The sequence below is a fragment of the Streptomyces triculaminicus genome (genome assembly GCF_017349075.1).
Lineage (GTDB): Bacteria > Actinomycetota > Actinomycetes > Streptomycetales > Streptomycetaceae > Streptomyces > Streptomyces triculaminicus.
Genome location: NZ_JAFMOF010000004.1, coordinates 1 through 227,972 on the forward strand (window position 1 = coordinate 1; position 227,972 = coordinate 227,972).

Genomic DNA, 227,972 nt, shown 5'->3' on the forward strand with positions numbered 1-227,972 from the left:
GCCTCGGCGGTCACCCGGTGAAGGTCGTCGCGGAAGGCCCGCAGCTCCTCGAGGCCGTCGGCGTCGAGGGCCACGGGCGGCACGGGCTGGGCGGTGACGGCCGTCCACCCCGCGACGGCCGCCTCCGCCCAGGCCCGCGCGGTATCCGGGCCGGCGAGCAGATCGCCGTGCCCGGAGCCCTCCACGGCGGCCGTGTTGAGCAGGTCCTGGACGAGCCCGAGGCCGCCGGGGGCCGCCTCGAGCGCGTACCGTACGGTCGCCGGCCAGATCGTCATGGTGGGCCGTCCTTCCGGGGATGTCAGCGGGCGGGGCTCACACCAGTGTCCCGAGGAGCGACTTGCGGTACGGAACCGCCTCCTCGAGCCGGCCGGCGAGCGCCTTGGCGGCCCAGTCGGGGTCGGAGACGAGGGCCCGCCCGACGGCGACGACGTCGAACTCGTCACGCTCCAGCCGGTCCAGGAGCGGCTCGATGCCCGTGGTCCCGATGTGCTCGGGGCCGTTCCGCCCGCCGGTGAACTCGGTGTCCAGGCCCACCGACCCCACGGTGATGGACGGCTTGCCGGTGAGCTTCTTCGTCCAGCCCGCCAGGTTCAGGTCGCCGTCCTCGAACTCCGGCAGCCAGTAGCGGCGCGTGGAGGCGTGGAAGGCGTCCACGCCCGCCGCGGCGAGCGGCGAGATCAGCCGCTCCAGCTCCTGCGGGGTCTCGGCGATCCGGGCGTCGTAGTGGCCGGACTTCCACTGCGAGAGGCGGAAGACGATGGGGAAGCCGGGCGAGACGGCGGCGCGCACCGCCGTGACGATCTCCGTGGCGAAGCGGGCGCGGGACTCCTCGTCGCCGCCGTAGGCGTCGCCGCGCCGGTTGGTGCCGTGCCAGAGGAAGCTGTCGATCAGGTAGCCGTGGGCGCCGTGCAGTTCGACGCCGTCGAAGCCGGCGCGCTCGGCGTCCGCGGCGGCCCGTGCGAAGGCGCCGACGACGTCGTCGATGTCGGCCTGCGTCATCTCCCTGCCGTGCGGGCGGCCGTCGAGGCCGACCCCGGACGGCGTGTCCGCCGGCACGCCCAGCGGCGCGATGCCGTCGGTGCGGGCCGCGCCCGTGTGCCACAGCTGGGGCATGATGCGGCCGCCGGCCCGGTGGACCCGCTCGGCCACCCGGGCCCAGCCCGCGAGCGCCTCCTCGCCGTGGAAGTGCGGCACCCGGTCGTAGGCCGCGGCCGCGTCGCGGGCCACGTAGGTCCCCTCGGTGATGATCAGGCCCACGCCGCCTTCCGCGCGGCGCTCGTAGTACGCGGCGACGTCCTCGCCGGGAACTCCTCCGGGCGAGAAGGCCCGCGTCATCGGCGCCATCGCCACGCGGTTGTCCAGGGTCAGGTCGCCGAGGCTCAGGGGCCGGCCCAGCAGCTGTGCGGCGCGCGAGGGCAGCGCGCTGCCGGGGGTCGTCGGTGTCGTCGTCGCCATGGTGTGGTGGTCCTCTGCTCGGTACGTCAAGCCAATGACATAGCCGTAACTGGCTTGGGGTACGTCGCATTCCCGGGTGCGGCCGCTGTGTGACCGCCATCTCGTCCCGCCTTCACCCGCGTGGCAAAAGAGGTGAAGGCCCGACAGTTATGTCTCCACCCGGCCGCCGAGGGCCACCGTCCCGTCCTGGTGATACCGCGTCAGGATCCGGGAGGCGGCGCCCTGCCGGATCACGAGCGACCGTCCCAGCCCGGCGGTCAGCGTGAGGGCCGCGGCGCCGGTGGCCTCGTCCTCCACGATGCCGTCGCCGCGCCGGGGGAATCCCCTGGCCCGCACCCTTCCCGCCGCCTCGTCCTCCCAGGCCCACGCGTAGAGCCAGCCCTCCCCCGGCGGCGGGGCGGGCAGCGCCTCGACCTCTGCCACCGTGCGGAACTGCTCGGTCCGCCGGCCCGACGCCCACTCCGCCCGTCCCCGGATCCACGTGGTCTCCCCCTCCTCCCAGGTCGGCACCTGACCGGCGGGCGGACGCAGCACGTCCACCGGGTGCCCCTGGCGGCGCAGCAGCCAGGACACGCCGACCAGGGGGTGGCCGGCGAACGGCAGCCGGGTGCTGGGGGTGTGGATGTCCACGCAGCCGAGGGGGGCGTCGTCGACGAACACCGTCTCGCTGAAGCCCAGCCGGGCGGCCACCTCCCCCCGCCGCGCGTCCGGCACGGTCGGCCCATTCGTGACCACCCCGAGCGGGTTGCCTCCCTCGCCGTCCGGACCGACGAACACCCGTACCACCGCTACTTCGTCCATCCGGTGATTCAAGCAGCCCTTGACGGGCCGTCCGGCCTCGGGGAGCGTACCGGGGACGGAGGGAGAGGCGATGGGCGAGAACAAGCGCCGCATGCTCGCCGGCGAGTGGTACGTGCCGGACGACCCGGAGCTGGCCGAGGACACCCGGCGCCGCGTCGAGCTGTGCGCCGCGTACAACGCCGCCGGTCCGACCGATCCCGCCGAGCGCGACGCCGTCCTGCGGCGGCTGCTGGGCTCGGTCGGCGAGGGGGTACGGATCCGGGCGCCCTTCCACTGTGACTTCGGCTACCACATCCGCCTCGGCGCGGGGACGTTCGTCAACTTCGGCGCGGTCTTCCTGGACGCCGCGCCCATCACCGTCGGCGCCGACGCGCAGATCGGTCCCGGGGTCCAGATCCTGACGCCCCTGCACGAGCTGGACCCGGTGCGCCGCCGGGCGGGCTGGGAGAAGGCCGTGCCGGTGACGATCGGCGACAACGTCTGGCTGGGCGGCGGGGTGATCGTGTGCCCCGGGGTGAGCATCGGCGACGACACGGTCGTCGGCGCCGGATCGGTGGTCACCCGGGACCTGCCCGCCGGTGTCCTCGCCGTCGGCAATCCGGCGAGGGTCGTCCGCGCGCTGTGACCGCCCGGGCGCCGGCGGCCGTTACTCCACCTCGGTGACGGCACCGTGTCCCGGGCACCGCCCGGCGGGAAGACGCTATGGGTGCCCGAATTCACCGACCCCCTGACCACCCTCGTCCGCCGCGGCAGGGAACCCGCCGTCGTACAGGCGGTACGTTCCACGCTGGCCGCGGTGATCTCCTATGTGGCGGCGCTGCAGCTGAGCAGTGAGCCGGCGCCGCTCACCGCGCCGCTGACCGCGCTGCTCGTCGTCCAGGTCACCCTCTACTCCACCCTGACCACCGGCATCCGCCGGGTGAACTCCGTCGTGGCCGGCGTGCTGATCGCCATCGGCTTCAGCGCGCTGGTGGGTCTGACGTGGTGGAGCCTGGGCCTGATCATCCTCGCCTCCCTGGTCATCGGGCGCTTCGTACGAGTGGGTGAATTCGTCCCCGAGGTGGCGATCAGCGCCATGCTCGTCCTGGGCGTGACCCGGGTGGCGGAGACCGCGTGGGACCGCGTGCTGGAGACGCTGATCGGCGCGGTGGTGGGCCTGCTGTTCGACGTGCTGTTCGTGCCGCCGGTGTGGGTGCAGCCGGCGGGCGAGGCCATCGAGCATCTGGCCCGCCGCATGCGGCGGCTGCTGCACCAGGTCGGGGCGGAGGTCACCGGGCACACCACGGTCGAGGAGGCCGCGGCCCGGCTGCACCAGGCCCGGCGGCTGGATCACGACATCGTGCAGGTGGACGCCGCGCTCCGGCAGGCCGAGGACAGTCTGCGCCTCAACCCCCGGGTGAAGGAGGGGCTGCTGTTCCGCGTGGTGCTGCGCACCGGCCTGGACGCCCTGGAGATCGCGGCGGTGGTGCTGCGGGTCATCTGCCGCACCCTGACCGACCTCGCCAAGGAGCGCAGGGAGGAGACGCTGTTCGCGCAGGACGTGGCGGCGGCCCTGGAGGAGGTGTTCCTCCATCTCGGGCGGGCCGTCGAGGCCTTCGCCGTACTGATCACCACGCAGGTCACCGCCAACGCCGAGCAGGCCGAGGAGCGGCTCGTACGGGAGCTGGCCGCCGGGCGCGACAGCCGGGACCGTGCCGCGCTGCTCCTGCTCGAGGAGGTGCGGCGCCATCCCCGCCAATGGCAGCTGCACGGTGCGCTGCTGGCCGAGGTCGACCGGATCCTGGACGAGCTGGACGTGGAGAAGCGCACCGAGCGCCTGGCCGAGGAGCTCGACCGCTGCTCCCGTGAGCAGCAGGACCGGCACCCGGTGCTCGCGAGCGTCAGGCGCCGGCTGCGCAGGAGCGGCTACGGCTGGCGCCGCAGCAGCCGCAAGTAGGGTGCGCCTCAGGCGGTGCGCAGCGCGGCGGGCAGCCCCTCGAGGGCCTCGGTGAGCCAGGCGATCCAGAAGGTCTCCAGGCCGATGCCGCCGCGCAGCACCAGGTGCCGCAGGCGCCGGGCGTCCGCGTCCCCGGCCCCGGCATCGTCCCCGGACCCGGACCCGGAGCCGGTCTCGGCCTTCTCACCGCGCCCGTCCCCGGTGAAGTCCCGTTCCTCGATGGCGAGGTACTCGGCCAGTTGCCGGCGGTGCAGGTCGAGGTGGCGCCGCAGCTCGTCCTCGAGGCCTTGGCCGCCGACGACCGCCGCCGCGCGCAGGCGCAGCAGCAGTGCGTCGCGGACGGGCCGGGGGTCCTGGCCGGCGGACGCCCACGCGGTGAGTTCCGCCCGGCCGGCGGGCAGGACCTCGTACTCCTTCCTCTGGCCCCGCTCCGGCCGCCGGGCCGGCAGCACATGGACGTGGCCGGCCTCCTCGAGCTTCTTCAGCTCGCGGTAGATCTGCTGGTGGGTGGCCGGCCAGAAGTACCCGATCGACTTGTCGAAGCGGCGGGTCAGCTCCAGCCCCGAGGACGGCTTTTCGAGCAGGGCGGTGAGGATCGCGTGCGCGAGGGACATGCCCGCCATCCTAGGTTCGGCGCCCGCGGGCCCTCACAGGGCGGCGGCGAGCCGGGTGCCCTGGAGGATGGCCCGCTTGGCGTCGAGTTCGGCGGCGACGTCGGCGCCGCCGATGAGGTGGGGCCGGTGTCCCTGGGCGCACAGCTGGTCGTACAGGTCCCGCAGGGGTTCCTGTCCGGCGCACACGACGATGGTGTCGGCGGCGATGGTGTGGTCGGCGCCGTCGACGGTGATGTGCAGTCCCTCGTCGTCGATGCGGCGGTAGGTGACGCCCGCGAGCATGGTGACGCCGCGGTGCTTGAGCTCGGTGCGGTGGATCCAGCCGGTGGTCTTGCCGAGCCCGGCGCCGACCTTGGTGGTCTTGCGCTGCAGGAGGTGGACGGTGCGCGCGGGCTTGCGTCGCTGCGGCTCCCGCAGGCCGCCGCGGCCCTGGAAGGCGGTGTCGACGCCCCACTGCAGGCTGAAGGCCTCGGCGTCCAGGCTCGCGGCGTCGCCCCCGTCGGTGAGGAACTCCGCGATGTCGAAGCCGATGCCGCCGGCGCCGAGGACGGCGACGGTCGCGCCCGCCTCGGCGGTGCCCCGCAGGATGTCCCGGTAGCCGACCACGCTGGGGTGGTCGATGCCGGGGATGGCGGGGGTGCGGGGGTGACGCCGGTGGCGAGGACGATCTCGTCGTATCCGGCGTCGGTCAGCGTCCGCGCGGTGACGGTGGTGCCCAGGCGGACGTCGACGCCGTGGGCGCGCAGCCGGCCGCGGAAGTAGCGCAGGGTCTCGTCGAACTCCTCCTTGCCGGGGACGCGGCGGGCGAGGCCGAGCTGTCCGCCGATCTCGTCGGCGGCGTCGAGGAGGGTGACGGCGTGGCCGCGTTCGGCCGCGGTGACGGCGGCGGCCAGGCCGGCGGGGCCGGCGCCGACGACGGCGACGCGCTTGCGGCGCCGGGTGGGTTCCAGGACGAGTTCCGTCTCGTGGCAGGCGCGCGGGTTGACCAGGCAGGAGGTGATCTTCCCGCTGAAGGTGTGGTCGAGGCAGGCCTGGTTGCAGCCGATGCAGGTGTTGATGGCGTCGGCCTCGCCGCGGCGGGCCTTGGCGACGAAGTCGGGGTCGGCGAGGAGGGGGCGGGCCAGGGAGACCATGTCGGCCCGGCCCTCGGCGAGCAGCCGCTCGGCGAGTTCGGGGGTGTTGACGCGGTTTCCGGTGACCAGGGGGATGGCGACCGCGCCCATGACCTTCCGGGTGACCCAGGTGAAGGCGCCGCGCGGTACGGAGGTGGCGATGGTGGGGATGCGGGCCTCGTGCCAGCCGATGCCGGTGTTGATGAGGGTGGCGCCGGCGGCCTCGATCTCCCGGGCGAGGGTGACGACCTCCTCGAGGGAGGACCCGCCGGGTATGAGGTCCAGCATCGACAGGCGGTAGACGATGATGAAGTCCGTCCCGACCCGCTCCCGCACCCGGCGGACGATCTCGACGGGGAAGCGGATCCGGTTCTCGTACGCGCCTCCCCACCGGTCGGTGCGGTGGTTGGTGGGCGCGGCGACGAACTCGTTGATCAGGTAGCCCTCGGACCCCATGATCTCCACGCCGTCGTAGCCGGCGTGCCGGGCGAGGGCGGCGGCCCGTACGTAGTCCTCGACGGTCTCCTCGACCTCGTCGTCGGTCAGGGCGTGCGGGACGTACGGGCTGATGGGGGCCTGGAGGGCGCTGGGGGCCACGAGGTCGGGGTGGTGGGCGTAGCGGCCGAAGTGCAGGATCTGCAGCGCGATTTTGCCGCCCTCGCGGTGGACGGCCTCGGTCACCACGGTGTGCTGCTCGGCCTCCGCCTCGGTGGTGAGGCTTGGCCCCGCCCTCGTAGGGCCGGCCGCGCTCGTTGGGGGCGATTCCGCCGGTGACGATGAGGCCGGCGCCGCCGCGGGCGCGGGCCGCGTAGAACGCGGCCATGCGGGCGAAGCCGCCGGGCGCCTCCTCGAGGCCGACGTGCATCGAGCCCATCAGGACGCGGTTGGGCAGGGTGGTGAAGCCCAGGTCCAGGGGCTCATCAGGTGGGGGTACGACGCGCTCATCCGGCGCCTCCTCGCGCGAGTTCCGATGCGCCAGTTCTAGAGCACCCCGAAGGTTTATGCAACTAGTTGCAAAAAGGACCGCCGCCTTCCCCACGGCCCCGGCGCCCCGCCTACCCCTCGCTGTGGCCGGGCGCTCGGCCCCGGCGGGCCGGGGCCCGGCCGGCCGGCTGCTCGGGAGCGGGCCCGGTGGGGATGGGGGCACCTGACAGGACTCCGGCGCGTCGGAGGTCACCCTGAGCCGCTCGCCGCAGTGGCGGATCTCCAGCGCCTTGCCGTCCAGCAGGCTGTACGTCGCGGTGCTGCCGGTGATCTCCACCCGCAGGCGCTGGCCGCGGAACTGCACCGTGAAGGCGAGCCTGCCCAGCTGCTCGGGCAGCCTGGGGGTGAAGGCGATCAGGCCGTCGTACTCCCGCATCCCGCCGAAGCCGATCACGAGGGCGAACCAGGTCCCGGCGAGCGAGGCGATGTGGATGCCGTCGCGGGTGTTGCCCTGCAGGTCGGACAGGTCCATCATCGCCGCCTCGCCCAGGTAGTCGTAGGCCAGCCGCATGTGACCGGTCTCGGCCGCCATGACGGCCTGCCCGCAGGCGGACAGCGACGAGTCCCGCACGGTCAGCCGCTCGTAGTAGGCGAAGTTGGCGGCCTTCTCCTCCGGGGTGAAGGCGTCTCCGCGCAGGCACATGGCGAGGACGAGGTCCGCCTGTTTGGCGACCTGCTTGCGGTAGAGGTCGAAGTAGGGGAAGTGGAGCATCAGCGGGTACTCGTCGTCGCCGGTTCCGGCGAAGTCCCACAGCTGGTGCCGGGTGAAGCCCTCGGACTGCTCGTGCACCGCGAGTTCGGGGTTGTACGGCAGCGTCATGCGCGTCGCGGCGTCCCGCCAGGTCGCCGCCTCCTCGTCGTCCGCGCCCAGCAGCGCGGCGAGGTCCGGGTGGCGCTCGACGACGGCCGCGGCCTCCTGCAGATTGTGCTGGGCCATCAGGTTCGTATAGGTGTTGTCGTCCGAGATGGCGCTGTACTCGTCCGGGCCCGTCACCCCGTCGATATGGAAGTCGCCGTGGTGGTCGTGGTGACCCAGCGAGCGCCACAGCCGGGCGGTCTCCACCAGCAGCGGCAGCCCGACCTCCTTCTCGAAGGCCTCGTCGTTGGTGGCCTTGGTGTAGCGCACGGCGGCGTCGGCGATGTCGGCGTTGATGTGGAAGGCCGCCGTCCCCGCCGGCCAGTAGCCCGAGCACTCGTCGCCGTTGATCGTCCGCCAGGGGAAGGCCGCGCCCTCCAGCCCCAGTTGCCGTGCGCGCTCGCGCGCGGCGGGCAGGGTGCTGTACCGCCAGCGCAGGGCCTGCTCGACGGCCTGGGGCGCGGTGTAGGTCAGCACCGGCAGGACGAACGTCTCGGTGTCCCAGAAGCAGTGACCGTCGTAGCCGGGGCCGGTCAGGCCCTTGGCGGGCAGGGCCCGCGCCTCGCCGCGCGCGCCGGCCTGCAGGACGTGGAAGAGGGCGAACCGCGCCGCCTGCTGGATCTCCGCGTCGCCGTCGACCTCCACGTCCGAGCGGGACCAGAAGTTCTCGAGATAGTCGCTCTGTTCGTCGGCCAGGCCCTGCCAGCCGGTGCTGACGGCGGCGGCCAGGGCGGCGTCGACCTGGTCGTGCACCGCGGGCGCCGACCGGATCGCCGACCAGCCGTGCGCGACGAACTTCTCCACCCGCAGCCGCTGTCCGGAGCGCAGCCGCGTGGTGATGGTGAAGCGGGCCAGGTTGTCGCTGCTCTCGGAGGACATCTCGGTCTTCTCGCCGCCGCTGACGACGTGCGAGGCCGAGACCCCCACCCGCAGGCCGCTGTGCTCGGTGCGGTGCAGCAGCCGGATGCGCGGCCCGTGGGCCGCGTGATGCTCCACCGCCAGCGGCGACTCCAGGACCGCGGCGGCCCGGGGGTCGCGCGTGGTCAGGGGCAGCTGCTCGTTGGCGACCAGCTCGGACTGGACGACGATGCGCACGTCGCCGTCGAGCGGCTCCACCTCGTAGGAGACGGCCGCGATCGCGCGCTGGGTGAAGGAGACCAGCCGGCTGGACCGGACGCGCACGCTGCGCCCGCTGGGCGAGGTCCACTCGGCGGTGCGGTGCAGCAGCCCGGTACGGAAGTCGAGCACCCGCTCGTGCCGGTGCAGCTTTCCGTAGCGCAGGTCGAAGGGCTCGTCGTCGACCAGGAGGCGGATCAGCTTGCCGTTGGTGACGTTGATGATCGTCTGCCCGGACTCCGGGTAGCCGTAGCCGGCCTCGGCGTACGGCAGCGGCCGGAACTCGTACACGCCGTTGAGGTAGGTGCCGGGCAGGCCGTGCGGCTCGCCCTCGTCGAGGTTGCCGCGCCAGCCGATGTGCCCGTTGGAGAGCGCGAAGACCGATTCGCTCTGCGAGAGCACATCGAGGTTGAGCTCGGTCTCGCGCAGGCACCAGGGCTCGACCATGTAGGCCGGATGAGTGATCACGGGGCTTCTCCCAGCAGTTCGGCGAGGTCGTCCACCACCACGTCCGCGCCGTGCCGGCGCAGCGCCTCCTCCTGGTCCGCCCGGTTCACCCCGACGACGAAGCCGAACTTCCCGGCCCGGCCGGCCTCCATGCCGGCCAGGGCGTCCTCGAAGACGGCGGCCCGGTCCGGGGGCACGCCCAGGTCATGCGCGGCGGCGAGGAAGGTGTCGGGGTGGGGCTTGCCCGGCAGGTGCCGCTCGGCGGCGGCCAGGCCGTCGATCCGGACCTCGAAGAGGTCGTCGATGCCGGCCGCGACGAGCACGGCGTGGCAGTTGGCGCTGGAGGAGACCACCGCGCGCCGCAGCCCGGCCGCCCGGGCGGCCTCGGCGTAGCGGACCGAGCCGGGGAAGGCCTCCACCCCCATCTCCTCGATCTTCCGCAGGACGAGGGCGTTCTTGCGGTTGCCCAGGCCCTGGACGGTGTCCCGGTCGGGCGGGTCGTCGCCGGAGCCCTCGGGCAGCTCAATGCCCCGGGAGGCGAGGAAGGACCGTACGCCGTCCGCCCTGGGCATGCCGTCCACGTAGCGGTCGTAGTCGTCGTGGGCGTCGAAGGGGCGGAAGTCCGGGCCCTCGCGCCGGCGGAGGAAGTCGTCGAAGGTCTCCTTCCATGCCGCGGCGTGGACGGTGGCCGTCCGGGTGAGGACGCCGTCCATGTCGAACAGGCAGGCGTGGATGTCGTCGGGGAGGCCGAGTGTGGTCATGGTGTTCCGCTTCCCGGCTCGTCGGAGGCCATGTCCGGCAGGTACCAGTGGTGCGGGGCGACGAGCTTGTCGACGGACGCCGGCCCCCACGATCCGGGGGCGTACGGCTCCACCGGGCGCGGCGAGCGCAGGAGCGGGTCGGCGACCTCCCAGAGCCGCTGGATGCCGTCCGAGCGGGTGAAGAGGGACTGGTCGCCCAGCATCGCGTCGAGGATCAGCCGCTCGTAGCCCTCCAGGCCGTTCCGGAGCTGCACGGAGTCGGCGTAGCGGAAGGTCATGCGCGCGGGGCCCAGCCGCATGGCCGGGCCGGGCTCCTTGGCGAGGAAGTCGGCGGCGATCCAGCCCGGGTCGTCGAAGTCGACGACGAGCGCGTTGCCGCGCCCGCCGCCGCTGGCCCACGCGGTGTCGAACATCCGCAGCGGTGGCCGTTTGAAGTGGAGGGTGACGACCTGGCGGCGCTGTCCGAGGGCCTTGCCGGAGCGGAGGTAGAAGGGGACGCCGGCCCAGCGCCAGTTGTCGACGTCGGCGCGCAGGGCGACGAAGGTCTCGGTGTCGGAGTCCGGGGCGACGCCGGGCTCGGAGCGGTAGCCCTCGTACTGGCCGCGCACGACGTGGCCGGGGTCGACGGGCCGCAGGGACTGGAAGACCTTGTCCTTCTCGTCGCGCAGGGCCTTCGCGCCGAGGGAGGTGGGCGGCTCCATGGCGACGAAGCCGAGCACCTGGAAGAGGTGGGTGACGATCATGTCCCGGAAGGTGCCGGTCTCCTCGAAGAAGGCGGCGCGGCCCTCGATGCCGATGGTCTCGGGGACGTCGATCTGGACGTGGCTGATGTGGTCGCGGTTCCAGACGGGCTCGAAGAGGCCGTTGGCGAAGCGGAGGGCGAGGATGTTGTCGACCGACTCCTTGCCGAGGAAGTGGTCGATGCGGAAGACCCGGGACTCGTCGAAGACGGCGTGGACGATCCCGTCCAGGGCCCGGGCGGAGGCGAGGTCGGTGCCGAACGGCTTCTCGATGATGACGCGGCCGCCCTCGGACAGTCCGGTGCGGTCGAGGGTGCCGATGACGGAGGCGAAGGCGACGGGCGGCACGGCGAGGTGGAACAGCCGGCGCGGGCCGCCGCCGAGCGCCGTCTCGGCCGCCCGTACGGCGGCGACCAGGGGCCCGGGCTCGTCGGGGTCGGCGGCGCCGAAGCTCAGGGCGTCCGCGAACCGCTCCCACTCGGGTTTGGACGGCTCGCCCCCGCCGAACTCGGTGACGGCGTCCCTGGCGTGGGCGCGGAACGCCTCGTCGCTCAGGGCGTCCGCCGTGGGGGCCGACCCGACGACGCGGTAGCCGGCGGGCATCAGGCCCGCCTGGGCGAGGCGGTACAGCCCGGGCAGGAGTTTGCGCCGGGCGAGGTCGCCGGTGGCGCCGAAGAGCACGACGACGTGGTCGTCGGGGGTGGCGGCGCCTCGCGAGGTCCGGTTGGCCTTCACACCCATAACCTTCGGGCAGCGGGGGCCGGCGCGCGATTCGCCTGAGCCGTTCGGCGCCGCCGGGTCACCGCCGGCGCACGGGTACCCGTCGCGGGCCGCGGACCAGCAGGCCCGGACGGTAGGGGAGCTCGGCGGGGTCGGCGGCGAGCGCCAGGCCGGGCAGGGCGTCGAAGAGGCGGGGCAGCGCGACGGCCGCCTCCAGGCGGCCCAGGCGTGAGCCGAGGCAGAAGTGCGGGCCGTGACCGAAGGCCAGGTGGGGGCGGCGCGGCGGCCCTCGGGCAGATAGCGGGCGGGCTGGAAGTCGTCGGGGGCGGGAAGTGCCCGGGGTCGCGGTTGGCGGCGGCGAGGACCACGAGGACGGAGTCCTCGGCCGGTATGACCGCTCCCCCGCCCAGGTCGACCCGCTCGGTGGTGCGCCGCCAGGTCGTGCCCTCCAGGGGGCTGCCGTGGCGCAGGGTCTCCTCGACCACGGCGGCCCAGCGGCCGGGGCCGCCGCGGCGCGCGGCGTCGAGCTCCTCCTCGTGCGTGAGGAGCATCAGCGTCGCCGAGGCGAGGAGGTTCATCGTGGTCTCGTAGCCGGCGAAGAGCAGCAGGAACGCCATGGCGAGCAGCTCGCCGTCGTCGAGGCCGCCCTCGCTCGCGTCGTGCACGAGGGTGCTGAAGAGGTCGTCGCCGGGGGACTCGCGCTTGTGGCCGATGAGCTGGGTGAAGTACGCGTGGAGGCGCGTCCACGCCTCGTCGACGGCGCCGGGCTCGAGCGCGTCGGCGGGCGAGCCGACGCGGTACGTCCATTCCCGCAGGTCCGCCCGGTCGGCCTCCGGCACGCCCAGCACCTCGCCGATCACCAGGACGGGCAGCGGGAAGGCGAACGCGTCCACCAGGTCGGCGGTGCCGTGCCGGTCCAGCTCCCCGGCGAGCTCGGTCACCAGACCGTCGGCCAGGTGCTCGATGCGCGGGCGCAGGGCGTCCACCCGGCGCGGGGTGAAGGCGGCGGTGGTCAGCCGGCGCAGCCGGGTGTGGTCGGGGGCGTCGGAGTTGAGCATGTGCCGGGCCAGGCAGCCGCGGGCGCGCCTCGCCGGGGAGTCCGGCCCGGGCCGGCCCGCCCCCTGCGGCGGCACGTTCGAGAAGCGCGGGTCGGACAGGACCGCCCGCGCCTGGTCGTAGCCGGTGACGAGCCACGCGTGCGTGCCGTTGGTCAGGGGCACCCGCGCCGCGGGGCCCTGGGCGCGCAGGCGCGCGTAGTACGGGTACGGGTCGCGCGCGAAGCCGGGGTCCGCGGGGTTCAGGTGATCGAGCACCTGAACATCCTCACCGATGAACGGCCGGTTCCGGCGGTGGGGGTGAGCAGGGCTGCCCTGGCCCGGTTGTGTGGTTCCCACAACGACCCGGGCCTGGGCGGGGGTGTCCTCAGCGGCCGAGGGCCTTCTTCAGCTCGTCCTTGGTCATGTCCGAGCGGCCGTGGATGTTCTTCTGCCGGGCCTCGTTGTAGAGCTGTTCCTTGGTCGGCCCCTGGGCTCCGGAGTGGGAGCGCCGGCCGCCGCGCTCGGCGGACGACATGTCCTGGAGCGAGCTGCGGCTGGCGGTCTTCGACTCGCCGGCGCGGGCGCGTTCCTTGTTGACCGTCCGGCTCGCGATCTCCTCGGCGCGCTTCTCGCTCTCGCCGCGCTCGCGCGCGCTGTCCTTGATGTGCTCGTACTGCCGCTCGCGTTTCGGGCTGGATCCCCTGGGCATCCTGCGCTCCTTCGCTCGGCCGCGTGCGTACGCGCCGGGGCCCGTACGCAGGCGGCGTCGTCCGTGCGAGGCCCACCCTCGCACGGGTGCCGCGGCGCCGCAGGGCGGGGCGGCCGGTCGTGGCGCCCGCTCAGCCGGGCGGCGGGTCCGGCGTCCGGCTCACGGTGCGTCCCAGCCGCCGGGCGGCGTGCGCGAAGCCGGCCGCGTCGTGGACGGCGGCGCCGCCGGCGTCGTTGTTGAAGTAGACGTACACCGGCGCCCGGTCCGGCCAGGCGTCGGCCAGCCGCCCGGCCCAGGTGCTCAGCGCCCGGCTCCCGTAGCGGGGCCAGGGCCGGGCCCTGCCGTGGTGGAACCGCAGGTACCCCCAGTCCGCCGTGCGCCACAGCGGCGTCACGGGGCGGGAGTCCCGGTCGGCCCAGCACAGGGCGGCACCGCGGCGTTCCAGTACCTCGCGTACCCCGTCCGTCCACCAGGAAGCGTGCCGGGGCTCGACGGCCACCCGTGTGCCGGCCGGGAAGCAGGCCAGGGCGGCGTCCAGCGCCCCGGGGTCCGCCTTGAGCGTGGGCGGCAGCTGCAGCAGCACCGGCCCCAGCTTGTCCCCGAGCCCGGCGGCGTGCCGCATCAGCCGCCCGACCGGCTCCTCCGGGTCGCGCAGCCGCTTGATGTGGGTGAGGTAGCGGCTGGCCTTGACGGCCATCACGAAGCCCTCGGGGGTGCGCTCGCGCCAGTCGGCGAAGGTGTCCTCGCCGGGCAGCCGGTAGAAGGCGTTGTTGTTCTCGACGGTCGCGAAGTGCCTGGCGTACTCCTCCAGCCACAGCCGCTGCGGCCGGTCGGCGGGGTAGAGAACGCCGCGCCAGTCCTTGTACTGCCATCCGGAGGTTCCGACGAGGAGGGGCATGGGGGATCGGTGCCCGGGGGCGCGGGCGGTTCACGGGCGGGGGCGCGATTCCAGCCGGTTGCCGGGCGCGGCGGGTGCCGCCCGGCGGCGAGGGGGTTCACTGGGGCCGTGGACTGTGTCTTCTGCGCGATCGCGGCGGGCGAGGTGGCGGCGCACCGGGTCTTCGAGGACGCGACGGCGGTGGCCTTCCTGGACGCCCGGCCGCTGTTTCCCGGCCATGTGCTGGTGGTGCCGCGGCTGCACGCCGAGACGCTCACCGACCTGCCCGCGGCCGAGGTGGGGCCGTTGTTCGGCCGGGTGCGGCGGATCACCGGGGCGGTGGAGCGCGCGATGGGCGCCGCCGGGTCGTTCGTGGCCGCGAACAACCGGGTCAGCCAGTCCGTGCCGCACTTCCATGTGCATGTGGTGCCGCGCGACCGCAAGGACGGGCTGCGGGGCTTCTTCTGGCCGCGGACGCGGTACGCCTCGGACGAGGAGGCGGCGGCGGTGGCGGCCCGGGTGCGGGCGGCGCTGGAGGAGTAGGACGGGGCCTACGGGGCATCCCGGGCCATGTGGACTATCCCCCCGAACCCCGTCATATTGGAAGTACGGCTTCCCTCGTCATCCGGAGCCTTCCGGAGCCGGGCCCCGGGGCCGGAGGCGCATCATGCGATTCATCGACCGGGTGGACGCCGGGCGGCGCCTGGCCGAGCGGCTGGGGCATCTGCGCGGCGAGCACCCCGTCGTTCTCGGCCTGCCGCGCGGCGGCGTTCCCGTGGCCTTCGAGGTGGCGCACGCCTTGGGCGCGCCCCTCGATGTCGTCCTCGTCCGCAAGCTGGGGGTGCCCTACCACCGCGAGCTGGGGTTCGGTGCCATCGGCGAGGGCGGCGTACGCGTCATCCGGGACGACATCGTCCGGATGAGCCGGGTCGACGAGGACGACCTGGCCGAGGTGGAGCGCGCCGAGGAGGAGGAACTGTCCCGGCGCGCCGTGCAGTTCCGCGAGGGACGCGAGCGCGTTCCGCTCGAGGGGCGCACGGCGATCGTGGTCGACGACGGCATCGCCACGGGCGCCACGGCGGCGGCCGCCTGCCAGGTGGTACGGGCGCAGGGCGCGGCCCGGGTGGTGCTGGCCGTGCCGGTGGCGCCCCCGGACGCGGCCGCCGCCTTCCGTGGCGAGGTGGACGAGCTGGTGTGCCTGAGCACGCCGGCCGCCTTCTCCGCGGTCGGCGAGTGGTACCACGACTTCACCCAGACCTCGGACGAGGAGGTCGTCGGCCTGCTGCGCCGGAACACCGAGAACGCCTCCGGCGACGATGGCGGCGAGGCGCACGGCGGGCCCCTGCGGCTCCCGGTGGACGGCGGGGCCGTGACCCTCGCCGGCGACCTGGCGATGCCGGCCGGGGCGCCGGGCCTCGTGGTCTTCGCGCACGGCAGCGGCAGCAGCCGGCTCAGCCCCCGCAACCGCGCGGTGGCCAGGGCCCTCAACGACGCCGGGCTCGGCACGCTCCTGTTCGATCTCCTCACCCCGCTGGAGGAGGAGGACCGGGCGAACGTGTTCGCCGTCGAACCCCTCGCCCGCAGACTGACGGAGGTCACCGGCTGGCTGCGCCGCCGGGAGACCGTCCCGGTCTGCTACTTCGGAGCGAGCACAGGCGCGGCCGCCGCGCTGTGGGCCGCGGCGGAGGCGGGTGACGGCGTCGCCGCCGTGGTCTCGCGCGGCGGCCGCCCCGATCTGGCCGGGGACCGGCTGGAGGAGGTCCGGTCTCCCACGCTCCTGATCGTCGGCGGCCACGACAACGTGGTGCTCGACCTCAACCGGCAGGCGGCGGGGCGCCTGCGCTGCGAGAACGAACTGGCCGTCGTGCCCCTGGCCACCCACCTCTTCGAGGAGCCCGGGGCCCTGGACGCCGTCGCGGATCTCGCCCGCGACTGGTTCACCCGGCACCTGCCCACCCGGCAGAGCCCGACCTGACAGAGCCGACCCGAGCGCTGGTGATCACCATGGAGACGATCGTCGACTGCAGCATCGAGATGGAGTTCCGCGAGATCGACGCGACCACGCAGGCCGACGTGCGGCTGAGAATGCACGACGGCTCGCAGCTCGCGGCGCAGGGCATCGCCAACCGCAACCCCGACGACCGCCGCCAGCAGCGCGTCGGCGAGGAGGTCGCGGCGGCCCGCGCGCTCAACGGACTCGCCGAGCAGCTGCTGGGCAAGGCGGGGGACGACATCAAGGAGGTCATGCACGAGGACGCGCACCTGAGCCACTGAGCGCCTGAGCCGCTGAGCACCCGGTCCGCCGGCGGGCGACCGCGACCGCCGGCCGGCCGTACGGCCCCGGCCCTCCCACCGGCTCCCGGGAGGGCCGGGCGTACGCTGTGCGCGTGACGACGCCACTGTTCATCAAGATCTGCGGGCTGCGTACCGAAGGGGACGTGGACGCCGCCGTCGACGCCGGGGCCGACGCCATCGGCTTCGTCTTCGCCGACAGTCCGCGCACGGTGGACGCCGGGACCGCCCGGCGCCTGGCGGAGCGGGTTCCCCCGGGCGTGCTGACCGTGGGTGTCTTCCGCGGGCAGCCGGTGGAGGAGGTCCGGGCGCTGACGCTGGCCTCCGGGGTCCGGGCCGTCCAGTTGCACGGCGACGAGGGCCGGGAGTACTACGACGCCCTGCGTCCGCAGGGGTGGACGCTGATCCGCGCCACCTCGTCCGAGGGCGGGACACCGCGCTGCGGCGAGCTGGGCGAGGACCTTCTGCTGCTCGACGCCCCGGCCCCGGGCGCGGGCGTGCCCTGGAACTGGGGGGCCGAGGGCTTCACTCCCCCGGCCGGGCGCTGGCTGCTCGCCGGCGGCCTCACTCCGGAGAACGTGGTCGAGGCGGTACGGACCACCACGCCGTGGGGCGTGGACGTCTCCAGCGGCGTGGAGTCCCGTCGCGGCGTCAAGGATCCCGCCCTGATCAGGGCGTTCGTCGAGGCCGTCCGCGCGGCGGACGCCTTCTGATCCCAGTCGCTGCCAACTCGCCCCGGCACATGTAGACTTCAGGTCGCCGGCCATCGGCGAACATTCGTCCGGCATTCGCACTGACGATCCCATCCCAGGCGCCATGGCGCGCATCGCACCGCACTCTTTTGCACCCCCTGAGCACAGGCGCACTTTTCCCGCGACCACAGGACAGAGGGCACATGAACGAGAGCGACTGTAAGCTGACCCGTTCCTGGATCGGCTCGATCGACCTCCGGCTGATCGCCGAGCAGGTCGGCACGCCCGTCTTCGTCTACAGCGAGGCGCAGATCCTGAAGAACGTCCGCCGCGTCAAGGACGCGGCCAGGGCGGTCGGCCTCGAGGAACGGGTCGAACTGTACGTCCCCTTCTTTCCCAACTCCAATCCCCATGTGCTGCGGCCGCTGCGGGACGCGGGTGTGGGAATTCTGCTGCAATTACCCAGCGAACACCGTCTGCTGAAGCGATTCGGGTTCGACAAGTTCATCGTCTCCCCCGGCCATGTCGCCGACGAGGAGATAGCGTTCTGGGACCGGACGGGCTGCCCGACGTTCCTGTCGAGCCTGGACGAGATCGCGTACTCGCTGCGGACCAAGGCCCCCTCGATCAGCGTCCGGATCGACAGCCTCGACTCGGGGAAGCCGGGCATCAAGTACGGCGAACTCGACAAGCTCACCGCCCTGTTGGCCGAGCACGGGCGCGAGCTCGACTGCTTCGAGGTCTACTGCGGCAGCGGGAATTCACGCGACGCGATGATCGACATCATCGAGAAGCAGTTCGAGATCTTCAACACCCACTTCCCCACCGCCCGCGCCATCAACTTCGCGGGCGGCCACGGCTTCGTTTACGAGAGCTGGGACGAGTCGGAGAAGCACTTCGACTGGGCCGAGTACTTCCGCGCGCTGCGCGAGATCGCGGACCGGATGGGCATTCCCGGTCATGTGAAGTTCCTCTTCGAGCCGGCCCGGGACGTGCTGGCCGACACCGGGGCGCTCCTGCTGAGCGTGGAGCGCGACGTGATCACCAACTCGGTCGGCAGTCTCGTGGTGACCGACGGGTCGCGCATGCTGATGCCGTCCGCCCAGCTGCGCGACCGGCGGCACAACGTGGTCTTCCTGGACGCCGACATGGCGGAGATCCCCGCGACGCCGGGCACCGACGGCACCAGCGCCGCCCTGCGCGGCCGCAGCATCCTGCGGCACGACTACATCCTGCCGGGCGAGTACTGGGTGCCCTCAGCCGTCGACGCCCGCAGCCATCTGCTGATCCTCGACGTCGGGGCGTACTGCGCGACCCAGCACATGGAGTTCCTCAACATCCCGCCGGCCGCGGAGGTCCTCGTCGACACCGCCGGGACGGCGCACCTGGTCACCGCGCGCGGTGACGACCTCGACAAGTGGCGCCATCTCCTGGAGGAGAAGCGCGAAGTGAAGAGCTAGCCCTTCCCTTCCGCTCCGCGCCGAGGACCATCGCCGTCCCCGCGGAGCAGCCACCACCGGCCACCACGCCCTCCAGCGAGGACCACTCCATTGCAGCGATCGTCAGCCACCGACCCCACGCACGCCGACCCCACGCAGGCCGCCGTCCCGCACGAGACCGGCGCCGAGGACCCCTTCGCCCTCTTCCGCCGATGGTTCGGCGAGGCCGAGGCCGCCGAGCTCAACGACCCCAACGCCATGGCCGTGGCCACCACGGACGCCGACGGGCTGCCCGACGTGCGCATGGTGCTGCTCAAGGGATTCGACTCCCGGGGCTTCGTCTTCTACACCAACACCCGCTCGGCGAAGGGCACCGAGCTCGCCGGCTCCATGCGGGCCGCCGGCGTCCTGCACTGGAAGTCCCTGCGGCGGCAGGTGCGCTTCCGCGGCCCGGTGGAGCGCGCCACCGACGCCGAGGCCGACGCCTACTTCGCCTCCCGCGCCCGCGACAGCCGCATCGGCGCCTGGGCCAGCCTGCAGTCCCAGCCCCTCGCGGACCGCTCGGAACTCGAGGCGGCCGTGGCCCGTGAATCCGCCCGCTTCGGCTCGGGCGACGTGCCGCGCCCGCCCCATTGGGCCGGCTACCGCATCACGCCCGTCTCCCTGGAGTTCTGGACCGAGCAGCCGTTCCGCCTGCACGACCGGCTCGTTTTCACCAGGGAACGGCCCGACGGCCCCTGGGGCCGGGGGCATCTCTATCCGTAATCCGTCTCTCCGCGATCCATCGCACCGAAAAGAACCAGGGACAGCTCTATGTATTTCACCCATGCCGACGCGGTCTGGACCGCCCATCCGCAGCTGAGGGCGCTCACCCTGGCCGTCGACGACGTGCTCGGCATGAAGGACGACCCCGCCCGTCAGGAGCGGCTGGCCCCCCGCGTCGAGGAACGACTGGCGGCGCACACCGAATCCGAGATGCCCGAGATCGCCGCGTGGCGCGAGACCTTCTCGAGAATGGGCCTGAAGCCCACGCAGTACCGCTGCGCCGCGGAGGCCCTGCTGCGCCGCTATCGCAAGGAACGGAATCTGCCGAGATTCCACCCGCTGGTCGACTACCTCAATTTCGTCTCGATGTCCTTCGCCATCCCGATCGCGGTGTTCGACTGCGCCAAGGTCGCCGACGGGATCACGGTCCGCCCGGCCGACGGGTCCGAGCGGTACGAGACGTTCCAGGGCGATGTCGAGCATCCCGTGCCGGGCGAGATCGTCTTCACCGACGCGGAGGGCAACGCGCATTCGCGGCGCTGGACGTTCCGGCAGAGCGCCCGGTCCGTCGTCTCGGCGGGCACCGACCGCGTCCTGATCGTGGCGGAGGCCCTGCACGCCGCGGCGCCGCAGGACCTGGCGGCCCTGGAGCGCGAGCTGACCGCCGGGCTGGCCGGCGCCGGCGTGCGCGTCGCCGGGGCCAGGACGCTCGACTCCGGTGAGCGCAGGCTGGAGTTCCCCCACGCGTGACCACGTGGTCGTGGAGGCACGCGCGAGGGCGCGTGCCTCCACGGCCGCACAACCGGAAGGAGGTTCCATGACGGCCATCCCCGAAACCCCGCACCGGCCCGACCCGACGATCGGGCTGGGCGCGGTCCGCGATGCCATCGAAGGCGCCTGTACCCGCGCCGGCCGCGATCCGCGGTCGGTGACGCTCGTCGCCGCCTCGAAGACGGTTCCCGCCGACGTCCTGGAGCGGGCCGCCGCGGCCGGGCTCACGGTCTTCGGCGAGAACCGCGTCCAGGAGGCCAAGACGAAGTGGCCCGCCCTGCGGGAGCGGATTCCCGGCCTCGAACTGCACCTGATCGGGCCGTTGCAGACCAACAAGGCCCGTGAGGCGGTGGCGTTGTTCGACGTCATCCAGTCGGTGGACCGGCCCGGCCTGTGCGAGGCGCTGGCCCGGCAGTGCGACCGGCAGGGCCGCAGGCCGCGGCTGTTCGTCCAGGTCAACACGGGCGCGGAGCCGCAGAAGGCGGGTGTCCTGCCCGAGCTGGCCGACGACTTCCTCACGGCCTGCCGGCAGACCTACGGGCTCGACGTCGCCGGCCTGATGTGCGTCCCGCCGGCCGACGCCGACCCGGCCCCGCACTTCACCCTGCTGGCCGGCATCGCCGCCCGCAACGGACTGCCGGGGCTCTCCATGGGCATGAGCACGGACTTCGCCGAGGCGATCGCCCACGGGGCCACGCATGTGCGCGTGGGCAGCGCGATCTTCGGGGCGCGGGCCCGCGTCCAGAGGGACGTCATATGACCCGTCCCTCCCGGTTCGACATCCTCTTCGAGCCCGTACGGATCGGGCCGGTCACCGCCCGGAACCGCTTCTTCCAGGTGCCCCACTGCAACGGCATGGGGCGTGCCTTCCCCAGCCCCATGGCGGCGATGCGGGGAGTGAAGGCGGAGGGCGGCTGGGGGGTGGTCTCCACCGAGCAGTGCGACGTGCACCACTCCGGCAACCACCAGCGCGAGCTGCGGCTGTGGGACGAGCGGGACATCCCCTACCTGGCCCGCGCCACCGGCCTGATCCACGAGCACGGCGCGCTGGCGGCCGTGGAGCTGGTGCACAACGGCTCCCACGTCGCCAACCTCGAGAGCCGCACCGTGCCGATAGCGCCGAGCCTGCGGCTCACCCGGGGGATCAACCCCGTCACCGCGCGGGCGATGGACAAGAGCGACATCCGCGACGCCCGCCGCTGGTACCGCACGGCGGCGGTCAACGCCCGGCGCGCCGGGTTCGACATCATCTACGTCTACGCGGGCCACGGCATGACGCTGCCCGTCCACTTCCTCTCCCGCCGCCACAACCACCGGACCGACGAGTACGGCGGCAGCCTGGAGAACCGCGCCCGCTTCCTGCGCGAGCTGGTCGAGGACGCCAAGGAGGCCGTCGGAGACACCTGTGCGGTCGCGATCCGGTTCGGCGTCGACGGGCTCGCCGACTCCCGGGACGGTTCGAAGGACGAGGGCCGCGACGTCGTGGAGATGCTCGCCGAGCTGCCCGACCTGTGGGACGTCAACCTGAGCGACTTCGACGACGACGGCGTCACCGCGCGGTTCGGCGACGAGGGGCACCAGGAGAAGTACGTCCGGTTCGTCAAGAGCGTGACCACCAAGCCCGTGGTCGGGGTCGGCCGGTTCACCTCCCCCGACACGATGGTCTCGATGGTGCGGGGCGGCACGCTCGACCTCATCGGCGCCGCGCGCCCCTCGATCGCCGATCCCTTCCTGCCCCGCAAGATCGAGGAAGGCCGCTTCGACGACATCCGCGAGTGCGTCGGCTGCAACATCTGCGTGGCCGGTGACCGGTCGGGCGTCCCCATGCGCTGCACCCAGAACCCGACGATGGGCGAGGAGTGGCGGCGCGGCTGGCACCCGGAGTACATCCCGCCCAAGGACACCGACGACACGGTGCTCGTCGTCGGCGGCGGTCCCGCCGGCCTGGAGGCCGCCCGTGCGCTGGGCCAGCGCGGCTACGACGTCATGCTGGCCGACCGCGGCCGGCAGCTGGGCGGCCGCGTGGCCCGGGAGTGCCGGCTGCCGGGCCTGGGGACCTGGGCCCGCGTCAGCGAGTGGCGCCTGGGACAGCTGCGCCGGATGCGCAACGTCCAGCTGCTGCCCGACAACGACATCACCGCCGAGATGGTGCTCCAGGCCGAGGCCTCGCTCGTCGCCGTCGCCACCGGCGCGACCTGGCGCGCCGACGGGATCGGCCGGTACCACTCGGAGGCGATCCCCGGCCTGGAGGGGGTGCCCGTCTACACCCCGGACGACGTCATGGACTCCCGGCTGCCCTCCGGCCGCGTCGTCCTTTTCGACGACGACCACTACTACATGGGCGGCGTGATCGCCGAGCGCCTCGTCGAGCAGGGCTGCGAGGTCACCTTCGTCACGCCCGAGAGCCTGGTGTCCGCCTACACCCAGCTGACGGCCGAGCAGCGCAAGGTCCAGCGGCGGATCCTGCGCACCTGCGCGGCGGTGCACACCTCGACGACGCTCGCACGGACCGAGCCCGGCACCGCCCATCTCGCCTGCGTCTTCACCGGCCGCGAGACGGCGGTCGCGGCGGACGCCGTCGTGCTGACCACCGGCATGGTCCCGCGCGACGAGCTCTACCAGGAGCTCGCCCGGCGGGGCGAGGCGGAGCTGGGCGCGGCCGGCATCCGCCGCGTCGTACGGCTGGGCGACTGCCTGGGGCCCGGCATCATCGCGGCCGCCGTCCACAGCGGCCATCTGTTCGCCCGCACCCTGGACACCGCGCTCACCGACCGGGCGCCCTACCGGCGCGAGAACGTCGAGCCCGGCTGGGACCTGCCGCTGCCGCCGGGCGGCGAGGGCCTGTGGGCGCCCGGGGACGTCCTCAGCTGACCGCCGCGCACGCCCGGAGCCCGAGGAGAGGCCCATGGAAGAACTCAAGCCCCTGATCGCCAAGGTCGCCACCGGCGCCACGCTGACCTTCGAGGAGTCGGCCCGGGCCTTCGACCTCATCGTGTCGGGTGACGCGACCCCCTCGCAGATGGGCGCCCTGCTGATGGGGCTGCGGATCCGCGGGGAGAGCGTCGAGGAGATCACCGGCGCGGTGACCACGATGCGTACGAAGATGCTCCGGGTGACCGCGCCGCCCGGGGCCATCGACCTGCTCGGCACCGGCGGCGACGCGTCGGGCTCGTACAACATCTCCACCTGCGCGGCCCTCGTCGTCGCCGGGGCCGGCGTCCCGGTGGCCAAGATGGGCAACCGGGCGTTCTCCTCGCGCTGCGGCGCGGCCGACGTGCTGGCGGAGCTCGGCGTCCGCGTCGGTCTGTCGCCCGCCGCCGTCGAACGCTGCCTGGCCGAGGCGGGCATCGGCTTCATGTTCGCCCCGGACCACCATCCGGCGGCCCGGCACGTCCACCCCACCCGCGTGGAGCTGGGCACCCGCACCATCTTCAACCTGATGGGGCCGCTGCTGAACCCGGCCGGGGTGCGGCGGCAGATGGTCGGGGTGTTCTCGCGGGAATGGGTGGAGCCGCTCGCCGAGGTGCTGGGCCGGCTCGGCTCGCACCGCGCGCTCGTCGTCCACGGCTCCGACGGACTCGACGAGATCACCACCACCGGCCCCACCGCCGTCGCCTCGCTCGAGAACGGCACCGTACGGACGTTCGAGGTGACGCCGGAGGAGTTCGGCCTGCCGCGCGCCCGCCCGGAGGAGCTCAAGGGCGGCGACGCGCGGGACAACGCGGCCGCGCTGCTCGCGGTCCTCGACGGCGAGCGCGGCGCCTACCGCGACGTGGCGGCGCTCAACGCGGCCGCGGCGCTGGTGGTCGCGGGCCGGGCCGCGGGCCTCGCGGACGGCCTGGAACTGGCCGTGAAGTCGATCGACTCGGGCGAGGCCAGACGCCGCCTCGACCGCCTCGCCGCCGCCTCCCACGCGTGATCCGTCACCCGTGCGGCGCGGTGCCGTACGCCACCGGCCCCCGGGCCGAAAGGAGCAGGACATGACCGGCTTTCTGGCCACGATCGAGGCCTACAAGCGCGAGGAGATCGAGGCCGCCAAGCGCTCGACGCCCCTCGCCGAGCTGGAGGCGAAGGCCGCCGCCGCCCCGCCGCCGCGCGGCTTCCTCGCCGCGCTCGAGGCCCGGCGCGGGCGGGGCGAGTACGCGCTGATCGCCGAGATCAAGAAGGCGAGCCCCTCCAAGGGGCTGATCCGCGCGGACTTCGACCCGCCGGCGATCGCCCGCGCCTACGAGGCGGGCGGCGCCGCCTGCCTGTCGGTGCTCACCGACACACGGTCGTTCCAGGGCGCGCCGGAGCACCTGGCGGCCGCGCGCGCCGCGACCGGACTGCCGGTGCTGCGCAAGGACTTCCTCTACGACCCGTACCAGGTCGTCGAGGCCCGTGCGTGGGGCGCCGACTGCGTGCTCGTCATCATGGCCGCGGTCGACGACGCGACGGCGAAGGAGCTGGAGGACGCGGCGTCGGCGTTCGGCATGGACGTGCTCGCCGAGGTCCACGACGAGGAGGAACTGGAGCGCGCGCTGCGCCTGAGCACGCGCCTGATCGGGGTCAACAACCGCGACCACAGGACGTTCGAGACGACGCTGGCGACGACCGAGGCGCTTGCGCCCAGGATTCCGGACGAGCGGCTGATCGTCGGGGAGAGCGGGCTGGGCGGCCCCGCCGACCTCGCCCGGCTGGCGCGATCCGGCGTCTCGTCCTTCCTCATCGGCGAGAGCCTGATGCGTGCGCCGGACATCGAGGCGGCCACCCGTGCCATACTCGCGCGCGGAGCGGCACGGCCAACTCCGGCCGCCGAATAGGCATTTGCCGCAGGCCCCAGGCACAAAGGAGCGTCATCAGTGGGCATCGAGTTCCTGGTCACATCGTTCATCGTCACCGCCTCCCCCGGCACCGGGGTGCTCTATACGCTCGCGACGGGCCTCTCGCGGGGCTTCCGCGCGAGCGTCGTGGCCGCGTTCGGCTGCACACTGGGAATCGTCCCCCACATGGCCGCCACGATCATGGGGCTGGCCGCGCTCTTACACACCAGCGCGCTCGCCTTCCAGATCTTCAAGTACGCGGGCGTCGCCTACCTGCTCTACGTCGCGTGGAGCACGCTGCGCGAGAGCGGCACGCTGAAGGTGGAGACCGAGGGCGAGGCCGAGGCCCAGTCGGCCGCCAAGGTGACCGTGACGGCCGTCCTCATCAACATCCTCAACCCCAAGCTGACGATCTTCTTCCTGGCCTTCCTGCCGCAGTTCGTGAGCACCGACGAGGCGCACCCCGTCCCCCGGATGCTCGAGCTGAGCGCCGTCTTCATGCTGATGACGTTCGTGATCTTCGTCGGCTACGGGTTGCTGGCCGCCGCGGTCCGGGACCACGTGATCTCGCGGCCCAAGGTGCTGACGTGGATGCGGCGCACGTTCGCGGGCGCGTTCGTGGCCCTGGGCGCGAAGCTGGCGTTCACCAACATCTGACCGGCTCCCGCGACGAAGCCGCCGCCCACCCGGGGCGGCGGCTTCGTCATGGCGTGTCCGGCTCCGCCTCCCGGCCGGCGTCCGCGTCGCCGTCCTCCCGCAGGACGTCCAGCACCACCGAGCCGTCGACGGTCTCCCTGGCCACCAGCTGTTCGGAGAGCCGGTCCAGGGCGGCGCGGTGGTCCCGCAGCAGGGTCAGGGCCCGGTCCTCGGCGGCGCGCAGCAGGCGCGCCACCTCCTGGTCGACGATGCGCTGGGTGCGCTCCGAGTACGGCTGCCGGGCGAGGTCCTCGGCGGTCTCCCCCAGGAACGGCTGCCCCGGGGCGGCGTAGCCGACCGGGCCCAGCGTCGGCGAGAGGCCGAACTCGCGGACCATGCGGGTGGCGATCGCGGTGGCGCCCGCGAGGTCGTTGGCGGCTCCCGTGGAGCCCTCGCCGAAGACGGTCAGTTCGGCCGCGCGGCCGCCGAGGCGCACGGCGAGCAGGTCGGTGAGGTAGCCCTCGGTGTACAGGTGGCGCTCGGCCTCGGGGAGTTGCTCGGTGACCCCGAGCGACACCCCGGCGGGCAGGATCGTCACCTTGGCGACGGGGTCGGCGTGTTCGCACAGGGCGGCGACGAGGGCGTGGCCCGACTCGTGCACGGCGACGGAACGGCGTTCCTCGGGCAGCAGCGCGTTGGACGTCTCGCGCCGGCCGAGCAGCACGCGGTCGCGGGCGGCGTCCAGGTCCTCGGCGACGAGGGTGGAGCGGTCCTGGCGTACGGCGTTGATGGCCGCCTCGTTGACGAGGTTGGCCAGGTCGGCGCCGGAGAAGCCGGGGGTGGCGCGGGCGACGATGTTCAGGTCGACGTCGGGGGCGAGGGTCTTGCCGCGGGAGTGCACGGTGAGGATGGCCGAGCGTTCGGCCTGGTTGGGCAGCGGCACGGTGACCTGCCGGTCGAACCGGCCGGGGCGCAGCAGGGCGGGGTCGAGGGCGTCGGGCCGGTTGGTGGCGGCGATGACCACGATGCCGCTGCTCTGGTCGAAGCCGTCCATCTCGGCGAGCAGCTGGTTGAGGGTCTGCTCGCGCTCGTCGTTGCCGCCGAGCCGGGAGCCGCCGCCGCGCCGGCCGCCGACGGCGTCTATCTCGTCGATGAAGATGATCGAGGGGGCGCGCTTGCGGGCCTCGTCGAAGAGGTCGCGGACCCGGGACGCCCCGACGCCGACGAACATCTCGACGAACGCCGAGCCGGTCACCGACAGGAACGGCACGTCCGCCTCCCCGGCCACGGCGCGGGCGAAGAGCGTCTTGCCGGTCCCGGGCGGCCCGACCATGATCACTCCGCGCGGCCCCTTGGCGCCCGCCCGGGCGTAGCGGTCGGGGTTGCGCAGGAAGTCGACGACCTCGCTGACCTCCTGTTTGACGCCGTCGTAGCCGGCGACGTCGACGAAGCGGGTGGTGGGCCGCTCGGCCTCGATGATCTTCGCCCGGGACCGGCCGATGGCGCTGACGCCGCCGGTGAGGGAGCTCGCGGCCCTGCGGGCGCCCCACAGGAAGAAGCCGGCCAGGAGCAGCAGGGGCAGGAAGGCCACCAGGAGCGAGGGCCAGAGGGTGGCGGTGCTCTGGGAGGCGGTGATCCGTACGTGCTGGGCCTCCAGGTGCTGCTCGAGCCCGGTCGTGCCCAGCGCCGTGGGGATGCGGGTGGTGAACTTGGCGCCGTTCTTGAGCGTGCCGCTCACCGAGCCCTTGTCGCTGACGTCGACCGTCTGGACCTGTCCGGCGCCCACCTTGGCGACGAAGTCGCTGTAGGGCACCTGGCTGGGCTGGGGGCCGCTCACGCCGCGCGCCAGCAGCAGGGTGATCACGAACAGGACGAGGGCGACGGGCAGGATCCACCGACGCCAGGCGGGCGGCGCCGGCGGTCCGGACGGCGGCCTGGGCGGTTCGCCCGGCGGCCGGGGGCCGGCGGGCGGTGTGAGGTGCCGGTGCGGCAGGCGGATGCGTGTGATCACGGCCGTTCTCACTTCCTGAGCCGGTCCGGCCACCGCGTCACCGTGTGTCACAGGCCGTGCGGTGGCCGATTCGCCTCACCTCAACAGTCGCACCCGGCCGCTCGCGGCGCACGGGTATTCAATGGAGGGAGGCACGGACCGATCGTCCGAGGAGCGCGTCATGTCGCACACAACCGAGTGGAACGTCCGCCTCCAGCTGTCCGAGGAGGACGGGAAGACCAGGGCACGGGTGGTGCTGGACACCGGGTCCGCCTCGCTCACCGGTGCCGGGACCGCCCAGTGCGCCCCCGGCGACAAGGACGTACCGGTGATCGGTGACGAGTTCGCGGCGGGCCGGGCCCTGCGCGATCTCGGCACTCGGCTGCTGCGGACGGCGGAACACGACGTCGAGGCCATGGGCGCGGCGCCCGAGCCGAGGACGTCGGTGCCCTACGGCTGGCCGGAGTAGCCGGCCGCGAACGGCCGGCCCCCGGCCCGGCCCGGGAAGGCCTAGCTCTGGGTGTTGATGAAGCCGATGACCACGGCGCCCCACCAGCAGACCTGGGACACCAGGGCGCTGGCCCCGCCCCAGGCGAGGAGGCGCGGCGAGGGGGTGGAGCCGGCGCTGCGGGCCATGTGCTTGCCGAGGAGGCCGGACTGCAGGCCGTTGAGGGTGAGGATCAGCACCATCGCCAGCTTCACGCAGGTCATGGTGGAGGAGATGTTCGGGTGCAGCAGCGTGCCGCTGAGGACCAGGCCCGCGAGGCCGGCCCAGATGGGCAGGTGCAGCCGGTTCGCGCTGCCGAGGACGTCCTGCAGGTCGCAGCGGCCCATCATCCACAGGAGGCCGTAGTAGTCGGCCACCAGCACGGCGCCGAAGCCGAGCACGAGGCTGGCGAGGTGGACGAAGAGCGCGACCGTGTGCAGGGCCGGGTCGGCCTGCAGGTGCACGGCGACCCAGACGCTCGCGGCAAAGGCGGCGCACAGCACCAGCGCACCCGCGGTGAGCGTCCACCAGGAGTCGTAGAGGCCGATCGGCCGGGCGTGCCGGGCACGCGGCGTGACGGCTGCCAGCCGGGGCGGCCGGGACGGGCGTATGACGGACAGGGGCGATTCGGACGGGACAGCGGACACGTACTTCTCCAAACGCAGACCCCCACTCTTCGGCCCGGGCGACGGCCGGAATCGGTACCGGCGCGGCGCCCAAACACCAGAACACTCCTGCGCGAAAAGCGCAAGCTTCGCAGGTCAGAGCATGTTCTGTCGTAATCTGGGCCGTCTGGACCTTGATCAGCACTATCTGTGCATGATCGACACCATCCGGACACGATCATCACCGTCCGGACCGTGATCACCGAAATGAGCCGGCATGCGGGTCGCGATCGTCCTCTTCACCGCCGATCTACGGCTGCACGACAATCCCGTCCTGCGCGCCGCGCTGAGCGCCGCCGAGAGCGTGGTGCCGCTGTTCGTCGTCGACTCCGGGGTGCGCGACGCCGGCTTCACGACGCCCAACCGCGCGGCGTTCCTGTCCGAGTGCCTCGCCGACCTCGACCGGGGACTGCGGGCCCGGGGCGGCCATCTGGTGATCCGCGAGGGGGACGTGGTGCGCGAGGCGTGCCGGGTGGCCGCGGAGACGGACGCGGCGGAGGTCCATCTGGCGGGCGGGAGCAGCGGATACGCCCAGCGCCGGGAGGACCGGCTGCGGTCGGCGCTGGCCGCGGACGGGCGGCAGCTGCGGGTGCACGACGCGGTGGTCACCGCCCTGCCGCCGGGGGCGGTACTGCCCTCGGGCCGGAGCCACTTCGCGGTGTTCACCCCGTACTACCGGAGGTGGTCGGCCGAGCGGCTGCGGCCGGTGACCGGCGCGCCCCGGCGCGTCGCCGTGCCCACCGTCTCCACGCTCCCCCTGCCGGCGGCCGCGTCCCTGGCCCCCGGGACGGCCTCGCCCGCCCTCGCGCGCGGCGGCGAGAGCGAGGGCCGCCGGCGCCTGGCGGCCTGGCTGCGCTCGGGCGTCGACGCGTACGCCGTCCGGCACGACGACATGGCGGCGGACGCCACGTCCCGGCTGTCCCCTTATCTGCACTTCGGCTGCCTGTCGCCGGTGGAGGTGATCGACCGCGCGCGCCGCCGCCCGGGCGGCGCGGAGGCGTTCGTACGCCAGCTGGCCTGGCGCGACTTCCACCACCAGGTGCTGGCCGCCGTGCCGGGGGCGGCCGCCCGCGACTACCGCACGCGGCACGACCGCTGGCGCACGGACCCCGAGGAGCTCGCCGCCTGGAAGGCGGGGGTGACCGGGTTCCCGGTCGTCGACGCGGCGATGCGCCAGCTCGCCCACGAGGGCTGGATGCACAACCGGGCCCGGATGCTGGTGGCGTCCTTCCTCACCAAGACCCTCTACCACGACTGGCGGGAGGGCGCCCGGCACTTCACCGACCTGCTGATCGACGCCGACGTGGCGAACAACCAGCTCAACTGGCAGTGGATGGCCGGCACCGGAACCGACACCCGCCCCCACCGCGTCCTCAATCCCCTCGTCCAGGCCCGGCGCTTCGACCCCGAGGGGGAGTACGTACGCCGCTGGGTACCGGAGCTGGCCGGCGTGGCGGGCGGCGCCGTCCACCAGCCGTGGAGACTCGAGGCCGTGCGGCGCGAGCGCCTCGGCTATCCGGGGCCGCTCGTCGGCCTCCCCGACGCCCTGGCCCGCTTCCGGCGGGCGCGGGGCCTCACCTGAACGGCCCCCGCGCCCATTCGGCCGTACGCCGCGCGCGGGAACGTATGGCGGCGAGCGGGACCGGGTACCGGTCGCAGGTGAGAATCCGGCATCCTTCCCACCGCGGGGACGAGCGGCCCGACCTGTTCGAACGGGTGGCCGAGAAGGCCTCCCACTTCACGAGCTCACGGGCCTTCTTCGTGCTGTGCTTCGTGCTGGTGGCGAACTTCCTGGCCATGCACATCGCGGGGCTGTCGGTCGGGCTGGAGCTGCTGGCCGCCGGCCTCATGACGTCGGTGACGCTGTTGCTGCTGGCCCTGCTCAAGAACTCCGAGCTGCGCGCCGAGCACGCCGTGCAGCGCAAGCTCGACGCGATCGCCGGGGCACTGCTGGCGCAGGCCGAGGGCGCGCGCGAGGGCAAGGCCTTCGACACTCTGCGCGACGCCATCCGCATGGACGAGCAGACCTGACGCCGGACCCGGCCACCGGACCCGACCACCGGACCTGACCGCGGCCGTCCGGCCGGCCGGATCAGCAGATGCGCGGCAGTTGCTCGCCCAGGGGCAGGTCGACGACGCGCGTCCCGCCGAGGCGGGTGCGCGCCACGACCATTCCCGGGTGCTCGGCCACGCATTCCCCGATGACGGCGGCCCCCCGCCCGTGCGGATGCGCGCGCATGGCGGCGAGCACCGCCTCGGCGTGCGGCCGGGGGACGAAGGCCACGAGCCGGCCCTCGTTCGCCACGTAGAGCGGGTCGAGGCCGAGGAAGCCGCAGGCGTTGGCGACGGCCTCGGGCACGGGCACGCTGCCCTCGGTGAGGACGACGCCGGTGCCGGAGGCGGCGGCGATCTCGTTGAGGGCGGTGGCCACGCCGCCGCGCGTGGGGTCGCGCAGGGCGTGCAGGTCGGGGGTGACGGCGAGCATCGCGGCGACGAGGCCCCCCAGCGGGGCGGTGTCGCTCTCGATCTCCACCCCGAACTCCAGTCCCTCGCGCACGCTCAGGACGGCCACGCCGTGCAGGCCGACCGGCCCGCTGACGATCACCACGTCGCCGGGCGCGGCCCGCTGGGGGCGGATGTCGACGCCGTCGGGGATGATCCCGATGCCGGAGGTGGTGACGAAGACGCCGTCGCCGTGGCCGGCGTCGACGACCTTGGTGTCGCCGGTGACGACGGTGACCCCGGCGGCCTCGGCGGCCGCGCCGATGTCCCGGGCGACCCGCGCCACGACGGACAGTTCGGTGCCCTCCTCCAGGATGAAGGCGCAGGAGAGGTGGGCGGGGCGGGCGCCGCTCATGGCGAGGTCGTTGACGGTGCCGTTGACGGCGAGGTCACCGATGCCGCCGCCGGGGAAGAAGAGGGGGCGTACGACGTAGGAGTCGGTGGAGAAGGCGAGGCGCGCCCCGCCCAGGGTGACCGCCGCCGAGTCGGCGAGGCCGGCCAGCACCTCGTTGCCGTAGGCGGGCGCGAAGACCTGGGCGACGAGCTCGGCGGACAGCGCCCCTCCCCCGCCGTGCCCGAGGACGACGACGGGCTGGTCGCGCAGCGGGGCCGGGCAGGTCAGGGCGGAGGGGTCGATGGTCGCGGAGGGCGCGGTGTCAGCCAACGGGGGTCGCCTCCTCGGCGGGCGCCGCGTGGTCCAGGCGGCGGTAGAGGTAGTAGGCGGCGCAGGCTCCCTCGCTGGAGACCATGGTCGCGCCCAGGGGGTGGCGGGGGGTGCAGGCGGTGCCGAAGGCCTCGCACTCGTGCGGCTTGATCAGGCCCTGCAGCACCTCGCCGCTGCGGCAGGCGGCGGGCTCTCGGGTGCGCACGCCGCCGACGCTGAAGCGGTGCTCGGCGTCGTACGCCCGGAAGGCGGGGGCCAGCCGCCAGCCGCTGCCGGGGATGACGCCGATGCCCCGCCACGCCCGGTCGGTGATCTCGAAGACCTCGGCGAGCATCCGCAGGGCCGCCGGGTTGCCCTCGTCCCGTACGGCGCGGGGGTAGGCGTTCTCCACCCGGTGCTCGCCGCGTTCGAGCTGGCGGACGGTGCGGCGGACGCCCTCGAGGATGTCGAGCGGTTCGAAGCCGGTGACGACGATGGGCACGCGGTGGCGCTCGGCCAGGGCCGGGTACTCCTCGACGCCCATGACGCTGCACACGTGCCCGGCGGCCAGGAATCCCTGGACGCGGCAGTCGGGAGAGCTCATGATCGCCTCGATGGCGGGTGGTACGCGCACGTGCGAGACCAGCAGGCTGAAGTTGCGGACGCCGAGCGCGCGGGCCTGGTGGACCGTCATGGCGTTGGCGGGGGCGGTGGTCTCGAAGCCGATGCCGAAGAAGACGACCTCCTTCTCCGGGTGCCGGCGGGCGATCTCCAGCGCGTCCAGCGGGGAGTACACCACCCGTACGTCGCCGCCGGCGCCCTTGACCCGGAACAGGTCGCCGTCGGTGCCCGGGACGCGCAGCATGTCGCCGAACGAGCAGAAGACCACGTCGGGCAGGGACGCGATGGCGAGCGCCTTGTCGATCATCTCCAGCGGGGTGACGCAGACCGGGCAGCCGGGGCCGTGGATCAGTTCCACGGAGGCGGGGAGCAGCTGGTCGATGCCGTGCCGGATGATCGAGTGGGTCTGGCCGCCGCAGACCTCCATCATCGCCCAGGGACGGGTCACGGTGGCGTGGATGTCGTCCAGCAGCCGCCGGGCCAGGTCGGGGTCCTGGAACTCGTCGAGGTACTTCATCGCGCCTCCTCCGGCATCGTCACGGACGGCGTCGCCGCTTGCGGTGCCGATGCTTGCGGTGCCGTCGCGCCGTCCGGCGCGGCCCCGGTGCCGGGTGCCGTCCCGGCCTCGGCGGCGGCGCGGCTCCAGGGGTCGCCGAACTCCTCCTCCAGGGCGCCGATGCGCGCGAAGAGCTCCAGCGTCGCCAGCGCCGCCGCCTCGTCCAGGCGTTGCAGGGCGAATCCGACGTGCACGATGGCGTAGTCGCCGATCTCGATGTCGGGCAGATAGGCCAGGCACACGTCCTTGACCGCACCCCCGAAGTCGACCTTCGCCATGCGGGTGCCGTCCCGCTCCTCAATACCGACCACTTTGCCGGGCACCGCCAGGCACATGGTCTCCTCCTTCCCCGCCGGCGACTGCCGGCGCACTGCCCTGGGACCGGGCGGCGACGAGTGCCTGGCCGAGGGCCAGGCCGCCGTCGCCGCACGGCACGGCACGGTGGCGCACCACCGTGAAGCCGCCCGCGCGCAGCGCGTGGGTGCACGCGTCCTCGAGCAGACGGTTGACGAACACCCCGCCGGTGAGGGCGACCGCGGACACGCCGGTCGCCTGCCGGGCCGCCTCGCAGGCGGCGGTGACGGCCCCGGCGACGGCGTGGTGGAAGCGGGCGGCGACGACGCCGGTGGGCACCTTCGCCCGCAGGTCCTCGGTCACGGCGCGCAGCACGGGGGCCGGGTCGAGGATCCGCGGGCCGCCGTGCGGGGCGTCGTGGAACCCGAAGGCGTACGGCCGGCCGCAGCCGGCCATGGCGGGGGCGGCGCGTGCCTCCAGCCCGACGGCCGCCTGGGCCTCGTGGCCGGCGCGGTGGCACACCCCGGTGAGGGAGGCGACCGCGTCGAACAGCCGGCCCATGCTGGAGGTGGGGACGCATGCGATGCCCCGCTCCAGCTGCCGTTCCACCAGGTGCCGTTCCCGCTCCCCGCAGGCGGCCACGGCCGGCAGGTCGGTCTCCCGGTCGAGGCCGGCGGCGCGCAGGTGTGCCAGGGCCGTCCGGCAGGGGTTGCGGACGGCGGCGTCGCCGCCGGGCAGCGGCACGTAGGCCAGGTGGGCCAGGCGCCGGTAGCCGGTGTAGTCGGCGAGCATGATCTCGCCGCCCCACACGGCGCCGTCGTCGCCGTAGCCGGTTCCGTCGAAGGCGACGCCGATGACGGGCGTGGTGCCGTCCAGGCCGGCGTCGGCCATGGCGGCGGCGATGTGCGCGTGGTGGTGCTGGACCAGCCGCAGGGGGCGGCCGGCGGCGTGGTCCCGGGCCCAGGCCGCCGACCGGTAGCGGGGGTGGAGGTCGGCGGCGAGCAGGCCGGGGCGGATGCCGGTGAGTTCGCCCAGGTGGGCGACCGCCCGGTCGAAGGCGGCCGCGGTGGCCAGGTCCCCGAGGTCGCCGATGTGCTGCGACAGCCAGGCGGAGCGGCCGCGCGCGAGGCAGAAGGCGTTCTTCAGGTCGCCGCCGACGGCCAGCACGGACGGCACCTCGAAGGGCAGCGGAACGGGGTCGGGTACGTATCCGCGTGACCGGCGCAGGGGCAGCACGCTGCCGTCGGCGCGCACCCGCACCACGGAGTCGTCGCACGGCACGTGGATGGGGCGGTCGTGGGCGAGGCGGGCGTCGCAGAGCGGGGCCAGGTCGGTGCGTGCCCGGCCGTCGTCGGTGACGATCGGTTCGCCGGGGCGGTTCGCGCTGGTCATCACGAGGACGCGGGGGCCCGGCGGGTCGCCGGGCAGGCCGAACAGCAGCCGGTGCAGGGGGCTGTAGGGGAGCATCACGCCGAGGTCGGGGGCGCCGGGCGCGACGCCGGCGGCGAGGTGGACGCCGGCCGCGAAGCCGTCGGGGCGCCGCAGCAGGACGACCGGTGCCCGGGGCCCGGCCAGCAGGCGCGCCTCCGCCGCGGTCACCGGGGCGAGGGCCCGGGCGGTGGCCAGGTCCGCCGCCATGACGGCGAAGGGCTTCATGCCGCGGTCCTTGGCCTCCCGTAGCCGCGCGACGGCGTCCTCGTCGGTGGCGTCGCAGGCCAGGTGGTATCCGCCGATGCCCTTGACGGCCAGGATCGCGCCGCGCGCGAGCAGCGCGCGGGCCCGGGCCAGGGCCGCCTCGGCGGTGGCGGGCGGTTGCCCGCCCTCGAGCCGCAGCCGGGGGCCGCACTCGGGGCAGGCCACCGGCTGGGCGTGGAAGCGCCGGTCGGCGGGGTCGGCGTACTCGCCCGCGCACCGCGCGCACAGGGCGAAGGGGGCCATGGTGGTGGTGGCCCGGTCGTAGGGCAGGCCGGTGACGATGGTGAAGCGCGGTCCGCAGTGGACACAGGTGATGAAGGGGTGGCGGAAGCGGCGGTCGGCGGGGTCGGTGAGCTCGGCCAGGCAGGTGGCGCACAGGGCGGCGTCGGGAGGGACGCGGGTGCGGCCCCGGCCCTGCCGGGAGGGCCGGATGGTGAAGTCGCCGGCGCCCAGGGCGGGCACGCGCCGGTGGGAGACGGAGGAGACCACGGCCAGCGGCGGGGCGTGGCTGATCAGGCGGTCGCGGAAGGCGCGGACGCGTGCCGGGTCGCCCTCGATCTCGGCGACGACGCCTCCGGTGTCGTTGCTGACGTAGCCCGCCAGCCCCAGCTCGCGGGCCAGGCCGTGGACGAAGGGCCGGAACCCGACGCCCTGCACCGCGCCGCGCACGATGATCCGGTGCCGGACGACGGCGGTGTCGTGGCCGGCGGTCACCGCTGCCCGGCCGGCACGTCGTCGGGGGCGTCCTGGAGGAGACGTCCTTCCCGGACGCGGCCGGCCATCACGGGGCGGTGGACGGCGGCGCCCTCGGCGACCGCCAGGATCCGCTCGACGAGCCCGTCCACCCCGGCGCCGGTACGGGCCGAGGTGGGCACGATCCCCACGCCCGGGTTGACCCGCACCACGTTGCCGGTGAACGCCGGCCGGTCGAAGTCCACGGCGTCGGCGATGTCGTTCTTCGTCAGCACGACGAGGTGCGCCAGGCCGAAGGCCATGGGGTACTTCAGCGGCTTGTCCTCGCCCTCGGTGACGGACATCAGCGTCACCCGCAGCGTCTCCCCGAGGTCGTAGGCGGCTGGGCAGACGAGGTTGCCGACGTTCTCCACGAACAGCACCCGCGTGTCCGCCGGCAGCCATCCCCGCAGGTGGCCCCTGAGCTGGGCCGCCTCCAGGTGGCACAGGCCGCCGGTGAGCACCTGTTTGACGGGGGCGCCGGAGCGCGCCAGGCGCCGCGCGTCGTTCTCGGTGGCGAGGTCGGCGGTGAGCGCGGCCACCGGCACGCCGCGTTCGACCAGGGCGGCCAGGACCCGCTCCAGCAGCGCCGTCTTCCCGCTGCCGGGGCTGGACAGCAGGTTCACCACCGTCGTCCGCCGGGACGCCAGTTCCTTGCGCAGGGCGCCGGCCAGGGCGTCGTTCCTGGCCAGCACCGCCTGCCGGACGTCGATGACACGGCACATCACGCGGTCGCCTCCGCCAGTTCGATCACGGTGATCTCCAGCTCCCGCCCGCTGAGCAGGCGTGTGGTCGGCGAGTCGCAGTGCGGGCACCACAGGAACGGCGGGGTGCCGACCGCGAACTCCTTCTCGCAGGCCGCGCAGCGGGCCCGTGCGGGGACCTCCTCCACGACCAGCCGGGCGGCCTCCACCACGGTGCCCTCGCGGGCCACCTCGAAGGAGAAGCGCAGGGCGTCGGGGACGACGCCCGACATCTCGCCCACCCGCACCCGTACCGCCTCGACGCCGGCGGCGTCGTGCCGCCGGGCCAGCTCGGTCGCCCGCTCGACGATCGCGGTGGCGATGGACAGCTCGTGCATCCGCCTCACCTGTTCCCGGCCGCGTGCTCGTGGGTACGTGCTTGTAGGTGCACGCCCCTCGGCGGGGCGGTACGCGTCCCACAGTGACCCGGCGGGGGCGCGGCCCGGCCGCCCGCCACGGCCCGAGCGGCCGGGCGGGCACCGGTATTCGCCCGCGTAGCGCAATCACGGCGCCCCGCGCGCGGCGCCGCCCGTCCCGGCGGCGCGCTTCGGTGACGATCGGTCACGGACGGCGCCGACCTCGGGCCGTCGTGCTCCCGCGCACCAGGAGGGCCGTCGCCATGCGCATCCTTGTCGTCGCCAGCGCTTTCAACAGCCTCGCCCAGCGGGTCTTCGCCGAGCTCGGCGACCGGGGCCACACCACGTCCGTGGCCGTGGTGGACGGAACGCCGTCGCTGTGCGCGGCCGTCCGCCGGCACCGGCCGGAGCTGGTCGTGGCCCCGATGCTCACGACCGCGATCCCCCGGGAGGTCTTCTCGCGCCACACCTGTCTGATCGTCCATCCCGGGCCGCCCGGCGACCGGGGGCCGGCCTCGCTGGACCGGGCCCTGACGGACGGCGAGGTCCGCTGGGGTGTCACCGTGCTTCAGGCGGAGGAGGAGCTGGACGCCGGGCCGGTGTGGGCGTCGGCGGGCTTCGCCGTGCCCCCGGGGGTGACCAAGAGCGAGCTGTACCGCGGCGAGGTGGCGGACGCCGCGGTCGCGGCGCTGCTGCTGGCGGTGGAGCGGTTCGCGTCGCGGTCGTGGACGCCCAGGGCGCAGACCGGGTTCCCGGTACGGACGCGCCCCTGGCTGCCGCAGGGCGAGCGGCGGATCGACTGGGCCGCGCAGCCCACGGAGTCGGTGCTGCGCACGCTGCGCGCGGCCGACTCGCAGCCCGGGGTGCGCGACGAGCTGCTGGGCGGCGAGTGGTTCCTGCACGGCGGGCACGGCGAGGACCGGCTGCGGGGCAGGCCGGGCGCGGTGCTGGCGACGCGGGCCGGCGCGATCTGCCGGGCGACGGCCGACGGCGCGGTGTGGATTCCCCAGCTGCGGCGCTGTCGCTCGGGGGACGGGCCGCGCGGCATCAAGCTGCCGGCCGTGACGGCGCTGGGCGACGCGCTGCCCGCCGTGCCGGACGTACCGGCTCCGCTGGAGCTCCCGGCGCATCGGGAAACCTGGAGCGACATCCGCTACACCGAGCGCGGCGAGGTGGGCTTCGTACGGTTCCGCTTCCCCGGCGGGGCGATGAGCGCGGTGCAGTGCCGGCGGCTGCTCAACGCCTACCGGTTCGCGTGCCGCCGGCCGACGTCGGTGATCGTGCTCGGCGGCGAGCGGGACTTCTTCTCCAACGGCATCGATCTGAACGTCATCGAGGCGGCGGCCGACCCGGCCGAGGAGTCCTGGGCGAACATCAACGCGATGGACGACCTGGTCGAGGCGGTGCTGACCACCACCGACCGGCTCGTCGTCGCGGCGGTGGCGGGCAACGCCGCGGCGGGCGGGGCGATGCTGGCGCTGGCGGCGGACGAGGTGTGGTGCCGGGCGGGCACGGTCGTCAATCCGCACTACCGGCTGATGGGCCTGTACGGCTCGGAGTACTGGACGTACACGCTGCCCCGGCGGGTGGGCGCGGCCCGGGCCGCGACGCTGATGGCGGAGGCGGCGCCGGTGAGCGCGGCCCGCGCCCGGGCGCTGGGGCTGGTGGACCGCATCGTGCCGGGTCCGGCGCAGGAGTTCGCGGGGGCGGTCACCCGGATGGCGGCGGACCTCATCGGTGAATGCGACGTGCACCTGAGGATCGCGGTGAAGAAGGCCGCGCGGGAGCGGGACGAGTCCCTCAAGCCGCTGGCGGCCTACCGCGCGGAGGAGCTGGAGCGCATGCGCGCGGTGTTCTTCTCGCCCGACGCGCCGTATCACGCGCTGCGGTCGGCGTTCGTGCGCAAGCGGCCGCCGGGCGACACGGCGGAGCGGTTCGACGCGCTGTCGCGGCTCCCACGGCAGGATATGCATATTGCCGGAAAAGAAGCGGTATGCGAATTTTAGGCTCGGGCACCTCAGGGCACCGAAGGGACACCGCCGATGGGCTTCGAGTCGATGACACCGGGCTTCGAGGAGGTTCACATCCTCTGGACCTCCGAGGGCATGAGCTGCGACGGCGACACGGTCTCGGTGACCGCCGCCTCCCTGCCGAGCCTGGAGGACGTCCTCCTCGGCGCCATCCCGGGACTGCCCAAGGTCCATCTGCACAACAAGGTGCTGGCCTACGAGACCGGCGACGACTTCATGGCCGCCTTCCACCAGGCGGCCCGCGGCGAGCTGGAGCCGTTCATCCTCGTCGTCGAGGGGTCGATCCCCAACGAGAACATCAGCGGCGAGGGCTACTGGTCCGCGATGGGCAACGACCCGGAGACCGGCGAGCCGATCACCCTCGACGCCTGGCTCGACCGCCTGGCCCACCGGGCGTGGGCCGTGGTCGCGATCGGCACCTGCGCCGCCTACGGGGGCATCCACGCCATGGCGGGCAACCCCACCGGCTGCATGGGACTGGTCGACTACCTCGGCAAGGACTTCCGCTCGGCCGGCGGCCTGCCCGTGGTCAACGTGCCCGGCTGCCCGGTCCAGCCGGACAACTTCATGGAGACCCTGCTGTGGGTGCTGCACCAGGCGGCGGGACTGGCCCCGGTCATCCCGCTGGACGAACAGCTGCGCCCGACCTGGCTGTTCGGCAAGACCGTGCACGAGGGCTGCGACCGGGCCGCGTACTACGAGCAGGGCGACTTCGCCAAGGACTACAACTCCCCCAAGTGCCAGGTGAAGATCGGCTGCTGGGGGCCGGTGGTCAACTGCAACGTCACCAAGCGGGGCTGGATGGACGGTGTGGGGGGCTGCCCGAACGTCGGCGGCATCTGCATCGGATGCACCATGCCGGGCTTCCCCGACAAGTTCATGCCCTTCATGGACGAGCCGCCCGGCGGCTCCCTGTCCTCGGCCCTGATGAGCGTCTACGGGCCGTTCGTCCGCACCCTGCGCTCCCTCACCAACACCAGCGCCAACCGCGAGCCCCGCTGGCGGCACCCCGGGGAGACGCTGACCAGCGGATACGAGCCGCGCTGGCACGGCCGGGACTGACCGGGCCGGCCGCACCAGGAACCACGAGAGGAACCGATCAGTGGCGACCGCCCAGGACACCGACGCGGCACGGAACGACCTCACCGAGGTCGCGTTCGACCCCATCACCCGGATCATCGGCAATCTGGGCATCTACACGAAGATCGACTTTCCGGCCCGGAAGGTCGTCGAGTGCCGCAGCACCTCGTCGATCTTCCGCGGCTACAGCGTCTTCATGAAGGGCAAGGACCCCCGGGACGCCCACTTCATCACCAGCCGGATCTGCGGGATCTGCGGCGACAACCACGCCACCTGCTCGGTCTACGCCCAGAACATGGCCTACGGCGTCAAGCCGCCGCCGCTCGCCGACTGGATCATCAACCTCGGCGAGGCCGCCGAGTTCATGTTCGACCACACCCTCTTCCAGGACAACCTGGTCTTCGTCGACTTCTGCGAACGCATGGTCAAGGAGACCAACCCCGGCGTCCTCGAACGCGCCGAACGCACCCCCGCCCCGCGCGGCGACGTCCACGGCTACCGGACGATCGCCGACATCATGCGCGCCTTCAACCCCTTCGAGGGCGAGGTGTACAAGGAAGCGCTGCGCATGAGCCGGCTAACCCGGGAGATGTGCTGCCTGATGGAGGGGCGCCACGTCCACCCCTCCACGCTCTACCCCGGCGGCGTCGGCACCGTCGCCACCCCCCAGGTCTTCACCGACTACCTCGTGCGCCTCACCCGCTGCCTGGACTTCATCAAGCGCGGGGTGGCCCTCAACGACGACGTCTTCGACTTCTTCTACGAGGCCCTGCCCGGCTACGAGGAGGTCGGCCGGCGGCGCACCCTGCTCGGCTGCTGGGGCTGCTTCCAGGACCCCGAGGTAGTCGACTACGACTACCGGAACATGAACACCTGGGGGAACGCCATGTTCGTCACCCCCGGGATCGTCGTCGACAACAAGCTGGTCACCACCGACCTCGTCGACATCAACCTGGGCCTGCGGGTGCTGCTCGGCAGCTCGTACTACGAGGACTGGACCGGCGAGGAGACCTATGTCGACAAGGACCCGCTCGGCAACCCCGTCGACCAGCGCCACCCCTGGAACCAGACCACGCTGCCCAAGCCGCAGAAGCGCGACCTGGACGGCGGCAACTACAGCTGGGTGATGAGCCCGCGCTGGTACGACCAGCGCACCGGCGACCATCTCGCCCTCGACACCGGCGGCGGCCCGCTCGCCCGCCTGTGGACCACCGCCCTGGCCGGCAAGGTGCGCACCCCCTACGTCCGCTCCACCGGCCACAGCGTCGAGATCGACCTGCCGAAGACCCCCTCGACCCCGAGCTGCGCCTCGAGTGGAAGCCCCCGCCCTTCCCCAACACCATCGAACGCGACCGGGCCCGGATGTACTTCGTCGCCTATGCGGCCGGCATGGCCCTGTACTTCGTCGAGCGCGCCCTGGAGGAGGTACGGGCCGGGCACACCAAGGTCTTCCAGGACTTCAAGGTCCCCAAGGAGGCCATCGGCGCCGGCTTCCACGAGGCCGTGCGCGGGGTGCTCTCCCACCACCTCGTCATCCGCGACGGCAAGATCGCCAACTACCACCCCTACCCGCCCACCCCCTGGAACGCCAGCCCCCGCGACCACTACGGCACCCCGGCCCGTACGAGGACGCGGTGCAGGGCATGACGCTCTTCGAGGAGAACGGCCCGGAGAACTTCAAGGGCATCGACATCATGCGCACCGTCCGCAGCTTCGACCCCTGCCTGCCCTGCGGCGTCCACATGTACCTCGGCGGCGGGCGCACGGTGCGGCAGAGCCACTCGCCGACTTTCGGCGCCCTGGCCTGACGGGAGAGGCCCGCGATGACCTGGAACGATGATGAGACCCGCGACCATGTCGCGCGCGCCGAGGCCCTGCTGTCCTCGCTCGCGGCCCTGCCCGAGGAGGCCGTCCGCGAACAGGTCGCGGACGCCCTGCACGCCGTCGTCGAGCTGTACGGCCAGTGCCTGGCGCGCGTCCTGGAGCACACCGCCGGCCCCGCCCGCGACGCCCTCGTCGCCGACGAGCTCGTCGGCCACCTCCTGCTGGTGCACGATCTGCACCCCGAGCCCGCCGAGGCGCGGGTGCGGCGCGCCCTGGGCCCGCTGCACGGGGCGGAGCTCGTCGCGATCGAGGGAGGCACGGCCCGGGTCCGGCTGACGGCGGGCGGCTGCGGTTCCCGCGCGGAGCGGGCCGAGGAGGACGTCCGCGCCGCGGTGACCTGGGCGGCGCCGGAGATCGAGCGGGTGGAGGTGACGGAGTCGGCGCCCGAGGCGCTGATCCCGGTCGACTCCCTCTTCCGCACCGGCACGGCGAGCGGGACGTGACGGCCGTCCCCGTCGCGGCGCGACGGCTGCGGGAGCTGGCCGGCCGCCCCTCCCCCGCGCCCGCCCCGGCCGCCGCCGCGCCGGAGCGGTGCGACCTGTGCGCGGAGCCGGTGCCGGCCGGGCACCGGCACCTGCTGGACCTCGCGGACGGCGCCGCGCTGTGCTCCTGCCGCGCCTGCGCACTGTTGTTCGATCACCGGGAGGCGGGCGGCAGGCACTACCGGCTGCTGCCCACCCGCCGGATCCGCCTGGCGGGCCACCGGATCGACGACCTGCTCTGGGCGGCGCTCGGCGTGCCGGTGGGGCTGGCGTTCTTCGTCCGCGACGGCACCTCGGGGCGGACCGCCGTGAGCTACCCGAGCCCGCTGGGAGCCGTGCGCTCCACCGTGGACCCGGACGTCTGGGCCGAGCTCGCCAGCGCCCTGCCGGGGTCCGCGCGGCCGGCCGACGACGTCGAGGCGCTGCTGGTCAACCGGGCCCTGGAGCCGCACGAGCACTGGATCGTCCCACTGGACGACTGCTATCGCCTGGTGGCGGTGGTCCGCGCACACTGGAAGGGCCTGACCGGCGGCCGGGAGGCATGGTCCCGGATCGCCTCGTTCTTCGCGGAGCCGGTGCCGTCCGCGCCGGCCCCCGACGATCCATGGGAGGCGACATGACGCAGCACAACGGCATCAGGGTGGGCAAGCCCGAGGTGCGCCCCGACAAGGCCGCGCACGTCCCCGGCGTGCGCCAGGGCAACCACCAGGGCGCCCACAAGCGGCAGCCCGGCCACCAGCGCGACGACCGGTCCTCCTCCCGCAGGTCGACCGGCATCAATCCGGGGCCGAAGAACCCGATCCTGCCCGGCATGCCCAACCTCTCGCCCGCGTGAGCGCGCCCGCACCGCACGACGCGGACATCGCCGACCTGTCCTTCGCCGTCACCGGCGCCCGGCCCCTGGAGCACGCGGCCGTGCCGACCCTGGCGTTCCGGCTGGCCGTGACCCGGACCGGCGGCGGGCCGGTCCGCTCGGTCAGCCTGACGACGGACGTACGCATCGCGGTGGAGCGCCGCCGCTACCGGGAGGAGGAACGGCTCGCGCTGGCCCGGCTGTTCGGCCAGCCCGAACAGTGGGCCACCGGCATGCGCCCGCTGACCTGGGCCCGGCTGACCACCGTCCTGCCGCCCTTCGACGACACCACGGCCGTCGACCTGCCGGTGCCCTGCACCCGCGAGTGCGAACTGGCCGTCACCGCCTACTTCGAGGCCGTACGGGACGCCGACGTGCCGCTGGACTTCCTCTTCAGCGGCACCGTCTTCCACACCGACGCCACGGGACGGCTGCGGACCTCGCAGATCTCCTGGGCCCGGGACTGCTCCTACCGGCTGCCCGCCGCCCAGTGGCACGCCCTGACGGGCCGGTACTTCGGCGGGCTGAGCTGGCTGCGGGTCTCGCAGGACACCCACGCCCTGCTCGGCGCCTACCGCGCCCGGCACGCACTGACCGACTGGGACGAGACGGTGCGCACCCTGCTCGAAGGGGCGACGCGATGAGCGGTGCGATGGGCGCCGCCGGCGTCGGCGAAGACGTCGGCGAAGGCGTCGGCGAAGGCGTCGACGAGGCCGTCGAGAAGATCGCCCGCACCTGCCTGTACGAGGGCTATCTGCTGTGGCCGTACCGCAGGTCGGCGCTGAAGAACACCCGGCGCTGGACCTTCGGCGGCGTCTTCCCGCAGACCCGGGCGCGGTCCTGCGGGGAACGGGACATGGTGCGCGCCGAGGTGCTGCTCGAGGCGGCCGACGAGGCGCGGCTGACCGTGCGGGTGCGGTTCCTGCACGTCCTCGAGCGGCAGGTGCACCGGGTGCGCGCGGACGGGGGCAGGGAGCCGGTGGACTCCCTCACGGTCGCCGGTCGGCGCCATCTGACGTGGCAGGAGGCCACCGAGCACGAGTGGGTCCTGCCGCCGTGGTCCCCCGCCGACGGCCCCCTCCACACCGAGGTCCACGCGCCGGCGGTCACGGACGAGGAGCCGCTGCCCGGCGACGAGGGACGCCCGGCCGGGTTCCTGGTCCGTACCCGCCGGCCGCTGTCCGGCACCGTGACCCTGGAGGCCGTCCCCGTGGCGGACGGCGTACGGCGGATCGGCGTCGCCGTCCGCAACACCACCCCCTGCCCGGAGCCCGGCGGCGACCCGCGCACCGCCCGCGACGAGCTGGCCCCGTACGCGTTGGTCTCCACCCACCTGGTGCTCGGCTGCGAGAGCCCCGGGGCGTTCGTCTCGCTCGCCGACCCGCCCGCCGCCCTGCGGGAGGCGGCCGGCGCCTGCCGGAACGACGGCACCTGGCCCGCGCTGGTGGCCGGGTACGACGGCCCGCGGGGCGGGGACCGGCAGCGGTCCCGGGCCGTGCTGGCCTCGCCCGTCACCCTCGAGGACTTCCCGGCCGTCGCCCCGGAGAGCCCCGGCGACCTCTTCGACGGCGGCGAGATCGACCAGCTCCTGATCCTCAACGTGCTCGCCCTCACGCCGCACGAGCGGGAGGAGGCCCGCGCGAGCGACCCCCGGGCCCGCGAGATCCTCGACCGCTGCGCCGCCCTGTCCCCCGACGACCTGATGGCCCTGCACGGCACGATCCGGGGCTTCGCCCCCGCCGTCCGGTCCCTGGAGGAGGAGCGATGACGACGGGCGGCACGGTGCTGGTGGACGGGGTGCGGCTCGGCCGCGGCAGCAGGGTCCGGCTGCGGCCCGGCGGGGGCGCGGACGTCCTCGACCTGGCGCTGGCCGGGCGGACGGCCGAGGTCGAGGCGGTGGAGGAGGACCTCGAGGGCCGGGTGCAGCTGGTCGTCACGCTGCACGGCGACATGGGACGCGACTTCGCGACCGGCCTCGGACACCGCTTCTTCTTCTCGCCCGAGGAGGTCGAGCCCGTCGGGGACTCGCCCGCCGGGGCGCCGCACCGCGTGCTCCTCGCGGGTATCGGCAACGTCTTCCTCGCCGACGACGCCTTCGGGCCCGAGGTCGTCGCCGCCCTGCGCGGCCACCCGCTGCCGCCCGGCGCCCACCTGGCCGACTTCGGCATCCGCGGCATGGACCTGGCCTACCGGCTGCTGGACGGCTACGACGCGGCGGTGCTCGTCGACGCGGCGCCGCGCGGCGGCGAGCCCGGCACCCTGTACGTCATCGACGTGGACGACGGCCCGGACGCCGCCGGCGCCGCGGGCCCGGGGCCGGCGGCCGCGCCGGAGGCCCACGGCATGGATCCGGTGAAGGTGCTCGCGCTGGCCCGGGAGCTGGCCCGCGAGGAGGGCGTGTCCCTGCCCCGCCTGGTGGTGCTCGGCTGCGAGCCGCTGATCCGGATGCGCGGCGACGAGCCCGACGTGGCCTTCGGGCTCAGCGAGCCCGTACGGGCGGCGGTCGGCCGGGCCGTCCCGCTGCTGCTGTCCCTGACGAGCGATCTGCTCGCCGCCCCCCGCCGCCGCCTGGAGTCCGCCGCGGCGGCCACGGCGTCGCCCGCTGTGCCGAGGAGGTGACCGACATGAGAAACGGGATCTTCATCCCGGCGGTCGTGGTACGCATCGCCGTAGGCGTCATCGCTGCGGCGGTCGTCACGGCGATCGTCGCCAGCGCCCCCGACGCGGTGCGCTACATCAAGATGGAAACCATGTAGCCCGAAACACGCAGCCCCCAGCACGCAGCCCGAAGGACGCGCACCATGAGCCACCCCACCGTCGACGACGTGTTCGTCACCCACCTGCGGGACGCCCACGCGCTGGAGCGGCTGATGGACACCGCGCTCGGGGCGCTGATCGCCACGGCCGGCGCGCCGGAGCTGCGCGAGCCGCTGGAGCACCACCAATCCCTCACCCGGCGGCACATCATCGCCCTCGAGGAGCGCCTGGCCGCCCACGCCGACCGGCCGTCGGCGGTCAAGGACGCGGGGCTGGCCACCGCCGCGATCGGCGAGGCCCTGCTGGCCAGGGCGCGCGGCGACCATGCGGGCAAGCACGCCCGCGACGCCTACGTCCTGATCCATCTCGCGGCCGCCGGCTACGAGATGCTGGGGCATCTGGCCCGGCGCGCGGGCGACGAGGAGACCGCCCGCCTGGTCGCGGAGCACCTGGCCGACGAGCGGGCCTCCGCCGCGGCCATCGACGCCCGGTGGGACCTGGTGCTGGATCTGTCCCTGCGGCACGCGGGGGTGCTGTCCGCGCCGCCGGTCGGCCCGCCGCGCAGCCTGCGGGGCGTCGCCGGCGGGGACGGCTGAACGCCGCACGGGAAGACGGCGGTCACAGCAGCGTTCCGAGCGGTCCGAGGTCGAGGTTGAGGTCCTCCGGGCGCAGGCCGTGCAGGGCGCACAGCTCCTCCATGCGCTCCGCGAGCGCCATGAGGGTCAGGCCGATCCGCTCCTCCTGCTCCTCGGTGAGGTCGCCCGCCTCGGCGCGGCGCAGCGCCTGGCGCTCCATCAGCTGCCGCAGCAGTTCCACGACGGTGAGCACCAGCCGGGCCAGGTCGCGCTCGGCTGTGTCCCGGTCCAGTTCCACGCGGCGTGTCATGTCCCCGCCTCCCATGGGCTGGGCACGATGGCGTCGACGGAGCTGATGAGGGCGTGCAGGTCGATGCGGACGAGGTCGACGTCGGCGATCCGCAGGGTGAGGTCGCCGGCGATCACGACGCCGCCCGCCAGGAGCCGGTCGAGCAGGTCGACCAGGGCGGGGCCGCGGTCGGCGGGGACGGCGTGGCCGGTCACGGGGACTCCGGGGAGGCGTCGGTCCCGGCGAAGGAGTAGGGGGCCCAGGGGCCGGTCAGGTCCACGCGCATCCCGTCGCGCGGGGCGCGTTCGGCCAGGCGGGCGACGGCCGAGGTGAAGCGGGGGCCGTCCTCGCGCCGTACGAGGTACGCGGCGTTGAGGACGTTGCGGCCCGCCTGGCCGGAGAGGCGGGGGTTCTGCGGCGGGTGGAGGCGGGTCTCCTGCGCGAGGGCGGTGAGGGTGGTGTGGATGCCGCGCGCGACGTCGTCCTCGTGCCGTGCTCCCTCCCGGGCCGCGTGCCGTTCGGCGGCGCGGCGGCGGAGGTAGTCGCGGCCGGACGCGGCGGCGCGCGGGGTGTCCTCGCGTGGCGCGGCGGCCGCCCCCGGCGGCCGGCCCGTGCCCAGGGCGTGGACCTTGACGCCCCATTCGGTGCGGCCGTCCAGCCGGTCGAGGGCCGCGAGCAGCTGTTCGTGGCGGGCGCCGAGCATCGTGCGGACGCCCTCCTCATCGTGGAAGACCGTCGCCAGGCGCAGCGGCAGGACGCTCGGGGCCACGGCGGCGGCCGCGCCGATCACCCTCTGGTGGGCGCGGGCGGTCCGCTCCAGCCAGTCGAGGTCCTCCAGGTGTTCGGCCAGCCCCTGTTCGTCGTGGTCCGTCGCGGGCACCGGCCCGGCCAGGACCATGAGCTCCCGGTGGCGCACGGCGCGTACGGGCCCGTCGGCGACGCCGGTGACGGTCTCCAGGGCGCCGGCGACGGCGTCGGAGGCGCGGACGACGGCGTAGGCGTACAGGTAGCGCGTATGTGTGGGGTTCACCCGGATCCCTCCTGCCCGGCTCGTTTCTCCAGTTCGGCGACGCGCGCCGCGAGTCGCCCGACGTCGGCGCCGGCGCCCTCGGCCAGTTCCTCGCGGCGGGCGTGGGAGGAGAGCGAGGGGTCGCTCTCCCACCAGTCGATCCCCATCTCCTTGGCCTTGTCGACGGAGACGACGATCAGCCGCAGCCGGATGGTGAGGAGCTCGATGTCGAACAGGTCGACGCGGATGTCCCCCGCGATGACGATGCCCTTGTCGAGCACCCGTTCAAGGATGTCGGCGAGATCGGCCGGTCCCTCGGAGGGGACCGGCGCCCTGCGCTCGTTCATGTCGCCCCGCTTCCGCCGGCCGGCCGGTGCGTGCGCTCCAGGCGGTCGAGCAGGGCGTCCTCGAGCCGGTCGAACTCCTCGTCGTCGATGCGGCCCGCCGCCCTGCTCTCCTCCAGCGCCTTGAGTTCGCCGCGCACCACGGCCGGGTCGTAGTACAGCCGCTCCGCCTCCGCCACCACCCGGCGCAGCACCCAGCCGACGAAGCCGATCATTCGACGAAGCTGTAGGGCGGCAGCGGGCCGTGGACGGTCAGCTCCAGCTGGGGGTGCGTCTTCTCGAGCCGGCGAACCTCGTCCAGCAGGCGCCGGGCGGCGGCCTCCTCGATGAGGTAGGAGACGTTGAGGAAGCAGCCGGAGTTCTCCGGCCCGGTCCGCTCCCGCTCCGCCAGCGGGGCCAGCGCCTCGCGCACCAGCTCGGCGTCGCGGCCCTCGCGCTCGCGCACCCCCTGGGCGACCAGCTCGCCGAAGCGCAGCCGTTGTTCGTACGAGCCGCCGCCGTCGGCCTGGTTGGCCGCGGCCAGGCTGCGCAGGCCGGCGTTCTCGGCGAGGACGAGGTGCAGGACGGCGTCCTCGCGGTGGACGGCCTTGACGTTGTACTCGACGCGGCCGCTCAGCCTCACCAGCTGTTCGCGGTAGCGGTCCGCGTGCTCGTCGAGGACGTCGCGGACGCGGTCGTCGCTGTCGGAGAGGCTGCCGAAGCGCATGGGCAGGAGGGGGGCGCGCCGGCCGACCTCGGTGACGACGTTCTGGTGGGCCAGCAGGTCGCGCCGCTTGGGCCGCAGCCGTTCGGGGCAGTCGCTGACCACCGCGGCCAGGTCGTCGTGGGTGACCAGGCGTACGGGCAGCGGCGGGTCGCCGATCCCGGTGAGGTTCTCGGGCAGCGGGCCGCGGCCCAGGTGTGCGATGCCGTAGACGTAGGTGGTCACTGGTCCTCCTCCTTCTTCTTACGGGAGGTGGTGGTGCCACTGCTCTCGGTGTCCTTGCCGCGCACGGTGCGGACCGCGTCCTGCACGGTCTGCGCGGCTCCGGAGAGGGCGCCCTTGGTCTTGCCGCGGGCCCCGCTCTCGGTCATCTGCCCGACGATGTCGGGCAGTCCGGCGCTCCGGTGCGGGCCGGCCTCCAGGTCGAGGCGGTTGCACGCCTCGGCGAAGCGCAGATAGGTGTCGACGCTGGCGACCACGACCCGCACGTCGATCTTCAGGATTTCGATGCCGACCAGTGAGACACGCACGAACGCGTCGATCACCAGTCCGCGATCGAGGACGAGTTCCAGGACGTCGTACAGGCCACTGGTACCGCCTGCGCCGCCGCCCTGTTCCATCGGGACAACGCTCATCTCGGACAGCTTCCCCTCGCCCCCGACGGCCGGTTCCGGCCCGGCACACGTTCGGGTCTCAGCGGGAGTTGGTCCTGCCGCGTTCGTAGCGCCGTACGCGGCGGTAGCCGGTGAGCAGGCCGTCGGTGTCGAGGGTCACCTCGTAGAGCGCCATCACGCTCATCGTCTCGGGGACGCGGGCGATCTCGACCACCTCGGCCTCCAACTCCCAGCCCTCTTCGGTCCGTTCGAAACGGGATATGCCTTCCGGGCGCAGTCCGGTCAGTTCCGCGAACTGTTCATGGGCCGCGCGCAGGACCTGAGGTGCCGTAAGGGCCGGTTTTCCGGGCTCGGGGGATGAAGTTTCCTTGGATTTCCTCGGATCAGTCATGGGGCCTCGGTATCGGTCTTGGGGCCTTGTTCTCCGGCTACCACGGCGATGATTTTCCAAACCTCAGGATTGAAGGGCCGATTGCGGGGCAGCCGGTCGATCGGAGGTTGATATCCCATGGTTCCTCTTCTTCTCGTTCTCCTGCTCGCCCTGATCCTTTTCGGGGCCGGATTCGCCGTCAAGGTCCTGTGGTGGGTCGCGGTGGCCGTGCTCGTGATCTGGCTGCTCGGCTTCGTCATGCGTTCCGCCGACGGCGGCGGAAGCCGCGGTCGCTGGTACCGATGGTGAGATCACCCGCACGGTCCGAGGCCGCCGGGCGTGAGCCCGGCGGCCTTTCGCGTGCTCCCTCGTGCCGCTCCTGGTGCCACCCCGGGCCCCCGGGAGCCGTGAGGTGACGCGCGCCGTCAGGTGAGGCGCTCGGCATCCGCCTCGGCGGCCTCGGCCGCGCGGCGGGCCGAGCGCCAGGCGCGCTCCGCGGCGCGGACGCGGCCCTGGATCTCCCGCACCCGTTCGTGGGCGGCGCGCCGGCGGTCCTCGGCGTCGGCGAGTTCGGCGGCCAGCTCCTCCAGCTGCCGCTGGGCGTCCCGTTCGGCCTTCTCCGCCCGGTCCGCCTCCTCGCGGGCGCGGCCCAGTTCCTCCTCGCGGCTGTGCGACTCCTTCCTGGCGTCGCGCGCCTGCCGCCGGGCGAGGTCGAGTTCCTCGCCGCGCCGGGCCCGGCGGGCGCGCGCCGCGGCCAGGTCGGTGACGCGCGCCCCGGGGCCTCGCTCGCGCGACGGCCCGGACGGGGCGGGCGCCGGCGGTGCCGCGAGCCGCTCCGCCGCGTCGGGGGCGAGCCCGGGGAAGCCGGTCGCCGGGGCGGGCGGCCTGGCCAGCCGGCCCGCGGCCCACTCCTGTGCCGCGCCGGGGTCCGCCAGGACCGTGTGCAGCGTCTCCTCGACCTCGCGCCGTACGTCCTCGCCCACCGGGTGCCCGGCCTCCTCGGCGAGCCGGCTCGCCTGCGCGGACAGCGAGACCACCAGGGCGCGCTGCCGGCGGCCCAGCTCGCGCAGCCGTCCGCCGTCGAGGTCGCGGTGGGCGGCGCGCAGGGCCTCGCCGAGCCCCAGCAGCGCCTCGGCCTCGTCCGGGCGGGCGCGCACCAGGAGGTTGCTCACCCAGGCCGGCAGCGTGGGGCGGCGCAGCGCCCTCAGCCGCCGGGCCAGCTCGAGGTCGCCGTCCCGGCGGGCCTGGGCGGCCCACCGGTCGCGGGCGGCGGTGAACTCCTCCGGCCGCAGCAGGAAGAGCTCGTCGATGACGTTCTCCGGGTCCATGAGGGGCTTGTTCCCTCTGCCTTCCGTCCGCAGGGCTCGCACATGGGGTACGGCAGTGACCCCGCTGTCCGGGTCACTGCCGTACCGTACGCGCGTCGCTACTCGTGGTGCTTCTTTTTGACGTTCTGCCGGAGATTCTCCACCGTGTCGTGAAGGTGTCCCTTCGTCTTCTCCACGCGGCCCTCGGTCTCCAATCCCTTGTCGCCGGTGACCCGGCCGGTCGTCTCCTTGAGCTTGCCCTTGGCCTGCTCGGCCTTCGCCTTGGCCTTGTCCTTGGCACTCATGCCGTAGCACTGCCTTTCGAAGAGAGGTGATCGTGTTGTCGGGAGCGGGCGGGCGCATCGCTCCCGGGCCCGTGCCGCTCCCATGCCGTGTACCCCCTCACGGTCCAGTCTCCCGCCGCGGTCCCGCCCGCGCACCTCGTCGGCCGCGCCGTGCGGCGCGAAGTGGTCACGCCCGTCAGTTGAGCAGGCCGGGACGATAGGGGAAGCGGTGTCGCGCCAGGGCGGCGGCCAGGGCGTCGGCGACGTCGTCCGCCGTGGCGGTGCCGTTGCCGGTCAGGACGCCGTGGTCGGGCGCCGACTCGCCCAGGACGACGGCTTCGGGCACCTTGGCCTCGGTGAGCAGCCGGGTGCCCTCGCCGAGGGCGGCCAGCGGCTTGCCGTGGCGGTAGGCCTCCTCCACGAACCGTACGGCCGCGGGGTCGGCGGCCAGCGCGGACACCGCCTCCTTGCCGTCGGCGACCAGCACGGCGTCGTAGAGGACCGAGGCCATGGTGGGCAGCGCGCGGTCCACCTTCAGGCTGCCGCCGTCGGCGCCCCGGACGCTGCCGCCCCTGGCGGCCAGCACCTCGACGATCGCGCCGTCGGCGGCCAGGCGCTCGCGGACGGCCGTCACGTGCCCGGCGTCGGTGCCCTCGGCGGCCAGCACCGCGACCTTGCGGGTGCGGATGCCGGAGCCGAGGAGGTTCTCCTGGCTGAGGGCGGGAGAGGTGGCCGAGGGGACGCCGGCGACCGGTTGCGGGGCCGGCAGGCCGACGCCCTCGGCGACCGACTTGGCGAGGTCGCCGTTGACGTTGGCCAGATTGCCGACCATGCGCTCGCGCACCTCGGTGGAGCCGACCTTGCCGAGCTCGAAGCGGAAGGCCTCGACGATGTGGCGCCGCTCCCAGTCCGACATGCTGTTCCAGAACAGGGCCGCCTGGCTGTAGTGGTCCTGGAAGCTCTCGCTGCGCACCCGGATCTTCTGCCCGTCGACGCGCTCGGCGTAGTGCCGGAAGACGCCCGCGCCGCCGCCGGCACCGGCGTGCGCCGGACAGCCGCCGCCCAGGGAGTTGGGGAAGTAATTGGTGCCCGGGTGGATGACCTGCTGGCCGAACCCGTCGCGGTGGTTGTGGTGGACGTCCGCGATGGGGCGGTTGACCGGGATCTGGCTGAAGTTGGGGCCGCCGAGGCGGATGAGCTGGGTGTCGAGGTAGGAGAAGTTGCGGCCCTGGAGCAGCGGGTCGTTGGTGAAGTCGATGCCGGGCACGACGTTCGCGGTGTGGAAGGCGACCTGTTCGGTCTCGGCGAAGAAGTTCTGCGGGTTACGGTCGAGGACGAGCCGGCCGATGGGACGTACCGGCACCTGCTCCTCGGGGATGATCTTCGTGGCGTCGAGCAGGTCGAAGTCGAAGGAGAACTCGTCGGACTCCGGTACGAGCTGCACGCCGAGCTCCCACTCGGGGTACTCGCCGGCCTCGATGGCCTCCCACAGGTCCCGCCGGTGGTAGTCGGGGTCGCGTCCGGCGGTGATCTGCGCCTCGTCCCAGACCTGGGAGTGGACGCCCAGCTTCGGCTTCCAGTGGAACTTCACGAACGTGCCGCGGCCGTCGGCGGTGACGAAGCGGAAGGTGTGCACGCCGAAGCCCTGCATCATCCGGAAGCTGCGCGGGATGGCCCGGTCGGACATCGCCCACATGAGCATGTGGGTGGTCTCCGGCTGCAGGGAGGCGAAGTCCCAGAAGGTGTCGTGCGCGGTGCCGCCGGTGGGCATCTCGTTGTCCGGCTCCATCTTCACCGCGTGGACGAAGTCGGGGAACTTGATGGCGTCCTGGATGAAGAACACCGGGATGTTGTTGCCGACGAGATCGTAATTTCCCTCGCGCGTATAGAACTTGGTGGCGAAGCCGCGCACGTCACGCACCGTGTCCGCCGAGCCGCGCGGGCCCTGGACGGTGGAGAAGCGCACGAAGACGGGCGTGCGGCGGCCGGCCTCGGCGAGGAAGTCGGCGCAGGTGTACTCGCTCAGCGACTCGTACGGCTCGAAATAGCCGTAGGCGCCCGCGCCCCGGGCGTGGACGACGCGTTCGGGGATGCGCTCGTGGTCGAAGTGGGTGATCTTCTCGCGGTTGTGGAAGTCCTCGAGCAGCGTGGGGCCGCGCGTTCCGGACCGCAGCGCGTTGTCGGTGTCGTCGACCCGTACGCCCTGGTCGGTGGTGAGGGCGTCGCTCTCGGGGGCGGCACGGAAGCGTGCCAGCTGCTCGTCCTTGGCGTCCTTGGGGGCGGGGTTCCCCCGCTGATGCGATTGGTGGTGGGCGGACACGCGCGTACTTCCTTCCGCGTGGGGTCATCCGGAGGGGAGGACTCGGCGGCACGGCGCCGCTCGCCTCCTCAGGCTCACCCGCGTTCCCCCGGCGGGCAACCCGAAACCGCCGACCGGGCGCGGCCCGGACGGCCCCCGGGCGGTTCAGGACGGCTGCTGGTTGAAGCGGCGGGCGGCGCGGTCGTTGAGCCGGGTGAGACGGTGCAGGGCCGTGGAGTGGGCGCCACGGGCGGCGACGCGCCCGGGTACGTTGCGCCGGGGCGCCTCGCCGGCGGCGGGCAGCAGCCGGGCGCCCAGCGTCAGGACGCGGGTGGTGGTCGCGGGGGCGACGCCGTGCAGCCGGACCGCGGCCTTGGCGACGGGGGTGAGCACCAGCTCGGGCCGGCGCTGCGCGGCGGCCCGGACGACGGCGCGCGCCGCCCGCTCGGCGTCCATCGACAGCCCGGGCAGCCCCGCCGCGACGGCGAACCAGGCGTACTCCTTGGAGGGCCGGCCGCTGAAGCGTGCGGCCGTGTGGGATCCCGTGCGCATCAGGCCCGGCAGGACGGTGGTCACGCTGATGCCCTCCGCCGCCAGTTCCGCGCGCAGCCCCTCGGAGAGCCCGGCGGCGGCGAACTTGGCGCCGACGTACGGCAGCAGGTGCGGGGCGGCCACGCGGCCGCCGATGGAGCTGATGTTGACGATGCGGCCGTCGCCGCGCTCGCGCAGGGCGGGCACCGCGGCCAGGACCAGGCGCAGCGGGGCGAAGTACATCGTCTCCATGGCGTCGCGGAAGTCGGCCTCGGTCATGGCGGACAGCGGGCCCACCTGGATGACCCCGGCGTTGTTGACGAGGATGTCCAGGCCGCCGAAGGCCTCGTGGGCGGCGGCGACGAGCCGCTGCGGGGCGTGCTTGTCGGTGACGTCGCAGGCCAGGTAGGTGACGGGGGCGGCTTCGCCGCGCAGCATCTCCGCCGCGGAGGCGAGCTCCTCCTCGTCGCGGGCGCACAGCAGCACCGAGCACCCCCGGCGGGCCAGTTCCCGGGCGATGAGCAGGCCCAGGCCCCGGGACGAGCCGGTCACCAGCGCCGCGCGGCCTGCCAGGCGGTCATGGGACGAGCGGGCCACGGAACCACCTCCTTCGCTGTCCGCCAAGTGTCCCCCGGCCCGGCCGTCGGCGCCGCTCGGCGGAGGCGGCGGACCCGGTGTCGGCCCGGCGACGCGGGGTACCCGGCACGCGCCCGACCGACCGACGCATGAAGAGGATGACGATGACACGACTGGTCAAGGACGTGATGACGGCGGGCGTCACCACGGTGTGGACGGAGGCCTCGCTGGCCGAGGTCGCGCAGATGATGCGCGACCAGGACGTCGGGGACGTGGTGGTGGCCTGTGGTGACACGGTGGTGGGCCTGATCACCGACCGGGACATCACCGTGCGCGCCGTCGCCGACGGGGTGGATCCGCTCTCGCTGAGCGCCGGTTCGGTGTGCACCCCGGACCCGGTGGTGATCGGCCCGCACGAGCCCGCGGAGCGGGCGGCCGCGCTGATGCGGCGGCACGCGGTGCGGCGGCTGCCGGTGGTCGAGGACGGCCGGCCCGTGGGGCTGGTGAGCCTGGGCGACCTGATGAGGGAGCGGGATCCACGCGCGGCGCCGGCCGGCGCCGGCCGTGCGGAACCCGGCCGCTGAACCGCGCGGCCCGGAGGCATGGGGAGGCCATGGCGGGGGCGTCACGGCGGGGCGGAACGGCCGGCGGGTTTGGGCGATCGTCGCGCGGGCAGCCGCCCCGTGTGCTTCGGACCGGAGGCACGCCGCGAGAACAGGACTCCCCGCCCTGGCCGTGCGGCGCTGCCCCGGCGTCCGCGCGAGGCGAGCCGCCGGCCCGGGAGACCCGATCCCCCGAGGAGACGAGTCACCGCCATGCGCCCTTCCCGACACCCCCACGACGACGCCCCCGACACCGCGGCCGCGTTCCGCCGCATCGCCCGCCTGCCCAAGGGCCCCGAACAGGACGAGCTGCGCCGCCAGGTCGTCACCGCCTGGCTGCCGATGGCCGATCGTCTGGCCGTGCAGTTCCGCAACCGCGGCGAGTCCACCGAGGACCTGCACCAGGTCGCGGCGCTCGGCCTGGTCAAGGCCGTGCACCGCTACGACCCCGACCGTGGGACGGCGTTCGCGGGCTTCGCCGTGCCCACGGTCGTGGGGGAGATCAAGCGCCACTTCCGCGACCACATGTGGGGCGTCCATGTGCCCCGCCGGGTGCAGGACCTGCGCAACCGGGTCCGCCGCGCCCGCAACGAGCTGGCCAAGGGCCCCGACGGCTCCGGCCCCACCGTCGGTGAGATCGCCCAGCACGCCGGGCTGACCGAGGAGGAGGTACGGACCGGGCTGGAGGCCATCGACAGCTACGCCACGCTCTCGCTCGAGGCGGAACCCCGCCGCGGCGACGGCCAGGCGCTGCTGGACTCGCTGGGCGGCCCGGACGGCCGGCTGGACGTCGTGGTGGACCGGGTGGCGGCCGAACCCCGGCTGAGGTCGCTGCCCCGGCGTGAGCAGGAGATCCTCTACCTGCGGTTCTTCCGCGACATGACGCAGCGCCAGATCGCCGAGGTCATGGGCATCTCGCAGATGCACGTATCGCGCCTGCTCAGCCGCTGCTGCGCCCGGCTGCGCGAGGAGATCACGGCGGAGGCCTGAGCGGGCCGCCCAGCGCGAGGCCCGTGTGCCGGGCGACCCTCTCCAGCACCCCCGCCTCGGCCATGGAGAACGGCCCGGCCCCTCCCCCGGCCCGTCCGCGGTACGCAGGAGCGTCAGCACGGCCGCCACCGCCGGGCCGCCCGCGCCTTCCGGCCGGCGCACCGGCAGACAGGCCAGCGAGACCACCCCGGCCCGGGTGACCAGCGCGTTGTCCTCGCCGTCCCGGCCCAGGCAGTCGGCGTCCTCCGGCCGCACCCGCACCGTGACCACCCCTCCCACCGCCGCCCCGGCCACCACCGGGCAGGCCGCCGGGTCCTGGGCGCGCAGGGCCGCCGCGACGGCGCCGTCCTCGTGCCCCGGCGGAGCGGCCACGGCGCAGCGCCGCAGCCGCCCGGAGTCCTCCACCAGGTCGGCGATCGCCCAGTCGGCGGCCGTCGCGCGCAGCGCCCGGGTCACCGCCCGCAGGATCTCCTCGGGGCCGCCGGTGCGGGCCGTCAGCAGGGCGGTCGCCACCTCGTCGGCGATGTCCAGCAGCAGCGTCTCCCGTTCGGCCGCCGGCGGCGCGGGGCGCGCGGGGCCGGGCGGCGTGCCGTAGCCGGCGGGCGGCCGGGGGGCCGGGAGGTGTCCGGGAGCCTGGAAGACGGCCAGTACGGCGTTGCGGGCCGTCAGCAGGGCGGTCGCCACCTCGTCGGCGATGTCCAGCAGCAGCGTCTCCCGTTCGGCCGCCGGCTACGGCACGCCGCCCGGCCCCGCGCGCCCCGTCGCCGCGGGCGACGGCGGCCGCCTGGGTGCGCAGGGCGGCCCGGTCCTCGGGCCGCAGGAAGGACGCGAGGGGGCGTCCGGCGGCGTAGCCGGCGCCGACGCCCAGCAGGCGGGCGGCCTCCTGGTTCAGCCGCCGCAGGGTGCCGTCGCGGTCGAGCAGGGCGACGGGCAGGGGGAGCCGCTGGAAGAGCAGGCGCAGCAGCTGTTCCTCGCGTCGGCCGGGGCCGGTGCCCGTCCCGGCCCGGCGCGCCCGTTCCTCGTAGTGCGGCCACAGCACGTCGGCCGCGTACCGCAGTTCGATCAGCGCGGCCTCCAGCGCCGGCGCCCGCCGGTCCGGCGCGAGGCCCCGCGCGCCTTCCAGTTCCGCGATCCGCGCCCGGAAGTCCCGCAGGTCCTCGCCTAGTTCGTCCCAGTCCTCACCGGCCATGACGTCACGATAGTGCCCGCCCCCGCGTTCGTTTCCCCGGCGGGGCCCCGGGCAGGTGCCCCTCCATGGACGACATGGCACACCCCCAGGCCGGTGCGCTGTCGGAGGGCGCGGACGTGCTCGGCGACGATGCCGGCGCCCCGTCGGGGCGGCGCACCGCCCGGCTCACCGAGCTCATCCCCCGCCTGGTGCCCGGCAGTTGCGGCGCGACGACCACGGTGTGGGACGGCGGCGACGAACCGCCCACCGCCGCCACCCACCCGGACCTCGCCGAACTGGTCTGCGTACAACTGCGCGAGGACGACGGCCCGATCCCCACGGCCCTGCGCACCCAGGAGCCCGTGCACGCGGCCGACCTGCTGCACGACAGCCGCTGGCCCTGCTACCGGGCCAGCGCGCTGGGCACGGGCATCCGGGCCAGCACCACCTTCCCCTTCCGCCGGGACGGCGTCACCGTCACGGTCACCCTCTACCACCTGCGCCCCGGCGGTCTGGAGGGCGTCGCGGAGGGGCCGTCGGTGATCCTCGGCAAGCTGCTCACGGACACGATCGCGCGGGACCGCCGCTACCGCCGGGCGCTCGCCGCGGTGGAGCAGCTCGAGGCGGCGCTGCGCTCGCGCACGGTGGTCGACCAGGCCTGCGGCATTCTCATGCACCTCATGGACTGCGACGCCGACGCCGCCTTCGAGGTGCTGCGGCGGTCCTCGCAGCACGGCAACCGCAAGCTGTCCGAGCTGGCCCGCGCGGTCGTCGCCACCCGGGGCTCGGTGGGCGTGTCCGCCCCGGATGCGGGTACCCGTGCCCCATGCGCACCGTGCTGAACACCTGGGACCGGTCCCTGTTCGATCTGGTGGCCACGCGCCACTGGCCGGGGGGCGACCGCGTGCTGCCGAAACTCTCGCGCGGCGCCGACCACGGGATGCTGTGGTTCGGCGTGGCCACGGGCGCGGCGCTGCTGGGCGGGCGGCCCGCGCGGCGCGCCGCGCTGCGCGGGGTGGCGTCGCTGGCGGTGGCCTCGGCGACGGTCAACACCCTGGGCAAGCGGTCGGTGCGGCGCGTGCGCCCGGTGCTGGACACGGTTCCGTTGATCCGGCAACTGGCGCGCCAGCCGTTCACCACCTCCTTCCCCTCCGGGCACTCCGCCTCGGCCGCCGCCTTCACCGCCGGCGTCGCGCTGGAGAAACCCCTGTGGGGCCTGGCGCTGGCGCCGCTCGCCGTGTCCGTGTGCTTCTCACGCGTCTACACCGGGGTGCACTATCCGGGCGACGTGCTGGCGGGCGCGCTGCTGGGGGTCGGCGCCGCCTACGCCGTGCGCGGGCTGGCCCCGACGCGTTCCCAGCTCGCTCCCCCGGCCCGCCCGCGCGCGGAGGCGCCGGCGCTGCCGGGGGGCCGCGGCCTGGTCGTCGTCGCCAACACCGCCTCCGGCCAGCGGGCGCAGGGCGGCACGGACCCGGAGCCGGAGATCCGTACGCAGCTGCCGGACGTCGAGTTCGTCGGGGTGGGGCCGGAGGACGACCTGTGCAAGACGCTGGAGTCGGCCGCCGGGCGCGCCGCCGAGCTCGGCGGGGCGCTGGGGATCTTCGGCGGGGACGGCAGCGTCAACGCGGCGGCCGCCGCGGCCGCGCGGCACGGCGTCGCGCTGGCGGTGCTGCCCGGCGGCACGTACAACCACTTCGCCCACGACCTGGGCATCGAGTCCGCCGCCGACGCCGCCCGCGCGGTGGAGTCCGGTGAGGCGGTGGCCGTCGACCTGGGCCGCTTCGGCGAGGCCTGCTTCCTCAACACCTTCAGCATCGGGGCGTATCCCGACCTGGTGCGGGTGCGGGAGCACTGGGCCCCGCGGATCGGCGCCTGGCCCGCGGGCGTCGCGGCCGCCGTCCACGTGCTGCGCACCGGGCGCCCGACGCGGCTGCGGATCGACGGCCGGGATCGGTGGCTGTGGGCGCTGTTCGCCGGTAACTGCACCTACCGCGGGCTGGGGGCCACCCCGGTCCGCCGGCACGACCTGGCCGACGGGGTGCTGGACGTACGGATGCTGCTGGGCGGCCGGCTGGCCCGTACGCGCCTGCTGGCGGCGGCCCTGACGGGGGCGCTCAAGCACTCGCCGGTGCTCAAGGCGGCGCGGGTGCGGCGGCTGTCCGTCGAGGACATCCCGCCCGGCACCCATCTGGCCTTCGACGGCGAGGTGGCGCCCGCGCCCGGCTCCCTGCTGCTGGAGAAGGAGAACGAGGCGCTGGTCGTCTACCGCCTGCCCGGCTGACGCCCCGCGCCCCCGGCGTCACTCCATGCGGGCGAAGGGGCTGTCGTCCAGGCCGGCGAGCAGCTCGGCGGGGTCGCGGTAGACGGCGACCGCCCCGGCGGCCTCGAGTTCGGCCCGCCCGATGCCGCCGGAGAGCAGGGCGACGCAGTCCACGCCCGCCGCGCGGGCGGCCTTGACGTCCCAGACGGTGTCGCCGACGAACAGGGCCCCCTGCGGCGGCACGTCCGCCTGTTCGAGCGCCCGGAGGACGGGGTCGGGGGCCGGTTTGCCGGCCTCGACGTCGTCGGCGCTGGTGGCGGCGAGGATCGCGTCGTCGGCGTCGATCGCGCGGCGCAGCGCGTGGAGTTCGGAGCCCTCGGCGGAGGTGGCCAGGACGATGCGCCAGTCCCGGTCGGCGAGCGCGCGCAGCAGCGCGGCGGCGCCCTCGAAGGCCGGCAGCCGGTCGAACCAGGTGGCGTAGACGGCCTTGTGCGCGGCGCTGAGGGCCTCGTCCCCCTCCCGGTCGCGGTCCTCGCCCAGCAGCCGGTCCATCAGCCGGCCGGAGCTCATGCCCACGGTGTGGTGGATGTCGGTCATCGCGACCCGGTGGCCGGCCTGGTGGAAGGCCTCCCACCAGCTGACGGCGTGCAGGTAGTTGGTGTCGACGAGGGTGCCGTCCACGTCGAAGACGGCCGCTCGGGGGTGCGGGGAGCGGGCCGCGGTGGTCATGTCGTCGTAGGCCGTCACGGGGTCCGCCTCACGGGGTCAGGAGCGTCTTGATCATGCCGTCCTCCTTGGCCTGGAAGGCCCGGTACGCCCGGGGGCCCTCCTCCAGCGGCAGGATGTGGGTGGCGAAGCCCTCCACGCCCAGCGGGTCGGCGTCGGCGAGCAGCGGCAGGAGGGCGTCGGTCCAGCGCCGGACGTTGGCCTGACCCATGCGCAGCTGGATCTGCTTGTCGAACACGGTCATCATCGGGAACGGGTCGGTCATCCCGCCGTAGACCCCGACGACCGAGACGGTGCCGCCGCGGCGCACCGCCTCGATCGCGGTGAGCAGGGCGGACATGCGGTCCACGCCGGCCCGTTCCATGAGCGTGCGGGCCAGGGCGCCGGGCAGCAGGCCGACGGCCCGCTGGGCGGCGTGGGCGGCGGGCGCGCCGTGGGCCTCCATGCCGACGGCGTCGATGACGGCGTCGGTTCCCCGGCCGTCGGTGAGGTCGCGGACGGCCTCGACGAGGTCGTCGCCCAGTTCGCCGGCGTCCAGCGTGGTCACGCCGCGGGACTCGGCCCGCGCCAGCCGCTCGGGCACCAGGTCGACGCCGACGACCCGGGCCGCGCCGCGGTGCAGGGCGATCCGCGCGGCCATGTCGCCGATGGGCCCCAGGCCCAGGACGGTCACGGTGCCGCCCTCGGGGATCGCGGCGTACTCCACCGCCTGCCAGGCGGTGGGCAGGACGTCGGAGAGGTAGACGAACCGCTCGTCGGGCGGGCCGTGGGGCACCTTGACGGGCAGGGTGTCGCCGAACGGCACGCGCAGGAACTCGGCCTGGCCGCCCGGCACCTGCCCGTAGAGCTTGCTGTAGCCGAACAGGGCGGCTCCCTTGCCGTGCTCGTGGACCTGGGTGGTCTCGCACTGGGACTGCAGGCCCCGGCCGCACATGAAGCAGGTGCCGCAGGAGATGTTGAACGGGACGACGACCCGGTCGCCGGGCGCGAGGGAGGTGACCTCCCGGCCCACCTCCTCGACGACGCCCATCGGCTCGTGGCCGAGGATGTCGCCCGGATCGAGGTAGGGGGCCAGCAGCTCGTAGAGGTGGAGGTCCGAGCCGCAGATGCCGGTGGAGGTGACGCGGACGATGACGTCGGTGGGCCGCTCCAGGCGCGGGTCGGGGACGGTCTCGACGCGGACGTCCCGCTTTCCGTGCCAGGTCAGGGCGCGCATCCCGTTCTCCTTCGCCGCGTGGCCGGGGTGGTCCACGCCTGGTCACGCTGGCACACCGCGCGGGCGGGCGCCCGCCGCCGGTACTCCATCCGGCCGCACACGTGCGGCGTCCGGCCGCCGGGCGGGGAAGAACACCGCGGGTACCCGGCGAGCGCGCCGTGGGACCGGACGGTGAGGGAGAGGCGCATGCCCCAGCTGGAGGACCGGACCGAAGCGCGCCGGGAGGAGGACGCGCGGCGCGACGGCTCCGTCCTGGGACACCGGATCCTGACGTATCTGACGACGACCGATCACAAGGTCATCGGCAACATGTACCTGGTGACGGCGTTCGGCTTCTTCCTGCTGGGCGGCGTCCTGGCGATGCTGATGCGCGCGGAGCTGGCGCGGCCGGGGCTGCAGATCGTCAGCGCCGGCCAGTACAACCAGCTGGTGACGATCCACGGCACCGTGATGATGCTGCTGTTCGCCACGCCCATGTTCGCGGGCTTCGCGAACGCCGTCATGCCGCTGCAGATCGGCGCCCCCGACGTGGCCTTCCCCCGCCTGAACGCGCTCAGCTACTGGCTGTTCCTCTTCGGCGGGCTGACCGTGGTGTCCGGGTTCCTGGTCCCCGGGGGCGCGGCGTCGTTCGGCTGGTTCGCCTACGCGCCGCTGAACAGCGCCGTCCGTACGCCCGGGGCGGGCGGCGATCTGTGGGCGATGGGGCTGGTGGTGGCGGGGCTGAGCACCACGCTGGGGTCGGTGAACTTCGTCGCCACCATCGTGACCCTGCGCGCGCCGGGCATGACGATGTTCCGGATGCCCGTCTTCACCTGGAACATCCTCTTCACCTCCATCCTCGCGCTGCTGGCCTTCCCGGTGCTGACGGCGGCGCTCCTGGCCCTGGAGGCGGACCGGAAGTTCGGCGCCCATGTCTTCGACGCGGCGAACGGCGGGGCGCTGCTGTGGCAGCACCTGTTCTGGTTCTTCGGCCATCCCGAGGTCTACATCGTGGCGCTGCCGTTCTTCGGGGTCATCACCGAGATCATCCCCGTCTTCAGCCGCAAGCCGCTCTTCGGCTACGCGGGCATGGTGGGGGCGACGATCGCCATCACCATGCTGTCGGCCAGCGTCTGGGCGCACCACATGTTCGCGACCGGGGCGGTGCTGCTGCCGTTCTTCTCCCTGATGTCCTTCCTGATCGCCGTGCCCACGGGGGTGAAGTTCTTCAACTGGATCGGCACGATGTGGCAGGGCAGCCTCTCCTTCGAGACCCCGATGCTGTGGGCCGTCGGTTTTCTCGTCACCTTTCTGCTCGGCGGGCTCAGCGGGGTGCTGATCGCCTCCCCGCCCCTGGACTTCCAGGTCACCGACAGCTATTTCATCGTCGCCCACCTGCACTACGTGCTGTTCGGGACCGTCGTGTTCGCGATGTTCGGCGGGTTCTACTTCTGGTGGCCCAAATGGACCGGGCGCATGCTCGGCGAGCGCCTGGGGAAGGTGCACTTCTTCACGCTGTTCGCGGGCTTCCAGATCACCTTCCTCGTCCAGCACTGGCTCGGGGAGATGGGCATGCCGCGGCGCTACGCCGACTACCTGGCCGCCGACGGCTTCACGGTCCTCAACACCGTCTCCTCCATCGGCTCGTTCCTGCTCGGGCTGTCCACGCTGCCCTTCCTCTACAACGTCTGGCACACCGCGCGCCACGCGCCCGCGGTGGAGAGCGACGATCCCTGGGGGTTCGGGCGGTCGCTGGAATGGGCGACGTCCTGCCCGCCGCCCCGCCACAACTTCGTCGCCCTGCCCCAGGTGCGTTCCGACTCCCCCGCCTTCGACCTGCACCACCCCGAGGCCGCGGCGCGCCCGCTCCCCGCGGGGGCCGGAACGACTCCCGGCATCTCACCGGAGAAGGGCTCATGAAGACCGAGGCGTTGCTGTTCGCCGGGGTCGCCGGCTTCTTCCTCGTCACCGACGTCGGCTACGCCTGGTGGTCGGGCAGGGAACCCGCCGGCACCTCGGCGCTGACGGTGTCCTTCATCATGGCGTCGCTGATCTGCTTCTTCTGCGCCACGAACTACCGCCGCCGCGGCCCCCGGCCGGAGGACCGGGGGGACGCCGCGGTGGCCGAGCGCGCGGGGCCGCTGGACTTCTTCCCGCCCCACAGCGTCTACCCCGTGCTCACGGCGGCCGGGGTCGCGCTGGTGGCCCTGGGGGTCGTCTTCGGCCTGTGGCTGTTCCTCATGGCCATGGGGATCCTCCTCGCCGGTGTGCTGGGCATGGCGTTCCAGTACGTCGGGCGGGAGACCTAAAACCGCCCGCAGGGGGCGCGGGCTCACTCCTGGGGCTCCCTGGCCGGCGCGGCCAGCCGGCCGGCGATCAGCTCGCGCTGCTCGGCGGTGACGGGCATGTCCACCCGGTCGCGGTAGTACCAGGAACTCAGCGCCACCCGCAGCCGGTGGCGGCGGGTCAGGGGCGCCGGCCGATCGGGCAGCGGGCGGGGCATCTCGCGCACCATCAGCCGGTACCGCCGGCGGGGCGACAGCGGCCGGTGGCCCTCGCCGAGACCGCCGGAGACGCTCTGCTCGACCTCGCCGGTCTCCTCCCCCTCCTCGAGGCGCCGCCGGTCGCGGCCCTGCAGGGCCAGGCACAGCCGTTTGGTGACCACGAAGGCCAGGACCGGGCCGAGCACGACCAGCACCCGCAGGACGCGGGTGAGCTCCTCGACCGAGAGCCGGAAGGTGAGGGCGATGACGTCGTTGCCGCCGGCCACCAGCAACAGGGCGTAGCCGAGGACGGCCGCCACCCCGAAGGCGGTGCGGGTGGGGCGGTCGCGGGGCCGGTCGCACAGGTGGTGCTCGCTCGCGTCGCCCGTCACCCATTTCTCGAACAGCGGGTAGGCGTACAGGATCAGGAACAGCAGGCCCGGCAGGACGACGGCCGGCAGGAGGACGTTCCACATCAGCGTGTGGCCGGCCACCGCGCTCTCCCAGGGCGGCATCAGGCGCAGGGCGCCCTCGAGGAAGCCGACGTACCAGTCGGGCTGGGCGTCGGTGGTGACCTGGTCCGCGCGGTAGGGGCCGTAGCTCCAGACCGGGTTGACCTGGGCGAGGGCCCCGAGGACGGTCAGCGACCCGGAGACCATGAAGAACAGGCCCGTGGACTTCATGGTGAACTGCGGGAACATCGGCTCCCCCACCGCGTTGCGGTTCGTCCTGCCCTGGTCGCTCCAGTGGGTGTGCTTGAGGTAGACCACCAGGAACAGGTGCAGGGCGACGAGCGCCAGCAGGACGCCGGGCACGAAGAACACGTGCACGATGTACAGCCGCGGGATGAAGCCCTCGCCGGGGAACGGCCCGTGCCAGATGAGGAAGCTCAGGTACGTGCCGACGACGGGGAGGGACATCACGATGGTGTTGGCGGTGCGCAGCCCGGTTCCGGAGAGCAGGTCGTCCGGCAGGGAGTAGCCGCAGAACCCCTCGAGGAGGGCGAGCAGGAAGAGGGTGACGCCGATCACCCAGTTCAGCTCGCGCGGCCTGCGGAAGGCCCCGGTGAAGAAGATCCGCAGCATATGGATTCCGGCGGCGGCCACGAACACCAGCGCCGCCCAGTGGTGCACCTGGCGGATGAGCAGGCCGCCGCGCACGTCGAAGCTGATGCGCAGCGTCGACGCGTACGCCTGGGTCGTCCGCAATCCCCGCAGCGGCCCGTACGCCCCGTCGTACACGGTCTGGACCATGCTGGCGTCGAAGAACAGGACGAGATAGCAGCCGGTGACGACGAGCACCACCAGGCTGTACAGGGCGATCTCCCCCAGCAGGTACGACCAGTGGCCGGGGAAGGCCTTGCGCAACAGGGCGCCGCCCGTCTCGGCGGCGGGAAAGCGCCGGTCCAGCGCCTCGAAGCCGGCCAGGGCCGCCTCCCGGGCCCGCCGGGCGACCCGCCCCCTCCGCTTCCCGAACAGCATCGACCACGCTCCCTGCACCCCGAGTGCCCGCTGGCCGCGCGCCCCGCGGCCGATGGCCCTCGGCCATCGCAGGGAGTCCAGCACGGCCGCGCGCGCCAGTGCCGCATCCGGCGGCGGCCACCGCGCGGCGCTCACCCTGCCGGCCCAAGGCACGGCGGCTGTTTCACGCCGCGCTTCGGGGGGGAACCGCATCGCATGGACCACTCTCGCGCACCGGTACTGGAAGCACTCTCCGCCTACACCCGGACCGGACAGGTCCCGTTCACCCCGCCGGGCCACAAACAGGGCCGCGGCACCGACCCCCGGGTGCGGGAGGTGCTGGGGGACGCGGTGTTCACCCACGACCTCCTGGCCGTCGGCGGCCTGGACGACCGGACGTCCTCGGGCCGGGTCCTGGAGCGGGCCGAGGCGCTGATGGCCGACGCGGTGGGGGCCGAGCACACCTTCTTCTCCACCTGCGGCAGTTCGCTGTCCGTCAAGGCGGCCATGCTGGCCGTCGCCGGTCCCCACGAGGAGCTGCTGATCGGCCGTGACGCCCACAAGTCGGTGGTGGCGGGGCTGATCCTCTCGGGCGTACGCCCGGTGTGGGTCGACCCCCGCTGGGACGCCGAACTGCACCTGGCACATCCCCCGTCGCCCGCCGACTTCGAAGAGGCGTTCGAGCGTCATCCCGGTGCCCGGGGCGCCCTGGTCACCAGCCCGACGCCGTACGGCACCTGCGCGGACCTGGCGGCCCTGGCCGACGTCTGCCACCGGCGCGGCAAACCCCTCGTCGTCGACGAGGCGTGGGGCGCGCACCTGCCGTTCCATCCCTCGCTGCCGGCGTGGGCGATGGACGCGGGGGCGGACGTGTGCGTGACGAGCGCGCACAAGATGGGCTCCGGCCTGGAGCAGAGTTCGGTCTTCCACCTGCGCGGCGACCGCGTCGACGCCGACCGGCTCAGGGCCTGCGCGGACCTGCTGGACACCACCAGCCCGTCGGTCCTCGTCCACGCCGCGCTCGACGGCTGGCGGCGGCAGATGGTCCAGCACGGCCGGGACCTGTACGACCGCGCCCTGGCGCTCGCGGACATCGTCCGCACCCGGCTGGAGCGGATCGACGGGCTGCACGTGCACGGCCGCGAGGACTTCTGCGGCCCCGGCCGGGCCGCCGCCCTCGATCCCCTCCAGCTGGTCGTGGACGTCTCGGCGCTGGGCACCACCGGCTACCGTGCCGCCGACTGGCTTCGCGCCCAGCACCGGATGACCTCGCACGTCAGCGACCACCGCCGGGTCAGCGCCCAGCTCACCCACGCCGACGACGAAGGGACCACGGGCGTCCTGGTCGAGGCCCTGCGCGACCTCTCCGGTCAGGCGTCGTCGCTGCGCACCACTCTCGACGTGGAGGTGCCCCCGCCGGCGGACCTGCGGCTGGAGCAGGCGGTGCTGCCCCGGGACGCCTTCTTCGGGCCCGCGGAGACGGTGCCCCGGGAGAAGGCCCGCGGCCGCATCTCGGCGGAGACGCTCACCCCGTATCCGCCCGGTATTCCGGCGGTCCTGCCCGGCGAGCGGTTCGACGCGGCGGTGCTGCGCTATCTGCGCACCGGAGTGGAGGCGGGCATGGTCGTCCCCGACGCCACCGACCCCGGGCTTGACGTCGTCAGGGTCGTCGCGGAGGAGTGACCGCCGGCTCCCCCACGGTTCAGTCGGTGACCGTGGAGGGCGCGTCGGCGCAGAACTGCACCAGGCCCGCGCACACGTCCTTGGCGATCAGCTTCATCTCCGCCCACGGCGGCTGGAACTCGGTGCCCCACTCGATGGTGTAGGCGTGGATCTTCCCCTTGTCCGGGTCGACGATGTGCCGGGAGAAGGCGTAGTCGTCGCTGGTCCCGGCGGTGGGGTAGAGGTCGAAGGCCGGCTTGGCGGTGTACTGCTTGCCCCGTACGGCCTCCAGGGCCTCGGTGAAGTGCCGGGCGAGGCCGGACGCGCTGTCGAGGTCGTCCTTGGGGACGAACTCGCGGTAGGCGGTGTCGCCGTCGACGCCGCGCGTCCCGTCGAAGGCGGAGTTCTGGAAGTTCATGTCCGGGTCGTCCGACTGGTTCTCGTCGTCGCCCCACACGTGCAGCATGTCCTCCGAGAAGCTGTGCACGTCCACGAACCACCGGGTGCGCGGGTACTCGTCCAGCAGCCACCGGACGTTGCGCGTCTCGGGCTCGGAGAACGGCCGGGGGCCCTGGTAGACCTGCGGGTCGCAGGGGTCGGCCGACACCCGGACGTCGGAGAGGGGCGAGAAGGCCGTGGCGAAGTCGAACAGGAAGTCGTAGTTGCGGTTGATGTCGACGCCCACGCAGTCGCCCACCCCGGTGGAGTACTCCGGGTTTCGGTTCTTGCGCCACATCGCCTTCACGGTCTGGCTGTACTGCCGGCCGTCCGGGTTGACCAGCGGGAAGACCACGATGTCCAGGCCCTCCAGCAGCGCGGCCACCTGGGCCGCGGTGAACGTCTTGCCGCCGTAGACGAGGCCCGAGCCCGTGCTGTACGCCTCGAGCAGGTCGGCGGCGAAGAACACCAGGATCTCGCAGCTGCCCCACTCACGGGCGTGGACGCCCCCGATGAACACGGCGCAGTCCCGGGGCCCGCCGTCCGGGTCGGCCCGCAGGCGCAGCGCGTGGCAGGCGACTCCCTCGACGGACGTCTCGGGGAGGTCGATCAGCTCGCAGAGCGAGGGATACGCGCCCGAGAGGTTCACCAACGCGGAGTCGACTTCTGTGATGTTGAGGTACATCTCAACCCTCCCGGCTCTGGTCCTTCACCTTCTGTCCGAGGCCGTGCGGGACGATGCCGGGGTCGGCGAAACGATCGCCGGTGCCGACCTCCTCCTGACGGGCCCGGCCGATGGCGGTGGCGTCCCCGAGGACGTGCACGGCGACGTCCTCGCGCTCCAGGCCCAGGGCCTTCTCCTCGGTGACGAACGCCTCGATGCTCCTCTCGTCCCCGGGGCCGGGCGTGGGGGCGGGGCCCCCGCCGACGTCCAGCCGCTCGTCGCGCAGCAGATTGCGCAGTGCGCGGGTGTCGGCCGCCGTCACGCGCACATGAAGAATCTTTTCCTCACCGGCCATGTCGGCCTCCCGGATCCCCTTGGAACCCCCACGTCTGGAACCCCCACGTCTCCTTCCTCCATCGTGCGCGGCGTGTCGCGCCGATGTCGAATCGTGCGCCCCGGGGCGGGGCGCACGACGCCGCTCAGCGGGGGTGTCCGGGCTCCTGCGCGGTCCCCTCTCCCCCGGTGTCGTCGGTCTCCGCCGACAGCTGGTGCTCGACGCTCACGACGCCGTCGACGCTCTGGCACAGCTGCACCAGGGCCGGCAGCAGGCTCCTGCGCCGCACCGAGCCGCTGAGCCGCACCTGCCCGAGGTTCACCTCGACGCCGACGGCCGAGGGCCGCTCGCCCAGGGTGCGCACGAGCACGTCCTCGATGATCTCCTCCCGGATGGCCCGGTCGGTCCGCAGGAAGACGCGCAGCAGATCGGCGCGGCTGACGAGACCCACCAGGCGCCCGTCGTCGTCCACCACCGGCAGCCGCTTGACGCGGTGCTCCTCCATGGCGCGGGCGGCCTCCACCACGCTCCACTCCGGCCGGGCGCAGACGGCCGGGCTGGTCATCAGCCCCTCGGCCGTGGTCGCCTCGTGCTTGGCGCGGACCCGCGGGTCCGGAGGGAACGGGGCGTCCGGCCGCCGTGACGCCTTGGCGAGCAGGTCCGCCTCGGAGACCACGCCCACCGGCCGGTCCTCGGCGTCCACGACCGGGACCGCGGTGATGTCGTGCTCGTGGAGGACGTGCACGATCTCCGTGAACTGGGTGCCGCGCTGGACCCGGACGACCGAACGGGTCATCAGATCACCGACGCTTCTGTGCTGCAACATGTACCGGTCCCTCGGCGGAATGGCGATGACGTCGCGTCAAATCTAGGGCCCCGGCGCCTGCCGCGGCGCACGCCCTGCCACCGGCCGGGCGTATGACCGGGCTGTGGCGATCTTGTATCGGCGGCCGCCGACCCCTGCCGCGGCCTGCGCTCCCTCGGTTACTGTCCCGTTCGGCCCACTTCCGTCACGCCGCCGTCCCCGACGACGGCCCTCCGCGTTCCGAAAGGACGTCATGCGCGCGTTGCTCCGCCGCCGGGCGATATCGGCACTCGTCACGACCGCCGTCGCCGCCCCCGTGTTCCTCGCCGCCGCGGCCGCCCCCGCCGGCGCCCTGACCCCCCCTCCCCGAGGACCGGCACAGACAGGCCGAACGCCTGGCGAAGAAGCTGGTCAAGGCCTCCTCCGGGAAGAGCGCCCACCGTCACCTCGAGGCGCTGCAGGACATCGCCGACGACCACGGCGGCAACCGCGCCGCGGGCACCGCCGGCCACAAGGCGTCCACCGAGTACGTCTACCGCCTGCTGAAGAAGGCCGGTTACGACGTCTCGTACCAGGACTTCGACTTCTACGAGTCCAAGACCCTGCGCGAGAAGCTGGGCGTGGTCTCCCCCGGCCCGCGCGAGATCAAGGTCGCCGCCTACGACTTCAGCGCGCCCTCGCCCCAGGGCGGCCTGAAGGCCGCGCTCGCCGCGCCGCGCGTCGACGACACGCCCGGCTGCGGCCTGGACGACTACGCCGCCGGCGACTTCAAGGGCAGGATCGCCCTCGTCAAGCGCGGCGCCTGCACCTTCCAGCAGAAGGAGGAGGTCGCCGCCAAGGCGGGCGCGGTCGGCCTGATCCTCTACAACCACTCCGGCACCGCTCCCGTGCACGGCACGGTCGAGGACCCGGCCAAGGCCCACATCCCGGCCGGCGGCGTCTCCCTGGCCGACGGCGAGGCCCTGGCCGCCGCGGTCGCCAAGGGCGAGGTGACCGTCTCCCTGGACGTCGCCACCGAGGCGACCAAGGTCCGCACCCGCAACGTGATCGCCGAGACCCGGGGCGGCAGCGCCGACCACGTCGTGACGCTCGGCAGCCACCTGGACTCGGTGCCCGAGGGCCCGGGCATCAACGACAACGGCTCCGGCTCGGCCGGCCTCCTGGAGGTCGCGCTCAAGCTCGCCCAGGAGACCCGCAAGCCCGGTGGGAAGCCGGCCAACAAGGTGCGCTTCGCCTGGTGGTCGGCCGAGGAGCGGGGCCTGCTGGGGTCGAAGTACTACGTCTCCCAGCTGAGCGAGAAGCAGCGCAAGCAGATCGCGCTGTACCTCAACTTCGACATGATCGCCTCGCCCAACCCGGTGCAGTTCGTCTACGACGGCGACGACTCCGACCACAAGGGCTCGGGCCCCGGCCCCAAGGGGTCCGCGCAGATCGAGCGCCTGATCAACGGCTTCCTGGACCGCAAGGGCGCGCCCCACGAGGGCACCGACTTCGACGGCCGCTCCGACTACGGCCCGTTCATCGCGACCGGCATCCCGGCGGGCGGCACCTTCACCGGCGCCGAGGGCGTCAAGACCCCGGAGCAGGCCGCCCGGTACGGCGGCACCGCGGGCGTCGCCTACGACCGCAACTACCACGGCGCCGGCGACACCCTCGCCAACATCGACCGCAAGGCGTTCGACACCAACATCGACGTCATCGCCCACGCGGTCGGCATCTACGCCCACGACCTGAGCTCGCTGGACGAGCCGGTCAAGGACTAGCACCACCGGCGCCGGGCGGGGCGGGGATCCCCGCCCCGCCCGGTGCGCGGCTCCGCTATTCGGTGGTCCACTTGATCATCCACGTGTCGTTGAGCACCGAGATGACCCGCTCGCAGCGGGCGACGAACGCGTCGTCCGCCTCCGGGCCGCCGTCCCCGCCGTCGCCCGCGCCCCGGCGGGCCACCAGGCGCCGCAGCTCGTCCGCCGTCCGCGCGTACTCCATCTCCTGGAAGGCGTACTTGGCCGCCACGCCGTGCGCGCTGACCGCCGCCCCGGCGGTGACCACGACGGCCACCCAGGCGGCGGCCCCTCCACCTCCAGCCCGCCCGCCAGCGCGCCGAGCACCGCCCCGGCCGCCCCCAGGGCGAACTCCACACGGCGTACCACCGCCACCTTGCGCCCCATCTCGCCGGCCTTGGGCCGGTAGTAGCCGTCTATCTGACGCCGCACCCGCAGCGCGACATAGGAGTCGACGTCCGAGACCGCGGGCAGCGCACGCGTCACCGGCACGATGCCCCGGGTGTGCGGCAGCAGGTCCACCGCGGCCGATTCCACGCGCTCCGTACGCTCCCGCAGCGCCCGCCCGGCGCCGGCGCCCCGGTACGGCGACACCCCTGCCAGGCAGCTGTACACCTCGTTCTTCAGCGCCTCGGCGGCCGACCGCGTCCTGGTCCACCGCTGGACCGCCTGCGGCCCGGCCCGCTGCCCCACGACGGGCACCAGCCCCACCGCGACGGCCGCGAGAAAGGCCAGCGCCCTGCCGAGCGACGGCCGGTCGGCCAGCGTCTGGGACGCGGCCGTCCCGAACAGCGCCCCGGCGATGCCCAGCAGCAACGACGCGGTTCTCGCCCGCTCGATCGTCCGCTTGAGCCGGTTCGCGGCCTGGGACCACACACTCTGCCGGTCCCACGCCTCCGCCGCCACGGCCGCCGTCTCCCCCGCATCGTCCACGACGGCGATTGTGGCGGACCGCGGACCACGAGCAAAAGATGTGCGCATCCCAGGAGTTCAGGGGGGCGGTGGGCGTACCGTGAGGCCCCGGGGGACGCCTGCCCGAGCCGGGCCGGCGCGGACGGCGGGGTCTCCCGTGGACCAGGAGGAGACCATGCTCGACCCCCAGCCCGTGCGTCCCGCCACGGTCATCGCCGGTGACCGCGAGTTCAGCGGAAGCTTCCTGACGCCCGCCCTGGTACTGACCGCGGCCCACCCGCTCGAGGGCCATCGCGTCACGGTGACCTCGCCGGATTCCTCCGGCCCTGTCGCCTGCGACGTCGTCTGGCGCCATCCGACCGCGGACGCGGCGCTGCTGCGGCTGCGAGAGCCCGGGAGCGGTCCCGTCGACGTGCGGTGGGCGGACCTGCCCCCTGGGGAGACGGTGCGGTGCTCGGTGGCCGGGCCGCGCTCCCGCCGGGAGGGGCTCCTCAGCGCACCGGCCACCCGGTGGCTCGCAGAGGCCGCGGCTCACCAGGTCGGGCGTGCGGTGGCCACGTACCTGCTGGAGCTGCTCGACACCTCCGAGTCACGCGGCGGAGGCCCGAGCCGCCCGGCCACCGCGGCATGGGCCGGTGCGGCCGTCTTCACCGGCATCGCCCTGGCCGGTGTGATCACCGCCGCCCGCACTCCCGCGCCGCGGCGCATCGAAGTCACCCCGGTCCGCACACTCTTGGCGGACAGCGAGTTCGTCGGCGTCCTGCGGGAGCACGGCTGCCCCGTGCCACCCGACTGGCAGATGCCCGTCACCGACCCGGACGCCGATTTCGAACGTACATTCGCAGAATATGTCGTGGACTGCTACGACCAGATCGCTCTCTCCGGCCTCGACCTCTCCGGCGAGCCGGTCACCTGGCCGCTGGAGGCGACCTACCTGGAGCTGCTCGTCGTTGACGAGAGCGAGGAAGAGGACGGCACAGGTACCTCAGTGGAACAGGCGCTGGCCGGGCGGGAACGGGTCCTGTTGCGCGGCGGTGCCGGGGCCGGCAAGACCACGCTGCTGCGGCGGCTGGCCCTGGCAGCGGCGCGCCGGGACGCAGCCGCCTCGCCTGCGTTTCTCCACGGCCTGGTGCCCTTCCTGCTGCCGGTCCCGTTCCTGGTGCGGGAGCCGGCGCTGCCACGGCCGGACGAGTTGCTCCACGCGACCGGCTCCCCGCAGGCCGACGGGGCCCCACCGGGGTGGGTGCACCGGGTCCTCGGCGCCGGCCGCGGCCTGATGCTCGTCGACGGCATCGACCGGGTGAGGGCGGTCGACCGGCACAGGATCCGCGCCTGGCTGAACGACCTGATCGCCACCTTCCCCGGAAACCGGTGGATCGTCACCTCCCGCCCGTCCGCCGTGGCCGAGTCGTGGCTGGCCCCGCAGGGCTTCACAGAACTCGTCCTGGCCCCCATGACGCGACGGGACGTCCAGGCGTTCGTCCACCGCTGGTTCGAGATGGCCCGCGAAGCCACCCTGGACGCCCGGGACCGGGCGCGCGTCGAGGACTTGCGGGAGTCCCTGACGATCGCTCTCGCCACCCGGCGGGAACTCGCCGGGCTGGCCACCAGCCCCCTGATGTGCGCTCTGCTCTGCGCCAACCACGTCGACCGCGGCGGGCGTCTGCCCACCCGGAGGATGGACCTCTACCGGGCCGTCCTCGAGATGCTGCTCTCCCGCCGCGATGAGGAGCGTGGCATCGGAGCACCGGAGGGAGTCCTTCTCTCCGTCGAGGAGCAGACGCAACTCCTGCAGCGCATCGCCTACTGGCTGGTGCGCAACCTCTCGACCGAGATCAGTGCCGCGCATGCCGTCGCCCTCATCGAAGGGGCCTTGCCCGCCATGCCGCGGGTGGCCGGCGAGGGCGACGCGGAACGTATCCTGCGGCACCTCCTCGCCCGCAGCGGCCTGCTGACCCTGCGCGGGGAGTCGGTGGGCTTCGTCCACCGGACGTTCCAGGACTACCTCGCCGCGCGGGCCGCCGTCGAAGTGGAGGACATTGATCTGCTGGTCTCCCACGCCCACGAGGAACAGTGGCAGGACGTCGTCCGCCTGGCCGTCGGGCACGCCCGGTCCCAGTCAAGGGCCAAGCTGCTCGACGGTCTCGTCGCCCGTGGCGACGCGAAACCGGAGCACCGCGCGCGTCTGCATCTCCTGGCGGCGGCCTGCCTGGAGTACGCCGTCGAGCTCGACCCCACGGTCCGGCACCGGGTGGAGCGACGGGCGGCGGCCCTCGTGCCGCCCCACGGGCTCGCCGACGCCCTCGCGCTCGCCAAGGTCGGCCCCCTCGTCCTGGAGCTGTTGCCCGGCCCGGAGACGATCGATCCCTACGGCCATGAAGCCGCCATGGTCGTACGCACCGCCGAACTGATCGGCGGAGAGGCCGCCGAACTGCTCATCCGCCGCTTTCCGCCGGCGACGCGCGGCGCGGCGCGGGCCGGAGCTTCCAGGGTCCCCGGCCCCTCGGCCGTGCCCACGGTGCCCGTCGAATCCTGGACCACGACGCCCGGTGCGGCCGGTCCCGCACGGCGCGTCGCCTGCCGGGGCGACACGACCGACTTCTCGGCCCTGCGCGCTCTCCCGCTGCTCCACACCCTCACGATCAGTGGTAACACCTCTCTCACCCGCCTCGACGAGGTGCTCCGCGGCCTGAAGGCGCTGCGCACGCTGGTCCTGTCCGACTGCCCGGGCCTGCGGGACCTGTCCGCCGTCGCCCGCACGGGAGTGGTCTTCCTCGAGATCTCCCCGTACCCCGGGGCCGCCGCGCTCGCCGCCCTGGCCAGGTCGCGCTGGCTGCGGGCGGTCTACCTGCCCGGCCTCGGGGCGGACTGCCCGGAAGCGCGGGAGCTGGCGGCCCTGTTGCCCGGCGTCGCCCTTTTCGCCGGTTCCCGCATCCCCGCCCCACCGGGCGGCGGAACCCCGCAGAATGAGGAGCCGTGACTTCCCAGCGCCGAGCACCGAACCACGAGGGCTCCCCGGAAGGCCCCGAACTCCGTTACACGAAGGAGTTCGACCCCCGGCGGCAGGAGACGGGTCCGGCCGTGGGCGGCGCGCCGGCCGGGTCGGCCCCGACGGGCGCCCCCGGCGCCGATCGCTACGCCTCCGACGACCAGGTCTACGTCTTCGACGACCCCGACCTCGTGCTCGCGGTCAACGTCGCGCTCAAGGCCGGCCGGCCGCTACTGCTGTTCGGCCCGCCGGGATCGGGCAAGTCCTCGCTCGCGCCCAACGTGGCCAGGATCCTCGGCCTGCCGTACTACGCCCACGTGGTGACGGCCCGCACCGAACCGGAGGACCTGCTCTGGCGCTTCGACGCCCTCAGGCGGCTCAACGACGCGCAGGCCGGCGAGCTCGACCCCGACATCGCGACGTACTACACCAAGGGCCCGCTCTGGCGCGCCTTCGAGGACGGCGGCACCGGGCGCCGTTCCGTCGTCCTCATCGACGAGATCGACAAGGCCGATCCCGACCTGCCCAACAGCCTGCTGGGCCCGCTCGGCTCCCTGTCCTTCCCCGCGCCCTGGAGCACCGGCGAGGAGGCCGGAACGGAGCAATTGGTAGCGGTTCGGGAAGAACACGCGCCGCTCGTGGTCGTCACCACCAACGACGAGCGGGAGCTCCCCCGGCCGTTCCTGCGCCGCTGCATCGTCTTCAAGCTGAGCCCTCCCACCAGGAGCCACCTGCTGAGCGTCGCCCGCGGCCACCTCGGCCACCGCTACGACGATGAGCTGGCGGCGCGGGTCGCCGACCACATCTTCGCCCTGCGCGACGGACTGGAGGACCGCGCCGACGGTCCTGGTACGGCGGAGTACCTCGACGCCCTCAAGGCCAGCCAGCAGCTGGGGGTGCTGCCCGGTTCCCCGGAGTGGCGCGTCCTGGAGAACGTCGCGCTGCGGAAGGGGCGCGCGGGAGCGGAGCCCGGCGCATGAGCGGGCGGGGCGAGGTGTGCCTGGGCGACCTGGTCAGGGTCATGGCCGGGCTGCGCCCGCGGGACGAGCACACGGCGGCGGTCATGGCGGCTCTCCTTGGCGGGGGGCACTCACCGGCCCCGGCGGCTCCGCGCGGGACACCGGCCCGGCCGGATCCCGTGCCGGGGACGGCGAGCACGCCGGAGTCCTCGTCCGCCTCCCGTGGTGTGCTCGCCCCGGTGCGGCCGGGGCTGGGAGCGACGGCCGTACCGACGACCATCCCCTCCCCGCCGGCCGCCGACGCCGCGGACGACACCGGCGACCCGCCCGCTGACGAACCGCCCGACGGTGGCGGCGCGGCCCCGGAGGACGGCACGCCCGGCCCTCCTGTACGGCTGGCGGAGCGGCGCCTGGACTTCTCGCTCGTGTCCGCCGCGGGCCCCCGGCGTACCGTCGAAAGGCCCGGCCCCGGGACGGCCGCGGCGGACATCGCGCCGGACCTGCTCGAGTTCGCCTCCGCCCCGTACGCACTGCCCTACGAGCCGCCGTGGACCCCGGACTGGGCGCGCGGTGTCATGTTCGCCGCCGTCGCCACGCCGGTCGCCGGGCGGGAGCTCGACCAGCGGGCCCTGCTGTGCCGCGTCGCACGCAACGACGCGATCCGCGCCGTTCCCCGGCGGCTTCGCCTGAGCACCCGGCGCGGCGCACAACTGCTGCTGGACCACGGTGCGGGCATGACCCCGTTCCGGGACGACCGGCTGTGGCTGCGTGAGTTGCTGGGCAACGTCGCGGGACGGGACCGGGTCGAGGTGCTGCGGTTCCGGGGGGTGCCCGGCCGCGGCGTCGTGCGGCGCGATCCGCTCGACCTTCAGGAGTACCGGCCGCCGCCACCGGGGACGCCGGTGCTGCTGGTGTCCGATCTGGGTCTGCTGCGGCCGCCGTTCGCGGGCCGGTCCGCCGCCCGCCCCGGGGAGTGGCGGGACTTCGTCGACACCGTGCTGCGAGGCGGCTGTCCGGTGGTGTGCCTGACCCCGTACGAACCCGCCGCCTACCCGGCCGCCCTGCGCGAGAGGGTGGCCTTCATTGCTCTCGACCGGCGCATCTCCTTGCGGCACGCCAAGGAGGCCACCTCGGGGGTCCGGCGCCATCTGGAGGGCCGGTGACGACGGATCCCCCGGCGCCCGACGAGGAGATGACCGCGTTCGTCGAGCGGCTGGCACGGCGGCGGCCCGAGCTCGTACGGCTCGCGGAGTGCCTGTCCCTCGCGGCGGACGTGGAGCGGTCCCTGCTCCGGCGGGTACGGCTGCGCTTCCAGCCGCGGTCGTCCTCGGGCCTGGAGGCCGAGCTGTGGTTCTCGCCCCTGGTGGAGGCCGCCGGAGAGCACAGCCTCCAGCTGGATCCGGTCGCCGCGACCGTCCTGCGGCGCCGGCTCGCGTCGCGGCCGCGCGAGCACGTCGAAGCGGTGTGGGCCTGCACGCGGGAGGCCCATGCCGGCGCCCCGGCCGTCACCCGGTGGTTCGAGGAGCTGCTGTGGGTCGACGTGTTCCCGGCCGCCGTCCCCGCCGCGCAGCTGGACGGGCGGTTGCGCCGGGTCCTGGCCGCGGTCGGCGCCGCCGGTGAGGCCGCGGACGAGCTCGGCCGCTGGGTGCTGCACTACGTGCCCCGGCTCCCGCCCTGGCTGCTGCGGCACGAGAACGCCCGGCGCATCCAGGTCGTCTCCTGCGAGCGCCTGGGGCTGGAACCCCCGCCCGACCCGTTCCCCCGCCCGGCCGTCACCGACGAGGAGGCCCGCGCCCTGGCGCGGCGCACCGTTCCGGTCGGTGTGTCGGCGCGCTCGGACGGACTGGTGCTCAGCAGGCCGCCGGCACCGGGCAGCAGGACGGTGTTCGCGCCCGGGGCCCGCAAGGTGCGCCTCGAGGTGGTCAGCGCTTACGCCGGGGTGCCGGAGCCGGTCCGGCTGGAGGTCTGGGAGGACCAGAGCCTGCGTCTGCGCTTCGTCGTCGTCGAGCGCCTGGAAGCGGACGGGCGGCGGGTGATGACACTCGCCCATCCCGGGTCGGCCGAGGAGGTGGCGGCGGCCATATCCGCCGAGGCGGGGGCCGTGCACTGTGCGGTGCTGCTCTCGGAGGGGGCGATCGTCCTGCACGGGCCGGACGGCACACCGGTCGGCAGCGTCCCCACCGGGGCGGACGCCCCGGCACGCCGCTCCCTCGCGCTGTCGCCCGGCGGTTCACTGCTCGCGTGGATCGAGGACGGGACGGCGCGTCAGCGGGACCTGACGACGGGACGGGAGGTGACCGTGGAACAGACCGGCCGTGCGGTGGTCGCCTGTCACTATCCGGCCGGAGGCGGGGAACTCGTCCTGACGTACGAACAGCAGGACCCCTCCGATCCCGGCCGGCCCGTCTGGGCCACCGACCGGGGGGACATCTGGGCCCGTGCGGAAGCAGGCGACGGCGAGGCCCCGGAGCCGGGCGCGCCGGTCCTCGTGGGGCACGCCCCGTGGCAGGTCACCTCCGTGGCCCGCAGCCCGGACGGCCGAACCGTGGCGGCGGTCGGCGGCGACGCCCGCCTGCTCCACTGGGAACTCCCTCCGGGCGGGGAGCCCGTGCCCCGGGAGACCCGGCTGGGCTTCTTCGCCGATCGCGTCTTCGCCCACGCGGACGGCGGCTGGACCGTGGCGGGCACCGGCGGTCCCCTGACGCTCACCACCGAGGACGGCGACCGCTACTTCATCACGCCCGACACCGAGGACTGCGCGACGGCCGGTGACCTCGCCTCGTGGGCGCGCGGCTGTGTGGTGGCGGTGGCACGGTGGCCCGGCACCCACGACGGCGGGGAGGCCGGGCTCCGGCGGCTCGCCGACCGGCTGGAAGCGGCACGGGAGGACGGCGTGGACTGCCTTGCCGTCGGCCCCTTCCTCTTCACCCCGAGCGACGGCTCCCAGACGCCCGGCGCCCGCCGCGTGGTGCATCCGCCGGGCTGGGAGAGTTTCCCGGATCCCGGTGCTCTGCTGTCCGAGGCTCATCGGCGAGGCCTGCGGATCCTCGCCGACATCGAGCTGACCGCCGTCGCGGACGGCCCCGGCGATCCTCCGGTGGCGAGCGTGCTCGGCTTCGTCCGATGGTGGCTGGATCACGGGCTGGACGGCGTGCGCGTCCTCGGCCGCCATGTCCCGCGGGGGCTGCTGACCGATCTCCGCCACCTCGTGGACGGCTACGACGAGCGCGTGCTGATGCGCGTCGAGGACATGTCCGAGCCCGGGACCACGACGGCCCTGTCCTTCTCCGCGTCCTGCCACGTGATGGCCGGCTCCTTCGTCACCACCCCGTTCCTGCTGTGGGCCGACGCGCACGACGCCAACCCGACCGCAGCGCACACGATATGGGGGGCCACCTCACTGTTGCTGAACGCGGCGGGACCAGGTGTCCAGTGGGGCTACCCCCTGCCCGCCGACGGCCTCGGCGACGAGCGGCGGCGGCTCGCGGCGGCCGTGCTGCTCGGGCTTCCCGGATGTCCCATGCTGCCGCTCGAGGTCCTGCGGGAGACGCCCGTGGCCGGGCTGCTGGCCGTGCGCCGCGACCACCTGGCGCTGACCCACGGCAGCGCCCGGCTCCTGGAGCCCGGAGTGCCCGGCGTGCCGGCGCTGGTGCGCGAGCACGGAAACGAGACGGTGCTGTGCCTGGTCAACGGCGCCGCGAGGGCCGAGACCAGGTGGGTGACGACGGCAAACCTGGGCGGCGGCCCGGGCCGGCTTCTGGACCTGCTGGAAGGCTCCGTGACCGAGTGTCCGGACGACGCCCCCGTACCGCTCACCGTGGAGGCCGGCGGCGTCCGGTGGCTGCAGTGGCTGCCGCCGGGCCCTCCGCGCCCCGGGACTTTCACCCGGCCCGTACCCGGCACGCCGCGCGTCCGCGCGTCCGACGTGCGGGAGTGAGCGCGATGGCCCTGCCCCGCCCCCGTGTGTTCATCGCCCACAGCTCGAACTGCCCGCCCGAGGACGCCTGTGGGTGCCGCGCGTTCCTCACGGCCACGGAGCTGTACCTGGGCACGTTGGGATGCGTTCCCGTCTACGACAAGGCCTACCTCGCCGGCGGCTGCGAGTGGAGCCCCGAGCTGATGCGCCTGATGGGCTCCTGCCACGGCATGGTCGTCCTGGTGTCCCCGCACGCCCTCGGCTCCCGGCACGTCAGGAACGAGACGCGGATCGCCGAGTTCATGCGGGCGAACAGCGAGGGCTCGTTCGTCCTCCTTCCGGTGCTGCTGCCGGGGGTCCGCAGACCGGACCTCGACGGGAACGGGAGCGAGCTGAAAGAGCTCGGCCTCTCGAAATACGACCTGGTGTACTGGACGGCCGACGCCGGCCCCGGAAAACCCCCCGAGAAGCTGGCAAAGAGCCTGCTGCCGCTGGTGGAGCGGCGCGGATCCCTCCCCCACCCCGAGGTGACGGAGTACGTCGCCTGCCGCATCGCGGGGCTGTCCGACGCCGTCCTGGAACGCACGGCGGAGATCCTCGGCGTCACCACGCTGGCCTACGCCCGGCACCACACGAGCCAGCGCGTCTCCCGAGGCCTGCTGACCGAGCGGCCGCTGGCGGAGTTCGGCGACCCGTGTCTCATGCGCGAGGCCCTCGGCTATTTCCTGGGCCGGCTGGCGGACAGAAGCCACCGCCAGGAGATCGTCGACCTCGTCGTGCCGTACGCGCGCGTCCCGCGTGGGGCCGCCGACCAGCTGCAGGCTTTGTCCAAGGCGGCCCGGGGGCGGGTCGCGCTGTTGGAGTCCCGGTCGGGGCACACGGCCGAGATGTATCTGCGGCGGGCGAGCGAGTCCCCGGACCCCTGGCTGGTGCACAGACCCGTCCCGCGCACGGGGATGCCCTGGGTGGAGAGCATCGTCGGCGACATCCGGGACTTCCTCCACCGGGAACTCTGCTTCGGTGAGCCGTGTGGACCGGCCGAACTGCACAAGGTCCTCGTCCGCCATGAGCGCGAGTCCGGCGGTCCGGTGACCGTCGCCCTGCACGAGCCGGCCGAGGCCCGGCTGCTGCAACGGCTGCCGGAAGAGTTCCCCAGGTTGCTGTTCCTCTTCTCCTCCGCCCAGGTCACGGACGCCCCGCCCGCGCTCGGCAGCCGCAACCGGCTCATATCCCTGACGCCCGGCCAGGAGCGCGACATGCTGGCCACGCACCGCCGCTTCCACGGCGCCCACGCGCCATACGGCCCGGTGTAGGGACCGGCCGCCCGTCGAGGAGCTCGGCCACGTGGCCTGAGAACCCGTGGCGGCGCGCCCATGGGCGGCCCAGGCTGGGACAGAAGACCTGGGACAGAAGACTGGGGAAGGCCCGACCAGCGTTGCGGAGGACTCATGCGGAACGACACGACGACCGGCGGCCCCGGCGAGCGGGAGCGGCAGGCCCTGGACGCGCACTGGCGCGCCGCGAACTACCTGGCCGTCGGACAGATCTATCTGATGGGCAACCCCCTGCTGAGGGAGCCGTTGCGCCCCGAGCACGTCAAACCGAGGCTGCTCGGCCACTGGGGGACGTCGCCGGGGCTGAACCTCGTCCACACCCACCTCAACCGGGTCATCCGCTCCCGTGAGCTTCAGGTCCTGTGCGTCTGGGGCCCGGGGCACGGCGGGCCGGCGGTGCTGGCCAACTCCTGGCTGGACGGGTCGTACTCCGAGACGTACCCCGACGTCGGCCGGGACGCGGCGGGCATGGAGCGGCTGTTCCGGCAGTTCTCCTTCCCCGGGGGCGTGCCCAGCCATGTGGCACCCGAGACGCCGGGCTCGATCCACGAGGGCGGGGAGCTGGGCTACTCCCTCTCCCACGCCTACGGGGCGGCCTTCGACAACCCCGACCTCCTCGTCGCGTGCGTCATCGGCGACGGGGAGGCCGAGACCGGTCCGCTCGCCGCGTCCTGGCACGGAAACAAGTTCCTCGACCCGGTCCACGACGGGGCCGTGCTGCCGATCCTCCACCTCAACGGCTACAAAATCGCCAACCCGGCCGTCCTCGCCCGCATCCCCGAGCCCGAGCTGGACGACCTGCTGCGCGGCTACGGCCACGAACCCCTCCACGTGACCGGCGACGAGCCCATGGCCGTCCACCGGGACATGGCCGCAGCCCTGGACACCGCCCTCGACCGGATCGCCCTGATCCAGCGCACCGCGCGGCAGGAGGGCGTCACCGAACGCCCACGCTGGCCGGTGATCGTGCTGCGCACCCCGAAGGGCTGGACCGGCCCGGCCGAGGTCGACGGCCTGCCCGTCGAGGGCACCTGGCGGTCCCACCAGGTGCCGCTGTCCGGCGTCCGCGACAACCCCGAACACCTGCGGCAGCTCGAGGCGTGGCTGCGCTCGTACCGGCCGGAAGAGCTGTTCGACCAGCAGGGACGGCCCCGGCCCGAGGTGCTGGCCTGCGTGCCCGCCGGCGAGCGCAGGCTCGGCGCGACCCCGCATGCCAACGGCGGTCTGCTCCTGCGCGACCTGCCCCTTCCGGACCTGGAGCGTTTCGCCGTCCCCGTCGACAAGCCCGGGGCCACCCTGCACGAGCCCACCCGCGTCCTGGGCGACCTCCTCGAGAACGTCATGGAGGCGACCACCGATCGCCGGGACTTCCGCCTGGTCGGCCCCGACGAGACCGCCTCCAACCGGCTCCAGGCCGTCTACCGGGCCAGTGGCAAGGCCTGGCAGGCCACGACCGTCACCACCGACGAGCACCTGGACCGGCACGGCCGGGTCATGGAGATCCTCTCCGAGCACACCTGCCAGGGCTGGCTCGAGGGGTACCTCCTCACCGGCCGGCACGGGCTGTTCTCCTGCTACGAGGCCTTCGTCCACATCGTCGACTCCATGGTCAACCAGCACGTCAAATGGCTGCGGGTCAGCCGCCGGCTGCCGTGGCGCCGGCCCATCGCCTCCCTCAACTACCTGCTCACCTCGCACGTATGGCGCCAGGACCACAACGGCTTCTCCCACCAGGACCCCGGCTTCATCGACCACATCCTCAACAAGAGCCCCGAAGCCGTACGGGTCTACCTGCCGCCGGACGCCAACACCCTGCTGTCCGTGGCCGACCACGCCCTGCGCAGCCGCGACTACGTCAACGTCATCGTCGCCGGCAAACAGCCCTGCTTCGACTGGCTGGGCCTGGAGGAGGCCCGGGCGCACTGCGCGCGCGGCGCCGGGATCTGGCCGTGGGCCGGCACCGAGGACGGCACCCGCGATCCCGACGTGGTCCTCGCCTGCGCCGGCGACGTGCCCACCCAGGAGGTGCTCGCGGCCGCGCAGCTCGTCCGCCACCACCTGCCCGAACTGTCCGTGCGCGTCGTCAACGTCGTCGACCTCGCCAGGCTGCTGCCCGCCGGGGAGCACCCGCACGGCATGACCGACCCCGAGTACGACGCGCTGTTCACCCGGGACAGGCCGGTCGTCTTCGCCTACCACGGCTACCCCTGGCTCATCCACCGCCTCGCCTACCGCCGCACCGGCCACGCCAACCTGCACGTGCGCGGCTACAAGGAGATCGGCACCACGACCACCCCGTTCGACATGGTCGTGCGCAACGACCTCGACCGCTACCGCCTCGTCATGGACGTCATCGACCGCGTCCCCGGCCTCGCCGTCCGCGCCGCCGCCGTCCGGCAGGCCATGGAGGACGCCCGCACCCGCCACCACGCCTGGATCCGTGAGCACGGCACGGACCTGCCGGAGGTCGCGGAATGGACGTGGCAGGGCTGACCGAGGAGGTCGGGGGAACTACGGGTGCGGCACCACGGCCACGGGGCAGGAGGCGTGGTGCAGCACCGCGTGGGTGACGTGGCCGACGCGCCGGCGGGCGGTGCGGCGTCCGACGACGAGGAGCCCGGCCCGCCCGCCGGTGGAGAGCAACACCTCTGCCCCGCTGCCCATTTCGACGTGCTCGGCGACCGTCACGTCCGGATACACCTGCCGCCACGGCCGCAGGGCCTCGGCCAGCCGCCGCTTCTCCAGCGGTTCGAGCCCTCCGGCCTCGTCGGCCAGGCGCAGGGATCCGGGGCTCCGGGCGAAGACCGGGGGCAGCGACCAGGCCCGTACGGCCCGAAGGCGCGCGCCCCGCGCCTGCGCGGCCTCGAAGGCGAACTCCAGGACGCGGTCCCCCTCCTCCGTGACGTCGTCGACGCCCACCACCACCTCGTCCGACGCGGGCCCCTCGCCCGCCTCGCCGGGGTCGCGGACGAGCACCACCGGGCTCTCGGCCTGCCGCAGCACGTGCAGGGCGACGGAGCCGACCAGGTACCCGACCAGGGCGCCGTGGCCGCGCGATCCGAGCACGAGCAGGCCGGTCCGCCGCGTCTCGGCGACCAGGGCCGGCACCGCGTCGTCCGGCAGCACATGGGCCGAGACCGGCAGCCCGGGCTCGGCCGCGGTCACCCGGCTCTCCGCCGCCCGCAGCAGGTCGTGCGCCCAGCGCTCCTGCGTCCCCGCGTCCGCCTCGATGGGCAGGTCCAGGGGGTGCCAGGTCCAGGCGTGCACCAGGCGCAGCGCGGCGCCCCGGCGCCGTGCCTCGGCCGCCGCCCATACGGCGGCGGCCAGGCTGTGGTCGGTTCCGTCCACTCCCGCGGTGATCGTGCCGGACATGAGGCCCTCCCGGTGGCGGTACGGACATGCTCGCCGCGGCCCGCCGCCGCGCGCAACCGGGCCGCACTGCCGGGGCGTACTGCCGGGGCCGGGCGCCGTCGGGGCGGGTATTGGCTTCGCCGGCCGGGTTTGACCCGTCGGGAAACGGTCACTCGGGATGGATGTGGTTCCTCAAGCCTCCGGGTGTCTACGCGCCGCAGGAGGACACGTGGATGCTGGAGGCCGCCCTGCGGCGGGAGTGCCTGCCGCCCGGGGCCCGGGTGCTCGACGTCGGGACGGGGACCGGCGCGCTCGCCCTCGCCGCGGCCCGGCAGGGGGCGGCACGGGTCACGGCCGTCGACGTCTCCGTGCGCGCGGTGCTCACCGCCCGCGTCAACGGCCTGCTGGCCCGGCGCCGCATCCGGGCGGTGCGCGGTGACCTGCTGGGGCCGGTCACGGGGCAGCGCTTCGACCTGGTGCTGGTCAACCCGCCGTACATGCCCGCGCCCGCCACCGGGCGCCCGCCCCGGGCGGCCGACCGGCCCCGGGACGCCGGGGAGGACGGGCGGAGGGTGCTCGATCCGCTGTGCGCCCGTGTACCCGCCCTGCTGGAGCCGGCCGGGGTGCTGCTGCTCGTGCACTCCGTGCTGTCCGGGGTGGAGACGACGCTCGCCCGGCTGGCCGAGGGCGGGCTGGACGCGCGGATCACCGACCGCCGGTTCGTTCCCTTCGGCCCGGTCGTCCGTGCGCGCGCCGAGTGGCTGCGCTCGCGCGGTCTGCTCGCGCCCGGTCAGGACAAGGAGGAACTGGTGGTGATCCGTGCCCGGCGCACCTCGTGACGCCCCTGACGCGCGTGACGCACATGACGACCGTGACCACCGTGAGCACGCCGCGCCCGGTCCGCCCGCCCGCCGCGTGTGGCAGGAGCTGGGCGGCCCGATGCTCGTCGAGGGGCCCGTCGAGGTCGTGGGGGACGACGGCACGCTCACGCGTTCCGACCGGCCCGTGGTCGCCCTGTGCACGTGCCGGCTGAGCCGGATCTTCCCGTGGTGCGACACCAGCCATCGAGGTCCCCCGCCGCCACGGGGCGATGGAGAGTTCGGGGACGGGCCTTCCTCAGCGTAGGGGCACGCGCAGCGACGACCGGCCCGCCCGCCAGGCGCCGAGGAGGTGGTCGCCCAGGCGTTCCTCCAGCAGCAGGGTGGCGGCGATCCCGAACACCACGTCGGCCGCCAGACGCGGCTCCTCGCGGAGCAGGCCGCCGACGACCTCGTGGCGTACGAGCTGCTCGTGCACCGCGTCCGCCTCCACGTGCTCGGCGTAGAAGTGGACGGCCGCCGCTCCCCCGCCCAGCCTCTCCAGCGCCTCGATCATCCGCCGGGAGGCGGGCGGGGAGGTGCTCTCGACGACCGCGAAGTGCCCCACGAGGGCGCCGCGCGCGGCCCGGTGGAGGCCGAGGAGCGACATGAGGTTGACGGTGGCCAGGGTCGGGGCCGGGGCCGCGTCCAGGTAGTGGCCGTAGGTGTCGTCGAGGTACAGGTCCCGCATCAGGGCGGCGAAGAGCGTGGCGTGCACCCGCTCGGCGCGGCCGGCCCCGAACTCCTCGTACTCGACGGTGGCCAGGGCGGCCTTCGCCGCGCCGGTCAGCCGCGGGATCATCCAGGCGTGCGGGTCCGCCTCCTTGAGCTGGTAGAGCGAGCGGTGCGCGGCGTACTCGCGCAGCTGCCACAGCTGCCCCTCGTCCCGCAGGAAATGCGTGACGCCGTGGCCGTCGAGCGGTTCGGTCACCAGGTCGCCGAGCGCGGAGTCCACGTCGTCGCCGGGCGGTACGTCCGCGCGCAGGGCGGATCGGAACGCCCGTTCGAGGGCGTGGCGCAGCCGCAGCAGTCCGGGATCCCACTCCCATGTGTCGTCGACCCCGTCGAGGCCCCGGTAGTGGAGCTCGTAGCAGAGGTACAGCGCGAGCTGGAGGTCGTCGCCGTAGGGGTCCGCGCGGCCGGCGACGGCGTCGTCGGGCAGGCGGGCGCCGGGGTCGCGGGCGAGCGCCTCGGCGAGCGCGGCCGTCAGTTCCCCGCGCGGGGCCGGGCGGACCGCCACCGTCACTCCTCCGGGACGTCGCGGACGTCCCGCACGTCCAGGGGCCGGGTCGCCGGCCCTTGGAGGACCGTGCCGTCGACGGCGAACCGCGAGCCGTGGCAGGGGCACTCCCAGGTCCGCTCGGCGGCGTTGAAGGCCACCAGGCAGCCCAGGTGGGTGCAGCGCGCGGAGACCGCGCGCAGGGTGCCGTCGTCCTCCCGGTGGACGGCGCAGCGCCTGCCGCCCAGGCGGACGATGGCACCGCCGCCGGGCGGGATGTCCGCGGCCGAGTCCGCGTGGGTCGTGGGCAGCCGGTCGCCGACGAAGTGGCGTCCGACGGACGCCTGGTGCCGGAGGAAGGCGGGCGCCTCGCGCACCGTGCTCCACAGCCGCCGCGGGTCGTACAGCCCGGCCCACGGCGGGACGTACCGCCCGACGATGAGTTCCGTCAGCAGCCGCCCGGCCATCACGCCGCCGCTCATGCCCCAGCCGCCGAAGCCGGTGGCGACGTAGGTGTGCTCGGCGCCCGGGTGGAAGGGCCCGACGAGCGGCACCGTGTCGGTGGGGTCGTTGTCCTGGGCCGCCCAGTGGTGGACGAACTCGGCGCGCGGGAAGTGCTCGGCCGCGAAGGCGGCGAGCCGGGCGTAGCGTTCGGCGACGCCGCCCTCGCCGGGGGTGAAGTGCTCGCCCGTGACGATCAGCAGCCGCCGCTCCTCGTCGTAGGGGGCCGTGCGCACCGACCGCGTCCGGTCCTCGTCGGTGATGTACATCCCGGCCGGGTCGTCCCCGGCGGGGATCACGGCGGCGATCGCCAGCTCGCGGCGCGGGGAGAGCCTAGTGAACAGCAGGGCCCGGTCGAAGACGGGGTAGTGGGTGGCCACGACGACCTCGCGGGCGGTGACCACGGCGCCGTTCTCGGTCGTCAGCCGGCACGGCGTGCCCTCGGTCAGCCCGGTGACCCGGGTGCGTTCGAAGAGGCGCCCACCGCGCTCGCGCAGGTCGTCCGCGAGCGCGAGCAGGTACTTGCGCGGGTGGAACTGCGCCTGGTCCTCGACGCGTACGGCGCCCGCGACCGGGAAGGGCAGCCCGGTCTCCTCGGTGTACGAGGCGTCCAGCCCGGCCCCACGGGCCGCCTCGGCCTCCGCCTCGACGGCCGCCCGCCGCGCCGGGTCGGTGACGTAGACGAAGGCGGGCGCCCGCTCCAGCTCGCAGTCCACGCGCAGCACGGCGGCGACCTCGACGACCCGTTCGACCGCCTCCCGCTGGGACCGCGCGTACAGCCGTGCGCCCTCCTCGCCGCGGGTGCGGCGCAGCTTGTCGTAGACGAAGGTGTGCAGCGCGGAGAGCTTGGCGGTGGTGTACCCGCTGACCCCGGCGGCGAGGCGGTCGGCCTCCAGGACGGCCACCGAGCGGCCGGCGTCGATCAGCTCCCAGGCGGTGCTCAGGCCCGCGACACCGCCGCCGACGACGGCGACGTCCACGTCGAGGTCGGAGGTCAGCGGCTCGGCGCGGGGGGCCGCCGCCACCGTGGCCATCCAGTACGACTCGGCGCTGCCGGGAGGCTCGGGGACGGGGTCCGGGGGTGCGTCCGGGCCGGGAGTGCGTGACATGACCGTCCGGGTTCCCCCGATGCCGCGTCCGAAGCACAACGCTCCGGCGACGCGTCCGTCCGGGTGGCGCCCGCCGCCCGCGGGCGGCTCAGCCGAGGCGGTGCAGCGTGACGTCGGCGAGCCGCCCCTCGCTCACCTCGGCCGTCATGTACGTGTGGTGCGGCTGGCGCCGCCGGTCGGTGGGGGAACCGGGGTTCAGCAGCCGCGGCCCGCCGGGAGCCGTGGTGTCCCACGGAATGTGGCTGTGGCCGAAGACCAGCACGTCCACCCCGGGGAACCGCTCGGCGCACCGCTTCTCGCGCCCCCGGGCCGGGCCGGTCCCGTGGACGACGGCGAACCGCAGCCCGCCGATGTCGGCGAAAGCGACCTCGGGCAGCCGGGCGCGCAGTCCGGGGCCGTCGTTGTTGCCGTACACGCCGACGAGCCGTCGCGCGTGCGAGGCGAGGAGGTCGAGGGTGGCCACGTCCACCCAGTCCCCCGCGTGGATCACCACGTCCGCACGCGCCGCCTCCGCCAGGAGCTCCCCGGGAAGCGTGCGGGCGCGCCGGGGCACATGGGTGTCCGACGTCAGCAGCAGCCGCATGGCGGTCACCCTAGCCTTCGGCTGGCGCACCGCCCTGGAACCGTGCCACCATCCTCTATGAGCCGGTATGACGTGGTTGTCGTCGGTAGCGGTCACAACGCACTGGTCACGGCGGCGTATCTGGCCCGCGCGGGATGGGGCGTCCTCGTCCTCGAGGGCAACGACCGTCCCGGCGGCCTCGTCCGCACCGAGGAGCTCACCGTGCCGGGGTTCCGGCACGACGTGTACTCCTCGGCGCACCCCCTGTTCACCTCCGGCCCCGCCTACGCCGAACTCGGCCCGGAGCTGGCCGGGTTCGGGCTGACGTACCGCGACTCCCGCTACGCCATCGGGGTGTCGACGCCCGGCTCGGGGTCCGCGGTGTTCTCCACGGACGCCGCCGAGAACGTGGCGGAGGCCGATCGCCTGGCCCCGGGCGACGGCGCCGCCCTCACCGCTCTGCTGACGGACTTCGCGCCGTACGCCGGGCCGGTGTTCGCGCTGTTCGCCGCGGACCTCACCAGCCCGGAGTCGGGGCGGGTCATCCACGACCTGATGCACGAGGACGGCCACTACTCGACGTTCGCCCGGGACTTCCTCCGTACGTCCCGGGACCTGCTCGAGCACCGTTTCGCCTCGCCCGTGCTGCACGGGATGCTCGCGCCGTGGGCGCTGCACCTGGGACGTGGGCCCGACGAGGTCAACAGCGCCTTCTGGACGCTGCTGGTGCTGATCGCGGTGACCACGGCCGGCATGCCCACGCCGGAGGGCGGCAGCGAACGGCTCGCCCACGCGCTGACGGCCCTGATCGAGCGGCACGGCGGCCGGGTCACGACCGGACGGTGGGTGGAGCGGATCCTGGTCCGCGACGGCCGCGCGGTGGCCGTGCGCACGGCGGACGGGGACGTCGCCGAGGCCCGGCGGGCCGTCGTCGCCTCGGTGAATCCCGACCGGCTGTACCTGAAGCTGCTCGCGCACGAGGACGGCGCGGTCCCGCCGGCGATCCGGCGGCAGGCGGGCGAGTACCGCTACGGACGCGGCTGCGTCCAACTGCACCTGGCCCTGTCCGAGCCGCCCGTGTTCGAGGACGAGCGGCTGGCCCGCACCGGGCAGTCGCACCTCACGCCGGGCCTCGACGCGCTGTCCCGTTCGGTGGGCGAGGCGACCCGGGGCCTGCTTCCCGCGACACCGACGATCTCCTTCGACACGCCGTCCGCCGCCGACCCGACGCGCTGCCCGGCGGGCGCGGCCGTGGCCCGGCTGCAGATGCTGGACGTGCCGCTGCGGCTGCGCGGGGATGCCGCCGGGGAGATCGACACCCGCGACGGATGGACCGAGGAGGTGAAGAACGCCTTCGCGGACAGGGTGATCGCACTCGCCGCCCGCCACGCGCCGAACCTGCCCGCGGCCGTCATCGGCCGGCACGTGCTCGCACCGCCCGACCTCGCCCGCTTCAACCCCAACTGCGGTCCGGGCGACCCCTACGGCGGCAGCCACGAACTGGCCCAGAGCTACCTGCTGCGCCCCCTGCCCGGCCAGGCGTCGCACCGGACCGTCGTACCGAACCTCTACATGGTCGGCGCGGCCACCTGGCCGGGACACGGCGTCAACGGCGCCTCCGGCCACATCGTCGCCAAGGAGCTGCTGTCGCCGGGGAGCGGGTGAGGAGCGTCTGAGGAGTCAGGCCGTGGGGATCAGGCGGTGGGGGCGCCCGCCACGCGGCGCTCGCCGCCGTTGAGCTCCTGCCAGAACCGGTAGACGTCGACCGCGGCCTCGCGCGCTTCGTGACGCATGGGCAGGCGGCGCTCGGCGGGGTCCTTGGCGAACTCGCCGTAGAAGGAGTCCAGCTCGAAGTACTTGCGGTCGTCCACGTAGTGCGGCTCGTAGGAGTCGCGGGTGGTGAGGAAGACGACCTCGTCGGGGCTGCAGTAGTACAGCGAGCCCAGGCACATCGGGCACGGGTGGGCGAGGACGTAGATGGTGGTGCCCGTCAGGTGCTCGGTGCCCAGCTTCACGCACGCCTCGCGGATGGCGAGGATCTCGGCGTGCGCGGTCGGGTCGTTGGTCTGCGCGACCCTGTTGGGGGATTCGGCGAGGATCTCGCCGTCCTTGACGATGACGGTCGCGAACGGCCGGCCGCCCTCCTCGACGTTGCGGCGGGCGAGGTCGATGGTGCGCTGTACGAAGTCCATGGGGTTCCTCTCGCGTGGATCGGCCGGTCAGAAGGGCTTGGTCGGCAGGTACTTGCCGTCCAGGGTGATGACGGCGCGCTCGCCGCCCTCGGGGTCGGCGACCTTCTTCACGTCCAGCTTGAAGTTGATCGCGCTGATGATGCCGTCGCCGAACTGCTCGTGGACCAGGGCCTTGAGGGTGGTGCCGTAGACCTGGAGCATCTCGTAGAAGCGGTAGATGGTCGGGTCGGTCGGGATGCCGCCGGGGATGGAACCGCGGGTCGGGATGGTCCGCAGCGTCGTCGCGGCGTCGTCGTCCAGGCCCAGGAGCTCGGCGACGGCCTTGGCCGAGGCCTCGGGCAGCGGGTGCTGGCCGAGCACGGCGGCGGTGACGAAGGCGACCGACAGGCCCGCGGCGTCGGCGATCTGCTGCCAGGACAGGTCCTTGCGCACCTTGGCCTCGACGGCCTCGATGGCCAGGGCCTGACGGGCGGCGGGGTCGAACTGGGCGTGCGTCATGGGAGGGGTTTCCTTTCGGAGAGGGGCGGGAGGTGGGGGTGGGGGTGGAGCGCGGCGGTCAGGCCGCGAGGTGGGCCGGACGGCCGGTGGGGTCGAGCTCATCGACGGCGCCGGAGGCGATGTCGTAGACCCAGCCGCGCAGGGTGACCGCGCCCGCGGCCAGGGCGCGGGCCACCGAGGGGTGGGTGGCCAGGTTCGCCAGCTGGGCGCGTACGTTCTCGCGGACCAGGGCGGCCACGTCCGGCGCTTCGGCGGCGGTACGGGCGACGGAGGCGTCCGCGAAGCGGAGCCAGCCGGCGATCGCGGGCGCGGTGCTCAGGTCGTGGCTCTCGGCGAGGGCGGTCATCGCCCCGCACGCGGAGTGCCCGCAGACCACGATGTCGGTGACGCCCAGGACGGCGACGGCGTACTCGATGCTCGCCGCGATCCCGTCCGGACCGGGCGTGTAGGCGGGGACGAGGTTGCCGGCCGTACGGACGACGAACAGCTCGCCGGGCTCGCTCTGGGTGATCAGTTCCGGCACCACGCGGGCGTCGGAGCAGCCGATGAACAGCGTCGTCGGCCGGTGGGTGGTGGCCAGGCGGGCGAAGAGCTCCGCCTTGGCGGGGTGGACGTCCCGCTGGAAACGCGCGACGCCGTCGGTGAGGTCGTGCATGGTCACTCCTTCCGTGACTGCCGGCCCGTGGGGCTGACGTGTTCCACCATGCATGACCTGGACCTATAGCGTCCAAGAGCCAATACCCATGACTCCCATAGACCACACCTATACTTCTCCCCATGGCCCTGGAACTCCGCCACCTGCGCTACCTGCTCGCCGTCGCCGACCACGCGAACTTCACGCGCGCCGCCGAGGAGCTGCACATCTCCCAGCCCACGCTGTCCCAGCAGATCAAGCAGCTCGAGCGCACCGTCGGCGCCCAGCTCCTCGACCGCACCGGCCGCACCGTACGGCTCACCGACGCCGGCGAGACGTACGCGCAGCACGCCCGCCGCGCCCTGCGCGACCTGGCGGCCGCCGAACGCGCCGTCGTCGACCTGGCCGATCTCTCCCGCGGCCACCTGCGCCTGGCCCTGACCCCCACCTTCACCGCCTACCTCATCGGCCCCCTCACCGCCGAACTCCACGCCCGGCACCCGGGGATCACCCTGGAGGTCAGGGAGACGACCCAGGACCGCGTCGAAGCCGGACTGCTGGCCGACGACTTCGACCTCGGCATCGCCTTCCACGGCCCCCACGCGCCCGGCATCGCCGCGACCGGCCTGTTCACCGAGACCCTCGGCCTCGTCACCGGAGCCCACCGGCCCGGCACGGACCGGCAGGACCCGCTACCCGTCCAGGACCTCGCCGAGCGTCACCTCGCCCTGCTCAGCGGCGACTTCGCCACCCGCGGCCACATCGACGCCTACTTCGCGGCCCACGGCGTCCGGCCGCACATCGCCGTGGAGGCCAACTCCATCCAGGCCCTCACCGAAATCGTCCGCCGCACCCCGCTGGCCACCGTCCTGCCCGACGCCATCACCGACGACCACCCCCACCTGAGCCCCGTCCCCCTGGACCCACCCCTGCCCACACGCACCGTCACCCTCCTACGGCGCGAAGGCGCCTACCAGAGCGCCGCCACGCGCGCCTTCACCCGCCTCCTCCAGCACCTCGTACACACCCGCGGCTACGTCCCTCCGGCCTGAACCACCGATCACATGATCACGCCGGACTAGGCTGGGCACCCGTGACGACCCACGACCAGCCCCATGCCGCGGCACAGCCCCTCCCCGGCGGGAACGTCAGCGCCGGCGTCGTCCGGATCGGCGACACCGTCCGCCGTCCGGCCGGCCCCTGGACACCGGCGGTGCACGCGCTGGACGGGTGGACCTTCATCGACTGGGACACGGCCGGCCCCGCCTCCCGCCTCTGGGACGTCGCCTACGCCGTGCACGGCTTCATCCCCCTGTCCGCCGACCCCACCTAGCAACGCACCGACACACCGGACCGGCTACGGCTCTTCGCCGACGCCTACGGACTCGACGAGCCCGAACGGCGCCGACTGGTACCCCTGCTGAGCCGCCGCACACGCTCCATGCACGACTTCCTACCCGACCAGGCTGCCCAAGGCCACCAGCCCTGGTCCACCCTCTGGACCGAAGGCCACGGCGACACCTGGCGCGACGACACCGAATACATCGAACGGCGCGAGGAAGCATGGACGCGGGCCCTGCTCTCCGACTGAGGCCAGATCCGACGTTTCCCTCGTACAAGGTGATCGCAGGGTGGTACACCTGTTTCTCAAGCCAACCGCCGGCGGCCAAGGTCAAGCGCTGCGCGACGGGACGAACCGACGCTCCCTCCCAAGCCCCGATCAATCGGCCGACAGAAGGTCCGTTTCTCCAGAAGCGATGAGAATCCACCCACTGGCCGCGGGAAACCCCAGCTCACGGCGTGGTGGTCCCCGCGCCTGCGGGGCTCGCTGCGCTGGCCGATGACGATATCGGACGCCCTCGTACGGCAGCGCGACCGCAGGTGTCCTGCTCCACCGCACCGGCGTGCATCTCGGCATCGGCGCCCTGCCGCCGTGCTTGCCCGGACCGAGGGCGTACTCCGGGTCCCCGTCGGTCGCCGTGTCCGCTTCACCGGCACCGATCCGCGTCCAACGGGCGAGGTCCTGCTCGCTGCCGGGGTCGGTGAGGTTGCGCGCCTCGGCCTCCTTGGCCAGTTCTTCCACCCAGCGCGCCTGCCAGGACTCGGGGAAGGACAGCACGGCCTCCTCGCTCCGAGCGGCGTCGATCAACGCGGTGCGCACGTCGTCCGGGATCGCCTTCTCGGCGAACGGGTAGCGGCTGGTGTGCCGCTGCCGGACCGCCGGCTCCAGCAGCCTCAGCCCGGCGTCCTCACCGTCATCGGACGGTCTCGTGCGCACCAGGGCCGGCAAGGAGGCGTCCTCCGGCTCGGGCAGGAGCGCGACATCGGCGTGGAAGCCGGCCTCGGCAAGAGCGACCCGCAGGTTGAACAGGCGGCGCACCCGATACGCAAGGCGCGGCCGTCGGGGTCGGAGTGCGCCATGCTCCGATCGGCGTCGGCGTACAACCGCATGGAAGGGGCGGTCACCGCCGCAACCAGCTCGTCCACGCGGGCACGGAATTCCTCCCCTGTTTACGCAGCGATCACATGACTCATTCCGGCCGGGTCACCGCCGGACGAAAGACCCGTAGTGCACCGATCGAGCCAGTCCATTCTCCGGTGATCACCGCAAACCGCACAAAGCCCTCAACATCCACCGCACCGGCGGAAGATGGACGCCCCACGACGCCCCTCAACCACCGGATGATACGGAAACCAGCCATCCTGCGTCCGGATCAAACCATTCCACTAGAAGTTGATCAGCAACTTTCGTGATCTTGTTAACTGCGCCACATCTCTCATGGCCGAAACGGTGCGTCAAAACCGGCCATCGCATTCGAACTGCGTGCTAGAACTCTCCTACAGCCGCTCCCATGCACGGAATTCAGTGGAGCCCGGCCGGGGGAGCGGGAATTCATGAATTCACAGTGGAGGTAAAGATGGAGCAGGATTTCGATCTCGATGTTCGCGTGGCCGTTGCCCCGGTCCAGGACACCGCTCAGGGTTTCGCGAGCATCGGCAGCACCTGCTGGTCCTGCAACAACGCTTCCTGCGGTTGCCCCATCACGATCGGCTACCCGACGGTCTGCTGATCGCCTGATCGCCTGACGGGCGTGCGCCCGTAGGGGGGAAGGTCCCGGTGCCATCCGGCGCCGGGGGCTTCCCGGGAAACGGCCGGCAGTCGGCCTCGGTGCGTCGTTCGGGGAGCGGCGCCGGGAATTGTGGTGAATCGGGGGAAGTTCGCGGTGGCGGTGCAGGAAGTGCAGGAATTCGGGGTGCGGGAATTCGGTACGAGGACCGCCGAGGTGGCCCGCGCCATGGCCGACCGGCTGGCGGCGTTCGCCGGTGCGGCGGCGGAGACGGAGCGGGAGACGGCGCGGGAATCGGGGCCGAAGGCGGAGCGGACGGCCGCAGGCCACGCGTCCGCGGCGCACGGGTCGAGCCTCGCCGACGGCTATCCCGGGATCGCGCTGGCGTTGCTGCACGCCGGCAAGGCGCTGGAGGAGCCGAAACTCCTCGACGCGGCGCAGGCGCTGCTCCGCCGTGCCGCGCAGGCCACCGCCGAGGAGCCGCTGGCCGGGGCCGGGCTCTACGCGGGCACCGCGGGTTTCGCGTCCGTTCTGCTCGACTTCGCGGTGTACGACCGCCGTTACCTGCCGTCCCTGCACCGGATCGCCGACCGGCTCGGCGAACAGATCCTGGCCGCGCCGCGTCTTGAGCCCGGTGCGGGGCTGCCCGTCTCCGACTTCGACGTCATCTCGGGCGCGGCCGGTCAGCTGGCCGCGGCGGTCCGGCTCTGCACGGTCCTGGAGTCCTCGCCCGGCGACCCGATCCGTGTCGCGGCCGAGCGGCTGACGGAGTATCTCCTGCGGGTGACCGAGCCGGACGACCGGCGGCGGTTCGGCTGGTTCACCTCGTCGGACTACTACCCGGCGTATCCGGGGTACGAGGAGCAGGCCCCGTACGGGATGTACAACCTGGGCTTCGCGCACGGCCTGCCGGGCATCGTCTCGGCCCTGTGCACCGTGGCCGCCGCCGGAATCGGCGGCTCGGGCCCGGCCGAACGCCTGGCGCAGACCACGGCCTGGCTGGTCGAAAATCAGCTCAAAGACGAGGTGCCCGGCGCCGCCTGGCCGAACCTCCTGCGGGCCGAGGAGGGAACCGGGTTGCCCGTGGCCCCGCTCGGCCAGCACTCCGCGCGCGCCGCCTGGTGCTACGGCGCTCCGGGGATCGGCATCGCCCTGCTGAGCGCCTCCAAGGTCCTCGGCGACACCGGCCTCGAGGCGACCGCGGTCGGCGCCCTGCAGCGGGTGGCGGACTGGGCGCCGGCCGAGCGGAACATCTTCTCGCCCAGCCTCTGTCACGGCCACGCCGGACTGCTGGCGGTCTATCAGCGGGCCCACGCGGTCACGGGTTCGGCCTCCTTCCGGGCCATGGCCGAGGACTCGCTGTCGACCGTGCTGTCACTGGCGGACGAGGCCCGTCCCTACGTGGTGACCGACGAGCCCCGACGTGGCGAGCTCGTCGACGACCCGGGATTCCTCAACGGCTCGGCCGGTGTGCTGCTCGCGCTCTGCGGGGCTCTCGCACCGCAAGCGACGACATGGGACGAGGTCTTCTTCCTCACCCCGGCCTGACCGCCTGACCTGTCCGTGACGGCCCGGCGGCAGCGGCGGATAGCGAACCGCCGTATCTCGTAAAAGCGTTGCCCCAGCACAGCTAAGGAACGATCGTGACCCGTCGGAACGCCGAGTTCGGCGACCGCAAGTCCGGGACAGACCGCAGAGACCGCACCTACGTCGCGCGGGACTTCTTCCTGCTCCGCGCGCCGGGCCTGCCGACCCGGGGGATGACGAACCTGCTGGCCGCCAACGCGGAGTCGGCCGGCGCGGACCCGGAGGGGTGGGAGGCCCGCTATCTGCGGGGTCTGCTGGACCTGTGGGCGAAGCCCGGGGTCCGCTCGGCGATCTCGCTGGCGGCTCCGGACCTGGCCCGCGCCGTGGAGGGCGTCGACGGCCTCTCGGCCCGGGACCGGCGACGCGCGATGATGAGCCTCGGCCGGTATCTGAACCGGATGAGCATGCGGCCGACTCCGCTGGCCACGGTGGCGGGCGTGGCGGTGGGCGCGTTTCAGGAATCGCCCGCGGCCGCCTCGCCCACCCCAACCAATGCCCCTCCCGCCCCCCGGCTCGGCGTGCCTGCGATCGTCGACGCCGTGGCCAGGCCGGACATGGGCTGGGTGCTGCACCTGTTCAAGTCGGTCACCGACGCCCCGCGGGCCCGGCCCGAACTGGAGCTGCGCACCAACGACCTGATCCACCGCAGCCGGGGCCGGGCCTGGCTGTCCACGGCCGACGCCTACGGCGAGGGGTCGCGACGCTCGGCGTCGGTCCGCTGGTCCCCGGCGGTCCGGCTCGTACTGGAGTCGGCCCGTACGCCGAAGACCTTCGGTGCGTTGCGCGACGAGCTGGTGCAGCGGTATCCGGCGGTCCCGTCGGAGAAGGTGACCGCGCTCCTGGACCAGCTGGTCGAGCTGGACTTCCTGATCACCGCGCACCGGCCGGTCCTGCTGGAGGATTCGGAACAGCCGCCGCTGTCGGCCCAGTTGGCGACCGTCCGCGACGGCGACGCGATCGCCGCGCTGGCGTCCGTCGAGGCGGCGGTGGCCGCTTTCAACACCACCGGCGACGTGACCGCCCTGGAGGCGCTCCAGGAGGAGATCGCCCCGGCGGCGCGGCAGGTGAGCGAGGGCTACAACGGGCCCCTGCTGCGGGTCGACGCCCGGCTGAACGTCCCCACCCCGCCCGTCCTGCCGGCCGAGGTCCAGAAGCTGGCGGAGGACGCCGCCGAGATCCTGACCGCCGTGGGCGACGTGTACCGGTACCCGTTGCGGCTGCGCGACTACGCGACGGCGTTCACCGAGCGCTATGGCGCTCAGGCCGAGGTCCCGGTCCTGGAGGTGCTGTCCGAGGAGACCGGGCTGGGCCCGCCGGCAAGTTATCTGAATCCGTCGCGTTCCTTCGAGTTGCTGCCGACGACCACGAGCGACCGGAGCAGGGAGGACCGGGACGCGGTCCTGCACCGGCTCGCCGCCGACGCGATCAGCCGCGGCAGTCTGGAGGTGGTCCTCGACGAGCGGTGGACCGCCGAGCTGCGGCAGTACGACGACCGGCCGCTGAGGCCCGCGATCGACGTCCACCTGCAGCTGACGCCGCCGACGGCCGCGGGGTCGGGGTGGCGCGGGGTGGTCACGGCGGTGGCGTACGGCGGCCGGACGTTCGCCCGGTTCCACGACGTGCTGGGCGAGGAGGGGCGCCGGGGTCTGGCGGAGCTGGCCGAGGCGGAGGCCGCGCTGCTGCCCGGGGTGGCGGTGGTGGAGCTGACCTGCCTGCCGGAGAAGGCCCGGGCCACGAACGTCGCGGTCCGTCCGGCGGTCCGCGCGCTGGAGCTGCCGCTCAACGTGGCGCCCGGGCTGCCCGCCGACCAGGTGATCGCGCTCGAGGACGTGGTCGTGGGCGTGCGCGAGGGACGGCTGTACCTGCACAGCCCGGACCTCGGGTGCGACCTGCACGTCACCCAGCACACCATGCTCAACCCGCTGATGGCGCCGAACGTCGGCCGCTTCCTGCTCGACGTCTCCGCGGCGGCCTTCCGCGAGGTCTCGCCGTTCGACTGGGGCTCCCTGTCGGCGAGCATGCCGTTCCTGCCCCGGGTCGTCCGGGACGACCTGGTGCTCAGGCGCGCGCGCTGGCTGCTGAGCGCCTCCGGGCTGCCGGCCGGCTGCACGGGCTCGCCGGCTGCCTTCGCCACGGCCGTCGCGGCCTGGCGCGAGCAGTGGAACGTACCGCGCCGCACCGTCCTCACCCAGGGCGACAACACCATCGTCCTCGACCTGGAGAGCGCCCCCTCGCTGGAGGAACTGCGGCTGGCCGCCGCCCGGGACGCGGACTTCGTCCTGCGGATCGAGGAGGCGCTGCCCGGTCCGGAAGAGGGCTTCCTGCGGGACGAGGCCGACGCGCCCTTCGCCGCCGAGGTCGTGGTGCCCGTACTGCGCGGAGGGCAGGCGCCGGCGCCCCGGGCGGCGGCCGTCGCCCGGCGGCCGGTCACCGACGCCGAGCGGCTGCGCCCGGTCGGCGGGCCGTGGGTCTACGCCAAGCTCTACGCGGAGCACGACGCGCAGGACGCCCTCCTGGTCGGGGAGGTGACGGCGCTGGCACGCTCTCTGGCGGACCGAGGCCTGGCGGGGCACCCCTTCTACCTGCGGTACGGCGACCCCGCCCCACATCTGCGGTTGCGCTTCCGGGCCGCCGATCCGGCGCGTGCCGCCGAGCTGCTGGGCGAGGTGGCGACGTGGGCCCACGGCCTGGTCGTCGAGGGCCGGATCATCGACGTCTCCTTCGAGACGTACCGTCGCGAGATAGAACGCTATGGCGGACCCGACCTGATCGACGCGGCCGAGGAACTGTTCCGCCGGGACAGCGCCGCGACCCTGGCCCTGCTGCGGCACCTCGCCGCGCCCTCGCCGGCGGGCGGGGTCCCGCTGGGGAAGGCCGCGCTCACCGTGCTCAGCCTCGAGGCCGTCGGCCGGGTGCTGGTGCCCGACTTCGCCGAACGGCACGACCTGGTACGGACGATGGCCGGCCCGCAGGCCGGTGGTACGGAGTACCGGGCCGTCGCGCGCCGGCTGTGGCAGGGGTACACGGCGCCCGGCGCCGAGGCCGCGGTGCTGGGGCAGGTCGGCGCGGCCTGGCAGGACGCCGGGACCGCGTACGCCGCCCGGGTCGCCGAGCTCGTGGCTGCCGGCGCCCTCTGGTCGGACCGGAGGGACATCCTGCGCAGCCTGTTCCACATGCACAGCAACCGGATGGGCCTGCGGCGCGAGCAGGAGGACGCCGCGTACGGCATGTGGCGGCGGCTGCTCGACCGCGTCGCCGTGGCCGACCGGATCGCCGTCGCCGAGGATGCGGGGCGGTCCCGGTGAACCCTCGCTCCCTGCTCCGGCGGCTTACGGCCGCGCCCCGACCGGGCCTGCTCGTACTGCGCCAGTCCTGGCGCGGTGACCGTGCCGGAACCGCGCAGGTGATCGTGATCTCGCTGCTCGTCGGCATCCTGCCGGCCGGTCAGGTCACCCTCACGGCGGCCTTCGCGACGGCTCTGCTGCGCGCGGCGGGCAGCCCGCACCCGCAGCTCCGGGGCGTTCTGTTCTACCTGGTCCTGCTGGCCGCGCTGGGCCTCGGTTCGCAGCTGCTGATCCTGCTGCAGAACCGGGCCATGCAGCGCTGTCAGAGCAGGCTGTCGGCCCATCTGTCGGAGGAGATCATCAGCCGGGCGAGCCGGTTCACGCTCTCCCAGGTGGAGGACCCGAAGATCCAGGACTCGCTGCAACGGGCCGTCCGGGAGGTGGGCTTCCGTCCGGGCATGATGCTCTCCCAACTGGTGCAGACGACCACCCAGATGGTCGCCTTCGGCTCGGTCGGGGTGATCCTATGGACCCTGGACTTCCGGGTGGCGCTGCTGGCCATGCTCGCCCCGGTCCCGACGGTGGTCGCGCAGATCCTGCAGGGCAAGCGGGCCCACGCGCTGGAGCACGGGCGCTCCGAGGAACGGCGCCGGCTCGCCTACTGGCAGCACCTGGCCTCCCAGCCGAACTCGATGAAGGAGGTGCTGGCCTTCCGGCTGTCCCCGGTGGTCCTCAGCAACCACCGGCGACTGCTGGCGGGCATCGTCGGCGCGGACCTGCGGCTGGCCAACCGGAACCTCCGCCTCTCCATCCCGATGGTGATCCTGACCGCGGCGCTGACGATCTCCGCGCAGGCCGTCGCGATCCTCGGCGGCACCGACGCCCGGCACGTGGCGGGCCTGCTGGCGGTCATCCAGGCGATCGGCATGCTGCAGAGCAGCGCGCAGATCCTCTACGGCGCCGTGTCCGGCATGTACGTCAACCAGCTCTACCTCCGCAACGTGAACGACTTCCTCGCCATCGAGCACACACCGCTCCCCCAGGGCGAGCTGACGTTCCCGCAGAGGATCAGTAAGGGCATCGAGTTCCGCGACGTGTCGTTCAGCTACCCCGGCAGCGCACGGCCCGCCCTGGAGAACGTCTCGTTCACCCTGAAGCCCGGCCAGGTGACGGCCGTCGTCGGCCTGAACGGCGCGGGGAAGTCCACCCTCGGCAAGCTTCTCGGCCGTCTCTACGAGCCGACCGAGGGCTCGATCCTCGTCGACGGCGTCCCGCTCGCCGGCCACCGGCTGGACAGTCTGCGCGACCGCGTCTCGTACGTCTTCCAGAACTACGTCGAGTACCAGCTCTCGGTCGGCGAGAACATCTCGCTCGGCCTGGAGCACGAGGCCGGGCGGGAACACGCCGCCGGGCGGAAAACCGACCGGGTCGAGGCCGCGGCCCGCGAGGTGGGGATGCACGAGCACATCGCCTCCCTCCCCCAGGGCTACGGCACCCAGGCCGGGAAGCTGTTCACCGGCGGCGTGGAGTTCTCCGGCGGCCAGTGGCAGCGACTGGCCATCGCCCGGGGCATGGTGCGCTCGGCCTGCGTACGGGTCATGGACGAGCCGACCGCCGCGCTCGACACGATCACCGAGGCCGAACTGCTCGACACCCTGACCACCGCCACCTCCGGCCGGGTCTCGCTGCTGATCGCCCACCGCTTCTCGTCCGTGCTGCGCGCCGACCGGGTGCTGGTCTTCGACCGCGGCCGCCTCGTCGAGGACGGCGACCACCACGAGCTCATGCGACTCGGCGGTCTCTACGCGCGCATGTACGAGGCACAGACCGCCGGCCACGCACCCACGGCGGGAGCCGGGACGGGAGCCCGAGGATGAAACTCACCGCGTTCGACCAGGTCCTGGTCTACGGCGCCACCGGCCCTGCCGGGGCCGCCCGCGAGTCGGTCCGGCTGGCCGTGGCGGCCGAGCGCCTGGGGTACGACCGGTTCTGGATCGCCGAGCACCACGGCGCGACCAGCGGCTGCGGCTCGCCCGAGATACTGGTGGCCGCCGCCGCGGCGGAGACCGCCACCATCCGGGTGGGCACCGCCTCGGTCCTCCTCCCCCACTACGCGCCCCTGAAGGTGGCGACCACCTTCAACCTGCTGGAACGGCTCTTCCCCGGGCGGATCGACCTCGGCATCGGCCGCGGCCCCGGCGCGGGCGAGGCGGTCGTCCGCCGGCTCGCGCGACCCGACGAGGCCCCCTACCCCGAGAAGGTCGAGCGCCTCCTGGCCCACCTCACCGCCGGGACGGACCTGCTGCCCTACTCCACCCCGCCCCAGCTGTGGCTCACCGGCGCCGGCCCCGGCGGCGCGCTGCTCGCCGCCCACCACGGACTGCCGTTCTGCCTCGCGCAGTTCGCCCACGGCACCCCACGGCCGGACATCGTCGACCTGTACCGCGACAACTTCCGCCCGGGCCCGCTCGGCGAGTCCCCCCGCGTCAGCATCGCCGCCCGCGTGGCCTGCGCGGACGACCCACGGGACGTCCGGCTCCTGCGCTCCCTCCTCGCCCTGGCCGCCGCCCCGACGAACCGCCGGACCCTTCCGTCCTGGGACGAGCTCCACGCCATGGGCTCCACCGTGCCCTCACCGGGCGCGGGTACGGACACGGACGGCATGTCCGTACTCGCCGGAGTCCCCACGGAGGTGGCCGAGAAACTCGCCGCCCTGATCGCCGCCTACTCCCCCGACGAACTCGCCTTCACCACCGTCTGCCCCGACTTCGACCTGCGGGTCCGCACCTTCGAGCTGCTCCGCGCCATGCTCCCGGCCGTCCCCTGAACAGCAGGCATGGCCGCAGGTACCGCGATCACCCCGCAGGGGCGACGACGGTCTTCCTGCGGGCGCGGTACGCGGCGGCCTTGATCTTGTTGCCGCAGGACTCCATGCCGCACCACTGGCGCCGTCCGCCGCGCGAGCGGTCGATGTAGATGCGGGTGCACTCGGGGTTGCCGCACTCCTTGAGCAGGGGTACGTCCGGGCCGCTCAGCAGTTCCACCGCGTGCCGGGCGACGGTGGACAGCGCTTCTCGCTGCGTCGCCGCCGTCCAGCGGCCGGAGTGGGTCAGCTGCGGTGCCGCGGAAGCCCTGCAGGCCGCCTCGTTGACCACGGCCAGCGCCTCGTCGTCGAAGTCCTCGCCGAGGCGCCGGGCCGTGATCAGCTGGTAGACGGCCTCCCGTACGGTCGTCGCCCGGACCACGTCGGCCTGCCGGGCGGGCGAGACGGAGTCGACGATGCCGGACTCCACGTACCACGCGTCCAGGCGGTCCGGTGCCGCGAACATCTCGAATCGCGCCGCGCGGCGTGCGCGGAGCGTGGCCGCGAAGTCCAGGGCCGGATTGCCGCACACAAAGACATGATCCAGGTTCACGTCACCATCCTGACGGGTGACTACGATGCCCGCAAGAATCGTCGGCCGCTACCGCGGGGCCCTCCCTGCGGACGCACGTCAGAGCACCAGGTCCCACGCCAGACAGGAGAGGAGATTGCTCGCCCCTTCGGGGTTGTAGGTGTCCCGCGCCGGATCCCTCGGCGAGGCTTCCTTCACCTCGACCATGTCCTCGTAGGCGATCCGCTCGGGCAGCGCGCCGAACCGCGCGTGGCGCATCGCCGAGCCGCTGTCCTGTGTGTTGCTGTCTTGCATCGTCAGCCTCCCGCTGCCTCGGAACACTATGCAGTTGATGACGCGTCAGAGATGGTTCGCGTCGATGACGGCTCGGGCGAACGCCTCGGGTGCCTCCTGCGGCACGTTGTGGCCGATGCCCTTCAGGGTGCGGTGGTCGTACGGGCCCACGAATCTGTCCCGGTACATGGTCCCGTCGCCCGGAACCGTGAACGGGTCGCGCTCGGCGTCGAGCGTCACCGTCGGCACGGCGATGACCGGCCGGGCGGCGAGCCGCTTCTCGTACGGCTCGTAGCGCCGTTCGCCCTCGGCGAGGCTCAGCCGCCAGCGGTAGTTGTGGATCACGATGGCGGCGTAGTCCGGGTTCCCGAAGGCGGCGGCCGTGCGCTCGAAGGTGGCGTCGTCGAAGTCCCAGGTCGGGGACACGGTGTCCCAGACCAGTCGGGTCAGGTCGTGCCGCTTGTCCTTGTCCTCCATGGCGAGCCGGCCTCGCTCCGTGGAGAAGTAGTACTGGTACCACCAGGCGTGCTCGGTCGCCGGCGCCAGCGGCTGGAGGTTCGTCTCGAGGTTGACGACGAGGTAACCGCCCACCGATACCAAGGCCTTGCAGCGCTCGGGCCACAGCGCCGCGATGATATCGGCACTCCGAGCCCCCCAGTCGAATCCGGCGAGCACCGCCTTCTCCAGCCCCAGCGCGTCCATCAGGGCGATGACGTCGAGGGCGATGGCCGACTGCTGACCGTTTCTGAAGGTCCGGGACGAGACGAAGCGCGTCGTGCCGTGGCCGCGCAGATAGGGAACGATCACTCGGTACCCCTCCGCCGCCAGCAGGGGCGCGACATCGACGAAGCTGTGGATGTCGTACGGCCAGCCGTGCAGGCAGATGACCGGCGCGCCATGGGCCGGCCCCAGCTCGGCGTAGCCGATCTCCAGCAGTCCGGCCCTGACCTTCCGGAGCGGAGGGAACGCGGTGTGCCCGCGGGGGCCGGCCGCGGACGCGGGGGCCGTGGCGGCCCGCTGCCCTGTCATGGCCGAGGCATGCGCCGGTCCCGACGGCCCCGCCAGGGGTGCGGCGACCGCGCCACCGGCACCCAGGCCGAGAGCCTTGCCGAACGTACGCCTGTTGATCATGTGAAGCCCTCCGCGCGTCTCGAAGTGCCTGCCTGCGACCGATCTGCGCCTCGCAGGAGATCCCACGCGCACACCGGTCCCGGCGGACCTCCGTGGGCGTGCCAGACGACTGTGGCACAGCGTGCATCACCGGTCAAACAGGTGACGCGTGCCAAGTCATCGCATGCCAGGGAGGTTTGATGATCAGCGCCGACCGCTGCCGTAGCGACTCACCCCACCAACCCGGCCTCCGGAGTCATCCGGACCGCGCTCCAACGTCGGCACGCCGGTTCCCGGCCAACTCCGCTCGGGCACTACCGGGTGTCCGCATCCATGAGTAGCGTCGCCCCTCGTATCGATCGGCCTCAACGTCCACAAGGAGGGCACATGAGATTCCGCTACCGTGTCGCGGCTGTCAGCGCATCCCTCGCCCTTGCGGGTGGGGGCGCGGTGGGTGTCGCCGCGCCGGCTTCCGCATCCGAAGGCGCCGCACCCTCCCTCTCCTGCGATGCATGGCGGTACGAGAGGGGAAGCGACGGCCATGGTGCGTCGATCACGTGCTACGGCAGCTCGTTCACCGGGTACGCCGTCTGTCACCAGCCCGACGGTTACCTGTACCTCCGCTTCGGTAACCGCGCCCGCTCCGGTGGCACTTCGACGGTGTGGTGCGGCCGCAACGCGGAGGTCACCGATGCGGGTGCGATCCGCAGCTGATCGCCCGGAGCGCAGCCTCGGCATCTGAGCGCATCGGCGCACCGCTCGACGTCCTGCCCATGTGCACGGCGTGCATGGCCGGGCAGTGGTTCCGGGAGAGGATGAGCGACATCTGCTCCTGAGCCGTGCGCACGGGCAGGGCAGCCTGCAGCCGACGAAGGGTCAACTCCTATCGGATGAGGCCGGCCGCGTGGTCGGGTACCTGGGTCTGCCGGTCCCGGGGCGGCCGCCGGTATCCGGTGGACGGCGGGCGGGGTGGCAGCTCGAGAGTGGGCTCGGGAACGTCGTGGTACGGCACGGTCGACAGCAGGTGGGCGATCATATTGATGCGGGCCGCACGCTTGTCGTCGCTCTCGACGACGTACCAGGGCGCCTCGGGGAGTTCCGTGTGCGTGAACATCTCGTCCTTCGCCCGCGAGTACGCCTCCCAACGGGTGATCGACTCCAGATCCATCGCCGACAGCTTCCAGCGGCGCGTCGGGTCCTCCAGACGGTTACGGAATCGCTGTTCCTGCACGGTGTCGCTCACCGAGAACCAGTACTTGCGCAGCAGGATCCCGTCCTCGGCCAGGAGCCGTTCGAAGACGGGGCACTGGGCGAGGAAGCGCCGGTACTCCCCCTCCGTGCAGAAGCCCATGACGCGCTCGACCCCGGCGCGGTTGTACCAGCTGCGGTCGAAGAGGACGATCTCACCCGCGGCGGGCAGGTGCGCGACGTAGCGCTGGAAGTACCACTGAGTACGTTCCCGCTCGGTCGGGACGGGCAGGGCGGCGATCCGGGCGACGCGCGGGTTCAGGCGCTCGGTGACCCGCTTGATCGCACTCCCTTTCCCCGCCGCGTCGCGCCCTTCGAAGACGACGACGACCCGGCGCCCCTCGGCCCGCACCCACTCCTGGAGCTTGACCAGTTCCACCTGGAGCCGCAGCAGCTCCCGCTCGTACACCGGGCGCGGCAGATGCTGCGGACGGTTATTGCTGTCGGTCACTGTCGCCTCCCGTGAAAAGCTCACGCTACGGCGCGGGACCGTACGGACGTGGTTGACGGGGCCGACGCAGCGGGCCGGACAGTCGGTCAGCCTGCCGCAAAGAACGTGCAGGATTTCGCCCTTACAGGGGAGAAGCGATCACCTCGTGCCATTCGAAGGCAACGGTGACGTCTGTATATGCCACAGTCGCCTCATGGTGATGAGGTCACCGTGCAGTGACGTGAGGAAGACGCGAGAAGCCGGACGTCCAGGGAAGGCGGGCGGATGACCAGTCGCACCGTTCCCGACGGGCAGGACCCCGTCGGCCGGGCGGCATGCTCCTGCGAGGGCGAGGGCCTTCACGCCAAGGGCTGCGGCACCGCGGACGAGCAGTTCCGGGGGCTGCTCGAATCCGCTCCCGACGCCATGGTCATCGTGGACGACACGGGCCTCATCCGCCTGGTCAACGCCCAGACGGAGGCTCTGTTCGGCTACGACCGGCATGAGCTGCTGGGCCGTCCCGTGGAAGTCCTCGTGCCCGGCCGGTTCCGCGACCGGCACGCGGTGCACCGCAAGGACTACGCGCACAACCCGCAGTTCCGTCCCATGGGAGTCGGGCTGGACCTGTACGGACTCCGCAGGGACGGACGGGAGTTCCCCGTGGAGATCAGTCTGAGCCCCTTGCGGACGCCTGACGGGCTGCTGTTCTCGGCGGCGGTCCGCGACGTCACCGCGCGCAGGGCCGCGGAGGCCGAGCTCACCAGACTCTACGAGCAGCAGCGGCACGTCGCGCTGACGTTGCAGCGCAGCCTCATGGGCACCCCGCCCGACGTACCCGGCCTCCGTACCGCCAGCCGCTACCTGCCCGCCACCCAGGGTGCGGGCGTCGGCGGTGACTGGTTCGATCTCGTCCCGTTGGAGGGCGGCAGGGTCGGTGTCCTGATCGGCGACGTGATGGGCCGCGGGCTGGAGGCGGCCGCCGTCATGGGCCAACTGCGCTCCGCCGCCAACGCCCTGGCCCGCACCGGCATGCCGCCCCGACGGCTGATGGAGGTCCTCGACGCCGTCGTCGCCGACCTCCCCGGCCAACTGGTCACCTGCTGCTACCTGGTCGTCGCCCCCGACAGCGGAGAGATCACCCTCTGTTCGGCAGGGCACCTGCCCGTACTTCTTGCCGCTCCCGGCCCCGACGTCCGACCGTTGCCCGCACCAGTGAGTGTTCCCCTGGGTGTGGGTGGCGTCGCGCACGAGCAGGCGACCCACACCGTGCCCCCGGGGGCGACGCTCGCGCTGTACACCGACGGCCTGGTGGAGACGCCCGACACCGACATCGAGGAGCAGATCGCCGCTCTCGCCGCGGAACTGGGCACCGCCCTGGGCACTGGGCAGGATCTGGAAGCGGTGGCGGACTCGGCCGTCACGGCCCTGCTGCCGGTCACGGCCGGCGACGATGACGTGACCCTGCTTCTGGCGCAGTTGCCCTCCCGCGTCATCCGCTGACGACGAAGACCCGTGGCCCGTGGCCCGTGGTCAGCGAGCCGGGCGGGGGGCGCTCGTGTGAGGGTGGTGGACCGGCAACGCGCGCGTGGAGTCGCGTACCTGCGACGCCAGCGCCGAGACCGGCGCCCGGATGGCCCGCACTCCTCCCGGACCGCTCGGCGTGCGGCTCGTCGGGGGTGTGGTCAGGCTGAGGGGAGCACCGCCACCGAGCGAGCAGGAGACGCCATGAAGGACACAGGTGTTTTCGCGGCCGTCCCGGAAGGACCCCGCGAACGGCTCATGGCGCTCGGCCGCGAGGTGTCCTTCCCCGCGGGTACGAGGATCTTCGAGGAGGGCGGCCGGGCCGACCGGTTCTGGGTCATCCGTGCGGGCGGCGTCAACCTCGACATCCACGTGCCGGGACGCCGTGCCGCGGTCATCGAGACGCTGGGCGCCGGGCGCATGCTGGGATGGTCCTGGCTGTGCCCGCCGCACCAGTGGCACCTGGGCGCCGAGGCGAACGGCACCGTGCAGGCATGGGAATTCGACGCCGCCGAGGTTCTGGAACTCTGCGAGCGGGACCACGAGCTGGACCACGCCCTCCTCACCTATGTCGTCGAGGTCCTCGGCCGCCGGCTGCGCGCCTCCCGCACCCGGCTTCTCGACCTCTACGGCCCCTACGGAAGCGGATCGCCCGGGTGACCGGCGTTCCCCTCCCCTACCGCGTGACGGCCAACCGGCCCGAGCCGCCGGCACCCGTACGATCTCGCTGCAGCCGGTCGCGGAAGCCCTGCCGGTCTTCGCCCCGGGGCGGTTCGCCGTGGTCTACGCCTTCGGCGTCGGGGACATCTCCGTGTCCGTCGCCGGGCTCGACGGAGGGGTGCTCACCCACACGATCCGCGCCGTGGGCGCGACGTCCCGGGCGCTGTGCGCGGTCCGGCCGGGGACGCAGGTGGGGGTACGGGGCCCGTTCGGCACCGGCTGGGACCTGCCGGCCGCCACCGGACGCGACCTGCTCGTCGTGGCCGACGGCATCGGCCTGGCCCTGATGCGGCCGCTCGCCTACGAGCGCCCGCCGCAGCCCGCCGCGGACGTTCCTCCGCGGGCCGGAACGGGCCACGGCGCCACCGAGGCACCCTCTACCACCGCTGCACCCTCGACGCCGGAGGACTCGTGGCTGCGGGCCCCCTCCCGATCGGCGGCGCACCGCTGGCACACGTGCCCGGCCTCTGGTCCTCTGGGGGCGGGGACGGCTCAGGAGCCCCATGCTCATGGGGCGCGATGCGGAGGTGGGGAGATGCACGCCGACGGGCCGGTCCCGCCGCACGAGGACTCGGTGGTCACTCGCTGTGCCGTGCGCCGCCGGCAGCTCGGGCTGACGCGCGAGGAGCTGGCGCATCGCGCCGGCATGTCCGTCGCCTATCTGGACCGGGTCGAGACCTTGAGCGGCGACTTCGACCCCGCCGCGCTCATGCGCCTCGCCGCCGCGCTGGAGATGCCGTACGACGAGCTCGCCCGGGGCCCGCGGGAAGCGGCGCCCGGCCGGCGGAAGGCAGGCCCGCACCCCATGCTGGCGCAGCTTTCCGAGGACGAGTGCTGGCGGCGGCTCGGCACCCACGGCATCGGCAGGATCGGCCTGAGTGCCACCGGGTCCGCCCCCGTCGTCCTGCCCGTGAACTTCCTGGTCGACGGCCGCACCATCGTCTACCGGACCGAGGCCGACGGCGCGGCGGCCCCGGCGGAGGGGGAACAGCTCGCGTTCGAGACCGACCGCATCGACGAACAGCTCAGCCGCGGCTGGAGCGTCCTCATCACCGGAACGGCAGAGCACATCACCGACCCCGGCACGGTCGAGTCCCTCACCACCCGGCCCGGCGCCCAGCCCTGGGCCGGCGGGAAGCGCGACCTGTGGGTCCGCATCCGGCCCGGCGAGGTGACCGGACGCACCATCCACACCCGATAGAGCGGGCGACGGCTCTGCCCCGACCCGCGATTTCACCGATCGCCGCTCACCCGGCCTCAGAGGAGAACGGCATGCTGGAGAGAGCCAAGGACACGCCCACAGGCGTCGACGCGATCAAAGCTGTCGGGACCGTGTCGAGGGACGACTACCAAAAGGTGGTCGAGCCACTCATCGAGGACGCGAGAAGGGAAGGGCGCCGCATCCGGATGCTGTGCGAGATGGGCCCCGATTTCAAGTCCTTCACCCCCGGAGCCGCCTGGGAAGACCTCAAGGTCGGCACCGGTGCCATAAGACTGTTCGAGGGCTGCGCGGTCGTCACCGACGTGCGCTGGATCCGTGAGTCCACGCGGTTGACGAGCTTTCTGACGCCCTGTCCGGTACGCGTCTTCGGCAGCCAGGAGCGCGACGAAGCCCTGCGTTGGCTGGCATCGCTTCCCGAGGGCCCCGGCATCTCCCACCGGCTGACCGATTCCGAAGTGCTCGTGGTCGAGGTCGAACAGCCCCTGCGCACACAGGACTTCGATGCCCTCGCATCGACCGCGGACAACTGGCTCAGGACACACGCCGAACTGGCCGGCGTCGTGATCCATGCCCGCGAGTTCCCCGGATGGGAGAACATCGGCGGCTTGATCCGTCATGTGCGGTTCGTTCGTGACCACCACCGGAAGGTCAGGAGGATCGCACTGGCGGCCGACAGCAAGGCAGCCACCCTGGTGCCCCAGCTTGCGAATCACTTCGTTCAGGCCGAAGTCCGGCGGTTCGAATACGACGAACTCGATGAAGCCATCGCGTGGGCGGCCGGCCCCCCGGCTCATTAGCGGTGCCTGAGCAACCCCGCCTGCTCCGCGCAGCGACCGGACGTTCCGGCTGCCCACCGATCCGAAGCTCGGGGTCGGTGCACGGCCGCCGAGCCGCGAGCCCGTTCTGGCCGCGCTCTCCGCTGATCACCGGGCCCTCGGCATCGGCGGAGGCAGCCGGAGGCGAGGGGTCGCCGAGCGATGTCAGGCCAGGTTCTTCTCCAGCGCGGCGATGTACTGGTGGATGGAATGGTCGCGCACGCCGTCGCCGGCGGGTGCGAGCGCGTCGGCGGTGTATCCCCTGGCGTGGTCGGCGAGGTTGCCGAAGAGCGAGGTCTTCTCGCGGAGCCGGCCGTCGGAGCCGAGGTAGCGCAGGGTGTCGACGTGGGTGTAGGCGGGCTCCGGCGGCAGCGTCGGGACGACGTCGTTGTTGTTGACGAAGCGGAACATGCGCTGCTTGAAGCCCTTGTTGTACGCCTCGGCGAGGAGGCGGTCGCAGGTGCGGGGCTGGCCGTAGGTGTAGACGCCGTCGGCGAGCAGCTTCGGGTCCTCGAGGTACAGCCGTGCACCGGCGAGCATGGCCAGGGCACCGCCGAGGCTGTGACCGGTGAAGAACAGGCTCTGCCCGAACCGCGTGTGGTGGTGCCGCACCTTCTCGAAGCCCCACTGGCGGGCCTGCTTCTCGATGGTCGCCTCGTCCTTGTACGCGAGGTCCGAGGCCTGGGCCAGCCAGTAGGCGAGGCCGAGGCTGTAGCCGCGGGCGCGGTGGTCGATGGCTGAGGGCACGGGCACGGCGGGTCTCCGTTCAAGGCGTCGACGTGTGAACGCGGACAGACCTAGCCACTCCGCGCACGGTCCAGAGGACCCGCCCGCCACCTTCACTCGAACGGATGATCAGGTTTCCGCCTCGTCAGCCGCTTGGGGCTCCGACGGTCGGCGTCGCTCTGCGATATGGCAATGCCCCCTCATGGGAGGGGACATTGTGCGCTACTTGGTGCGTATCTTGCGGCCCTTCGGCGGCGGCCCGCATTCCCGTGCGGCCGCGATGAAGGGCTTGAGTGCGTCATGGAGCTTGTTCAGCGAGTCGGGCCCAAGCTCGATCTCGTAATACTGGACGGATGGGATGAGCCTGGTTTCGAAATCGCCGCTTCCGTCCCCGTCACTCTTCCCGGACCCAGCCCGCACATCCATACCCGGGACCGAGAACGTGTGCAGGTGGACGTCCTCGGTCACGGTCGGATCGAGGTCGTCGTAAACTTCGACCTTCACCCATGTCTCCTGGGTGACGGACTGGTCTCCCACTGTCAATGTCCTGCCTCCCTTCCGCACACCCGGCTCGCCTTGTCGCGATTCGTCTACCTCAATAAATCTGGTGCCCACCAGTGCCCCTTCCCAAGATCAACCAAAGCCTAGCTGCTGCCGGGTAGTTACACTCAATCGGGAAGATGCCAGGAGGCCCCTGCACAATGAGCAGGTCGGATTGGCCCGTGCGGGGCCACACCGCTCGGCCCTTGCCTACTGAGCCGGCTCGGCCGCGTCGGCCGACCCGGTCCGCCCGCCGCCGAACACCTCCTTGACGAGCTTTTGCGTCGCCTCCTGAAACGCCGCCGCCATGGACAGTGCGGTGTCGTCGACATAGTTCAGCGCGGCGGTCAGGGTCTTACTGCCGTCGGGCGTGCTGTACATCAGCGCCGCGTGGCCCGCCATGCCGCCGTTGTGGGTGATGACAGTGCCGCCGTTTTCGCCCGCGTCCTGCACGAACACCCCGAGGCCGTAACCGACCTTGGAACTCGGCTCGCACATCTCGGCCAGCAGCGGGGCCGGCAGGAGTTTGCCGCCCATCAGCGCGGAGATGAACGTGTGGAGGTCCTGGGTGGTCGAGATCATGTCTCCGCCGGTGGAGATCCACGAGGGGTTCTGGCGGGTGACGTCGACCGTCTTCTGCTGACCTGCGTCCTCGTACCGGTAGTAGGCGTGGGTGTGCGGCTCGGGGATCTCCGCACTGGTTTCCGGCACCACGGTGTCCGACAGCCCAAGCGGCCCCAGGACCAGTCGCTGCATCTCCTCGGCGAACGACTGGCCGGTGACCTTCTCGACCAGCAGCCGGGCCAGCACATAGTTGGTGTTGGAGTAGCTCCAGTCCGTCCCCGGCTCGAACCGCGCCGGCTTGGACAACGCCAGCCGTACGAGCTCTTCCGGCAGGTAGGTCTTGAACCGGTTGTCCACCCACTCCCGTCCCGCGGTCGTGGCGGGGATCCCCGGCGCGAACGTCCCGTCCTCGTAGTACTCGCCGGTGAAGTTGAACACCCCGCTGGTGTGCTGCAGCAGCATCCGCACCGTGATCCTCCCGTCCAGCCCGAACTCGGGCAGGTAGTCGGCCACCGGGGCGTCCAACCCGATCAGACCCTCGGCCACCAGTCGCAGCACCAAGGCCGCGGTGAAGGTCTTGGTGTTGCTGCCTATCCGGACGTACCCGTTCGTCGGCGGCTTCGCGGTCTCGCCCAGCTTGCGCACTCCGGCGCTGCCGACCCACTCCCCCCGCTCGTCGTGCACGCGCATCGTCACCCCGGTGAAACCGGACTCGACCATCTCCTCGATGGCCTTCTGCAGCTCCGGGCGGTCCTGGTCGGTAAGAGTGATGGACATGGTGGTGTGCTCCTTAGGAATTCGACTGAACGGACTGGATATGAGGGGTGCTTCTCAGAGGCTGCGGGCGGTGATGTTGCCGTAGGACGTGGTCGCGTGGATGGTCACGTCGGCGGTGCCGTCGGTGTTCTTGAGCGTGTTGTGGATGCGGCCGTAGGCGGTGCCGGCGTCCAGGGAGGCGGAGACTCCGCGGGCGGCGCCGACCGAGATCTCGCCGTGCTCGGTGCGCAGCGTGATCGTGCCGTATGTGGCTTCGGCGATGTGGAGGTCGCCCTTCTGGGTGCTGATCTGCGCGGTGCCGCGCAGGCGGCCGACGGTGATGTCGCCGGCCTGGAGGGCGAGGTGGGTGCCCTCGGTCTCGTCGAGCTTGATGGTGCCGTGCGCGGCCTCGAAGGCGACGTCGCCGAGCCGCCCCACGCCCCGGAGTTCGGCGGTGGCCGCCTTGGCCTCGATGCGGGAGCCGGCGGGCAGCTGGACGGTGACCTCGACGGAACCGGGGTTGCCCAGGAGCCGGTTCTTCGCCTCCAGGGCCTCGATCCGCAGGACGCCGTCGGCGTACGCGACCTCGATCCGCTCCGCCGCCTTCACGTCGCGGCCCTTCGAGGCGTCCGCGGGCCGGACCTCGACCGTGGCGTCGGCGCGGTCGGCGGCGATGAACTGGATGCGGCCCGCGGGGATGTCGAGGATGGCGGCGATCGGGGCGGTGGTGGCGAACTTCTGCATCGTATTTTCCTTCGGCTCGTCGTTTCTGACGAGGGAAAAGCTACGTTGCGTTTCGAGAACCGACAACATACTCGTTGCGAACAATCGACATCACTGCAGGTCACAGCCCCAATATCGTTGCAACGATTCTGAATCTAACGCAATGACAGCCAATCGTTCATTGCAATGAGCTAGGAGTGAACGCTATGCCGGCGGCGCTGAACGGGGCTGACCTCGGCGACCGGCTCAGGCACGGCCAGGGCGACGCTCACGGGAATCCCAGGCCCCAGCCGCCGGTGTCGTCGCCTTGCGGGCGGGCGGCGTCCCCACGCGCGTACGTGATCTCGTTACTCATCGCCGCCGCCCAAGGGGCATCCCGCTCGAACGCCGCCACCCCGCCCATAAGGACGGGGTGGTGAGCCGGCACGCCGCGCGCCGTAAGCGGCGGTGATCAAGCCAGTGACCGTATGACCTTCAGCGCCTTGTCGATCTCCTTCGGGAAGTTGACGATTCCGGCCGACAGGCGCACATGCGGAACCGCGTACGGCGTGGCGCTGGCGACGACGCGGTTGTCGCGGAGGATCCGCACGACGTCCTTCGGCTTGTAGCCCTGTACGTCGAAGGTGACGATGCCCGCGGACACCGCGGGGTCGAGCGGCGTATGGAGCGTGACGTGCTTCATGCGGGCCAGACCTTCCTTGATCTGGCCGTTCAGTTCGAGGATCCGGTCCTGGATCCGCTTGCGGCCGATCTGCCGGACGAAGCGGAACGCCTCGACGGTGGCCCACTGGTGTTCGTAGGCGAAGAAGCCGCCCGGGCTGATCCACGCGGCTTCGGTCGGGCCGTGCGGGGGGCGTTCCTGCCGCCAGGCGTCTTCCGTCTCCGGGGCCATCAGGCTGGGAATGGTCGGCTGGACGTGCTTCCAGCTCTCCGCCTTCCCCCAGATGATCCCGGTCCCGTGCGGTCCGAGGATCCACTTGTGCGTGCCCGCGGAGAAGAAGTCGCAGCCCATCTTCGCGACGTCCTCGTCCGCCACGCCGAAGCCGTGGACCCCGTCCACCACCAGCAGGATGCGGTCCGCTTCGTCGCGGTTGCGGTTCAGGTCCTTGATGACGGCCGCGACCTCGGCTATCGGCAGCCGTACACCGGTGTTGGAATGGACCCAGGTGACACCGACGACCCGGGTATGGGGGCGTATGGCGGCGCGTATCCGCGCTATGGCCTTGTCCGCGGAGAAGTTCAGCGACGATTCGTAGAGCGGGATCTTGCGCCAGCTCGCGCCCCACTTGTCGCAGGCCAGACGTATTGATTCGTGATGCGGATAGAACTCGTGCGTGGTGGTCAGGATCTCCTGGCCCGGCTTCAGGCGCAGGCCGTTGTAGATGAGGGCGAGCCCCATCGTGGTGCTGCTGGTGAGGGCGATCTCGTGGGGCTGCCCGCCGGTGTATTCGGCGGCGGCGGCGCATACCTGGCGCCACAGCATGTCCTGGTCGCGCTCGAACATGTTGTCGTCGAGGAAGTTGTACGGGTTCTCGTCGAACGCCTTCCGGTACTTTGCGATCGCCTCGCGGACGGGGGTCGGGTTCGAGGCGAAAAAGAAGTTCGACAGGTGCGCGTAGTCGGGCCGGAGCAGGAACTGCGCACGGACGGACTTCCAGTCGTGCGGCGCGAAGGGCTGGGGCGCGGCTTGTGGTGCGGCGGCTTGTGGTGCGGCGGCCTGTGCGGCGGCATTCGCCATGGGCCCTGACAGGGCCAGCGAGGAGGCCGCGACTCCGGAGCCGACCAGTATTTTACGACGCGAAAGAGACACGATTACCCCTCCATAAAGTGATATGCAGTGGCTTGTACATCCCCGGCCGAGGGCAGCGATGGCGCGTCACGGTTGTTTTGGCGAGGCGCGCTACCCAATTTCCCGGCCGAAATTCCCCGGCTCTTCGTCGGGATTCTATGGGGATTCTTCAGCGAGACCGAATTGCGCTTGATCATCGCATTTCGGGGAGACTAACGGCTTCCGTTTCGGCCCGTCAAGAAGCTTATCCGGAACTTCGGTGCCCCCCCCCGGGCAATTTCGGCCAGCGTTGGCTTATTCGAGAGGCGTCGAAGGAGGTTTCCAAGCCAATCGCCCATAGCGGGAGAAGCTGACTCTGCTGCCAATGGCATATGCCATCGAGATGAGGAGTGGCGCTGGGCACAATGGGCACAATCCGTCGGCCGAAACCCCGGGCCTGCGGTGCCGGGTCAGCGCACTTGATCAGGGCTTGACGGATCGCCACATAGATCGTTAACCATTCTCCTATCTACCTGTAGTGTGAAACGACGGGGAGTGGTGGGGGCGTTGACGGACCTATTAAAGGCAATGGCTCGGGACCCCGAGGTCGCGACGGAGGATGGGCGCACCGATGTCCACCTGGTGCCGGTCGGCTCCCTGGTGGTTGCCGACTCGCCCCGTCTGGGCGGGTTGAACCGGGAGCACGTCGAAGTACTCGCGCAGTGCGATATCGAACCGATCCTGGTGCATCGGGACACCCGGCGCGTGGTCGACGGGATGCACCGCCTCCAGGCCGCGAGGCTCCGCGGGGAGAATCTGATTCCCGTCCGATATCTGGACGGGCCGGTCGGCGAGGTCTTCATTCACTCCGTGATGGCCAATGTCGCCCATGGCCTGCCGTTGACGCTCAAGGACAGAAAGGCCGCGGCCGGGCGAATCCTGGTCTCGCACCCGAATCTGTCGGACCGCGCGATCGGGCGCATCGCCGGACTCTCACCCAAGACCGTGGGCGTCGTCCGCCGCGCTTCGACCGAGGAAGTTCCTCAGTCGAAGGTCCGGGTCGGGGCGGACGGCCGCTCCCGCCCGCTCGACGCGGCGCGACGCCGGGAGGCGGCACGCGCGTTCCTCGCCGAGCACGCCGGCGCCACGCTTCACGAGATCGCCGCCAGTGCGGGGGTGTCGATCAGCACCGCGTGCGAGATCCGGCAGCGGGTACGGCGTGGCGAGCAGAACGAGCAGCACCCTCCGCTACCGCGCATGCGTGCCGCACCCGAGGTCCGGGACCGGGACCGGACGGGCAGCGCCGGGCCGCCGACGGACGAACAGCGGACGGAGAACGGCCGGGTGCAGCGCATCGAGACCCTGGCGAAGGATCCGTCGCTCAGGCTCACCGAGTCCGGGCGCGCGCTGCTGCGCTGGCTGAACGAGCGTGCGCCGGATCTCGAGGCGGGACGGCAGCTGATGGCCGCGGTACCGCTGCACTGCGCCGTCGCGGTCGCGGACCTGGCCGACACCTACGCCCGGGAATGGCAGCGGTTCGCCAGGGCCCTGGACCAGGCCGTCGGCGACGCGGCCGAGCAGTAGGACGCTGCCGAGCGGTAGGACGTGGCCGAGCGCACCAGGAATGAAACGTCCGCCCACATCTACGGACGAGGGGACTTTCGACCCCTTTCCTTGACGGAATGATCAGTGCCCTGAAGGATGAATTTGCGCTCGGCGGTAAGTTTCACAGGCCAAGCACGGCCCCGCTGCGGTGCTTTGTATGAGCGCGAAAACGCCGAACGTCAAAAGGGGCTGGAGTTCGGAATGAATCAAGCGGGGAATCGAATGGAGATGACATCGGCTGACGTCGACGCGAGCGCGGACGTGGCCGTCGTCGGAGCGGGCCCGGCCGGCTTGTACGCCGCCTACTGCGCGGGGTTCCGCGGGCTTTCCAGCGTGCTGGTCGACGCGCTGCCCGAGCCGGGCGGCCAGATCTCGGCCCTGTACCCGGAGAAGAAGATCTACGACGTCGCCGGTCACCCGGCCGTGCGAGGCCGGGAGCTGATCGACAACCTGGTCGCCCAGGTCGCGCCGTTCGAGCCGCACTACCTGCTCGGCCGTACAGCGGCCTCTCTGACGTCCGACCTGACGTCCGACCTTACGTCCGACGCCCTGGCGCCGGACGCCGGGGCGGGCTGGACCATCGGGCTGGAGGGCGGTGGGCGGGTGCGTGCCGGAGCTGTCGTGATCGCGGGCGGGCTCGGCCGTTCGGTCCCGCGCACGATGCCCTGTCTGAGGCCCTACGAGGGGCGTGGCGTGGCGTACCACGTGCCGAGGCTCGACGAGCACCAAGACCGCGACGTGGTGATCGTGGGCGGTGGCGACAGCGCGGTCGACTGGGCCCTCGCCCTCGCGCCGGTCGCCCGGTCCGTCACCGTCGTCCACCGGCGCTCGGCCTTCCGTGCCCACGAACACAGCGTCAAACAAATGTATGCGGCCGATATTCGCGTGCTGGCAGATGCGCAGGTGACGGCCTGCAGGGGCGCAAAGCGTCTGGAAGAAGTGCGCGTCACGATCGGCGAAGAGGAATCGACGTTGCCCGCGCAGGCTCTTGTCGCGGCTCTGGGATTCATCACCAGCCTGGGCCCGATCGCCGAATGGGGACTCCGGGTGGAGAATCGCCAGATCGCGGTCGACAGGGCGATGCGGACGAATCTGCCGCGCGTGTACGCGGTCGGCGACATCTGTACCTACGAGGGTCGCGTCCCGCTCGTTTCGGTGGGCTTCGGTGAGGCGGCGGCCGCGGCGAACCACGCGGCGGTCGAACTGCGCCCCGGTTCCCGCCTCGCGCCGGAGCACTCCACCGACCGCGACACCGTGCCGCTGTCATGACCCCGGAGAAGCCGCTGTCATGGCCCTGAAGAAACTGACCATCCTTCCGACCGGAACCGAGATCCTGCTGCCCACGGGATCTCCCCTCACCGAGGTCGAGTACGAGACCCCGCAGCGGCTCATCCCGTTCGGATGCCGCTCCGGATCGTGCGGCGCGTGCGTCGTCCAGGTGCTGGAGGGCTTCGACTCCCTCGGCGAACCCGACGACGACGAGCTCGACTTCCTGGAAGACCTCGGCCGGACCGGTGGCAACCACCGCCTGGCCTGCCAGTGCCGGCTGCGGGGCGACGCGATCGTCCGCGTCGCCGACGACATCTGAACCGCATCTGACAGCGCTCGCACCGAACGTCCGAGCGCTCCCGAGAACGTCCACGAGAAAAACGAGAAAGGTGACACCATGCCGAACCGCGTGCACAACGTCGGCTACGGAGACCGTACCCCGTTCCTCAACGCCGCCGCCTCGGCGAAGCTGCGCGCCGAGATCGACGAGCAGCTCGATCTGCAGGTCGCCGAGTGGTACGCCAACGTCCCCGAGGCCGCGCACCTCGAGGGCAGGAACGTCGACTCCGCGTACTACAAGCGGCACCTGATCGAGACCGCCTGGCGTATCCGGCTGCTGCGGGTGGCCGAGTCCAAGGCGCTGGCGGAGATCGCCAAGCGCAGCCCGGAGGCGGCCCAGGTCTGGGCCAACTACGAGCAGGAGGAAATGCTCCACGACGAGCTGTTCATCGCCGACCTGGAGAAGGTGGGCGTGTCGCGCGAGCAGTTCCTGGACACCGAGCCCTACCTGTCGACCAAGCTGCTGACCGGCTACTTCTCCTACCTCCTGGACCACGAGGGCCCGCTCGGCGTGGTGGCGTACTCATACCTCGTCGAGTACGTGAACGTAAAGCTGGAGCCCAAGAAGCTGGAGGCGCTGAAGGGTTCGGTCGGCGAGAGCAACATCGGCGGCCAGATCAACCACTCCCACACCGACATCAACGACGACCACCCCGGCGAGGTCTGGGCGGCCGTCCGGCACCTCCTGCGCGGCGACGACGACATCGCCGCGTTCAAGCGGTACCTCCGCGAGCACCAGTCGATCCTGGCGCAGTACTTCGAGGAGCTCTACCAGGACACCATCGTCAAGGCCGAGAAGCAGTCGGTCTGAGCCTGATCCCTGTCCTCGGCGGGGGCGCGGCGCGGCCGTGCCGCGCCCCCGCCCGCCGGTGAGGAGGCCGGATTGAGCATGAAAAACGCCAGTGGAGTGCTGCTGCTCAGCCATGTCGGGTTCTCGTTCATGGAGGACCTCGTCAGCACGGTCACGGCGCGGGGGCTGAAGGTCTACGTGCTCAGCTCGCTGCCGGAGCCGCACTTCCAGGCATCCAGGCCCGGGGCGCTGGCGGACCTCGCCGACGATGTCCGGGTGACCGACGGGCACGTGCTGACTCCGCGCGATGTCGAGGACCACCTCGACCGTCTGGAGGCCGCGGGCGCGTCGGTGTCGTGCTGCCTCACCGTCTGGGAGGGCTACCGGCACCTGATGGCGCTGGCCAACGCCCGCCTCGGGGTACCGGACCTGGACGAGAAACAGGTCCTGGAGCTGCGCGACAAGCTGACGCTGCGGAACCGGCTCGCCGACGCCGGCCTCAGCCGGGGCCGGGCGTCCGCGCTCACCCCCGGGACGCTCGCCGAGCGACAGCGCGACGGCGGGCGCTATTTCGTGAAGCCGGTCAGCGGCATCGCCTCGTTCGGAACGTTCCCGCTCACTCCCGGCACGACCTGGGCCGACCTGGAACGCATCGCCGCCGAGGCCCGGGCGGACACGGTCTACGCCAGCGCCTTCACCGCCGACGGGATGGAGTTCCTCGTCGAGGACTACGTGCCCGGGCGGGAGTTCAGCTTCGAGGTGGTCGTCGTCGACGACGAGCCGCATGTGGTGGCCGTGCACGAGAAGTGCGAGGTGACGGAGACGGCGGGCACCGTGCTCGAGAACGCCTGCGTCAGCCCGCCCACGAGCCTGTCGCAGGAGGAGATCGGCGTCGGGATCCGCTGGGTGGCGAGCGTGCTGGACACCCTCGGCCTCGGCTGGGGCTGTTTCCACGTCGAGGCACGGCACGCCCCGGGCGGCTGGGATCTGATCGAGGTCAACCCGCGCGTCGGCGGCAGCCTGATCTCGCCCAGCGTGGCGGCGCTGACCGGCGGTCCCAACCTGCTCGACCTCTGGCTGGACTCCCTGCTCACAGCCCTTCGGCCGGACGGATTCCGGAAGGATCTGAAGGCCTTGTCGTTCGCGGAGGACGGCAGCACGCCGAGCGGGAACGCGACGTTCTTCCGCGTCTTCTTCGCCGACCCCGGCACGATCCGTGAGGTGGGACTGAACGACGGACTCCCGCTCCAGCCGGTCGTGACGCACGTCCTGCTCGAGCCCGGCGACGTCGTGGAGTCGTCCTCGCGCGAGGTGTTCCTCGGCCAGCTGCTCTGGAGCATGGACCTGACCGGCCGGGACGCGGTCCTCCCCGAGCTGATGCCCGCCTCCGAGCGGGCGATCGAGATCGTGTACGAGACGGAGCGCGCATGACCAGGCCGATACTCCTCATCGTCGACTACAACCTGAGCCGGATCGACGAGGTCCGCCACCTGCGGGACTACGCCCGCGAACGCCACGGCGCGACGGTGGTCCTGATCCGCGCCGATCCCACCGAGGCCGACCACGCCATCGCCGACGAGGTGATCGACCTCGATCCGCTGCGGGACGACTTCGCCGAGATGGGCGAGAAGCTGCTCGGTGACCGGCGCGAGCGGATCAGGGCGGGCATCGTCTTCTCCGACAACGCCGTGCGCAGCGGGGCCGAGCTGCTCGAGCGGCTGGGCGTGGCGGTCGACGCGTCACCGCCGGCCGAGGGCGCGTTCTCCAAGTACCGCTACCGGCTCGGTGAGGCGCGCGTCGCCGACCTGCTGGCCGCGCAACGGGTGATGGTGCCCGACTTCGCCCAGATCGCCTCGCTCGACCGGCTGAGGGACTTCGCGCGCGACCACCCCAAGGGCTTCGTGGTCAAGCCCGCGGCGGAGGGCAACAACCGGGGCGTCGTCGTGGTCCGTAACGGCGACGACCTGACGGCGGCGTTCGCCGAAGTCCTGCCCTATCTGGAGGGCGGGGTCATCTGCGAGGAGCTCATCCCGTATCGGCGCGAGTACTCCGTCGACGGGCTGGGCCCGCTGGTGTTCCTCACCGAGAAGATCAGCGCGAGCGGCCGGTATCCCGTCGAGATCGCGCAGGTGCTGCCCGCCGGGCTGGACGACCACGAGCGCGCGACGCTGGAGCGGGCGGGACGGCAGGCGAACTGGCTGGTCGGCCAGTGCGACGGGCCGTTCCACAACGAGATCAAGCTGAGCGACGACGGGCTGCACGCCGCGGTCGTGGAGCCCAACCGGCGGCCGGGCGGGATGAAGATCTGGGAGCTGGCCCGCTGGGTCTACGGGATCGACCTGCACCACCACTGGATCGACACGGCCTTCGGCACGGCCGCCGGCGTGGGACGGCTGGTGCCCGGCTGCTCGGCGGCGACGGTGCTGCTCGGGGTCGGCAGCGACCGCTCGTTCTCCCCGGACGACGTCGCGGCCGGCGCGGACCCGTTCGCGGACGCCGTCCAGGACACCGCCGAGCGGTTCGGCCTGGCCGACGGGGAGCTGACCGTCACCGAGTTCTCCTGGCTGTCGCGCGAGCGCCGCGACCTGCATGCCGTGGCCCGCGACAACGCGGACTTCGCGGCGCAGGGCTGCGTCGTCCTGCGCGGCGACCGCGCCGACATCCGGCCCGTCGTCCACGCGCTGCGCGAGGCGTGGTCGGAGGCCCTGGACCGCGCCCTCGAACTCCCCGCCCCCGTAAGGAAGTCCCGATGAAGATCCTTATCCTGCATCGCGTGCCCTACTTCAAGATTGAATACCACCGAGGGATCTCTCATGACCGGCACGAGGTCACCTATTTCGGGACCGACCGGGCCCTGGCCACGCTGCCGCCCGACCTGCGCTGCGAGCGGGTGAGCCGTCCGGGCGAGCGCCCGGCCTTCGAGGAGGCCCGGGACTGGCTGGCGGAGCGTCCTCGCGCATTCGACCGGATCATCTCGGCGTCGGAGTACGAGTTGCTCGACGCCGCCCGGCTGCGCGAGCATCTGGGCGTCCCGGGCGCGGCGTTGGACCAGGTCGCGCTCGCCCGCGACAAGGTCCTGATGAAGCGGGCGGTCGAGGAGGCCGGTCTCCGGGTGCCGCGTTTCCTCCCGTTACCCCGCTTCCTCGAACTGGACGGCCGGGTGCCCTGGTCCGGCCGGACCGTCCTCAAGCCGCACCGGGGCGCGTCCAGCGAGGACGTGCTCGTGTTCGACACCCCACGGCAGGCCGCCGCGGCGGTCACCGGGCGGCAGGCCGGCGTCGCCCGCCTCGACGCCGGGAGCGGCCTGGAGGACTTTCAGGTCGAGGAGTTCGTCTCCGGGCCGATCAGGCACTTCGACGGCCTGGTGCAGGGCGGCGAGGTCCTGGTCCTCAGCGCCAGCGAGTACGTGGGCACGTGCCTGGAGTACGCGCAGGGCGAGCCGATGGGTTCGTTCCAGATCGAGTTCTCCGAGGAGACGCGCGCCTGGGTGTCGCGCGCCCTGGCCGCCGTGCGGATCGAGGACGGCAGCTTCCATCTGGAGGCGATCGTCCACGAAGGGGAGCTGGTCTTCCTGGAGGTCGGCAACCGGGTCGGGGGTGCCGACGTGGTGGCTTGCGTGGAGCTGGCCACCGGCGTCCACCTGCCGTCGTACGAGCTGCGCGTCCTGCTCGGCGAGCGCATCGCCGGGACGCTCCCCGCGCCGCCCGCCGACCGCCGCTGGTACGGCTGGTTCGTCCACCCCGGCCACCACCTGGCCGGGCGGCAGTACTTGGGCCTCGAGGGGACCCTGGCGTTCCGGGCCGGTCCGCGCGTGGTCGCCTGGCACGAACTGCCGTCCGGCGCGCCGCTGCCCGACCACATCACCTACCAGGCCGGAGAGACGGTCCTCGCCGGGATCGTCGCGGGCGACGCTCCCAAGGAGACCCGGGACTGGATAGCCGACTTGTTCGACTCCCTCTCGGTCCGTACCCGCCCGGCCGCCCCCACGATCCCGGAACAGGTCTCTGCATGAAGAAACAGCACATCCTGATCGCGGTCGCCGTCACCGCGATCTGGGGCCTCAACTTCTCGGTCATCAAGATCGGGCTCAAAAGCGTCGACCCGCTCATCCTGGCCGGTATCAGGTTCGCGCTCTGCGCGCTGCCCGCGGTGTTCTTCCTGAAGCGGCCGCAGGTGGCGTGGCGGTACATCATCGGCTATGGGCTGGTGTTCGGCGTCGGGCTGTGGGGCGTGGTGAACCTGGGCATCAAGGCCGGGGTGTCGTCGGGGATCTCGTCCCTGGTGCTGCAGTTCAGCGCGTTCCTGACGATCCTGCTCGGGGCCGTGATATTCCGCGAGAAGCTGTCGCGGTTCCAGTACCTGGGAATGGCGGTCGCGCTGGTCGGCCTGTTCTCGGTCACCTTCGTCACCGACGGCACGGTGACGTTCGCCGGCGTCGCGCTGGTGCTGTTCGGCGCCGCCGCGTGGAGCGTCGCCAACGTGATCATGAAGAAGGCCAAGCCCAAGGACACGCTGTCGTTCATGGTGTGGTCGAGCCTGTTCTCGCCGGTCCCGCTGTTCCTGCTGGACCTGGTCGTGAACGGCACCAAGGGCTATACCGAGTTGCCGCACCAGCTCGGGTGGGCGGCGGTCCTGTCCCTCCTCTTCCAGGCGTACCCGAACACCGTGCTGGGATACGCCGTATGGAACTGGCTGCTCCGCGAGTACCCGGTGTCGACCGTCGCGCCGCTCTCCCTGCTCGTCCCGGTCTTCGGCATGGCGGGCTCGATGGTGATCTTCAACGAGTCGCTGCCGCCGCTCAAGCTGGTGGCCGGAGCTCTGATCGTCGCCGGCCTGGTCATCGGCCTCTACGGCAAGCGGCTGGCCGAGTCCAGGAGCACCGCTCGGATCCCGTCGTCGGTGAGCCGATGACCACCCTGAACGATCTCGCGGACCGGTACGTGGACGAGCTGGCCGCGCTGGATCCGTGCCTGGCCGCCGTGATGGGCATCGCCGGGCAGGAGGAACGGCTGACCGACTTCGGCCCACGGGCGGCCCAGGCCCGCGCGGAGCTGGCGCGTCGCACGCTGAAGGCGGTCGACGACACACCGGTCGCGGGCGACGCGGAGCGGGTCGCGGCGGCGGTGCTGCGCGAGCGGCTCGCCACGGAGGTGGCGCTGGCCGACGCCGACGCGTACGGCACGCTGCTGGACACCCTCGACGGGCCGGTCCAGCGGATACGGCACGCGGTGGGGCTGCTGGACCAGGGCGGCGACACCGCGTGGGACACGTTGCTGGCACGGCTGCGGGCCGTCCCGGGCGCGCTGGCGGGGCTGCGCGAGAGCCTGGAGGCCGCGCGGCGCGGCGGCCGGGTCGCGCCGTACCGCCAGGTGGCCCGCAACGCCCGGGAGTGCCTGGACATGCGGCCGTACCTGGCGGGGCTGCCCGCCGGGCACGGCGACGGTGTGTTGCGGAGCGCTCTGGACGAGGCCGCGGCGGCCGCGAACCAGGCGCTGACGGAGTTCGCGGCGTACCTGTCGCAGGAGCTCGCCGCCGATGCGCCGGAGCTGGACGCGCTGGGCGCGGACCGCTACCAGCTGGGGGTACGGGAGTTCCTCGGCACCCGGCTGGACCTGGCGGAGACCTACGCGTGGGGCTGGGAGGAACTGGCCCGGGTGCGACGGGAGATGGCCGAGGCGGCGGCGCGGATCGGGCCCGGCGAGCCGGTCCCGGCGGTGCTGGCGGCGCTCGACAGCGATCCCCGGTACCAGGTGAAGGACGCGGCGGCGTTCCGCGACCTGATCCAGGAGCTCGCCGACGGCGCCATCGCCGATCTCGACGGGACGCACTTCGCGATCCCCGAGCCGCTGCGGCGGATCGACTGCCGGATCACCCTCGGAGAAGGGGTCGCCGTCTATCTGGCGCCCAGCGAGGACCTGTCGCGCCCCGGGACGGTCTGGTGGCCGCTGCCCGGCTCGGACGCCCCGATCCCGGTGTGGAAGGTGCCGGGCACGATGTTCCACGAAGGCGTCCCGGGCCATCACCTGCAGCTGGGCGTGACGACCCTCAACACCGCCACCCTCAACCGGTTCCAGCGGCTGTCGTGCGAGCTGCACCCGGCGCACGTCGAGGGGTGGGGCCTGTACGCGGAGCGGCTGATGGAGGAGCTGGGGTACCTCGACGACCCGGCGCACCGGCTGGGAATGCTGGCCGCGGGGCAGCTGCTGCGCGCCGCGCGCGTCGTGCTGGACATCGGGCTGCACCTGCGGCTCCCGATCCCCGTGGGCACCGGGTTCCATGAGGGGGAGCGGTGGACTCCGCGGCTGGGCCGCGAGTTCCTCGCCGAGCACTGCGGGCTGGGCCCGGCGGGGTTCGTCGAGTTCGAGATCGACCGGTATCTGGGGCGCCCCGGCCAGGCCCTCGCCTACAAGCTGGGCGAGAAGGTGTGGCTGGAGGCGCGGGACGCGGCCTGCCGCCGCGACGGTGCCGCGTTCGACCTCAACCGGTTCCACCGACGCGCCCTGGACCTGGGGCCGATGGGCCTGGACCTGCTGCGAGCCGAACTGGCCCGCTAGTCCTGGGTGCGACGAGCGGTACGGCCACGGTGCGCGGGCATGCCACCGTGGCCGACTGCTTTGTGTCGGTTTCCAGCTGGTCCGGCTTCTAGCTGGCCCGGCGCACATGGGTGCTGTCGGCGTCGACGAGGGCGCCGTCGGCGCCGGCCGGCGCGATGTCCGGCACAGGGGTGCCGTGCTGGTCGACAAGGGTGGAGTGGGTCTCGCCCGGGTCGAAGGCGTGGCGTTCCCCCCACTGCCGCAGGGTGAGGATGACCGCGAAGAGGTCGCGTCCGGCGTCGGTGAGCACGTATTCCTGGCGGCGGCCCGACGGCGCGGTGCGCTGGACGAGGAGCCCGTGAGCGATGAGCTTGCGGAGCCGGTCCGTGAGGATGTTGCGGGCGATGCCGGTGCGTCGCTGGAACTCGGTGAACGACCGTGCCCCGTCCATCGCGTCACGGACGACGAGCAGGCTCCACCTGTCGCCGACGAGGTCGAGCGTACGGGCGACGGGGCAGTCGGGGTCGGTCCAGCCGGAGTTCGGGGCGTACGCGGTGGTACGCGACATGACACCTCCCGATGGGTTGCGGATTGAAACCATCATGCCGTACCGTCAAAACGGTTGCAATCTGCTACTGATTGGGGATGGGGCGCGATGAACGTGTGGCGGCGTCTGCTGCTCGCGGTGGTATGCGGTGTCGCGGTGGCGAGTATCTATGCCGCGCAACCGGTTCTGGAGCCGATGGGACACGATCTCGGCCTGTCGGCGGATCTCTCCGGGTGGATCGTCTCGACCGGCCAGTTCGGCTACATCGCGGGGCTGTTGCTGCTGGTTCCGCTCGGCGATGTGGTGGCCGACAGGCGCCGGCTCATCGCCGTGCACCTGGTGGTCACCGCGGCGGGCATGATCCTCACGGCCACGGCGGCGGCCGCGTGGATGGCATTCGTGGGGCTCGCGGCGGCCGGGGTGTTCGCGGTGGTGGTGCAGACCACGGTGGCCTACGCCGCGTCGGTCTCGCCACCCTCCGAACGCGGACGGAACATCGGTGTCGTGACCTCGGGCGTCGTGATCGGCATCCTGGGCGCGCGGGTCGTCACCGGCGCGCTGGCCGACATGTGGAGCTGGCGGAGCATCTACGCCGTGCTCGCGGCGCTGTCGATCGGGCTCGCGGCCCTCGTCCTCGCCGTACTCCCCCCGGACGAGCGCCCCGACGGACACACCGGTCCGGGGTACAAGAAGACCCTCGCCTCACTCGGCGACGTGTTCACGGATCGCCTCTTCCTGACCCGCGGGCTCATCACGTTCTTCCTCTTCGCGTCGTTCGGAACCCTGTGGAGCGGCGTCGCCCTGCCGCTGGCGGACGCGCCGTGGCACCTCAACGAGAGCCAGATCGGTCTCTTCGGCATCGCAGGCCTCGCCGGCGCGCTCGGCGCGGCACGCGCCGGACGGTGGGCGGACGCGGGACGGGCGATCCCGGTCAGCGGTTTCGCGCTCGTCCTGCTGATCGCCTCCTGGGCGGCGATCGGGCAGCTGACGTGGGCGCTGTGGCTCCTCGTCATCGGAATCATCACCCTCGACTTCGCCGTCCAGGCCGTCCACGTGAGCAACCAGCACATGCTCACCTCCGCACACCCGGACCGCCTCAGCACCGTCATCGGCAGCTACATGGTCTTCTACTCGCTCGGCTCCGCCCTCGGCGCGGCCGCGACCACCTCCCTCTACACCTCCCACGGCTGGGCGGGCTCCAGCCTCCTCGGGGCCGGCTTCGCGGCCTGCGGACTGATCGTCTGGGCGACCAACCGGAGGCTGTCGACCGGTGGCACGCACGTCCCGACGGAGGGAACGGCCACACAGCGGGTACGGGAGGAATCGCAGGTTCTCTGAGCGAGCCTTGGCTTCTGTAGTGCAGTGCCGGGACCTGGGCCTTCTTGCCGGATGTACGAGGCGAGGGGGGCCAGGTCCTCGCGTCAGCGCCTGCTGGCTGGTGGTCAGCTCTTCGGCGGCCCGCCCGAAGTGCGGCGTCCCGGTGGTCGTGACGAACGCGCGGACCCGTGCGAGGCCGAGATCCATGCCGCTGTCCTTGTGCGACAACCGTTCGTTGTCGGCCAGGCGGATTCGTTGTTGGCCGGGCCACCGCCCCGCGCGGTCAGATGGTCCCAGACGCCACACCCGGTCACATCCGAACGACCGGGAAACAACAACCGCCGAAGGACACGACCATGACCATGGCCATGACCAGCACCGACCCCAGGACCGTCGTCGTCCGCTACGTCGAGGCCGTCCGTGACGGCGACGCCGACGTCATCCACGACAGCTTCGCCGAGGACGCGACCTGGCACTACCCGGGCGACCTGCCCATCTCCAAGGTGTGGCGCGGCCGCGACGTGATCATCAACGACTTCCTCGGCGGCATGGGACCGATCCTCGTCCCCGGCACCTTGGAGGTCGAACTGGTCAGCACGATCGCCGAAGGCGACCGCGTGGTCGCCGAATGGACCTCCAAGGCCAAGACCGTCCACGGCGGCATCTACGACACCCGCTGCCTCGGCATCTATACCGTCCGCGACGGAAAGATCATCTCCGTCGTCGAGTACGCCGACACCCAGCACGTGGCCGCGACCCTCTTCCCGGATTTCGACTGAGGTGTTCTCGCTGTCGGGGCGTGGGGCTGTTTCACGGCGTTGCCGCCATGAGACGGGCTGTGGCCCGTTGAACACCACCCCCGTGGTCACCTCCCTGCTCGCCGCACCGCTCCAGCGGGCCGGTATCGAGCAAGCCACCGTCCTCTCGGTGGGCATCGGCCACGCCCGCCAGGAAGAAGCTCTCCTCGACGAGCTGGCTCGCCCCGGGGCCGCGTTGCGCCGGTGCACGGTTGTCGGCATGGACCCCGACACCGAGAGCCTCGCCAAGGCGGAGAAGCGGCTACGGGACAGCGACGCCGTGACCAAGTACGGCCTGGACCTCGACTTCCTCGCCATTCCGAGGATCGCCGAAGAGGCGGCCGGCTGGCAGTGCACAGCCGCCCTGAACGGGGTGCTGGTGGTCAACTCCACGCTGGCCGTGCACCACATGCAGGATCCGCTGCCCGGCCATGACGCCCGCGATGAGTTCTTCCAGCGGCTGCGGCTCCTCGATCCGGCCGTCGTGGTGCTCACGGAGTTCGACTCCGACCACCATGACGTCTCCCTGCCGCAAAGGTTCTTCAACTCCTGGAGCTTCTTCGGCTCCATCCTGCGGGCCATCGAGGACAGCGCCGCCGACGAGGCGGAGAAGGATCTGATGACGACGTTCTTCCGGCGCGAGGTGATGAACATAGTCGGCGCCCGCACCGACGCCCAGCGCTTCGAGCGCCACGAACCCGCCCGCACCTGGCTCGAACGCTTCCACCGCTGCGGCTACACCCCCGTAAGCCCCGAACCGCCCTCGACATCGTCCACGGCCACCACGCCGTGCTCGCGACACCCGACCACGTCGGCCTCGCCCACCGTGACCGCACCATCTGCGCCGTCATCGCCGCGAAGCCGGCGGGCTGACCGCGGAATCCACACCGTCGCCGCCGACGAAGGCAGCGCGGCCACCGGAAAATGCGGCTGCATGAGCGGGCGGGCCGCGGTAGAACCGACTCATGGACGACGAGCAGCGCTTGCCTGGCGGCAGGACAGTGGGAGCGGTGCGGCGCGGTGGCACGGTCCATCGGCCCGTCCAGCCGTGGACATCCGCGGTGCACGCGCTGCTGCGCCATCTGGAGGCGGTCGGGCTGGAGGGCGCGCCCCGGGTCCTGGGAGTGGACCGCCAAGGGCGTGAGGTCCTGACCCATCTCGACGGCGAGACCGCGGGCGAAGACCTCCCCTGGCCCGCCTGGGTGTACTCGAGGACCGCGCTGGAGGAGGTGGGCCGGTGGGCCCGGAGGCTGCACCATGCGACCCGGTCCTTCGTCCCCCCACCGGATGCGCGCTGGCTCGCCGGCCAGACGTGGCGGCCCGGCCTGGTCATCGGCCACCATGACGCCGCCCCCTGGAACGCTGTCTGGCGCGACGGGAGCCTGGCCGGCTTCTTCGACTGGGACACCGCCGGCCCGTCGACGCGTGAGTTCGACCTGGCCTTCATGGCGTTGACCTGGGTTCCCCTGCACGCGCGCCGGTTTGCCGAGCGGACCGGCTTCACCGCCTTCGAAGACCGCTCCCGCCGGCTGCATCTGCTGCTCGACGCCTACGAGTACGAAGGCGACCGCTCGGCGTTCGGAACCGTGGTGGCCGCGCGGGCCAGGACCAACGCGGAGGTCATCCGCCGCATGGCCGCCGCCGGCGATCCGGTCTACACGGCGCTGGAGCCGGTCGCCGTCGACCTGGATCAGGCCGCCCGTGAAGTCGACATGCTGCCCGCCTCCTTCTGGCTCCCCCCGGTCCGAGGCCGGAGCACATTCCATGGAGCGGATGACGGGCCCGAGTAGCCGAAACCGGGGTCCGAGCAGGAACGGAACAGGGAACCGGTGTTGCTGTCAAAAGTTGACGTCGAGCCTCGTGCGGTGGACGGTGCAGGCTTCGGGGTCGACAGCACGGTCGGCCTGCTCGGGCGCGTCCTCGTCGAAGGTGCCAGGCGGCACCACCATGACCACCTCCTCCAGCGAGGTCCAAGGCCGTTGAGCCACGCGGACGACAGCGGTACCGGCTCCTCGGGCACCGCCACGGCGTTGGTGCCGGTCAGCGTCAGCGCGTGGGAGCAGCCATCGATCACGTGGACGGACGCGGTCACCACGGGCATCGTCTCGCAGCCCCAGGCGAATCCGGAGGCCGGCGCGTGCCGGACGAGGGCGCTGTAGGCGTCGAGGCCGGGCTGGTGGACGACTTCAGCGACCCGCATCCGCGGCGTGGAGATGATGGAGAACGACCAGGCGCTGTGCTGTCGCGCTCAGCTCGTCGGTCACACCAGGCCCAACAAGCCCGGCCGGCCCCACGCACGGGCCGGGGGTTATTGGCCGTACGCCCATGCGCGGCCGGTCTGCCGGTACTCCTCCACCGGGATCGGTTTGACACCAGGCCGCATGCGGGCGGTGTAGAGAAGGCCGTCGAGGTGGTCGATCTCGTGGGCGACGAGGCGTGCCAGGCCCCGCTCGTACACCGTGGTGACCTCGCTGCCATCCAGCTCAGTGGTCACCACCGTGATCATCAAGGGGCGGGGCACCATGCCGCGGACGTCGAAGAAGCTCAGGCACCCCTCGTACTGCTCGTCCATCTCCTCGGAGGGGGCGGTGATGCGGGGGTTGAGCAGGACGATCGCCGCGGCGGCGGGGTCGGCGGGCTGGACGACGGCCGCCGCCCGGCCGATGCCGACCTGCGGCGCCGCGATTCCCATCCCCTTCGCGAAGGGATGGACGCGCGCGATCCGCTCCATCGAGGCGAACAGCGTCTCGACGGTCTGCTCGGCGGTGTCCTTCTCGGCGGGCAGGTCGAAGGGCCGGGCGACCTCGGCGAGGACGGGGGCGCCGTGCTGCACGACGCCGAGGTCACGCATCTGCTCGCTGGGCCTCACCGTCGTCACGTCAGCTCCCTGTCGCTCATCTTGGTCTCGGGCCGGGCCGCTCGGAATCTCCATTCGAGACGGTACCGGGCGTGCAGGGCCGGTTGGGAAGTCGTCCAGGAGAACAACCTGATCCCCTTCTCGTCCCTGCGGACGGGGGCGGTCCGCAACGGGGACGCCTCGGCGGTCATGGACGTCTCGGTGCCCCAGACCACCGGATCGAGGGAGGCGGGGAAAGCAAGCTGGACCTCCAGATGCTCGGTAGGCAGCCGCACCGCCCGCTGGAACCAGCGGCCCCACTTCTCATCCCCCACCGAGTACGCGTACTCGATCCACACGGACTCACCGGGATAGAGCGGGAAGCGGCCCTGGCCGTTCTCGAACAGCAGCCAGACCTCCTTGAACGCGTCGCGGTCGTGCTTGGCCTCCCACCACATCGCCTCACCCCGGCACATCGCGCTCAGCGCAAGCTCCTCCCAGGTCAGCGGATGGGTGCGATAGTGGGCGTTGGACCGCTCCGGCTCGCCCGGATACCGGTCGACGCTGATGCGGATCAGGTAGCGAGTGACCGGCTCGGTGCCGGTGTTCCGCAAGCGCCGGCGCATCGTCAGCCGGTACAGACGGCCGTCGTAGTCCAGCCGGGCCGCGTCGTGCTCGACGACCAGCGCGGAGCCGGTCGCGTACGGCTGCTCGGCCACCGCGCGCGGAGCCGGTGCCGCCGCGACCGCCCGCCCGGTGCGGGCTTTGGCCACTTCGTAGTCGCACCACCGCTTCCGCCGGGACGCCCTGCGGGAGATGGGCGAGGCCGTCGACGTCCTCGCCGCCCTCCCGGGCAAGGTCGAGTTCTGCCGGGACACGGCCGGGACCACCCGCTTCAACCAGAGCCCGTATCACGCGTGGAAGGCGGGGTTTCGGGAGTGCGCGATGCTCGCGCGCGGCAGCGAGTACGGCATGAACGACGCCGACGCCCGCGCCAGGCTCGACGCCTGGAGGTCCAGCAACACCGGTGACTTTGCCACCTACGCCGCGGCCGGCGCCCGCGACGGCATCGCTTTCGCCCGCGATGCCGCCCGCGACCCGGCCCGGTTCAACCTGCTCAACGATCCCGTGTGGCTGCGCGAGCACTTCACGGCCGCGCACGGCGAGCAGGCGGGCGCCGGATGACCACCGGTCACCCTCCGTTGGTGCTGATCGAGCCGTACGCGCACCACCTCGGCGGGCACCACCCACGCACCCTGGCCGCGCTCGCCGCGGCCAGGCCCGGCGCCCTGGTCATCACCCCGTACGGCGCCGCCGACCCCGCTCCCCTCCGCCAGGCCGGGGCCCGGCTGGTCACCGGCGGCCGCGGTGCTGCTGGTCGCCGCCCAGTGGGCGAACGCGGTCTCAACCGCCGTGCGGAAGGCGTTCGCCTCCCGCCGGTGGCCGCTCGCGCTACGGCGAGCCCCTCACCAGGTCACCCTCCTGGCCCGGTGCCTGACCGAGGCCGCGTGCCTGCGCACGACCCGCCGACTCGTCCGGGAGCCGGCTGCGGTGGTGGTGCTCAGCGCGAGCGAGGCCCTGCACGGCGCGGCTGCCCTCCTCGGCTGTCAGCCGCATCTGCGGTTCATCCACGAGGCGGTCACCACGGAGGACGCGCCGGTCCGGCTGCTCGGGCACCTCGCCCGCCGGGGCGAGCGGCAGGTGGTCGCGCTGTATCCGACGGCGGCCGTACGCGAGCAGTTCGCCGGCGCCTTCCCCGGCCTGGCCGGGGTGGCGCGGGCCTTCGCGGTCGACGACGGACACCGGCTCACCGACGCCGAGCGGGACGGCGCCCGCACCACCTTCGGCATCCCCGACGGCGCCACGGTGGTGTGCCTGGTCGGCGGCTGGTGGCCGTACAAGGACATCGCCACCGTCGACGCCGCCCTCGCCCGGCTCACCTCGCCGATGCACCTGGTGGTCACCGGCACCCCGCTCGACGAGGAGGTCCTGGCCCGCTGGCACGAGCTCCCGCAGGTCCACCTCCACACGGTGCCCGGGCCGGTCGGCGAGCAGGTCCTCCGCCTCGTCTACGCCGCCGCCGACGCTGGTCGCCCGTAGGCCCGGGGTGGGCAAGGAGTCCGGGCTGGTCATGGACACAGCCCGCCTCGGCGTCCCCCTTCTCCTCTCCGGTTACGACCCGGACCTCACCGCCCGTCTCACCGGGCAGCCCTGGGCCCGGCTCTTCCCCGTAGGCGACCCCGGCACCCTCGACGCTCTCGCCGCCGGGCTGCCGCCCCGGCCCGGCCCCGGGTCCCCGGCGGTGCTGGGCATGGCCACGGCAGCCGAGCAGGCCGCCTTCCTCACCACCACGTACGCCCGCCTCCTCGAGGCGCTGCGATGACGCCCGCCCCGCCCGCGCTGGTCGCGGTGATCGGCCCCGTCGAACCGGCCCTGCTGACCTCCTGGACCACCCACTACCGCAGGCTCGGCATCACCGACTTCCGCCTCGCCTTCCACTTCCCCGACCACGTTCTCAGCCCCTGGCGGCACCAGCTGCTGGCCACCGCAGCCGAGCTCGGCATCGCCCCGGTAACGGTCAGCACCGGGCCGTGGCACGAACACACCAACACCGAGCACCGCGACGCACTGCGGGAGCAGTCCGGGCCCGGCTGGCACCTGCTCGCCGACTCCGACGAGTTCCACACCTTCCCGGCCCCGCTGGAGGAGGTGATCGCCACGGCGGAGGAGACAGGGCGGCGGTGGTCGGCGGGTTGATGCTCGACCGCGCCGCCGCCGACGGCCGCCTGGCCCACTGGCGGCCGGAGACCGGGCTGGACCGTGCGTTCCCGCTCGGCGGCCACCTCACCCACCGGCTCCTGCGCGGCGACCCCCGCAAGATCGTCCTCGCACAGCCCGGAATCGCCGTGGCCTCCGGCAACCACCACGCCCCCGGTCACAAGCCCGACCCGGACGCGCTGGCGTGCGTGCACCACTTCAAGTGGCGCGCGGGTGTCCTGGAGGACCTGCGGCGGAGGGTGGAACGGTTCACCTCCGGCGCCTGGGCCGAGCAGAGCCCGGCCGTCCGGGACGAGGCCGGGCGGCTGCTGGACCACGTCGACCGGCACCACGGGCGCATCGACGTCGCCGACCCCCGCCTGGGCTTCCGCCGCGTGGCCCTGGACGGTCTGCCGGCGGGCTGGGCGGCCGAGGCCCGCGGCATCGTCACCCGGTGGCGGCCGCCTGTCGCTAACGGCCACCGGTAGCGGGGCTCGGTCGGCGAGAATGGGGAGGTGTTGCTGGCCATGACGTTGGTGACGCTCGCATGGAGGCGTGAGGCTGGAGGACGGTTTCCGGCGGCGGTGTGAGGCCGGTGGTAGTTGTAGTGGATGTTCCAGACCGCGATCGCCCGGGTCCGCTCTTCCTCGGAGCTCCACTGACGGGCGTAGAGCAGCTCTTCGGCGAGGATGCGTTGGTACCGCTCGACTTTGCCGTTGTGCCGGGGCGTGTAGGGCTTGGTTCGCTGGTGGCGGGAGGCCCGCGAGGTCACTGAGCGCACGAAGACTGCGGCGCGGTAGTTGGCGCCGTTGTCGGTGACCACGCGAACCACCCGGTGGATGCCATGGGCGGCGAAGAACGCGCGAGCGCGACTGAAGAACGCCACGGTGGTAGCGGCTTTCTCGTCGGGGAGGTGCTCGGTGTAGGCGAGGCGGGAGAACCCGTCGACGGCGGAGTGCAGGTAGACGTACCCGCCGTTGGCGCCGGCGGTCTTCGCGCGCTGGGCCGCCTTGGCCTGTGCAGAGCCGCGGCCGTGGGCCCGCCATCCGCCGCCGTCGGGGATGCGTCCGACCTTCTTGACATCCAAGTGGATCATGTGGCCCGGGTAGCGGGCCACGATCCGTCCCGGCGGGCGCCGGTTGGCGGACCCGTCGGGGTCGAGGAACCGGCGGTGGTTGATGCCCAGCCGCGCCAGCCACCGGCCCACGGTGCGTTCGCTGATCCGCACACTCTGGCCCGCCAGCTCGAGCGCGATCCTGCGGGCGGACCACTTGTTGTCCCGCCGCAGTCGCTCGATCCGTTCGACGATCTCGGGCGGGGTCTGGGTCGGTGAGGAGTGCGGGACGCTCGGGCGGTCCAGCAACCCGGTCTCGCCGTACTTGTCGTACCGGTTCTCCCACTTGGACAGGCAAGCGCGGGAGATGCCGGCCTCGGCGGCGATGTGGGCGATCGGTCGGGTGCGGCAGCGTTCGACAAGCCTTCGTCGTCCCTCGATGGTCAAGGGGGCGTTCGCGTGCGTCACTGGACTACCTCGCTGCTGCGACCGGCTGCGATCACACCGCGCAAGGGGAACGCGACGAGCAGCGCGACCAGGACGAGGAGTCCGCTTGCCCAGAGCGGCCCGAGATTCCCGGCTGCCGTGCCGAGGGTCGTCGCGGCGATGAGGGGTCCGACGGCGGCGCCGACGTTGAGCGCGGCGGTCGCATAGGCGCCGGCCATGGTGGGCGCTGCTGCCGCCTCGTAGAGGACCCGCGTGATCAACGTGCCGCCCAGCGCAAACGACAGCGCGCCCTGGACGAACACGAGGGCGAGCAGAGCAGCCGGCTTGTCGGCCAGGACGGCCAGGGCCGGCCAGCCGATAAACAGCAGCGGACCGCCGACCGCAATGACCGGGCCGGGGTGCTGGTCGGAGAGCCGGCCGGCGACGGTGACCCCGGCGAAGGAACCGGCACCGAAGAGCACCAGGGCGACGGAGATCCACAGCTCGCCCAGCCCGGCGGTGTCGGTCACGACGGGGGCGAGGAAGGTGAAACCGGCGAAGGTCGCCGCGTTCACCATGGCACCGAGCAGCATGATCAGAAGCAACCGCGGCCTTTTGAGCTGCGCGAGTTCCGATCGCAAGGCCGGCCTGCCAGCAGCGACCTTCTGCACACGTCGCGTCGGGATCCCTTTGACGATGCCGATGGCTGCGGGCAGACAGAGAGCGGCGACGGCCCAGAAAGTGGCCCGCCAGCCGAACAGCGTGCCGAGCACCGATCCCCCTGGGACACCGGCGACCGTGGCCACCGTGGTGCCCGACAGCAGCACAGCGAGCGCGCGTCCCTTCTTGTCGGGCGAGACCAGTGTGGTGGCGGTCGTCAGCGCTACGGCGAGGAACCCCGCGTACGCGAGTGCTGCGACCACACGCGTCACCATCAGGACCGGGAAGCTCGAGGTGGCAGCGCCCACGACGTGGGCTGCCATGAACACGAGGACGAACCTCAGCAGGCTGGACCGTCCGGGCCAGTTGCGGGCAAGCCCGGCCATGAGCGGGGCACCGACGATCATTCCGATCGCGAATGCCGAGGTGAGCATGCCTGTTGTCCCGACTGTCACGTCGAGGTCCGAGGCGATGTTCGGCAAGAGGCCGGCGAGCATGAATTCCGAGGTGCCCATGGCGAAGACCGCCACGGCGAGCAGATACAGCGGGAGAGGCATCGAGTGGCTCCGAGGTGAGGAGAAGCACGAGAAGGTCATCTCGTCACCGCGGTCAGCCCCAGGGGCGCACTCGTCCGGCCGCAGAACGCGGCGAGACGGCAGGACTACGAACTCAGTGGTTCAGGGGGCTGACGGCGTGACCGAAAGCCCCCACCGTGTCTGACTCAGGACTCGACATGGCCCGCACGGTACCTGACCGATGCCTGTCAAGGCACATCGGTTTCACAGCTGTCGGCATGTGTCACCAACGTCATGACCCGCAACACCTAGGACCAGCTGGGAAGGGAGAGACGGACGTGACGGAGCGCGCACCGACGGCGGTGTTGCTGGTGGGCATCACCGGCTCCGGCAAGACCACCCTCGCCCAGGCCCTCGCCGAGCGCGGCATGGTCCGCCTGTCCGTGGACGAGGAGGTCCACCGCCTCCACGGCCGCTACGGCGTCGACTACCCCGAGCACACCTACTTCGAGCGCGAACGCCCCGTCGTCGAGGCCGTCCGCCGCCGGCTTGCCGAGCACCTGGCCGCCGGGCACGACGTCGTCCTCGACCACGGCCTGTGGCTCCGCACCGACCGCAACGCCTGGAAGAAGCTCGTAGAGGCCGCGGGCGGCCGGTGGCGCCTGGTCTACCTGCCCATCGAGAAGGACGAGCTGCTGCGGCGTCTCGCCACGCGCAACGAGCGCGAGGACGCCAACGCGCTGACTGTCAGCCCCCAGGCGCTGGACGACTTCTTCGCCCGCTTCGAGCCCCCGGCCGACGACGAGCAGGCCGTCGTCTACACCGGCGACCTCGACGCTGTGCTCGCTCCCATGAGCTGACCGGCGCCGCTTCACCAGTTCATCCCGCTCCATGGGGCCGTTATCCCCGATCCGGTGCGTGCCCTTGTCATGGCTGCGATCATCGCGCACGACTGCCGTCGGTCGAGGAGCAGGTGCGTGCCCACCAACTTTCTGCCCGAGGAACAGCGCAAACGCTTCGGCCACTTCGCTGAGGAGCCTGGCGAAGGGCAGCTCGCCGGGTCCTTCCTGCTGGATCAGACGGCCCGGCGCCACGCGATGACCGCCAAGGGCGCCCGTAACCGGCTCGGCTCGTGCGCGACGAAGACGTCGCCCCGCCTCTCGCCGCTGATGTTCGCCCACATCAACTTCCACGGCCCCTACAGCTTCGCGCTGCCCGCCGAGGTCCAGGGCGGTCAGCTCCGCGCCACCCGCAAGCCCGCCGACACCGCGGTCCGGATCGCGGGCGCCAGCCCGTCCAGGCTGTCACAGATCACATGGTGTCAAAACTTTTGGCAGTAACACCGGTTCCCTGTTCCGTTCCTACTCGGCCCCAAACTCGCCCGAGCGGATACCCTCGCATGCCCGTCGACATAGCGGATGATCAGCGTGACGCCCGGAATTCCGGGATGGGAAATGGGCCGCGGACCTGCCGCGGCCGCATTCCCCGGGGCTCAGCAGTAGAGGTCGCCGCCCGGAGCCACACCCAGTGTCTGGGCGAATCGCTGGTAGCTGTTCACCCGGCTCTGCACCTGGGCGGGGTTGCGGCCGTCGCATTCCACGGCGCCGTTGATGCTGCGGATGGTCTGCCCGAATCCACGGCTGTTGACCATCGCGTCGTGCGGCGTCATGGTGCCGGGGCCGCGCTGGGTGTTCCAGTACCACAGGGCGGTTTTCCAGGAGACGGCCGCGTCGGTCTGGACGAGCGACGGATTGTTCAGCAAGTTGATTCCGAGGGCGTCGCCCGCCGCCTTGTAGTTGAAGTTCCAGCTGAGCTGGAGCGGACCGCGGCCGTAATAGGCGGCCTGGCCGGCCGGGCAGCCGTAGGGCTGGTTCCGGTCGCAGTAGTGGGGATAGTTGGCCGTGTTCTGCTCCACGATGTGGACCAGGCCCCCGGTCTCGTGGTCGACGTTGGCCAGGAAGGCCGCGGCCTCCTGCCGCTTGACCTGGTCACTGCCGGTGTTGGCGAATCCCGGGTACGCGGCCAGCGCCGCGACCAGCCCGTTGTACGTGTAGAAGGAGTTCCGGCCCGGGAACATCTGCTGGAACTGGGCCTCCGTCACGGGGAACTTTCCGGTCCCCGGGTTCCCGCCTCCCTGACAGGTGTACGGGTCCCAGTACCACGTGCTGATGAGCGGGTCGTAGCCGGGATTGTCGTGCTCGGCGATGTAGTACTTGCCGTCCGTGTACCGGACGACCGTACCCGCCGGATACCAGGCGCCGGCCGTCCAGTTGGACGCGTTGTCGCACGGGCCGGCGGCACTCGCCGTGCCGGACGGCACGGCGAGTGCCGTACCGAACAGAGCCAGTACGGACAGTAGCAAGGTGACGAAGCGGTTTCTTCTCATGGCGGCTCCTGTGGGGTTCGGATCGCTGAGGTGACACTCGCTTGCGGAAAACGCGACGGAGCCGGCGGTGGACACTGCGGCCCGTCTTCCTTGCGCAGTGAATAACTCTTCAACTTCGTTGTCAACGACATGCATCATGGGCGGCCAAACCAGGTGCATTTGGCACCCGGTTCCGGACAACTGTCACTGCGGGGACTTGCGTCGGTGTCGTCCCGCATGGCACTCATGGACCGAAAGCCGGACGCGTTCCGAAGAAATGCCGCTGTCCTTGGACTTCCTGACCGGCGAGCCGTGACGGCTCTGCGATGCCGGTTTCCGGGGCGCTCGCTCCACGGGTCCGTGGAGTACGCCCGCCCGCCATTACCTCTGAACGAGGAGAGACCATGCGTGGAATCAGAGCTGCTCGCTCCGCGGCCGTCGTCCTGGCCGCCGCGGCCACCGGAATCGCCCTCGCCGCGGGGCCGGCGGCCGCCGACGTTCCGATCGGCCAGCCGATGAACGGAAAGATGACCTACTACACCGACAAGGGATTCGGAGCCTGCGGGACGCCCATCGACGCGAACTCCCAGGACCTGGTCGCGGTCTCGCCCTCATGGTGGACCTCCGCCAACCCCAACAACGACCCTCTCTGCAAGGGCATATCGGTCGAGGTCAGCTACAACGGCAAGACCGTCCGAGTGCCGGTCAGGGACAAGTGCCTCTCGTGCGACCGCACCCACATCGACCTCGGCCGGCCGGCCTTCCAGAAGCTGGCACCGCTCGACCGGGGCGTGGTCAACGGCATCACCTGGAAGTTCGTGCGCTGAGCCCGGGGCCCGGCCCCTCACTCCTGCTCGCGGTCCGCGAGCTTCTGCTGCCGGCGAGCCTTCTTGTCCGCCTTGCGGTCCGTCTTGCCGGCACCAGGGGGGTCGGCTCCGCCGGGCGGGACGGCCGCACCGGAGGGGTCTGCGGGCCCATTGCCCGTCTGCCGCGCCGTGATACCGGTCCTGGGTTTGGTCTGTGCTTTGGCCGCTGCCGACAAGGCCCGCGCGACCTCGTGGAGAACCTCCCAGTCCTGGGCGCCGAAGCTGTCCTCATGCGCTTTCCTGAAGCGGCCGAGTTCCTGGCCGAACCGGCCCGCGGATTTCAGGCCTTGATGGATGCGCTGCGCGTCGTCGGCATGCTCGGCCAGCACGTCCGTCAGTTCCCGCCCGGCGGTGATCTGCGGGTAGAGAGTCAGCAGGTCACGGAGGTCCCGTTCCCGTTTCTGCGTCAGGTCCTCCCCCTCCTTCTCCTTGCGCCCGGCGAACGCGGTCACCTTGTCGGTGAACAGCCGCAACGGATCCACAACGGTGAGTGCGACACGCTCGGTGCTGTCGTGCACGTACATCGACCGCGTCTGTGTGGGCACCTGCCCCAGCGTGATACTGACCTCCACGCCGCCGAAGGAGCCACGTACCGTCGTCCCCGTGGAGTCGTCCACATCGTCCTGGAGGATCGCCTTCAGACGGGTCATCAGCTCCTGCCGGAATTCCCGGTCCTCGCCCAGCCTGCCGGGTACGTGCAGCCGTAGATCAAGGTCCTGGACCGGCCGTGCACGCCGCAGCGCTGCCACCCCGCCCCCACCGCCGATGCTCAGGTGCAGCCTGTCGGCACCCAGCAGGTCCTTCACGTCGTCGTTGACGACCCGTTGCAGTGCGGCCGCGGTACCCAGCCGGAACTCGGACTCGGCATCCTCGGCATCGGGCTCCGTGCCGGGCCCGGCCTCACCGACGGCGCGCCGGTCCAGGGCGGCGGAGACGGCGGCATTGCCCATGGTGCGCTGCATGGCTGTCAGCGGATGGACGGCGGGAGAAGGCGCCGGCACCCCGTCGGCAGCCGGCCGCTCCCCGCTCCTCTGCCGGGTATGCCGAGTGTCCTGAGCTCGCATTCCACTCCTCCTCCACCGACTGTCCATCCCGGTCGGGCGCGCCCAAGGCCTTTCGCAGCGTGACCATACCCTGGGAACCCCCTCCGTCTCCGGGTAAAATGGACTTTTGGGCGGCCGTCGGCATCCGGAAGGCGCTGCGGTCGCAGAGCACCCTGTCAGGATCGAACCGGCCGTCCCTCACATGCCGAGTGGTGGCCCTGGGGCTTCATCGACCGCGGAGGGCCGGGCGGATGCGCTCGCACAGGGGGCAACACCTCGACGAAAGCCATCGGACGGATCCAGCGACGCCCACCAGCTCCGCACACCGGACCCTGACACGGCAATCGACCCCGCCGGCGGCCGGGTTGGCCGGTCTGCAGCCTGTCCTGGGCAACCACGCCGTGGCACTGGTCGTCGAGCAACGCGCCGCGAGGAGTCGTCTCGGTGAACTGCTCACCGGACGGGACGGCGGTACCCGGCAGATCAGTGCCGGCCATGTCAGGGACGCCCTGACCCGGCGGCTCACCGAGGGTCCGGTGTTCGGCGCCGACGAGCTCCGGAACATCCAGATCCTCTCCCGGTCCCCGGAGTGGCTCGACGACATCGGCATCGGCCGCTATGAGGACGCCGAGAAGTACACCGAGAAGAGCGACTACCGCGACTGGCTGCGGCTGGAGCCCGGTCAACGCCTGCTCATCGCCACTCTGGAGTGGACGAGGCGCCGGCCGGAAGAGGGCCGGCCCACGCCCATCAGCCCCGCGTACACCCTCGGCCGCCACCTGGCCCTGCGCGGCGGCGGCCTGTCCGAGGACGAGCGCAGGAGCGCCGAAGAAGAACGCGACCGGCAGATCCATGGGGCCTTCGTCGACATGCTGGATCCCCACGCCGCCCCCGTCATGGACGACCCGGACGCGTGGCGGAAGGACGCACGGGCCCGGACCATCCTGACCCGCGTGTTTCTGATCCTGCAAAACGGCCTGAAGGTCTACAAGGAGGGTGCGGATCACATCGACTTCCGGGAAGGGGACGTCGCCCGCGCGCTGGCCCACGGCGGACGGGTCAATATCCGGATCCCGCAGCTGGAGGTCAGGGATTCCGCCTTCGCGCTCACCGACTGGCTCGGGCTGACCCGCGACGGCGGGCAGGATGTGAACCCCCTGGAGCGACGTGCCTTCGGCACCCACCACATGAAGATCGGTGAGAACAAGGGCGGTGTCGCGGGGAAGTTCGAGGAGCAGGGTGGCACGCTCGCATCGGTGAAGAACGTGGTGCAGCCCGGCAAGAAGTTCGAGCGGGTACGGCTCTACGGCCTGGATCTGGCCGCCGGTGGCCTGGGCAGCCGCGACTTCAACGGCGACGTGGTCCTCCCGGACGGCGGGCACGGCCACCTGTTCCTCGGATTCACCCCGCCACGCCGCAACCGCGACGGTGCCCTGCAAGTGGGAATCGAGACCACGTCACCGGGCGGCCCCAGCCCCGTCGGGTACCAGCACACGTGGCGCTCCACCGAGGCCACCGCCAACCCGGAGTCCAGCTTCTACGGGCACAAGAAGGACAAGATCGGCGAGGGGAAGCTCGCCGTGAACCAGCGCTACGTCAACCTCGGCGAGTTCCGGACCCCTACGGGCGGCGGCTGGATGCGGTTCCTCGAGGAGCTGAAGCAGGGCTGGGCACAACGGCTGGCCGCGGCCGAGTCCGATCCTGTCGCACGGCGTGCGCTCTACTCGGAGCTGACCGGCCGCCGCCGGGACGCATGACACGGGACGCTTGACAAGGGAAGAGGCGGCGTCGGACAGGGTGGCGTCGATGCCGAAGCGGGCACCGCGGCCGGTGGCGGCAGTGCCCGACCGAGGTCTTGTCCTCAGCCGGGCTCGTGCAGCCCGCGGGTGGCGTCGACGTTGCGCTTCGTGATGTCACCGGCGAGGCGATCGACGATCCTGCCGTGGAGCGGGTCGAACTCCGCCAGGACCAGCTCAGGGAGCGTGCCCAGGTCCCGGTGGCCGTCGGTCTTGATGGAAAGCCTGATCCTGTCCGGGAACAGGGTTCCGCCGGGGGTGACTTCGAACCGGGCCCAGAAGTGCCGGGCATCCGTTCTGGCCCACTTGGCGATCATGTCCTCGTAGGGGATCATCGCGGAGTTGGTGACGTAGGTGCCGGCCACCAGGTTGGTCGCGTCGGTCGACCCGCCGATCTGCGCACCCTGCACGTGCAGCCATTCCCAGTTCTGCTCCAGTTCGTACGGAGCGCCCAGGAAGCGCTTGGCGTAGGCCACCACTCCGAGAGCGTTCCATCCGTTCATCGCGCTGTCCTGGCCGGCTCCGCGGTCCACGGCGGTCAGTTCCGTGCCCGGCACCCAGCCGGTGTCCGGGCGGGATGTGGTGAGACGGGCGTACTCGCTGTGCAGCGCGCGCTGCGTTTCCTCGGCCATGTCCGGATCGAAGAACTCGGCGTCGCCGAACCGTCGGTTCGCTATGCGGATGCGGTGCGCGGCGGCGCGGACCGTGGAGGCCGTGGAGACGTACATGATCCGCGTCCGGTCTCCCGGGAAACGGCCTTCGTACGCGAAGAAGTTGGCGCCGTTGTCCTTGTTCCGGAAAAGCGCGTGCCGTTGTTCGTACTGGCGCTCGGCGAGACGCTCGTATCGCACGCCGTCGAAATGACGGGCCGTGTCCTCGTCGGCGCCGAGCACGTGCAGGGCCTCGTCGCCGGACAGGTCCAGGCCGTACAGATACCCTTCCGCCCGCGGTACACGCGAGCCGCCGGAGGTGTTCCAGATTTGCGGACCGTGCCTGATGATCGCGGCGACGAGGCCGGGCGTGGCGCGGCCCAGGGCTTCTTCGTCGACACGGCTGGTGGTCTTGGCGACGCTGTCGTAGTGGAAGAGGCCACCGAGCTCGTGCCAGAGGTGGCGCCATGCGGAACCCCTCTCCCGGTAGGCGCCCTTGATGAGATCGTCGAGGGCACTCGACCGGACGTCGCCGGCGAAGCCGATGGCACCAAGTGCGGCCGTCAGCCTGTCGACGCCGCCGTATTCCGCGAAGAGCAGCCTGCCGTCGGTCTTCTTCACAAAGGCGTACTCGGCGCTCGGGTTGTGCGAGTCCTGGTAGATCCGCTCGTCGTAGTTCGCCAGGTGCATCGCGCGCTGTACGACCGGAGTGCTCGCGGGGGGTGCGGGCACTGTGCCGAGAGGCCGCTGCTTTGTCGCTTGCCCTGTCGCTTGCTTTGTCGCTCCCACCGAGGCGCTCATGACCCGTGACGCGTTGGCCTCGGCCTCCCGTTCGAAGCGGTCGTCCGGGTCGCTCACCGCGAAGCCGTGACCGGTGTCGGTACCCGCCACCGGGCCCCTGCGCTGCTGGATGACGTGGGTGAGCTCGTGCGCCAAGGTGACCTTGTCCGCTCCGTCGCGGCCGATGACGACATGACTGCCGGCGGTGTAGGCGCGCGCCCCGATTTCCCTGGCCGAGCGCTGGGCGGCGGCATCGGTATGGACGCGTACGTCGGACAGATCGGCACCGAGCCGCGCTTCCATGTCGCTCCGGGTGGTGACGTCGAGCGGACGGCCACCGCTGCGCAACACCTCGGGCACGGTGGACTGCTCGCGGGATGCGCCGCCCGCTTGCAGCATCCTGAGGACCGCGCCGTTTCCGGCCGCCCGCTGGAGAGCCAGAAGCAATGAGGCTCTCCCCGGGGGCGCCACGGCCGACGCGGGCCCGGCCTCTCCGGACCGGGTCGGCTTCCGCGCCGGACGCTGCGACCGATCCGATATCGGATCTTGACTGCGCATGCTCCTCCTCGAGGCGGGACCATCACACCGTGGCCCGTGACGTAGAGCAGCGTCAAGGACGTGCCGTCTCACGCCCGTAAGGCCGTTTCTCGCCATCGGGCCGATTTTCCCGTTGCGCAGAAACGGTTCTTGAAGGAATTCCGGCCATGCCGTTCGGTCATATCTGTGGCGTGCAGGCCCTCTTGACATGCAGCCAGGCAGCTTCGGTGGTAAGGGGTCTCACCCGGAATGATGTACGCCGGATGCCCCTGTTTGCAGCTGAAATGCCATCCAGCCCCTGGCGCCGGAGCCGCACCGTCCGGGTAGCCCGGAGCCTCACCCCGATGGTGGCCGGTTCGCTCGGGTGCGGCGGTGAGTGCTGGCGGCATACTCTCGACCGGTCGGACGTCGTCCCCGCGTGAATCATCGGTTTTCTGCCCCATTCCGGGGGCTCATTGTCGCGCGCCCCCGTGATGTTTCATGCGTCAAACAAAAGGCTGGAGGGGATCGTTGTGCCGGATGTCGCCAGCATCCAGGAAGTTCCCATCGGAAATGGAACTACGGCCTCGACACCGCATTCCGTGGCAGTCGGCAACTTCGGATACGTGTGGGTGACCACCGGCAATAAGAGGGTGTTCCGCGTCCATCCCGCCACCCCCACGTCCCAGACGCCGATCAGCCACGCCGGCATCCCCGACCTCACCGCGGGCGTCATGAAGGACCCGGGATCGGATCAGCAGAGGATCTGGTTCGCGGCTCCGGTACGCCAGGACCCCATCGTCTCCATGGAGACCGTGGGCCAGTTCCCGACGCGCATCTTCCCGCTGGAGGCCAACGCCAAAGCGGAGAGCATCAAGCTCAGGACGACCAACATCGGCAGCGAAGGCACCCCCGTCAACGCGTACAGCCTCCTGTTCGCCGAACCGGAGAACAAGTACATCGGGATTCTCGCCATTCCTTCCCAGGACGGGCAGATCGACCGGCTGCCCGTCGCCCAGGACACCTGGCTGTGGGACGTGGCCGTCACCACGGCGCCGGGCGGCAAGCTTCACACCTACTGGGCCACAGGCCAGAAGCGGACCGCCACTCCCGTCAGGTCGGAGAACGGCCTGTACCGCCGCCTCCCCGGTCAGATGGCCTGGGAGCGGATCGAGGTGCTCCGGGGGCCGGAGCACAAGCCCTGCTACATCATCGCGGACACGGAAGCGGTGTGGCTGACCACGAAGACCCCGAACATGGTGATCCGCATCTCCCTCGACGGCGACATGTCGGTCAAGGCCGAGGATCTGGGTACCGCGGCTCCGGAGCAGCTGGCGTTCGGCACAGAGGGCCAGGTGTGGGTGGCCTCCAGCGCGGGCCTGCACGAATTCGACGCCCGCCTGTCGGGGCCGGGTTCCCTGGTGAGCCTCCCGAGCGGCGGTGGAGCGAAGGGGCTCTGTGTCGGCAGGAACGGAGAGCTCTGGTACACGAATCCCACGCGAAAGACCCTGGGCTCCTACACCCCTCCCCCGCCCCCGTTCGGCGCGGCCACGCTCAGCGGCCGGACCCAGGTGGTGTCGCACGGGGCTGCCCAGGTCCAGATGAAGGACGTCGTCGAGCGTCCGCTGGTCGCGGAGTACGTGGCCAACGGCAGGCCGATTCCGGGTATTCCGCTGACCTGCCGCGTCCAGGCGCAGGGAGCGAGGTTCGACGACGGAGCCCAGGAACGCGTGTTGCTCACCGATCAGCGTGGCCGCGTCGTTCTTCCCGACGTGGTCGCCGGGGACGTCGAGGAGACGGCGGTCCTGAGCGTCGGGCTCGGCTCCAGTGAGCCGCACGCCGCCACCACGCTGGAGATCACCCCGGCCTAGCGCGACGCAGCACCTCATCCGGCCCTTTCACCCCTACGGAGGGAGCACCGAATGCCGTCCGCAGCGCCGCCAGCCGGTGACACCGGCAAGTACCCCATCAACGCCGCCGCCGTCGATCTGACGTGGAACGGCGACGACCGGAACGTCTGGTTCGTGACCGCCGAAGGCATCGTCGGAGTCTTCGAACCCCGCAGCCCGTGGAGCAGCAGTCTCTTCACCCCGGGCTCGGGTGCCACCGGCAACGCGTCCTCCATCGTCGCCTGGCCGGGCCACGGCGTGTGGACCTTCGTCACCGGGCAGAACGACTGCGCCTTCGTCAAGTGTGATCTCAACGGCCTCTATCAGACACACCCGCTGAGCAGCCGGACGGAGTGCCGGTCCCTGACCCTCGCCCAGGGCCCCGGTGGGCACGCGTGCGTCGTCGCGGCGCTGACCGACTGGAAGATGCTCGCCTTCGTCGAGCCCGGGGGCGCCATCTCCTACTCGCGGGGGTACCCGGCGGGCCTGTACGCGGTCGCGGCCGCGCAACAGGACCCGGCGCTCCTGTGGATCAGCTCCCCGGGCGGCAGGTCACTGGCCACCTATGACGTGCGCACCGGTGAGTTCTCCCAGCCGGTCAGCATCGGGGCGGAGGCCCGGGACATCGCCGTCACGCCGACGGGCGACGCCGTGTGGGCGGCCACTCCCGACAACGTGCTCTTCAAGTACACCGCCCAGGGCGGCGTGGTGCATCGCGTCGAGACCCAGTATCCGGCCCACCGCCTGACCGCGACGGCGGACGGGACACTGTGGTTCGCCGGCACGGAGGGCAACACCATCGGGTACGTCCTGCCGGGGCAGACCAGGGCCGCCACGATTCCCATGGGTGACGGCAGCCGGCCTTCGGGGGTCACCGTCTCCGGGGACGGTCAGCTGTGGGTCGCCCTGTCCGGGGAGAGGGCCCTGCAGCAGGTGTCCCGGTACCGGCTCGCCGTGGAGTCCGGGGACGGGCAGTCGGCCATGGCCGGCCAGCGCTTCCCCGAACCCCTCGTGGTCAAGGCCACGCAGCTCGACGGCACGCCGGTCGGAGGGCAGAAGATCGAGTTCCGTGTAGAGGGCGGGTCGGCGGTCTTCGAGAACGGCGAGCCTGTCGAGATCAGGCACACCGAGGCCGATGGTGTGGCGACCAGCTCGCTGCTCAAGGCGCTCATGGAAGGCCCCTGCGTCGTCACCGCACGCTGGACGGAGACCGAGGCCGTCGCCTCCTTCTCCCGGCTGACCGTCACCCCGCCGGTGGGTGCCGCGCACCACGTCCGCTACGTCTCGGGCGCCGGGCAGACCGTACCCCCGGGGAAGTCCTTCGACGCACCGATGAAGGTCATCGTGGAGGACCAGAACGGTATCCCCGTGCCGGGCGCCGAGGTCACGTTCCGGATCGTCGACGAGGGCGCGGCGACGTTCCCCGGCGGAGTGGAGACGGCCAAGGTGACCAGCGAGGCCGACGGTTCGGCCATGTCTCCTGTCCTGACGGCCGGTGACAAGGCCGATGTGTTCGCCGTACGGGTCTGGGTGGCGAAGACCCCGGTGAGTCTGCTGCTCGACCAGTACATCCAGTGACAGCCGCCTACTGACCGGCCTGCCCGGATCCCGCCCCGGGGCGGGATCCGGGGTCCGGCGGCCACGTGCCCGTATCTCTCGGTACAGACGGAGGAACGCGCCCCCACCATGCCCGACAACGATTCGCTGCTGCGCACCGAGTACGACTTCGAACTCCCCCACGGCTATGTGGACGCCGCGGGCACCGTGCACCGCCAGGGCGCCATGCGGCTCGCCACGGCCCGCGACGAGTTGTCTCCCCTGATCGACCAGCGGGTCAGGGAGAACCCCGCCTATCTGGGGGTCGTCCTCCTCAGCCTCGTCATCACGCGGCTGGGGACCGTGAGCGACATCCACGCGGGCGTGGTGGAGCAGCTCTTCGCCAGGGATCTCGCCTATCTCCAGGACCTCTACCGGCGCATCAACGGCCTGGACTCCGGCCACGGCGCCGTCGCCTGTCCCTCCTGCGGGACCAGCTTCGCCCTGCCCGGACCGGCCTCGGGCGGCCGCCTGGGGGAAGAATGACGCACCCGGAGCGCCTGCTCCGTGAAGAGAGCGCCTACATCGCCTACCACTTCCACTGGGCGTACGAGGACATCCTCACCTTGCCGCACGCGGAGCGGCGCGCATGGGTGCGTGAGATCGCGCGGATCAACTCCTCCATCAGTGAGGGGCGGTGAGTGTGGTGGGCGTGATGAAGGGGTTGAGCCCGTTGAGCCCTTTCAAGCCGGGACGGTGGTGGCGGGGGCGGCGTACGGACCCGGCGCCCGCCCCGGCCCCGGCCTCCCCGGCGGCGGGGCTCCGCCCGGGCCTCCGCCGCGTGCGGACTGGCGCGTGGTCGCGCCCGTCGGGCTGTTACGGACGCCGGTGCCGCTCCCCTGTGGGCTTGTCGGCTTCCGGCAGGGCCTCGCGGCCTGGCGCCCGGCGCCGCTCGTCACGGCCGACGGCCGACTGCTGCCGCGCGGGGTGCCGTTGGCGCTGGCGCCGGCCGACCGTGGCGCTCCCCTGACCGGGGTGGCGGTGGCGGAAGTGCCCATGGTCGCCGGGGCACTGTCGCGGTCCGGGATGTCGGGGTGGGCCCTTCCCCGGCCCCGCCCCTTCCCGGAACCGGGAGCTTCACCCCCGTTCCCCCGGTCGGCGCGAGGCACGTCGACCGACGGTCCGGCGAGTACGGGGTGGGCACCCGGCATGAGGGCGGGTCCGTCGGGCACCACCGCCTCCCCTCGGGGCAAGGAAACGGTGCGGAACGACGAGCCCGGAGCGAGCCCGACGACCGGCCCGGCGCCTCGGAGGGTGCGGGACGTCCCGAACCCCGCGCCCCTGGGCCCACGAGCGACCCAGGGCGTCACCGGGGCCGACGGGCCCGGGGCGAACCCCACGAAGCCGGTGCCTCGGGAGCCCGGGGCACGGCAGGCGCGAGGCCGGCCGACGGCCCGGCCCTCCCGTGAACCCTGGGCGCGACGCGGACGGCGGAGTCCGGGGTGAGCCGTTCGCCACCGGCCCCATGGACGGTTCGGTACGCACCGAGGGCCCGCGGGGACCGGGCGAGGTCTCCGTGCGCGGGCCGCTCAGGAACCCGGGGCGCGACGGAGACGACCTCGGCCACCACGAAGCCCACAGCGTGGGCTCACTCGAAGAGCTGGGACGCAACGGGGACCGACGGGGGCCGGGCGGGGCTTCCGACCCCAACTCGTCATGGAGCCCCGGGCACCATCACGGCCTGTCGGCCCGGGACGGAGAGCCCGGCCTCCCCCTCGACAGGACCTCCGGCACCGCCCAGGCCAACTGGACGGAGGCGGAGCCGACGGCCCCGGCCCGGTCACGGGCCCGGAACAGCACCGTGCCCAACCGCGCCAGGACGAAGCACCCCGCACCTCGTGGGCCCCCGGGCACCGCGAAAGCCGACCGCCCCGGGACAGCACCGACACTCCCGGCCCACCACAAGCCCTGGGGCACCGCATCGACCGACCGAGCCGAGACCAGGCCGCCGGCCTCGGTCTTCCTTGGAGCCGTAGACGCCGCCAACGCCCGTCCGACCGGGACGCAGCCGACGCCCCCGGCGCAGCAAAGGGCTGGGACACCACCAGGACCAACCCGGCCAAGGCAAACCCCCGGTCCCGGCCTTCCCCGGAACCCCGGCCACCCCCAGCGTCAACCGGACCGAGTCGCAGCAGACGCCCCTGGCCCGTCAAGGGCCCCGGGGCACCGCCAAGGCCGGCCGGGACATGGCGAAGTCCCCGATCCCGGCTCCCCGAGCGGTCCCGGCCCCGCCGAGCCCCGGGGCGGCCACAGCGAGGCCCGGGCGACGCCTCCGCAAGGTTCCGGGCGCCCCCGGGCCGGCAGGACCACGACGCGTTCCCCATCACGGCGCCATTGGGAGTCCCGGAGCATCTCAGCGGCCGACAGGCCCCGGCGAACCATCCGGGCCCAACCCTCCGTGGGGTCCAGGGCAGAGCCCCGGTTCGGGGAAGGGGCGGGATCGAGGCGCCCTCCCCACCCCCGGTGCCCTCCCCACCACCGGCCCCCGGCACCGACTCGGCGTCGGGCAGCCGCTCCCCACGTACCCGGCACCGCCATGCCGTTCGTCACCCCCCCCTCGCCGGAAGCGGACGGCCGACCGGCGCAGCGGCCGGCGAACCGTCCACCGCCGCCCCCTCGTTCGCATCCGCCCCGGCCCCCACCCCGGCCCCGCAGGCCGCGCGAAACCCTGCCCCACCGGACACCGCGTCCATCGCCCGGGAGGTCGCCCAGGAGGTCGCCCGGCGGCACGCCGGGCTCCTGGCCGAGGCCGTGGTCCCGGCCCTCGGGTTCTCTCGACGGACGCGCCGGGCGGCGACGCGGTGGCAGTCGCAGTCACCGCCGGCTCGACCGCCGACGGAAGACAGCCCCTGGGGTACCTACCCACCCCGCTGACGCCCCGCAGACGCCCCACGCGTCGCCCCCGAAGCAGCCGCACCGCCCGACCCCACGGAGTGCTCGCACATGCCGGACCAGCCCTTCGCCGTCAGTTCCCACTTCCAGCTCTCCATAGGCATGCACGCCCTCGGCTCCTTCACGTCCTGTGACGGGCTCGGCTGCGCCATGGACGTCGAGGAGCGCGTCGAGGGCGGGACGAACGGGCACGTGTGGCAGCTGCCGACGCGGCTGCGCTACACGAACGTCGTACTCAGCAGGCCGCTGACGCAGGAGACCGTGCTCGTCTGGGCCTGGCTGCGGGCGCAGGTGATCGAACCGGTGCGGCTGCCGGGGCAGCTCGTCGCCCTCGGCCCGGACCGGCAGCCCATGGTGCGGTGGCTCCTCGACGGTGTGCTGCCGGTGCGCTGGAGCGGGCCGACGTTCGATGCGGACCAGTCGCAGCCGGCCCGGGAGACCTTGGAGATCACCCACAACGGATTCCTGGGCATCACCGTCTGACCCGTCCGAACGTCCGCCCCGTCCGCCCCCGCCCGACCCGTCGAGAGGACCACATGCTGTCCGAGCTCCTGGGAGGCGCGCCGGTACGGGCCGCCCTCGTGATCTACGACCCGCCGGCGGGGACCGGCAACGCCCCGGGGCCGGAACGCGGCCGCGTCCGCTTCCACTTCAACCCCGACCGGGTCCAGGTCGGCAAGCGGGCCCGCTGGGACCGCAGCCCGGCGCCCTCCGGCGAGGAGGCGGCACGGGCGCAGTTCGTGGGGGCCCAGCCGCGCACGATGACGCTGGAGGTGTTCCTCGACGCGGGCGACTTCCGCTCCAGCGTGCAGGACCAGGTGGAGAAGCTGCTCGGCTGTTGCGCCCCGACCGCGCGGAGCGCCACCGCGAAGCCCGCGTCGGCGCCCTGGGTGCGGCTGGAGTGGGGGCGTTCGCGCACGACCGCGTTCCTCGCGCTGGTGACGCAGGTCGACGCGGCGTACACCCGGTTCGGGCACGACGGGACACCGCTGCGCGCCACCTGCACCGTCTCCCTGGAGGAGGTGGGCGGCGCGACGCCCCGGCAGAACCCGACGTCGGGTGCCGACGGGCCGGTGGACACCCATCTCGTGGTGGCGGGCGACACCCTGGCCGGGCTGGCGTGGCAGGCGTACGGCGACCCCACGAGGTGGCGGGCGATCGCCGAGGCCAACGGCGTCGACGATCCGGCGCGGGTGCCCGTGGGCACGGTGCTGGTCCTGCCGGTCCTGGAGGAGCGCCCCGCGGGAGGTGCCGGGTGACGGAGAGGCTCTACGCGGCGGAGCCGGTCATCGCCTTCGGCTCCCCGCTGCAGGAGCTGTGGGCGGAACGGCTGGTGGAGGCTTCCGTGGACACGTCGGTGGGTCTGCCGGCCCGCGCGACCCTACGGTTCCGCGATCCCGGGCACCGCCTCCTGGCGGCGGCGCGGATCAGCGTCGGGGCGCCGCTGACCGTAGCGGTGGCCGCCGCACGCCGCCGTACCCGGGCGGTGATCTTCGACGGCGAGGTCACGGCGCTGGAGACCGAGGTGGACGCCGACGGGACGTTCACGACCGTGCGGGCCACGGACCGGGGGCACCGGCTGACCCGGGGGCGGCGGGTGGCCGCCTACGTCGACACCACGGTGGCCGAGGTCGCCCGGCAGGCCGCCTCCCGGCACGGGCTGACGACGGGCCGGATCGACGCCGAGCGCACCCGCATCCCGCACGTGGCCCAGCCCAACCTGACCGACTGGGAGTTGCTGAACCATCTCGCCGACCAGCGCGGCCTGCGCCTGACGGTCGAGGGGAGCACCCTGCACATGCGCCGGCCGGCCGCCGCCGACGCGGCGCCCGCGCCCGGCACGGGCGCGGACCGGAGCCCGTTCGTCCTGGAGCACGGGGTGAACCTGCTGGCGCTGCGCGCCGCCGTGTCCTCCGAGGGCCAGGTCGCCGAGGTGGAGGTCCGGGGCTGGGATCCCGACGGCAAGGCCGCGCTGTCCGCGAAGGCCGGTGCGGGCGACAGCGAACGGCTGCGCCTGGGCGTCACGCCCGCGCGGCTCGGCAAGGCCTTCCCCGGGCCGGCGCCGGAGCTGCTCGTGGGCGGCCGGGCCCACACCACCGCCCCGCAGGTGGACGCGGCGGCCCGCGCGGTCGCGGCGGAGTCGGCGGCCGCGATGGCCACGCTGGCCGCCGAGGTCGCGGGCGCCCCCGAGCTGCGGGCGGGCGTGCCGGTGACCCTGGCCGGGGTGGGTGAGCCGTTCACCGGCAAGTACACCGTCACCTCCTGCGGTCACGTCTTCGACGGGGACCGGGGCTACCGGACCCTGGTCCGGGTGGGCCCGCTTCCCCCGCCCGTCGTGCCCTACCCGCCGCCCCTGTGCGCGCCGGGCGTCGCGGTGGGCATCGTCACGGACATCAAGGAGCCGGGGAAGGGCCAGCGTGGCGCCGTACGGCTGCGTCTGCCGTGGCTCTCCCAGGACTATGTGACGGACTGGGTCCGTACCGTCCAGTGGGGCGGGGCCGGTGGCGGCGGCGTCTTCGCTCCGGAGGCCGGGGACGAGGTCCTGGTCGGCTTCGAGCACGGGCGGCTGGACCGGCCCTACGTCCTCGGCGGGCTCTACAACGGCCTCGACGCCCCCACCGACCACGGCCTGCCGCTGGTCGACGCCGGTACGGGCCGGGCCAACAGGAGTTCCCTGGCGTCCCGTTCGGGCGATCGCCTCGAACTGCTCAGCGCGGCCGACGGCCCTCAGGGAGTCCGGCTTCTGAGCGGCGACGGCAAGCTCGTCACCCACCTCGACCGGAAGGACACCACCATCGCCTTCGCGGCGGGGGAAGAAGGGAAGACCGTACGGGTCTCGCTCGACGGCCGCGGCGACGGCACCCTGACCATCGACGCGGGCGAGACGGGCACCCTGATCCTCAAGGCCGGCACGGTGACCGTCACCGCGGCCGGAAGCGGCGGCGGGCAGCTGACGCTGGAGGGCGCCACCGTCACGGTCAAGAGCGGCGGCGAGCTCAAGCTCGAAGGGCAGCGGACCACCATCACCGGCAACACCGTCGACATCAACTGACCTGGCACGGAGGGGAGACGACCGTGGACATCATCGGCGCGGGGTGGGCGTTCCCCGCCGTCATCACCGGCACCGGCCGCGTGGGCCTGGCGACCGGCAGCGACGACGTGGAGCAGGCCGTGCGGATCATCCTGTCCACCGCGCCGGGCGAGCGACCGATGCGGCCGGAGTTCGGTTGCGGTATCCATGGCCTCGTCTTCGACTCGCTCGACGCCACGACCGTCGCCCGCGCCGATGTGGAGGTGCGCCGGGCACTCGACCGGTGGGAGCCGCGGATCGAGGTCGACGACCTGCTGTTCAGCACGGACACCGTGGACATCGGCGTGCTCTACATCGACATCCGCTACCGGCTGCGCGCCACCAACGAACCCCGCAACCTCGTCTTCCCCTTCTACACCCTGCCCGGAGACTCCCCGAGTGAGTGACCTCCCCATGGCCGATCCGCCGCCCGAGCGATCCACTTTGTCCGATGCATCCGATGCCTCCTACTCGTCCGGCGTTCCCGTTCCCGACCTGGACGACCTGCGCTTCCAGCCGCTCGTGGACGCCGCCAAGCGTGCCCTGCCGCAGCGCGCGCCCGAGTGGACCGACCACAACGTCTCCGACCCCGGCATCACCCTGATCGAGGCCTGCGCCGAGCGGACCGACCAGCTGCTCTACCGCGTCCATCGCATGACGGAGCGTCAGCGCTTTGCCCTGCTGCGCCTCATGGGCATCACGCCGCTCCCCGCCTCACCCGCCCGGATCACCGTCGTGCTCGCACGCACCGACGGTACGACCGGGCGCCGCGAGATCCCTGAGGGCACCGAGGTCAGGACCGAGGGCGAGCAGCCTGTCGTCCTGGCGACCACCGCACCGCTCACCCTCGCCGAGAACCAGTCCACGGGAGTGGTGGAGGCGCTCGAGCAACTCGTTCCGGTCGCCGAGGTGCTGGGCACGTCCGACGGCCTTCCGGGCGGTCGCTTCGCGACAAGCCACCGCCCCTGGGGGCCCGGTACTCCGGTCGCGGAGCCTCCGTTCGGCCCGCCGCTGACGGTCCAGGTCGGGGACGCCGTCTGGCCGGCGGTGCGTACGTTCGCCGAGGCCGGGCCGAACGACCCGGTCCACTGGTGGGACGACGCCTCGTGCGAGGTCGTCCTCGGCCCTCTGGTCCCCGCCGAGGGCGGGCCCGAGCCGCACGGGGACGTACCGGCGGAAGGCACGAGGATCAGCGTGGAGTACCACGTGTACCGGGGCCGTAAGGGCGGTGTTCCCCTCGGCACACCGCTGACGGTGGTGTCACAGGCCGGGCTGAGCGCCACCGCCCACGGCGTGCTCGCCCCCGCCGAGGACGCGGAGGACTGGCGGCAGGCGCTGGAACGCGCGGGGCTGGGCCTCGCCCCGTCACGCCGCGCGGTCACCGCCGCCGACCACGAGCAGATCATCGAGGAACACGTGGCCGGACTGGCCCGGGTCCGGGTCACGGCGCTCACCCGGCCCACCGACTCACACGTGCCCACCGCCCTCACGCAACCGCCGCGCCCGGCCGAGGTCCTCGCCTGCGTCGTCGCCGCCCGGGACCCGCTGCGGGCCGTGCACTACTTCGACGTCGGCGGAGTGATCGCCCCTCTTCCGCTGTCTCTGGAAGGGCCGGGCGGCGAGCCCGACGACGGTGACGCGGTGCCCCAGCCCGTCGCGGACGCCAAGTGCCTCGACGCCGTCATCCGCACCGGCGAGGGCGAGCCCAGACTGTGGTTCTACGGGACCCAGTGCCTCTGGGACGGTGAGGACGGTGAGAACGCGTCATCACAGGACATCAGCAGCGCGTTCCCCGACCTGCCGGACGACTTCTCGTCGCAACTCGACGAGGTCGCCGTCCTCGCCGACCCCGCCTCGGCCGACGCGTACGAATTGTTCTTCTTCAAGGGCGAGACCTTCTACCACCGCGCCTACACCTGCACCGACCGGGCCTTCGTACCGCAGGCGGACAGCCGGGGGGTGCGGTCCCTGATCTCGGAGGCGTTCCCCGGCCTCTCCCCGCAGTGCCAGGTGTCCCCGGACGCCGTGGTCGTCATCGGCGGCGTCTTCTTCTTCATGAAGGGGACGAGGACCGAGCCCGCCCTCTGGCGTCGCGAGGACGACCCGCTCCACGTCCTCCTGGTGCCCCTCTTCGAGGGCGATCCGGCGCAGGCCCCGCCCGGTGACGCGTTCGACGTCCCCCCGGACGTCCTGAACTCGGTGGTGGGCGTCGTCGACGCCTCCCGGCTGCTGGGCGAACGGCTGCGGGTCGGGAAACCCCGCTACCACCGCTTCGGGATCGCGGCGACCGTACGCCCCTGGAGCAGCACGACGGCCGACCGCGAGCGGACCGAGCGGGCGGCCGAACGGGCCCTGCGCCGCTACTTCCACCCCACGGCCGGCGGACCGGACGGTCGGGGCTGGCCGTGGGGCCGGCGCGTCCACGCGGGCGACGTCTTCACCGTGCTGGAGGCGGTGCCGGAGGTCCGGGCCACGACCGACGTGAGCCTGCTCGCCGACGACGGCGACGGGGCCGTGCCGTCCGTCGAGGTCTCGGACGGCGGACTGGTCCTCGTGGGCGACACGGTCATCGACGTCGACATCACCGAAGGCTGAGGAAGAGAGGACCGCACATGTCCGCGTACTCCGCACGTCCCCTCCCCCTGCCGGCCGTCTACGGGCACGGCACGGTCGCGCTCGCGTTCGCGGCCGCGATCGGCGAGGCCATGGCCCCCGCCGAGGAACGGATCGACGGTCTGGACGCGGTGCTCGACCCCTGGCGGGCGCCACCGGCCTTCCTGGACTGGCTGATCCGGATCACCGGCGCCCGGGTGGAGCCGGGCTGGCCGGAGGGCCTGCGACGCAAGGCCGTCGACCTCGCGCCCCGCCTGGCCGCTCATCGCGGGACGCCGTACGGGCTGCTGCTGGAGGCCCGGGAGATCCACGGCTGGGCGCCGCCCGACTTCGCGCTCGTCGTAGACGACCCCGGCCGCGTCTTCACCCACGACGACCCGGTACCCCGCGCCGGACGCATGCTCACCGTCACCCTGACCGCCCCGGCCGGGGAGGACCAGCGGGCCCTCGAGAGCCGCCTCACGCGCCTGGTACGGGCGCACTGCCCCGCCCACCTCCCCTTCAAGGTCACGGTCACCCTCGCGCACAAGGCTCCTGACGAGAGGTCACAGCAGGGATGAGTCTGCCGACACCCGAGTACGACGGACGCACCCGCGACGAGGTCGTCGCCGGCACCGTCGCCGCCGTACGGCGGAAGGTGGGGACCTGGACCGGTCAGGACCGGACGGACCCCGGCCGGGGCCTGATCGAGACGTGCACCGACATGGTCATGGCTCTGCGCGACCGGCTCAACCTGGCCCCCGACCAGCGCCGGCTGCAGATGCTGCGGCTCCTGGGCGTACGGCCGTACCGGCCCGCGCCCGCGCAGACCGAGGTCGTCCTCCAGCTCGCCGCGCCGTCGCCCGAGCCGGTGGTCGTCCCCGCGGGCCAGGAGGTCGCCACACGACCGGTGGGGGAAGCGGAACCGGTCGTCTTCAGCACGCTGACGGAGGCGGCGCTCAACCCCTGTGTCCTCGTCGCCGCCGGGGACTTCGCGGAATCGAGGAAGGCCGACGGCGCCCTGGAGGGCATGCTGACCGCCTTCGGCCCGGGGGTGGGCCGGACCGTCGAGCCGGGCGGCCCCGCCTTCGCCGGACCGGCCTTCCACCTCAATCTCCCCTACTTCGGCGACTTCCCGCCGCCCGGGGACGCCTTCGCGGACACCGGCCCGGTGAGCACGGGCGGTGGCGACCCCCCATCCTCGTCGTACGCCCTGGTCGTCCTGTCGGTACCCGTACCGAGTACGCGCGTGACGCTGGACGTGAGCATGGGCGCCGGTCTCGCACCCAAGGTCGGCACGGGCGTCACCCGGGGGCACTGGGAGGCCTGGCAGGGCACGCACTGGACCGGCTGCCGGGTCGTCACGGACACCATGACCGTCCAGGGCCGGCCAGGCAAGGTCACGCTCGACCTTCCCCCCGCCCACGCGCCCGCCCAGCTCCTGCTCCACCGGGCAGCCGGCGAGGGTGGCAGCGACTCCGTGCAGCGCCTGAGGGACGTCGGGCTGATCCGCTACCGCGCCGATGCGGGCCGGAGCCCGCTGACCCGGGTCGCGCTCGACCCGGTGCTCGCCGTCTCCGTCCCCGTCGTCCAGGCAGGGCTGGTACGGAACGAGACCCTGGGCACCGCGACGGGCACCCGCGGCGAACGCCTCCGCTTCGCGCATCCGCCGCTGCCCCGCAGCACCGACCCCCTCGTCGTCGAAGCCGTACTCGGCGAGCGGACCGCACAGTGGACGTATGTCGCCTCGCTCGCCGGATCGGGCCCCGACGACCGGCACTTCACTCTCGACCCGCGCACCGGGGAGGCCGTCTTCGCGCCCGTCGTGGCCGGCGCCCGGGGGCCACGCCAGCACGGTGCGCCGCTGCCGGCGGGTGCGGTCGTACGGATCCGGCGCTATCTGACCGGCGGCGGCGCCCGCGGCAACGTACCCGCCCGCACCATCACCGTGCTGCGCACACCGCTGCCGTACGTCTCCTCCGTGACCAATCCCGCACCGGCGGTCGGCGGCACGGAACGCGAGAGCGCCGCCGCCTGCGCGACGCGGCTGCCGCTGGGCTCCCCGGTTCCGGAGCGGGCGGTCGTCCCCGTCGACTACGAACAGCTCGCGCTGGCCGCGTCGGCGGGCATGGCCCGTATCCACCACGTCCGGGACGCACCCGACGACGCGCTCGACCCGGCCCGCAACTACCTGCCGTGGCGGCCCGCCAAGACGGACGTCGCCTTCACCCTGGCGCCCGGCACGCCGACGCTTCCCGCAGGGATACAGGTCACCACGGAGGACGACGAGACGGTCTTCACCACGACAAGGGAAGCCACGCGCGTACCGCCGGACGCGATGGGCGCGGCACGCCTCGGGCTCGTCCCCGGCGTCACCGCCGCCGTCGGGATGTTCGAGGCGGGTGACTACCAGGCGGACGGGGAGTTCTCCGGGCCCTTCAAAGAGGGCGGTGGGCTGGTACTGGCCCTGGTGGAGATCAAGAAGCCGCATGATCCGGGCCGCCTCACGCTCTGGGTGACGGCAGGAGGGGACCGCCGGCCGGAGGACCGCATCGCGGTGTCCGTGTTCGCGCCGAGCAAGGCGGCGCCGTGGTGGGACACCGCCGCTCCCCTCGCCTACGCCTCCGCGCCCGCGCAAGAGATCACTCTGGCGGACGGGACGACGGTCTTTGCCCATCCCGTCCACGTCAGCGGGTCCGCGCGGTGGCAGGCGGCCGTCGCAGGCGGCGCCCTCGTCAGCACGGCACCGGACGCCGTCGACAGGCAGGGCGAGGGCTTCCCGACCGAAGAAGCCGCATGTTGGATCGCCGTCCAGATCCTCGACCCCCATGGCACCCCCACCACGCCGTACACGGTCTACGCCGACTCCGGGACGACGGACCCCGTTCCTGCCGAGCAGTACGAGGAGCACGACCGGGCACGCGAGCCGTTCTCGTCCACGGACAAGCCCGGTCAGGTCTACCCCCTGCTGCACTCCCCGGTGTACGTCCCGGAGAACGAGCGGCTCCCCGAGGTCCGTGTCGGCAACGAGAACTGGCGTACCGTCACGTCCTTCCACGATTCCCTTGAGAACAGCAAGGACGTGGTCATCAACGCCAGTACGGGCCAGGTCCACTTCGGCCCGGAGGTGACGGGAGGCCCCTCGGGCACCCGGCAGTACGGCGCCATCCCTCTGCCCCCGGGCACGCCCATCACCGTGGACGGCCCGTACAAGACCACGCTCGGCGCGGCGGGCAACGACATCCCTGCGGGCAGGATCAGCCGGCCGAAGAACCCGGACGACGACCGCATCGTCGGCGTGCGCAACATCTCCGCCTCGCACGGCGGCAAGAACGGCTACACCGACACCAGTGGCGGCAGCACCCAGGCCGGCGTGACGCTGATGGTCGTCCCCTTCGTGACCGCCGACGAGCGGGGCTGGTTCCCGTTCCACATGCTCACCCCCACCCGCGACGCCTGCGACACCTTGCGCCGCTCCCTGCGCGCCTGCCAGCCGGAGGGCGTTCCGGTGTGGCTGAAGCAGCCCGTCTACCACGGCATCCGTATCGATGCCCGGATCGTTCCCGCGGACTACCGCACCGCCGACGAACGCGCCGAGCTCCGCGCCGCCGCGGAACGCGCCCTGTACCGGTACTTCAGCCCCGTCGGCGGCGGCCCGGACGGCACCGGATGGCCGCTGGGGCGCCCGGTGTACGCGGGCGAGGCGTTCCGGGTCCTGGAACAGGTGCCGGGGGTGGGCCGCGTCGCCACGGCCGAGCTCGTCCCGGTCGATCCGCTCGACGGCTCGGCGTCGGACCCCGTCGTACGGATCCGCTGCGGGCCCGGCGAGACCGTGTACTCCGTCGAACACCGAGTCACCGTCGCGGAGGTGCCCTCATGAGTGACCGGAACGAGCCCTTGCTGGTGGCCCCGGACTGGGGTGCGGACGCTCTGGCCGTCGTGGACCTCACGGCACCGGAGCGTCCCGAGGTCCGTTTGCCCCTTGTGGGGAGCAATCCACGCGCCGTCGCAGTCAGTACGGACGGCACCCGGGCCTACGTCGTGAACCACGACAACGGAAAGCTGTCCGTGGTGGACCTCACGGCCCCGGAACACCCGGTGCTGCGTACCGTTCCCGCCGGGAACAGCCCGTGCGCCGTCGTGGCAGGACTGGTGGACGACCAGGTCTGCGTGGCCGCGTGGGCGGACAGCGAGGTCGTGGTGTTCGACAAGGAAGGGCAGCGGGGCGCGCCGCTCCCGGTCGGTGGCGGCCCCTGCGCGCTGGCGGCGGCCCCGGGCGGCGGGGCACGACGGGTCTGTGTGATCAACGAGAAGGACGCCACGGTGTCGGTGGTCGACGTGAGTCAGGCGGGCGCGCCGTCCGTGAGCGCGACCGTCCGCGTACCCCGGGTCACCCGGGCGGTCGCGGTGGCGCCGGAAGGACGGTTCGCGTACGTCGCGAGCCGGGGAGAGGGCACGACCGACGGCCAGGTGACGGTGCTGGACCTGGACGCGGACGGCGCGGCGGTGGGTGACCCCGTGCCCGTCGGGGCCGAGCCCCGTGCCCTGGCGCTCAGCCCTGCCGGCGACCGCCTGTGCGTGGCGAACTACGGCTCGGCGTCCGTCTCCGTCGCCACCGTGGACGTGGACAACGGGCGGGTCGGCACCCCCGGCACCGTTCCGGCCGGCGCGCATCCCGTCGCTGTGGCCTTCGCCCCGGACGGCGGAGTGATCCATGTCGTGGGCCAGACCTCGGGCATTCTCACGGCCATCCGCGCGGACACCCTCGACCACACGGCCGTTCCGCTGGATGGCGTGCCCGCAGGGGTGGTGTTCGGCCCGGACGGGCACCACTCCTATGTCACCGACCAGGCCACCGGACAGCTGACCGTCGTGCGGGCCGCCCCGCGCAAGACGGCCGGCATCCCGGCCGGTGCGGGGTCGAAGCCGGTCAATGCCGCCGTGTCCCCGGACGGCACCTGGGCCTACGCGGCCGACTCCGCATCGGACAAGGTCGCCGTGCTGGACCTCAACGGCCTCGCCCCGCTCGCCCCGGTCCCCCTCGGGGCCGCGCACAAGCCGTGGGACGTCGCTATCGCGCCCGACCGGGGGTTCGCCTGCGCGACGAGTCCGGAGTCGTCGCACCTGCTCGTCCTCACCCCGGCCCAGGGGAACGAGCTCGGCACCGGCGGCGACATCACGGTGACCCCGGTCCCCCTGGCGTCCGGCGCACGCCCGTACGGGGTGGCCGTCACCCCCGACAGCCGGCACGCGGTGACCGCCGACTCCGGTACGGCGACGGTCTCGCTCGTCGACCCGAAGGGCGGTACGCACACGATCGATGCCGATGTCGTGGGGTGTCAGGGGCCCACCGGTGCCGCCGTCTCCAAGGACGGTCGGACGCTCTACGTGGCCGACTTCGCCCCCGAACAGCAAGAGCGGCCGCGCGGGAAGATCGCCGTACTTCAGAGGACAGGTCCGGAAACCTGGGAAGGACAAGACCCCATCGGCACGGGGACAGGCCATCTTTCGGGCCCGCACGAGATGGCCCTGTCACCCGACGAACGGCGGCTCTACGTCGCCAACTTCGACAGCGGGACCGTCTCGGTCCTCAGCCGGGAGTCGGTGGAAGCCGACTGGGGCTTCGAGATGGCCGTGAACAAATCCCCTGCCATGGCGCACGTCTACGGCCTGGCCCTGTCGGCGGACGGAAAGACCCTCTACGTGTCCAACGCCCCCGCCAACGAGGGAACGGTCGAAGTGTTCGACGTCTCCACCAATCCGGCGACGCATCAGGGAAAGATCCGCGTCACGGGCGACGTGGGCAAACCCCATCTCGGCCTCGGCCTTGCCCTCTCCCCCGACGGCCGCTACCTCTACGCGGTCGACGCCGAGGACTGGAAGCCGGGAAGCGGGGCGCCGGGCACGGTGTACGGCATCCAGCTGGGAGGAGGCGATCAGATGCAGATCGTCGCCACGGCACAGGCTTACATCGACCGGCCCAGTGCGCTGGTCTGCCGGGACGACCGGACCCTGTACCTCGTCAACAAGGGCAAGACGAGCCCCGACCCCCGCGAAGCCTGCCTGGCGGTGATCACTCTCAAGGACGACTCGCGACTGGAAGTCGAGAGCACCAAGACCCGCCCCCTCGACAACAACGACCTCCCGTACTCGACGGCGATCTCCGATGACGGCACCCTGTTCGTCGCCAACTTCACAGGGAAGACGGTGACCGTCCTCGGGTCCAAGGTGACGCCCGTACTGGTCGGTCAGCCGGGCGCGTCACAGCCGTGGGACGTGGCCGTCACCGACGACGGCGCCTACGCCTACGTCACCGACCGCACCGTCGATTCCCTGCGGTGCGTCCGTCTCTCCGACCACCAGGTGACCTCCCTCGACGTGGGCCGGGATCCCATGGGCGTGGCGAGCGACCCGGGGGGCGGCCTTCGCGCCTATGTCGCCAACCACGGGGACGACAGCATTTCGGTCATCGGCCCCGACGACGCCTCACCGGGCACGCCCAAGGTCGTCGACACCTGGCAGCATCCACGGATCGCCAAGCCCGAATCGGTGTCGGTATCCGCGGACGGGGCCTGGCTCTTCGTGACCACCGAGAACAGCGGAGAGCTTCTGATGCTCGACACCCGGACCGGAACGCCCCGCTTCACCGTACCGGCCGGCGAACGGCTCACCGGAAGCGCACCTCACCCGCAGTCCGCGAAGCACCTGGTGTACCTCGCCGACGAGGCGGGCGCAGCCGTATCGGTGGTCGACACCACGACGCTCGCTCCCCTGGACACGACGACCCCGCTGGGTCTCGACGTACGGCAGGCGGTCGGCGTGCCGACGGCGAACTGACCGTACCGACTCCACCCACCCCTCCGGCGCGGACAGAGGCACACAGATGATCGAACTGGTCGACGAGGCATTGAAGTCACGCGTACAACAGGATGTGACATGGCCGGCGCCGGGTATCCCCGTCACCTTCCAGCCGCCCGGACGCGACGGAGCGCTGGGGGAGACCGCTGGCTCCGAGACGGTCGGCATCTACCTGTACGACGTCCGCGAGGACCTGGACCGGCGGCAGACCGGCACCGTCTACCAGTACGACAGGGGAACCATGGGCCTGCCGGACCGGAAGTCGGCGGAGTTCGACCCGCCGCGCTACGCCCGGCTGTCGTATCTGGTCGCCGCCTGGGCCCCGGACGCTCTCGGCGCCCACCGCATCCTCGGCGAACTCCTCGTCGGTTTCGCCAGGAGCCGGATCTTCCCCGTGCCCCTGCCCCCGGAACTGCAGGAAATGGAGCTGTCCGCGCTCCTCGACATCGGCCACCCGCCCGCCGAGGACCGGGCCCTGACGGAACTGTGGAGCGCGGTGGGTCACACGCTCGTACCCGCCCTGAACGTGACCGTGACCATCCCTCTGCTGTCGTTCCTCCCGGACAGCTACACCCACTGGGTGACCGGGCCTCCTGTCGTCCGCGAGGTGCTCAAGCCCGGGCCGGGGGCGGACGAGGACGCGCGGTGACCGCCACCGCGCACCCCGGAGCGCCCACCGCCACGGCCGCGGACTGGCTGCTCGCCCGGCTGGCCGTCATCGAGGCCCGTGTGCGGCGCGCGATCGCTCTGCGTACGGGTGACGAGTCCGTACCCGAGGAGCTCCTGGAGCCGCCGCCCTTCGACCCGTTCCAAGGGCTCTACATCACCGACGGCATGGCCTCGCACCTCCTGGACAGACCGGCCGGCCCGCTGATCCCCGCCACCGCGGACGACGCCCTCGCCGCAGCTCTGCGCGCTCGGGAGGACGCGGCCGTGGCGGCCGGGGACGCGCCGCCCGCGCGCCGCCTCGCCGAGGAGTTCGGGCTGGACGCGCTCGCCCTCGACATGGTGGTGATCGCGCTCGCCCCCGACGTCGACGCCCGGTTCGAGCGCTGCTACGGCTACCTCAACGACGACATCACCTGCCGCCACGCCACCACCGGCCTGGCCCTCGCCCTCTGCGACGTCCCGAGCGCCTCGGCGACCGCCCGCCGGGTCTTCGCGGCCGACGCGCCCCTGCGCGCCGGTGGCCTCATGGGAATCCCGGATGTCTCCCGGCCCTTTCCGACCCGGTCCCTCCGCGTCCCCGACCGGGTCACCGCGCACCTGCTGGGCGACGATTCCCTGCCGTCCTGTCTGCGTCACCTGCTGGCCCTGCCCGAACGCGGCCGGCCCTCGGTCGAGGGCCCCGTGGCCGAAGCCGTGCGGCACCTGACCCGGCTGCTCGCCCACCGCCACCCGGTTTACCTGCGCGACAGCCCGGACGGTACGGCCGAAGCCGTCGCCGAGCCGGCACTGCGCGCGTGCGGACGGCCCGCGCTCCGTCTGGACCTCGCGGGCCTGGCCCACGAGACGGACCCGGCCGGGTTCGTCCGCGCGGCGCTCCTCGAAGCACGGCTGCGCGGCCATGGGCTGATCGTCGGCCCCGTCGATTCCGCCGACGCCCGGCACGTACAGGACCTGCTCGCCCCGCTCGCCGGCGCCCCGGTTCCTCTGGTCCTCACCGGGAGGCAGCCGTGGGACGCCCGCTGGACGGCCGCTCCCCCGGTGCTCGCCGACTGCCCGCCGCTGACGCAGCCCGAGCGCACCGCGCTGTGGCGGTACGAACTCGGCGCCCACGCCGGCACCGTGACCGACGGGGCGGTGGCCGTCGGCGCCCGGTACCGCCTCGGCCCCGGCCGGATCCGCGCCGTGGCCGCCGCGGCCGGCCGGCAGGCCGCCGCGCACGGCACCCCCGTCGACGCCGCCGCGGTCCGGGACGCCGCCCGCTCGTGGAACGGCGGCGCGCTCGACCGCCTCGCCCGGCCCGTACGCCCCGCTGTCGGCTGGGACGATCTGGTGCTGCCCGAGCGGACGCACGAGCAGCTACGGGACCTCGCCCGACGCGTACGCCATCGCGACCGGGTCCTGGGAGAGTGGCGGATGCGGCCGGGCGGGGGACGCGGACGCGGCGTCACCGCCCTGTTCAGCGGCGGCTCCGGGACCGGCAAGACCCTGGCGGCGGAGGTCGTGGCCGCCGATCTCGGCCTCGACCTGTATGCCGTCGACCTCGCCACGGTCGTCGACAAGTACATCGGCGAGACCGAGAAGCACCTCGAACGGATCTTCACCGAGGCCGACGCCGTCGACGCCGTCCTTCTCTTCGACGAGGCCGACGCCGTCTTCGGCAAGCGCACCGCCACCCACGACGCCCACGACCGCTACGCCAACACAGGGACCTCCTACCTCCTCCAGCGCCTGGAGTCCTTCGACGGTCTGGCCCTGCTGACCACCAATATGCACGCCAACATCGACGCGGCGTTTCTTCGCCGTCTCGACCTCGTCGTCCACTTCCCCGCGCCCGACGATGCCCGGCGCCAAGCCCTGTGGGACCGCTGTCTGGGCCCCGCCGCACCCCGGGCGGAGGACATCGACCAGGCCGGCCTGGCGGCGCTCGCCTCGGCCTTCGACCTGTCCGGCGGCGCGATCCGCTGCTGCGTCATCACCGCCGCCTACCGGGCCGCCGACGAGGACCGCCCGCTCACCATGGCGGACCTGCTGGCGGCAGTCCGCGAGGAGTACGCCAAGCTCGGCCGCTATGTGGACGAGTCCCGCTTCCCCATCGGGGACTGAGCGTGCCTGAGCCCTTGACCCCTTGTGTGGAGTCAAGGGCTCAGGCGGGTCAACCGGCCGTCACAGGTCGTACCCGGGGGCAGGTGAGGATCGCCTTGCCCTGGTACGTGGCCCCGGGGGTGTCCGTGCCGGAGGGGTTGCTCGCCGCTCCCACCACGGTGAAAACCACGTCCAACGGGCCACCGTTGACGACGACTTCCGTCTCACCCTGACTCGCTCTGGCGTACTTGGCGCGATTCGCCGGGGGAACCTTGAACTCGACGCGTCCAGTTCCCGAGATCGGAAAGGTCAGTGTCGAGTAGCCGACTGACGGGATGACCCACGACTCGATGTCGTCGGGCACACAGGCGGGGTGCTGTTCGATCCGAAAGCCCGCCGTTCCCCGTGGCAGGGGGGCGGGGGGAAGCGGTGGAGTGAGCGCTGCCGGCGGATTCAGGGTGAGCGTGACCGTATCGCCCTGCCTCACCACGGTCTTCTGCACGGGGCCTCAGCCACCCTGACCGGGCTGGCCGGCGATCTGGGTGATGGTGAAGTGGACGAACTCGGCGGGACGCACCGGGGCGATACCGATGTCGCAGATCACCTGACCGGCATCGATCGTCGACGAGGTGTTGTTCGTACGGTCGCAGATCACGTAGAAGGCCTCGTCGGGAGTGCGACCGAGCAGCGCGCCCTGACGCCACTGGTCGGTCAGGAAGCTGGTGACCGAGTGCCGGAGAGCGGCCCACAGGCGGTCGTCATTGGGCTCGAAGACAGCCCAGGTCGAGGACTGACGGATGGAATCCGACAGGAACGACACCAGACGACGCACATTGAGGTAGCGCCAGTCACGACTACTGGAACGCGTACGGGCACCCCACACCAAGAGACCCCGGCCGGGGAAGACCCGCAGGCAGTTGATGCCCTTGTCGTTGAGTTCCCCGTTCTGGTCGTCGGTCAGCAGGGTGGGAAGGTCGAGCACGCCGCGCAGGTTCTGGTTGGCAGGGGCCTTGAAGACACCGCGCTCGGCGTCCGTACGGGCCCACACACCCGCCAGATGACCGGACGGCGGCACCGTGCGCGGAACACCATCCACACCGGGCACGTTCACCCAGGGGTAGTACAGGGCCGTGAACGCGGCATCCGGGTCCGACGAGTCGAGCGTGCCGACGAACTCCTTGAGTGGCTCCACGAGCAGCTTGGGTGGCGCGTCGACCACCGCCAGACGGTTGCGCTGGGTGGTGCAGTGGGCGACGACCTTGCCGATGAGCGACTTTCCGGTCGGCAGATGCGGGGCCGGCGGGGCCTCGGCGTCGGTGGCCGCGACGGTCATGTCCCAGAGACTGGGCACGGCGACCATGGTCACTTCCGGCACTGTCTCCAGCCCGCCGAGTCCCGTGCGTGCCTCCGCGTCTCCGCCGAGGCCGGATTCCGTCACGGCCGCGTCCGGATTCAGGAAGCCGACGACGTAGCAGGACGTGCCGCCGTTGGCGAAGAACCCGTAGACCGCCTCCGCAAGCATGAAGCAGCGCTGGATTACCTGGATCCTCTTCAATTCGGCAGCTGTCTTGTCGCTCTTCTTCCGGAGAGCCGCCAGCTCTGTCCCCAGCCCCCCGATGCTGTACCGGTCGGCGAACTCCTGCCAGCCACGGATCGGCTGGGGGATCTTGCGTTCGTCCGGTGTGAACGGAGGGGTCCCCGTCTCAATGGGCGTCTCGGTCGGTGTGGTGGTGTATCCGAGGAAGGCCGGGGTGGAGGTGCCCACCCCGACGATCATGCGCACGCCGCTGGACTTCTCCGTGACGTAGACACCCGGAGGCTTCGTGGTCATCGCTGTCGTTCCCTTCTCGGCTGGTGGGCTCCGGGCTATTCGACGGTGATGTCCTCGTAGGTGATCGTCACCTGTTCCGTCGCGATCCCGGAGTTGGCCGCGCCGAGCTGGGGGCCTTCCCAGCGGGATGCCCAGGCGTTGGAGAGGTGGATGCGGCGGACAGTCTGCTTCTGCGCGTCCTTCAGGGCGATGGTGATGTTCTGCCGGGCGCTGTCGAGGTCGGCGTTGACCAGGGTGGCCTTGATCCAGTCGGTGAACGCGGTGCTCTTGTCCATGCCACGGGTGATCGTGATCTCACCGGTCCTGCGGGCACCCGGCTGTTTGCGCACGATCAGCTCGCCTGTCGCGGAGACCTGCCGGACTTCGACGACGTCCTGTTCCAGGGTCAGGCCGGACACGTCCTGGACGGTCTCGACCTGGAACTTGCCCAGTTCGATGGCGAAGGTGCTGCTGCTGAAGGTGTCACCGGTCAACACGTGCGTTGCCTCCTGGGTTCCGGGCGTCAGCTGTTGGCGCCGGGCTGGCCGGCGATCTGGGTGATGGTGAAGTGGACGAACTCGGCGGGACGCACGGGCGCGACACCGATGTCGCAGATCACCTGACCGGCATCGATCGTCGACGAGGTGTTGTTCGTACGGTCACAGATCACATAGAAGGCCTCGTCGGGCGTACGGCCGAGGAGTGCACCCTGGCGCCACTGGTCGATCAGGAAACTGCTGACCGAATGCCGAAGGGTTCCCCAGAGGCGATCGTCATTCGGCTCGAAGACAGCCCAGGTCGAGGACTGACGGATGGAATCCGACAGGAACGACACCAGACGACGCACATTGAGGTAACGCCAGTCACGACTACTCGAGCGCGTACGAGCTCCCCACACCAACAGGCCCCGGTCGGGGAAGACGCGGAGGCAGTTGACCCCCTTGTCGTTCAGCTCACCGTGGCGCTGGTCGGTGAGCAGCGTGGGGAGGGACAGCACGCCGCGCAGGTTCTGGTTGGCAGGGGCCTTGAAGACACCGCGCTCGGCATCCGTACGGGCCCACACGCCGGCCAGGTGACCGGACGGGACGACAGTGCGCGGGATGCCGTCCACGCCGGGCACGTTGACCCAGGGGTAGTACAGCGCCGTGAACGCCGCAGCGTCTTCGTCCGGGCTCGCCAGATGCCCGAGGAATCGCGGCACGTCGGCCGGTGCGGTGTCGGGTGGCGGTTCGAGGAGGGTGAGCCGGTTGCGCATGGTCACGCAGTGGCCGACCACCTGGCCCATGATGGTGGCGCCGGTCTCCGGCGTCATGTCCTCGCGCCATACGTCCGGGACGGCGACCATGGTCACGTCCGGCACCGTCTTGAGTCCGGCCAGGCCGGTGCGTTGGTCGGGGTTGCCGTCGACCTCGCCTGCGAGGGGCTTGTCGGGGTCGAGCCGGAGGACGTAGCAGGATGTTCCTCCGTTGGCGAAGAAACCGTAGACCGCTTCGGGCAGCTGGATCTTTCCGGACCGCTCGAAGTATGCGGCGAGGACGGTCAGCTCTTTCTCGCGCCGCTCGAGGCCGGCCAGTTCGTTCCCGGCCGCGATCCAGAGCCCGTACGGCCCGGCAAGGTCTTCTGCTTCCGTGACCTTCTTCGCCACGGCTTCGGCCGCTTGCCTGTCCTCCTCGCTGACGGCTTCACCGGCCAAGTCGGCATGCCGTACAGCAGCGAGGACGATGAGTTCTGGCTGGGTGAGGATGGGGGTCTCACCCGCGGTGGCCTTCTCCGCGAAGTCCGTTCCCAGACGCTCGAGCTCCGCCTCGGCCTCCGTGATGGCGCCGGTCAGCCTTTCCAGCTCCCGCCCCAGCTCTTCCGCTCCCATCGGGGAGCGGAAGTGGAACGTGTCCACGAACTCGGACCAGCTGCTGATCCGTACCGGCGGGGTGGGCGCCTGTGGGCCCCGCACGGTGTAGCCGAGGAATGCGGGGGTGGACGTCCCCGCCCCGGTGATCGTCCGGACTCCGCTCGAACGTTCCTTGATGAACACTCCGGGTGCCAACGGACCTGAAACCATGCCCTGTTTGCCCCTCTCATCGGGAATGCGGCCCTCCAGCCAACCACTCCCAGGGGGTACGCGCATGCAAACGGAGGAAGGTACGACAGAAGACGTAGTGGCTATTGCCGAGTGTGTTCGTGTTGATGGAGGAGGGGGAGTCGGTCCTGCTCTCAGCCCTGGCCTTCGATCTCGGCATCGGCGACGGCAATGGCGATGCCGAGTGCCGTGGCGATGTTGCCTGCTGCCGTCATGACGCGGGCGGTGCCCACGATGGGTGCGATGGCGACCAGGACGTCCTGCAGTCGTTCGGAGGTCAGGCCGGCCTTGAGGGCAGGGTCGATATGGGCCACGTAGGAGATGGGCGGGGCGTCTGAAGCGGCGAGTGCCGCGATGCGCGTGAGGATGAGCGTGTCCGGAGCCATCCCGCATCGCTCGAGCGAGTCGACCGTCATGGCGGCGAGGGTGTCCAGGACTGGGGTTTCCGATGCAGTGGACATATCGCATGCCCTCCTGGTGGGTTTCGAGCCCGAGATGTGAGGCGGAAGGAATCGAGTTCCGCGAGTGTGGGGCCTTCTCCCAACCCTAGAACCCATTCGGGCCTCGCGCCTGGGGCGGGGGCTCACTCCGCAGTCGGCAAGGGCTGCTCGGTCCAGATGGTCTTGCCGCCGGCGGCGTAGCGGGTGCCCCACCGCTGGGTGAGCTGGGCGACGATGAACAGGCCCCGGCCCCCTTCGTCGTCGGCGGCGGCGTGCCGCAGGTGCGGCGAGGTGTGGCCGGTGTCGGCGACCTCGCAGACGAGGCTGCGGTCGCGGATCAGCCGGATGTGGACCGGGCCGCCGGAGGCGTAGCGGACGGCGTTGGTGACCAGCTCGCTGACGATCAGCTCGGTCGTGAAGGACAGGTCCTCGAGCCCCCACTCGCCCAGCTGCCGGGTGGTGACGGACCGGGCACGCGCAACGCTCGCGGGGTCGGCGTCCACCTCCCAGACCGCCACCTCGTGCTCGCCGAGCATCCGGGTACGGACCAGGAGCAGGGCCGCGTCGTCGTCCACCGGGCCGGGCAGCAGCTCGGCCACGGTGCGGTCGCAGAGCTCCTCCAGGGGGCTCCGGCACTCGGTGAGGACGCCGGTGAGCAGGTCGAGCGCCGTCTCGGTGTCGTGGTCCGGGGCCTGGACGAGACCGTCGGTGAACAGGGCGAGCAGGCTGCCGGCGGGCAGCTGGAGTTCCATGCTCTGGAAGGGCGCGCCGCCCAGGCCCAGGGGCGGGCCCTCCGGGAGGTCCGGGCGGCTGACGGCACCGTGGGCGGGGTCGACGACGGCGGGCGGCGAGTGGCCCGCGCGCGCCATGCTGCACCGCCCCGACACCGGGTCGTAGACGGCGTACAGGCAGGTGACCCCCAGGGCCTCGTCGCCGCCGGCCCTCGGCGTGCCCTCGCCACGGCCGTACGCCCGCTCCTCGGCGGCGCGCTCCTCGGCGGTCCGCCCGACCACGTCGTCCAGGCGCGCGAGCAGCTCGTCCGGGGCGAGGTCGAGCCGGGCCAGGACACGTACGCTCGTACGCAGCCGGCCCATGGTGGCGGCGGCGCGCAGCCCGTGGCCGCGCACGTCCCCGACCACCAGGCCGACCCGGGAGCTCGACAGCGGGATGACGTCGAACCAGTCGCCGCCCACCCCGGTGCGGCTGTCGGCGGGCACGTAGCGGCTGGCCGCCTCGACCCCGGTCAGCGACGGCAGGTGGTGGGGCAGCAGACCGCGTTGCAGTCTGAGGGTGGCGGTGTGTTCCCGCGTGATGACCAGCATCAGGACGACACCGACCAGGAGGGCGCTCAGGCCCACCACGCTCACCCCACCGGTCGGCCCGAGGAGCGGAAGGTCGAAGGAGGTCGAGCCGTAGTCGGGGGCGGCGTAGACGACGAAGGCGGCGTAGCAGAACAGGCTGAGCATCAGGAGCCCGCCCAGCCCCGGAAGCACCCCCTTGAACAGCAGGTCCCGGGGGCTGCGTGTGAGCCGCCCGCGATAGCACCAGACGCAGGCGAAGCCGGTGAGGCCGTAGTAGAAGGCGATCGCGAGGCCGACCGCGCTGACGGAGTCGGTCAGCACATCGTGGCTGATCAGGGTCAGCAGGACGAGGAAGCCCATGGAGACCAGGCCCATGCCGACGGTCGACCAGGTCGGGGTGAGGAACCGGCGGTGCACCCGGGCGAAGCCCGAGGGGACGGCCTTGTGGGCCGCCATGGAGAAGACGGTGCGGGCCAGCGGCAGGATGGTGGTCTGGGTGGACGCGACCGCCGAGGTCAGCACCGTGAAGATGAGCAACTTGGTGAGGAACCAGCCGGGGCCCGTGGTGCCGAAGACGGCACCGCCCAGGCCGGAGAGCACGTCCCCGGAGTTGGCCGCGTTGCCCAGACCGGCGCCCTCGGTGCCGATCCCGGCGAACGCCTGCGCCGACGTCGCCACCAGGGCGTAGATGCCCAGCAGGAGCACGGTGGAGACGACCGCCGCCCGTCCGGGGGTGTGCCTGCTGTCGGCGGTCTCCTCGTTGACCGCGACGGCGGTGTCCCAACCCCAGTAGATGAAGACCGCGGCGAGGAGGCCCGCGGTCAGCTCCTTGGCCGACGGCACATGGAAGGGGTTGAACCAGGAGGTGGAGACGTGGATCGCCGTCGGCGGCCCGTCGGTGTAGACCCTGACCAGGGCGGTCACCGCGAACAGGATCAGCACCGCCACCTCGGCGCACACCAGCCAGCGCTGGAGGGCCGCGGACACCTCGATGCCCACGTAGCAGACCGTGGTCATCACGGCGATCCAGGTGATCCCCGCGACGGTGGTCCACAGCCGGTCCTCGGCGAGCGAGTCGAGCCCGAGCAGCCGGAAGCCGTAGATGCCGGCGATCTCCGCGAGGTTCGCCATGACGATGACGTCGGCGACGATGATGCCCCAGCCGCCCATCCAGCCGATGCGCGGGCCGAAGGCGCGGGAGGCCCAGGTGAAGGTGGTCCCGCAGTCGGCGTCGCCCGCGTTGAGCTCCCGGTAGGCGTACGCGATCAGCAGCATCGGGACGAAGGCCAGCATCGTCACGATCGGCGCCTGGAGGCCCACCCCCGCGACGATCAGGCCGAGCGTCGCCGCCAGGCTGTACGCCGGAGCGGTGGAGGACAGGCCCATGGCGACCGAGGAGAACAGTCCCAGGGCACCGGCCCTGAGCCCCTTCTCGCCCGGGCCGGGGCCGGGCGCGAGCGGCGCGGCGGACTCGGCCGGACCATCGAAGAGCTTCACCTCTGCATTCATCTCCGCATCTCGCCTGGAGAGCTGGCACGCCCGGGAGAACTCGCGATCACCATTTTCCCCGTGGTCGATCAGGTCCGCCAGACGATGGCGCTCCGGGCAGGTGCGGGTCGCCGCACGGGCCCCGGGAATCCGCGCGGCGATGTGTCAGAGTGGAGGTACGACGCGACGGCGCGGGTGAGGACGCGGGAGAGGGTTTCCCTGTCATGCCGGCACAGCCTGATCGCCTCGCCACTGCACATCCCATGTTCCTGCACGGGCGGAGCGAGGAGTACACGGACCTGTTCGGTCAGGCTCCGGTGGTCTTCGCTGCGCTGAGCGGCCCGGAACATGTACTGGAGGCGGCGAGTCCGGCGTTTTTCGACGTCTTCGCGGCCGGCCGCACGACTACCGGCATACCGGTCGGGGAGCTGGTTCCGGAACTGGCCCGGCAGGGTGTCCTCGATCGGATCGACGAGGTGTACCGCACCGGCGCTGTGTACCGGAACCGAGGCGGGCACTTCGTGCTCGGTGGGCGAAGGGCCCGGCGGGAGGAGTTCTTCGACATCACCTACGAGCCCCGCCGGGATGCGGTCGGCCAGGTCGACGGGGTGACGATGATCGCGGTGGAAACCACCGCGTACCACCACGCGCAGCTCCTGGCCGCCGAGCAGCGCGTCCTGCTGGAGCAGATCGCGCGCGACGCCCCGCTGGGCGAGATCCTGACCGGCATGGCGAGGGCGATCGAGGAGCTCTCCCCGGACATGATCGTCTCGGTGCTGCTCCTCGATCCCGACGGCCGTCACCTGCGCCACGGCACCGCCCCACGTCTGCCCGACTTCTACAACGAGGCGATCGACGGGATCGCCATCGGCGACGGAGTCGGCTCGTGCGGCACGGCTGCCTACCGGCAGGCACCGGTGATCGTCAGCGACATCGCCACCGACCCGCTGTGGGAGGGCTACCGCGACCTGGCGAAGCGGGCCGGGGTCGCGGCGTGCTGGTCCACTCCGATCCGCGGCTCGGACGGCCGGGTGCTGGGCACTTTCGCGATCTACCATCGCGCTCCCAGGGCTCCCGACGATCAGGATCTGGCGCTCAGCGCGGCTTTCACCCGCATCGCCGCCCTGGCGATCGAGCGCCACCGCGCGGTGGAGGCGGGCCATGCCGCCCAGGAGCGGGAGAAGGCGGCTCGTGAGGACCTGGCCTTCGTCCTGGAGGCCAGTACCGCCATCGCGCGCCAGCCGCACTATGTCGACTGCCTCGAGCGTATGGCTCGGCTGACCGTGCCGGCCTTGGCTCCGCTGTGCGCCGTCCACGTGATCGAGCGCGACCGGATCCGGCGGATCGCCGTCGCCGCCGCCACCCGCGCCGAGGAAGGCCTCCTCGCCTCGCCCGAACTGAGCATCGAGATCGACGACGTGGTTGCCCGTGTGCTGGCCTCCGGCACCCCCCGGACCGGTCGGGTCGGCTCCTGTCCGGACGGTCTGTCCGCACATCTCGGCGTCAGCGGTTACGTGTGCGTGCCGCTGGCCACCCACGGCCGCACCTTCGGCGCACTGACCCTCCTGGCCACCGATCGGCCCCTGGACGGCCACGTCGTCGCCCTGGCCGAGGAGCTCGCCCGCCGGGCCGCTTCCAGCGCCGACAATGCCCGCCAGTTCACCGACCGGGCCAGACTCGCCCGCGACCTGCAGGCCGGCCTGCTGCCTCCCGAGTTGCCCGAGGTCCCCGGCGCCACACTGGCGGCCTCCTACCACCCTGCCGGCGAAGGACTCGACGTCGGTGGCGACTTCTACGACGTCTTCCCGCTTTCCGACGACCGCTGGGCGCTCATGATCGGCGACGTGTGCGGGCGCGGCGCCCGCGCCGCCACCACCACCGGCATAGTCCGCCACAGCGCACGCGCCGCCGCCCGCCTCCTCGACGACCCGGCGGCCGTGGTCACCACCATCAACGCCGCACTGACGGATCAGGCGGTCGGCGAGGAATGCTTCGTCTCACTCGTCTATGGCGAACTGCGGCACACCGCGTCCCACCTGGCGTTGAACCTCATTCGAGCCGGTCACGTACCCCCACTCGTGCGCCGGGCCGACGGCACGGTCGAGGAAATCGCCCAGCCGGGCCTGCTCCTGGGCATCGGCCCCGACCCCGACTCGTCCCCGTGCGGCGTCGACCTGTACCCGGCCGACAGCCTGATCCTGGTCACCGATGGCATCACCGAGGCCCGTTCCACCAGCGGCGAACTCTTCGGGGAGGAGCGCCTGGCCGACGCCCTCGGCGCACTCCGAACCTCCTCCCCTACCGCCGGCGTGCTCCTCGAGTCGATCTCCACCGCGGTCGCCGCCTTCGCGGCCGATGCCACGCACGACGACCAAGCGGTGCTGGTCCTCACCGCCACCTGACCACGGACCGGGTCGTGGTCTCCGGCCGCGTCGCCGAACTGCCCTCCGACACCGCGGCCCGCAGGTAGCCCGCAGCCGTCCCCTACCCGTACTCGTGGACCACAGCTCCCCGCTGACGCCACAGTCACGTCCCCCGCCACTCACATCTCCGCCGTGCAGGCCCCCATCCGCTGACGCCTGGTGACGTACCGGCCATCTGCTTCGGATCGCGCCAAACACCGCCGCCCGGTGAGGGCCGAGGACCGCGCGGAAAAGGGGAGGCCAACGTGCCCCGACCAGACGTAACCGGAAGTAATGGTGCATCGGAGGTGTGTCGGAAATTCTCCTGCGGTCTTGAATGAGCCGCAGGCGTCGCATCATCATCGATGCCGTCGCCCATGTCACGTCGTCACGCCCGGATTCGCCATGTCGAGGCCGCGTCCGGGCTCTTTGGCATGGACCGACCCGACCGCCGGTAAAGAACTGCAAAAGGAGCACGCATGAATTGCGACCTCATGGTGGGGGCGAAGGTCGACGTCGTGAACACGACGTCCAAAGAGGTCTACGAACAGCTCTATCCGCAGTACTTCACCGGGTCACAGCCCTTCGACGTGGAGGGCACCATGTTCACCGTCTCCTGGGACGTCAAGGAGGCCCCGGTCTTCGACCTGACCCCGCCCCCCTCGCTCTCCGAGGCCGCCTTACGGGCGCACCTCACCGAGGGGCCGGCCGCGGGCCGGATGGCCGAGGGCGAGCTCGCCGAGCACGTCGCCGCCCTGCGCGCCTCGCTGGACGGGAGCACCTTCCAGGTGCGGCTCGACCAGGTGCACATCAAGGTCGACTCCGGGGACGGGAGCCCGGTCGAGGAGGACGTCGCGGTCACCGTCGACGTGCAGGCCTCGACGTCCGACACGGGCCTGTTCAGCCTGAACCCCTTCAAAGCCACGTCCGAGGCGCCGAGCAAGGTCGACAGGATCTTCCTCGACAAGGTGGTGCTCCCGAACGTCCTGGACGAGGCCCGGAAGGTCCTGTCGGGCATCACGTTGCCCGCGCCGCAGATCCCGGGCCTGGCGCTGTCGACGCCGGTTCCCGTCATCCAGCCGCAGCAGGCGGTGGCGGCCCTCAACCTGGCCGAGCACGGCACGCCGCAGCCCCCGTTCCCCGACAGCTGGCCGCAGAGCCCGTTCTTCGCCCTCCTCGGACGGGACGCGGTCGAGCGCATCGCGCAGGTGGCGACCGCGTACCTGGAGGGGAAGCCCTTCCATGCCGGCGACACCAAGAACATCGTGATCGGCACCGCGTACTACAAGGCCGACATCACCATCCACAACGTCCGGTGCGAGGTCGTGTGGGACGACGTGCCGACGGTGCGCGTCCGGACGGCCGTCTCCGGCAGCGGAAGCGCCGGCATCAACTGGGTCGTGGGCGGGTCGACCGACGCGTTCTTCGACCTCTACCTGGAGCCCGATCCGACCGTCACGCTCACCCTGGCCATGTCGGGGACGACGCTCAAGGCCACGGCCGTGGACGTGAGTTCCTTCGGCCTGAAGCTCGTCCCCAGGGGCAGCGACATCGTCAGCACGATCGTCTCGTGGGTCGTCGACGCCCTGTCGTCGACGTTCGGCGGCATCGTGGGGAGCGCGCTGAGGGGCGTCGAGTTCGCGGTGGGTGACTTCCCGGCCATCCCCATCGACGTGGATCCCGTCCACCTCGAGGTGACGCCGACGGGCCTGTCCCTGGCACGTTTCGGTGACGCGCTCGCGCTCCAGGGGGACGTGACCGTCTCCAAGCGGTAGGGGACTTCGCAGACCTGGTGCCGGGCCCGCACCTCCTCCTCCCGCGGCAGACGCGGCAGGCCCAGCAGGCCCGGCACCGGATGAACTTCCGGCAATTTCCGCCGCAGTTACCACCCCCGCGGCTTTGCGCTGCCCATGTACGTGGTGGAATTCAGGGCGCGCGGGATATCGGAACGGCTTGTTCATCCGACTAGGAAATCAGCCCCGGAAATCAACCCCGGACAATGGCCGGGAAGCGATTGTTTCCCTCTCCGCGCACCCTCTTAAATCGGCTACCGTGACCGAAACGCCATATGACCTCGCACTCGGAATCCACGCCGACGCACTCAACTCCGGAATCGCATCGCTGCGCACTCAACACCATGCGGTGTTCCAGGGCAGCTACGGCCCCGAGACGATCGACGACATCGCCTACACCTTCACCTGGGACTTCACGGAGCCGCCCGAGCTCGTGCTGGAGAAGCCGGACGCCGGTCTCTGGGCCGACATGATCAAGGCGCAGGGCGTCACGGACCTGCCCGAGTCGGGCGTCCTGCAGATCCATGCGCCGCAGCTGAAGGTGGGCGGCACCATCGCGGGCGAGGACCTCCCGCCGGGCACCGGCGAGGTCAAGGTCGCCGTTCAGGTCAAGGTCGACGGCGGCACCATCACCGTCGTCCCCCTCGGTGTGTGGCTGTCCAAGATCCCGGACAAGTACACGAGGATCATGGTCGAGAAGGTCATCGTGCCGAACGTCCTCGACCAGGCGAAGAACCTGGTGAACGGCCTGAAGATCCCCGTCCAGGACCTCTTCGGCCAGCAGGTGACCCTCACGCCCGTCCTCCTGGACGTCACCGGGACGCACCTGGTCCTCGCGGCGACCGCGGAAACCGGCCAGGCCCCCGCCGCCGTCGCCGCCGACGACGCCGACACCGACTGGCCGTCGGACAAGCAGGTCTTCCTCCTCGTCGGCCGGACCCTGCTGGCCCACCTCATCCAAGGAGCCCTGGACCAGTGGCACGACACGCAACTGGCCGACGACGACAAGACCGTGACCGGAGTCGCCTCGGTCTGGTGGAAAGCGAAGTTCCGCAAGGCCGACAACGTGACGGTCGACGAGAACGACCCGACCAGCATCTCGGCCGACTTCGACATCCCGTGGTCGGTCGGCGTGGACCTCTTCCCCGTCGCCCCCGGCAAGGGGTGCGCGCTGTTCAAGGCCTCCCAGGAGTCCTGAGCCCTTCTCCCCCGCCGTTCCCTCACTCCAGGAGGCCCGCACCCGTGAACGCGCTGATCGACTTCGATGTCACCCTCGACCCGCAGGAACCCGGCGTCACCTTCAAGGCGACCGGCCTGACGGACACGGCCCTCTCCGCGACGCTGGAGAAGATCGTCCTGAACTCCGTCACCCTCAACCCCGTGTCCGATGCCGCCAAGCTGGTCGCCGGGCCCGCCAACGCCCTGGCCGCCCTGGCCCCGGGCGTCCTGAAGAAGGCGCTCGAAGGCAAGAAGACCGTCGACATCCCGCTCGAGAAGCCGCTGGGCACCGACATCACCATCAACGGCCAGAGCGTGTCCGTGAAGCTGACGTCCCCGGAACTGGGCTCCCACGACGGGATGCTCATGGTCAGCGGCACGTTCGTCGTCTCCTGAACCGCCCCCGCACCTCTCCTCCCACGTCCGACCGATCACTTCAGGAGACCCGTTGAGCACACCCCAGCCCCCGCACTCCGGCGACGCCGGGACCGGCCCCCAGGCCGAGACGCTCCACCTCGCCGACACCCCCGGCTACCCCCTCGCCCGCAGCGTGGAGATGCCCGGCACCCTCGACTACCCCACCGGCTCACTGACCTTCCGCCTCGGTGCGCTCCGGTTACGTGCCGAGGGGCAGCCGGAGGCCCTCGCCGAGGAGAGCCGCGGCGAGGCCCGCCACATCGTCCACCGCATCCCGGCCCTCGTCCTCACCGGCCGCTACGCCCTCGACACCCGGCCCGACGAGGTCCGGGAGATCGACACCGCCGGCAACCTGCGCCCGCTCGCGGCCGAGGCACGGCAGCCCACCCTTCCGGCCGGGGCCCGCGCCGTCGCGCCCAGCCACCCGGACGACGAGACCGTCCGCCGGTGGACCGCCCGCGCCGACGCCCACCGCACGAAGCTGATGAAGACCGAGAACGGCCGCCAGGCCCTCATCCAGTACGGCACGCACAACGAGAGCTACTACGACATCTTCCACGGCAACTCCTCGGTGTCCTCCAACCTTCGCAAGAAGTGGGCCGAAAAGGGCGTCACCCAGCGCATGTCGGAGCACACCTACGGCACCACCGATCCGGACGAGGCCACCGGTGCCCGGCCGTCCGCCGGGGACCAGCAGCCGGTCAACGACTGGGAGGACCCGCAGGAGGGCGGCAAGTACAACGCGCACGCCTGGCAGCAGCGGACCACGGTGCAGACCGCGCTCACCACCGAGGCCGCCCGGATCCAGCAGAAGGATCCCGACAAGGCCCAGCGTCTCCGTGATGCGGCCACGGCCGCCGAGGGCTTCTCCAAGTCGGTCCAGGACACCGGCAACGACGGCTCGCGGACCACCCCCATGACGCAGGACAACGTCTACACGGCCATCGACCGGCACTCCGGGGAAATACCGGCGGTCTCTCCCGGAGAAATGGCCCGCTACAACGGACTCGCCGCGTTCACCGACGGGGAGGTGCAAGCGCTCCCCGCGGCACAGGAGGGCCAGCCGGAGGAGCCGGAGGACTGGATCGCGCTGTCCGACGAGGAACGCACCATCATCCAGGAGTTCGGCGCCGCCGCCTACCACGACGAGGCACTGGAGGGCCCGCGGGCGACCGACACCCTCCACGCGGGCGCGTGCACGGCGCGTCTGGAGGACGTCCGCATCATCACCCGCCTCGCCCCGGACGGCGCACCGGCGGACGTGACGGTCGAACTGCCCGACCTCGCCCTGAACATCGACGACGAACAGTGGCGGGGGACGGCCGCCGACGTGGCCCGCGAACGCCTCGCCGCCATGCGGTTCGTACGCACACTCCTGCAGGACGCCGTCGCCGAGACCGTCCGCCACGCCGCCTTCACCGGCATCGCCGGCTACGCCCACCCGCAGGACGGGCGGTCCTGACCCGTGCTCATCCTCGACACGACCGCCCCCGCCGAGGACGTCCTCGGCGGGGTGTGGGACGACCTGCTCGCCGACGACGTGCCGCGCTTCGAGGCGTTCCTCGACCAGGCACTGGCTCCGCAGCAGGAGTACCTCACCGACGACGAGCGGGCCCTGTACCGGCACGGCAAACGGCTGCGCCCGGCCGTCCTGCTGCTGGCCGCCCGCATGGTGCACGGCTCCGCACCGCCCCCGGACAAGGTGCTGCAGGGTGCCGTCTCGCTGGAGATGCTGCATGTGGCGACGCTCATCCACGACGACATCGTGGACGGCGCCGCCCTGCGCCGCGGCCTGCCCTCGGTCAACGCCGCGCGCGGCACCGAGACCGCCGTCCTCGTCGGCGACCTGCAGTTCGTCCAGGCCATCCGCGGCTTCGTGCGGACCATCGACCGCGACAGCGACATGGGCCTGATCGAACTCGTCCTCGACACCGCCTTCCAGATCGGCTGCGGCGAGCTCGACGAGCTGCGCACGGACCTCTCCCAGGACCCGGAGCTGCTGGCCCGGACGTACTGGCGCACCGCCGACCGCAAGACCGCCGCCCTGTTCGGGCTCGCGGCCGAGGCCGGGGTGACGCTGGCCGACGGGCGCAGCGGCGACGCCCGCCGGGCCGGGTTCTACGGTCGCCGGCTGGGCCGTGCCCTGCAGGTCATGGACGATCTGTTCGACCTCGCCCAGGACGAGGCCGGCTCCGGCAAGCCGCGCGGCATGGACCTGCTGCGCCGCCGCGCCTCCCTGCCGCTGATCTACGCCATGCAGGAGTGGGGTCCACAGCACGCGGTCAGCCGCATCATGCGCGGCGAGGCCGTCGGTCCCGGCGCGCTGGAGCGCACGCTCGCCGAGGTCCGCGGCGGCCGCGGCTTCTCGCGCGCGTACACCGACGCCCGCGCCCAGGCGCTTGAGGCGGTCGAGCTGCTGCGCCCGTTCCCGGCCGGACGGTACCGCTACGCGCTGGAGGACCTGGCCCTGCACGTCGTGGACCGCGGGGCCTGACCGGCGGCCCGGCGGCGGCCCGGCAGCCCGTCCCGACCGACAACCCCGAGAATCCGGAGGAGAGCCCTGTGGCCACCGAGCTGATCAACTTCATCTACGCCACCATGTACAAGCGCGTCAACGACCCGGACAGCCCGTACTGGCTGCCCGCCGTCCTCAAGGACGTCCGTACGCCCGACGGCCACACGCTGAATCCCCTGAACGTCGACACGTGGGACATCGGAGAACTCGCCGGCGCCGAGGGCAAGACGATCGGCGACACGATCGCCTCCGCATGGTGGATCTTCGTGGGCGCCGCGTTCGACGACGCGAAGGACCGCGGTGTGCCGGATCTCCCCGACAATCTCGACCCGTTCACCAGCCAGCGCGACGCCGACCGCCCCTACCCCACGCTGAAGCTGACCTCCGTCACGGTCGACGGGCTGTCGAACGCGTCGGTCGGCGAGCTGCAGAACCTCACGCCCACCGAGAACGGCTACCGGGGCACGATCCGGGTCACCACCGCGGCGTACGACACGCACGGGTGGCAGAAGCAGATCACCGTCAAGGGCACGTACAGCCTGGTGCAGCACGTCGTGGTGACCGACGATCCCGGGGACGGCGGCGGGGGCGACGACCTGAAGCCGCCGACGAAGGTCGTGGTCAACGGCCTGGAGGGGGTGGAGTGGCCGCGCCAGGAGATCGAGGGCCACGGGCAGTTCACCGTGACGGCCCAGGACCTCGCCTTCGACGTCGTGCTGCGTGCGGAAGCCACGGGCACGGGTGCGGACCGCACCCCGCGGCTGACCGTCGAGTCGATCACCGTCGCGTCGCAGCCGACGTTCCACCTCGACGAGAAGTCCCTCACCATCGAGGGCCGCACCATCGACCAGGCCACCCTCGACATCTGGAAGCGAGCGGCGGCCGACGCCTTCAACAGCGCCGATGCCGGCAAGGCGCTCACCGGGAAACTCGTCGACACTCTCGCCGACCCCTCCTTCCGCGACCAGTTCTCGTCCACGGTCACCGCCCAGCTGGTCAAGGCACTGGACGGGGTGCTCGGCGCGGTGCCGACGGGCAGTCTGCCGTCGGACGACAGCGGCTTCCCGGCCAAGTACGGGCCGCTGGAGGTCTACCTCTTCGACCGGCTGCGCGCCTCCGTGAACGACACGGGCTCCGGCTTCTACCCCCCGACCGTCGTGCTCGGGGCGACCGACCCCACGCTGGAGCCGTACGACCTCGGGGACATCGACCTCGGCTCGTACAAGATCGGCGTCGCGACGGCCGACCTCGGCTTCAAGAGGGGTTCGATCAAGGGCATCTCCAACGTCCTGATCCCCGTCAAGGACGCCGCCCTGACGGACAGGGGCATCGGGGCGACCCTGAGGTTCGGCCGACTCCCTGGCGACGTCAAGGTTCCCGCGCCTCCGCTCACCATCACGGGCAGGTGGTCCGTGTCCTTCCCCGACACCGCGGCCGCCGCCGCGGCGGCACCGGAACACGCCACGGCAAACGGCGACGACACGATCGAGGGCGACATCACCATCAAGATCGACCACCCCTCGGCGACGGCCGGCCTGTCCTTCAGCGGCCGGGACGCCGACGAGCTCACCATCGGTCTCGACGCGCTCACCCTCGCCATCGCCACGAAGGACCTGCAGATCACCGTCGACTTCGACCAGCCCACCATCTGGAAGGCGGCCATCGAGAAGGTGCTGAACAAGGACGAGGTCAAGCAGAAGATCATCGACGGTGTGCAGAGCACGGCCGACACCCACCGTGCCGACATCGCCAAGGAGCTCACCGACAACGCCCGCGCGGTCATCCACACCAAGCTCGAGGGCTGACCACTCACATGACGATCGACGAACTCAAGGCCCTCATCACCCGGCACACGCAGGACACCACCCTCACGCTCCCCGCCGCCGACCTCGGCACCGGGCCCGCGGCCGCCCTCATCGGCACATGGCTCGACGGCACCCTCACCGTCACGGACCTGCGGCGCGAGGACCACGACGACAGCGTGACCGTGCACGGCACGCTCACCGTCACCGGCCTCGGCCTCACCGACCTGCCCGTCCACGGGATCGAGTTCGGCCTCGACCCCCTCGACCACGACCCCACCCTCCACGTCCCTCTCGTCGTCCCCGCGGACTGGACCTTCCCCACCTCCTTCCCCGCCACCGACGGCAGCGACCTGGCCGCCCTCGCCTTCCCCGTACCGCCCGCACTCCTGCTCACCTCGGCGGCCCGGCCCGCGCGCGACGGACGCCCAGCGCTGGATCCCGGTCTCACCTTCCACGCCTCCCAGGTGAACGACCCGGCGCGGCTCGGCAGCCTCGCCGCGCTGCTCCGGCCGCGGCCCGGGGAGCTGTCGCTGACGGGGCCGGTCGTACGCCGCCCCTCCAAGGGCCCGGGCGACGAAGTCCGCACCGACATCGCGCTGCGCTCGACGCCCCAGCCGGACGGGGAGTTCTCCGCGTCCTTCTACCTGTGGGCCGGTTCGCGTGACGACGACGGGGCGAACGGTTCCTCGTCCACGTACGGCCTGCGGCTGGCCGCGGACCTGGTTCTCGGGCAGGTGGGCGGGGCGACGATCAGCGCTCCGCTCCCCTCGGGCGGCGGTGTGCTCGCCCTCGGTGCCGACCGGCTTCCCGAGAAGCTGTCCCCCGACGACCTCGCCGCGTGGAACGGCACCGGTGCCGCGGTCCACCAGCTCGTCGACCAGCAGGACTTCACGCTCGGCGCCTCCGTCCGCCTCACCGGGATCACCGCCACCATCGACCCCTCGGCGTTCGGCAAGGGCGGGCTGGCGGCAGCCCTGACCCAGGTCACCGCCACCGTCGAGACGACACCGGGCACGACATGGCCGATCGTGGGCGACGACCTCGCCCTGACCGGCGTCGGCGCCACCCTCACCGTCACGAACCCGCTCCAGGCCTCCCGCGCGGCGAAGGTCACCGGACGCGGTGACTTCACCGTCGCGGGCGACGTCGCCCTCCACGCCACAGCGGAGATACCGCCCGGCACCTTCCGGCTCACCCTCGACGAGAGCACTCCGGCCGAACTGCGGGACGTGCTCCAGCACTTCCTGCCGCACGCCGACCTCACCGGCGTGCCCACCCTGACGCTGAAGAAGTTCTCCGGCTCCGCGACGCCCAAGAAGGGCGCGTACGAGGTCGACGCGTCCGTCTCCTCGGACTGGCACATCGACGTCGGAGCCGCCCGCATCGCCCTCACCGAGGCCGGGCTCGAGCTGGCGCGCGAGGGCGGCGAGGGCGCCCCCGGTGGCGTCGTAGAGAAGCAGCCGGACAGCGGTTCGGGAACCACCGGCACCCTGTCGGCCAAGGCCGAGCTCGGTCCGGCCTCGGGCGGCGACGGCGACGACTCCGTCGTGAAGTTCTCCGCCAAGTGGACCGTGCCCGGCGCCTTCGAGCTCGACGGGATGTTCCCCGACCTCGACCTGACCAAGCTCTTGACGTCCCTGGCCTGCCGGGCCGACGTGCCCCTGCCCGACGGCCTGCCACAGGTCTCCCTCCTCCACCCCGCCGTGACCGTACGGCTGGGGACCGCACTGACGGGGCAGCCGGCGGCAGGCAAGGGCTACGAGCTGGCGGTCAGCACCACGGCGACGTTCGACGCGGCGCAGCTGACGTTCTTCGGCAAGGCGGCCAGGAAGGCGGAGGGCGGCACCCTGTTCGCCGCCGCGTTATGGCAGCAGGACTGGGTCTGGTCGCCGGGGAAGGTGTCCGGCTGGGCCCCGGTCCTCGGATTCCTCGACGGCATCACCTTCGCCAAGTCCGGGCTCGCCGTCAGCTCCGCCGACGGGGTGACCGTCGATGCGGGGGCCGACCCGCCCGACACCCTGCCCGCCACGCTGGACAAGGGCCTGACGTTCTTCACCGAGCTGGGGCTGACCGGCCCGCTGGCGCCCTTGAAGGTGCTGTTCCAGGACGCCGGCGGCATCCATCTGACGGCGCGGCTCACCACACCGGTCCAGGAGTCGCAGTTCACCGCGTCCATCGCGGAGCAGAAGACGCGCGAGGGCTTCGGCGGACTCGTCCTCGCGTTCGCCCCGGCGAAGCGGGAGGTGTCGCTCCAGACCTCGTGGAACTTCACCGTTCCGGCGGTCGGGTCGGCTCCCAGTACCCTGCTGCAGTTCGTGGCCGGCGGGGCCCTCAAGGGCACCGAGTTCCACCTCCTCCTGGCGCTCAAGCCCGCCGGCTCCGGTGCGGACGAAGCCGCCGGACGACCTGCGCCGCACCAACTGGCCTACGCGCTACGGGCCCCCGGCCGGACGCTGCTCACCGCGGACCCCGTCGCCGGGACCGACGGCCGTATCGTCCACGACGCGACGCCTCAAGGGGCGAGCGGGAGCACGTACAGCCTGCTACGCAGCACCGCCGTCCGCCTCGCCGGGCTCACCGCACCGCCCTCGGCCGACGACCTCCCCACCTGGAAGAACGCCTTCGGCGTCGAGGGCTTCGACGTCCAGTACTTCTACATGCAGATCGGCTATGGGGCGGAAACCGGGCTCACCCTGGGCGGCGGCGGTTCGGTGGTCATCGGCGACGCCGCCCTGAAGCTCGACATCAAGGGCGGGTTCGATCCGGAGCCGTACGTCACCGTCTTCCGCTTCGATCTGGAGGCCGTCCACCAGGACACCGGCATCTCGATCTGGGACGTGGTCGCCGTCCTCGCCACCCCGCCGGACTGGCTGGCCTTCCTGAAGCAGATCGTGCTCCACAAGCTGGCGATGTGCGTGGTCACCGCTCCCGGCGGCTGGACCAACCCGGTGACCCACGAGGAGTGGAAGCAGGGCTTCTACGCCAAGGGGGACATCGACTTCTTCGGCAACAACTGGCGCTTCGAGGTCAACGTCAGCGACGACGGCCTGTACGCGTACAGCAACATCGCCCAGCCGCTGAAGCTCGCCGACGTCCTCACCTTCTCGGACGCGAGCGGCACCAAAGGACCGCAGTACCTGCTCGACACCCGGGGCATCCGGACCGGGCACCTCCCGGCGAAGATCTTCTACCTCTCCGGGAAGCTCGCCCTCCTCGGCCTGTCGGCCTCGATCGAGGCGCAGCTCGGCAACGACGGCTTCGCGTTCACGATCGCCGCGGACCTGCTGGACATTCTCCACGGCGACATGAGCTGCACCCTCGACAGCACCGGCCTGAAGGCGTCTGCCCACGTCAAGCTGGGCTTCGACGTCACCATTCCCCGGGGCGTGGTGCTCGGTGGCATCCCGGTCCCCGCCGGAAACCTGGTCGGCATCCATGCGGAGGGCGGCTTCGACCTCACCATCGACGGGAGCGGAGTCACCCTGCACCTGACGGCGAGCTGCGACGCCTACCTGCTCGACGTACACCTGGTCGACTTCCACCTCGACCAGCAGTTCACGATCGGCAAGTGGGACGACATCGTCTCCTGGCTCGAGAACAACCCGGACAAGCTCTTCGAGTCCCTGGGCGAAGGCATCTGGGACGCCCTCAAGAACTGCGCGACGACGACCGCGGCGGAGCTCACCTGACGCGTCCCGCGTTCTCATCCACGACACCCTGCCCGCCCGGTACGATCCCGTGCCGGGCGGGGCGCTACGTCACGCCTCGGGGGTGGTCACTGTGAGGACCACCAGGTCGACGAGGTGACGGCGGTGAAGCCCAGCGACTCGTACAGCGGCCGTCCGAGCCGTGAGGCGGTGAGTGTCACCGGAAGGTTCGCCATGGGCGCGAGCGAGCCCAGCATGACGGCCCGCCCGGCGCCGCGGGAGCGGTGCGCCGACGGCGCGGCGACCCAGTAGTGGCTGCCGAACCCGTCGTGTACGACGGTGACACCGGCTCCGACCGCCTCGCCGTCGAGAACGGCGAGAAAGACGTCCACGCCTGGCTGCTCGGTCAGCGTCGTGGGGAACATCTCGCCGGGACGGTAGGGGGTGAATCTGGTCAGCTCGAAGCCCTCGATCACGATCTGCTCGGCAGTCTGCAGCTCGTGCGCACGCTGGACTCGGATCACCTCCATCGCGGGGGCGGGGACAGGGGCGGGCGGGCGCACCATGATCGGCATCTGCCAGTTGCGCATGCCCAGGTGACTCAGGTCGGTGGAACTGAACGGATCCTCGACATCCACCGGTCCAGCCGATCGGCCGGCCAGCTCGGTCAGCTCGGCGAGCTCGTGCGCGTCGGGGTCGGGTTCCTGCAGCAGGATGCGTGTCCCGGCGCGCTCGCCGCCGAGCACGGCGAGGAAGCTGCGTCGGCGGATCACCTCGTGGCCGCGGGAGTTTCCGGTCGCGGCCCAGAGCGCGGCGGAGTTGCGGGCCTGGCGTATCACCGCGTCGTCGAAGGCCGCGGGGTGATCCGGATGGTCCGGCCTGCTTCGATCCTCGACACGAGCGTCGGGGGTGGTCTGCTGAGTGTTGGCCACGGATGGCTCCTGTTCAGTGCTGTGCGGTGATCCAGGCGAAGGAGCAGGCGGGGCCCGAGTGGAAGTCGACTCGGGTCTTCGTCATGCCTCCGACCTAACGACGTAATGTCTCTGATAACTGGGCCGATCTCAACCGAGATTGCCGAGCCGTTCGCCTTCTGCGATCCCGCCCGAGCCCGCATGACGCTGTGCACCTACCCAGCCAGTCCCTGAACGGCGCGTCGCTGCTTCCGGCGAGCCGCCTCCGGCATTTGTGTGTCGACTCACTTGCTTTCAGCGGAGGTTCACACCGCGGCATCGTCGAGGTCCGGACCGGAACGAGTAACATCCCTTTCTCGGCGTTACGGACTCCTCGCCGTACACATGGCGAACATGCGGAGCGCCGGCAGTGGAGATCTCGTCGACGCCGACTGGGGCGGCATCGGCTCCTACGCCCGGGGCGAGGAGGAGCGCAGCTCCGGCAAGCAGCGGTGGGACATCACCGCCTACAAGCCCGCCGGGCCGACCGTCAGGCAGGACTCGGACGAGCCGCAGCCGGTCCTCGCCGACGTCACCTTCAAGCACGACGACGCCTTCCTGGCCAACAGCGAGGACAACAAATGGGCGCAGCTGGCGAAGGGCGGCCGTAACGGCCTCGACACATGGGCCCTCTCGATGCCGGCCGCGAACGGCACCATGCATTACCTCTACCTCCGCAAGGACGGCGACCGGCGGAAGGTGGCGGGCTGTCTCACCCAGAACCCCCAGGTGATGACCGACAAGGACCGCAAGAGCTGGCTCACCGTGGAGCCCTGCGACCTCAGCTCCCACCAGGAGTGGTGGTTCGAGGGGCCGGGTCCGATACCGGGGCCCCGCCCCATGTCACGCGGGTGGGACCAGCGTGGCGAGCGGCAGATCGCCAGCGACGAGCACGGCACCTGCCTGAGCGGCGGTGCCACCGGTGACGCGAGCCTGCGGCAGTGCGTGGCCGGCAAGGCGGACCAGCAGTGGCAGCCCACCGCGCAGATCGCGGCATCCCCCTCCGGGGCGGCCCGTACGGCGGCGGCCACGGGAGCCCCAGCGGAAACGGCTGCGGGAGCACGGACGCAGACACCCCCGGCGACGGCCGCCAACGGCGCCTTGTTCCTGGTGAACTCCGCCTCGGACACGTGCCTGCGCCACGACGCGGCCGGGCAGAAGGTGGCGATGGGGCCGTGCGCGCAGGCCCCCGACCAGCAGTGGGCCTGGCAGGGCCGCACGCTGCGCTCCGTGGACAGCGGCCAGTGCCTGGTGCCCGGCGATGAGGGAGCGGTGACCCTGGCCGACTGCGTCACCGTACCCGACGCGCTCAAGGGGGGTATCGCCCCGAAGGACGCGAACCGCTTCTCTCTGCGGTCCGCCACGGGCCTGGCGATGGAGCTGCCGGGCGGTGACACCACAGCCGGGACGAAGATCGTCGGGGCGGCTCCGGCGCTGAAGCAGGCCCGTCAGCAGTGGGACCTGCACGCCGACGCCGGTCCCGACGGCATCTGGCGCCTGGCACCGCGGCTGATCGACTCCCGCCGTCTGTCGTACAACGTCATCGACAAGGTGGCCGCGCTGATGGACGCGGTGGTCGACAACAAGGGCGAGCAGTGGCGGCTGGAGCGGATCGGCGGTGGCTGGTACCGCCTCGTGAACAACCTCGACGGTAAGGTCCTGACCGCCGCCCGCCCCGGGGAACCGCTGACGATCAAGGAACGGTCCAACGACCTCGGGCAGTGGTGGCGGTTCGACGCCGCTCCCGCGTCAATTAGCCCCACACACAACGCCGGTCTGCTGGAGCTGCCCGCGGGTGTGGACGGAGGAGGGCCGTGGGCGACCCGGCCCTCCTGCCCGGTTCTGTTACGGCCAGCCTTGCTGCACCTTGGCGGGGGCGGTGTTCCAGCTCTTGGGTATGAACGTGATCATGTAGGTTCCGCGGTCGAAGTCGGCGTACCCGGCAGACCATTTCCGGAACTTGCTCTCGTATACGTGCATGGGGCCCAGGCCACTGTTGGGCGCGTGGTAGTGGTCGCCGTGGGTCCATACCGTCTTGTCGGCGTCCGCTTCCGTTTGGGCCCCGAACCAGCCGTAGTCGAAATTGACCCAGCTTTCGCCAGGCTTGGCGGGACTGCGCGGGACGCTTCTGTCCCTCGACATGTCGACCAGGCCCGTCCCCCGGTCGGGGCGGAAGGCTTCCGGATCGCCGTACTTCCTCCTGTCGGAGGAGCCCCGCTGGTCCTGCCCGCTCCAGAAGTGCTTCGAGTAGACCACCGCCTTCATCTTGGACGGGTCGTAGTTGCCTCCGTCTCTTTCTTTGAAAGACGGTGTGTCCCTCAGTGCCGAGTAGAAGTTCGAGCGGCTGTCCTCGTGGAGCAGAGCGTCATTGTTGTTCGCGAGCCCCGTCTTGAGGTTGTCGATGTACGCCCCCTCGTCGTGGGCACTTTCCAGGGCCTTGTTCATGACGGACGCCACATCACGCGCCCGCTTGAAACCCTTCTCCTCGTCGAAACTGTCTTTGGCGATGCGCCCCTCGAACTCCGCCCGCGTTTCATCGGGTCGGGGGCTGATGTTCTTGAGGTCGTTCTTGTACTTGTTCTCGTCGAAGAACGCAAACGCCAGCTTGTTCATCGGGTAGGGACCCGAATTGACCCAGGTGACGCCGACGCAACCGTAGGACAGCTTCTCTCGCTGCTCTTCGGTCATCTGCTGCTTCTTGCCGTCGCGGTGGCTGTAGACCTGCTGCCACTTGCGTATGTAGTTGTTGATGACCGTGGTGGCCCTGCCTCCGTAGGCCCGGTACGCATCAGGCATCCTTTCGAGCGGCTCGGCCGGAGGGGTTTCCCTGTCGTCGGTGGAGCCGGGGGCCCGGGAGGACGGGCCGGCGCTCGGAGGTAATTCCCCCGGAGGCTTGCCGGGTTGCCCCAGAGCCAGGGCGCTTTCGTTGAGTGCGTTGATGTTCTTGACGTCATCCGCCGTCAGGCCGTGCGTTTCGGCGTAGGACCCGTTCTCTTCCCTGTCGCCGCTGCCGGCGGCCTGGCTGACCGACGGGATGAAGCCGGCGGTGCATATGACTGCACCCGCAGTGGCGAAGGTGAGAATTCTCCGACGTTTGTACATGAAAATCAACAACTCCCTTGTGGTGAATCTCGTGAACGAGGACATGCGAGAGCGCGACGCAATGGAGGGGGAGATGCGGTAGTACGGGAGATGGCGGTGGCGGCGCGCTCGTCGCCGGTCATGGCCGTGGTGGTCGCCGGCCCGGCGTGGGCCGGTCCGGCCGGGTCGGGCGGGGCCGGCGCTACATCAGCGTCGTCGCCGAAGCGACGACGCGGGCCCGGCCCGGGTGGCCGGGGTCGCCGTAGCGGACCTCGACGCGCGGGTGGGAGCGCATGAACTCGGTGTCGACCAGGCGGACCTGATCGGGGTGGTCAACCGTGCGCACGGCGATGTCCGTGTCGAGGAAGAAGCTGAACTCGCCCGTGGCCGGGGCGTAGACGAAGAACTTGCCGCCCTCGAACTTGTGCTGCGCGATGTCGTCCGTCAGGACCAGGGACCAGAAGCCCACACAGCGGCCCGCGGGACACATGTGCTGGAAGTCGGCCCGTAGGCCGTCCAGTTCCATCCAGCGGAAGGGGTTGTCGTCGTCCGCGTTGATCGTGGCGGGGGTGGCGGCGGTCGTAACCGGGGTGGCCGCCTGGGCTCCCTGGGTGAGGGGCAGGGCGAGGACTGCGGCCACAGCGACGGTGGTGAGGGTTCGGAGAGCGGTTCTGCGTATCACTTCTCGACTCCTGGATGAGTGATCGGGTTGATACGAACAGTGATCATGTCTCCGTGTTAACTCCCCGGCAACATCACGGCTTTGAAACCGGCCAACCTGCCACTAAGGCGGTATCTGGCCATGCATTCGATGTTGTTCGGGAACTCCACGACCCGGCCGATGCCGTCGTCGCCGACCAGGATGAAGAGCCCCATTAGGCGGCGGTCACCCGACTTCAGGAGAGCCGGCGGGCCTGCCGCGGCAGGCTCGAGACGCCGGCCTGGCCAGAACGCGCATGGCAGAACCTCTTGATCCGTGCGGCCGGATTCTGTTCGGGTTCGCCGGCGGGTGTGCGCCCTGCGGCTGTCCGGAGCGGGCCGGGGGCAGTGCGGGTGCCTCGGCGGGGCGGCTGAGCGTGTCGGCAGTGCGGGCAGTCGGCGCCCTTGCCCATGGGTCAGCTAGTGCTGTGACCACATAGGTTCGCCGGTTTGGTGATCGTGACGGTTGGATGTGCGGTGACGTTCGATCCGACCGCTGGAGGTGCAGTGGCCGAGCCTGTCCGTGTGTTGCAGACTGACCGACCAGGAGGGGCAGAAACTGCAGCAGATTGTGCGTCGTGGCAGCACCAACTCGGTGCGCTATCGGCGCGCGATGATGTTGTTGGCCTCGGCCAGCGGGAATCGGGTGCCGGTGATCGCCCAGCTGGTGCAGGCCGACGAGGACACCGTGCGCGATGTGATCCACCGGTTCAACGAGATCGGCCTGGCCTGCTTGGACCCTCGGTGGGCGGGAGGCCGTCCCCGCCTGCTCAGTCGTGACGACGAGGACTTCGTCGTCCGGACGGCCACCACCCGCCCCACCAAGCTCGGCCAGCCTTTCACCCGCTGGTCGCTGCGCAAGCTCGTCGCCTACCTGCGGAAGGGCCACGGCCGAGTGATCCGCCTCGGCCGTGAGGCATTACGCGGCCTGCTCGCCCGCCGCGGTGTCACCTTCCAGCGCACCAAGACGTGGAAGGAATCCCCCGACCCGGACCGCGAGGCGAAGCTGGCCCGGATCGAGGAGGTCCTTGGCCGCTTCCCGGACCGGGTGTTCGCCTTCGATGAGTTCGGCCCGCTCGGGATCCGGCCCACTGCCGGCTCGGGCTGGGCCGAGCGAAAACACCCTGACCGGCTGCCCGCCACCTACCACCGCACGCACGGCGTGCGCTATTTCCACGGCTGCCACTCGGTCGGCGACGACACCCTGTGGGGCGTCAACCGCCGCAGGAAGGGCGCCACCAATACGCTGGCCACGCTGAAGTCGATCCGTGCCGCCCGGCCCGACGGTGCCCCGATCTACGTGATCCTGGACAATCTGTCCGCCCATAAAGGCACTGGCATCAGCTGCTGGGCGAAAAAGCACAAGGTCGAGCTGTGCTTCACCCCGACCTACGCCTCCTGGTCGAACCCGATCGAGGCCCACTTCGGACCGCTGCGGCAGTTCACCATCGCCAACTCCAATCACCCCAACCACACCGTTCAGACCCGGGCCCTGCACGCCTACCTCCGGTGGCGCAACGCCAACGCTCGCCACCGCGACGTCCTGGCCGCCGAACGCAAGGAACGCGCCCGCATCCGCAGCGAGAAAGGCATCCGCTGGGGCGGACGGCCCCTGCGATTGGCGGCCTGACCTGGCAGGAAGGTGAGTCGCCGAGATTGCGGGGCGAGCGAGGCTTCTCGCCTGAGGCGGCAACGGGTGGCGCCGGCAGGGACTCAGGGATCGATGACGAGGCGTTCGATGAGGCCGTCGCGGAGTGTGAACTGGTAGCGCAGATCGATGGTCCCGCCGGGGAAGTTGCCTTCGAGGTGGTGGGTGGCGATGTAGCGGGTTGCGTCGGTCTGCTGGGCGCCAGTGAGGTAGATGGTGTAGGTGAATTCGGCAGCCGATCGGTCGAGCCATTCCCCGATCGCCTCGATGCCCTCGTAGGTGTTGCCGTCGTCGATCACTGTGGCTTCGCGGGTGAACGCCGTGAGTGCGGTGGCGGTGTCGTGGGCTCGGTGCGCTGTCAGGTAGCGGCTGATCACCTCGGGCAGAGTGTCCGGGGTGCTGGTGCGGGGCTGGTTGTCGTGCATGACGCTCCTTGGGGTGGTGGCGGTTCAGACGGTGGGGGTGGTGCCGCCGTCGATGACGTGTTCGGCGCCGACGATGGCCGAGGCGCGGTCGGAGACGAGGAAGGCGACGAGCTCGGCGACTTCCTCGGGCCGGTTGGGACGGCCGAGCGGGATGCCGCCCAGGGAGTCCATGAGCCGGCCCAGCGCCGCTTCCTGCGTGATGTCGGCGTCGTGGGCGATCCGGGCGACGAGGTTGTCGGCGGCCGAGGTCTGCACGAAACCGGGCGAGACGGTGTTGACGCGGATGCCGTGCGGGGCGACCTCGTTGGCCAGGCCCTTGCTGTAGGTGGTCAGGGCGGCCTTGGCGGCGGCGTAGGCCAGGGTTCCGTTCCACAGCGGCATGCGGCGCTGGATCGAGGTGACATGCACGATCACGCCCTTACCTGTGGCGATCATGTGCGGCAGGAGTGCGCGGTCCAGGCGGACGGCGGCCAGCAGGTTCGTGTTCAGCTCCCTGGCCCAGTCGTCCTCGCCGAGCGCGGCGAACCCTCCGGCCGGCGCCTCGGAACCGCCGAGGGTGTTGACCAGGATGTCGACGCCTCCTACGCGGGCGTCCACCTCGGCGGCCACGTGGGCTGCGCCCTGGGCGGTGGACAGGTCGGCGGTGATGAACGCCTTCTCCTCGACGTCGTCGGGGCGGCTGCGGGCCGTGACCAGCACGGTCGCGCCGGCCTGGGCGAGGCGTCGGGCGATGGCGGCTCCGGTGCCCTTGGTACCGCCGGTGACCAGAGCGCGTCGGCCTTTGAGGGATTCGCTGATGGATGTGGTCACGGTGTGCTCCGTTCCCGGGTGCGGGCGCAGAAGGCACCGCTCCCACCATTACTGCTAAAATAGAAGTAACTAACTTCGACTTTAGCAGCAATGGAGGGGATGGTCGCTGTGGCAAGCCGGATCAGGCTGGAGGACCGGGAGTGCCCACTGTCCACGACGGTGGAACACGTAGGCGAGTGGTGGACGCTGCTGATCCTCCACGACGCTTTCGACGGCTACACGCGCTTCGACCAGTTCCAAGAGAGCCTGGGCATCTCCTCCAGCATGCTCACCACCCGGCTGAAAACCCTCGTCGCCGACGGACTGCTGGAGCGCCGGCCCTACCAGACCAACCCCGTACGCCACGAGTACGTCCTCACCGAACTCGGGCACTCCCTCCGACCGGTGATCGTCGCCCTGGCCGCATGGGGCAACTCCCGCCTCACACCGGCCGAACGCAGCATGATCCTCATCGACACGCACAGCGGCGAGGAAGTCGAGCCCGTCGTCGTCGACGCCAAGACCGGCCGCCGGCTCGACGACAGCGACACCTACGTCTTCACCGCGGGTCCCGCAGCCAGCGACGCCATGCGCCACCGATATGCGACACGACCGAACATCCCCGCGGAGTCGTAGGGCTGCTCCGAACCAGCACCGAACAGCCTTGAGCAGGGCCGGGACACACCCTCCTACCTCATCGACCAGGCAACACCGGATCGCCGAATATCACGCATGCCAATCATCCCGAGCCGTTGATAACCAGATAAGTGAGGCGAAGGAACGTCGGTCGTCTTCTCAAGAATCGCCATCATGGGCTGCGCCCCCGGATCCCATCCGAGCCGGACGGAGTCATCAGCACGACCCAACCCGGTGAACCTTCCCGGTCACAGCACTAGGGAACTCTTTGGCCAGCCCGAGGTAGCCGGAATCGACCTTCGCCTTCACGCCGGGACGGGTGCGGGACTGCTCGGTGATGCCCTCGGTGCGTACGGCCGTCTGGTCGTGCATCGGGCCGGGGCGGACCAAGCCGGACAGCAGCAGGCGGCCCTGGCCATCCCTGAACGTGGTGGTCTTGATGGTGTTCTGCTTGCGTTTGCCGGAGACGAGCGCCCGGCGCCCAGGACGGTCGGCCTGGGGCCGGCGGACCTGGGTCTCGGCCCCGTCGCAGCTCAACACCCTCCGCCTCGGCATAGGCGAAGATGTCCTCCAACGTCTTCAACCACAGGCCGGTCCGGTCGGGCACGGCGAAACCACGGGCTGCCAGCAGCGGGCGGACCTGGCGGATGGCCGCGAAGACAGTGGAGCGATCCACCTCGAAGAGTTCGGCGAGCACCACATGCGGCAACTGATGGCGCAATTGGACCAGGGTGACCAGCAGCCGATCGAGGAAGACCAACTTGGGCTTTCGGCCGGCACCCTCCGCCCGCCGACGCTCCCCGCCCCGGGCCTCGCGGAGCGCGGACTGCCGCGCAGCCTCCCATGTCGTGGCGAGCTCGGCGGACAACTCGCCGGAATGTGCGCGTGAGACGCCAGACAGGGCAGGATGGGAACAGGCCGCGCGGGCCCAGGCCAGCTTCACAACTCACCCAACCCGTGCGGCTCTTCTCATGTCACGGCCCGATGGGACGATCACCGGTCCGCCGAGACCGTGAAGCTACCTCGCCTGAATGGCATCTGCCGGGACCTCAAAGATGATCGTGAGTCCGTCGCGCTCGTTGCCCTGCTCGCCGACCTGCGTAAAGCCGAAGCCGTCGATGGAGGCCAGGGAGGCGGTGTTGTCGGATCCGATCCTGGCGCGCACGGTCCTGACACCGGGTTCGGCAGCGGCTCTGGCGAGCAACGCCCTCAGCATGGCGCGGGCATAGCCCTGGCGGCGGTACCCGGGCACGACGGTATAGCCAACCTCGACCATGCCGGCCTCGTCAGGCGGCCCATGGAACCCGGCGTCGCCAACGACGACCCCGTCCGGCTCGGACACCGCGGCCCGCGTGATCCAGGGCGCGGCAGAGGGGTCCTTGGCGAGCTGGTCGGCGCGGTAGCCGAAGATCCAGCGGGCTCGCTCACCGACGAAGTGTTCGTCAAGGGCGACCCCGGCCTCGGCGCTGCCGCCGGCGAGGTCACCGTCGGCAAGCGCCCGCAGTGTCTTTGCGCTGAGCTCGACGAAGCGGACGCGTTTGGGTGTGGAGAGAGGTTCGTTGTTCATCTCGGTGATACTCACTCAGAGCCTGAGAGCTGTCCATTGCTTTACGCCAGCGCGCCGCCGACCACGGCATCGCCGCGCCCGCGCGTCGGTGGACATGGTGACGGTCACACGGACGCCACGGCACCCACGCCGAGACCCATCTCGCGATTGCCTCGCTCGTCTCCGACCGATCCCCGCCCCGAAGCTCAATTTCCCCCAAGCCCGTTACCTCCGCCTGCACGGAGACCACCCTTCACGACCTGCGGCGTTGTAACGGCTTGCTTCTTCTTGGTGCAGGGTGGGCGGCGCTCACGTCTCAATTGAACATGACGGCAGCACCCCGTGTCCCTTACAACGTGGTGAGCGATAGGCGGATGGTTAACAGGTAGGGCGAAGGTCGGTGACGAGGCGGAAGCGTTCCAGAACCACCAGCGTCGCGTCGTCCACGGTGAACTCGGGTTCCTCCAACGCCGCGCGCATCTCCTCGCTGTGCCAGAACTGCTCGTGAGCCGCCCGCCACTCGGCCACGCTGGTGTGCCCCTCCCCCTCGTCCACCACGTGAGCGAGATCCACCTGCCCTAGCGGGATGACACGCACATCAGTGACCTCGATGACCGCGACCGGACGCTCGTCCGAGTCGATGACCAACGAACGGCTCCCCACTTCCGGCAGGGGCTCCCCTTCGTGCTCGTAGTCGATGACGAGCCCTGTCGTGGAGGTCTTGGAAGCGTTGAGGATGGCTGCGACGAGCTGGTCGCGCAGCGGGCCGGGGAAGGCGAACTCGACCCTGGGTATCGATGCGAGGTTCCGGAGTGAGGCGGCGTCAGTCGTCATGCGGTCACAGTAACGATCCGTCCATGCAAGCCGACCGCAGCAACTGTAACGCGCCAGGTGCCGGGCGGGTTGGGTGTTGTTGTGACGCAATACCTGGCCCGCACAGCCTTGTCCCGTCGTGCCTGAACCGGTCTGCCCCGACGCCGACTCGGGACGCTGATCAGGGAGTTGCCCAGCCCCTGGATCTCCTCCGAAGCAGGGCGCGGCTCCACGAACTCCGAGGCCACGAGCGTATGCGCGCGGCCGGCGCCGGACGAGACGGGCGTCGAGCCCTGCGGAGGATGCACCCCTGATCCGGGGCGCGGGCCGGGTTGTAGGCCGTAGCTGACGCCGCCCGGGACTGGTCCCGGGCGGAAAAGAACGCGACTACAGCACACTCCTGCGACACAAGGCCGCCTTTCCGGGAGTTGCCGAAACGTCACTCCTGAAGGCACTCCTGGATAACTGGTGTCAAACGCTTTTCACTTGAAATAACTAGATGGAGATAAATGTGGAAGGGTGGGCAATCGGGGCGGCGCGTCACGCATATCCTGTGGACCGCGAGTTCCTGGACAGGACACCCGCGCTCCGCGGCAACCGCCGCTTCGACAGTTCGACGACAGGCGACCGATCAATTCAGCAACCGCCCGTTGACCGTCGTACAGGCGGCTGACTCGCGCAACCACCTGCCCCCTAGATCCGAGCGATTCCCGAGACTCTTGGCGCCTGGCGGCGATCCCCACTCGCAGCAGTTTCGCGATTTCGCTCAGAATCGGACATCGAATGATTACCGAACACTCCGATACGCATCTCACGGCACGACCGACCAACGACGACTACCGGCTGGGTACCGAGGCCTACACCGATGAGCAGCGGACCGCGGTCCTTGCCAAGTTGGAGGGGTACCTGGGCGGGCAGCGGGAGCGTCTTCTGGGCTACCAGGTGAACCTGTCGCTCGACGGCCACGCCGCGCTGGGTCGTTTCCTGGGCTACCACATCAACAACATCGGGGACCCGTTCGTCGACAGCAACTACAGCCTGCACTCGCGGTGGCTGGAGCGGGCGGTCCTGGAGCACTACGCCCGCCTGTGGCACGCCTCGCTGCCCGAGGACCCGGCCAGTCCTGGGGATGAGGACGCGTGGGGATACGTGCTGTCCATGGGCAGCACCGAGGGCAACCTGTACGCCATGTGGAACGCCCGTGACTACCTGGACGGCAACGCCCTGGTGCGTGACGAGGTCTCCGGCGATGCCAGCTGCCGTACCACCTACCTGCGGGCCCAACACCCCGACGACAACCCCAACGCCTACATGCCGGTAGCGTTCTTCTCGCAGGAGACCCACTACTCGCACATCAAGGCGATGCGGGTGCTGGACATCCCGACCTTCTACGACCTGGGCGGCAGCCTCTACCCGGGCGAGTGCCCCATCGACGTGGCCGGCACCGGCATGCAGACGTACAACGGCTGGCCGCTCGGCGGAGTCCCGACGACCGGCGGCGACGAGGGTCCGGGCACGGTCGATGTCGACGCCTTGGTGGCCCTCGTGGACTTCTTCGCCGCCAAGGGCCACCCCGTCCTGGTCAACTTCAACATCGGCAGCGTCTTCAAGGGCGCCTACGACGACGTTCAGGGCGCCTGCGAGCGCCTGCGACCCGTCTTCGAGCGGCACGGCCTCGTCGACCGCACCGTGCGCTTCGACCCCGACGACCCCACCCGGGTCAGCATCCGCAACGGGTACTGGATCCACGTCGACGGAGCCCTCGGCGGCGCCTACGCCCCCTACCTGGAGAAGGCCCGCGACAGCGGACTCATCGAGACCGCGCCGCCGGTCTTCGACTTCCGGATCCCCGAGGTGTCCTCGATCGTCACCAGCGGACACAAGTATCCCGGCGCGCCCGTCCCCACCGGGATCTACATGTCCCGCGCGGGATCCAAGCTGCGCCCGCCGTCCGACCCGGCGGTCGTCTCCTCTCCCGACAGCACCTTCGCCGGTTCCCGCAGCGGTTTCGCCTCCCTGGCCATGTGGAACCACCTCGCCCAGTTCAGCGAGGAGCAGCAGGTGCGGCAGGCCGCCGAGGTCCTGCGGATCGCCGAGTACACGGCCGAACGGCTGCGCCGGCTGAGCGAGCAGTTGCGGGAACGCGGTGAGTTCTGGGCCGAGGACGGTATCGAGGTCGGTCACGGCGATCACGCGCTCAGCGTCTGGTTCCAGCAACCGCGGGCTGAGATCACGCAGAAGTATTCGCTGGCCTGCGTGCCACTCAATCTCGGTGGAATCCGCCACGACTACAGCCACGTCTACGTCATGCCGCACGTCACCCAGGAGTTGATCGACGAACTCCTCGAGGACCTCGCCCAGCCCGGAGCATTCGACCGTTCCGCGGACAAGGACGCGCAGCGGCCCCCACTTCCCCACCAGCGCTGACCCGCAGGCGGGCACCGCAGACCGGTCGTGCAGCCGGACCGCAATCGCCCGCCCGCCTCTTCGCGAGGTTGCCCCGCATATCCCCGCGTGCGGGGCAACTGACCCAGGGCGCAACCCTGGGCCCGTCACCGCCCCTGGCTGTCGGCAACCTCCGCTTCGACCGGAAGTTCGAAGACCACTGCCGCCGTCCGTCCCGTCTGCGAAGAGATCGATCCCTCGCCGAAGGCCTGATCTGCGTAATCCCCCTGCCCCACCAGCCGACCGACTGGCAAGGAGCGCCCCATTCGAACGGGCGGCATTCCGGCGTGGGGGACCAGCGGCACAGCCGTGATGGCAAGCACTGGGCCATGGCTGGTCCCTTCGCCATGGTGCCTGTAAATCGCTGGTGAGCCGTCAGGCGGATTCGTCGTTTCATCCGGCTCGGCGCGGACCCTGTGGCGTCCCGGTGTGCGGAGAGCTCGGCGGCTGCCGGCTCAACGGCGGTTCCCCGCCTCCGGGTCCCCGGAACTCAACGAAGACTACTGCGAAGCCATTCGGAAGGACGCATGACCTCGTTCCTGGACGCGATCACGCCGGAGGAGCTCCACGCGGATCCCTATCCGATCTATCAGCGGCTTCGACGTGACCACCCTGTGGCCGAGATCCCCGCGCTCGGCTGCTGGCTTGTCACGCGCTGGCAGGACGTGCGTCAGGTGATGAGCCACAGTCAGACCTTCACCACCAGCTTCCCGTCCGCGATGTCGGAGATTTACGGATCGGAGAACATCCTGTCGGGGAGCGGCGACAACCACAAAGGGATGCGCGCCAGCGTCGAGGAACTCTTCGAGCCCGAATGCGCCGGTCGCGCCCGAGGGTACGCACGCAAGCTGGTCATCGAGCGGGTCTCCGGCATGCACGGGCAAGCGGACCTCATGGGTGAGGTCCTGCAACCCGTCGTGGCAGAGGTGTTCCGGTGGATGCTGAGCCTCGAGGTCGACAGCACGACCCTGCTGCGCCTGGCACAGGACTTGTGGCAAGGCGCCCTCGGTTCCGGGGACCCCGCCAAGCTCGCGGTGGCGGCCGCCGCTGTGAACGAGCTCGACGCCGCGCTTACCCCCTGGTTCGAGGGCCTCGGCCCGGACCCCTCCTCGGCGATCGCACGGTGGCGACACATCAACCCTGGAAGGGTTTGTCCGCGAGGCGTCGCGGAGGTCCTCCCGACGATCCGCGTGATCCTCCCGTCCCTTCCCGAACCCGGGTGGGCGGCAGGCAGCCTCCTGGTCGCGCTGTTCAACGACCCGGACCAGCGCCGGCTTGTCCGGGACCACCCGGAGCTCCTCGGCGACGCCGTCCACGAAGTCCTGCGCTGGATGCCACCGTTCGGGCTCGTCGAACGCATGACCACGCGACCGGTGAAACTGGGCGGCACATACCTGCCCGCCGGTGCACACGTCCTGGCCGCGATCGGCTCCGCGAACCGCGATGAGACGGTGTTCGAACAGCCCGACGCCTTCGACCTCCGCCGCCGACGGCAGCCTCTGGTCACCTTCGGATACGGAGAACACGCCTGTCTCGTGCGCGCGTTCATTCCCGCCATCGTAGAGGGCCTGGTCGCCGGCATCCTCGATGTCCACCCCGGCGTCCGCGCCGACCCTTCGGAGCAGCCCCGCCTGGCCGGCTGGGCCGCCCGCTACACTGAACGCCTTTGTGTGGACGGCCTCGGCGACTCCGCGGACCGGGCGACAGCGCTGGGCCCGCCTGGTTGAGGCAGGGCCCGCGGACCGGCTCCCTCACGCCTCCGCTCCCGCCGGACGGGCCAAGATCGCCCCGCTCAGTCGAATCGTGTCCTGAGCCGTCGCGATGAGCGCGGAGAACACCTGGGTGTGGGCTCAGGCCCGGAGCAACGGAGACGTCGCACTGGCGCCTGCCACCGGCAACGGAGAGTAGCGCCGGGGCCCGCTCGGGCCCCCCGGCCACTCCCTCCGATCTGCCGCCCAGGGCCGCGCGGATGAAGGCGAAAGATGACGCGGTCCCCTCCCCAACTCCGACATGACACCGCCCCGGGCCGCGGAACCATGCACGCCTGGGCCCTGTTCGACGTCGAGGACACCTGCGTCGACGCCGTCTTCCAGGCCGCCCTGCGCGCCGCCCACGCCTCCGCCGACCCGCCGCTCGGTAGTCACGTGCTGGCGTTCTGGGCCATCGCCGCTTACTGAGCGTTTTATCCGTGTTCGAAGTGTCTCACTGGCCACAGGAGCCTCTTTCGTCGCTCTGGCTGTGCGGCGGGTCCGGTTGAAGGCGAGCATGCCGACTGGCTCCGGGCTTTCTGTGATGAGACGGGAGAAGTCCGGGCAAGCCTGGCTGACGATCTCCGTCGCCTGTCTCTCAGGCCACAGAGATACCTCAAGCATTCCGTTGCCCCAGTCTGGCCACCGGGCATCCTTGGATGAAACACGAATCCCGGGACGAAACGCCCAGTTAGTGGGTGTTTCACAAGTCCGCCCTTTCCCACTATGAGGTACCGCCGTCCTACGTCGTCGGTCTGAGCGGGCTCGCTCGCTTCTGCGGGGCTGTCTTCGAAGATCCCGAGTTCGGGTAGCTACGCTGGATCCGCATGCTGGAGGAGGTTGCGATCGGTATGGGTGATGGGCACGGGCCCGGACGCTCTGAGCAGGAGGAGGCGCTCGGAGCCGGATGGGAGAGGCACCGGCCTGCGGTTTTCGGTGTGGCCTACCGGCTGCTGGGGAGTGTGGCTGATGCCGAGGACGTGACCCAGGATGTGTGGTTGCGGGCGGCCGGAGCGGATCTGCGGGACATCGGTGATCTGCGGGCCTGGCTGGTGACGGTGGCCGCGCGGCGGTCGTACGACATTCTCAAGAGTGCCCGTTTTCGTCGGGAGAGCTATGTCGGGCCGTGGCTGCCGGAGCCGCTGCTGACGGGACCGGACGCGTCGCAGCCGGTACTCGTCGATGAATCCGTCAGCTCGGCGATGCTGCTGATCATGGAAGAGCTGAGCCCGCCGGAGCGGGTGGCTTTCGTCCTGCACGATGTCTTCGGTCTTGAGTTCGGCAAGATCGCAGAAGTGCTGGACGTCTCCGTGCCGGGTGCCCGGCAGCTCGCCTCGCGGGCGCGACGGCGGGTGGCCAAGGCGAAGCAGTCCATGCCGCAGGCGTCGAAGGCGGAGCGCGAACGCGTCCTCGCGGTTTTCCGCTCCGCGTACGAGGCCGGGGACCTGGCCGGCTTGGTCAGGCTCCTGCACCCGGACGCCGTCTTCGTCACCGACGGCGGCGGCAAGGCATTCGCGGCACGCAAGCTCATCCACGGCGGCGAGCGCGTTGCCGAGGTCATGGTGCGTGTGGGACGCCGGTGGCGTCCGGACCGTATCGCCTTCGCTGAAGTCGGCGGCGAGCTCGCCCTGGTGCTCTACCGCGAAGGCCGGGTCCACTCCGTGGACACGGTCCAGATCACAGACGGTCTGATCACCGCGTACCGCAGGATCATCAATCCCGACAAACTCGTGCGCGTCTGAGCTGTCACACCTGGAGGGGCTACCTCGTCTCCCTGGTGAATTGACCGCCTCGCGCCGCGCCACGCGGCACGATCCTGAGGAGCCCTGCCATCATGACCACGCCTGCCCCGGCCGCTTCTTCCGCCGCTGCCGTCCCGCCGGTCGTCGCCATCGCCCATCACTCGGGCTTCGGCCACACCTCGGTGCTGGCCGAGGCGGTGCGCGAGGGCGCCGCCGACACCGGGGCGACCGTCCACCTGGTCAAGGTCGACGAGATCACCGAGGAGCAGTGGGCGCTGCTCGACACCGCCGACGCGATCGTCTTCGGCTCGCCGACCTACATGGGCACCGCGTCCGGCGCCTTCCACGTCTTCGCCGAGGCCACCTCGAAGCGCTGGGCGACCCGCGCCTGGCAGGACAAGCTGGCGGCGGGCTTCACCAACTCCGGTTCAAAGAGCGGCGACAAGCTGCACACCCTGCAGTTCTTCTCCGTGCTGGCCGCCCAGCACGGAATGCACTGGATCAACCTCGGCCTGCCGTCCGGCTGGCACTCCACCACCGCCTCCGAGAACGACCTCAACCGCCTCGGCTTCTACCTGGGCGCTGGCGCGCAGACCGACACCGACCGGGGCCCGGACGGCGTCCACAAGGCCGACATAGCCACCGCCGAACACCTCGGCCGGCGAGTCGCCGCCCAGGCCGCGGTGTACGCCGCCGGTCGCGCCGCGGTCACCGCCTGATCCGCCTCCCACGGGTGCCGGGCGCCCGTGAGCGACGTACGCGCCCGGCCCGCGCGCCCCGTTCCGCGCGTGCCGCCCGTACAGCTGGCGTCACGCGGCCTGGACGAGTTCGCCGGGCCGCGGCGGGGCGGCGCTGGGGTAGCGGCGGGGCCGGGTCAGGCGGCGGGTCATCAGCGTGATCGCCGCCCAGGTGATGAGGGTCTCGGAGTGTTGGACGAGCCGTTCGTAGTCCCGGGCATGGCGGCGGGCGTACATCATCCAGGCCAGCGACCTCTCGACGATCCAGCGGCGGGGCAGGATGACGAACCCGGAGGCGTCGCGGGGCCGGGAGACGGTCTTGATCGTGAGGTTGACGTGTCTTTTCGCCCAGGTCACGAGCTTGCCCGCGTAGGCGGAGTCGGCCCAGACGATCGTGATCTCCGGGTGCATCAGGCGGAGCCTGAACAGCACCTCCTTCGCTGCCGCGGAGTCGTGCAGGTCCGCCGGTGTCACCATGACCAGCAGGGGAAGCCCGCGGCTGTCGACGACCAGGTGCCGCTTCCTGCCATTGATTTTCTTGCCCGGGTCGATACCCGCGGGTCGCCCGGCTGACGGTCTCGGCGGCCTTCACCGACTGCGAGTCGATGATCGTGGCCACCGCCCGCGGGCTCTTGCCCATCTCCCGACGGACCCGCCCAGCGAGCGCGTCGCCCCGCAAGGGGCGCCCCGCGTCTCAGGCGCCTGTCCGAATGCGTTCCCGGACAGCGGCGCGGTCGATGCCGAGCTGCGCCATGAGCTCTGCCGCAGGATCCGGCTGCGCACAGTCGAGCAGGGCCAGCAGGAGGTGCTCTGGTGTGATGCGCCGGCTGCCGGCCTTCCTCGTCTCGGCCAGGGCGCGTGGGACAACGGCACGGGCGCCGGAGGTGAAGGGGGTGCGCTTGCGCGAGGCGGGAATCGGCGGCCGCTCGATCCCCTGGATGTCGATGCCGATCGCGGCCAGCGCGGACCGGTCGAGGGCGTCGAGAGCAGCACGCGCGGTTTTCAGGTCGATTCCGAGGGCCCGGACCGAGCCGGGCTCGTGGAGCACCCCCAGGAGGAGGTGCTGGGTACCGATACGGCGATCGCCACGCAGTGTGGCTTCGTTCAGTGCCGAAGTGACAGCGTCACGGGCACCTGCTGCGAACTGTTCGAACATGGTCGTCTCACTTCCCGTACTTGGCGTGCACGGATTGCCGGGAGACGCCGAGGGCATCGCCGATCTGTTCCCGGGACCATCCCTGTTCCCTGGCGCGTGCGACTGCTGCGGCTTCGACCTGCTCGGCCAGCCGGTGCAAGGCGCCCACGGCCCGCAGCCCCACCGCGGGGTCATGCGATCTGAGGCGCTCTGAGAGATCTCCCGCTTCCATGCCTGTCAGTCCAGGCTGACATGCGGTCGCGGCTGGACGCCTCCTGCCCGGCGAACCGAAGGAGACCTGTGATGACTGCTGACGTCACCATCGTCGGTGGTGGCCCGAACGGGCTGCTGCTGGCCTGCGAACTACGACTCGCGGGCGTGCGACCGCTGCTCCTGGAGCGGCTGCACACCCGCAGCGCGGCCCCCCGGGCCAACGGGCTCGTCGGGCCGCGTGGTACAGGCGCTGGAATTGCGGGGCCTGTACGAGCCTCTCACCGGTCGTTCCGGGCCTGCCCAGCCGTTGCCCTTCTACCAGTTCAGCGGCCTGCCACTGGACCTGCGCGACCTGCCCGACAACCCGCTGCACGCCCTCCAGATGCTGCAAGCGCGCATCGAGCAGGTACTCGAAGAGCGCGCCCGAGAACTCGGCGTCGAGATCCGCCGCGGGCACGAACTGACCGCACTGCACCAGGACGACGCCGTCACCCTCGACATCCGAGCCCCGCAGGGCGCCTACCGGGTCCGCACCCGCTACCTGGCCGGAGCGGACGGCGGCCACAGCACGGTCCGCAAACAGGCCGGCATCGCCTTCCCCGGCACCACCGACGACAGCTTCGCCTCCCGCGCAGGACACGCCGTCATCCCCGACGAGCTGCTGGATCCCGCCACCGGAGAACTCGATCTGCCCGAGCCGGGCATGCGCCTTCGCCCGTACGCCCACAACCGCCTCCCTGGCGGCGTGCTCACCTTCGCGATGATGCAGCCCGGATCGGGCGTCCACCTCGTAGCCACCTTCGAGTGGGGCCGGCCGCCGGTCGACGACAGCACACCGATGACCTTCGCCGAACTCCGGGCCAGCGCCCGTCGCGTCCTTGGCGCAGACCTGCCGATGGGCATGCAGGACGCCATCAACCTCGGCTGGAAACTCGCCGCCCAGATCCACGGCTGGGCGCCCCCCGGACTGCTGGACACCTACCACGGCGAGCGAGCTCCGGTCAGCCGGCGAGTCCTCATGCAGACCCGCGCCCAGATGGCCCTGATGCGTCCGGCAGCCGACATCACCGCGGCCCGCGACCTGCTGGCGGAACTGCTCGACGACCCACGCAACCGCGCGCGCATCGCAGCCCTCCTGTCCGGAACCGACATCCGGTACGACATGGGCCACGACACCGGGCATCCACTGGCCGGACGGTGGCTTCCCGACCTCCGGACGCACATCACCCACGGCTGGAAACAGATCACCGAACGGCTGCGCGCGGCCCGGCCCGCGCTCGTCGACCTCACCGGAAACTCAGCTACGGCCAAGGCCGCCGACGCCTGGACGGACCGGGTGGACGTCATCACCGCCCGGTCCGCAGACCGCTCCCTGCCGGCCTCCGCCGTCCTCGTCCGTCCCGACGGATACCTGGCGTGGGCCACAGATGACACGGCGGGCCAGTCCATGCGCGACCACATGCACGAGGCGCTGACCACGTGGTTCGGCGCGGCAACCTGAATCACACCGACAGATCGACAGCGGCCGATCCACGCGTCGGTCAACGCCGGCTGTCACCGGGCGCGAGCGCGATGACCTTCCCCGGCCGCGGACTGCGGGGGGGGTGCCGAACACCTGGCCGCGCGTACGCCCCTTGATCAGCCGGTCGACCGCCATCTTTGAGCGGGCCGGGGTCTCCGAGTCGGGTGGCGGCAGTCGCTTCACCCAGGCCGGTACCGCAGGGCCGCCATATCCTCGCTCGGTACACCAACCCAGCCACGACAGCACCGAAGCCCGGCGAGCGTTCCAGGTGTTGACCGCTGATTCGCCCCACAGCGGTTCGAGGGGTCCGCCGATTGGTCCCCTCCCTTGCCACAGACAACAGGGTCTCTTCACGCGCGGCCCCGCGAAGAACCGCATGGGGGCGGGGAGTAGGAATGGCCCCCGCGATGGTCAACGCGGGGGGGCGGTGAGCAGGGTGCGGTAGGTGGCGGCGTCCTGGGTTCCCCGACGCGTTGTCCGTCGGTTCGGCCCAGGCGTGGGTGGCGAAGGGCGGGGTGCGTACTCCGGTGCACCAGGTGGGCCAGGTGCCTCCGAGCTGGCACAGCAAGGCCGTGGCCAGAGAGCGTTGGAGACAGTAGGGGCCGGAGCACCCATGCGGCACCGAAGGCTCGGTTCATGGTGACCTTCGGCGTCGGCTGGGCTCTCTGGGGGCCGGTCTCGCCCTTCTTGGCGTAGGCGAACCTCGAGAAGCAGCCCGGGCTGAGACGGCGTTTCGTGGGCGAAATCCGCCACCTCCATGGGGCGCACGCGTAGGTGCGCCCCATGGATGGGCACCGGCAGCATGAACGTACGAGCGCGTTCGGCCGCACTCCGAGGATCACCGTGCAACCGCGGGCCTACCGGTAGGCGCGTGAGGGTGGATGGTGAGTCCCTCGGCCTGGCCCGGGGTGCGGACGGAGTTCTCGCCTCCGCCGTCGGCGACCTTTGCCGACAACGGCGAGGCAGTCCTCGAACACCACCTCATCCAGCTGCTGGCGACCGACGCCCGGCGATGCGGACACGTGCGGGCCAACGAGGACGCCTCCGGGGCCTACCTGCTTGATGCACCCCAAGGCGGCCAGTCGGTCCACATGCGGTCCCGGTACTATCCGCCACAAAAACACCGGATTGCGCTGGCTACTGCGATGGCGTGATCAGGGCGGAAGACTTCCGACGATGAATACGCGTTCCGGCTTCCGCCCGGCTTCCATGCAATGGGCCGCTCGATGCCGCCGCACCCCAGGGTGTCCCCCATCCTCCCGTGGGAAGCGGCGTCCCAGCAGGTCACAGTGCGCTTCGTCCCCCGTCGGCCCGCCTCGGGGCGGCCTCCTGGCGGCCTGCCGCCGGGCGTACGAATCCTGTGGGTGCCGGATCCGGCGGCGGGGCGAGCGACCGCCCGCCGGTCGGGCCTCACGGTCACGACAGGAGGAGGCGCACATGCTCATCGGCAACATGTTCCAGCGGGTCGGCCTCGGCACGGCCACCCTGGTCCTGGCGGGCACGACGTTCGGCGGCGCCGCCCACGCGACGGATTCCGCGAGCACGTCCGCGGCCGCCAAGGCGGCCACGTGCGAAGGGTGGCGGTTGATCACAATGCCGGGAGGCGCGGTCAAGTACAACGAATGCCACCGCACGTACAAGGGCAAGCGGCAGTCCAGCGTGACGCTGTACGTCGCGGACCACGCGTACAACTCATCGCCCAGGGCGAGGGTCATCATCGGCGCATGGGAAGCCACGTATTCGCACTACAACCCCGGCGGCGCGGATACGCAGTGGAGCGAGAAGTACCAAACCGGCTGGCACAACGGCAGCGATGCCAAGGTGACCCTTTCCATAGTGAGGTACCCGTAGTGAGGTGCCCGTCCGCAAGATGATCTGCCATCCCGGATGAGGGGCGCCCCAAGGCTTCGGCGTCGTTGCATGGCGTCCGATTTGTGGCCCAGCGAGGTCGACTTCGGCAAGATCGAAAACCTTCGCAGCGCGCCATGCCGCGGGAGGGGCGGCGGCATCCCGTCATGGTGCGAAACCGCCGCCCACCCTCCGACCCACTCCTTGCTCTACCTATCGAGATTCGATAGATTCCCATCGTAGTTCGATGGGAAGAAGGGTCATGGGAAAGCTGACAGTGCGCGCGCTGCGCGCCGTGCTCGTGGTGGTGCTCACCGGCACCGTGTTCGTACAGGCATTGATGCTGTGGGCATTGGTCAGTGGGAGCGACCCGGAGGACGGGTCGCTCCCACTGACCCCGATGCGCGTGATCACGATCCTGGGCATCGGGACGGCGCAGGTCGCCCTGGTCTGTGTATGGCGACTGGTGACGATGGTGCGGCGCGGAACCGTGTTCTCTCACGCCGCCTTCCGGTACGTGGACGGCATCATCGGCGCGATCGTTGCGGCTGCTCTCGTGTGGTTCGCGGTCACGGCCCTGAACGCGCCCGGCCAGCGGGACGACCCGGGCGTCACCCTCATCATGGGCGGGATCGGCGTGGCCATCCTGGGAGTCGCGCTCATCGTGCTCCTGCTGCGGATGCTGCTCACCCAGGCTGTCGCGCGCGACGTCGAAGCGGCGCGGATGCAGGCCGAGTTGGACGAGGTGATCTGATGCCGATCACCGTCGACATCGACGTGATGCTGGCCAGGCGGAAGATGTCCGTGGGCGAACTCGCGGACCGTGTAGGGATCACGCCCGCCAACCTGGCGGTACTCAAGAACGGCCGCGCCAAGGCAGTGCGCTTCGCGACGCTCGCCGCGCTCTGCGAGGTGCTCAAGTGCCAGCCAGGCGACCTGCTGCGCTGGGAGGCCGAGGACACCGCGGGCGAATGAACCGTACCGGCCGACGCGTCATCGCCGATCCCGCTTGCCTTTGACCAACTCCGCGAGCATCCCGGGGCCGCAGCCGGGGAGATCCCGGCCCTGCTGGAGCGTCTGGCCGAGGTACCCGACCCTCGCGATCCGCGCGGCGTACGGCACGCTCTGGTCGTCATGCCTGCGCTGACCGCGTGCGCGGCTGTGGCCGGAGCGACCTCCCTGCTGGCGTGGGTGAGTGGATCACCGACGCTCCGCCGTCCGTCCTGGAGTGTCTCGGTGTACGGCCCGATCCGCTGTTCCCGAGGTGGTGCCTGCCGGCGGAGGCGACAACAGTGCGTCGGCTGCTGGGCCGCATCGATGGCGACGCGTGGCTCCCGCCGAGCAGGCCTCATGTGCGCGCGAGGCGACGCATGGCAACCTCCACCGATCTTGATGTGCCCGGCAGGCACACCCCAGACTTCGGCCCGCTCACCCGCCGGCTCAGCCGGAACCGGTGGGGGCGGACCCTTGACGTCGCGAACGTAGGGGCGAGAGCGTTCCTACCGCCAGATCGTGCCTCTGCTTCGGGACAGCGGAACAGCGAAACCCGCTTTGACCAGTGACGACATGCCTCGCCTGGAACGCCGAAACGGGACGCGCCCTCTTGTGAGAGGCGCGGGGCGTGGTCCTGGTGTGTGCCGGGAGGTGTCCCGCTGGAGAGCCTCCAGCGGGACACCTCCCGGCCAAGGCGGTTGTTGTCGTCAGCGGCTGTTCACGGATACCTCGTTCGAGGTGGTGACCGCATTTGGATCGGTGGAACGTTGCGGCGCCGCGGGGCCTTCCGCGGGCTTGGACCTCGCCAGCCACAGGCCGGTGAACACGGCGGTGGCCAATGTGACGGCGCCGGCCGTGACGAAGGCGCTGTTGAGGCCGGTCTCGAAGGAGGCGCCGCCGGATTGCCGGGTGCGGACGACGGCTCCGAGTACCGCCACGCCGAGCACCGCGCCGATCTGCCGGGTGGTGCTGCTGATGCCTGATGCGAGGCCGCCTTCCTGCGGGCTGACCGCTTGGATGGCGGCGCCCGTCAGCGGGGACATGGTCAGGGCGAAGCCGATGCCGACGACTCCCAGCCGCCACCACACGTTCCCGTAGCCGGTGTCGGCGTGCACCATGCCCAGCGCCAGCAGTCCCAGCCCGGCCAGGGCCAGGCCGATGGTGACCACGATGCGGAAGCCGTACCGGGCGGCGAGCCGGCCCGCGTACGGGCTGACGATCACCATGGCGAGGGAGACGGGGAGGGTCTGCAGGCCGGCGCGCAGGATCGAGCTGCCCTGGACGTACACGAAGAACTGGGAGAAGAAGAACGACGAGCCCATGAGCGCGAACCCCACCACGACCATGGCGGTGTTGGACACGGTGAACAGTCGCTGCCGGAACAGCCGCAGCGGCAGCATCGGAGCGGGACGACGCGCTTCGACGGCGACGAAGGCGGCGAGGAGGATCACCGCGGCGGCGAAGCTGCCCAGGATCATCGGCGACGTCCAGCCGCGGGCACCACCCTCGATCAGCCCGTAGGTCAGTGCCCCCACCGCCAGAACGGACAACACCGTGCCCGGGATGTCGATCGCGGGAGCGCTCGGATTGCGGGACTCTTCAAGGCTGCGCAGGCCGATCAGCAGCAGGACCACGCCGATGGGGAGATTGACCAGGAAGATGGCGGGCCAGCCGAAGGCTTCTGTCAGCACGCCGCCGGCCACGGGGCCTGCGGCCAGACCGATTCCGCTCAATCCGGCCCACAGCCCGATCGCCTTGATTCGTTCTTGCGGCACGGGATAGGCGGCCACGAGCAGGGCCAGCGAGGCAGGGCTCAGCGCCGCGGCTCCGATGCCCTGCAGCACCCGGCCGGCGACCAGCCAGCCGACCGAGGGAGCGAGGCTGCACAGCACCGACGCGGCGGTGAACACCACCACGCCGGTCAGGTACACCCGCTTGCGGCCGAACCGGTCGGCGAAGATACCGCCGGACAGCAGCAGCATGGCGACCAGCAGTACGTACGCGTCGACGATCCATTGCAGACCGGTCAGCTGAGTGTGCAGCCGGTGCTGCATATCGGGCAGCGCCGCTCCAACAATCGTGTTGTCGAGCAGGACCATGAACTGGCCTAGGCAGGTCACCGTGAGCAGCACGGCCCGGTTTGATCGACTGCCTACGGCCGCATGTGATGCAGCGATGGGGATTCCTCTCAATCGTCAGTTGCGCCCGGCCACGGTCGACGCGGGCGACGCGGGCGGCGATACACCCGAGCGCTCTAAAGCAGTCGGCGACTGCGTTAGGTGACTGTAAGGAGGGTTGCCTCGCAAACGCAAGTCACTACTGCGTTAAGGTGGGGGCATGAACGAGGGACAGCGAGCTCGGCGGCCCGGCGGGCGCAGCGCCCGCGTCGGCGTGCAGGTGCACCAGGCCGTCACCGACCTCATCAGCGAGCGCGGCTACGGCAACTTCACCGTCGGCGAGGTCGCAGCCCGCGCGGGCGTGGCCGACAGCAGCATCTACCGCCGGTGGGGCAACCTGGAGACCCTGCTCACCGACGTGGCGCTCACCCGCCTCAACGCGCAGTCGCCGATGCCCGACACCGGGAGCCTGGCCGGCGACCTGCGCACCTACGCGGCCCAAGTGGCCCGCGAGATCACCGGACCCGACGGTCTGGCGGTGGTGCGCCTGGCCGTCGCCCTGTCGAGCAACGGTCAGCAGGGCCTGCAGGCTCGTGACGACCTCCGCGACGAACGCACCCGGCAACTGCAGTCCATGCTCGATCGCGCCCGCGAACGCGGCGAGCACGCACCCGACGCGCTCGGCGTGCTGGACCACATCCTGGCCCCGATGTACATCCGCGTCCTGTTCGGCTTGGGCCCGCTCACCCCGGACTACATCGACGGGCTGGTCGACCGGTTGCTGTGACCTCAACCCGGTCCCCAGGATCAGCCCTCGGACGCGGTGCCAGGGCTCCGTGAGGTGCGGGTGTCCCAGAACCGGAGACGTTCACCCTGCACGTCTACGACGGCGGCCGGCACCTGCGGCACCCGCAGGTGCCCGGGCCTGCCGCTGCCCCGGCTCTGACGGGGCCCGTACTCTCCAGGCGCCCCGGGCGGGGAGAGCGCCGGCCTCGACCCGGGAGCCTGGCAGTTCGGCTGCGCTTCTACCAGGTCCGAGGACCGGGTCGGGGTACTTCGTCGACACCCGCGCCCGCTGCACACCGGCGCCTCTGCCGTCCAGCCCGACAGGTGATCACGGGGGTGATGGAAGGGACTAAGTAGCGGGCGGGATCTGGGTCTGGACGGGGGGGACCACTTCAACGTGCGTGGCCGGGGCGTCGAAGACGATGCCGGCCGGCTCGGCGACGTCGCGACCGGCCACCTGGGCGTGAGCCCACAACGTGATCGACACCGTGCCGCCGTTCACGGCTACCTCCAGGACGTCGTCCACCCCTGCCTCTGGTCATCCCCCCGACCACTTCACCCCCACGACACGGAACACCCACTCGAGCGTGCAGTTGGCCCGTCCGGTCGGCTTCAACGCTCAGGTCCCGCGGGCGTGGAGGTCTCGCCGGGGGCTGCTCCGCCTCGCCGAACGGCGATGATGAGTGCGGGCGCCGCTGTGGCGCCGGTGGGTTCACAGGGGTGGGGCGATGATCGAGGTCGGGCGGCAGGGCGCGTTCAGCGTGAACAGTGTCGGTGTGGAGCGCCGGCCGTTCCCGTTGAGTTTCAGCGTCCGCCAGGCTGCGGGAATGTGGGTGGTGGCCGCCGGCGCGGCCCAGGCGGGTGAGTTGGCCGACCTGCTCGCGACTGCGGCGAACGGCTCCGTCGCGGTGGTCTCGTTGGAGACCAACTCCTACCTGGATGAGGACTGGCAGTCGCTGCGGCCGTCGCTGATCGCGGCCGACCTCGGCGTGCCGTGCACGGTTCACCCCCTCGGATCCTGGGCGTCCGGCACGTACGGACTCGCGGAGGAGATCCTGGTGCTGGACCGCGACCAGCTGCCCCGTCTCCTCGACGGCACCTGGGCTCCGTACGAGCTGACGCTGATCGACGTGCCCACCGGTGCGACACCGGAACAGCTTGACGAACTCGCCCTCGTGCTCGGCACGACCGGCATCGACGAGCCGCTCCTGGGCCGCCTGGGAGACTCCTCCCGGTTCTGGTTCTCCGGCCACGACGACTGCTACCTGTGGCTGGAAACCCGGGACTCCGCCCTGCCGGCCGCGGTTCTGGCCCGCCTGCTGACCCTGTTGGCCGGCTCCGCCATCGCCGCACTCACCGACAGGCCCTCGTCATGCGTTCCCGAGCCCGAGCCATGTCTGCCTGAGCGGCTGATGGCCACCGCACCCCACTGGATCGGAGCGCTGGACACGGCCACCGAGGAACTGGTGACGATCAGGATGGCCGCCCTGCCGGACCCATGGCAGCTGGATGTTCCGATTCCACAGCGGGCGGATCTGACGGCGGTGCTCGACGTACGGCACGGGACCTGGCGGATCACCCCGCCGGAGTGATACCAGGAGCCACGAGAAGAATCGGGGGCCTGACCGTGCCCTCCCTTCCAGGCCACCCTCGCCCTTCCCCTGGTGAGCATCGAAGTTGTCCATCCGGGCCACGTGCACCATGGCTGAGGCTCCGCAACCCTGGACGCGTGATCCCCCGCCGCCGCGCGGGCCACTGGACGGCTGGGCCACGAGGACCCCGAGCCGCGTGGCCCAGCACCGATCCCTGCGGCGGCCGCAGGTGAGAGCGGTGTGGACGGGCACGGTGGTCATCGGCCTCATCGCCCTACCTGTCCGCCTGCTTCTTGCCGTGCTACTCGCAACGACCATCGGCTCCCGATGTCCGGCCGCTTTCAGACGACGCTGATCGGCGCCGGGCTCTCGGGGAGCTGCCAGCTGCCGCCGCGGTCCCCCTTCGAAAGGCGCGCGGCGAGATCGGGAACGTGCAGGAAGCAGGCCAGTGCGGTGGCGGCCTGGAAGGCGTCGATCGCACGTTGGGTCATCGGCATGCCCAGGCGCAGGAGACGCGGATTCACTTCGCCCTGGATCTCGTCGACGAAGGGCCGCAGCACGCTGTCGTAGTTCGCCAGTGCGGTCGGCAGGTCGCCCGGGTGCCGGTTGATCTCGCCGGCCAGGACGTAGGCGCCCACCAGGCCGCCGGAGATGCCCATGCCGCTGTAAGGGGAAGCACAGTGGGCGGCGTCGCCGGCAAGGACCACGCGGCCCTTGGACCAGGTGTCGGTCCGGACCTGGACGATCTCCTGGGAGTAGAAGAAAGGGCTCGTCTGCATACCGCCGATGAAGCGCTCGGTCTGCCAGCCCGCGTCGCGGAACCTGCTCGCCCAGAACTCCCGTTGGCGCTCGACGGGTTTCCGGTGGATCGCCGAGGCCTCCTCGGACTCCTCCCGCATCACGAAGTACACCTGGGTCTCGGTCGGGTTGTGGCTGCGGCGCATGATCTGACGACCGCCCGGGACCATGTAGGTGTCCCGGATGTCGCTGTCGGACGCTATGCGCGGGATGAACCAGTAGGCCATGTGGATGCCGACCCGCCAGTACGGGTCGAAGTCCGCGGGGAGGATCGCCTGACGGATGCGCGATCCCTGCCCGTCCGCGGCGACCAGGAGGTCGAACTCGCCGGAAGTCCCGTCGGAGAAGTGCGCGATGACCTTCTGTTCGTCCTGCTCGAAGCCCTCCACGCTCACGCCGAAGACGTACTCGGTGTCGTCCTTCGACGCGTCGTGCAGGATGCGTACCAAGTCACCGCGCATGATCTCGTACTCGGAAGTGAGGGTCTGCCGGCCACGGCCGGAGGTGTTGGCCATGATCGTCGCCTTGGCCCTGCCGCGCGCGTCGACGAAAGCAACACCCGCCTCGTCCACCAGCTGGCCGCGGACGGCGTCAAGAAGCCCCATACGCTCGACGGCCTCGATGCCCTGCCCCCGGAGGTCGACCTGCGCCCCGGTGGCCCGCAGCGCCGGAAAGCGTTCGACGACGGTCACCCTGTGGCCGCCCCGCGTGAGCCAGAAAGCCAGCGCCTGGCCTGCTATCCCGCCGCCGGCAACAAGGACCCGCAGGGGGCGCGCCCCCGATCCGTTGGCCATGCCCATCACCTCAAAAATCTATCAGTGAATGGTTCCTCTCCAGAGTCATCTGTCAGCGATAGATTCGTCAACGTGACCAAGGTGAACCGTGAGATCGTCGTCTCCGAAGCGCTCGACCTGCTCGACGAGGTCGGGCTGGACACGGTCAGTACGCGGCGGCTGGCGAAGCGGCTGGGCGTCGAACAGCCCTCTCTCTACTGGTACTTCCGCACCAAGAAGGACCTCCTGACGGCCATGGCGGAGGCGGCGATGGCGCCGCATGCGGCCGCTCCGCTGCCGACGCCCGACGACGACTGGCGCGACTGGTTCCTGGACAACATGCGAAGCTTCCGGCGCACCCTGCTGATGCGCCGGGACGGCGCGCGCCTCCACGCAGGCAGCACCCCTGCCAACGACCTCGACCGGATCCGCCGCAAGATGGACTTCCTGGTCACCTCCGGAGTGCCTGAGCGGGACGCGCAGATGGCGATGCTGGCCGCCGGCCGTTTCACGGTCGGGAGTGTCCTGGAGGAACAGGCGGACGCCGGCTCCGGCGACGGCTCGGATCCACCGGCGGACATACCTGTGATCGACTACGAGTCGGCATTCGAGGCCGGCCTGACCCTCATCTTGGACGGCCTGGTGAACCGCACCGCAATGCGGGCCGCGCCTCCCTGTCGGTAGACAATGGCACCGTCCCATCGCCGCGCTCGCTCGCGCACACGGCGTCAGCCGCGGCGCCATCCGCACGGCCGTCGCCGACTTCATGCCCGAGCACACCGCCGTCGGCCGCGAGGATGCCCCGGCCCCGGAGCTACCGGTCACCCTCGACGTGCCGGGCAAGGGCAAGGTCGCCGACTTCCTCCGCGCCGCCAAGCTGGAGCCCGCCGAGCGGGCCGCGCTCGACCACGGCGTGACCGTACGGCGAGGCCAGGGCTACACCCTCCGCGTCAGCGCCCTCCCCTCCGTGCACCGCGGACTCCTCGCCCGCTGCCAATCCCTCGACGGCGCCCACGTTCGGATACTCCCCGAGGGCCAGTCCGTCCAGCCCTTCGCTGTCATGAGCGGAACAGGTGATCGTGGATCTTGTTAGGATCCAGGAAATCCAGGGGAGGGAACCCATAAGCGACGGATACAACGATGTCAAGGCCGCAGCGGGCGAGGCATATAAGGAAATCTGGGGCGGCTGGTTGTTCGCCGGAATCGTGGCGGTCGCTGTTGCGTGGTTCACCGACGACGACTCGGTTGTCGGCATCATCGCGGATTTCACCGCCAAGTGGGGCTGGATCCCCTCGACCCTGATCGCCCTGGTTCTCTGCGGCCGGGTATCCGACCGGGAGAAGGAAGCACGCAAGCGCGCCCTCGGGCGCTGACCGTTGAAGAGCAGCGCGGACGGCCGAGGCGGCCGCGCCCAGAGGGAAGCGGCCTGCGCCTTCCGCCGTCGCAGCAGCGCCCACTGATTCGCTCGAGCGGGACAGCCGCCCCTTCGGCCTGGCCTGTCGTGTAGGGGTGCCGGCAAGAACCGTGTCACCAGACGCGAACGACGGAGCTACTCCGCTGACTTCGTAGGTCGGGGTAGTTCGGGGTAGTTCGGGCACGGCCGTCGCCTCAGCGGGCGCGGCCCGACCGCCCTTCAGCTCGGGCACGTACTTGTAGATGGTGTTGCGGGACACCGAGGAGCTTGGCGATCGAGGCGACAGGCTGTCCACCGGCAACAGCAACGGCGAGCTGAAGTCCGCGGTCCAGGTGAAGACCGGCTTCGCCTATGGCACCGACTCCGGCATGAGCGAGGAACTCGACAGCGACTCCCCCACGGCCCTGTCCGCCCAGCCCCGCACGGTGTACGACGCCTACGCTGCCTGCCCGTCGTTCACCAACACCTCGGGCTCGTCCCCTATCGACGCGACGGCCGTCAAGGCATCGTTCCCGAGCTGGGGGACGAACGCCACGGGGTCACCATCACTATGCGCGGGCCCGGGGGGCACGGTAATCATGAAGCAGATCGCCATTCGCAAGGGCAACGTGGCGGTGCTTCTCATGGGCAGCCCAGGCCTCGTCGACAAGCACATCGAAACGGCCCTGAACAAGGTAACGCCCGGCTGATCTCAGGTTCAGGGAGGCCGCCCGCTGGCGTGCGGCGCCGAGATGAGCGGATCAACGGGCTCCGCATGGAAGCAGGTGGCACAGTCCTCCTACTGACTCAGGGGGTTCCCCGCCGCCCCTGGGATCTGCTCGAGGGCGTTCCCGGCTACAAAGGCCAGACGGCTGCACCGTCACGCACCACCAGCAGCTTGGGCTGGACCTCTTCGCAGAACCGGATCCATCCCAGATGGACGTCCCGGCCATCAAAGTGTCGGTGCGCATCGGCGGCCTTGGTCGCGATCCAGCTGAGGAGTTCGCCCGTGCGGTCGAAATCATCGCGGTGGATCTCTTGCCGAGTCGTCAGCGCCCAGGCACCGTTGCGGGTGTCCTGCCTGCGCACGAGAGCCGAAACCAGCGCTCCACCTGGCTTGAAACGCCTCACCATGGCAGCCCAGAAGCGGCTCGGGACGGTCCTCCACGACCGCTTCCCCGTGCTCGTCCTCCACCACGACCGGAAACCTGGTCACGATGCGGAGGATCTCCGGCTTGGGGCCCAGAACCGAGATGCCATCGCAGCTCAGGGACTGGGGACGCCAGCGGAGACGACCGCGTGGTGGGGGTGGCTCTTCCACTGGTCGGCCTTGACCATGAGCACGCCGAGAAGTCGGCCGGCTTCATCCGTGTCGCCCGCTTGCACGGCGTTGGCGTAGTTCTGGCTGAGGTCGTGGACCTCGCGCCATGACTGGACGTCGTAACCCTCCGGGCGTTGCTTATCTCCCTCGGCTTGGCGGGCGCGAATGAATTGATACACCCGTACGCCGGTCTGTAGATCCAGAGGTGCTCCTGCCACTGCCATTAGATCGGTACGGTGCTGTTCGAGGTCGGTGACGCCTTTGAGGCCCACCGTGGCCGTGTACTGGGTGTGGACCCCGTCGGGACCCGTCTCCGGGTCAAGCTGAAAGTTGTCCGCGAAGCCCCAGCTGCCGCCTGTGTAGACGCCCTTGATCCTGCCGTCCACCGTCCCGACGGCGTCGAAGGGGCCGCCCTTCCAGCGGAAGGTCCAGTGGGTCCGGTACCAGGCGTCCAACTGCTCCGGGGCGGCCAGGAAGCGCCCGCCGCTCGGGTTCTGGGGATCGGCGATGAGATCCTCAGGCCGGTCATCCCCGGTGGTCAGAGTGATGAGGCCCGACGCGTCGGCCTCAGCAGCGGCCGGATACGTCCGCCCGCGGTGGACCGCGTAAGTTTTGGGGCGGAAATGGTCAGCCTCGTCCAGACGCCGCACCAAGGCGTGCCGGGGCTGGAGGCGATCCTCACGGTGCTGCTCCAGCTCGGTGACCTCGTCGCGCGGGAAGGCGCCGTAGTAGGTGATGGCCAGACGCTTGAGGTGTTCCTTGGCGAAGTGTTCGTCGGTGCCGAGGTAGTTGCCCGAGAGTGTGGTGGGCGTGGTGGCGGTGCACTTGAAGAGCTCGCCGTGCCAGCGGAACGTCCACGTCACGGCGTCCCAGGCTTCCAGGCGCTCCGGCGCAACCGGGTATCCCACCGACCCGTTGGCGGCCTCGCGGGGTGCGAGCCCTTCGGGTGTGGGGCTGCCGGGCTCGGGCAGCAGCTCGACGCACGGCCATAGACCCGCGGCGCCACGGGCCCGATAAAGCTCACCGCGGAAGACGGCAACCTCGCCCCTGACCGGGAAGCGGAAACCCGCAGGTTTAGTCATAGCAATTCCACAGCCTTTCGCTCCTCCTGAAGAAGCCGACCGCCTCATCGGCGCCATTGAACTGCTGCCGTCAGTCGAACGCGTGTGAGTATGCGTCGTCGTGCTGCGCCTGGGCCTGCGCGGCCCAGGAGCCGTCGAGACGCCGCAGTAGTTCGACCTGCTTGGCCAGTCGGTCGGTGCCGGTGACCTCGCGCTCGGGGAAGAGGTTTCGCTGCTTCATCCCCCAGGCTCTAGCCATGTCGAAGGTGACCTCGACGGCGAGCCAGTGCATGAGCTCGTCGAGGCTGTCAGTGGTGCGGCGCTTGACCTCCCGACCTGCCCGCTCCGCCACGATCCAGTGGAGATCATCACCATCGATATCGACGTAGGCGGAGAAGTCGCTGCAGGCGCTGAACGCGATCACGCTTCGCACGGATACCTCCAGCTTGGCGGCCATGTCGCGCGCGGCAACCATCACGTCCGAGACTGTTATCGTCACGTAGACGATTATTGCATGTGGTCACGGCCTCGGGGAACATCGGTACAGCCGTTGACGCCGAATTCGCGACGCGCCTTGCACTGGGCCGGGACCGCCGGGAGGCCCTGGCCGCCATTGAGGGGCTGGCAGCTGGCGGTGGACGGCTGGGGTGGTGCTGACGCGCAGGGTGTAGCCCTGACCGCGCCGTACGGTCACGCCCTGGTCGAGCGCAGCCCGCTCGGCGTCGTCCAGCTCGGTGGCGCGGAGGAAGTAAGCGACCTTGCCCGGTATATCGAGCACGACCGGCAGTTCCGGGGCCGGGGCGTTTGGGGCGGCGGCCCTGTACTCGGGCAGGAAGTCGGCGACGGCGGTACAGATGGCGCCGCGGCTGAGGTCGTGGTCGCGGGCGAGGCTGACTTGGGTTCCTGACTGACGACAGAAACGTAAAGCAAGTACGGCGTTTCGAAACCCGCTTTAAAGCGTGTTGCAGAAGGCTGTGATCTGGGAATTTTCTGTGTATGCGCGGGGTGTTGAGGGCTCAGCCGTTGTGGGTGGAGACGTTCACCGGGCTGCGTATGCGGCAGTTCGAGGGCTTGTTGCGGGTGGTGCGGGAGCGGGGCGGTAATGGCCCCGGTGGCGGGCGGCCGTGGTGCCTGCCGCTGGCGGAGCGGGTGCTGCTGGTGGCTGTCTACTACCGCACGAACCTCACCATGCGGCAGCTCGCCCCGCTGTTCGGCGTCTCGCCCGCGACGGTCTGCCGGGTGATCCAGCGACTGCGTCCTCTGCTCGCTCTCGGGCCGGCCGCCCGGCCCGCGGACGTCGCGGACCGGCTGTGGATCGTGGACGGCACCCTGATCCCGGTCCGCGACCGGCAGGTCGGTGCCTCGAGCCGCAACTACCGGTTCTCCGCGAACGTGCAGGTCATCATCGATGCCGACACCAAACTCGTGGTGGCCACCGCCCGCCCGGCCCCGGGCAACAAGGCCGACGCACAAGTCTGGCGGACATCCGGACTGCCCGAGCAGTGCCGCGGGGTCACCGTGCTCGGAGACGGCGCCTACATCAACACCGGCCTGATCGTCCCGCACCGCAAACGGCCCGGCAGGCCCCTCCTGGCAGGCGAGGAGGAGGACAACACCGAGCATCGCCGAGTCCGTGCCCGCGTCGAGCACGCCTTCGCCCGCATGAAGAACTACAAGATCCTCCGCGACTGCCGACAGCGAGGCGACGGCCTCCACCACGCCGTCCAAGCGGTCGCCCACATGCACAACCTCGCCCTGACGGCATGATCCGAAATACCGAAAAGCGGCCCTGACCTGCCCGCTCACAGCCTTCTGCAACACGCTTTACGATCTCGTGCACGGTTGGCCGTGGCGCGTCGGCTTCTTGATCGTTGTGTTCAGCGTGGTGGGGATCAGGGCGGCGATCGTTCGGAACCAGCGGGTCACGGGCCTGTCGTCGACGGTGCTGGCTGAACTCGTTGCCGAGCTCGGGCCGTTGTGGCACGAGCGACACCAGGCCCGGCTTGTTTCCCGGGACCGGAAGCGGGCTGTGGGTGCCGGGGCCCGGCACAAGCTGGTCTTCGTCGACCGGCTACTGGCCACACTCGTGCATCTCCGGCACGGCGCCACGCACGACGTGCTGGCCTGTTGGTTCGGCGTGGACCGCTCCACCATCACCAGGGCGATCGGCGAAGTCCGGCCACTGCTGGCCGAGCGAGGCTGCACTATCGCTCCCGGGATGCGGCTGCGAACGCTGGCCGATGTCGTGAGCCACCTGGGCGAGAGCGGTCGCACGGCCATCTTGGACGCGACCGAGATCCGGGTCCGCCGCCCCGCCCAGGGAACGGACGGCCGGGACCGCTTCATCTCGGGCAAGAGCAAGCAGAACGCCGTGAAGACCATGGTCCTCACCGATGCCGCCGGCAGGCTCTTGTTCTGCGGCGAGACCCGGCCCGGCAGCTGCCCGGACATCACCCAGGCCCGCGAATCCGGGCTCATCGACCTCCTCGATACCGGACCCTGGGTTGAGATCCTGGCCGACGCCGGCTACCAGGGACTCGGCGCCCAGACCGGCGGCCAGGTCGTCACCCCGCCACACCGCAAGTTCCGAAAGAACCCGCCGCCTTGGTACGAGGAGATGCACGCACAGGCCAAGCACGCGCACTCTTCCCGACGGATCCGCGTCGAGCACGGCATCGCCCACCTCAAAAACTGGAAGGCCCTCGCCCGCCACCACGGCCGCCGTGAACAACTGCCCGAGACCGTCCAAGCCGTCGCCGCCCTGGTATCTCACCAGCAAAACGCAACCAGGCCCCTCACACACGCGGCCTGAAGACGGGTACGTCCGCGGTCGACGACGCGCCACGGCCAACCGTGCACGAGATCGTTAGGTGCGCACCCGGGTCGGCGGAGTCGGGGTCCGCTCCGCTACTCCGTCGCCCACTGGGCCACCATCGTCCATCACGGGGGCTTCGCCTCGCTACGCGGCCGCGCCGTAGCCGTCGCTCGACGCGCCGTCGGCGGCCTCCTGGCCGCGCTCCTGGTCGTGGACGTGCTTGAGCGCCGTGCGCGCGGCGACGACCTTCCCTGGCTCCACTGTTTCCCAGAACGCGTGCGTGCCGACGGCGATGCTCAGCTCGAGGGCGCGGGCGCGCAGGGCGGAGACGGTGTTCTTCTGTTCCTCGGTCCAGCCGCTGGTGGCCGGCCGTTCGGACGGGTACCAGTGCCCCTCCGGCCGTGCCCACCCCTCGTGCGGTTCGACGGACCAGGGAAGCGTCTTACCCAGCGCGCTCAGCTCAGCGCTGACCTGGTGCAGCTCACGCTGCGCTTCGCGGAGGTCGTCGGGGAAGGAGAAGGTCATCTTGTCAGCCACCACTCAATCGTGCGCCTGTGCGAATGAATGGGGTCGCCTCAGCCGGTCCGGCGCTTCTTGTGACTTTGAGTGATACCCGGCCAGCGGTCTCTCATCTTGAGCAGGCCAGGCAGGGATCTGCAGTTGGCGAGTTTTGTGGCTCGATAGGTGGCCTGCCGGTGGTCGCGATGCGTCCCGGCAGCGCCAGCAAGGGCACCGGGGGCGTAGGGCGGACAGCGACGCAGCGGTCGTCGCGCCCGCCCCGAGCAGGCACGTCTTCCGTCTACGCGGCCGGGGTGAGTTCGGCGCGGCCGAACAGCAGGGCGTAGCCGGTGGGGAGCTGGTGGAGGATGCGGGTGGTCAGGTCGGGGCCGGCGTAGGCGGCGACGGCGGAGAAGACGGAGCCGGTGTCCCAGCGGGTGGTGGCCAGGGAGGCGCCGGTGCGGGCGGCGAGGTCCTTGACGAAGGCCCAGCCGGTCAGCGGCTGGGTGTCGGGGATCTGCGCGGTCAGCACGCGTGCGGCTTCCAAGGGCAGGCAGCCGGCCAGGTCGACGCGTTCGTCGCTGGTCAGCTGGCGCCCCAGTCCGGCAAGAACCAGGCGGACGGCTTGGTCTGCTCTCTCGCGGGTGGGGTAGGCGCCCTCGTAGCGGACCTTCTCCAGCATCTGCTCGTATGCCGTCCCGTACGGCTGCTGGGGCAGTGCCTGCCGGTCGGAGATCACTGGGGTGGTTGCCTTTCTTGCTGTGGCCGGTGTGCGGGCACCGGCGGGGTGGTCAGGTGGGCTGGGGGCGGCCGAAGAGCAGGTCGTAGCCGGCGGGGAGCTGGAGCAGAATCTGGCCCAGCAGGTCCTCGCCGACTGCGTCGGCGACGGTGGACAGCACGGCGCTGACGTCCCAGGCCGCGGTCTGCTCGGTGGCGCCCTCGATCCACGCGGCGGTTGCGCGGACGAACCGCTCCGGGGGCAGCGGCTCGGCGCTCTGCAGTGGGTTGAGCAGGATCAGGGCGAACGCCTCAGGCAGGCGCGCCGCCAGCTGGGCGCGGACGTCGCCGACCAGGTGTGCGCCGAGGAGGGCGAGCACCACGCGGGCCGCGCGCTCGGCTTCCTCCAAAGTGTCGTACTCGCCACGTTCCTTCACGTGACCGAGGAACGCTTCGCGTCGCAGAGTCATGTCGGCCGTCACCCCTTTCTTCATCGGACGGCCCACGGGGGTGCGGAGGGCGGGTGAGGGGGAGACCAGGTGCTCGCCCTCCGCACCCGTCCGGCCGGTGTCAGCCGGAGATCTCCTTGCGGCCGGATCCGACGCCGATGGAGATCTTGCGGGGCTTGGCGCGCTCGGCGATCGGGATGCGCAGGGTGAGCACGCCCGCGTCGTAGTCGGCCTGGATGTGATCGGTGTCGAGGGTGTCGGCGAGCACGATCTGGCGGGAGAAGACACCCAGCGGCCGCTCGGACAACTCCATCTGCACGTCGTCGGCCTTCGCCACCGGCCGGCGCTCGGCCTTGACGGTGAGCATGTTCCGCTCGACGTCGATGTCGATCGCGTCCGCCGTGACGCCCGGAAGGTCGAAGGCCACCACGTACTCGTCGCCCTCGCGGTAGGCGTCCATCGGCATCGCCGACGGCCTCGACCAGGAGCCCGGGCCCATCAGCTGCTGTGTCAGCCGGTCCAGCTCACGGAAGGGGTCAGTGCGCATCAACATCGTGAAAACACCTCCAGCAGGTTCGGGCAGTTGCTGCCAATGCGCCTCACTGGCACCGTTGTAACATGTCATCCAATGGATGACAAGCACGATGTCGTCCATCCGACGACAAGGAGAGGGAGGTGTCCGTGAGCGCAGCCGACCAGCCGTCCACGACCAGCACGAATACCCACAGCCCGGTGTCGTTCCTCGCCGCCGCGGCGGCCCTGCACGCCATAGACGACGCCCTGCACGGCGCCCAGCGAGAGTCCCCGGACACCCGGGACGCGCCCGGCCCCGGGCCGGAGCAGGCGCTGGCCTCCCTGATGCTGCTGCGGCAGGTGCGCGAACAGCTCGCCGGATGGGAGACCGGCCTGATCGAAACCGCCCGCCACGCGGGAGCCAGCTGGGCCGACCTCGCCCACCCCCTCGGCGTCGCCAGCCGCCAGGCCGCCGAACGCCGCTACCTACGCGGCCGCCCCGGCCCCGCCGGAACCACCGGCGAACAACGCGTCCAGGCCACCCGCGGACGCCGCGCCGCCGAACGCACCACCGCCGCCTGGGCCCGCCACAACGCGGCCGACCTGCGCCGCATCGCCGGCCAGATCACCGCCCTCACCGACCTGCCCACCACAGCCCGCCTCCCGGTCAGCCAGCTCCACGCGGCCCTTGCCCACGACGACCCCGCCGAGCTCATCCGCCCCCTCAACGCCACCCGCCCCCACCTGACCACCACCCACCCCGACCTCGCCGGGCAACTCGACACCCTCACACCGCCCTGAACCCACCCGTTGCCCCAAGGCGTGCGCGTGCGGCCGCGTGGATGCGTTCGAGGCGGCGGCGGGTGGAGTCGGCTCGCCGCCCGTCGGCCAGGGGGCTGCTGGTCACCACGTGGTCGAGTACGTCCCAGCCGTCGTCGGCGGCGTTCGTGAGCGGGCTGCCGGGGGCGAGGAGGCGGTGCTCGACCGAGACGACGAGGGCGGGCAGTCCCACGGCGAGGTGGCTGTTGGTCCAGTCGCACTGCACCGCCGTGCCCACGAAGCCGCCTCCATGGACATGGACCACGAGTGGCAGGTCGGTTCGGGCCGCCGCTTCGTCGTCCCCCATCGGGGCCGGCCGGTACACCCGGACCGAGAGGTCGCGGCCGGGCAGCGCGATCTCCTGCCAGTCGATCGCGGCGCCGGGGTCCGGCTCTCCGAGGATCGCCCGCGCCGCGACAGAGGCCCGGAAGCGGTTCTCCGCGTCTCGGTAGGCGAGCAGTTCCTCGGCCGTGATCGCCTCGAAGTCCGGCTCCGGCGGCCGTGTCGCGGTAGTGGTCTCGCTCATGTCTCCCTCTCCCCTCCCGGCCGGATGCCGGGTGTGCCGTTGCGGTCGGACAGCGCGTTGCCCTCATTATGCACGCGGTGCGTGCATCACCAAGTGCATAAGTTAGGCTGGGTCTGGAGGAGAGGGACGAGAGGGGCGAGATGACTGGCCGAAGGCGATGGTCGACCGAGGAGATCCTGGACACGGCGGCGGAACTGCTGCGCACGAGCGACGCCGAGTCGTTCAGCGTGCGCAAACTTGCCGCAGCGCTCGGGACGGACTCCTCCAGCCTCTACCGGCACTTCCGCAACAAGACCGAACTGCTGCGCGCGGTCGCCGACCGAGTCCTGCTGGCCACCATGGACGGCTACCACCCCGAGGGCGACTGGAAGCAGCGCGTCACCGCCCTGGCCCTGCGCCTGCGCGAGACCTTCGGGGAGCAGCCCCAGCTCGCCGCGATCTGGGGACGCTATGGGTCCGGCGGCACCGGATCCCGGTTGGTCATGGAGGAGCTGCTGCAGGCCCTGCGCACGTCCGGCCTGCCCGACCAGGAGATTCCGGCGCGCTACCACCGCATCGTGATCCTCCTCGCCGCGCTGATCGCCTCCGAGGCCGGCATCAGCACCATCACCCCCGAGG

General features: G+C 71.7%; 210 protein-coding genes and 15 pseudogenes (1 of these 225 running past the window's edge). 127 read left to right on the forward strand and 98 right to left on the reverse strand.

Annotated features, from left to right (window positions below; genetic code table 11):
- The 3 genes from J1792_RS23925 to J1792_RS23935 all read right to left on the reverse strand — a co-directional run.
- A partial coding sequence (locus J1792_RS23925) for an ABATE domain-containing protein (protein ID WP_207248192.1) occupies positions 1-275 on the reverse strand: 275 nt, incomplete at its 3' end.
- A gap of 37 nt (positions 276-312) precedes the next feature.
- On the reverse strand, positions 313-1,455 hold the full coding sequence (locus J1792_RS23930; RefSeq protein WP_086574524.1) for an NADH:flavin oxidoreductase: 1,143 nt from the start codon (positions 1,453-1,455) through the stop codon (positions 313-315).
- Between the two features lie 147 nt (positions 1,456-1,602).
- On the reverse strand, positions 1,603-2,256 hold the full coding sequence (locus tag J1792_RS23935) for a PhzF family phenazine biosynthesis protein (RefSeq protein WP_086574526.1): 654 nt from the start codon (positions 2,254-2,256) through the stop codon (positions 1,603-1,605).
- Between the two features lie 70 nt (positions 2,257-2,326).
- On the opposite strand from J1792_RS23935, the gene J1792_RS23940 reads away from it, so the two are divergent.
- The gene (locus J1792_RS23940; protein ID WP_086574528.1) at positions 2,327-2,881 is read left to right on the forward strand and encodes a sugar O-acetyltransferase; all 555 of its coding nucleotides are present in this window, start codon (positions 2,327-2,329) and stop codon (positions 2,879-2,881) included.
- Positions 2,882-2,962: 81 nt separating this feature from the next.
- Positions 2,963-4,192 carry an FUSC family protein gene (locus J1792_RS23945; protein ID WP_086574530.1) on the forward strand — a complete coding sequence of 410 codons (1,230 nt, stop codon included), beginning with the start codon at positions 2,963-2,965 and terminating at the stop codon, positions 4,190-4,192.
- Between the two features lie 8 nt (positions 4,193-4,200).
- Here J1792_RS23945 and J1792_RS23950 read toward each other — a convergent pair whose 3' ends face one another.
- The 10 genes and pseudogenes from J1792_RS23950 to J1792_RS23985 all read right to left on the reverse strand — a co-directional run bounded on the left by J1792_RS23950 (position 4,201) and on the right by J1792_RS23985 (position 14,186).
- On the reverse strand, positions 4,201-4,806 hold the full coding sequence (locus J1792_RS23950) for a PadR family transcriptional regulator (RefSeq protein ID WP_207248193.1): 606 nt from the start codon (positions 4,804-4,806) through the stop codon (positions 4,201-4,203).
- A gap of 33 nt (positions 4,807-4,839) precedes the next feature.
- Positions 4,840-6,602: pseudogene (locus J1792_RS35895) on the reverse strand (oxidoreductase).
- Between the two features lie 94 nt (positions 6,603-6,696).
- A pseudogene (locus J1792_RS34395) lies at positions 6,697-6,792 on the reverse strand (hypothetical protein); the annotation flags it as partial.
- A 181-nt stretch (positions 6,793-6,973) separates the two neighbouring features.
- Positions 6,974-9,342 (reverse strand): annotated as a pseudogene (locus tag J1792_RS23960) (glycoside hydrolase family 65 protein).
- Positions 9,339-10,082, reverse strand: coding sequence for a beta-phosphoglucomutase family hydrolase (locus tag J1792_RS23965; RefSeq protein ID WP_086574792.1), 744 nt, complete (start codon positions 10,080-10,082; stop codon positions 9,339-9,341). The pseudogene J1792_RS23960 and the gene J1792_RS23965 overlap by 4 nt, the downstream one beginning before the upstream one ends.
- Positions 10,079-11,557 (reverse strand): glucose-6-phosphate dehydrogenase, encoded by a 1,479-nt coding sequence (gene zwf / locus J1792_RS23970; RefSeq protein WP_245872270.1) that lies wholly within the window; start codon positions 11,555-11,557, stop codon positions 10,079-10,081. Before zwf ends, J1792_RS23965 begins: the two co-directional genes overlap by 4 nt.
- Before the next feature lie 64 nt (positions 11,558-11,621).
- Positions 11,622-11,810 carry a hypothetical protein gene (locus J1792_RS35135; protein ID WP_278186405.1) on the reverse strand — a complete coding sequence of 63 codons (189 nt, stop codon included), beginning with the start codon at positions 11,808-11,810 and terminating at the stop codon, positions 11,622-11,624.
- 109 nt (positions 11,811-11,919) lie between these two features.
- Positions 11,920-12,600: pseudogene (locus J1792_RS35450) on the reverse strand (cytochrome P450 family protein); the annotation flags it as partial.
- Between the two features lie 364 nt (positions 12,601-12,964).
- On the reverse strand, positions 12,965-13,288 hold the full coding sequence (locus J1792_RS23980; RefSeq protein ID WP_086575458.1) for a plasmid stabilization protein: 324 nt from the start codon (positions 13,286-13,288) through the stop codon (positions 12,965-12,967).
- A gap of 130 nt (positions 13,289-13,418) precedes the next feature.
- A complete protein-coding gene (locus tag J1792_RS23985; protein ID WP_207248194.1) occupies positions 13,419-14,186 on the reverse strand; it encodes a DUF72 domain-containing protein in 768 nt (255 codons plus the stop codon).
- 108 nt (positions 14,187-14,294) lie between these two features.
- On the opposite strand from J1792_RS23985, the gene J1792_RS23990 reads away from it, so the two are divergent.
- From J1792_RS23990 to J1792_RS24045, 12 genes are all read left to right on the forward strand, one after another.
- Positions 14,295-14,708, forward strand: a complete 414-nt coding sequence (locus J1792_RS23990) for an HIT family protein (RefSeq protein ID WP_207248195.1) — start codon at positions 14,295-14,297, stop codon at positions 14,706-14,708.
- Positions 14,709-14,832: 124 nt separating this feature from the next.
- Positions 14,833-16,140: a phosphoribosyltransferase family protein gene (locus J1792_RS23995; RefSeq protein ID WP_086575460.1), complete on the forward strand. Its 1,308-nt coding sequence runs from the start codon at positions 14,833-14,835 to the stop codon at positions 16,138-16,140.
- A 29-nt stretch (positions 16,141-16,169) separates the two neighbouring features.
- On the forward strand, positions 16,170-16,439 hold the full coding sequence (locus J1792_RS24000) for a DUF1876 domain-containing protein (RefSeq protein WP_086575462.1): 270 nt from the start codon (positions 16,170-16,172) through the stop codon (positions 16,437-16,439).
- 113 nt (positions 16,440-16,552) lie between these two features.
- Entirely contained in the window at positions 16,553-17,170 is a 618-nt protein-coding gene (locus J1792_RS24005; protein WP_086568037.1) for a phosphoribosylanthranilate isomerase, read from the forward strand.
- Positions 17,171-17,352: 182 nt separating this feature from the next.
- On the forward strand, positions 17,353-18,609 hold the full coding sequence (locus J1792_RS24010; RefSeq protein WP_086568032.1) for a diaminopimelate decarboxylase: 1,257 nt from the start codon (positions 17,353-17,355) through the stop codon (positions 18,607-18,609).
- Positions 18,610-18,699: 90 nt separating this feature from the next.
- Positions 18,700-19,353, forward strand: coding sequence for a pyridoxamine 5'-phosphate oxidase (gene pdxH / locus J1792_RS24015; protein ID WP_086568030.1), 654 nt, complete (start codon positions 18,700-18,702; stop codon positions 19,351-19,353).
- Positions 19,354-19,401: 48 nt separating this feature from the next.
- On the forward strand, positions 19,402-20,103 hold the full coding sequence (locus J1792_RS24020; protein ID WP_207248196.1) for a B3/B4 domain-containing protein: 702 nt from the start codon (positions 19,402-19,404) through the stop codon (positions 20,101-20,103).
- A 67-nt stretch (positions 20,104-20,170) separates the two neighbouring features.
- Positions 20,171-20,884, forward strand: a complete 714-nt coding sequence (locus tag J1792_RS24025; protein WP_086568027.1) for a YggS family pyridoxal phosphate-dependent enzyme — start codon at positions 20,171-20,173, stop codon at positions 20,882-20,884.
- Positions 20,881-22,995 carry an oxidoreductase gene (locus J1792_RS24030; RefSeq protein WP_207248197.1) on the forward strand — a complete coding sequence of 705 codons (2,115 nt, stop codon included), beginning with the start codon at positions 20,881-20,883 and terminating at the stop codon, positions 22,993-22,995. The genes J1792_RS24025 and J1792_RS24030 overlap by 4 nt, the downstream gene beginning before the upstream one ends.
- A gap of 34 nt (positions 22,996-23,029) precedes the next feature.
- Positions 23,030-24,043, forward strand: a complete 1,014-nt coding sequence (trpD, locus tag J1792_RS24035) for an anthranilate phosphoribosyltransferase (protein WP_086568024.1) — start codon at positions 23,030-23,032, stop codon at positions 24,041-24,043.
- Positions 24,044-24,104: 61 nt separating this feature from the next.
- Entirely contained in the window at positions 24,105-24,926 is an 822-nt protein-coding gene (gene trpC / locus J1792_RS24040) for an indole-3-glycerol phosphate synthase TrpC (RefSeq protein ID WP_086568022.1), read from the forward strand.
- Positions 24,927-24,965: 39 nt separating this feature from the next.
- Entirely contained in the window at positions 24,966-25,583 is a 618-nt protein-coding gene (locus J1792_RS24045; RefSeq protein WP_086568021.1) for a LysE family translocator, read from the forward strand.
- 46 nt (positions 25,584-25,629) lie between these two features.
- Here J1792_RS24045 and ftsH read toward each other — a convergent pair whose 3' ends face one another.
- A complete protein-coding gene (ftsH, locus tag J1792_RS24050) occupies positions 25,630-27,573 on the reverse strand; it encodes an ATP-dependent zinc metalloprotease FtsH (protein WP_207248198.1) in 1,944 nt (647 codons plus the stop codon).
- 160 nt (positions 27,574-27,733) lie between these two features.
- Here ftsH and J1792_RS24055 point away from each other — a divergent pair, with 160 nt between their 5' ends.
- Positions 27,734-28,021, forward strand: coding sequence for a DUF1876 domain-containing protein (locus J1792_RS24055; RefSeq protein WP_086568018.1), 288 nt, complete (start codon positions 27,734-27,736; stop codon positions 28,019-28,021).
- 41 nt (positions 28,022-28,062) lie between these two features.
- On the opposite strand, the gene J1792_RS24060 is transcribed toward J1792_RS24055, so the two are convergent.
- On the reverse strand, positions 28,063-28,686 hold the full coding sequence (locus J1792_RS24060; RefSeq protein ID WP_207248199.1) for a hypothetical protein: 624 nt from the start codon (positions 28,684-28,686) through the stop codon (positions 28,063-28,065).
- A gap of 235 nt (positions 28,687-28,921) precedes the next feature.
- Between J1792_RS24060 and J1792_RS24065 the strand changes: the two genes are divergently transcribed.
- Together J1792_RS24065 and J1792_RS24070 are read left to right on the forward strand one after the other, a co-directional pair.
- On the forward strand, positions 28,922-30,286 hold the full coding sequence (locus J1792_RS24065; protein ID WP_207248200.1) for a cryptochrome/photolyase family protein: 1,365 nt from the start codon (positions 28,922-28,924) through the stop codon (positions 30,284-30,286).
- Positions 30,287-30,363: 77 nt separating this feature from the next.
- Positions 30,364-30,735, forward strand: coding sequence for a hypothetical protein (locus J1792_RS24070; RefSeq protein ID WP_086568034.1), 372 nt, complete (start codon positions 30,364-30,366; stop codon positions 30,733-30,735).
- 61 nt (positions 30,736-30,796) lie between these two features.
- Here J1792_RS24070 and hypE read toward each other — a convergent pair whose 3' ends face one another.
- From hypE to hypA, 6 genes are read right to left on the reverse strand one after another with little or no spacing between them, the layout of a single operon-like run.
- Positions 30,797-31,870, reverse strand: a complete 1,074-nt coding sequence (gene hypE, locus J1792_RS24075; protein ID WP_086568015.1) for a hydrogenase expression/formation protein HypE — start codon at positions 31,868-31,870, stop codon at positions 30,797-30,799.
- On the reverse strand, positions 31,863-32,987 hold the full coding sequence (hypD, locus tag J1792_RS24080; RefSeq protein ID WP_086568013.1) for a hydrogenase formation protein HypD: 1,125 nt from the start codon (positions 32,985-32,987) through the stop codon (positions 31,863-31,865). Before hypD ends, hypE begins: the two co-directional genes overlap by 8 nt.
- Positions 32,984-33,361 carry a HypC/HybG/HupF family hydrogenase formation chaperone gene (locus tag J1792_RS24085; protein WP_086568012.1) on the reverse strand — a complete coding sequence of 126 codons (378 nt, stop codon included), beginning with the start codon at positions 33,359-33,361 and terminating at the stop codon, positions 32,984-32,986. Before J1792_RS24085 ends, hypD begins: the two co-directional genes overlap by 4 nt.
- A complete protein-coding gene (hypF, locus tag J1792_RS24090) occupies positions 33,324-35,729 on the reverse strand; it encodes a carbamoyltransferase HypF (protein ID WP_086568010.1) in 2,406 nt (801 codons plus the stop codon). Before hypF ends, J1792_RS24085 begins: the two co-directional genes overlap by 38 nt.
- Complete coding sequence (gene hypB / locus J1792_RS24095) at positions 35,726-36,472, reverse strand: hydrogenase nickel incorporation protein HypB (RefSeq protein WP_086568009.1); 747 nt, start codon at positions 36,470-36,472, stop codon at positions 35,726-35,728. Before hypB ends, hypF begins: the two co-directional genes overlap by 4 nt.
- Complete coding sequence (hypA, locus tag J1792_RS24100) at positions 36,472-36,828, reverse strand: hydrogenase maturation nickel metallochaperone HypA (RefSeq protein WP_086568007.1); 357 nt, start codon at positions 36,826-36,828, stop codon at positions 36,472-36,474. The genes hypB and hypA overlap by 1 nt, the downstream gene beginning before the upstream one ends.
- 281 nt (positions 36,829-37,109) lie before the next feature.
- Here hypA and J1792_RS24105 point away from each other — a divergent pair, with 281 nt between their 5' ends.
- The 11 genes and pseudogenes from J1792_RS24105 to J1792_RS24150 all read left to right on the forward strand — a co-directional run bounded on the left by J1792_RS24105 (position 37,110) and on the right by J1792_RS24150 (position 46,528).
- Positions 37,110-38,852, forward strand: a complete 1,743-nt coding sequence (locus J1792_RS24105) for an enoyl-CoA hydratase-related protein (RefSeq protein WP_086568006.1) — start codon at positions 37,110-37,112, stop codon at positions 38,850-38,852.
- A 36-nt stretch (positions 38,853-38,888) separates the two neighbouring features.
- Positions 38,889-39,938 (forward strand): NADH-quinone oxidoreductase subunit B family protein, encoded by a 1,050-nt coding sequence (locus J1792_RS24110; protein WP_086568004.1) that lies wholly within the window; start codon positions 38,889-38,891, stop codon positions 39,936-39,938.
- Between the two features lie 40 nt (positions 39,939-39,978).
- A pseudogene (locus tag J1792_RS24115) lies at positions 39,979-41,764 on the forward strand (nickel-dependent hydrogenase large subunit).
- Between the two features lie 15 nt (positions 41,765-41,779).
- Positions 41,780-42,283 carry a NifU-related iron-sulfur-binding protein gene (locus tag J1792_RS24120; protein WP_086575506.1) on the forward strand — a complete coding sequence of 168 codons (504 nt, stop codon included), beginning with the start codon at positions 41,780-41,782 and terminating at the stop codon, positions 42,281-42,283.
- Complete coding sequence (locus J1792_RS24125) at positions 42,280-42,942, forward strand: DUF5947 family protein (RefSeq protein ID WP_242705243.1); 663 nt, start codon at positions 42,280-42,282, stop codon at positions 42,940-42,942. The genes J1792_RS24120 and J1792_RS24125 overlap by 4 nt, the downstream gene beginning before the upstream one ends.
- Positions 42,939-43,157: a hypothetical protein gene (locus J1792_RS24130; RefSeq protein WP_207248201.1), complete on the forward strand. Its 219-nt coding sequence runs from the start codon at positions 42,939-42,941 to the stop codon at positions 43,155-43,157. The genes J1792_RS24125 and J1792_RS24130 overlap by 4 nt, the downstream gene beginning before the upstream one ends.
- Positions 43,154-43,819 (forward strand): DUF6084 family protein, encoded by a 666-nt coding sequence (locus J1792_RS24135; protein ID WP_207248202.1) that lies wholly within the window; start codon positions 43,154-43,156, stop codon positions 43,817-43,819. The genes J1792_RS24130 and J1792_RS24135 overlap by 4 nt, the downstream gene beginning before the upstream one ends.
- On the forward strand, positions 43,816-44,943 hold the full coding sequence (locus J1792_RS24140; protein WP_207248203.1) for a hypothetical protein: 1,128 nt from the start codon (positions 43,816-43,818) through the stop codon (positions 44,941-44,943). Before J1792_RS24135 ends, J1792_RS24140 begins: the two co-directional genes overlap by 4 nt.
- Entirely contained in the window at positions 44,940-45,794 is an 855-nt protein-coding gene (locus tag J1792_RS24145) for a hydrogenase maturation protease (protein ID WP_307843078.1), read from the forward strand. The genes J1792_RS24140 and J1792_RS24145 overlap by 4 nt, the downstream gene beginning before the upstream one ends.
- 5 nt (positions 45,795-45,799) lie before the next feature.
- Positions 45,800-45,931: a DUF6893 family small protein gene (locus tag J1792_RS35145; RefSeq protein WP_278186390.1), complete on the forward strand. Its 132-nt coding sequence runs from the start codon at positions 45,800-45,802 to the stop codon at positions 45,929-45,931.
- Positions 45,932-45,976: 45 nt separating this feature from the next.
- A complete protein-coding gene (locus J1792_RS24150; protein ID WP_086571905.1) occupies positions 45,977-46,528 on the forward strand; it encodes a YciE/YciF ferroxidase family protein in 552 nt (183 codons plus the stop codon).
- A gap of 22 nt (positions 46,529-46,550) precedes the next feature.
- On the opposite strand, the gene J1792_RS24155 is transcribed toward J1792_RS24150, so the two are convergent.
- Genes J1792_RS24155 through J1792_RS24190 form a run of 8 tightly spaced genes read right to left on the reverse strand, consistent with a single transcriptional unit; the run spans position 46,551 to position 49,857 of the window.
- A complete protein-coding gene (locus J1792_RS24155) occupies positions 46,551-46,817 on the reverse strand; it encodes a gas vesicle protein K (RefSeq protein ID WP_179198973.1) in 267 nt (88 codons plus the stop codon).
- On the reverse strand, positions 46,814-47,011 hold the full coding sequence (locus J1792_RS24160; protein ID WP_086571909.1) for a gas vesicle protein: 198 nt from the start codon (positions 47,009-47,011) through the stop codon (positions 46,814-46,816). The genes J1792_RS24155 and J1792_RS24160 overlap by 4 nt, the downstream gene beginning before the upstream one ends.
- Positions 47,008-47,826, reverse strand: a complete 819-nt coding sequence (locus tag J1792_RS24165; protein WP_307843079.1) for a GvpL/GvpF family gas vesicle protein — start codon at positions 47,824-47,826, stop codon at positions 47,008-47,010. The genes J1792_RS24160 and J1792_RS24165 overlap by 4 nt, the downstream gene beginning before the upstream one ends.
- Positions 47,823-48,152: a gas vesicle protein gene (locus J1792_RS24170; RefSeq protein ID WP_086571911.1), complete on the reverse strand. Its 330-nt coding sequence runs from the start codon at positions 48,150-48,152 to the stop codon at positions 47,823-47,825. Before J1792_RS24170 ends, J1792_RS24165 begins: the two co-directional genes overlap by 4 nt.
- Entirely contained in the window at positions 48,149-48,364 is a 216-nt protein-coding gene (locus tag J1792_RS24175) for a gas vesicle protein GvpG (RefSeq protein ID WP_086571913.1), read from the reverse strand. Before J1792_RS24175 ends, J1792_RS24170 begins: the two co-directional genes overlap by 4 nt.
- Positions 48,361-49,077, reverse strand: a complete 717-nt coding sequence (locus J1792_RS24180; protein WP_086571915.1) for a GvpL/GvpF family gas vesicle protein — start codon at positions 49,075-49,077, stop codon at positions 48,361-48,363. The genes J1792_RS24175 and J1792_RS24180 overlap by 4 nt, the downstream gene beginning before the upstream one ends.
- Entirely contained in the window at positions 49,074-49,487 is a 414-nt protein-coding gene (locus J1792_RS24185) for a gas vesicle structural protein GvpA (RefSeq protein ID WP_086571917.1), read from the reverse strand. The genes J1792_RS24180 and J1792_RS24185 overlap by 4 nt, the downstream gene beginning before the upstream one ends.
- 58 nt (positions 49,488-49,545) lie before the next feature.
- Positions 49,546-49,857, reverse strand: a complete 312-nt coding sequence (locus tag J1792_RS24190) for a gas vesicle protein GvpO (protein WP_086571919.1) — start codon at positions 49,855-49,857, stop codon at positions 49,546-49,548.
- 117 nt (positions 49,858-49,974) lie between these two features.
- Between J1792_RS24190 and J1792_RS24195 the strand changes: the two genes are divergently transcribed.
- Positions 49,975-50,145, forward strand: a complete 171-nt coding sequence (locus tag J1792_RS24195) for a hydrophobic protein (protein ID WP_086571921.1) — start codon at positions 49,975-49,977, stop codon at positions 50,143-50,145.
- A gap of 116 nt (positions 50,146-50,261) precedes the next feature.
- Here the strand turns inward: J1792_RS24195 and J1792_RS24200 are convergent, their stop codons facing one another.
- The 4 genes from J1792_RS24200 to J1792_RS24215 all read right to left on the reverse strand — a co-directional run bounded on the left by J1792_RS24200 (position 50,262) and on the right by J1792_RS24215 (position 54,854).
- On the reverse strand, positions 50,262-51,164 hold the full coding sequence (locus J1792_RS24200) for a coiled-coil domain-containing protein (RefSeq protein ID WP_086571923.1): 903 nt from the start codon (positions 51,162-51,164) through the stop codon (positions 50,262-50,264).
- Positions 51,165-51,262: 98 nt separating this feature from the next.
- Complete coding sequence (locus tag J1792_RS24205) at positions 51,263-51,448, reverse strand: CsbD family protein (RefSeq protein ID WP_086571924.1); 186 nt, start codon at positions 51,446-51,448, stop codon at positions 51,263-51,265.
- Between the two features lie 175 nt (positions 51,449-51,623).
- On the reverse strand, positions 51,624-53,747 hold the full coding sequence (locus J1792_RS24210; RefSeq protein WP_179198974.1) for a catalase: 2,124 nt from the start codon (positions 53,745-53,747) through the stop codon (positions 51,624-51,626).
- Between the two features lie 144 nt (positions 53,748-53,891).
- Complete coding sequence (locus tag J1792_RS24215; RefSeq protein ID WP_086571926.1) at positions 53,892-54,854, reverse strand: SDR family NAD(P)-dependent oxidoreductase; 963 nt, start codon at positions 54,852-54,854, stop codon at positions 53,892-53,894.
- A gap of 143 nt (positions 54,855-54,997) precedes the next feature.
- On the opposite strand from J1792_RS24215, the gene J1792_RS24220 reads away from it, so the two are divergent.
- The 3 genes from J1792_RS24220 (at position 54,998) to J1792_RS34405 (ending at position 57,020) form a co-directional block, all read left to right on the forward strand.
- Positions 54,998-55,417 (forward strand): CBS domain-containing protein, encoded by a 420-nt coding sequence (locus tag J1792_RS24220; protein ID WP_207248204.1) that lies wholly within the window; start codon positions 54,998-55,000, stop codon positions 55,415-55,417.
- Positions 55,418-55,648: 231 nt separating this feature from the next.
- The gene (locus tag J1792_RS24225) at positions 55,649-56,425 is read left to right on the forward strand and encodes a SigB/SigF/SigG family RNA polymerase sigma factor (RefSeq protein WP_086575235.1); all 777 of its coding nucleotides are present in this window, start codon (positions 55,649-55,651) and stop codon (positions 56,423-56,425) included.
- 25 nt (positions 56,426-56,450) lie between these two features.
- The gene (locus tag J1792_RS34405) at positions 56,451-57,020 is read left to right on the forward strand and encodes a hypothetical protein (protein WP_242646575.1); all 570 of its coding nucleotides are present in this window, start codon (positions 56,451-56,453) and stop codon (positions 57,018-57,020) included.
- A gap of 225 nt (positions 57,021-57,245) precedes the next feature.
- Here the strand turns inward: J1792_RS34405 and J1792_RS35900 are convergent.
- A pseudogene (locus tag J1792_RS35900) lies at positions 57,246-57,614 on the reverse strand (PAS domain-containing protein); the annotation flags it as partial.
- Positions 57,615-57,679: 65 nt separating this feature from the next.
- On the opposite strand from J1792_RS35900, the gene J1792_RS24235 reads away from it, so the two are divergent.
- Both J1792_RS24235 and J1792_RS24240 read left to right on the forward strand, forming a co-directional pair.
- Complete coding sequence (locus J1792_RS24235) at positions 57,680-58,435, forward strand: GAF and ANTAR domain-containing protein (protein WP_242646577.1); 756 nt, start codon at positions 57,680-57,682, stop codon at positions 58,433-58,435.
- Positions 58,420-59,874 (forward strand): bifunctional phosphatase PAP2/diacylglycerol kinase family protein, encoded by a 1,455-nt coding sequence (locus tag J1792_RS24240; protein ID WP_086574031.1) that lies wholly within the window; start codon positions 58,420-58,422, stop codon positions 59,872-59,874. The genes J1792_RS24235 and J1792_RS24240 overlap by 16 nt, the downstream gene beginning before the upstream one ends.
- An 18-nt stretch (positions 59,875-59,892) precedes the next feature.
- On the opposite strand, the gene J1792_RS24245 is transcribed toward J1792_RS24240, so the two are convergent.
- Entirely contained in the window at positions 59,893-60,582 is a 690-nt protein-coding gene (locus J1792_RS24245) for an HAD family hydrolase (protein ID WP_086574035.1), read from the reverse strand.
- Between the two features lie 28 nt (positions 60,583-60,610).
- Positions 60,611-61,795 (reverse strand): zinc-dependent alcohol dehydrogenase, encoded by a 1,185-nt coding sequence (locus tag J1792_RS24250; protein WP_207248206.1) that lies wholly within the window; start codon positions 61,793-61,795, stop codon positions 60,611-60,613.
- 186 nt (positions 61,796-61,981) lie between these two features.
- Between J1792_RS24250 and ctaD the strand changes: the two genes are divergently transcribed.
- The gene (gene ctaD, locus J1792_RS24255) at positions 61,982-63,694 is read left to right on the forward strand and encodes an aa3-type cytochrome oxidase subunit I (protein ID WP_086572396.1); all 1,713 of its coding nucleotides are present in this window, start codon (positions 61,982-61,984) and stop codon (positions 63,692-63,694) included.
- The gene (ctaF, locus tag J1792_RS24260) at positions 63,691-64,083 is read left to right on the forward strand and encodes an aa3-type cytochrome oxidase subunit IV (protein WP_086572398.1); all 393 of its coding nucleotides are present in this window, start codon (positions 63,691-63,693) and stop codon (positions 64,081-64,083) included. Before ctaD ends, ctaF begins: the two co-directional genes overlap by 4 nt.
- Positions 64,084-64,106: 23 nt before the next feature.
- On the opposite strand, the gene qcrB is transcribed toward ctaF, so the two are convergent.
- A complete protein-coding gene (gene qcrB / locus J1792_RS24265) occupies positions 64,107-65,738 on the reverse strand; it encodes a cytochrome bc1 complex cytochrome b subunit (RefSeq protein WP_207248207.1) in 1,632 nt (543 codons plus the stop codon).
- A 195-nt stretch (positions 65,739-65,933) separates the two neighbouring features.
- On the opposite strand from qcrB, the gene J1792_RS24270 reads away from it, so the two are divergent.
- Positions 65,934-67,400: an aminotransferase class I/II-fold pyridoxal phosphate-dependent enzyme gene (locus J1792_RS24270; RefSeq protein ID WP_207248208.1), complete on the forward strand. Its 1,467-nt coding sequence runs from the start codon at positions 65,934-65,936 to the stop codon at positions 67,398-67,400.
- Positions 67,401-67,419: 19 nt separating this feature from the next.
- Here the strand turns inward: J1792_RS24270 and J1792_RS24275 are convergent, their stop codons facing one another.
- The 3 genes from J1792_RS24275 to J1792_RS24285 all read right to left on the reverse strand — a co-directional run bounded on the left by J1792_RS24275 (position 67,420) and on the right by J1792_RS24285 (position 69,638).
- A complete protein-coding gene (locus J1792_RS24275; RefSeq protein WP_207248209.1) occupies positions 67,420-68,502 on the reverse strand; it encodes a M14 family metallopeptidase in 1,083 nt (360 codons plus the stop codon).
- Between the two features lies 1 nt (position 68,503).
- Positions 68,504-68,836, reverse strand: coding sequence for a hypothetical protein (locus J1792_RS24280; protein WP_143587755.1), 333 nt, complete (start codon positions 68,834-68,836; stop codon positions 68,504-68,506).
- A 124-nt stretch (positions 68,837-68,960) separates the two neighbouring features.
- Positions 68,961-69,638: a CBS domain-containing protein gene (locus J1792_RS24285; protein WP_207248451.1), complete on the reverse strand. Its 678-nt coding sequence runs from the start codon at positions 69,636-69,638 to the stop codon at positions 68,961-68,963.
- Between the two features lie 602 nt (positions 69,639-70,240).
- Between J1792_RS24285 and J1792_RS24290 the strand changes: the two genes are divergently transcribed.
- Positions 70,241-71,383, forward strand: a complete 1,143-nt coding sequence (locus tag J1792_RS24290; RefSeq protein WP_307843080.1) for a M28 family metallopeptidase — start codon at positions 70,241-70,243, stop codon at positions 71,381-71,383.
- Between the two features lie 55 nt (positions 71,384-71,438).
- Here J1792_RS24290 and J1792_RS34415 read toward each other — a convergent pair whose 3' ends face one another.
- Both J1792_RS34415 and J1792_RS34420 read right to left on the reverse strand, forming a co-directional pair.
- Positions 71,439-72,059: an SLATT domain-containing protein gene (locus J1792_RS34415; RefSeq protein ID WP_242705516.1), complete on the reverse strand. Its 621-nt coding sequence runs from the start codon at positions 72,057-72,059 to the stop codon at positions 71,439-71,441.
- Positions 71,990-72,382: pseudogene (locus tag J1792_RS34420) on the reverse strand (DUF4231 domain-containing protein); the annotation flags it as partial. The pseudogene J1792_RS34420 and the gene J1792_RS34415, both read right to left, overlap by 70 nt.
- Before the next feature lie 106 nt (positions 72,383-72,488).
- Here J1792_RS34420 and J1792_RS24300 point away from each other — a divergent pair.
- The 6 genes from J1792_RS24300 (at position 72,489) to J1792_RS24325 (ending at position 84,004) form a co-directional block, all read left to right on the forward strand.
- Positions 72,489-75,293, forward strand: coding sequence for an NACHT domain-containing protein (locus J1792_RS24300; protein ID WP_179198859.1), 2,805 nt, complete (start codon positions 72,489-72,491; stop codon positions 75,291-75,293).
- Positions 75,290-76,282, forward strand: coding sequence for an AAA family ATPase (locus J1792_RS24305; RefSeq protein ID WP_307843081.1), 993 nt, complete (start codon positions 75,290-75,292; stop codon positions 76,280-76,282). Before J1792_RS24300 ends, J1792_RS24305 begins: the two co-directional genes overlap by 4 nt.
- Positions 76,279-77,424, forward strand: a complete 1,146-nt coding sequence (locus J1792_RS24310) for a hypothetical protein (protein ID WP_207248210.1) — start codon at positions 76,279-76,281, stop codon at positions 77,422-77,424. The genes J1792_RS24305 and J1792_RS24310 overlap by 4 nt, the downstream gene beginning before the upstream one ends.
- Complete coding sequence (locus tag J1792_RS24315; protein ID WP_207248211.1) at positions 77,421-80,198, forward strand: hypothetical protein; 2,778 nt, start codon at positions 77,421-77,423, stop codon at positions 80,196-80,198. The genes J1792_RS24310 and J1792_RS24315 overlap by 4 nt, the downstream gene beginning before the upstream one ends.
- Before the next feature lie 5 nt (positions 80,199-80,203).
- Positions 80,204-81,490: a toll/interleukin-1 receptor domain-containing protein gene (locus J1792_RS24320; RefSeq protein WP_086569346.1), complete on the forward strand. Its 1,287-nt coding sequence runs from the start codon at positions 80,204-80,206 to the stop codon at positions 81,488-81,490.
- 135 nt (positions 81,491-81,625) lie between these two features.
- A complete protein-coding gene (locus J1792_RS24325; RefSeq protein WP_207248212.1) occupies positions 81,626-84,004 on the forward strand; it encodes a phosphoketolase family protein in 2,379 nt (792 codons plus the stop codon).
- 18 nt (positions 84,005-84,022) lie between these two features.
- Here J1792_RS24325 and J1792_RS24330 read toward each other — a convergent pair whose 3' ends face one another.
- The gene (locus tag J1792_RS24330) at positions 84,023-84,883 is read right to left on the reverse strand and encodes a universal stress protein (RefSeq protein WP_086569342.1); all 861 of its coding nucleotides are present in this window, start codon (positions 84,881-84,883) and stop codon (positions 84,023-84,025) included.
- Between the two features lie 161 nt (positions 84,884-85,044).
- Between J1792_RS24330 and J1792_RS24335 the strand changes: the two genes are divergently transcribed.
- Together J1792_RS24335 and J1792_RS24340 are read left to right on the forward strand one after the other, a co-directional pair.
- Positions 85,045-85,701 (forward strand): HemK2/MTQ2 family protein methyltransferase, encoded by a 657-nt coding sequence (locus J1792_RS24335; protein WP_086569341.1) that lies wholly within the window; start codon positions 85,045-85,047, stop codon positions 85,699-85,701.
- A gap of 100 nt (positions 85,702-85,801) precedes the next feature.
- The gene (locus J1792_RS24340) at positions 85,802-85,987 is read left to right on the forward strand and encodes a CDGSH iron-sulfur domain-containing protein (protein ID WP_086569339.1); all 186 of its coding nucleotides are present in this window, start codon (positions 85,802-85,804) and stop codon (positions 85,985-85,987) included.
- Here the strand turns inward: J1792_RS24340 and J1792_RS24345 are convergent.
- From J1792_RS24345 to J1792_RS24355, 3 genes are all read right to left on the reverse strand, one after another.
- Positions 85,979-86,959, reverse strand: coding sequence for an iron-containing redox enzyme family protein (locus J1792_RS24345; RefSeq protein WP_242705248.1), 981 nt, complete (start codon positions 86,957-86,959; stop codon positions 85,979-85,981). The genes J1792_RS24340 and J1792_RS24345 overlap by 9 nt on opposite strands.
- Positions 86,960-86,961: 2 nt before the next feature.
- Positions 86,962-88,473 carry an FAD-dependent oxidoreductase gene (locus tag J1792_RS24350; RefSeq protein WP_207248453.1) on the reverse strand — a complete coding sequence of 504 codons (1,512 nt, stop codon included), beginning with the start codon at positions 88,471-88,473 and terminating at the stop codon, positions 86,962-86,964.
- Positions 88,474-88,636: 163 nt separating this feature from the next.
- Positions 88,637-89,131: a metallophosphoesterase family protein gene (locus J1792_RS24355; RefSeq protein WP_086569349.1), complete on the reverse strand. Its 495-nt coding sequence runs from the start codon at positions 89,129-89,131 to the stop codon at positions 88,637-88,639.
- 72 nt (positions 89,132-89,203) lie between these two features.
- On the opposite strand from J1792_RS24355, the gene J1792_RS24360 reads away from it, so the two are divergent.
- Complete coding sequence (locus J1792_RS24360; RefSeq protein ID WP_207248213.1) at positions 89,204-90,775, forward strand: phytoene desaturase family protein; 1,572 nt, start codon at positions 89,204-89,206, stop codon at positions 90,773-90,775.
- Positions 90,776-90,804: 29 nt separating this feature from the next.
- On the opposite strand, the gene J1792_RS24365 is transcribed toward J1792_RS24360, so the two are convergent.
- Genes J1792_RS24365 through J1792_RS24375 form a run of 3 tightly spaced genes read right to left on the reverse strand, consistent with a single transcriptional unit; the run spans position 90,805 to position 92,455 of the window.
- Positions 90,805-91,302, reverse strand: a complete 498-nt coding sequence (locus tag J1792_RS24365) for a nucleoside deaminase (RefSeq protein ID WP_086569333.1) — start codon at positions 91,300-91,302, stop codon at positions 90,805-90,807.
- Between the two features lie 27 nt (positions 91,303-91,329).
- Entirely contained in the window at positions 91,330-91,800 is a 471-nt protein-coding gene (gene cynS / locus J1792_RS24370) for a cyanase (RefSeq protein ID WP_086569331.1), read from the reverse strand.
- A 58-nt stretch (positions 91,801-91,858) separates the two neighbouring features.
- Positions 91,859-92,455, reverse strand: a complete 597-nt coding sequence (locus tag J1792_RS24375) for a carbonic anhydrase (protein WP_207248214.1) — start codon at positions 92,453-92,455, stop codon at positions 91,859-91,861.
- A 122-nt stretch (positions 92,456-92,577) separates the two neighbouring features.
- On the opposite strand from J1792_RS24375, the gene cynR reads away from it, so the two are divergent.
- From cynR to J1792_RS34430, 3 genes are all read left to right on the forward strand, one after another.
- Positions 92,578-93,486, forward strand: coding sequence for a transcriptional regulator CynR (gene cynR, locus J1792_RS24380; RefSeq protein ID WP_207248215.1), 909 nt, complete (start codon positions 92,578-92,580; stop codon positions 93,484-93,486).
- Positions 93,487-93,527: 41 nt separating this feature from the next.
- Positions 93,528-93,767 carry a hypothetical protein gene (locus tag J1792_RS34425; RefSeq protein WP_242646579.1) on the forward strand — a complete coding sequence of 80 codons (240 nt, stop codon included), beginning with the start codon at positions 93,528-93,530 and terminating at the stop codon, positions 93,765-93,767.
- 108 nt (positions 93,768-93,875) lie between these two features.
- Positions 93,876-94,025 (forward strand): hypothetical protein, encoded by a 150-nt coding sequence (locus J1792_RS34430; RefSeq protein ID WP_242646580.1) that lies wholly within the window; start codon positions 93,876-93,878, stop codon positions 94,023-94,025.
- A gap of 129 nt (positions 94,026-94,154) precedes the next feature.
- Here the strand turns inward: J1792_RS34430 and J1792_RS24390 are convergent, their stop codons facing one another.
- Complete coding sequence (locus J1792_RS24390; protein ID WP_207248216.1) at positions 94,155-94,814, reverse strand: hypothetical protein; 660 nt, start codon at positions 94,812-94,814, stop codon at positions 94,155-94,157.
- 538 nt (positions 94,815-95,352) lie between these two features.
- Between J1792_RS24390 and J1792_RS24395 the strand changes: the two genes are divergently transcribed.
- The 5 genes from J1792_RS24395 to J1792_RS24415 all read left to right on the forward strand — a co-directional run bounded on the left by J1792_RS24395 (position 95,353) and on the right by J1792_RS24415 (position 103,200).
- Positions 95,353-95,505, forward strand: a complete 153-nt coding sequence (locus J1792_RS24395; RefSeq protein ID WP_179198839.1) for an FDLD family class I lanthipeptide — start codon at positions 95,353-95,355, stop codon at positions 95,503-95,505.
- A 153-nt stretch (positions 95,506-95,658) separates the two neighbouring features.
- Positions 95,659-97,050 carry a lanthionine synthetase C family protein gene (locus tag J1792_RS24400; protein WP_086568423.1) on the forward strand — a complete coding sequence of 464 codons (1,392 nt, stop codon included), beginning with the start codon at positions 95,659-95,661 and terminating at the stop codon, positions 97,048-97,050.
- A 95-nt stretch (positions 97,051-97,145) separates the two neighbouring features.
- Positions 97,146-100,394: a lantibiotic dehydratase gene (locus tag J1792_RS24405; RefSeq protein WP_207248217.1), complete on the forward strand. Its 3,249-nt coding sequence runs from the start codon at positions 97,146-97,148 to the stop codon at positions 100,392-100,394.
- Positions 100,391-102,250, forward strand: a complete 1,860-nt coding sequence (locus J1792_RS35455) for an ABC transporter ATP-binding protein (RefSeq protein ID WP_086566508.1) — start codon at positions 100,391-100,393, stop codon at positions 102,248-102,250. The genes J1792_RS24405 and J1792_RS35455 overlap by 4 nt, the downstream gene beginning before the upstream one ends.
- Complete coding sequence (locus J1792_RS24415) at positions 102,247-103,200, forward strand: MsnO8 family LLM class oxidoreductase (RefSeq protein ID WP_086566506.1); 954 nt, start codon at positions 102,247-102,249, stop codon at positions 103,198-103,200. The genes J1792_RS35455 and J1792_RS24415 overlap by 4 nt, the downstream gene beginning before the upstream one ends.
- Positions 103,201-103,228: 28 nt before the next feature.
- On the opposite strand, the gene J1792_RS24420 is transcribed toward J1792_RS24415, so the two are convergent.
- From J1792_RS24420 to J1792_RS24430, 3 genes are all read right to left on the reverse strand, one after another.
- Positions 103,229-103,789, reverse strand: coding sequence for a CGNR zinc finger domain-containing protein (locus J1792_RS24420; protein WP_086566504.1), 561 nt, complete (start codon positions 103,787-103,789; stop codon positions 103,229-103,231).
- 78 nt (positions 103,790-103,867) lie between these two features.
- On the reverse strand, positions 103,868-104,062 hold the full coding sequence (locus J1792_RS24425; RefSeq protein ID WP_207248218.1) for a hypothetical protein: 195 nt from the start codon (positions 104,060-104,062) through the stop codon (positions 103,868-103,870).
- 45 nt (positions 104,063-104,107) lie between these two features.
- Positions 104,108-105,172, reverse strand: coding sequence for an alpha/beta fold hydrolase (locus tag J1792_RS24430; protein WP_086566502.1), 1,065 nt, complete (start codon positions 105,170-105,172; stop codon positions 104,108-104,110).
- A 366-nt stretch (positions 105,173-105,538) separates the two neighbouring features.
- Here J1792_RS24430 and J1792_RS24435 point away from each other — a divergent pair, with 366 nt between their 5' ends.
- A complete protein-coding gene (locus J1792_RS24435; protein WP_143587564.1) occupies positions 105,539-105,865 on the forward strand; it encodes a hypothetical protein in 327 nt (108 codons plus the stop codon).
- 169 nt (positions 105,866-106,034) lie between these two features.
- Here the strand turns inward: J1792_RS24435 and ppk2 are convergent, their stop codons facing one another.
- Positions 106,035-106,850 carry a polyphosphate kinase 2 gene (ppk2, locus tag J1792_RS24440; RefSeq protein ID WP_207248219.1) on the reverse strand — a complete coding sequence of 272 codons (816 nt, stop codon included), beginning with the start codon at positions 106,848-106,850 and terminating at the stop codon, positions 106,035-106,037.
- A gap of 264 nt (positions 106,851-107,114) precedes the next feature.
- Here ppk2 and J1792_RS24445 point away from each other — a divergent pair, with 264 nt between their 5' ends.
- The 4 genes from J1792_RS24445 to J1792_RS24465 all read left to right on the forward strand — a co-directional run bounded on the left by J1792_RS24445 (position 107,115) and on the right by J1792_RS24465 (position 111,089).
- Positions 107,115-108,329 (forward strand): PP2C family protein-serine/threonine phosphatase, encoded by a 1,215-nt coding sequence (locus J1792_RS24445; protein ID WP_086566500.1) that lies wholly within the window; start codon positions 107,115-107,117, stop codon positions 108,327-108,329.
- A 225-nt stretch (positions 108,330-108,554) separates the two neighbouring features.
- Entirely contained in the window at positions 108,555-109,010 is a 456-nt protein-coding gene (locus J1792_RS24450; RefSeq protein ID WP_086566498.1) for a Crp/Fnr family transcriptional regulator, read from the forward strand.
- Between the two features lie 118 nt (positions 109,011-109,128).
- Positions 109,129-110,271, forward strand: coding sequence for a pyridoxamine 5'-phosphate oxidase family protein (locus J1792_RS35460; RefSeq protein ID WP_242705249.1), 1,143 nt, complete (start codon positions 109,129-109,131; stop codon positions 110,269-110,271).
- A gap of 71 nt (positions 110,272-110,342) precedes the next feature.
- Positions 110,343-111,089: a SpoIIAA family protein gene (locus J1792_RS24465; protein ID WP_086566496.1), complete on the forward strand. Its 747-nt coding sequence runs from the start codon at positions 110,343-110,345 to the stop codon at positions 111,087-111,089.
- A gap of 183 nt (positions 111,090-111,272) precedes the next feature.
- Here the strand turns inward: J1792_RS24465 and J1792_RS24470 are convergent, their stop codons facing one another.
- The 5 genes from J1792_RS24470 to J1792_RS24490 form a co-directional block, all read right to left on the reverse strand.
- Entirely contained in the window at positions 111,273-111,860 is a 588-nt protein-coding gene (locus tag J1792_RS24470) for a lipase family protein (protein ID WP_207248220.1), read from the reverse strand.
- Positions 111,861-112,055: 195 nt separating this feature from the next.
- Positions 112,056-112,337 carry a hypothetical protein gene (locus tag J1792_RS24475; RefSeq protein ID WP_143587563.1) on the reverse strand — a complete coding sequence of 94 codons (282 nt, stop codon included), beginning with the start codon at positions 112,335-112,337 and terminating at the stop codon, positions 112,056-112,058.
- 246 nt (positions 112,338-112,583) lie between these two features.
- A complete protein-coding gene (locus J1792_RS24480; protein ID WP_086566491.1) occupies positions 112,584-113,714 on the reverse strand; it encodes a serine hydrolase domain-containing protein in 1,131 nt (376 codons plus the stop codon).
- A 54-nt stretch (positions 113,715-113,768) separates the two neighbouring features.
- Positions 113,769-114,437, reverse strand: a complete 669-nt coding sequence (locus J1792_RS24485) for a DUF4097 family beta strand repeat-containing protein (RefSeq protein ID WP_207248221.1) — start codon at positions 114,435-114,437, stop codon at positions 113,769-113,771.
- A gap of 430 nt (positions 114,438-114,867) precedes the next feature.
- The gene (locus tag J1792_RS24490) at positions 114,868-116,226 is read right to left on the reverse strand and encodes an aminotransferase class V-fold PLP-dependent enzyme (protein ID WP_307843083.1); all 1,359 of its coding nucleotides are present in this window, start codon (positions 116,224-116,226) and stop codon (positions 114,868-114,870) included.
- A gap of 546 nt (positions 116,227-116,772) precedes the next feature.
- Here J1792_RS24490 and J1792_RS24495 point away from each other — a divergent pair.
- The 9 genes from J1792_RS24495 to J1792_RS24535 all read left to right on the forward strand — a co-directional run bounded on the left by J1792_RS24495 (position 116,773) and on the right by J1792_RS24535 (position 126,741).
- Positions 116,773-117,768 (forward strand): ParB N-terminal domain-containing protein, encoded by a 996-nt coding sequence (locus J1792_RS24495; protein ID WP_242646581.1) that lies wholly within the window; start codon positions 116,773-116,775, stop codon positions 117,766-117,768.
- A 249-nt stretch (positions 117,769-118,017) separates the two neighbouring features.
- On the forward strand, positions 118,018-119,058 hold the full coding sequence (locus tag J1792_RS24500) for an NAD(P)/FAD-dependent oxidoreductase (RefSeq protein ID WP_372446168.1): 1,041 nt from the start codon (positions 118,018-118,020) through the stop codon (positions 119,056-119,058).
- Between the two features lie 19 nt (positions 119,059-119,077).
- Entirely contained in the window at positions 119,078-119,377 is a 300-nt protein-coding gene (locus tag J1792_RS24505; RefSeq protein WP_207248222.1) for a 2Fe-2S iron-sulfur cluster-binding protein, read from the forward strand.
- A 78-nt stretch (positions 119,378-119,455) separates the two neighbouring features.
- On the forward strand, positions 119,456-120,208 hold the full coding sequence (locus tag J1792_RS24510) for a hypothetical protein (RefSeq protein ID WP_086567014.1): 753 nt from the start codon (positions 119,456-119,458) through the stop codon (positions 120,206-120,208).
- A 78-nt stretch (positions 120,209-120,286) separates the two neighbouring features.
- Positions 120,287-121,618 (forward strand): ATP-grasp domain-containing protein, encoded by a 1,332-nt coding sequence (locus J1792_RS24515; RefSeq protein WP_242646582.1) that lies wholly within the window; start codon positions 120,287-120,289, stop codon positions 121,616-121,618.
- Positions 121,615-122,940 carry an ATP-grasp domain-containing protein gene (locus tag J1792_RS24520; RefSeq protein ID WP_207248223.1) on the forward strand — a complete coding sequence of 442 codons (1,326 nt, stop codon included), beginning with the start codon at positions 121,615-121,617 and terminating at the stop codon, positions 122,938-122,940. Before J1792_RS24515 ends, J1792_RS24520 begins: the two co-directional genes overlap by 4 nt.
- Positions 122,937-124,199, forward strand: a complete 1,263-nt coding sequence (locus J1792_RS24525; RefSeq protein ID WP_207248224.1) for an ATP-grasp domain-containing protein — start codon at positions 122,937-122,939, stop codon at positions 124,197-124,199. Before J1792_RS24520 ends, J1792_RS24525 begins: the two co-directional genes overlap by 4 nt.
- The gene (locus J1792_RS24530; protein WP_086567021.1) at positions 124,196-125,098 is read left to right on the forward strand and encodes an EamA family transporter; all 903 of its coding nucleotides are present in this window, start codon (positions 124,196-124,198) and stop codon (positions 125,096-125,098) included. Before J1792_RS24525 ends, J1792_RS24530 begins: the two co-directional genes overlap by 4 nt.
- Positions 125,095-126,741 (forward strand): DUF885 domain-containing protein, encoded by a 1,647-nt coding sequence (locus J1792_RS24535; RefSeq protein WP_086567023.1) that lies wholly within the window; start codon positions 125,095-125,097, stop codon positions 126,739-126,741. Before J1792_RS24530 ends, J1792_RS24535 begins: the two co-directional genes overlap by 4 nt.
- Before the next feature lie 88 nt (positions 126,742-126,829).
- Here the strand turns inward: J1792_RS24535 and J1792_RS24540 are convergent, their stop codons facing one another.
- Positions 126,830-127,288, reverse strand: coding sequence for a winged helix-turn-helix transcriptional regulator (locus J1792_RS24540; RefSeq protein ID WP_086567025.1), 459 nt, complete (start codon positions 127,286-127,288; stop codon positions 126,830-126,832).
- A gap of 87 nt (positions 127,289-127,375) precedes the next feature.
- Between J1792_RS24540 and J1792_RS24545 the strand changes: the two genes are divergently transcribed.
- The 5 genes from J1792_RS24545 (at position 127,376) to J1792_RS24565 (ending at position 131,540) form a co-directional block, all read left to right on the forward strand.
- Positions 127,376-128,605 (forward strand): MFS transporter, encoded by a 1,230-nt coding sequence (locus J1792_RS24545; RefSeq protein WP_086567026.1) that lies wholly within the window; start codon positions 127,376-127,378, stop codon positions 128,603-128,605.
- A gap of 335 nt (positions 128,606-128,940) precedes the next feature.
- Positions 128,941-129,363, forward strand: coding sequence for a nuclear transport factor 2 family protein (locus J1792_RS24550; protein ID WP_086567028.1), 423 nt, complete (start codon positions 128,941-128,943; stop codon positions 129,361-129,363).
- Positions 129,364-129,430: 67 nt separating this feature from the next.
- Entirely contained in the window at positions 129,431-130,525 is a 1,095-nt protein-coding gene (locus tag J1792_RS35150; RefSeq protein ID WP_207248225.1) for a GRAS family protein, read from the forward strand.
- Entirely contained in the window at positions 130,443-131,171 is a 729-nt protein-coding gene (locus J1792_RS35155) for a phosphotransferase (RefSeq protein ID WP_207248226.1), read from the forward strand. The genes J1792_RS35150 and J1792_RS35155 overlap by 83 nt, the downstream gene beginning before the upstream one ends.
- Before the next feature lie 189 nt (positions 131,172-131,360).
- Complete coding sequence (locus J1792_RS24565) at positions 131,361-131,540, forward strand: hypothetical protein (protein WP_207248227.1); 180 nt, start codon at positions 131,361-131,363, stop codon at positions 131,538-131,540.
- 149 nt (positions 131,541-131,689) lie between these two features.
- On the opposite strand, the gene J1792_RS24570 is transcribed toward J1792_RS24565, so the two are convergent.
- Positions 131,690-132,259: a peptide deformylase gene (locus tag J1792_RS24570; RefSeq protein WP_207248228.1), complete on the reverse strand. Its 570-nt coding sequence runs from the start codon at positions 132,257-132,259 to the stop codon at positions 131,690-131,692.
- Positions 132,256-132,990, reverse strand: a complete 735-nt coding sequence (locus J1792_RS24575) for an XRE family transcriptional regulator (protein ID WP_207248229.1) — start codon at positions 132,988-132,990, stop codon at positions 132,256-132,258. The genes J1792_RS24570 and J1792_RS24575 overlap by 4 nt, the downstream gene beginning before the upstream one ends.
- A gap of 43 nt (positions 132,991-133,033) precedes the next feature.
- Between J1792_RS24575 and J1792_RS24580 the strand changes: the two genes are divergently transcribed.
- The 5 genes from J1792_RS24580 to J1792_RS34465 all read left to right on the forward strand — a co-directional run bounded on the left by J1792_RS24580 (position 133,034) and on the right by J1792_RS34465 (position 135,462).
- Positions 133,034-133,402, forward strand: coding sequence for a hypothetical protein (locus J1792_RS24580; RefSeq protein WP_242646583.1), 369 nt, complete (start codon positions 133,034-133,036; stop codon positions 133,400-133,402).
- A 183-nt stretch (positions 133,403-133,585) separates the two neighbouring features.
- Positions 133,586-134,317 carry a glycosyltransferase family protein gene (locus J1792_RS34450; protein ID WP_242646584.1) on the forward strand — a complete coding sequence of 244 codons (732 nt, stop codon included), beginning with the start codon at positions 133,586-133,588 and terminating at the stop codon, positions 134,315-134,317.
- Positions 134,318-134,348: 31 nt separating this feature from the next.
- A complete protein-coding gene (locus J1792_RS34455; protein ID WP_242646585.1) occupies positions 134,349-134,600 on the forward strand; it encodes a hypothetical protein in 252 nt (83 codons plus the stop codon).
- Positions 134,597-134,974 (forward strand): hypothetical protein, encoded by a 378-nt coding sequence (locus J1792_RS34460; protein ID WP_242646586.1) that lies wholly within the window; start codon positions 134,597-134,599, stop codon positions 134,972-134,974. Before J1792_RS34455 ends, J1792_RS34460 begins: the two co-directional genes overlap by 4 nt.
- On the forward strand, positions 134,959-135,462 hold the full coding sequence (locus J1792_RS34465) for a hypothetical protein (RefSeq protein WP_242646792.1): 504 nt from the start codon (positions 134,959-134,961) through the stop codon (positions 135,460-135,462). Before J1792_RS34460 ends, J1792_RS34465 begins: the two co-directional genes overlap by 16 nt.
- A 26-nt stretch (positions 135,463-135,488) precedes the next feature.
- On the opposite strand, the pseudogene J1792_RS24595 reads toward J1792_RS34465, so the two are convergent.
- Together J1792_RS24595 and J1792_RS24600 are read right to left on the reverse strand one after the other, a co-directional pair.
- Positions 135,489-136,496: pseudogene (locus J1792_RS24595) on the reverse strand (IS481 family transposase); the annotation flags it as partial.
- Positions 136,493-137,671 carry a Cmx/CmrA family chloramphenicol efflux MFS transporter gene (locus J1792_RS24600; RefSeq protein ID WP_207248230.1) on the reverse strand — a complete coding sequence of 393 codons (1,179 nt, stop codon included), beginning with the start codon at positions 137,669-137,671 and terminating at the stop codon, positions 136,493-136,495. The gene J1792_RS24600 and the pseudogene J1792_RS24595, both read right to left, overlap by 4 nt.
- A 296-nt stretch (positions 137,672-137,967) precedes the next feature.
- Between J1792_RS24600 and J1792_RS24605 the strand changes: the two genes are divergently transcribed.
- Together J1792_RS24605 and J1792_RS24610 are read left to right on the forward strand one after the other, a co-directional pair.
- Entirely contained in the window at positions 137,968-138,489 is a 522-nt protein-coding gene (locus J1792_RS24605; RefSeq protein WP_307843084.1) for a P-loop nucleotide/nucleoside kinase family protein, read from the forward strand.
- A gap of 117 nt (positions 138,490-138,606) precedes the next feature.
- Positions 138,607-138,969: a hypothetical protein gene (locus J1792_RS24610; protein WP_207248232.1), complete on the forward strand. Its 363-nt coding sequence runs from the start codon at positions 138,607-138,609 to the stop codon at positions 138,967-138,969.
- 152 nt (positions 138,970-139,121) lie between these two features.
- On the opposite strand, the gene J1792_RS24615 is transcribed toward J1792_RS24610, so the two are convergent.
- Complete coding sequence (locus J1792_RS24615) at positions 139,122-140,015, reverse strand: glycoside hydrolase family 19 protein (RefSeq protein WP_207248233.1); 894 nt, start codon at positions 140,013-140,015, stop codon at positions 139,122-139,124.
- A 383-nt stretch (positions 140,016-140,398) separates the two neighbouring features.
- Here J1792_RS24615 and J1792_RS24620 point away from each other — a divergent pair, with 383 nt between their 5' ends.
- On the forward strand, positions 140,399-140,821 hold the full coding sequence (locus J1792_RS24620; protein WP_086567038.1) for a cysteine/serine endopeptidase inhibitor: 423 nt from the start codon (positions 140,399-140,401) through the stop codon (positions 140,819-140,821).
- A 17-nt stretch (positions 140,822-140,838) separates the two neighbouring features.
- Here J1792_RS24620 and J1792_RS24625 read toward each other — a convergent pair whose 3' ends face one another.
- Positions 140,839-141,822: a nucleotidyl transferase AbiEii/AbiGii toxin family protein gene (locus tag J1792_RS24625; RefSeq protein WP_207248234.1), complete on the reverse strand. Its 984-nt coding sequence runs from the start codon at positions 141,820-141,822 to the stop codon at positions 140,839-140,841.
- Between the two features lie 446 nt (positions 141,823-142,268).
- Here J1792_RS24625 and J1792_RS24630 point away from each other — a divergent pair, with 446 nt between their 5' ends.
- Positions 142,269-143,660, forward strand: coding sequence for a PE-PGRS family protein (locus tag J1792_RS24630; protein ID WP_207248235.1), 1,392 nt, complete (start codon positions 142,269-142,271; stop codon positions 143,658-143,660).
- Between the two features lie 104 nt (positions 143,661-143,764).
- Here the strand turns inward: J1792_RS24630 and J1792_RS24635 are convergent, their stop codons facing one another.
- The gene (locus tag J1792_RS24635) at positions 143,765-145,576 is read right to left on the reverse strand and encodes an eCIS core domain-containing protein (RefSeq protein WP_242705255.1); all 1,812 of its coding nucleotides are present in this window, start codon (positions 145,574-145,576) and stop codon (positions 143,765-143,767) included.
- Between the two features lie 671 nt (positions 145,577-146,247).
- Here J1792_RS24635 and J1792_RS24640 point away from each other — a divergent pair.
- The 14 genes from J1792_RS24640 (at position 146,248) to J1792_RS24705 (ending at position 167,314) form a co-directional block, all read left to right on the forward strand.
- Positions 146,248-147,516, forward strand: coding sequence for an NHL repeat-containing protein (locus J1792_RS24640; protein WP_086567043.1), 1,269 nt, complete (start codon positions 146,248-146,250; stop codon positions 147,514-147,516).
- Between the two features lie 51 nt (positions 147,517-147,567).
- Positions 147,568-149,112, forward strand: a complete 1,545-nt coding sequence (locus J1792_RS24645; protein WP_207248236.1) for a hypothetical protein — start codon at positions 147,568-147,570, stop codon at positions 149,110-149,112.
- 108 nt (positions 149,113-149,220) lie between these two features.
- Positions 149,221-149,616, forward strand: a complete 396-nt coding sequence (locus tag J1792_RS24650) for a hypothetical protein (protein ID WP_086567046.1) — start codon at positions 149,221-149,223, stop codon at positions 149,614-149,616.
- Positions 149,613-149,771, forward strand: coding sequence for a DUF6760 family protein (locus tag J1792_RS24655; protein WP_179198775.1), 159 nt, complete (start codon positions 149,613-149,615; stop codon positions 149,769-149,771). Before J1792_RS24650 ends, J1792_RS24655 begins: the two co-directional genes overlap by 4 nt.
- 2,302 nt (positions 149,772-152,073) lie before the next feature.
- Positions 152,074-152,505, forward strand: a complete 432-nt coding sequence (locus tag J1792_RS24660; RefSeq protein ID WP_086570439.1) for a phage tail protein — start codon at positions 152,074-152,076, stop codon at positions 152,503-152,505.
- Positions 152,506-152,558: 53 nt separating this feature from the next.
- Positions 152,559-153,281: a CIS tube protein gene (locus tag J1792_RS24665; protein ID WP_086570437.1), complete on the forward strand. Its 723-nt coding sequence runs from the start codon at positions 152,559-152,561 to the stop codon at positions 153,279-153,281.
- On the forward strand, positions 153,278-155,074 hold the full coding sequence (locus J1792_RS24670; protein WP_207248237.1) for a VgrG-related protein: 1,797 nt from the start codon (positions 153,278-153,280) through the stop codon (positions 155,072-155,074). Before J1792_RS24665 ends, J1792_RS24670 begins: the two co-directional genes overlap by 4 nt.
- Before the next feature lie 23 nt (positions 155,075-155,097).
- Positions 155,098-155,499, forward strand: coding sequence for a GPW/gp25 family protein (locus tag J1792_RS24675; RefSeq protein WP_086570433.1), 402 nt, complete (start codon positions 155,098-155,100; stop codon positions 155,497-155,499).
- A 37-nt stretch (positions 155,500-155,536) separates the two neighbouring features.
- Positions 155,537-157,687, forward strand: coding sequence for a baseplate J/gp47 family protein (locus J1792_RS24680; RefSeq protein WP_086570431.1), 2,151 nt, complete (start codon positions 155,537-155,539; stop codon positions 157,685-157,687).
- A 17-nt stretch (positions 157,688-157,704) separates the two neighbouring features.
- Positions 157,705-158,265 carry a phage tail protein gene (locus J1792_RS24685; RefSeq protein WP_207248238.1) on the forward strand — a complete coding sequence of 187 codons (561 nt, stop codon included), beginning with the start codon at positions 157,705-157,707 and terminating at the stop codon, positions 158,263-158,265.
- Entirely contained in the window at positions 158,262-161,564 is a 3,303-nt protein-coding gene (locus tag J1792_RS24690; RefSeq protein ID WP_207248239.1) for a putative baseplate assembly protein, read from the forward strand. The genes J1792_RS24685 and J1792_RS24690 overlap by 4 nt, the downstream gene beginning before the upstream one ends.
- On the forward strand, positions 161,561-164,521 hold the full coding sequence (locus tag J1792_RS24695) for a beta-propeller fold lactonase family protein (RefSeq protein ID WP_207248240.1): 2,961 nt from the start codon (positions 161,561-161,563) through the stop codon (positions 164,519-164,521). Before J1792_RS24690 ends, J1792_RS24695 begins: the two co-directional genes overlap by 4 nt.
- A 46-nt stretch (positions 164,522-164,567) precedes the next feature.
- Positions 164,568-165,191 (forward strand): Pvc16 family protein, encoded by a 624-nt coding sequence (locus J1792_RS24700; RefSeq protein WP_086570425.1) that lies wholly within the window; start codon positions 164,568-164,570, stop codon positions 165,189-165,191.
- A complete protein-coding gene (locus J1792_RS24705; protein WP_307843085.1) occupies positions 165,188-167,314 on the forward strand; it encodes an ATP-binding protein in 2,127 nt (708 codons plus the stop codon). Before J1792_RS24700 ends, J1792_RS24705 begins: the two co-directional genes overlap by 4 nt.
- A 49-nt stretch (positions 167,315-167,363) precedes the next feature.
- Here the strand turns inward: J1792_RS24705 and J1792_RS24710 are convergent, their stop codons facing one another.
- The 6 genes from J1792_RS24710 to J1792_RS34470 all read right to left on the reverse strand — a co-directional run bounded on the left by J1792_RS24710 (position 167,364) and on the right by J1792_RS34470 (position 174,430).
- On the reverse strand, positions 167,364-167,795 hold the full coding sequence (locus J1792_RS24710) for a contractile injection system spike tip protein (RefSeq protein ID WP_143587672.1): 432 nt from the start codon (positions 167,793-167,795) through the stop codon (positions 167,364-167,366).
- Between the two features lie 6 nt (positions 167,796-167,801).
- Positions 167,802-169,124 (reverse strand): phage tail sheath family protein, encoded by a 1,323-nt coding sequence (locus tag J1792_RS24715; RefSeq protein WP_207248241.1) that lies wholly within the window; start codon positions 169,122-169,124, stop codon positions 167,802-167,804.
- A gap of 35 nt (positions 169,125-169,159) precedes the next feature.
- Complete coding sequence (locus tag J1792_RS24720) at positions 169,160-169,600, reverse strand: phage tail protein (RefSeq protein ID WP_086570420.1); 441 nt, start codon at positions 169,598-169,600, stop codon at positions 169,160-169,162.
- A gap of 26 nt (positions 169,601-169,626) precedes the next feature.
- On the reverse strand, positions 169,627-171,147 hold the full coding sequence (locus tag J1792_RS24725) for a phage tail sheath family protein (RefSeq protein WP_207248242.1): 1,521 nt from the start codon (positions 171,145-171,147) through the stop codon (positions 169,627-169,629).
- A gap of 167 nt (positions 171,148-171,314) precedes the next feature.
- A complete protein-coding gene (locus J1792_RS24730; protein WP_086570416.1) occupies positions 171,315-171,641 on the reverse strand; it encodes a carboxymuconolactone decarboxylase family protein in 327 nt (108 codons plus the stop codon).
- Positions 171,642-171,763: 122 nt separating this feature from the next.
- The gene (locus tag J1792_RS34470; RefSeq protein WP_242646587.1) at positions 171,764-174,430 is read right to left on the reverse strand and encodes a SpoIIE family protein phosphatase; all 2,667 of its coding nucleotides are present in this window, start codon (positions 174,428-174,430) and stop codon (positions 171,764-171,766) included.
- 242 nt (positions 174,431-174,672) lie between these two features.
- Here J1792_RS34470 and J1792_RS24745 point away from each other — a divergent pair, with 242 nt between their 5' ends.
- The 8 genes from J1792_RS24745 (at position 174,673) to J1792_RS24780 (ending at position 188,248) form a co-directional block, all read left to right on the forward strand.
- Complete coding sequence (locus J1792_RS24745; RefSeq protein ID WP_242646588.1) at positions 174,673-176,811, forward strand: SpoIIE family protein phosphatase; 2,139 nt, start codon at positions 174,673-174,675, stop codon at positions 176,809-176,811.
- Positions 176,812-177,290: 479 nt separating this feature from the next.
- Entirely contained in the window at positions 177,291-178,586 is a 1,296-nt protein-coding gene (locus tag J1792_RS24750) for a hypothetical protein (protein WP_207248244.1), read from the forward strand.
- 277 nt (positions 178,587-178,863) lie between these two features.
- Positions 178,864-179,802, forward strand: a complete 939-nt coding sequence (locus J1792_RS34475; protein ID WP_242646589.1) for a hypothetical protein — start codon at positions 178,864-178,866, stop codon at positions 179,800-179,802.
- Positions 179,803-179,846: 44 nt separating this feature from the next.
- The gene (locus J1792_RS24760; RefSeq protein ID WP_207248245.1) at positions 179,847-180,218 is read left to right on the forward strand and encodes a hypothetical protein; all 372 of its coding nucleotides are present in this window, start codon (positions 179,847-179,849) and stop codon (positions 180,216-180,218) included.
- 52 nt (positions 180,219-180,270) lie between these two features.
- Complete coding sequence (locus J1792_RS24765; protein WP_207248246.1) at positions 180,271-181,701, forward strand: hypothetical protein; 1,431 nt, start codon at positions 180,271-180,273, stop codon at positions 181,699-181,701.
- 3 nt (positions 181,702-181,704) lie between these two features.
- Positions 181,705-182,733: a polyprenyl synthetase family protein gene (locus J1792_RS24770; RefSeq protein ID WP_086570407.1), complete on the forward strand. Its 1,029-nt coding sequence runs from the start codon at positions 181,705-181,707 to the stop codon at positions 182,731-182,733.
- Positions 182,734-182,801: 68 nt separating this feature from the next.
- Complete coding sequence (locus J1792_RS24775; RefSeq protein WP_242646590.1) at positions 182,802-184,559, forward strand: hypothetical protein; 1,758 nt, start codon at positions 182,802-182,804, stop codon at positions 184,557-184,559.
- A gap of 8 nt (positions 184,560-184,567) precedes the next feature.
- Positions 184,568-188,248: a hypothetical protein gene (locus tag J1792_RS24780; RefSeq protein ID WP_207248247.1), complete on the forward strand. Its 3,681-nt coding sequence runs from the start codon at positions 184,568-184,570 to the stop codon at positions 188,246-188,248.
- Between the two features lie 86 nt (positions 188,249-188,334).
- On the opposite strand, the gene J1792_RS24785 is transcribed toward J1792_RS24780, so the two are convergent.
- The 3 genes from J1792_RS24785 to J1792_RS24795 form a co-directional block, all read right to left on the reverse strand.
- On the reverse strand, positions 188,335-189,138 hold the full coding sequence (locus tag J1792_RS24785) for a GNAT family N-acetyltransferase (RefSeq protein ID WP_242646591.1): 804 nt from the start codon (positions 189,136-189,138) through the stop codon (positions 188,335-188,337).
- 1,863 nt (positions 189,139-191,001) lie between these two features.
- Entirely contained in the window at positions 191,002-192,258 is a 1,257-nt protein-coding gene (locus tag J1792_RS24790; RefSeq protein WP_086570399.1) for a protein-glutamine gamma-glutamyltransferase, read from the reverse strand.
- 181 nt (positions 192,259-192,439) lie between these two features.
- Complete coding sequence (locus J1792_RS24795) at positions 192,440-192,877, reverse strand: hypothetical protein (RefSeq protein ID WP_143587670.1); 438 nt, start codon at positions 192,875-192,877, stop codon at positions 192,440-192,442.
- A 566-nt stretch (positions 192,878-193,443) separates the two neighbouring features.
- Between J1792_RS24795 and J1792_RS24800 the strand changes: the two are divergent.
- A pseudogene (locus tag J1792_RS24800) lies at positions 193,444-194,566 on the forward strand (IS630 family transposase).
- Between the two features lie 83 nt (positions 194,567-194,649).
- Here the strand turns inward: J1792_RS24800 and J1792_RS24805 are convergent.
- Positions 194,650-195,009 carry a nuclear transport factor 2 family protein gene (locus tag J1792_RS24805; RefSeq protein ID WP_207248248.1) on the reverse strand — a complete coding sequence of 120 codons (360 nt, stop codon included), beginning with the start codon at positions 195,007-195,009 and terminating at the stop codon, positions 194,650-194,652.
- 24 nt (positions 195,010-195,033) lie between these two features.
- A complete protein-coding gene (locus tag J1792_RS24810) occupies positions 195,034-195,819 on the reverse strand; it encodes an SDR family oxidoreductase (protein ID WP_086570393.1) in 786 nt (261 codons plus the stop codon).
- Between the two features lie 99 nt (positions 195,820-195,918).
- Between J1792_RS24810 and J1792_RS24815 the strand changes: the two genes are divergently transcribed.
- The gene (locus tag J1792_RS24815; protein ID WP_179198912.1) at positions 195,919-196,434 is read left to right on the forward strand and encodes a winged helix-turn-helix transcriptional regulator; all 516 of its coding nucleotides are present in this window, start codon (positions 195,919-195,921) and stop codon (positions 196,432-196,434) included.
- A gap of 216 nt (positions 196,435-196,650) precedes the next feature.
- On the opposite strand, the gene J1792_RS24820 is transcribed toward J1792_RS24815, so the two are convergent.
- The 4 genes and pseudogenes from J1792_RS24820 to J1792_RS24835 form a co-directional block, all read right to left on the reverse strand.
- Positions 196,651-196,971 (reverse strand): transposase family protein, encoded by a 321-nt coding sequence (locus J1792_RS24820; RefSeq protein WP_207248249.1) that lies wholly within the window; start codon positions 196,969-196,971, stop codon positions 196,651-196,653.
- Positions 196,972-197,059: 88 nt separating this feature from the next.
- Positions 197,060-197,377: pseudogene (locus J1792_RS35905) on the reverse strand (helix-turn-helix domain-containing protein); the annotation flags it as partial.
- A 75-nt stretch (positions 197,378-197,452) separates the two neighbouring features.
- Positions 197,453-198,001, reverse strand: coding sequence for a GNAT family N-acetyltransferase (locus J1792_RS24830; protein ID WP_086570391.1), 549 nt, complete (start codon positions 197,999-198,001; stop codon positions 197,453-197,455).
- 357 nt (positions 198,002-198,358) lie between these two features.
- Positions 198,359-198,814 carry an ASCH domain-containing protein gene (locus J1792_RS24835; RefSeq protein WP_086570389.1) on the reverse strand — a complete coding sequence of 152 codons (456 nt, stop codon included), beginning with the start codon at positions 198,812-198,814 and terminating at the stop codon, positions 198,359-198,361.
- A 762-nt stretch (positions 198,815-199,576) separates the two neighbouring features.
- Here J1792_RS24835 and J1792_RS24840 point away from each other — a divergent pair.
- The 5 genes from J1792_RS24840 (at position 199,577) to J1792_RS24860 (ending at position 205,447) form a co-directional block, all read left to right on the forward strand.
- The gene (locus tag J1792_RS24840) at positions 199,577-201,220 is read left to right on the forward strand and encodes a PLP-dependent aminotransferase family protein (RefSeq protein ID WP_107431091.1); all 1,644 of its coding nucleotides are present in this window, start codon (positions 199,577-199,579) and stop codon (positions 201,218-201,220) included.
- A gap of 545 nt (positions 201,221-201,765) precedes the next feature.
- Positions 201,766-202,965 (forward strand): cytochrome P450, encoded by a 1,200-nt coding sequence (locus tag J1792_RS24845; RefSeq protein ID WP_207248250.1) that lies wholly within the window; start codon positions 201,766-201,768, stop codon positions 202,963-202,965.
- Between the two features lie 309 nt (positions 202,966-203,274).
- A complete protein-coding gene (locus J1792_RS24850) occupies positions 203,275-203,415 on the forward strand; it encodes a hypothetical protein (RefSeq protein WP_207248251.1) in 141 nt (46 codons plus the stop codon).
- Positions 203,416-203,837: 422 nt separating this feature from the next.
- A complete protein-coding gene (sigJ, locus tag J1792_RS24855) occupies positions 203,838-204,728 on the forward strand; it encodes an RNA polymerase sigma factor SigJ (RefSeq protein ID WP_086570448.1) in 891 nt (296 codons plus the stop codon).
- Positions 204,729-204,820: 92 nt separating this feature from the next.
- Positions 204,821-205,447 (forward strand): flavodoxin family protein, encoded by a 627-nt coding sequence (locus tag J1792_RS24860; RefSeq protein WP_207248252.1) that lies wholly within the window; start codon positions 204,821-204,823, stop codon positions 205,445-205,447.
- 145 nt (positions 205,448-205,592) lie between these two features.
- On the opposite strand, the pseudogene J1792_RS24865 reads toward J1792_RS24860, so the two are convergent.
- The 3 genes and pseudogenes from J1792_RS24865 to J1792_RS24875 all read right to left on the reverse strand — a co-directional run.
- A pseudogene (locus tag J1792_RS24865) lies at positions 205,593-206,135 on the reverse strand (transposase); the annotation flags it as partial.
- 24 nt (positions 206,136-206,159) lie between these two features.
- Entirely contained in the window at positions 206,160-206,621 is a 462-nt protein-coding gene (locus J1792_RS24870) for a Clp protease N-terminal domain-containing protein (protein WP_086570380.1), read from the reverse strand.
- Positions 206,622-206,628: 7 nt separating this feature from the next.
- A complete protein-coding gene (locus J1792_RS24875) occupies positions 206,629-206,832 on the reverse strand; it encodes a helix-turn-helix domain-containing protein (RefSeq protein ID WP_086570378.1) in 204 nt (67 codons plus the stop codon).
- A 71-nt stretch (positions 206,833-206,903) separates the two neighbouring features.
- Here J1792_RS24875 and J1792_RS36105 point away from each other — a divergent pair.
- Positions 206,904-207,029 (forward strand): annotated as a pseudogene (locus J1792_RS36105) (FAD-dependent monooxygenase); the annotation flags it as partial.
- Between the two features lie 91 nt (positions 207,030-207,120).
- Positions 207,121-208,314: an FAD-dependent monooxygenase gene (locus J1792_RS24880; protein ID WP_278186396.1), complete on the forward strand. Its 1,194-nt coding sequence runs from the start codon at positions 207,121-207,123 to the stop codon at positions 208,312-208,314.
- A 126-nt stretch (positions 208,315-208,440) separates the two neighbouring features.
- On the opposite strand, the pseudogene J1792_RS34480 reads toward J1792_RS24880, so the two are convergent.
- Both J1792_RS34480 and J1792_RS35915 read right to left on the reverse strand, forming a co-directional pair.
- A pseudogene (locus J1792_RS34480) lies at positions 208,441-208,650 on the reverse strand (site-specific integrase); the annotation flags it as partial.
- Positions 208,651-208,867: 217 nt separating this feature from the next.
- Positions 208,868-208,957 (reverse strand): annotated as a pseudogene (locus tag J1792_RS35915) (hypothetical protein); the annotation flags it as partial.
- An 815-nt stretch (positions 208,958-209,772) separates the two neighbouring features.
- On the opposite strand from J1792_RS35915, the gene J1792_RS24890 reads away from it, so the two are divergent.
- The 3 genes from J1792_RS24890 to J1792_RS24900 all read left to right on the forward strand — a co-directional run bounded on the left by J1792_RS24890 (position 209,773) and on the right by J1792_RS24900 (position 211,158).
- Positions 209,773-210,186: a hypothetical protein gene (locus tag J1792_RS24890; RefSeq protein WP_086570375.1), complete on the forward strand. Its 414-nt coding sequence runs from the start codon at positions 209,773-209,775 to the stop codon at positions 210,184-210,186.
- 259 nt (positions 210,187-210,445) lie between these two features.
- Positions 210,446-210,937 carry a DUF2975 domain-containing protein gene (locus J1792_RS24895; protein ID WP_086570374.1) on the forward strand — a complete coding sequence of 164 codons (492 nt, stop codon included), beginning with the start codon at positions 210,446-210,448 and terminating at the stop codon, positions 210,935-210,937.
- Positions 210,937-211,158, forward strand: a complete 222-nt coding sequence (locus J1792_RS24900; protein ID WP_086570372.1) for a helix-turn-helix domain-containing protein — start codon at positions 210,937-210,939, stop codon at positions 211,156-211,158. The genes J1792_RS24895 and J1792_RS24900 overlap by 1 nt, the downstream gene beginning before the upstream one ends.
- Positions 211,159-211,883: 725 nt before the next feature.
- On the opposite strand, the gene J1792_RS24910 is transcribed toward J1792_RS24900, so the two are convergent.
- Positions 211,884-213,353 carry an MFS transporter gene (locus J1792_RS24910; protein WP_086570447.1) on the reverse strand — a complete coding sequence of 490 codons (1,470 nt, stop codon included), beginning with the start codon at positions 213,351-213,353 and terminating at the stop codon, positions 211,884-211,886.
- A 160-nt stretch (positions 213,354-213,513) separates the two neighbouring features.
- Between J1792_RS24910 and J1792_RS24915 the strand changes: the two genes are divergently transcribed.
- Positions 213,514-214,080: a TetR/AcrR family transcriptional regulator gene (locus tag J1792_RS24915; protein ID WP_086570370.1), complete on the forward strand. Its 567-nt coding sequence runs from the start codon at positions 213,514-213,516 to the stop codon at positions 214,078-214,080.
- A 348-nt stretch (positions 214,081-214,428) separates the two neighbouring features.
- On the opposite strand, the gene J1792_RS24920 is transcribed toward J1792_RS24915, so the two are convergent.
- Complete coding sequence (locus J1792_RS24920) at positions 214,429-214,605, reverse strand: hypothetical protein (RefSeq protein ID WP_207248253.1); 177 nt, start codon at positions 214,603-214,605, stop codon at positions 214,429-214,431.
- Between the two features lie 202 nt (positions 214,606-214,807).
- Here J1792_RS24920 and J1792_RS24925 point away from each other — a divergent pair, with 202 nt between their 5' ends.
- Positions 214,808-215,671 carry a hypothetical protein gene (locus J1792_RS24925; RefSeq protein ID WP_143587669.1) on the forward strand — a complete coding sequence of 288 codons (864 nt, stop codon included), beginning with the start codon at positions 214,808-214,810 and terminating at the stop codon, positions 215,669-215,671.
- Positions 215,672-216,012: 341 nt separating this feature from the next.
- Here the strand turns inward: J1792_RS24925 and J1792_RS24930 are convergent, their stop codons facing one another.
- Positions 216,013-217,263, reverse strand: coding sequence for an FAD-dependent monooxygenase (locus J1792_RS24930; protein WP_086570445.1), 1,251 nt, complete (start codon positions 217,261-217,263; stop codon positions 216,013-216,015).
- Positions 217,264-217,335: 72 nt separating this feature from the next.
- Here J1792_RS24930 and J1792_RS24935 point away from each other — a divergent pair, with 72 nt between their 5' ends.
- The 4 genes from J1792_RS24935 (at position 217,336) to J1792_RS24950 (ending at position 219,345) form a co-directional block, all read left to right on the forward strand.
- Positions 217,336-217,926, forward strand: a complete 591-nt coding sequence (locus J1792_RS24935; RefSeq protein WP_207248254.1) for a TetR/AcrR family transcriptional regulator C-terminal domain-containing protein — start codon at positions 217,336-217,338, stop codon at positions 217,924-217,926.
- 82 nt (positions 217,927-218,008) lie between these two features.
- The gene (locus J1792_RS24940) at positions 218,009-218,335 is read left to right on the forward strand and encodes a hypothetical protein (protein WP_242646592.1); all 327 of its coding nucleotides are present in this window, start codon (positions 218,009-218,011) and stop codon (positions 218,333-218,335) included.
- On the forward strand, positions 218,316-218,615 hold the full coding sequence (locus tag J1792_RS24945) for a hypothetical protein (RefSeq protein WP_207248255.1): 300 nt from the start codon (positions 218,316-218,318) through the stop codon (positions 218,613-218,615). The genes J1792_RS24940 and J1792_RS24945 overlap by 20 nt, the downstream gene beginning before the upstream one ends.
- A gap of 283 nt (positions 218,616-218,898) precedes the next feature.
- Positions 218,899-219,345: a hypothetical protein gene (locus tag J1792_RS24950; protein ID WP_143587668.1), complete on the forward strand. Its 447-nt coding sequence runs from the start codon at positions 218,899-218,901 to the stop codon at positions 219,343-219,345.
- Positions 219,346-219,490: 145 nt separating this feature from the next.
- Here J1792_RS24950 and J1792_RS24955 read toward each other — a convergent pair whose 3' ends face one another.
- The 3 genes from J1792_RS24955 to J1792_RS24965 form a co-directional block, all read right to left on the reverse strand.
- Positions 219,491-219,724, reverse strand: coding sequence for a hypothetical protein (locus J1792_RS24955; RefSeq protein WP_207248256.1), 234 nt, complete (start codon positions 219,722-219,724; stop codon positions 219,491-219,493).
- 177 nt (positions 219,725-219,901) lie between these two features.
- Positions 219,902-220,819 (reverse strand): hypothetical protein, encoded by a 918-nt coding sequence (locus tag J1792_RS24960; RefSeq protein WP_143587667.1) that lies wholly within the window; start codon positions 220,817-220,819, stop codon positions 219,902-219,904.
- 289 nt (positions 220,820-221,108) lie between these two features.
- Complete coding sequence (locus J1792_RS24965; protein ID WP_207248257.1) at positions 221,109-221,516, reverse strand: Imm63 family immunity protein; 408 nt, start codon at positions 221,514-221,516, stop codon at positions 221,109-221,111.
- A gap of 497 nt (positions 221,517-222,013) precedes the next feature.
- On the opposite strand from J1792_RS24965, the gene J1792_RS24970 reads away from it, so the two are divergent.
- Both J1792_RS24970 and J1792_RS24975 read left to right on the forward strand, forming a co-directional pair.
- Positions 222,014-222,784: a transposase family protein gene (locus J1792_RS24970; RefSeq protein ID WP_207248258.1), complete on the forward strand. Its 771-nt coding sequence runs from the start codon at positions 222,014-222,016 to the stop codon at positions 222,782-222,784.
- Between the two features lie 67 nt (positions 222,785-222,851).
- Complete coding sequence (locus tag J1792_RS24975; protein ID WP_372446169.1) at positions 222,852-223,829, forward strand: transposase family protein; 978 nt, start codon at positions 222,852-222,854, stop codon at positions 223,827-223,829.
- A gap of 147 nt (positions 223,830-223,976) precedes the next feature.
- Here J1792_RS24975 and J1792_RS24980 read toward each other — a convergent pair whose 3' ends face one another.
- From J1792_RS24980 to J1792_RS24995, 4 genes are all read right to left on the reverse strand, one after another.
- A complete protein-coding gene (locus J1792_RS24980) occupies positions 223,977-224,369 on the reverse strand; it encodes a DUF8825 domain-containing protein (protein WP_245872149.1) in 393 nt (130 codons plus the stop codon).
- A gap of 262 nt (positions 224,370-224,631) precedes the next feature.
- Positions 224,632-225,069 (reverse strand): DUF2267 domain-containing protein, encoded by a 438-nt coding sequence (locus J1792_RS24985; protein WP_207248259.1) that lies wholly within the window; start codon positions 225,067-225,069, stop codon positions 224,632-224,634.
- Positions 225,070-225,121: 52 nt separating this feature from the next.
- Complete coding sequence (locus tag J1792_RS24990; RefSeq protein WP_086570441.1) at positions 225,122-225,517, reverse strand: DUF2267 domain-containing protein; 396 nt, start codon at positions 225,515-225,517, stop codon at positions 225,122-225,124.
- A gap of 100 nt (positions 225,518-225,617) precedes the next feature.
- Positions 225,618-226,049: an Hsp20/alpha crystallin family protein gene (locus J1792_RS24995; protein ID WP_207248260.1), complete on the reverse strand. Its 432-nt coding sequence runs from the start codon at positions 226,047-226,049 to the stop codon at positions 225,618-225,620.
- 128 nt (positions 226,050-226,177) lie between these two features.
- Between J1792_RS24995 and J1792_RS25000 the strand changes: the two genes are divergently transcribed.
- Positions 226,178-226,810 (forward strand): type III effector protein, encoded by a 633-nt coding sequence (locus J1792_RS25000; RefSeq protein WP_207248261.1) that lies wholly within the window; start codon positions 226,178-226,180, stop codon positions 226,808-226,810.
- A 103-nt stretch (positions 226,811-226,913) separates the two neighbouring features.
- On the opposite strand, the pseudogene J1792_RS25005 reads toward J1792_RS25000, so the two are convergent.
- Positions 226,914-227,354: pseudogene (locus tag J1792_RS25005) on the reverse strand (alpha/beta hydrolase); the annotation flags it as partial.
- Positions 227,355-227,494: 140 nt separating this feature from the next.
- On the opposite strand from J1792_RS25005, the gene J1792_RS25010 reads away from it, so the two are divergent.
- Positions 227,495-227,972 carry the 5' portion of a TetR/AcrR family transcriptional regulator gene (locus tag J1792_RS25010; protein WP_086574441.1) on the forward strand. Its footprint extends 176 nt past the window's final position, so 478 of the gene's 654 nt are visible here — the first part of the coding sequence; it begins with the start codon at positions 227,495-227,497; its stop codon lies beyond the right edge, outside the window.

Coding starts and splice junctions, on each gene's coding strand:
- J1792_RS24650 (WP_086567046.1), top strand. CDS start 149,221: ATGCCCGACAACGATTCGCTGCTGCGCACCGAGTACGACTTCGAACTC.
- J1792_RS34455 (WP_242646585.1), top strand. CDS start 134,349: ATGGACACAGCCCGCCTCGGCGTCCCCCTTCTCCTCTCCGGTTACGAC.
- ctaD (WP_086572396.1), top strand. CDS start 61,982: ATGCCCCAGCTGGAGGACCGGACCGAAGCGCGCCGGGAGGAGGACGCG.
- J1792_RS24520 (WP_207248223.1), top strand. CDS start 121,615: ATGACCAGGCCGATACTCCTCATCGTCGACTACAACCTGAGCCGGATC.
- J1792_RS34430 (WP_242646580.1), top strand. CDS start 93,876: ATGCACGACTTCCTACCCGACCAGGCTGCCCAAGGCCACCAGCCCTGG.
- J1792_RS24840 (WP_107431091.1), top strand. CDS start 199,577: ATGATTACCGAACACTCCGATACGCATCTCACGGCACGACCGACCAAC.
- J1792_RS24240 (WP_086574031.1), top strand. CDS start 58,420: ATGCGCACCGTGCTGAACACCTGGGACCGGTCCCTGTTCGATCTGGTG.
- J1792_RS24335 (WP_086569341.1), top strand. CDS start 85,045: ATGTGGTTCCTCAAGCCTCCGGGTGTCTACGCGCCGCAGGAGGACACG.
- J1792_RS23935 (WP_086574526.1), bottom strand. CDS start 2,256: ATGGACGAAGTAGCGGTGGTACGGGTGTTCGTCGGTCCGGACGGCGAG.
- J1792_RS24150 (WP_086571905.1), top strand. CDS start 45,977: ATGAGCCACCCCACCGTCGACGACGTGTTCGTCACCCACCTGCGGGAC.
- J1792_RS24525 (WP_207248224.1), top strand. CDS start 122,937: ATGAAGATCCTTATCCTGCATCGCGTGCCCTACTTCAAGATTGAATAC.
- J1792_RS24325 (WP_207248212.1), top strand. CDS start 81,626: ATGCGGAACGACACGACGACCGGCGGCCCCGGCGAGCGGGAGCGGCAG.
- J1792_RS24350 (WP_207248453.1), bottom strand. CDS start 88,473: ATGGCCACGGTGGCGGCGGCCCCCCGCGCCGAGCCGCTGACCTCCGAC.
- J1792_RS24395 (WP_179198839.1), top strand. CDS start 95,353: ATGGAGCAGGATTTCGATCTCGATGTTCGCGTGGCCGTTGCCCCGGTC.
- J1792_RS24445 (WP_086566500.1), top strand. CDS start 107,115: ATGACCAGTCGCACCGTTCCCGACGGGCAGGACCCCGTCGGCCGGGCG.
- J1792_RS24850 (WP_207248251.1), top strand. CDS start 203,275: ATGCACGCCTGGGCCCTGTTCGACGTCGAGGACACCTGCGTCGACGCC.
- J1792_RS24140 (WP_207248203.1), top strand. CDS start 43,816: ATGAGCGGTGCGATGGGCGCCGCCGGCGTCGGCGAAGACGTCGGCGAA.
- J1792_RS24220 (WP_207248204.1), top strand. CDS start 54,998: ATGACACGACTGGTCAAGGACGTGATGACGGCGGGCGTCACCACGGTG.
- cynS (WP_086569331.1), bottom strand. CDS start 91,800: ATGACGCACGCCCAGTTCGACCCCGCCGCCCGTCAGGCCCTGGCCATC.
- J1792_RS24900 (WP_086570372.1), top strand. CDS start 210,937: ATGCCGATCACCGTCGACATCGACGTGATGCTGGCCAGGCGGAAGATG.
- J1792_RS24715 (WP_207248241.1), bottom strand. CDS start 169,124: ATGACCACGAAGCCTCCGGGTGTCTACGTCACGGAGAAGTCCAGCGGC.
- J1792_RS23930 (WP_086574524.1), bottom strand. CDS start 1,455: ATGGCGACGACGACACCGACGACCCCCGGCAGCGCGCTGCCCTCGCGC.
- J1792_RS24685 (WP_207248238.1), top strand. CDS start 157,705: ATGTCCGCGTACTCCGCACGTCCCCTCCCCCTGCCGGCCGTCTACGGG.
- J1792_RS24120 (WP_086575506.1), top strand. CDS start 41,780: ATGACCTGGAACGATGATGAGACCCGCGACCATGTCGCGCGCGCCGAG.
- J1792_RS24185 (WP_086571917.1), bottom strand. CDS start 49,487: ATGAGCGTTGTCCCGATGGAACAGGGCGGCGGCGCAGGCGGTACCAGT.
- J1792_RS24030 (WP_207248197.1), top strand. CDS start 20,881: ATGACCCGTCCCTCCCGGTTCGACATCCTCTTCGAGCCCGTACGGATC.
- J1792_RS24535 (WP_086567023.1), top strand. CDS start 125,095: ATGACCACCCTGAACGATCTCGCGGACCGGTACGTGGACGAGCTGGCC.
- J1792_RS23950 (WP_207248193.1), bottom strand. CDS start 4,806: ATGTCCCTCGCGCACGCGATCCTCACCGCCCTGCTCGAAAAGCCGTCC.
- J1792_RS24300 (WP_179198859.1), top strand. CDS start 72,489: ATGCTCGACCCCCAGCCCGTGCGTCCCGCCACGGTCATCGCCGGTGAC.
- J1792_RS24990 (WP_086570441.1), bottom strand. CDS start 225,517: ATGACTCTGCGACGCGAAGCGTTCCTCGGTCACGTGAAGGAACGTGGC.
- J1792_RS24615 (WP_207248233.1), bottom strand. CDS start 140,015: ATGAGAAGAAACCGCTTCGTCACCTTGCTACTGTCCGTACTGGCTCTG.
- J1792_RS24010 (WP_086568032.1), top strand. CDS start 17,353: ATGAACGAGAGCGACTGTAAGCTGACCCGTTCCTGGATCGGCTCGATC.
- J1792_RS24375 (WP_207248214.1), bottom strand. CDS start 92,455: ATGCACGACCTCACCGACGGCGTCGCGCGTTTCCAGCGGGACGTCCAC.
- J1792_RS24750 (WP_207248244.1), top strand. CDS start 177,291: ATGAATTGCGACCTCATGGTGGGGGCGAAGGTCGACGTCGTGAACACG.
- J1792_RS24700 (WP_086570425.1), top strand. CDS start 164,568: ATGATCGAACTGGTCGACGAGGCATTGAAGTCACGCGTACAACAGGAT.
- J1792_RS24435 (WP_143587564.1), top strand. CDS start 105,539: ATGAGATTCCGCTACCGTGTCGCGGCTGTCAGCGCATCCCTCGCCCTT.
- J1792_RS24190 (WP_086571919.1), bottom strand. CDS start 49,857: ATGACTGATCCGAGGAAATCCAAGGAAACTTCATCCCCCGAGCCCGGA.
- J1792_RS24110 (WP_086568004.1), top strand. CDS start 38,889: ATGGGCTTCGAGTCGATGACACCGGGCTTCGAGGAGGTTCACATCCTC.
- J1792_RS24730 (WP_086570416.1), bottom strand. CDS start 171,641: ATGTCCACTGCATCGGAAACCCCAGTCCTGGACACCCTCGCCGCCATG.
- J1792_RS24655 (WP_179198775.1), top strand. CDS start 149,613: ATGACGCACCCGGAGCGCCTGCTCCGTGAAGAGAGCGCCTACATCGCC.
- J1792_RS24500 (WP_372446168.1), top strand. CDS start 118,018: ATGACATCGGCTGACGTCGACGCGAGCGCGGACGTGGCCGTCGTCGGA.
- J1792_RS24845 (WP_207248250.1), top strand. CDS start 201,766: ATGACCTCGTTCCTGGACGCGATCACGCCGGAGGAGCTCCACGCGGAT.
- J1792_RS24625 (WP_207248234.1), bottom strand. CDS start 141,822: ATGCAGCGCACCATGGGCAATGCCGCCGTCTCCGCCGCCCTGGACCGG.
- J1792_RS24225 (WP_086575235.1), top strand. CDS start 55,649: ATGCGCCCTTCCCGACACCCCCACGACGACGCCCCCGACACCGCGGCC.
- J1792_RS24430 (WP_086566502.1), bottom strand. CDS start 105,172: ATGATCAACAGGCGTACGTTCGGCAAGGCTCTCGGCCTGGGTGCCGGT.
- J1792_RS24340 (WP_086569339.1), top strand. CDS start 85,802: ATGCTCGTCGAGGGGCCCGTCGAGGTCGTGGGGGACGACGGCACGCTC.
- J1792_RS24000 (WP_086575462.1), top strand. CDS start 16,170: ATGGAGACGATCGTCGACTGCAGCATCGAGATGGAGTTCCGCGAGATC.
- J1792_RS24620 (WP_086567038.1), top strand. CDS start 140,399: ATGCGTGGAATCAGAGCTGCTCGCTCCGCGGCCGTCGTCCTGGCCGCC.
- J1792_RS24450 (WP_086566498.1), top strand. CDS start 108,555: ATGAAGGACACAGGTGTTTTCGCGGCCGTCCCGGAAGGACCCCGCGAA.
- J1792_RS24745 (WP_242646588.1), top strand. CDS start 174,673: ATGTTCCTGCACGGGCGGAGCGAGGAGTACACGGACCTGTTCGGTCAG.
- hypD (WP_086568013.1), bottom strand. CDS start 32,987: ATGAAGTACCTCGACGAGTTCCAGGACCCCGACCTGGCCCGGCGGCTG.
- J1792_RS24245 (WP_086574035.1), bottom strand. CDS start 60,582: ATGACCACCGCGGCCCGCTCCCCGCACCCCCGAGCGGCCGTCTTCGAC.
- J1792_RS24550 (WP_086567028.1), top strand. CDS start 128,941: ATGACCATGGCCATGACCAGCACCGACCCCAGGACCGTCGTCGTCCGC.
- J1792_RS24545 (WP_086567026.1), top strand. CDS start 127,376: ATGAACGTGTGGCGGCGTCTGCTGCTCGCGGTGGTATGCGGTGTCGCG.
- J1792_RS24505 (WP_207248222.1), top strand. CDS start 119,078: ATGGCCCTGAAGAAACTGACCATCCTTCCGACCGGAACCGAGATCCTG.
- J1792_RS24425 (WP_207248218.1), bottom strand. CDS start 104,062: ATGCAAGACAGCAACACACAGGACAGCGGCTCGGCGATGCGCCACGCG.
- J1792_RS24690 (WP_207248239.1), top strand. CDS start 158,262: ATGAGTCTGCCGACACCCGAGTACGACGGACGCACCCGCGACGAGGTC.
- J1792_RS24660 (WP_086570439.1), top strand. CDS start 152,074: ATGCCGGACCAGCCCTTCGCCGTCAGTTCCCACTTCCAGCTCTCCATA.
- J1792_RS24235 (WP_242646577.1), top strand. CDS start 57,680: ATGGACGACATGGCACACCCCCAGGCCGGTGCGCTGTCGGAGGGCGCG.
- hypA (WP_086568007.1), bottom strand. CDS start 36,828: ATGCACGAGCTGTCCATCGCCACCGCGATCGTCGAGCGGGCGACCGAG.
- J1792_RS24200 (WP_086571923.1), bottom strand. CDS start 51,164: ATGGACCCGGAGAACGTCATCGACGAGCTCTTCCTGCTGCGGCCGGAG.
- J1792_RS24330 (WP_086569342.1), bottom strand. CDS start 84,883: ATGTCCGGCACGATCACCGCGGGAGTGGACGGAACCGACCACAGCCTG.
- hypB (WP_086568009.1), bottom strand. CDS start 36,472: ATGTGCCGTGTCATCGACGTCCGGCAGGCGGTGCTGGCCAGGAACGAC.
- J1792_RS24280 (WP_143587755.1), bottom strand. CDS start 68,836: ATGGCCGGTGAGGAAAAGATTCTTCATGTGCGCGTGACGGCGGCCGAC.
- J1792_RS24320 (WP_086569346.1), top strand. CDS start 80,204: ATGGCCCTGCCCCGCCCCCGTGTGTTCATCGCCCACAGCTCGAACTGC.
- J1792_RS24355 (WP_086569349.1), bottom strand. CDS start 89,131: ATGCGGCTGCTGCTGACGTCGGACACCCATGTGCCCCGGCGCGCCCGC.
- J1792_RS24940 (WP_242646592.1), top strand. CDS start 218,009: ATGCCCGAGCACACCGCCGTCGGCCGCGAGGATGCCCCGGCCCCGGAG.
- J1792_RS24695 (WP_207248240.1), top strand. CDS start 161,561: ATGAGTGACCGGAACGAGCCCTTGCTGGTGGCCCCGGACTGGGGTGCG.
- J1792_RS24170 (WP_086571911.1), bottom strand. CDS start 48,152: ATGAACGAGCGCAGGGCGCCGGTCCCCTCCGAGGGACCGGCCGATCTC.
- J1792_RS24155 (WP_179198973.1), bottom strand. CDS start 46,817: ATGACACGCCGCGTGGAACTGGACCGGGACACAGCCGAGCGCGACCTG.
- J1792_RS24485 (WP_207248221.1), bottom strand. CDS start 114,437: ATGCAGAAGTTCGCCACCACCGCCCCGATCGCCGCCATCCTCGACATC.
- J1792_RS24065 (WP_207248200.1), top strand. CDS start 28,922: ATGCGGGTCGCGATCGTCCTCTTCACCGCCGATCTACGGCTGCACGAC.
- trpD (WP_086568024.1), top strand. CDS start 23,030: ATGGAAGAACTCAAGCCCCTGATCGCCAAGGTCGCCACCGGCGCCACG.
- J1792_RS24195 (WP_086571921.1), top strand. CDS start 49,975: ATGGTTCCTCTTCTTCTCGTTCTCCTGCTCGCCCTGATCCTTTTCGGG.
- J1792_RS24860 (WP_207248252.1), top strand. CDS start 204,821: ATGACCACGCCTGCCCCGGCCGCTTCTTCCGCCGCTGCCGTCCCGCCG.
- J1792_RS24970 (WP_207248258.1), top strand. CDS start 222,014: ATGCGCGGGGTGTTGAGGGCTCAGCCGTTGTGGGTGGAGACGTTCACC.
- J1792_RS23965 (WP_086574792.1), bottom strand. CDS start 10,082: ATGACCACACTCGGCCTCCCCGACGACATCCACGCCTGCCTGTTCGAC.
- J1792_RS24645 (WP_207248236.1), top strand. CDS start 147,568: ATGCCGTCCGCAGCGCCGCCAGCCGGTGACACCGGCAAGTACCCCATC.
- J1792_RS34470 (WP_242646587.1), bottom strand. CDS start 174,430: ATGAATGCAGAGGTGAAGCTCTTCGATGGTCCGGCCGAGTCCGCCGCG.
- J1792_RS34460 (WP_242646586.1), top strand. CDS start 134,597: ATGACGCCCGCCCCGCCCGCGCTGGTCGCGGTGATCGGCCCCGTCGAA.
- J1792_RS24250 (WP_207248206.1), bottom strand. CDS start 61,795: ATGCGCGCCCTGACCTGGCACGGAAAGCGGGACGTCCGCGTCGAGACC.
- J1792_RS24415 (WP_086566506.1), top strand. CDS start 102,247: ATGAAACTCACCGCGTTCGACCAGGTCCTGGTCTACGGCGCCACCGGC.
- J1792_RS24790 (WP_086570399.1), bottom strand. CDS start 192,258: ATGTACAAACGTCGGAGAATTCTCACCTTCGCCACTGCGGGTGCAGTC.
- J1792_RS24365 (WP_086569333.1), bottom strand. CDS start 91,302: ATGGACTTCGTACAGCGCACCATCGACCTCGCCCGCCGCAACGTCGAG.
- ctaF (WP_086572398.1), top strand. CDS start 63,691: ATGAAGACCGAGGCGTTGCTGTTCGCCGGGGTCGCCGGCTTCTTCCTC.
- J1792_RS23980 (WP_086575458.1), bottom strand. CDS start 13,288: ATGCCCAGGGGATCCAGCCCGAAACGCGAGCGGCAGTACGAGCACATC.
- J1792_RS24580 (WP_242646583.1), top strand. CDS start 133,034: ATGGGCGAGGCCGTCGACGTCCTCGCCGCCCTCCCGGGCAAGGTCGAG.
- J1792_RS24805 (WP_207248248.1), bottom strand. CDS start 195,009: ATGCACGACAACCAGCCCCGCACCAGCACCCCGGACACTCTGCCCGAG.
- cynR (WP_207248215.1), top strand. CDS start 92,578: ATGGCCCTGGAACTCCGCCACCTGCGCTACCTGCTCGCCGTCGCCGAC.
- J1792_RS24895 (WP_086570374.1), top strand. CDS start 210,446: ATGGGAAAGCTGACAGTGCGCGCGCTGCGCGCCGTGCTCGTGGTGGTG.
- J1792_RS24085 (WP_086568012.1), bottom strand. CDS start 33,361: ATGTGCCTGGCGGTGCCCGGCAAAGTGGTCGGTATTGAGGAGCGGGAC.
- J1792_RS24105 (WP_086568006.1), top strand. CDS start 37,110: ATGCGCATCCTTGTCGTCGCCAGCGCTTTCAACAGCCTCGCCCAGCGG.
- J1792_RS24270 (WP_207248208.1), top strand. CDS start 65,934: ATGGACCACTCTCGCGCACCGGTACTGGAAGCACTCTCCGCCTACACC.
- J1792_RS24055 (WP_086568018.1), top strand. CDS start 27,734: ATGTCGCACACAACCGAGTGGAACGTCCGCCTCCAGCTGTCCGAGGAG.
- J1792_RS24665 (WP_086570437.1), top strand. CDS start 152,559: ATGCTGTCCGAGCTCCTGGGAGGCGCGCCGGTACGGGCCGCCCTCGTG.
- J1792_RS24530 (WP_086567021.1), top strand. CDS start 124,196: ATGAAGAAACAGCACATCCTGATCGCGGTCGCCGTCACCGCGATCTGG.
- J1792_RS24495 (WP_242646581.1), top strand. CDS start 116,773: ATGGCTCGGGACCCCGAGGTCGCGACGGAGGATGGGCGCACCGATGTC.
- J1792_RS24130 (WP_207248201.1), top strand. CDS start 42,939: ATGACGCAGCACAACGGCATCAGGGTGGGCAAGCCCGAGGTGCGCCCC.
- J1792_RS23995 (WP_086575460.1), top strand. CDS start 14,833: ATGCGATTCATCGACCGGGTGGACGCCGGGCGGCGCCTGGCCGAGCGG.
- J1792_RS24540 (WP_086567025.1), bottom strand. CDS start 127,288: ATGTCGCGTACCACCGCGTACGCCCCGAACTCCGGCTGGACCGACCCC.
- J1792_RS23985 (WP_207248194.1), bottom strand. CDS start 14,186: ATGCCCCTCCTCGTCGGAACCTCCGGATGGCAGTACAAGGACTGGCGC.
- J1792_RS24835 (WP_086570389.1), bottom strand. CDS start 198,814: ATGACGACTGACGCCGCCTCACTCCGGAACCTCGCATCGATACCCAGG.
- J1792_RS24205 (WP_086571924.1), bottom strand. CDS start 51,448: ATGAGTGCCAAGGACAAGGCCAAGGCGAAGGCCGAGCAGGCCAAGGGC.
- J1792_RS35145 (WP_278186390.1), top strand. CDS start 45,800: ATGAGAAACGGGATCTTCATCCCGGCGGTCGTGGTACGCATCGCCGTA.
- qcrB (WP_207248207.1), bottom strand. CDS start 65,738: ATGCTGTTCGGGAAGCGGAGGGGGCGGGTCGCCCGGCGGGCCCGGGAG.
- J1792_RS24310 (WP_207248210.1), top strand. CDS start 76,279: ATGAGCGGGCGGGGCGAGGTGTGCCTGGGCGACCTGGTCAGGGTCATG.
- J1792_RS24020 (WP_207248196.1), top strand. CDS start 19,402: ATGTATTTCACCCATGCCGACGCGGTCTGGACCGCCCATCCGCAGCTG.
- J1792_RS24925 (WP_143587669.1), top strand. CDS start 214,808: ATGATCGAGGTCGGGCGGCAGGGCGCGTTCAGCGTGAACAGTGTCGGT.
- sigJ (WP_086570448.1), top strand. CDS start 203,838: ATGGGTGATGGGCACGGGCCCGGACGCTCTGAGCAGGAGGAGGCGCTC.
- J1792_RS24930 (WP_086570445.1), bottom strand. CDS start 217,263: ATGGCCAACGGATCGGGGGCGCGCCCCCTGCGGGTCCTTGTTGCCGGC.
- J1792_RS24515 (WP_242646582.1), top strand. CDS start 120,287: ATGAAAAACGCCAGTGGAGTGCTGCTGCTCAGCCATGTCGGGTTCTCG.
- J1792_RS24815 (WP_179198912.1), top strand. CDS start 195,919: ATGGTCGCTGTGGCAAGCCGGATCAGGCTGGAGGACCGGGAGTGCCCA.
- J1792_RS23940 (WP_086574528.1), top strand. CDS start 2,327: ATGGGCGAGAACAAGCGCCGCATGCTCGCCGGCGAGTGGTACGTGCCG.
- J1792_RS24995 (WP_207248260.1), bottom strand. CDS start 226,049: ATGTTGATGCGCACTGACCCCTTCCGTGAGCTGGACCGGCTGACACAG.
- J1792_RS24950 (WP_143587668.1), top strand. CDS start 218,899: ATGGTGTTGCGGGACACCGAGGAGCTTGGCGATCGAGGCGACAGGCTG.
- J1792_RS24145 (WP_307843078.1), top strand. CDS start 44,940: ATGACGACGGGCGGCACGGTGCTGGTGGACGGGGTGCGGCTCGGCCGC.
- trpC (WP_086568022.1), top strand. CDS start 24,105: ATGACCGGCTTTCTGGCCACGATCGAGGCCTACAAGCGCGAGGAGATC.
- J1792_RS24870 (WP_086570380.1), bottom strand. CDS start 206,621: ATGTTCGAACAGTTCGCAGCAGGTGCCCGTGACGCTGTCACTTCGGCA.
- J1792_RS24025 (WP_086568027.1), top strand. CDS start 20,171: ATGACGGCCATCCCCGAAACCCCGCACCGGCCCGACCCGACGATCGGG.
- J1792_RS24465 (WP_086566496.1), top strand. CDS start 110,343: ATGCTGGAGAGAGCCAAGGACACGCCCACAGGCGTCGACGCGATCAAA.
- J1792_RS24830 (WP_086570391.1), bottom strand. CDS start 198,001: ATGAACAACGAACCTCTCTCCACACCCAAACGCGTCCGCTTCGTCGAG.
- J1792_RS24510 (WP_086567014.1), top strand. CDS start 119,456: ATGCCGAACCGCGTGCACAACGTCGGCTACGGAGACCGTACCCCGTTC.
- J1792_RS24890 (WP_086570375.1), top strand. CDS start 209,773: ATGCTCATCGGCAACATGTTCCAGCGGGTCGGCCTCGGCACGGCCACC.
- J1792_RS24275 (WP_207248209.1), bottom strand. CDS start 68,502: ATGTACCTCAACATCACAGAAGTCGACTCCGCGTTGGTGAACCTCTCG.
- J1792_RS24600 (WP_207248230.1), bottom strand. CDS start 137,671: ATGCCTCTCCCGCTGTATCTGCTCGCCGTGGCGGTCTTCGCCATGGGC.
- J1792_RS24875 (WP_086570378.1), bottom strand. CDS start 206,832: ATGGAAGCGGGAGATCTCTCAGAGCGCCTCAGATCGCATGACCCCGCG.
- J1792_RS24175 (WP_086571913.1), bottom strand. CDS start 48,364: ATGATCGGCTTCGTCGGCTGGGTGCTGCGCCGGGTGGTGGCGGAGGCG.
- J1792_RS24915 (WP_086570370.1), top strand. CDS start 213,514: ATGAACGAGGGACAGCGAGCTCGGCGGCCCGGCGGGCGCAGCGCCCGC.
- J1792_RS24480 (WP_086566491.1), bottom strand. CDS start 113,714: ATGTCCATCACTCTTACCGACCAGGACCGCCCGGAGCTGCAGAAGGCC.
- J1792_RS24780 (WP_207248247.1), top strand. CDS start 184,568: ATGACGATCGACGAACTCAAGGCCCTCATCACCCGGCACACGCAGGAC.